Annotated in this window: 232 protein-coding genes, 3 tRNA genes, 2 rRNA genes, 1 other RNA gene, 11 pseudogenes, 2 riboswitches and 2 other annotated features (2 of these 253 only partly in view); of the genes and pseudogenes, 163 read left to right on the forward strand and 86 right to left on the reverse strand. The window is 57.2% G+C overall.

The features are described 5' to 3' along the window. The 3 genes from GLP52_RS13815 to GLP52_RS13825 form a co-directional block, all read left to right on the forward strand. Positions 1-1,563 (forward strand): 23S ribosomal RNA (locus tag GLP52_RS13815) (it extends 1,312 nt beyond the left edge of the window). A gap of 183 nt (positions 1,564-1,746) precedes the next feature. Next, positions 1,747-1,861, forward strand: a 5S ribosomal RNA gene (rrf, locus tag GLP52_RS13820). Between the two features lie 75 nt (positions 1,862-1,936). Further along, positions 1,937-2,013: transfer RNA gene (locus GLP52_RS13825), tRNA-Met, on the forward strand. Here the strand turns inward: GLP52_RS13825 and GLP52_RS19675 are convergent. From GLP52_RS19675 to GLP52_RS13855, 6 genes are all read right to left on the reverse strand, one after another. Then, positions 1,970-3,628 (reverse strand): recombinase family protein, encoded by a 1,659-nt coding sequence (locus tag GLP52_RS19675; protein WP_413839953.1) that lies wholly within the window; start codon positions 3,626-3,628, stop codon positions 1,970-1,972. The genes GLP52_RS13825 and GLP52_RS19675 overlap by 44 nt on opposite strands. A gap of 61 nt (positions 3,629-3,689) precedes the next feature. After that, positions 3,690-3,875: a hypothetical protein gene (locus GLP52_RS13835; protein WP_237271134.1), complete on the reverse strand. Its 186-nt coding sequence runs from the start codon at positions 3,873-3,875 to the stop codon at positions 3,690-3,692. A 194-nt stretch (positions 3,876-4,069) separates the two neighbouring features. After that, entirely contained in the window at positions 4,070-4,510 is a 441-nt protein-coding gene (locus GLP52_RS13840) for a hypothetical protein (RefSeq protein ID WP_237271135.1), read from the reverse strand. A gap of 79 nt (positions 4,511-4,589) precedes the next feature. After that, positions 4,590-5,075 (reverse strand): type II toxin-antitoxin system PemK/MazF family toxin, encoded by a 486-nt coding sequence (locus tag GLP52_RS13845; protein WP_237271136.1) that lies wholly within the window; start codon positions 5,073-5,075, stop codon positions 4,590-4,592. Between the two features lie 381 nt (positions 5,076-5,456). Further along, a complete protein-coding gene (locus GLP52_RS13850; protein WP_237271137.1) occupies positions 5,457-6,143 on the reverse strand; it encodes a hypothetical protein in 687 nt (228 codons plus the stop codon). 45 nt (positions 6,144-6,188) lie between these two features. Next, positions 6,189-6,947, reverse strand: a complete 759-nt coding sequence (locus GLP52_RS13855) for a hypothetical protein (protein ID WP_237271138.1) — start codon at positions 6,945-6,947, stop codon at positions 6,189-6,191. 1,090 nt (positions 6,948-8,037) lie between these two features. On the opposite strand from GLP52_RS13855, the gene GLP52_RS13860 reads away from it, so the two are divergent. The 9 genes and pseudogenes from GLP52_RS13860 (at position 8,038) to tnpC (GLP52_RS13900) (ending at position 16,862) form a co-directional block, all read left to right on the forward strand. Beyond that, positions 8,038-9,702, forward strand: coding sequence for a phosphoethanolamine transferase (locus tag GLP52_RS13860; protein WP_237271139.1), 1,665 nt, complete (start codon positions 8,038-8,040; stop codon positions 9,700-9,702). Next, positions 9,699-10,100, forward strand: coding sequence for a diacylglycerol kinase (locus tag GLP52_RS13865; RefSeq protein WP_237271140.1), 402 nt, complete (start codon positions 9,699-9,701; stop codon positions 10,098-10,100). Before GLP52_RS13860 ends, GLP52_RS13865 begins: the two co-directional genes overlap by 4 nt. A gap of 114 nt (positions 10,101-10,214) precedes the next feature. After that, on the forward strand, positions 10,215-10,871 hold the full coding sequence (locus GLP52_RS13870; RefSeq protein ID WP_237272618.1) for a response regulator: 657 nt from the start codon (positions 10,215-10,217) through the stop codon (positions 10,869-10,871). Next, a complete protein-coding gene (locus tag GLP52_RS13875) occupies positions 10,868-12,235 on the forward strand; it encodes a sensor histidine kinase (protein ID WP_093734261.1) in 1,368 nt (455 codons plus the stop codon). Before GLP52_RS13870 ends, GLP52_RS13875 begins: the two co-directional genes overlap by 4 nt. 207 nt (positions 12,236-12,442) lie before the next feature. Then, entirely contained in the window at positions 12,443-13,762 is a 1,320-nt protein-coding gene (locus GLP52_RS13880) for a plasmid recombination protein (RefSeq protein WP_237273575.1), read from the forward strand. A gap of 114 nt (positions 13,763-13,876) precedes the next feature. Next, the gene (locus GLP52_RS13885; RefSeq protein WP_237271143.1) at positions 13,877-14,299 is read left to right on the forward strand and encodes a hypothetical protein; all 423 of its coding nucleotides are present in this window, start codon (positions 13,877-13,879) and stop codon (positions 14,297-14,299) included. A gap of 235 nt (positions 14,300-14,534) precedes the next feature. After that, positions 14,535-14,930, forward strand: coding sequence for a transposase (locus tag GLP52_RS13890; protein WP_237271144.1), 396 nt, complete (start codon positions 14,535-14,537; stop codon positions 14,928-14,930). Beyond that, a complete protein-coding gene (tnpB, locus tag GLP52_RS13895; RefSeq protein WP_237271145.1) occupies positions 14,927-15,280 on the forward strand; it encodes an IS66 family insertion sequence element accessory protein TnpB in 354 nt (117 codons plus the stop codon). Before GLP52_RS13890 ends, tnpB (GLP52_RS13895) begins: the two co-directional genes overlap by 4 nt. Positions 15,281-15,334: 54 nt before the next feature. After that, positions 15,335-16,862 (forward strand): annotated as a pseudogene (gene tnpC, locus GLP52_RS13900) (IS66 family transposase). Positions 16,863-17,000: 138 nt separating this feature from the next. Here tnpC (GLP52_RS13900) and GLP52_RS13905 read toward each other — a convergent pair. Beyond that, positions 17,001-17,234: pseudogene (locus GLP52_RS13905) on the reverse strand (integrase core domain-containing protein); the annotation flags it as partial. 173 nt (positions 17,235-17,407) lie between these two features. On the opposite strand from GLP52_RS13905, the pseudogene GLP52_RS13910 reads away from it, so the two are divergent. The 4 genes and pseudogenes from GLP52_RS13910 to istB form a co-directional block, all read left to right on the forward strand. Further along, a pseudogene (locus tag GLP52_RS13910) lies at positions 17,408-17,658 on the forward strand (IS110 family transposase); the annotation flags it as partial. A 52-nt stretch (positions 17,659-17,710) separates the two neighbouring features. Next, a protein-coding gene (locus GLP52_RS13915) for an IS3 family transposase (protein WP_237271147.1) occupies positions 17,711-18,954 on the forward strand; the annotation gives its coding sequence in 2 pieces (ribosomal slippage) (positions 17,711-18,014 and positions 18,014-18,954; 1,245 coding nt in all). Next, positions 18,007-18,123, forward strand: a sequence feature (AL1L pseudoknot). It overlaps the preceding gene by 117 nt. 45 nt (positions 18,955-18,999) lie before the next feature. Beyond that, a pseudogene (locus GLP52_RS13920) lies at positions 19,000-19,380 on the forward strand (IS21 family transposase); the annotation flags it as partial. Beyond that, a pseudogene (istB, locus tag GLP52_RS13925) lies at positions 19,370-20,162 on the forward strand (IS21-like element helper ATPase IstB). The pseudogenes GLP52_RS13920 and istB, both read left to right, overlap by 11 nt. 411 nt (positions 20,163-20,573) lie before the next feature. On the opposite strand, the gene gyrB reads toward istB, so the two are convergent. The 8 genes from gyrB to mutM form a co-directional block, all read right to left on the reverse strand. Next, positions 20,574-22,988, reverse strand: a complete 2,415-nt coding sequence (gene gyrB / locus GLP52_RS13930) for a DNA topoisomerase (ATP-hydrolyzing) subunit B (RefSeq protein WP_093734399.1) — start codon at positions 22,986-22,988, stop codon at positions 20,574-20,576. A gap of 78 nt (positions 22,989-23,066) precedes the next feature. Then, entirely contained in the window at positions 23,067-23,687 is a 621-nt protein-coding gene (locus tag GLP52_RS13935; RefSeq protein ID WP_093734398.1) for a LysE family translocator, read from the reverse strand. After that, positions 23,684-24,781, reverse strand: coding sequence for a DNA replication/repair protein RecF (gene recF, locus GLP52_RS13940; RefSeq protein ID WP_093734397.1), 1,098 nt, complete (start codon positions 24,779-24,781; stop codon positions 23,684-23,686). The genes GLP52_RS13935 and recF overlap by 4 nt, the downstream gene beginning before the upstream one ends. Before the next feature lie 46 nt (positions 24,782-24,827). After that, complete coding sequence (dnaN, locus tag GLP52_RS13945; protein WP_237271148.1) at positions 24,828-25,946, reverse strand: DNA polymerase III subunit beta; 1,119 nt, start codon at positions 25,944-25,946, stop codon at positions 24,828-24,830. A 135-nt stretch (positions 25,947-26,081) separates the two neighbouring features. Beyond that, entirely contained in the window at positions 26,082-27,440 is a 1,359-nt protein-coding gene (gene dnaA, locus GLP52_RS13950) for a chromosomal replication initiator protein DnaA (RefSeq protein ID WP_093734395.1), read from the reverse strand. Positions 27,441-27,963: 523 nt separating this feature from the next. Next, positions 27,964-28,227, reverse strand: coding sequence for a 30S ribosomal protein S20 (gene rpsT, locus GLP52_RS13955; protein WP_093734394.1), 264 nt, complete (start codon positions 28,225-28,227; stop codon positions 27,964-27,966). 168 nt (positions 28,228-28,395) lie between these two features. After that, a complete protein-coding gene (locus tag GLP52_RS13960; RefSeq protein ID WP_093734393.1) occupies positions 28,396-29,172 on the reverse strand; it encodes an enoyl-CoA hydratase in 777 nt (258 codons plus the stop codon). A gap of 65 nt (positions 29,173-29,237) precedes the next feature. Continuing rightward, positions 29,238-30,089 carry a bifunctional DNA-formamidopyrimidine glycosylase/DNA-(apurinic or apyrimidinic site) lyase gene (gene mutM / locus GLP52_RS13965; RefSeq protein WP_237271149.1) on the reverse strand — a complete coding sequence of 284 codons (852 nt, stop codon included), beginning with the start codon at positions 30,087-30,089 and terminating at the stop codon, positions 29,238-29,240. Between the two features lie 88 nt (positions 30,090-30,177). Here mutM and ubiE point away from each other — a divergent pair, with 88 nt between their 5' ends. The 5 genes from ubiE to tdh all read left to right on the forward strand — a co-directional run bounded on the left by ubiE (position 30,178) and on the right by tdh (position 35,412). Continuing rightward, positions 30,178-30,930, forward strand: coding sequence for a bifunctional demethylmenaquinone methyltransferase/2-methoxy-6-polyprenyl-1,4-benzoquinol methylase UbiE (gene ubiE / locus GLP52_RS13970; RefSeq protein WP_093734391.1), 753 nt, complete (start codon positions 30,178-30,180; stop codon positions 30,928-30,930). Between the two features lie 3 nt (positions 30,931-30,933). Further along, entirely contained in the window at positions 30,934-32,466 is a 1,533-nt protein-coding gene (gene ubiB, locus GLP52_RS13975) for a 2-polyprenylphenol 6-hydroxylase (protein ID WP_237271150.1), read from the forward strand. Between the two features lie 45 nt (positions 32,467-32,511). After that, on the forward strand, positions 32,512-33,078 hold the full coding sequence (locus GLP52_RS13980; protein WP_093734389.1) for a helix-turn-helix domain-containing protein: 567 nt from the start codon (positions 32,512-32,514) through the stop codon (positions 33,076-33,078). 106 nt (positions 33,079-33,184) lie between these two features. Next, positions 33,185-34,372, forward strand: coding sequence for a glycine C-acetyltransferase (locus GLP52_RS13985; protein WP_093734388.1), 1,188 nt, complete (start codon positions 33,185-33,187; stop codon positions 34,370-34,372). Beyond that, positions 34,369-35,412, forward strand: a complete 1,044-nt coding sequence (gene tdh / locus GLP52_RS13990; RefSeq protein ID WP_237271151.1) for an L-threonine 3-dehydrogenase — start codon at positions 34,369-34,371, stop codon at positions 35,410-35,412. The genes GLP52_RS13985 and tdh overlap by 4 nt, the downstream gene beginning before the upstream one ends. Positions 35,413-35,550: 138 nt before the next feature. Here tdh and serA read toward each other — a convergent pair whose 3' ends face one another. Together serA and GLP52_RS14000 are read right to left on the reverse strand one after the other, a co-directional pair. Further along, complete coding sequence (gene serA, locus GLP52_RS13995) at positions 35,551-37,146, reverse strand: phosphoglycerate dehydrogenase (RefSeq protein ID WP_237271152.1); 1,596 nt, start codon at positions 37,144-37,146, stop codon at positions 35,551-35,553. 82 nt (positions 37,147-37,228) lie between these two features. Then, positions 37,229-38,368 (reverse strand): phosphoserine transaminase, encoded by a 1,140-nt coding sequence (locus GLP52_RS14000; protein ID WP_237271153.1) that lies wholly within the window; start codon positions 38,366-38,368, stop codon positions 37,229-37,231. Between the two features lie 273 nt (positions 38,369-38,641). Here GLP52_RS14000 and GLP52_RS14005 point away from each other — a divergent pair. The 4 genes and pseudogenes from GLP52_RS14005 to GLP52_RS14020 form a co-directional block, all read left to right on the forward strand. Then, positions 38,642-38,800: pseudogene (locus GLP52_RS14005) on the forward strand (helix-turn-helix domain-containing protein); the annotation flags it as partial. A 318-nt stretch (positions 38,801-39,118) separates the two neighbouring features. Then, complete coding sequence (locus tag GLP52_RS14010) at positions 39,119-39,505, forward strand: hypothetical protein (protein WP_237272619.1); 387 nt, start codon at positions 39,119-39,121, stop codon at positions 39,503-39,505. Between the two features lie 41 nt (positions 39,506-39,546). Further along, positions 39,547-39,975: a plasmid mobilization protein gene (locus tag GLP52_RS14015; protein WP_237271154.1), complete on the forward strand. Its 429-nt coding sequence runs from the start codon at positions 39,547-39,549 to the stop codon at positions 39,973-39,975. Then, positions 39,969-40,664 (forward strand): relaxase/mobilization nuclease domain-containing protein, encoded by a 696-nt coding sequence (locus GLP52_RS14020; RefSeq protein WP_237271155.1) that lies wholly within the window; start codon positions 39,969-39,971, stop codon positions 40,662-40,664. Before GLP52_RS14015 ends, GLP52_RS14020 begins: the two co-directional genes overlap by 7 nt. Here the strand turns inward: GLP52_RS14020 and GLP52_RS14025 are convergent. Further along, positions 40,638-41,882: pseudogene (locus GLP52_RS14025) on the reverse strand (IS3 family transposase). The gene GLP52_RS14020 and the pseudogene GLP52_RS14025 sit on opposite strands and share 27 nt — an antisense overlap. Continuing rightward, positions 41,470-41,586 (reverse strand) — a sequence feature (AL1L pseudoknot). It overlaps the preceding pseudogene by 117 nt. A gap of 1 nt (position 41,883) precedes the next feature. Between GLP52_RS14025 and GLP52_RS14030 the strand changes: the two are divergent. The 4 genes from GLP52_RS14030 (at position 41,884) to GLP52_RS14045 (ending at position 45,855) form a co-directional block, all read left to right on the forward strand. After that, on the forward strand, positions 41,884-42,477 hold the full coding sequence (locus GLP52_RS14030) for a tyrosine-type recombinase/integrase (protein ID WP_237271156.1): 594 nt from the start codon (positions 41,884-41,886) through the stop codon (positions 42,475-42,477). Between the two features lie 294 nt (positions 42,478-42,771). Beyond that, positions 42,772-44,001, forward strand: coding sequence for a glycosyltransferase family 4 protein (locus tag GLP52_RS14035; protein ID WP_093734384.1), 1,230 nt, complete (start codon positions 42,772-42,774; stop codon positions 43,999-44,001). A gap of 202 nt (positions 44,002-44,203) precedes the next feature. Then, positions 44,204-44,884, forward strand: coding sequence for a sugar transferase (locus GLP52_RS14040; protein WP_093731646.1), 681 nt, complete (start codon positions 44,204-44,206; stop codon positions 44,882-44,884). After that, positions 44,854-45,855: a glycosyltransferase family 2 protein gene (locus tag GLP52_RS14045; RefSeq protein WP_237271157.1), complete on the forward strand. Its 1,002-nt coding sequence runs from the start codon at positions 44,854-44,856 to the stop codon at positions 45,853-45,855. Before GLP52_RS14040 ends, GLP52_RS14045 begins: the two co-directional genes overlap by 31 nt. Here GLP52_RS14045 and GLP52_RS14050 read toward each other — a convergent pair. After that, on the reverse strand, positions 45,852-46,703 hold the full coding sequence (locus GLP52_RS14050; protein WP_237271158.1) for a hypothetical protein: 852 nt from the start codon (positions 46,701-46,703) through the stop codon (positions 45,852-45,854). The two genes, GLP52_RS14045 and GLP52_RS14050, sit on opposite strands and share 4 nt — an antisense overlap. Before the next feature lie 292 nt (positions 46,704-46,995). Here GLP52_RS14050 and GLP52_RS14055 point away from each other — a divergent pair, with 292 nt between their 5' ends. Together GLP52_RS14055 and cueR are read left to right on the forward strand one after the other, a co-directional pair. Next, positions 46,996-49,452: a heavy metal translocating P-type ATPase gene (locus GLP52_RS14055; RefSeq protein ID WP_237271159.1), complete on the forward strand. Its 2,457-nt coding sequence runs from the start codon at positions 46,996-46,998 to the stop codon at positions 49,450-49,452. A gap of 20 nt (positions 49,453-49,472) precedes the next feature. After that, entirely contained in the window at positions 49,473-49,859 is a 387-nt protein-coding gene (gene cueR / locus GLP52_RS14060) for a Cu(I)-responsive transcriptional regulator (RefSeq protein ID WP_093731649.1), read from the forward strand. Between the two features lie 10 nt (positions 49,860-49,869). On the opposite strand, the gene cobF is transcribed toward cueR, so the two are convergent. The 7 genes from cobF to cbiE form a co-directional block, all read right to left on the reverse strand. Then, on the reverse strand, positions 49,870-50,622 hold the full coding sequence (cobF, locus tag GLP52_RS14065) for a precorrin-6A synthase (deacetylating) (protein WP_237271160.1): 753 nt from the start codon (positions 50,620-50,622) through the stop codon (positions 49,870-49,872). A 58-nt stretch (positions 50,623-50,680) separates the two neighbouring features. After that, complete coding sequence (locus tag GLP52_RS14070; RefSeq protein ID WP_093731651.1) at positions 50,681-51,364, reverse strand: energy-coupling factor ABC transporter permease; 684 nt, start codon at positions 51,362-51,364, stop codon at positions 50,681-50,683. A 72-nt stretch (positions 51,365-51,436) separates the two neighbouring features. Then, positions 51,437-51,652, reverse strand: a riboswitch (cobalamin riboswitch). Between the two features lie 26 nt (positions 51,653-51,678). Continuing rightward, complete coding sequence (gene cobA, locus GLP52_RS14075) at positions 51,679-52,395, reverse strand: uroporphyrinogen-III C-methyltransferase (protein WP_237271161.1); 717 nt, start codon at positions 52,393-52,395, stop codon at positions 51,679-51,681. Continuing rightward, the gene (locus GLP52_RS14080) at positions 52,392-53,717 is read right to left on the reverse strand and encodes a cobyrinate a,c-diamide synthase (protein ID WP_093731653.1); all 1,326 of its coding nucleotides are present in this window, start codon (positions 53,715-53,717) and stop codon (positions 52,392-52,394) included. The genes cobA and GLP52_RS14080 overlap by 4 nt, the downstream gene beginning before the upstream one ends. Continuing rightward, positions 53,714-54,499, reverse strand: a complete 786-nt coding sequence (gene cobM, locus GLP52_RS14085; protein ID WP_237271162.1) for a precorrin-4 C(11)-methyltransferase — start codon at positions 54,497-54,499, stop codon at positions 53,714-53,716. The genes GLP52_RS14080 and cobM overlap by 4 nt, the downstream gene beginning before the upstream one ends. Continuing rightward, the gene (locus GLP52_RS14090; RefSeq protein ID WP_093731937.1) at positions 54,496-54,855 is read right to left on the reverse strand and encodes a cobalamin biosynthesis protein; all 360 of its coding nucleotides are present in this window, start codon (positions 54,853-54,855) and stop codon (positions 54,496-54,498) included. The genes cobM and GLP52_RS14090 overlap by 4 nt, the downstream gene beginning before the upstream one ends. Next, the gene (cbiE, locus tag GLP52_RS14095) at positions 54,852-56,048 is read right to left on the reverse strand and encodes a precorrin-6y C5,15-methyltransferase (decarboxylating) subunit CbiE (RefSeq protein WP_237271163.1); all 1,197 of its coding nucleotides are present in this window, start codon (positions 56,046-56,048) and stop codon (positions 54,852-54,854) included. The genes GLP52_RS14090 and cbiE overlap by 4 nt, the downstream gene beginning before the upstream one ends. Between cbiE and GLP52_RS14100 the strand changes: the two genes are divergently transcribed. After that, positions 56,047-56,796, forward strand: a complete 750-nt coding sequence (locus GLP52_RS14100; RefSeq protein ID WP_237271164.1) for a cobalt-precorrin-6A reductase — start codon at positions 56,047-56,049, stop codon at positions 56,794-56,796. The two genes, cbiE and GLP52_RS14100, sit on opposite strands and share 2 nt — an antisense overlap. On the opposite strand, the gene cobJ is transcribed toward GLP52_RS14100, so the two are convergent. From cobJ to GLP52_RS14135, 7 genes are read right to left on the reverse strand one after another with little or no spacing between them, the layout of a single operon-like run. Beyond that, complete coding sequence (gene cobJ, locus GLP52_RS14105; protein ID WP_237271165.1) at positions 56,772-57,509, reverse strand: precorrin-3B C(17)-methyltransferase; 738 nt, start codon at positions 57,507-57,509, stop codon at positions 56,772-56,774. The two genes, GLP52_RS14100 and cobJ, sit on opposite strands and share 25 nt — an antisense overlap. After that, positions 57,506-58,222 carry a precorrin-2 C(20)-methyltransferase gene (locus GLP52_RS14110; RefSeq protein WP_237273576.1) on the reverse strand — a complete coding sequence of 239 codons (717 nt, stop codon included), beginning with the start codon at positions 58,220-58,222 and terminating at the stop codon, positions 57,506-57,508. The genes cobJ and GLP52_RS14110 overlap by 4 nt, the downstream gene beginning before the upstream one ends. Before the next feature lie 2 nt (positions 58,223-58,224). Then, positions 58,225-58,854, reverse strand: coding sequence for a precorrin-8X methylmutase (locus GLP52_RS14115; RefSeq protein ID WP_138924967.1), 630 nt, complete (start codon positions 58,852-58,854; stop codon positions 58,225-58,227). Continuing rightward, positions 58,855-59,997 (reverse strand): precorrin-3B synthase, encoded by a 1,143-nt coding sequence (gene cobG, locus GLP52_RS14120; protein ID WP_237271167.1) that lies wholly within the window; start codon positions 59,995-59,997, stop codon positions 58,855-58,857. It abuts the gene before it with no gap. Continuing rightward, entirely contained in the window at positions 59,994-63,254 is a 3,261-nt protein-coding gene (cobN, locus tag GLP52_RS14125) for a cobaltochelatase subunit CobN (protein WP_237273577.1), read from the reverse strand. The genes cobG and cobN overlap by 4 nt, the downstream gene beginning before the upstream one ends. 6 nt (positions 63,255-63,260) lie before the next feature. After that, positions 63,261-64,295: a cobalamin biosynthesis protein CobW gene (cobW, locus tag GLP52_RS14130; RefSeq protein WP_237271169.1), complete on the reverse strand. Its 1,035-nt coding sequence runs from the start codon at positions 64,293-64,295 to the stop codon at positions 63,261-63,263. Then, entirely contained in the window at positions 64,292-64,672 is a 381-nt protein-coding gene (locus tag GLP52_RS14135) for a DUF1636 family protein (RefSeq protein WP_093731663.1), read from the reverse strand. The genes cobW and GLP52_RS14135 overlap by 4 nt, the downstream gene beginning before the upstream one ends. Positions 64,673-64,766: 94 nt before the next feature. Further along, positions 64,767-64,984, reverse strand: a riboswitch (cobalamin riboswitch). 165 nt (positions 64,985-65,149) lie between these two features. Between GLP52_RS14135 and GLP52_RS14140 the strand changes: the two genes are divergently transcribed. Together GLP52_RS14140 and GLP52_RS14145 are read left to right on the forward strand one after the other, a co-directional pair. Next, positions 65,150-66,610 carry a cobyric acid synthase gene (locus GLP52_RS14140; RefSeq protein ID WP_237271170.1) on the forward strand — a complete coding sequence of 487 codons (1,461 nt, stop codon included), beginning with the start codon at positions 65,150-65,152 and terminating at the stop codon, positions 66,608-66,610. A gap of 93 nt (positions 66,611-66,703) precedes the next feature. Beyond that, entirely contained in the window at positions 66,704-67,249 is a 546-nt protein-coding gene (locus tag GLP52_RS14145; RefSeq protein ID WP_237271171.1) for a biotin transporter BioY, read from the forward strand. 74 nt (positions 67,250-67,323) lie between these two features. Here the strand turns inward: GLP52_RS14145 and GLP52_RS14150 are convergent, their stop codons facing one another. The 5 genes from GLP52_RS14150 to GLP52_RS14170 form a co-directional block, all read right to left on the reverse strand. Then, positions 67,324-68,745, reverse strand: coding sequence for a mannose-1-phosphate guanylyltransferase/mannose-6-phosphate isomerase (locus GLP52_RS14150; RefSeq protein WP_237271172.1), 1,422 nt, complete (start codon positions 68,743-68,745; stop codon positions 67,324-67,326). 53 nt (positions 68,746-68,798) lie between these two features. Continuing rightward, positions 68,799-69,767, reverse strand: coding sequence for a GDP-L-fucose synthase (gene fcl / locus GLP52_RS14155; RefSeq protein ID WP_237271173.1), 969 nt, complete (start codon positions 69,765-69,767; stop codon positions 68,799-68,801). A 4-nt stretch (positions 69,768-69,771) separates the two neighbouring features. Continuing rightward, complete coding sequence (gmd, locus tag GLP52_RS14160) at positions 69,772-70,896, reverse strand: GDP-mannose 4,6-dehydratase (RefSeq protein ID WP_237271174.1); 1,125 nt, start codon at positions 70,894-70,896, stop codon at positions 69,772-69,774. Positions 70,897-70,986: 90 nt separating this feature from the next. Then, the gene (locus GLP52_RS14165) at positions 70,987-72,471 is read right to left on the reverse strand and encodes a phosphomannomutase/phosphoglucomutase (RefSeq protein WP_237271175.1); all 1,485 of its coding nucleotides are present in this window, start codon (positions 72,469-72,471) and stop codon (positions 70,987-70,989) included. Positions 72,472-72,688: 217 nt separating this feature from the next. Then, on the reverse strand, positions 72,689-74,902 hold the full coding sequence (locus GLP52_RS14170; protein ID WP_237271176.1) for an NADP-dependent isocitrate dehydrogenase: 2,214 nt from the start codon (positions 74,900-74,902) through the stop codon (positions 72,689-72,691). Positions 74,903-75,418: 516 nt separating this feature from the next. Between GLP52_RS14170 and GLP52_RS14175 the strand changes: the two genes are divergently transcribed. Genes GLP52_RS14175 through GLP52_RS14185 form a run of 3 tightly spaced genes read left to right on the forward strand, consistent with a single transcriptional unit; the run spans position 75,419 to position 77,639 of the window. Further along, positions 75,419-76,090: a TetR/AcrR family transcriptional regulator gene (locus tag GLP52_RS14175; RefSeq protein ID WP_093731671.1), complete on the forward strand. Its 672-nt coding sequence runs from the start codon at positions 75,419-75,421 to the stop codon at positions 76,088-76,090. Between the two features lie 30 nt (positions 76,091-76,120). Continuing rightward, on the forward strand, positions 76,121-76,699 hold the full coding sequence (locus tag GLP52_RS14180) for a histidine phosphatase family protein (protein WP_093731672.1): 579 nt from the start codon (positions 76,121-76,123) through the stop codon (positions 76,697-76,699). Then, positions 76,692-77,639, forward strand: a complete 948-nt coding sequence (locus GLP52_RS14185) for a 3-hydroxyacyl-CoA dehydrogenase NAD-binding domain-containing protein (RefSeq protein ID WP_237271177.1) — start codon at positions 76,692-76,694, stop codon at positions 77,637-77,639. Before GLP52_RS14180 ends, GLP52_RS14185 begins: the two co-directional genes overlap by 8 nt. A gap of 15 nt (positions 77,640-77,654) precedes the next feature. Here GLP52_RS14185 and recR read toward each other — a convergent pair whose 3' ends face one another. The 4 genes from recR to GLP52_RS14205 all read right to left on the reverse strand — a co-directional run bounded on the left by recR (position 77,655) and on the right by GLP52_RS14205 (position 80,913). Continuing rightward, the gene (gene recR, locus GLP52_RS14190) at positions 77,655-78,248 is read right to left on the reverse strand and encodes a recombination mediator RecR (RefSeq protein WP_237271178.1); all 594 of its coding nucleotides are present in this window, start codon (positions 78,246-78,248) and stop codon (positions 77,655-77,657) included. Positions 78,249-78,321: 73 nt separating this feature from the next. Further along, on the reverse strand, positions 78,322-78,666 hold the full coding sequence (locus GLP52_RS14195; protein ID WP_005850050.1) for a YbaB/EbfC family nucleoid-associated protein: 345 nt from the start codon (positions 78,664-78,666) through the stop codon (positions 78,322-78,324). A gap of 101 nt (positions 78,667-78,767) precedes the next feature. Beyond that, positions 78,768-80,516 (reverse strand): DNA polymerase III subunit gamma/tau, encoded by a 1,749-nt coding sequence (locus GLP52_RS14200; RefSeq protein WP_237271179.1) that lies wholly within the window; start codon positions 80,514-80,516, stop codon positions 78,768-78,770. A gap of 34 nt (positions 80,517-80,550) precedes the next feature. Further along, positions 80,551-80,913, reverse strand: coding sequence for a DUF202 domain-containing protein (locus tag GLP52_RS14205; protein WP_093731676.1), 363 nt, complete (start codon positions 80,911-80,913; stop codon positions 80,551-80,553). A gap of 63 nt (positions 80,914-80,976) precedes the next feature. Here GLP52_RS14205 and ypfJ point away from each other — a divergent pair, with 63 nt between their 5' ends. Further along, the gene (ypfJ, locus tag GLP52_RS14210; RefSeq protein ID WP_237271180.1) at positions 80,977-81,822 is read left to right on the forward strand and encodes a KPN_02809 family neutral zinc metallopeptidase; all 846 of its coding nucleotides are present in this window, start codon (positions 80,977-80,979) and stop codon (positions 81,820-81,822) included. Positions 81,823-82,048: 226 nt separating this feature from the next. On the opposite strand, the gene ffs is transcribed toward ypfJ, so the two are convergent. After that, an RNA gene (gene ffs / locus GLP52_RS14215) (signal recognition particle sRNA small type) lies at positions 82,049-82,146 on the reverse strand. A 148-nt stretch (positions 82,147-82,294) separates the two neighbouring features. Between ffs and nudC the strand changes: the two genes are divergently transcribed. After that, on the forward strand, positions 82,295-83,266 hold the full coding sequence (gene nudC, locus GLP52_RS14220) for an NAD(+) diphosphatase (protein ID WP_237271181.1): 972 nt from the start codon (positions 82,295-82,297) through the stop codon (positions 83,264-83,266). Between the two features lie 36 nt (positions 83,267-83,302). Continuing rightward, complete coding sequence (locus GLP52_RS14225; protein WP_237271182.1) at positions 83,303-83,770, forward strand: SRPBCC family protein; 468 nt, start codon at positions 83,303-83,305, stop codon at positions 83,768-83,770. A gap of 14 nt (positions 83,771-83,784) precedes the next feature. Here GLP52_RS14225 and GLP52_RS14230 read toward each other — a convergent pair whose 3' ends face one another. Next, on the reverse strand, positions 83,785-84,633 hold the full coding sequence (locus tag GLP52_RS14230) for a prephenate dehydratase (protein ID WP_237271183.1): 849 nt from the start codon (positions 84,631-84,633) through the stop codon (positions 83,785-83,787). Positions 84,634-84,765: 132 nt separating this feature from the next. Here GLP52_RS14230 and GLP52_RS14235 point away from each other — a divergent pair, with 132 nt between their 5' ends. From GLP52_RS14235 to GLP52_RS14255, 5 genes are all read left to right on the forward strand, one after another. Further along, the gene (locus tag GLP52_RS14235; RefSeq protein WP_237271184.1) at positions 84,766-85,275 is read left to right on the forward strand and encodes a c-type cytochrome; all 510 of its coding nucleotides are present in this window, start codon (positions 84,766-84,768) and stop codon (positions 85,273-85,275) included. A gap of 187 nt (positions 85,276-85,462) precedes the next feature. Next, entirely contained in the window at positions 85,463-87,412 is a 1,950-nt protein-coding gene (locus GLP52_RS14240; RefSeq protein WP_237271185.1) for an extracellular solute-binding protein, read from the forward strand. A 9-nt stretch (positions 87,413-87,421) separates the two neighbouring features. Next, positions 87,422-88,510, forward strand: coding sequence for a microcin C ABC transporter permease YejB (locus GLP52_RS14245; protein ID WP_093731683.1), 1,089 nt, complete (start codon positions 87,422-87,424; stop codon positions 88,508-88,510). A 5-nt stretch (positions 88,511-88,515) separates the two neighbouring features. Then, positions 88,516-89,622: an ABC transporter permease gene (locus tag GLP52_RS14250; protein ID WP_237271186.1), complete on the forward strand. Its 1,107-nt coding sequence runs from the start codon at positions 88,516-88,518 to the stop codon at positions 89,620-89,622. Continuing rightward, on the forward strand, positions 89,619-91,217 hold the full coding sequence (locus GLP52_RS14255; RefSeq protein WP_237271187.1) for an ABC transporter ATP-binding protein: 1,599 nt from the start codon (positions 89,619-89,621) through the stop codon (positions 91,215-91,217). The genes GLP52_RS14250 and GLP52_RS14255 overlap by 4 nt, the downstream gene beginning before the upstream one ends. 11 nt (positions 91,218-91,228) lie before the next feature. On the opposite strand, the gene GLP52_RS14260 is transcribed toward GLP52_RS14255, so the two are convergent. Together GLP52_RS14260 and GLP52_RS14265 are read right to left on the reverse strand one after the other, a co-directional pair. Further along, positions 91,229-92,725 (reverse strand): D-alanyl-D-alanine carboxypeptidase family protein, encoded by a 1,497-nt coding sequence (locus GLP52_RS14260; RefSeq protein WP_093731686.1) that lies wholly within the window; start codon positions 92,723-92,725, stop codon positions 91,229-91,231. Positions 92,726-92,970: 245 nt separating this feature from the next. Further along, a complete protein-coding gene (locus GLP52_RS14265) occupies positions 92,971-93,663 on the reverse strand; it encodes an HAD family hydrolase (RefSeq protein WP_237271188.1) in 693 nt (230 codons plus the stop codon). Positions 93,664-93,753: 90 nt separating this feature from the next. Between GLP52_RS14265 and clpS the strand changes: the two genes are divergently transcribed. From clpS to hemF, 4 genes are read left to right on the forward strand one after another with little or no spacing between them, the layout of a single operon-like run. Further along, complete coding sequence (clpS, locus tag GLP52_RS14270; RefSeq protein WP_005850026.1) at positions 93,754-94,095, forward strand: ATP-dependent Clp protease adapter ClpS; 342 nt, start codon at positions 93,754-93,756, stop codon at positions 94,093-94,095. 3 nt (positions 94,096-94,098) lie between these two features. Beyond that, complete coding sequence (locus GLP52_RS14275) at positions 94,099-95,091, forward strand: class I SAM-dependent methyltransferase (RefSeq protein WP_237271189.1); 993 nt, start codon at positions 94,099-94,101, stop codon at positions 95,089-95,091. A 29-nt stretch (positions 95,092-95,120) separates the two neighbouring features. Continuing rightward, positions 95,121-95,921 (forward strand): SDR family NAD(P)-dependent oxidoreductase, encoded by an 801-nt coding sequence (locus tag GLP52_RS14280; RefSeq protein ID WP_237271190.1) that lies wholly within the window; start codon positions 95,121-95,123, stop codon positions 95,919-95,921. A gap of 26 nt (positions 95,922-95,947) precedes the next feature. Next, entirely contained in the window at positions 95,948-96,841 is an 894-nt protein-coding gene (hemF, locus tag GLP52_RS14285) for an oxygen-dependent coproporphyrinogen oxidase (RefSeq protein WP_237271191.1), read from the forward strand. 107 nt (positions 96,842-96,948) lie between these two features. Here the strand turns inward: hemF and GLP52_RS14290 are convergent, their stop codons facing one another. Both GLP52_RS14290 and hemC read right to left on the reverse strand, forming a co-directional pair. Next, a complete protein-coding gene (locus GLP52_RS14290; protein WP_237271192.1) occupies positions 96,949-97,515 on the reverse strand; it encodes a fasciclin domain-containing protein in 567 nt (188 codons plus the stop codon). Between the two features lie 102 nt (positions 97,516-97,617). Further along, entirely contained in the window at positions 97,618-98,571 is a 954-nt protein-coding gene (gene hemC / locus GLP52_RS14295) for a hydroxymethylbilane synthase (protein ID WP_093731692.1), read from the reverse strand. A gap of 109 nt (positions 98,572-98,680) precedes the next feature. Here hemC and hemE point away from each other — a divergent pair, with 109 nt between their 5' ends. From hemE to GLP52_RS14320, 5 genes are all read left to right on the forward strand, one after another. Further along, on the forward strand, positions 98,681-99,730 hold the full coding sequence (gene hemE, locus GLP52_RS14300; RefSeq protein WP_237271193.1) for a uroporphyrinogen decarboxylase: 1,050 nt from the start codon (positions 98,681-98,683) through the stop codon (positions 99,728-99,730). 62 nt (positions 99,731-99,792) lie between these two features. Continuing rightward, positions 99,793-99,869, forward strand: a tRNA-Met gene (locus GLP52_RS14305). 193 nt (positions 99,870-100,062) lie between these two features. Then, positions 100,063-101,097: a TRAP transporter substrate-binding protein gene (locus GLP52_RS14310; protein WP_237271194.1), complete on the forward strand. Its 1,035-nt coding sequence runs from the start codon at positions 100,063-100,065 to the stop codon at positions 101,095-101,097. A 93-nt stretch (positions 101,098-101,190) separates the two neighbouring features. Then, the gene (locus GLP52_RS14315) at positions 101,191-101,772 is read left to right on the forward strand and encodes a TRAP transporter small permease (RefSeq protein WP_237271195.1); all 582 of its coding nucleotides are present in this window, start codon (positions 101,191-101,193) and stop codon (positions 101,770-101,772) included. Beyond that, a complete protein-coding gene (locus GLP52_RS14320) occupies positions 101,772-103,088 on the forward strand; it encodes a TRAP transporter large permease (protein ID WP_093731696.1) in 1,317 nt (438 codons plus the stop codon). The genes GLP52_RS14315 and GLP52_RS14320 overlap by 1 nt, the downstream gene beginning before the upstream one ends. A gap of 72 nt (positions 103,089-103,160) precedes the next feature. Here the strand turns inward: GLP52_RS14320 and GLP52_RS14325 are convergent, their stop codons facing one another. Together GLP52_RS14325 and fahA are read right to left on the reverse strand one after the other, a co-directional pair. Next, positions 103,161-104,828, reverse strand: coding sequence for an ABC transporter substrate-binding protein (locus GLP52_RS14325; RefSeq protein WP_237271196.1), 1,668 nt, complete (start codon positions 104,826-104,828; stop codon positions 103,161-103,163). Between the two features lie 193 nt (positions 104,829-105,021). Continuing rightward, positions 105,022-106,275 carry a fumarylacetoacetase gene (fahA, locus tag GLP52_RS14330; RefSeq protein WP_093731698.1) on the reverse strand — a complete coding sequence of 418 codons (1,254 nt, stop codon included), beginning with the start codon at positions 106,273-106,275 and terminating at the stop codon, positions 105,022-105,024. A 222-nt stretch (positions 106,276-106,497) separates the two neighbouring features. Here fahA and GLP52_RS14335 point away from each other — a divergent pair, with 222 nt between their 5' ends. After that, complete coding sequence (locus tag GLP52_RS14335; protein WP_093731699.1) at positions 106,498-106,944, forward strand: MarR family winged helix-turn-helix transcriptional regulator; 447 nt, start codon at positions 106,498-106,500, stop codon at positions 106,942-106,944. Between the two features lie 35 nt (positions 106,945-106,979). On the opposite strand, the gene GLP52_RS14340 is transcribed toward GLP52_RS14335, so the two are convergent. The 12 genes from GLP52_RS14340 to GLP52_RS14395 form a co-directional block, all read right to left on the reverse strand. Further along, positions 106,980-107,789: a division plane positioning ATPase MipZ gene (locus GLP52_RS14340; protein ID WP_093731700.1), complete on the reverse strand. Its 810-nt coding sequence runs from the start codon at positions 107,787-107,789 to the stop codon at positions 106,980-106,982. A gap of 156 nt (positions 107,790-107,945) precedes the next feature. Further along, on the reverse strand, positions 107,946-108,263 hold the full coding sequence (locus GLP52_RS14345) for a hypothetical protein (protein WP_237271197.1): 318 nt from the start codon (positions 108,261-108,263) through the stop codon (positions 107,946-107,948). Between the two features lie 205 nt (positions 108,264-108,468). Further along, positions 108,469-108,690 carry a 50S ribosomal protein L31 gene (rpmE, locus tag GLP52_RS14350; RefSeq protein WP_093731702.1) on the reverse strand — a complete coding sequence of 74 codons (222 nt, stop codon included), beginning with the start codon at positions 108,688-108,690 and terminating at the stop codon, positions 108,469-108,471. Positions 108,691-108,701: 11 nt separating this feature from the next. After that, positions 108,702-109,085, reverse strand: a complete 384-nt coding sequence (gene rplS / locus GLP52_RS14355; RefSeq protein ID WP_093731703.1) for a 50S ribosomal protein L19 — start codon at positions 109,083-109,085, stop codon at positions 108,702-108,704. 234 nt (positions 109,086-109,319) lie between these two features. Continuing rightward, the gene (locus GLP52_RS14360; RefSeq protein WP_093731704.1) at positions 109,320-110,279 is read right to left on the reverse strand and encodes a phosphoribosylaminoimidazolesuccinocarboxamide synthase; all 960 of its coding nucleotides are present in this window, start codon (positions 110,277-110,279) and stop codon (positions 109,320-109,322) included. Positions 110,280-110,298: 19 nt separating this feature from the next. Further along, positions 110,299-111,090, reverse strand: a complete 792-nt coding sequence (trmD, locus tag GLP52_RS14365) for a tRNA (guanosine(37)-N1)-methyltransferase TrmD (protein WP_237273578.1) — start codon at positions 111,088-111,090, stop codon at positions 110,299-110,301. Between the two features lie 39 nt (positions 111,091-111,129). Continuing rightward, entirely contained in the window at positions 111,130-111,651 is a 522-nt protein-coding gene (rimM, locus tag GLP52_RS14370) for a ribosome maturation factor RimM (RefSeq protein WP_237271199.1), read from the reverse strand. Beyond that, positions 111,648-111,797 carry a hypothetical protein gene (locus GLP52_RS14375; RefSeq protein ID WP_167354498.1) on the reverse strand — a complete coding sequence of 50 codons (150 nt, stop codon included), beginning with the start codon at positions 111,795-111,797 and terminating at the stop codon, positions 111,648-111,650. The genes rimM and GLP52_RS14375 overlap by 4 nt, the downstream gene beginning before the upstream one ends. Positions 111,798-111,976: 179 nt before the next feature. After that, positions 111,977-112,363 (reverse strand): 30S ribosomal protein S16, encoded by a 387-nt coding sequence (gene rpsP / locus GLP52_RS14380; protein ID WP_093731707.1) that lies wholly within the window; start codon positions 112,361-112,363, stop codon positions 111,977-111,979. 47 nt (positions 112,364-112,410) lie between these two features. Beyond that, positions 112,411-112,707, reverse strand: coding sequence for a chorismate mutase (locus GLP52_RS14385; protein WP_093731708.1), 297 nt, complete (start codon positions 112,705-112,707; stop codon positions 112,411-112,413). 88 nt (positions 112,708-112,795) lie between these two features. Continuing rightward, positions 112,796-114,292 (reverse strand): signal recognition particle protein, encoded by a 1,497-nt coding sequence (ffh, locus tag GLP52_RS14390; RefSeq protein ID WP_093731709.1) that lies wholly within the window; start codon positions 114,290-114,292, stop codon positions 112,796-112,798. Positions 114,293-114,494: 202 nt separating this feature from the next. After that, positions 114,495-115,076 carry an FMN-dependent NADH-azoreductase gene (locus GLP52_RS14395; protein ID WP_093731710.1) on the reverse strand — a complete coding sequence of 194 codons (582 nt, stop codon included), beginning with the start codon at positions 115,074-115,076 and terminating at the stop codon, positions 114,495-114,497. A gap of 123 nt (positions 115,077-115,199) precedes the next feature. Here GLP52_RS14395 and GLP52_RS14400 point away from each other — a divergent pair, with 123 nt between their 5' ends. Together GLP52_RS14400 and GLP52_RS14405 are read left to right on the forward strand one after the other, a co-directional pair. Next, entirely contained in the window at positions 115,200-116,075 is an 876-nt protein-coding gene (locus GLP52_RS14400) for a LysR family transcriptional regulator (RefSeq protein WP_093731711.1), read from the forward strand. After that, positions 116,075-116,965, forward strand: a complete 891-nt coding sequence (locus GLP52_RS14405) for a DMT family transporter (RefSeq protein WP_237272620.1) — start codon at positions 116,075-116,077, stop codon at positions 116,963-116,965. The genes GLP52_RS14400 and GLP52_RS14405 overlap by 1 nt, the downstream gene beginning before the upstream one ends. 215 nt (positions 116,966-117,180) lie before the next feature. Here the strand turns inward: GLP52_RS14405 and GLP52_RS14410 are convergent, their stop codons facing one another. After that, positions 117,181-117,552, reverse strand: coding sequence for an ArsR/SmtB family transcription factor (locus tag GLP52_RS14410; protein ID WP_237271200.1), 372 nt, complete (start codon positions 117,550-117,552; stop codon positions 117,181-117,183). Positions 117,553-117,804: 252 nt separating this feature from the next. On the opposite strand from GLP52_RS14410, the gene GLP52_RS14415 reads away from it, so the two are divergent. The 5 genes from GLP52_RS14415 to GLP52_RS14435 all read left to right on the forward strand — a co-directional run bounded on the left by GLP52_RS14415 (position 117,805) and on the right by GLP52_RS14435 (position 120,394). Next, positions 117,805-118,134, forward strand: a complete 330-nt coding sequence (locus tag GLP52_RS14415) for an AtpZ/AtpI family protein (RefSeq protein WP_005849975.1) — start codon at positions 117,805-117,807, stop codon at positions 118,132-118,134. Between the two features lies 1 nt (position 118,135). Continuing rightward, positions 118,136-118,894, forward strand: coding sequence for a F0F1 ATP synthase subunit A (locus GLP52_RS14420; RefSeq protein WP_093731714.1), 759 nt, complete (start codon positions 118,136-118,138; stop codon positions 118,892-118,894). A 61-nt stretch (positions 118,895-118,955) separates the two neighbouring features. After that, entirely contained in the window at positions 118,956-119,192 is a 237-nt protein-coding gene (locus GLP52_RS14425; RefSeq protein WP_005849971.1) for a F0F1 ATP synthase subunit C, read from the forward strand. 86 nt (positions 119,193-119,278) lie between these two features. Next, entirely contained in the window at positions 119,279-119,830 is a 552-nt protein-coding gene (locus GLP52_RS14430) for a F0F1 ATP synthase subunit B' (protein WP_093731715.1), read from the forward strand. Positions 119,831-119,833: 3 nt separating this feature from the next. After that, entirely contained in the window at positions 119,834-120,394 is a 561-nt protein-coding gene (locus GLP52_RS14435; protein WP_093731716.1) for a F0F1 ATP synthase subunit B, read from the forward strand. Positions 120,395-120,449: 55 nt separating this feature from the next. On the opposite strand, the gene GLP52_RS14440 is transcribed toward GLP52_RS14435, so the two are convergent. Next, complete coding sequence (locus GLP52_RS14440) at positions 120,450-121,223, reverse strand: FCD domain-containing protein (protein WP_237271201.1); 774 nt, start codon at positions 121,221-121,223, stop codon at positions 120,450-120,452. 120 nt (positions 121,224-121,343) lie between these two features. On the opposite strand from GLP52_RS14440, the gene GLP52_RS14445 reads away from it, so the two are divergent. Together GLP52_RS14445 and smc are read left to right on the forward strand one after the other, a co-directional pair. Then, complete coding sequence (locus GLP52_RS14445) at positions 121,344-121,655, forward strand: hypothetical protein (RefSeq protein WP_093731938.1); 312 nt, start codon at positions 121,344-121,346, stop codon at positions 121,653-121,655. A 173-nt stretch (positions 121,656-121,828) separates the two neighbouring features. After that, entirely contained in the window at positions 121,829-125,284 is a 3,456-nt protein-coding gene (gene smc, locus GLP52_RS14450; RefSeq protein ID WP_237271203.1) for a chromosome segregation protein SMC, read from the forward strand. Between the two features lie 19 nt (positions 125,285-125,303). Here smc and GLP52_RS14455 read toward each other — a convergent pair whose 3' ends face one another. Then, entirely contained in the window at positions 125,304-126,278 is a 975-nt protein-coding gene (locus GLP52_RS14455) for a glutathione S-transferase family protein (RefSeq protein ID WP_093731719.1), read from the reverse strand. 174 nt (positions 126,279-126,452) lie between these two features. On the opposite strand from GLP52_RS14455, the gene GLP52_RS14460 reads away from it, so the two are divergent. Beyond that, positions 126,453-126,812: a hypothetical protein gene (locus GLP52_RS14460; protein ID WP_237272621.1), complete on the forward strand. Its 360-nt coding sequence runs from the start codon at positions 126,453-126,455 to the stop codon at positions 126,810-126,812. A gap of 2 nt (positions 126,813-126,814) precedes the next feature. Here GLP52_RS14460 and GLP52_RS14465 read toward each other — a convergent pair whose 3' ends face one another. Continuing rightward, on the reverse strand, positions 126,815-127,984 hold the full coding sequence (locus tag GLP52_RS14465) for a MalY/PatB family protein (protein WP_237271204.1): 1,170 nt from the start codon (positions 127,982-127,984) through the stop codon (positions 126,815-126,817). A gap of 99 nt (positions 127,985-128,083) precedes the next feature. Between GLP52_RS14465 and def (GLP52_RS14470) the strand changes: the two genes are divergently transcribed. Genes def (GLP52_RS14470) through GLP52_RS14490 form a run of 5 tightly spaced genes read left to right on the forward strand, consistent with a single transcriptional unit; the run spans position 128,084 to position 130,747 of the window. Further along, positions 128,084-128,602: a peptide deformylase gene (gene def / locus GLP52_RS14470; protein ID WP_093731722.1), complete on the forward strand. Its 519-nt coding sequence runs from the start codon at positions 128,084-128,086 to the stop codon at positions 128,600-128,602. Beyond that, positions 128,599-129,066 carry a peptide deformylase gene (gene def, locus GLP52_RS14475; protein WP_237271205.1) on the forward strand — a complete coding sequence of 156 codons (468 nt, stop codon included), beginning with the start codon at positions 128,599-128,601 and terminating at the stop codon, positions 129,064-129,066. Before def (GLP52_RS14470) ends, def (GLP52_RS14475) begins: the two co-directional genes overlap by 4 nt. Beyond that, positions 129,063-129,560 (forward strand): peptide deformylase, encoded by a 498-nt coding sequence (def, locus tag GLP52_RS14480; protein WP_093731724.1) that lies wholly within the window; start codon positions 129,063-129,065, stop codon positions 129,558-129,560. Before def (GLP52_RS14475) ends, def (GLP52_RS14480) begins: the two co-directional genes overlap by 4 nt. Before the next feature lie 30 nt (positions 129,561-129,590). Beyond that, positions 129,591-130,505 (forward strand): methionyl-tRNA formyltransferase, encoded by a 915-nt coding sequence (gene fmt, locus GLP52_RS14485; protein ID WP_093731725.1) that lies wholly within the window; start codon positions 129,591-129,593, stop codon positions 130,503-130,505. A 2-nt stretch (positions 130,506-130,507) separates the two neighbouring features. Beyond that, positions 130,508-130,747, forward strand: coding sequence for a hypothetical protein (locus GLP52_RS14490; RefSeq protein WP_093731726.1), 240 nt, complete (start codon positions 130,508-130,510; stop codon positions 130,745-130,747). A gap of 2 nt (positions 130,748-130,749) precedes the next feature. Here the strand turns inward: GLP52_RS14490 and GLP52_RS14495 are convergent, their stop codons facing one another. The 5 genes from GLP52_RS14495 to GLP52_RS14515 all read right to left on the reverse strand — a co-directional run bounded on the left by GLP52_RS14495 (position 130,750) and on the right by GLP52_RS14515 (position 133,984). After that, on the reverse strand, positions 130,750-131,373 hold the full coding sequence (locus GLP52_RS14495) for a trimeric intracellular cation channel family protein (RefSeq protein WP_237271206.1): 624 nt from the start codon (positions 131,371-131,373) through the stop codon (positions 130,750-130,752). Beyond that, positions 131,370-131,825 (reverse strand): ribonuclease HI, encoded by a 456-nt coding sequence (gene rnhA / locus GLP52_RS14500; RefSeq protein ID WP_237271207.1) that lies wholly within the window; start codon positions 131,823-131,825, stop codon positions 131,370-131,372. The genes GLP52_RS14495 and rnhA overlap by 4 nt, the downstream gene beginning before the upstream one ends. A gap of 69 nt (positions 131,826-131,894) precedes the next feature. Further along, positions 131,895-132,347 carry a DUF3429 domain-containing protein gene (locus tag GLP52_RS14505; protein ID WP_093731729.1) on the reverse strand — a complete coding sequence of 151 codons (453 nt, stop codon included), beginning with the start codon at positions 132,345-132,347 and terminating at the stop codon, positions 131,895-131,897. Next, positions 132,344-133,294: a 4-hydroxy-3-methylbut-2-enyl diphosphate reductase gene (ispH, locus tag GLP52_RS14510; protein WP_093731730.1), complete on the reverse strand. Its 951-nt coding sequence runs from the start codon at positions 133,292-133,294 to the stop codon at positions 132,344-132,346. Before ispH ends, GLP52_RS14505 begins: the two co-directional genes overlap by 4 nt. 144 nt (positions 133,295-133,438) lie before the next feature. Further along, positions 133,439-133,984, reverse strand: coding sequence for a LabA-like NYN domain-containing protein (locus tag GLP52_RS14515; protein ID WP_093731731.1), 546 nt, complete (start codon positions 133,982-133,984; stop codon positions 133,439-133,441). Between the two features lie 127 nt (positions 133,985-134,111). Here GLP52_RS14515 and folK point away from each other — a divergent pair, with 127 nt between their 5' ends. The 11 genes from folK (at position 134,112) to recO (ending at position 142,859) form a co-directional block, all read left to right on the forward strand. Further along, positions 134,112-134,714: a 2-amino-4-hydroxy-6-hydroxymethyldihydropteridine diphosphokinase gene (gene folK / locus GLP52_RS14520; protein WP_237271208.1), complete on the forward strand. Its 603-nt coding sequence runs from the start codon at positions 134,112-134,114 to the stop codon at positions 134,712-134,714. A 70-nt stretch (positions 134,715-134,784) separates the two neighbouring features. Further along, positions 134,785-135,138 carry a DNA-directed RNA polymerase subunit omega gene (gene rpoZ / locus GLP52_RS14525; RefSeq protein ID WP_093731733.1) on the forward strand — a complete coding sequence of 118 codons (354 nt, stop codon included), beginning with the start codon at positions 134,785-134,787 and terminating at the stop codon, positions 135,136-135,138. 36 nt (positions 135,139-135,174) lie between these two features. Then, entirely contained in the window at positions 135,175-137,325 is a 2,151-nt protein-coding gene (locus tag GLP52_RS14530) for a RelA/SpoT family protein (protein ID WP_237271209.1), read from the forward strand. 34 nt (positions 137,326-137,359) lie between these two features. Then, a complete protein-coding gene (locus GLP52_RS14535) occupies positions 137,360-138,055 on the forward strand; it encodes a DUF2062 domain-containing protein (protein ID WP_093731735.1) in 696 nt (231 codons plus the stop codon). Then, complete coding sequence (locus GLP52_RS14540; RefSeq protein ID WP_093731736.1) at positions 138,039-138,791, forward strand: pyridoxine 5'-phosphate synthase; 753 nt, start codon at positions 138,039-138,041, stop codon at positions 138,789-138,791. Before GLP52_RS14535 ends, GLP52_RS14540 begins: the two co-directional genes overlap by 17 nt. Before the next feature lie 9 nt (positions 138,792-138,800). Beyond that, a complete protein-coding gene (gene acpS / locus GLP52_RS14545) occupies positions 138,801-139,208 on the forward strand; it encodes a holo-ACP synthase (RefSeq protein ID WP_237271210.1) in 408 nt (135 codons plus the stop codon). 111 nt (positions 139,209-139,319) lie between these two features. After that, on the forward strand, positions 139,320-140,156 hold the full coding sequence (lepB, locus tag GLP52_RS14550) for a signal peptidase I (protein ID WP_093731738.1): 837 nt from the start codon (positions 139,320-139,322) through the stop codon (positions 140,154-140,156). After that, positions 140,153-140,839 carry a ribonuclease III gene (rnc, locus tag GLP52_RS14555; RefSeq protein ID WP_093731739.1) on the forward strand — a complete coding sequence of 229 codons (687 nt, stop codon included), beginning with the start codon at positions 140,153-140,155 and terminating at the stop codon, positions 140,837-140,839. Before lepB ends, rnc begins: the two co-directional genes overlap by 4 nt. Further along, positions 140,836-141,744, forward strand: coding sequence for a GTPase Era (era, locus tag GLP52_RS14560; RefSeq protein WP_237271211.1), 909 nt, complete (start codon positions 140,836-140,838; stop codon positions 141,742-141,744). The genes rnc and era overlap by 4 nt, the downstream gene beginning before the upstream one ends. 60 nt (positions 141,745-141,804) lie before the next feature. Continuing rightward, entirely contained in the window at positions 141,805-142,134 is a 330-nt protein-coding gene (locus tag GLP52_RS14565; RefSeq protein WP_093731741.1) for a DUF1491 family protein, read from the forward strand. Continuing rightward, complete coding sequence (gene recO, locus GLP52_RS14570; RefSeq protein ID WP_093731742.1) at positions 142,134-142,859, forward strand: DNA repair protein RecO; 726 nt, start codon at positions 142,134-142,136, stop codon at positions 142,857-142,859. The genes GLP52_RS14565 and recO overlap by 1 nt, the downstream gene beginning before the upstream one ends. Here the strand turns inward: recO and GLP52_RS14575 are convergent. Both GLP52_RS14575 and GLP52_RS14580 read right to left on the reverse strand, forming a co-directional pair. After that, a complete protein-coding gene (locus GLP52_RS14575; RefSeq protein ID WP_093731743.1) occupies positions 142,843-143,238 on the reverse strand; it encodes an META domain-containing protein in 396 nt (131 codons plus the stop codon). The two genes, recO and GLP52_RS14575, sit on opposite strands and share 17 nt — an antisense overlap. 50 nt (positions 143,239-143,288) lie before the next feature. After that, complete coding sequence (locus GLP52_RS14580) at positions 143,289-144,974, reverse strand: acyl-CoA dehydrogenase family protein (protein ID WP_093731744.1); 1,686 nt, start codon at positions 144,972-144,974, stop codon at positions 143,289-143,291. A gap of 146 nt (positions 144,975-145,120) precedes the next feature. Here GLP52_RS14580 and GLP52_RS14585 point away from each other — a divergent pair, with 146 nt between their 5' ends. Further along, on the forward strand, positions 145,121-145,888 hold the full coding sequence (locus tag GLP52_RS14585; RefSeq protein WP_093731745.1) for a sulfite exporter TauE/SafE family protein: 768 nt from the start codon (positions 145,121-145,123) through the stop codon (positions 145,886-145,888). 3 nt (positions 145,889-145,891) lie between these two features. On the opposite strand, the gene GLP52_RS14590 is transcribed toward GLP52_RS14585, so the two are convergent. Further along, the gene (locus tag GLP52_RS14590; RefSeq protein ID WP_093731746.1) at positions 145,892-146,251 is read right to left on the reverse strand and encodes a helix-turn-helix domain-containing protein; all 360 of its coding nucleotides are present in this window, start codon (positions 146,249-146,251) and stop codon (positions 145,892-145,894) included. A gap of 151 nt (positions 146,252-146,402) precedes the next feature. Between GLP52_RS14590 and GLP52_RS14595 the strand changes: the two genes are divergently transcribed. Both GLP52_RS14595 and GLP52_RS14600 read left to right on the forward strand, forming a co-directional pair. Further along, the gene (locus GLP52_RS14595) at positions 146,403-147,302 is read left to right on the forward strand and encodes a helix-turn-helix domain-containing protein (protein ID WP_237271212.1); all 900 of its coding nucleotides are present in this window, start codon (positions 146,403-146,405) and stop codon (positions 147,300-147,302) included. A 78-nt stretch (positions 147,303-147,380) separates the two neighbouring features. Beyond that, positions 147,381-148,097 carry a hypothetical protein gene (locus GLP52_RS14600; RefSeq protein WP_093731747.1) on the forward strand — a complete coding sequence of 239 codons (717 nt, stop codon included), beginning with the start codon at positions 147,381-147,383 and terminating at the stop codon, positions 148,095-148,097. A 48-nt stretch (positions 148,098-148,145) separates the two neighbouring features. Here GLP52_RS14600 and GLP52_RS14605 read toward each other — a convergent pair whose 3' ends face one another. Beyond that, positions 148,146-149,744: a phosphoenolpyruvate carboxykinase gene (locus GLP52_RS14605; protein WP_093731748.1), complete on the reverse strand. Its 1,599-nt coding sequence runs from the start codon at positions 149,742-149,744 to the stop codon at positions 148,146-148,148. 361 nt (positions 149,745-150,105) lie between these two features. On the opposite strand from GLP52_RS14605, the gene GLP52_RS14610 reads away from it, so the two are divergent. From GLP52_RS14610 to GLP52_RS14640, 7 genes are read left to right on the forward strand one after another with little or no spacing between them, the layout of a single operon-like run. Further along, positions 150,106-150,807 carry a response regulator transcription factor gene (locus tag GLP52_RS14610; RefSeq protein WP_093731749.1) on the forward strand — a complete coding sequence of 234 codons (702 nt, stop codon included), beginning with the start codon at positions 150,106-150,108 and terminating at the stop codon, positions 150,805-150,807. A gap of 41 nt (positions 150,808-150,848) precedes the next feature. Further along, positions 150,849-152,531 carry a sensor histidine kinase gene (locus tag GLP52_RS14615; RefSeq protein WP_237271213.1) on the forward strand — a complete coding sequence of 561 codons (1,683 nt, stop codon included), beginning with the start codon at positions 150,849-150,851 and terminating at the stop codon, positions 152,529-152,531. 5 nt (positions 152,532-152,536) lie between these two features. Continuing rightward, complete coding sequence (locus GLP52_RS14620; protein ID WP_093731751.1) at positions 152,537-152,968, forward strand: HPr kinase/phosphorylase; 432 nt, start codon at positions 152,537-152,539, stop codon at positions 152,966-152,968. Next, positions 152,961-153,854 carry an RNase adapter RapZ gene (gene rapZ / locus GLP52_RS14625; protein ID WP_237271214.1) on the forward strand — a complete coding sequence of 298 codons (894 nt, stop codon included), beginning with the start codon at positions 152,961-152,963 and terminating at the stop codon, positions 153,852-153,854. Before GLP52_RS14620 ends, rapZ begins: the two co-directional genes overlap by 8 nt. Beyond that, a complete protein-coding gene (locus GLP52_RS14630; protein ID WP_093731753.1) occupies positions 153,851-154,243 on the forward strand; it encodes a PTS sugar transporter subunit IIA in 393 nt (130 codons plus the stop codon). Before rapZ ends, GLP52_RS14630 begins: the two co-directional genes overlap by 4 nt. 14 nt (positions 154,244-154,257) lie before the next feature. Beyond that, positions 154,258-154,527, forward strand: coding sequence for an HPr family phosphocarrier protein (locus GLP52_RS14635; protein ID WP_237271215.1), 270 nt, complete (start codon positions 154,258-154,260; stop codon positions 154,525-154,527). A 55-nt stretch (positions 154,528-154,582) separates the two neighbouring features. Beyond that, positions 154,583-155,473: a lysophospholipid acyltransferase family protein gene (locus GLP52_RS14640; protein ID WP_237271216.1), complete on the forward strand. Its 891-nt coding sequence runs from the start codon at positions 154,583-154,585 to the stop codon at positions 155,471-155,473. Positions 155,474-155,620: 147 nt separating this feature from the next. Here the strand turns inward: GLP52_RS14640 and GLP52_RS14645 are convergent, their stop codons facing one another. Next, positions 155,621-157,942: a DNA topoisomerase IV subunit A gene (locus GLP52_RS14645; protein WP_093731755.1), complete on the reverse strand. Its 2,322-nt coding sequence runs from the start codon at positions 157,940-157,942 to the stop codon at positions 155,621-155,623. A gap of 200 nt (positions 157,943-158,142) precedes the next feature. Between GLP52_RS14645 and GLP52_RS14650 the strand changes: the two genes are divergently transcribed. The 6 genes from GLP52_RS14650 (at position 158,143) to GLP52_RS14675 (ending at position 162,288) form a co-directional block, all read left to right on the forward strand. Then, positions 158,143-158,763 carry an SH3 domain-containing protein gene (locus tag GLP52_RS14650; RefSeq protein ID WP_093731756.1) on the forward strand — a complete coding sequence of 207 codons (621 nt, stop codon included), beginning with the start codon at positions 158,143-158,145 and terminating at the stop codon, positions 158,761-158,763. Positions 158,764-158,771: 8 nt separating this feature from the next. Continuing rightward, positions 158,772-159,620 (forward strand): SDR family oxidoreductase, encoded by an 849-nt coding sequence (locus GLP52_RS14655; protein WP_237271217.1) that lies wholly within the window; start codon positions 158,772-158,774, stop codon positions 159,618-159,620. Between the two features lie 58 nt (positions 159,621-159,678). Continuing rightward, positions 159,679-159,885 carry a twin transmembrane helix small protein gene (locus GLP52_RS14660; RefSeq protein WP_093731757.1) on the forward strand — a complete coding sequence of 69 codons (207 nt, stop codon included), beginning with the start codon at positions 159,679-159,681 and terminating at the stop codon, positions 159,883-159,885. Next, complete coding sequence (locus tag GLP52_RS14665; protein ID WP_093731758.1) at positions 159,885-160,457, forward strand: cob(I)yrinic acid a,c-diamide adenosyltransferase; 573 nt, start codon at positions 159,885-159,887, stop codon at positions 160,455-160,457. Before GLP52_RS14660 ends, GLP52_RS14665 begins: the two co-directional genes overlap by 1 nt. Before the next feature lie 146 nt (positions 160,458-160,603). Next, positions 160,604-161,362 (forward strand): electron transfer flavoprotein subunit beta/FixA family protein, encoded by a 759-nt coding sequence (locus GLP52_RS14670; RefSeq protein ID WP_093731759.1) that lies wholly within the window; start codon positions 160,604-160,606, stop codon positions 161,360-161,362. Next, positions 161,362-162,288: an electron transfer flavoprotein subunit alpha/FixB family protein gene (locus GLP52_RS14675; protein ID WP_093731760.1), complete on the forward strand. Its 927-nt coding sequence runs from the start codon at positions 161,362-161,364 to the stop codon at positions 162,286-162,288. The genes GLP52_RS14670 and GLP52_RS14675 overlap by 1 nt, the downstream gene beginning before the upstream one ends. A gap of 50 nt (positions 162,289-162,338) precedes the next feature. Here the strand turns inward: GLP52_RS14675 and GLP52_RS14680 are convergent, their stop codons facing one another. Further along, entirely contained in the window at positions 162,339-163,196 is an 858-nt protein-coding gene (locus GLP52_RS14680) for a DUF6473 family protein (protein WP_336885945.1), read from the reverse strand. A gap of 125 nt (positions 163,197-163,321) precedes the next feature. Between GLP52_RS14680 and GLP52_RS14685 the strand changes: the two genes are divergently transcribed. Beyond that, complete coding sequence (locus GLP52_RS14685) at positions 163,322-164,197, forward strand: 3-hydroxybutyryl-CoA dehydrogenase (RefSeq protein ID WP_093731761.1); 876 nt, start codon at positions 163,322-163,324, stop codon at positions 164,195-164,197. Between the two features lie 266 nt (positions 164,198-164,463). Here GLP52_RS14685 and GLP52_RS14690 read toward each other — a convergent pair whose 3' ends face one another. After that, positions 164,464-165,813: a cytochrome P450 gene (locus GLP52_RS14690; protein WP_093731762.1), complete on the reverse strand. Its 1,350-nt coding sequence runs from the start codon at positions 165,811-165,813 to the stop codon at positions 164,464-164,466. 103 nt (positions 165,814-165,916) lie between these two features. Here GLP52_RS14690 and GLP52_RS14695 point away from each other — a divergent pair, with 103 nt between their 5' ends. The 12 genes from GLP52_RS14695 (at position 165,917) to GLP52_RS14750 (ending at position 181,620) form a co-directional block, all read left to right on the forward strand. After that, complete coding sequence (locus GLP52_RS14695; RefSeq protein ID WP_237271219.1) at positions 165,917-166,540, forward strand: hypothetical protein; 624 nt, start codon at positions 165,917-165,919, stop codon at positions 166,538-166,540. A 132-nt stretch (positions 166,541-166,672) separates the two neighbouring features. Next, on the forward strand, positions 166,673-167,848 hold the full coding sequence (tuf, locus tag GLP52_RS14700) for an elongation factor Tu (RefSeq protein ID WP_093731764.1): 1,176 nt from the start codon (positions 166,673-166,675) through the stop codon (positions 167,846-167,848). A 162-nt stretch (positions 167,849-168,010) separates the two neighbouring features. Then, positions 168,011-168,086: transfer RNA gene (locus GLP52_RS14705), tRNA-Trp, on the forward strand. Between the two features lie 127 nt (positions 168,087-168,213). After that, positions 168,214-168,411 (forward strand): preprotein translocase subunit SecE, encoded by a 198-nt coding sequence (gene secE / locus GLP52_RS14710; RefSeq protein WP_093734401.1) that lies wholly within the window; start codon positions 168,214-168,216, stop codon positions 168,409-168,411. A 204-nt stretch (positions 168,412-168,615) separates the two neighbouring features. Next, positions 168,616-169,149, forward strand: coding sequence for a transcription termination/antitermination protein NusG (gene nusG, locus GLP52_RS14715; protein ID WP_008226363.1), 534 nt, complete (start codon positions 168,616-168,618; stop codon positions 169,147-169,149). Between the two features lie 159 nt (positions 169,150-169,308). Then, positions 169,309-169,734 (forward strand): 50S ribosomal protein L11, encoded by a 426-nt coding sequence (rplK, locus tag GLP52_RS14720; RefSeq protein WP_005849876.1) that lies wholly within the window; start codon positions 169,309-169,311, stop codon positions 169,732-169,734. A gap of 1 nt (position 169,735) precedes the next feature. Continuing rightward, a complete protein-coding gene (gene rplA, locus GLP52_RS14725; RefSeq protein WP_093734402.1) occupies positions 169,736-170,434 on the forward strand; it encodes a 50S ribosomal protein L1 in 699 nt (232 codons plus the stop codon). Positions 170,435-170,844: 410 nt separating this feature from the next. Beyond that, on the forward strand, positions 170,845-171,360 hold the full coding sequence (gene rplJ / locus GLP52_RS14730; RefSeq protein ID WP_093734403.1) for a 50S ribosomal protein L10: 516 nt from the start codon (positions 170,845-170,847) through the stop codon (positions 171,358-171,360). Between the two features lie 75 nt (positions 171,361-171,435). After that, positions 171,436-171,807 carry a 50S ribosomal protein L7/L12 gene (gene rplL / locus GLP52_RS14735; protein WP_093734404.1) on the forward strand — a complete coding sequence of 124 codons (372 nt, stop codon included), beginning with the start codon at positions 171,436-171,438 and terminating at the stop codon, positions 171,805-171,807. A gap of 285 nt (positions 171,808-172,092) precedes the next feature. Beyond that, entirely contained in the window at positions 172,093-176,229 is a 4,137-nt protein-coding gene (rpoB, locus tag GLP52_RS14740) for a DNA-directed RNA polymerase subunit beta (protein ID WP_093734405.1), read from the forward strand. Positions 176,230-176,323: 94 nt separating this feature from the next. Beyond that, a complete protein-coding gene (rpoC, locus tag GLP52_RS14745; protein WP_237271220.1) occupies positions 176,324-180,574 on the forward strand; it encodes a DNA-directed RNA polymerase subunit beta' in 4,251 nt (1,416 codons plus the stop codon). 167 nt (positions 180,575-180,741) lie between these two features. Further along, complete coding sequence (locus GLP52_RS14750; RefSeq protein WP_237271221.1) at positions 180,742-181,620, forward strand: DMT family transporter; 879 nt, start codon at positions 180,742-180,744, stop codon at positions 181,618-181,620. Here GLP52_RS14750 and GLP52_RS14755 read toward each other — a convergent pair. Beyond that, on the reverse strand, positions 181,617-182,423 hold the full coding sequence (locus tag GLP52_RS14755) for a putative rhamnosyl transferase (protein ID WP_237271222.1): 807 nt from the start codon (positions 182,421-182,423) through the stop codon (positions 181,617-181,619). The genes GLP52_RS14750 and GLP52_RS14755 overlap by 4 nt on opposite strands. Positions 182,424-182,824: 401 nt before the next feature. Between GLP52_RS14755 and rpsL the strand changes: the two genes are divergently transcribed. From rpsL to rplP, 15 genes are all read left to right on the forward strand, one after another. Continuing rightward, positions 182,825-183,196 carry a 30S ribosomal protein S12 gene (gene rpsL / locus GLP52_RS14760; protein WP_005849863.1) on the forward strand — a complete coding sequence of 124 codons (372 nt, stop codon included), beginning with the start codon at positions 182,825-182,827 and terminating at the stop codon, positions 183,194-183,196. 176 nt (positions 183,197-183,372) lie between these two features. Continuing rightward, positions 183,373-183,843 carry a 30S ribosomal protein S7 gene (gene rpsG / locus GLP52_RS14765; protein ID WP_093734409.1) on the forward strand — a complete coding sequence of 157 codons (471 nt, stop codon included), beginning with the start codon at positions 183,373-183,375 and terminating at the stop codon, positions 183,841-183,843. An 83-nt stretch (positions 183,844-183,926) separates the two neighbouring features. Continuing rightward, complete coding sequence (gene fusA, locus GLP52_RS14770) at positions 183,927-186,053, forward strand: elongation factor G (RefSeq protein ID WP_093734410.1); 2,127 nt, start codon at positions 183,927-183,929, stop codon at positions 186,051-186,053. Between the two features lie 103 nt (positions 186,054-186,156). Beyond that, positions 186,157-187,332, forward strand: a complete 1,176-nt coding sequence (tuf, locus tag GLP52_RS14775; protein ID WP_093731764.1) for an elongation factor Tu — start codon at positions 186,157-186,159, stop codon at positions 187,330-187,332. Positions 187,333-187,468: 136 nt separating this feature from the next. Next, positions 187,469-188,002: a hypothetical protein gene (locus GLP52_RS14780; RefSeq protein ID WP_237271223.1), complete on the forward strand. Its 534-nt coding sequence runs from the start codon at positions 187,469-187,471 to the stop codon at positions 188,000-188,002. Between the two features lie 208 nt (positions 188,003-188,210). Continuing rightward, positions 188,211-188,528, forward strand: coding sequence for a 30S ribosomal protein S10 (gene rpsJ / locus GLP52_RS14785; protein ID WP_005849850.1), 318 nt, complete (start codon positions 188,211-188,213; stop codon positions 188,526-188,528). Positions 188,529-188,546: 18 nt separating this feature from the next. Beyond that, positions 188,547-189,389, forward strand: a complete 843-nt coding sequence (rplC, locus tag GLP52_RS14790) for a 50S ribosomal protein L3 (RefSeq protein WP_093731766.1) — start codon at positions 188,547-188,549, stop codon at positions 189,387-189,389. After that, a complete protein-coding gene (rplD, locus tag GLP52_RS14795; protein ID WP_093731767.1) occupies positions 189,386-190,003 on the forward strand; it encodes a 50S ribosomal protein L4 in 618 nt (205 codons plus the stop codon). Before rplC ends, rplD begins: the two co-directional genes overlap by 4 nt. Further along, positions 190,000-190,296 (forward strand): 50S ribosomal protein L23, encoded by a 297-nt coding sequence (locus GLP52_RS14800; RefSeq protein ID WP_093731768.1) that lies wholly within the window; start codon positions 190,000-190,002, stop codon positions 190,294-190,296. The genes rplD and GLP52_RS14800 overlap by 4 nt, the downstream gene beginning before the upstream one ends. A 204-nt stretch (positions 190,297-190,500) precedes the next feature. Further along, complete coding sequence (locus GLP52_RS14805) at positions 190,501-191,376, forward strand: DUF1206 domain-containing protein (RefSeq protein ID WP_237271224.1); 876 nt, start codon at positions 190,501-190,503, stop codon at positions 191,374-191,376. 272 nt (positions 191,377-191,648) lie between these two features. After that, entirely contained in the window at positions 191,649-192,491 is an 843-nt protein-coding gene (gene rplB / locus GLP52_RS14810; RefSeq protein ID WP_005849835.1) for a 50S ribosomal protein L2, read from the forward strand. Between the two features lie 3 nt (positions 192,492-192,494). After that, complete coding sequence (rpsS, locus tag GLP52_RS14815; RefSeq protein WP_005849833.1) at positions 192,495-192,773, forward strand: 30S ribosomal protein S19; 279 nt, start codon at positions 192,495-192,497, stop codon at positions 192,771-192,773. Positions 192,774-192,776: 3 nt separating this feature from the next. Further along, on the forward strand, positions 192,777-193,157 hold the full coding sequence (rplV, locus tag GLP52_RS14820) for a 50S ribosomal protein L22 (protein WP_093731770.1): 381 nt from the start codon (positions 192,777-192,779) through the stop codon (positions 193,155-193,157). After that, complete coding sequence (gene rpsC / locus GLP52_RS14825) at positions 193,157-193,864, forward strand: 30S ribosomal protein S3 (protein ID WP_093731771.1); 708 nt, start codon at positions 193,157-193,159, stop codon at positions 193,862-193,864. The genes rplV and rpsC overlap by 1 nt, the downstream gene beginning before the upstream one ends. A gap of 13 nt (positions 193,865-193,877) precedes the next feature. Next, positions 193,878-194,291 (forward strand): 50S ribosomal protein L16, encoded by a 414-nt coding sequence (gene rplP / locus GLP52_RS14830; protein ID WP_093731772.1) that lies wholly within the window; start codon positions 193,878-193,880, stop codon positions 194,289-194,291. 92 nt (positions 194,292-194,383) lie between these two features. Here rplP and GLP52_RS14835 read toward each other — a convergent pair whose 3' ends face one another. Then, on the reverse strand, positions 194,384-194,848 hold the full coding sequence (locus tag GLP52_RS14835) for a hypothetical protein (protein WP_237271226.1): 465 nt from the start codon (positions 194,846-194,848) through the stop codon (positions 194,384-194,386). A 214-nt stretch (positions 194,849-195,062) separates the two neighbouring features. Between GLP52_RS14835 and GLP52_RS14840 the strand changes: the two genes are divergently transcribed. Next, the gene (locus GLP52_RS14840) at positions 195,063-195,275 is read left to right on the forward strand and encodes a hypothetical protein (RefSeq protein ID WP_237271227.1); all 213 of its coding nucleotides are present in this window, start codon (positions 195,063-195,065) and stop codon (positions 195,273-195,275) included. On the opposite strand, the gene GLP52_RS14845 is transcribed toward GLP52_RS14840, so the two are convergent. Next, positions 195,272-195,892 (reverse strand): TIGR02466 family protein, encoded by a 621-nt coding sequence (locus GLP52_RS14845; RefSeq protein ID WP_093731775.1) that lies wholly within the window; start codon positions 195,890-195,892, stop codon positions 195,272-195,274. The two genes, GLP52_RS14840 and GLP52_RS14845, sit on opposite strands and share 4 nt — an antisense overlap. A gap of 161 nt (positions 195,893-196,053) precedes the next feature. Between GLP52_RS14845 and rpmC the strand changes: the two genes are divergently transcribed. From rpmC to GLP52_RS14965, 24 genes and pseudogenes are all read left to right on the forward strand, one after another. Next, on the forward strand, positions 196,054-196,260 hold the full coding sequence (gene rpmC / locus GLP52_RS14850) for a 50S ribosomal protein L29 (protein ID WP_093731776.1): 207 nt from the start codon (positions 196,054-196,056) through the stop codon (positions 196,258-196,260). Between the two features lie 15 nt (positions 196,261-196,275). After that, positions 196,276-196,515 (forward strand): 30S ribosomal protein S17, encoded by a 240-nt coding sequence (rpsQ, locus tag GLP52_RS14855; protein ID WP_008224956.1) that lies wholly within the window; start codon positions 196,276-196,278, stop codon positions 196,513-196,515. 156 nt (positions 196,516-196,671) lie between these two features. Further along, positions 196,672-197,040 (forward strand): 50S ribosomal protein L14, encoded by a 369-nt coding sequence (rplN, locus tag GLP52_RS14860; RefSeq protein WP_093731777.1) that lies wholly within the window; start codon positions 196,672-196,674, stop codon positions 197,038-197,040. Next, positions 197,040-197,351, forward strand: coding sequence for a 50S ribosomal protein L24 (rplX, locus tag GLP52_RS14865; RefSeq protein ID WP_093731778.1), 312 nt, complete (start codon positions 197,040-197,042; stop codon positions 197,349-197,351). The genes rplN and rplX overlap by 1 nt, the downstream gene beginning before the upstream one ends. Next, on the forward strand, positions 197,344-197,907 hold the full coding sequence (rplE, locus tag GLP52_RS14870; RefSeq protein ID WP_093731779.1) for a 50S ribosomal protein L5: 564 nt from the start codon (positions 197,344-197,346) through the stop codon (positions 197,905-197,907). The genes rplX and rplE overlap by 8 nt, the downstream gene beginning before the upstream one ends. Positions 197,908-197,926: 19 nt before the next feature. After that, positions 197,927-198,232: a 30S ribosomal protein S14 gene (gene rpsN / locus GLP52_RS14875; RefSeq protein WP_007118851.1), complete on the forward strand. Its 306-nt coding sequence runs from the start codon at positions 197,927-197,929 to the stop codon at positions 198,230-198,232. A gap of 12 nt (positions 198,233-198,244) precedes the next feature. Next, positions 198,245-198,637 (forward strand): 30S ribosomal protein S8, encoded by a 393-nt coding sequence (gene rpsH, locus GLP52_RS14880; protein ID WP_093731780.1) that lies wholly within the window; start codon positions 198,245-198,247, stop codon positions 198,635-198,637. 10 nt (positions 198,638-198,647) lie between these two features. After that, a complete protein-coding gene (rplF, locus tag GLP52_RS14885) occupies positions 198,648-199,181 on the forward strand; it encodes a 50S ribosomal protein L6 (protein ID WP_093731781.1) in 534 nt (177 codons plus the stop codon). Positions 199,182-199,192: 11 nt separating this feature from the next. Then, positions 199,193-199,552, forward strand: a complete 360-nt coding sequence (gene rplR / locus GLP52_RS14890; protein ID WP_093731782.1) for a 50S ribosomal protein L18 — start codon at positions 199,193-199,195, stop codon at positions 199,550-199,552. Between the two features lie 109 nt (positions 199,553-199,661). Continuing rightward, positions 199,662-200,243, forward strand: a complete 582-nt coding sequence (rpsE, locus tag GLP52_RS14895) for a 30S ribosomal protein S5 (protein WP_093731783.1) — start codon at positions 199,662-199,664, stop codon at positions 200,241-200,243. 2 nt (positions 200,244-200,245) lie between these two features. Then, entirely contained in the window at positions 200,246-200,434 is a 189-nt protein-coding gene (gene rpmD, locus GLP52_RS14900) for a 50S ribosomal protein L30 (RefSeq protein WP_005849797.1), read from the forward strand. 245 nt (positions 200,435-200,679) lie between these two features. After that, positions 200,680-201,162 (forward strand): 50S ribosomal protein L15, encoded by a 483-nt coding sequence (rplO, locus tag GLP52_RS14905; RefSeq protein ID WP_237271228.1) that lies wholly within the window; start codon positions 200,680-200,682, stop codon positions 201,160-201,162. Positions 201,163-201,282: 120 nt separating this feature from the next. After that, positions 201,283-202,647, forward strand: a complete 1,365-nt coding sequence (gene secY, locus GLP52_RS14910) for a preprotein translocase subunit SecY (protein ID WP_138922618.1) — start codon at positions 201,283-201,285, stop codon at positions 202,645-202,647. Continuing rightward, on the forward strand, positions 202,644-203,291 hold the full coding sequence (locus GLP52_RS14915) for an adenylate kinase (RefSeq protein ID WP_037965940.1): 648 nt from the start codon (positions 202,644-202,646) through the stop codon (positions 203,289-203,291). Before secY ends, GLP52_RS14915 begins: the two co-directional genes overlap by 4 nt. A 311-nt stretch (positions 203,292-203,602) precedes the next feature. Further along, the gene (gene rpsM, locus GLP52_RS14920) at positions 203,603-203,971 is read left to right on the forward strand and encodes a 30S ribosomal protein S13 (RefSeq protein ID WP_093731943.1); all 369 of its coding nucleotides are present in this window, start codon (positions 203,603-203,605) and stop codon (positions 203,969-203,971) included. Positions 203,972-203,986: 15 nt separating this feature from the next. Continuing rightward, positions 203,987-204,376 (forward strand): 30S ribosomal protein S11, encoded by a 390-nt coding sequence (gene rpsK, locus GLP52_RS14925; RefSeq protein WP_093731787.1) that lies wholly within the window; start codon positions 203,987-203,989, stop codon positions 204,374-204,376. A 116-nt stretch (positions 204,377-204,492) separates the two neighbouring features. Then, on the forward strand, positions 204,493-205,509 hold the full coding sequence (locus GLP52_RS14930) for a DNA-directed RNA polymerase subunit alpha (RefSeq protein WP_093731788.1): 1,017 nt from the start codon (positions 204,493-204,495) through the stop codon (positions 205,507-205,509). A 132-nt stretch (positions 205,510-205,641) separates the two neighbouring features. Further along, complete coding sequence (gene rplQ / locus GLP52_RS14935) at positions 205,642-206,061, forward strand: 50S ribosomal protein L17 (RefSeq protein WP_005849785.1); 420 nt, start codon at positions 205,642-205,644, stop codon at positions 206,059-206,061. A 138-nt stretch (positions 206,062-206,199) separates the two neighbouring features. After that, positions 206,200-207,570 carry a trypsin-like peptidase domain-containing protein gene (locus GLP52_RS14940; protein ID WP_237271229.1) on the forward strand — a complete coding sequence of 457 codons (1,371 nt, stop codon included), beginning with the start codon at positions 206,200-206,202 and terminating at the stop codon, positions 207,568-207,570. Positions 207,571-207,574: 4 nt separating this feature from the next. Next, positions 207,575-208,339 (forward strand): annotated as a pseudogene (locus GLP52_RS14945) (AAA family ATPase); the annotation flags it as partial. Positions 208,340-208,783: 444 nt separating this feature from the next. Continuing rightward, entirely contained in the window at positions 208,784-209,998 is a 1,215-nt protein-coding gene (locus GLP52_RS14950) for an IS256 family transposase (protein ID WP_237271230.1), read from the forward strand. 44 nt (positions 209,999-210,042) lie between these two features. Beyond that, positions 210,043-210,996 carry a tyrosine-type recombinase/integrase gene (locus GLP52_RS14955; RefSeq protein ID WP_237273579.1) on the forward strand — a complete coding sequence of 318 codons (954 nt, stop codon included), beginning with the start codon at positions 210,043-210,045 and terminating at the stop codon, positions 210,994-210,996. Beyond that, complete coding sequence (locus GLP52_RS14960) at positions 210,993-211,343, forward strand: hypothetical protein (RefSeq protein ID WP_237271232.1); 351 nt, start codon at positions 210,993-210,995, stop codon at positions 211,341-211,343. The genes GLP52_RS14955 and GLP52_RS14960 overlap by 4 nt, the downstream gene beginning before the upstream one ends. Then, positions 211,340-212,218 (forward strand): hypothetical protein, encoded by an 879-nt coding sequence (locus GLP52_RS14965; RefSeq protein WP_237271233.1) that lies wholly within the window; start codon positions 211,340-211,342, stop codon positions 212,216-212,218. Before GLP52_RS14960 ends, GLP52_RS14965 begins: the two co-directional genes overlap by 4 nt. Here the strand turns inward: GLP52_RS14965 and tnpC (GLP52_RS14970) are convergent. From tnpC (GLP52_RS14970) to GLP52_RS14980, 3 genes are read right to left on the reverse strand one after another with little or no spacing between them, the layout of a single operon-like run. Continuing rightward, positions 212,211-213,737, reverse strand: a complete 1,527-nt coding sequence (gene tnpC, locus GLP52_RS14970) for an IS66 family transposase (RefSeq protein WP_237271146.1) — start codon at positions 213,735-213,737, stop codon at positions 212,211-212,213. The two genes, GLP52_RS14965 and tnpC (GLP52_RS14970), sit on opposite strands and share 8 nt — an antisense overlap. A gap of 54 nt (positions 213,738-213,791) precedes the next feature. After that, positions 213,792-214,145, reverse strand: coding sequence for an IS66 family insertion sequence element accessory protein TnpB (gene tnpB / locus GLP52_RS14975; protein ID WP_237271145.1), 354 nt, complete (start codon positions 214,143-214,145; stop codon positions 213,792-213,794). Next, positions 214,142-214,537, reverse strand: coding sequence for a transposase (locus tag GLP52_RS14980; protein ID WP_237271144.1), 396 nt, complete (start codon positions 214,535-214,537; stop codon positions 214,142-214,144). Before GLP52_RS14980 ends, tnpB (GLP52_RS14975) begins: the two co-directional genes overlap by 4 nt. Before the next feature lie 291 nt (positions 214,538-214,828). Here GLP52_RS14980 and GLP52_RS14985 point away from each other — a divergent pair, with 291 nt between their 5' ends. From GLP52_RS14985 to tnpC (GLP52_RS19685), 6 genes and pseudogenes are all read left to right on the forward strand, one after another. Next, on the forward strand, positions 214,829-215,683 hold the full coding sequence (locus GLP52_RS14985; RefSeq protein WP_237271235.1) for a hypothetical protein: 855 nt from the start codon (positions 214,829-214,831) through the stop codon (positions 215,681-215,683). Next, complete coding sequence (locus GLP52_RS14990; RefSeq protein WP_237273580.1) at positions 215,668-215,904, forward strand: hypothetical protein; 237 nt, start codon at positions 215,668-215,670, stop codon at positions 215,902-215,904. The genes GLP52_RS14985 and GLP52_RS14990 overlap by 16 nt, the downstream gene beginning before the upstream one ends. A gap of 95 nt (positions 215,905-215,999) precedes the next feature. After that, positions 216,000-216,380: an IS66-like element accessory protein TnpA gene (gene tnpA, locus GLP52_RS14995; RefSeq protein ID WP_219436719.1), complete on the forward strand. Its 381-nt coding sequence runs from the start codon at positions 216,000-216,002 to the stop codon at positions 216,378-216,380. Beyond that, the gene (gene tnpB / locus GLP52_RS15000; RefSeq protein WP_219436718.1) at positions 216,377-216,724 is read left to right on the forward strand and encodes an IS66 family insertion sequence element accessory protein TnpB; all 348 of its coding nucleotides are present in this window, start codon (positions 216,377-216,379) and stop codon (positions 216,722-216,724) included. Before tnpA (GLP52_RS14995) ends, tnpB (GLP52_RS15000) begins: the two co-directional genes overlap by 4 nt. A gap of 113 nt (positions 216,725-216,837) precedes the next feature. Next, positions 216,838-217,581: pseudogene (locus tag GLP52_RS19680) on the forward strand (IS66 family transposase); the annotation flags it as partial. Positions 217,582-217,633: 52 nt separating this feature from the next. Beyond that, a complete protein-coding gene (gene tnpC, locus GLP52_RS19685) occupies positions 217,634-218,401 on the forward strand; it encodes an IS66 family transposase (protein ID WP_443069444.1) in 768 nt (255 codons plus the stop codon). Positions 218,402-218,422: 21 nt separating this feature from the next. Here tnpC (GLP52_RS19685) and GLP52_RS15015 read toward each other — a convergent pair whose 3' ends face one another. Then, on the reverse strand, positions 218,423-218,758 hold the full coding sequence (locus GLP52_RS15015; RefSeq protein WP_237273354.1) for a transposase: 336 nt from the start codon (positions 218,756-218,758) through the stop codon (positions 218,423-218,425). Between the two features lie 87 nt (positions 218,759-218,845). Here GLP52_RS15015 and GLP52_RS15020 point away from each other — a divergent pair. Further along, positions 218,846-219,001 (forward strand): annotated as a pseudogene (locus tag GLP52_RS15020) (transposase domain-containing protein); the annotation flags it as partial. A gap of 26 nt (positions 219,002-219,027) precedes the next feature. Here GLP52_RS15020 and GLP52_RS15025 read toward each other — a convergent pair. Continuing rightward, positions 219,028-219,579 (reverse strand): annotated as a pseudogene (locus GLP52_RS15025) (transposase); the annotation flags it as partial. A gap of 64 nt (positions 219,580-219,643) precedes the next feature. Between GLP52_RS15025 and tnpA (GLP52_RS15030) the strand changes: the two are divergent. From tnpA (GLP52_RS15030) to GLP52_RS15055, 6 genes are all read left to right on the forward strand, one after another. Beyond that, on the forward strand, positions 219,644-220,027 hold the full coding sequence (tnpA, locus tag GLP52_RS15030) for an IS66-like element accessory protein TnpA (RefSeq protein ID WP_336885926.1): 384 nt from the start codon (positions 219,644-219,646) through the stop codon (positions 220,025-220,027). Further along, positions 220,024-220,371: an IS66 family insertion sequence element accessory protein TnpB gene (tnpB, locus tag GLP52_RS15035; RefSeq protein WP_237271240.1), complete on the forward strand. Its 348-nt coding sequence runs from the start codon at positions 220,024-220,026 to the stop codon at positions 220,369-220,371. The genes tnpA (GLP52_RS15030) and tnpB (GLP52_RS15035) overlap by 4 nt, the downstream gene beginning before the upstream one ends. 62 nt (positions 220,372-220,433) lie before the next feature. Next, a complete protein-coding gene (tnpC, locus tag GLP52_RS15040) occupies positions 220,434-222,047 on the forward strand; it encodes an IS66 family transposase (protein WP_237271241.1) in 1,614 nt (537 codons plus the stop codon). A gap of 69 nt (positions 222,048-222,116) precedes the next feature. Next, complete coding sequence (locus GLP52_RS15045) at positions 222,117-223,862, forward strand: hypothetical protein (RefSeq protein ID WP_237273582.1); 1,746 nt, start codon at positions 222,117-222,119, stop codon at positions 223,860-223,862. Continuing rightward, entirely contained in the window at positions 223,855-224,520 is a 666-nt protein-coding gene (locus GLP52_RS15050; protein WP_237271243.1) for a hypothetical protein, read from the forward strand. The genes GLP52_RS15045 and GLP52_RS15050 overlap by 8 nt, the downstream gene beginning before the upstream one ends. Next, positions 224,520-224,761, forward strand: partial view of a hypothetical protein gene (locus GLP52_RS15055; RefSeq protein ID WP_237271244.1) — the 5' portion only. 193 nt of this gene lie beyond the right edge of the window; 242 of the gene's 435 nt are visible here — the first part of the coding sequence; the start codon lies at positions 224,520-224,522; the stop codon falls past the right edge of the window. The genes GLP52_RS15050 and GLP52_RS15055 overlap by 1 nt, the downstream gene beginning before the upstream one ends.

The raw sequence follows: 224,761 nt of genomic DNA on the forward strand, positions 1-224,761 counted from the left end.
CGCGGAGCTTTCTGTGAAGCGGGCCTGTGAGGGATCCCGTGGAGAGATCACTAGTGAGAATGATGACATGAGTAGCGACAAAGAGTGTGAGAGACACTCTCGCCGAAAATCCAAGGGTTCCTGCTTAAAGCTAATCTGAGCAGGGTAAGCCGACCCCTAAGGCGAGGCCGAAAGGCGTAGTCGATGGGAACCAGGTTAATATTCCTGGGCCAGATGGAAGTGACGGATCTCGAGGGTAGTTCATCCTTATCGGATTGAATGGGCTGCTTAGAGGTCCCTGGAAATAGCTCCATCGCTAGATCGTACCCTAAACCGACACAGGTGGATAGGTAGAGAATACCAAGGCGCTTGAGAGAACTATGTTGAAGGAACTCGGCAAAATACCTCCGTAAGTTCGCGAGAAGGAGGCCCGGTTTCTAGGCAACTAGAGGCTGGGGGGCACAAACCAGGGGGTGGCGACTGTTTATTAAAAACACAGGGCTCTGCGAAGTCGTAAGACGACGTATAGGGTCTGACGCCTGCCCGGTGCCTGAAGGTTAAAAGGAGGGGTGAGAGCTCTGAATTGAAGCCCAGGTAAACGGCGGCCGTAACTATAACGGTCCTAAGGTAGCGAAATTCCTTGTCGGGTAAGTTCCGACCTGCACGAATGGCGTAACGACTTCCCCGCTGTCTCCAACATAGACTCAGCGAAATTGAATTACCGGTCAAGATGCCGGTTACCCGCGGTTAGACGGAAAGACCCCGTGCACCTTTACTACAACTTCACACTGGCATTAGGCCGAACATGTGCAGGATAGGTGGTGGGCTTTGAAGCGTGGACGCCAGTCTGCGTGGAGCCTCCCTTGAGATACCACCCTTGTTCTGCTTGATGTCTAACCGCGGTCCGTTATCCGGATCCGGGACCCTGTGTGGTGGGTAGTTTGACTGGGGCGGTCGCCTCCTAAATCGTAACGGAGGCGCGCGAAGGTTGGCTCAGAGCGGTCGGAAATCGCTCGTTGAGTGCAATGGCAGAAGCCAGCCTGACTGCGAGACTGACAAGTCGAGCAGAGTCGAAAGACGGCCATAGTGATCCGGTGGTCCCAAGTGGGAGGGCCATCGCTCAACGGATAAAAGGTACGCCGGGGATAACAGGCTGATACTGCCCAAGAGTCCATATCGACGGCAGTGTTTGGCACCTCGATGTCGGCTCATCTCATCCTGGGGCTGGAGCAGGTCCCAAGGGTACGGCTGTTCGCCGTTTAAAGAGGTACGTGAGCTGGGTTTAGAACGTCGTGAGACAGTTCGGTCCCTATCTTCCGTGGGTGTAGGATACTTGAGAGGAGTTGCCCCTAGTACGAGAGGACCGGGGTGAACGATCCACTGGTGGACCAGTTGTTATGCCAATAGCAGTGCTGGGTAGCTATGATCGGACAGGATAACCGCTTGAAGGCATCTAAGCGGGAAGCCCCCTCAAAACAAGGTATCCCTGAGAGCCGAGGTAGACCACCTCGTCGATAGGCCAGAGATGTAAGCGTAGTAATACGTTCAGTTGACTGGTACTAATTGCTCGATAGGCTTGATTTGATCCAGTAGAAGAAAGACTTCATACTGTGACAAAAGCATACACATACAATCAGTCGTACTGACTTGGACAAATCCTTACCCAGAACGGTGAGGAGGCGGGAACGCGCATCCTTTGGATACGCTCTCTCCCGCTTGTTGCTCTTTTGCCAATGGCAAAAGCAACAACATAGAGGTTTTACTCGGTTTGGTGGTCATAGCGTAAGCAAAACACCCGATCCCATCCCGAACTCGGCAGTTAAGTGCTACTGCGCCAATGGTACTGCGTCTTAAGACGTGGGAGAGTAGGTCACCGCCAAACCTAGCAAAACCTCTAAATTTAGTATCTCTCTGCGATGACAAAATAATAAGCCAATACACAAACATTGGCCCCCGGCGCGGGATGGAGCAGCCCGGTAGCTCGTCAGGCTCATAACCTGAAGGTCGTAGGTTCAAATCCTACTCCCGCAACCAGCTTTAGCGAACAAGCCGCGTCCGAATAGGACGCGGCTTTTTTGTTGTCCGCAAAGCTTAACAATCCCAACAGCTTACCTTCCAGCTGCGCCGTGTGGCCCCGCTCCGCATCGTGACGGATCGTAATGCTGTCAATAAGCTCGCCGAGGACGTCAGACGCGCGATGCACGACATCGGGGTCGTTAAGTAGGTCGGAGATGTCGTCAATCGCAGCGCGGTGGAGTGCTGCTAAGTCCGGTGTGATCTCAATAGGATCCTGAGCCTGAGTAGCCAGATCCGCCTCAAGCTTCTTCTTGGTTGCTTCAGCCTCTACCAGCATCTCGTATATGCTGTCCGTTGCTCGGTCATCGCGGACGGCGCGCAGGCAGCCGTCGATGGATTTTTGCTGCTGCGCAATAGCGTGACGCAGGACTGCGGTCGCTTCGTGTTTGGTTCGATTTTTCTCCGCGATATGGCGTCGATACTCCTCGGAGAAGCGCGCAACAGCTTCTGGCATCATCAGCTCATCTCTGAGCCCTGCCAGAACCAAGGGCTGCAACCGGTCTATACGGATCCCTGGGATCCCCTTGCAGATCGCTGCACCTTTCTCTTTGGCGTTGGCGCAATAATAGGCCCGGCGCGCGCCTGATCCTGCAACAGTCATATTACCCCCGCACTGACCACATTCGACGAGCCCAGAGAGCAAATACTTCTTGCGTCGCAAGGCGACGGGTGCCGATTTTGACAAAGTCTTTCTTTGCGTGCTTTGGCACGCTTTTACCGCTTCCCAGAGTGCCGGTTCGATGATCCGCAACTCGGGCACCTCGTGCACGACAAGTTCTCCCTCATCCCGCTTCCGTGATACCCGTTTGTCGGTTTCTGGGTTCTTGCGGTAGTTCAACCGGTTCCACACGCGGGTGCCGGCATAGAGCTGGTTGTTCAATATTCCTGTGCCGCGTGCAGCGTTGCCGTATATCGTGTTGACCTTCCAGGCTCCCCCACGCGGGGCAGGGATGTGTTCTTTGTTGAGTTGGTGGGCAATGGCCCTCGGGCTGTTGCCATCTGCGAACTCGCGAAAGATCCGTTTGACGATGATTGCCTGGGCCTCATTGATCTCGGTCTGACCGGTCTTCCGCAATCCAGTCGATGGATCGACAGGAATCCGATAGCCAAAACTAAGCCCGCCTGCAGAGAGGCCATCTTTGATTCTGCCAGTTTGGCCCCGATGGACCTCCTGTGACGTCCGCTTAATTTGCAGGGCATCCATTGTCCCCTTCATGCCGATGTGAATCTCTTCGATACGGCCGTCGGCCACCGTGTGAATCTCCACGCCGTGGAAGTCACAGACTGCGAAAAGATTGGCGGATAGTTCCTGACTTCGGTTCAGTCGGCTCGTTCCCTCGGCCAGAACAACATCGACCATACCGCTTTTGACGGCTTGCATCATCTTTTGGTAGCCAGGTCTGCCGCGGTTTGCCCCGGAGATCCCGGCATCTTCAAATGTCTCCAGAACCTGCCACCCGTTTGTCTGCGCAAAGGCGCGGCAACTCGCGATCTGATCTCGTGTCGAGTTGGCATTCTGCATATCAGTCGAAAAACGGGCGTAGATCACGGCACGGCGGGCAGTCGAAGTCATGTGGTCTCCTGCGAACTGTTGTTCACGATATTAAGATGATTGCTTTGATAGTTGCCTCGCATCAATGGCGGTTTTGTGGCAACGCACTGAATGAAATGCGATCTGACCTTGTTCGCCATAACTTTGCCCAAAAGAGCCTGCATATGGTTAACCCTGCGCTTGGTGTTTCTTCCTTCGTTCTGCCTTCTTCGGTGGCCCGCTTGGCGGCAACTTCAGCTATCAGGTCGATCAGATTTGTGAGGGTCATTCGCTTCTCCTTCGGTTGTGGACATTCGAAAACCAACAACACGACGAGATACGGTGGCCCTTAACGGTTGATCGTCTACGCCCGCACAGAGATGATCTGTGCGGGCGTCTCTGTATGGGCGGCGCGCTGACATCTGTAGCAGCAGAAGTGTCGCCAGCGCGCCTGATGCGGGGTGTCTAAACCCGCATGTTCGGTCAGGCTGCTGCGCGCAGTCCCTGAAGAGCCTTCTCGGCACGAAGCAGATCGTGCACTGCTGAAAGGCTTACGTAGAGCTCGATTAGCACTCCCAGAGCGTTGGTTAGCCGATCGGCTTCCGGCGTCAGACGTTCCATACCGTAGTCCTGAGTGTCGGACACGTTCTCCGCGCTGTGATCGTAATGCGTATCGACATAGGTTCCTTCGATGATCTCGGCATCGAGCACGCCCACGAGATCGTGCAGCTTTGCGAGAACGCCCTTATCGAAGATCGCCCCACGCTGAAGGAGCGCCGCGAGCGCTTGGGCCTCCCGTTTAGGCTTCGGGGCAATGAGGTCGAGGACATCCTGTTCGATGCCCGTCGCGGCGGCGCGGGCGAGCGGGTAGCACGCGGCTGCCATAGGGGTGACTTCTGTGCCTGGTGTGAATGGTAGTTCCATAGTCTTTATCCTTTGATGTTTGAGGTGCGGGGTCGCTCGAAGGCGCGGTTCCCAAAAGGAAACCGCGAACTACGCGCGACTATCGTGCCGAGTCTTCCCGGCGTTCTTCTTGCGCGGCTGTCCGTATGTCAGCGTCGGATTGTAGCCGTGCCTGCACGGCATTCATCCGCTCGATAAGTGGCGGATCCAAACGACCGATGAGTGTTCCGCTATCGTCGTCGTCATCGAAACCAGAATGATTAACGCTGACGATGAGCCGACGGGCGCAGACAAAGCGCGACGGCCGCTTCAGGCCAGCTGCGTGGCAGGACGCCAACTCCCCGACTCTCACCTCGTAACCGCGGTTCGCATTAGTAGGTGCTGAAGTGCCGTAGGCAAGTTCGATGAAGCAGGTCCCGCCTTTGGTAAAGACGTCGAGAACCAAGCAGGGGCGACGTTTGGGCCTCGTGTCCGTTGATGCGTCGTATTCGTCCGCTAGAGGATACCGGAACAAGACGACATCGCCTCGTTCGACAAGGTTCTGCCAATCAAATGCTGGCACGAAGGGTTGAGTGGATTGATACATCTGGGGTCTCCTGTGATCCGATTGAAAATCGACACCAGCTTTGGAGACCTAAAAAGCCTCCAGTTTTGCTGCGCGTCACAAAGACCGCGCAGCAAAACTGGAGGTAAAAAAACGGGAGAGCGGCGAGAGGGTAGGCCCTCTCGTCAAATTTTATTGGAAGTTCTGTTGTGCAGAAGTCGGGCGGTAAGCGGCCATTCGCCGAAAAGATGACCGTACCCCGCCAAAGTAAAGAAGCGGACCTTCAGCGAAAACTCTCAGGATATGCTTGAGCTGTTCGATAGAGAGAGGACGGATTTTGGGCACCGCGCACAATAGGTTCGGTTTCGAAATCATGGTCCTGAAAAACCGCGAGGCAACCTGGAACGCGGTTTTAGCCATGGATTACTTTCCGGAATAGCCGAAGCGATTGGCTAGTAATAACGCTTGCTCAGAAAGTTCCACCTCCGGAACCGGGCGAGGCTTGTATCCCATTTTTGTGTTCGTCGGACTCCGTCGATCGAGGATGGGGTCGACGCCAAGGAACTCTGCAACGTCATTCAGCCGCTGGTCGAGATCTTCTAGGCGCACACGTAGGTAGGGAAGATTAAGATGTGCGGCATTATCCTCGACCATTTGATTCCAGCGAAACCAGTAGGTCACTAGCCGCTGCACCTCATCATGCTCACTCCAGACAGCGAGATGCCGCTCTAGAAAACGGCGATGTTCTAATACAAAGTGCCATCGATCACGAACCTGACGGCGGTAGAGCATCCAGGCCTTCGGATGAAAACCGGTGCGACCGTAGGTGACATGCCGGAAGGGTCGCTTCGACAGCAAGCCAAGGCGATGGAACGATTGGATAACCCTCACAGGATCTCGTACGAGGTGAACGATCGGTGTGCGTGGGGGCAGCTGATCTAGAAATGGCGCCGCGTACCAAGAGCTTTCGAACCGGTGGGAACTATGATGCTGTCCAAAAACGTCATAGGCCGCTTCGTGGCCGCAAGACGCACCTGAAACATTCAGGACATCGGCAAGATAGCTGGTACCCGATCGGCCGCAGCCAGTGATCAATCCGTTCAAGGTCAAGTTTCAGCCTTCTAAGTAGAGCACTGTAACGCGCTGCGCATTTAATCAGGTCTCGCTCTCATGGACGTCCCGAATCCAGTGGCTCTGGCCATCGATGAGGGTCTTTTTCAGGTTACTGGCCTGACGATGTTCGCGGCCGATGTCAGAGATCCAAAAGTCGCCTCCGACGCCAAGCAGCCGGCTCCGGAACGTTTTGGTGTATTGACCCAGTTCTGGGTTGCGATCCCCGTACAGCTGTTTCTCCGGATCAAGGTCCAACCTCATCTTCGACGCGCATTCATGCGCGAAGCTGCGCTCCAAAAAGCTAGGGCTTGTCGTGAAGATCGGCCGATCGTAGTTGTACTTTCGCCCGATATTGAGGCCTGCGATGCGGCGACGCGACCATTCATAGTGGAACGGCGAGCTTCCCTTCCAGTTCTTTTCCCTTGTTAGAAACGCAATCTGACGTGTCATATTGTCGAAATGCGGAAACACATCCTCCGGCCGCACTTCGCGGTCGATCACCCAGTCATCCTCAAGGTGGAGTGCCGCTGCTGCGGAGGTGTTCGACCAAAGCCACTTCACCGCGCCGGTGAAGCTGCAAGTATCAGGCGCGCGGATGTGGCAGGCAGGAAATCTCTCTCGGATCAGGTCGGCGCAGGACTGGGTGTCCTCGGCTGTGCCTTCGAACGGATCGATGTTGGCGTAGACCGTTGAGACCTCGAAGTTCGAGAGTAGGTTTTTCCCGAAGCTATCGAGTGTCCGTTCGAGCAGTTGCGGGCGGCTCCCCGAAACCAGAAGCAGATCGATTGCGGTGGTGTGCATGACTGGCGGTCTCCGACTTGCGCGCGACGCGCCTCATCTAGCATTGATATTGCGGGGGCAACTCTATGCGCATGAAGGTTCGCTGTACACCCCGAAAGCCTGAGAATGGCAGTGCTCTTAAATTGACCAACTACAATATGTTAAGCGCATAGCGGCGGCATAGAATTTAGCGAGGCGCCGGGTGCCGTCGGTACTGAAGTCCTCAATACGGCCGGAATGCAACGACCGAAATTATTGCAAACTTTGATCAATGTGGCGTCAAGCATGACTGCGACCGATCGTCGGCTGTGCACGTGGTGCGATCAGCTGTGAAGATTGGTGTTGCTTTTGGCTTCGTCTAGCTGCGCATGTGACGTTCAGAGCGGCGGGACGAAACTAGCAAAGTCCGCAAAGCGAACCTGCAGCATGTAAAATGCTGCGCCCTTCGCCCAATGTCCGCTTTGAAAAACTGCGCCGCAGGTTCGAGAGCTTGCGTAAACGGCAGATTGGGGCCGTCTGCTGCCTTGCGATTTCACGCATTTCAAAACCGTCTGAGAGGGTGCAGGGACAAACGGCGAGTGGTCCTTGCCTTGGAGCGTCCAGAGAGGGAAGTCCGCTCTTTGGTCTCAGACGGACAGGCTGCCAGGGGGTGCAGGGGGAGTGGCGAACGACGACCCTGCGAGTGGGGATGAAAGGGGTGGGCGAAACCTCCCTTTCTCGGGCTGAAAGCCCCTTGAGGGTTTGGGAGAGTTGGACGTCTCCCAAGGTCGCCGCAGGCGGCCAGGGTCCAGGGGCTTGCCCCTGGCGAATGCGTAGCTCGAACGTAGAACCGAAGGGCCGGAGTGCGAGCTACTTAGTGAGTAAATAACCGGCGTTCTGAACGGGAGGAAGTCGCTTGCGGCCCGAAGCGGACATTCATTACCTGCTGTAATGCTGCGCTGCGGCAGGTCAATGGTACCATGTGAGCCTTGACCCCACCGCAAATTTGTTCTGGCCGAATCTGCTACTTCACAGAAAAGGCGGCGCTCGAACTCGAATGGTTTTCATTCGTAAGCTTCTCGTAAGCTTCCAATGATCATGAGCACGCAATTGACCTTGCGAGAGCTCTACAATGCCAACTTTTCACTCCCTTAGATGCCGAACGGCAGAACTGCGTGAGCGGTCAACTATTTCGCCACTCTTGCTGACCGTTCTGACCATCGCATTCATGTTTTGTGTCGACAATGGCACGTTCTGGGTGATCGCTGCGGATGTCTTCTCGGGCCATCTGATTTCCCTGTTAGGATATATGGCAGCATTGTTTCTTCTGACGCTGGCGGCATTCAGCCTGTTTGCCTTTCCGTGGACAGTTAAACCGTTTCTGATCTCGATGCTGATCTTGACTGCTATGACGTCGTATTTCGTTGATACGCTGGGGATCATCATAGACCGTGACATGATACAGAATATCTTTGTCACGACCGTGAGTGAATCCAGACATCTGATAACGGCTGGCTACATCACCCACCTTGTTATTTTCGGCATTTTACCCTCACTCTTGGTGCTCTGTGTCCGCATTCGACCGCAGCGGCGCGTTAGTGCGGCCGTGACACCGATGCTGACATGCGTTTTAAGTTTTGCGTTGGCGGCGGGCTTGTTGATGGCCGACCTGAAATCCTATTCTTCCATCCTGCGCGAACGGAAAGATTTCATGAGCAGCTATCAGCCAGGCGCGCCGCTCGTGGCCGCGATCCGATATGCTAAAATGATGTCGCGTTCAGCCAAGCTGGACCTCGTCAGAACCGGAACGGACGCACGGACCGGCGCTGCGTATGACGAGCCGCAAAAGCCCATGCTGACGATTGTTGTTGCCGGTGAAACAGCGCGCGCCCAAAATTTCAGCCTGAACGGCTATGATGTTGACACAAACCCCGAGTTGGCACAGTTGCCGATCATCAATTTCAGCGACGCGCAGTCTTGCGGAACCGCGACAGCCGTATCGCTGCCCTGCATGTTCTCGAAATTCAGCCGCGACACCTATTCGTATGAGAACGGCATTTCGACCGAGAACGTGCTGGATGTGCTGGGGCACGCAGGGCTGCATGTTGAATGGTGGGACAACAACACCGGTGACAAAGGGATTGCCGCGCGGTTCAAGACGCGCAAATTTACCGACCTGAACAATTCGGAATTCTGTTCGACGGGTGAATGTATGGACGGAATATTCATTGAGCCCCTCAAAGACTACATCGCGTCGATCACCGAAGATACCGTTCTGGTCCTCCACCAGATGGGAAGCCACGGACCGACCTACTACCAGCGTTACCCAGAAGACTTCGAACGTTTCAAACCGGCCTGCCGCTCCTCAGAGTTCAAAAAATGCACGCCACAGGAGATTACCAACGCCTACGATAATACCATTGCCTATACCGATCATATCCTCGCCCGGATCATTGGCATGCTGTCCGCAGATGACCGCCTGGCCACATCGCTGATCTATATGTCGGATCACGGTGAATCTCTGGGTGAGCATGGGCTCTATCTCCACGGCGCACCCTATTTCATGGCACCGGAAACGCAAACCCATGTGCCGATGATCCTATGGTTGTCTGATGCCTTCAAGACCCGCTTTGGCATTGATGAAAGCTGCGTCGCCGCACAGGAGAACAACCCGCTTTCGCATGACAACCTGTTCCACTCGCTGCTTGGTTTGCTTAATATCGACACAGCAGAGCGAAATGCCGATCTGGATATCTTTTCTTCCTGCAAAACCAAAGTAGAGCTGGCCAAGATATGAAGTTTGATAAGGCAATCCGGCCTCAGAAACCTGCGCGGGTCACCGGGGTTGCCCATGTCTTTGCCGCAGCAGGATATTCGATCGGGGGCATCCGCAGGCTATGGTTGGAAACTGCGTTCCGGCATATCGTCGTGGCTTTGCCGCTCTGTGGTGTGCTGTTGTACGTCATGGATGCGGAACTCTTCGACTACCTGATCCTTTTGATCCTGTTCTCCGGCCTCATCGCAGTGGAAGCGCTGAACACGGCGATCGAATGTATCGTCGACCACCTGACACCGCAGTGGGAGGTGTTCGCGCGCGACGCAAAGGATCTGGGATCACTTGCAACAATGTGCCTGCTGTTTGCGAATGGCGTTTTTCTGTGTGCTGTGGTTTTGCGTTCTTACGGCATAGGCTGAAAGGCATCCGATGGATAGGTCGAGAAAGGAGACGTTTCTCATGTGCAAACGGCAGTCGAAATCAAGCGTTGGGCGAACTGTGGCAAGCTTCTCATCGGATCGGACTGGACCAAAATGCGCATCCTCCTGATTGAAGACGAAGCTGCACTTGCGCGGCCGCTCATAGAGCATCTGGAGGCTGATCAGAACATTGTCGAATGGTTTGACACGCTGGACGAGGCCGATGCCGCGCTGCGCACCTTGGATTATGATGTGGTTCTTTTGGACCTGAAACTGCCTGATGGAGACGGGCTCATCTTTCTCAGTTCATTGCGGGCGCGGATGCTGCGGACGCCGATCATCATTCTGACTGCGCGCGACAAGGTCTCGGACCGGATTGACGGATTGAACCGTGGTGCCGATGACTATGTGATAAAACCCTTCGATCTCGATGAGGTAAAAGCGCGCGTTCACACCGTATGTCGGCGGAGCGCAAACCAGATTGCGCAAACTGTCCAGCTGCGCGATCTGGTGATCAACCTGTCGGATCACAGTGTCATCCGTGCTGGGCAACCGGTCCGGCTGACCGCAAAGGAATGGGGTGTGTTTGAAACGCTGCTGCGCCGAAAGTCACAGATCGTGCCAAAGGAGAGCCTCGAGGCCTCTATCTATGCCTACGGTGAAGAGATAGAAAGCAACGCTCTCGAAGCACATATCAGCCGCCTCCGCACAAAATTGGGCAAAGACCTGATCGTAACGCACCGGGGTATGGGGTACGCACTGACAAAATGATTAACCGCCGCAAAAGCCTGTTTCAGTCGCTTCTGGGTTCGTTGCTTTTGCCCGGACTGATCGTCATGGTGGTAAGCGTTTTCATCGTCCTCCATGTATTCATGGACGAATATGACGAACTGCTCGATGCCAGCCTCACTGGCAAGGCCCATCTGCTGCGCGACATCATCGAAACCTCCCAAAGGACCACGGGAAGCATCGGCACCGGTGCGGGCAATCTGCTGGACTACGAAAGCGATCTGCGCAAGCCGAATGAGCGGGCTTTGCTGTGGTATGTCGGTGTGAACGGTGAGGTCATGGCGCGATCCATGACAGTAGGAACTTTCGCGCTGCCTGTACCACTGCTTCCAGGTCTGAGCACCACGCGCGGGCATCGTGTCATTGTTCTGCCGTCGGATCAGCCTGGGATGGGAAGCGTGGTGGTGGCCGAACCGATGATCGAACGCAGCGAAGCGATAACCGATGTGATCATCGGGGTCGTTGTCGGTTTAGCACTGCTGGGACTGCTCTTTGCCCTTGCGTCATTCTGGGCGGTTCGCCGTTCAGTTGCGATGATTGCAGAGCTCAGCCGAAACATCGCCGAAAAGAACGAACACAACCTGTCCCCTATTGATCGTGACAATACATTCGCCGAGATCACGCCGGCGATTGACACGCTCGACGGGCTGATGTCGCGGCTCGACCGCGCGTTGCATGCGGAACGTGCCTTTGCCACCAATGCCGCCCACGAATTGCGCACACCCGTCGCGATTTGCCTGGCCCAGGCGCAAAGGCTTCGGGCAAAGATCAATGACCCGGTCCAAACCGGCAACCTTGTCGAAATCGAGACGGGTCTGAAACGTCTGGAACGCTTGATTGAACGCCTGCTGCAATTGTCACGGGCGCAGTCCGGGTTGGGCCTGAATGCGTCTGTGACAGACCTAAATCCAGTGATCACGCTCCTGATGAACGAATTGCGCAATCAATGCCCGGATACTGACAAGCTGGTGCTGAAATTCCCCACAGGCCGCTGTTTAAGCCGCGTCGATCCGGACGCATTGGGTATCATCCTGACCAACATATTCGACAACGCCCTGAAACACGCCTGTGGCACTGCACCCACGATCGTGGATGCCAGTCGGCCGGGAGATGTGTTGGTATCAAACGACTGCGCCCCGCTATCCACTACCGATTTTGAAGCTATGAAACAGCGATTTATCCGACGCGACACAGTTTCAGACGGATACGGTCTTGGACTGTCGATCGTTCAGGACCTGTGCAATCAGTCTGGCTGCCAATTCGAGATCTATGGCCCCCGTCCGGACAATCCACGCGGTTTCGCAGCCGTCGTGCGCCTGCCCAAAGTTGAGATTATCAAAGCATAGCGAATGAAAATGTCGATTTCGTCATCGATGGACATATGTCGCAACCGCGGCGAATGTCTGCTTCCCGCCCAACTGACCGAAGTGTGATGGAGCTGGCTCGATTGCATTTGCGGCAAAATCTTTCACCTGAAATCTTTGCCGCCCTCAAATTATCACCTCAAAAATCCCATCACCATTTTCTCATCTCCACCATCAAGGAGATGAAAAATGGACGGTTCACAATTTCACACCCGCTTCCCCGTCGTGCTGCGTTTCGAGGGGATCGGTCCCGAAAACATTGCTGGATACGAAAAGCACCGCAAGCGGGTCGGGGGCGACACCGGTCACATTCTGGAGCACCCGCCAGCCCCAAATCGCCGTCTGATTGGATCCGAAAACTGGGCGTCTGAAGCTTTAGCTGAGATTGCCGAAATAAAGGCACAGAACTTTGCGGCCGAACTTGAGGCGTTGGAACAGCGCAAGCGTAAAAAAGATATCCAGAAACGGCTGGCGGAAGGGCCGCACAACCCTTGGCGTCCAACACGTCACGGTCCAATGCGTGAGGTGATTCTGACTGCTAACAAAGAGTGGTTCGATGCTGACCCTGCCGCAGTGTTCGATGAAGGTGTCGAAAACAACCAAAGGATTGCGGATTTCGAGCTGTTGTCGATTGCTTGGCTGAAAGAACAGTTTGGCGATGACGTCATTCACGCACGCGCAGACCTTGATGAAGAAGCTTATCACATCCACGCCGTAATCATGCCGCGTGTCTGCGTGGAGATGATGCGCACGGACAAGGCAACGGGCGAGAAGAAAGTCATCGCGACCCGGAAGATGCTTCAACCATCAAAGTTCGACGTAATAGAAGACTACGAGCACGCTCAGGATAGCGTCGGCGCGTGGTTTTCCAAAATCGGTCTCGAACGCGGTGAAAAGCGCAAGGAGGCGTTCCGCCAGGCTGTCGCCCAAGGTGAAACGCCGCCGCCAAAACGGATGCATACAAAAACGAGGGACTGGCGGCGCAAAAAGGATAGTGAACTGGCCAAGCGTGAGCATGATCTTGATGCTCGAACTGACGCGATCGAGGAAAAGTCGGCGGAGGCGGACGCCATCATCGACATCACCGAAGCCATCGCGGACGGCGTTGTTGATCCGTCGGCTGATGGAACAGCGGCAATCGCACCGGTGAAGGGTCGCGAGAATGACCCAGTTTTCCTGAGAGCACAAAACAAAGCGAGGCAATCGCCCACGGGCGCTGCACGCGTTGCGAAAGCCTTCCGTCGCGGATGGGGCGCAATGTTCAAGAAAGCGCGCACGGACGCCTTTGAGCGGGTTTCGGATGAGTTCCGCGCTGCCAACCGAACATTAGAGGAGGCGACATCAATGTTGGCGAAGGTTGGGGCCACTCTCGGCGATGGCTTTGCCGAAAACGTAAGCTCGCTTTCGGAGCTTGCTCAACGATTGAAGAAGGCGGTTGTCACAGGAAATCTTTCACACGAAAGAGCCGAAAAAAGAAGTGCAAGCAAAGACAATAACTTAGGGGATTGACCAATTTTTTGTTGCCGTAAAAGTCACCGTATCCCGATTTGCTCTCCCATCTAATTTTTACGCAGCCCAGACATTCCGTCCGAGCATGAACTTACCAGAACAAAGGATTATTAGATGAACAACCGCATGCAAGGAAAGCCTTCGAAAACTACCCGCAAGAAACGCGCTGATGTGCCAATGAGCGCAGCGATGCAAGCAGCGATGTTCAAGGTCGCCAATGTTGCCGCGAACTTGTCCAGAAAAGACGAAGCAGCCCAGCAAGCTGCGCGTAAAGCGATTGCAGACACTATCGAGGAATGGATCGCCTTCCTGACGGAAAATGACCCAGAAGCAGTCGATCAGTTCTACTATGAGGTTTGTATGATGGCCTCTGCCGGCAACCGCCGCCGTATCTCCAAACACGCGCTTATGCCTGCAGGTATCGTCGAGCAAGTTGAGGACGATTTGAAAAGTCAGAAGGAAGAAGCTGAACGAGCCGCGGCTAAAGAACGGGCCGTGGAAAAAGCCAAAGAGGCGGGTGATCAAGTTCCGGCCTAAGTTTTATTCGCAGAGATCGAGATTTGTTCGCCAAAGGCCAAATCCGGCTCCCGCAACCAAATCTACACAAACTTAGCAGTAAACAACGCCCGCAGAACATGCGGGCATGCATGCGTGCAGTATCTCTAATAGCTTGCCCCGCAGTTCAAGGTAAGCGGTGCGCCCACCCCACCTTCCTTGTGAGTCCCCGATCTGAGATTCAGCCCTGACGGATGGATTATCAGGGAGTTTCTCCATGGAGCGCTCAACGGAGTTTCTCAGTAACATTGATTTGGTGGTGGGGCCGCGTGGTCACCGCCGTTGGCCGGATGCGGTGAAGGCACAGATCGTGGCCGAGACGTTGGTGGAAGGTGCGACAGTTGGCGCTGTGGCACGGCGGTATGACATGCGGGCCAATCATTTATCGGAATGGCGACGCATGGCGCGCGAGGGCAAACTGGTTCTGCCCGCTGTGACCGAGGAACCAAGCTTTGCAGCGTTGGTTGTGCGCGAAGATGTTGAGGCGACACCTGACCCTGAGCCGCCGTCGCCGTTGGATCTGATTTGTGGGAGTGTCACTGTGCGATTGGATGCAGGCACATCGGCGGCGCGCATTGCCGAGATTGCCCGCGCCTTGAATGCGCTCTCATGATGTTCCCATCAAACCGAGTGAGGATCGTTGTCGCGACCAAGCCGGTGGACTTCCGCAAGGGTCATGATGGGCTGGCAGCGCTTGTCAAAAACGAGTTGCGCAAGGACCCGTTCACCGGGATAGTTTTTGTGTTCCGCTCAAAGCGGGCAGATCGGCTGAAGTTGCTGTATTGGGACGGCACTGGTTTGGTCATGGCTTACAAAAGATTGGAGGAACAAACCTTCACGTGGCCCGCTATCAAAGATGGTCTGATGTCGCTAAACCATGCCCAGTTTGAAGCACTTTTCTCGGGTTTAGACTGGCGCAAAGTAAGGGCTTTATCAGTGCGTCCGCCGACTGCGGCAGAGTGAATCAGGCTGTCTTTTGCAGAGGTGTTGAGCTGCAGGAAATGGTAGTCATTCCCCATGTCAAAACCAGTTGATCTCCCTAATGATGTTGAGGCCCTGGAAGGCGTTGCTTGTCGCCTCAGAGGATCGCAATCTGCGCAAGCAGGATCGTATTGATCAGTTGGAGAAACTGGTATCTGACTTCAAACGTGCGCTGTTTGGCGCAAAGTCTGAGAAGGCCGATCCCGAGCAATTTGAGCTGTCACTTGAAGACATTGAAACCTCGATGGCTATGGTTCATGCTGAAGACGAAGCGCTTGATCCGCCTGCATCGCGCTCGGCAAAACCGCGCAACACCAATCGTGGGTCACTGCCAAAGCATCTGCCCCGCATTGAAGAGGTAATTGCGCCCGATAATATGACCTGCGGCTGCGGTGGTGAGCGCCATGTAATTGGTGAGGACACGTCTGAGCGCCTCGACATCATCCCCGCCCAGTTCCGTGTGATCGTCACCCGCCGCCCAAAGTATGCTTGCCGATCCTGCACCAATGGTGTGGTGCAAGCGCCTGCACCAGCGCGCCTGATCCCAGGCGGCATGCCGACAGAGGCAACGGTGGCGCATGTTCTTGTCAGCAAATATGCGGATCACCTGCCACTGTATCGCCAGGCACAGATTTACAGCCGCCAAGGGATCGATCTGGATCGCTCCACCCTCGCGGGATGGGTTGGCAAAGCGGCCTATGAGCTACGCCCTGTCTTCGATGCGTTAATGGCTGACCTCAAATGCTCAACCAAACTCTTCATGGATGAAACAAGAGCACCAGTGCTTGATCCGGGTAGACGTAAAACCAAAACTGGTTACTTCTGGGCACTGGCCCGCGATGATAGGGCTTGGTGTGGAGCGGCACCACCGGGCGTTGCCTTTACATATGCGCCCGGGCGTTCCGGCCAATATGCAGATGACATTTTGAAAGGCTTCTCTGGCATCCTCCAAGTGGACGGATATGCCGGGTATAACCGCTTACTCAAACGCGCCGATGACAATGTCGTCTTGGCCTACTGCTGGGCCCACGCACGCCGCAAACTGCACGAAGTTGCACAATCTGGCACTGCCCCCATCGCCGAAGACGGGCTGAAACAGATCGCTGCGCTCTACCTGATCGAAAAGGATATCCGGGGTCTGGCACCCGAGGTGCGATTGGCAGCACGGCAAGACCAATCGGCACCGTTGATCGTCGCGTTTGAGGAGTGGCTCACGACCAACCGCGCGCGGCTGTCTGCCAAAGCCCCTTTGGGCGAAGCTCTCAAATACATCGCAAAATACTGGGATGGACTGTGCCTGTTTCTGACTGACGGCCGCATCGAAATGGACAGTAACGCAGTGGAACGCACGATCCGTCCCATCGCTCTGAACCGCAAGAACGCACTCTTCGCTGGCCACGACGCCGGAGCCTCAAACTGGGGCGTCATCGCTTCCTTGATCGAGACCTGCAAATTGAACAGTGTCGATCCGCATGCCTATCTGGCCGATACGTTCACTGCCATCGTCGCAGGCCACAAACAAAGCCAGATCAACGATCTGCTACCATGGAATTACGCTAAATAGGTGGGATCGGCGCACCGCTTACGGTGGTGAATAGCCCCTGGTTTCTTAGACGCCTTGCAGCTTCTGTTGTCATCTTTCGAAGTCTGCTGGTGACAAGGTAATCCCCCCATTTTTAATGGGGCTCAGCCGTAGAATTCCGGCGGCTGTTTTCAGTTTCATGGCGGGTGTGATGCCGCCAATGCCCATCTTGGGCCGCTCGTTGTTGTAGGTCCAGAGCCATTCGGTTGCTTGGTCTTCCGCCTCCTCGATCGTTTCAAAGATATATTGCCCCAGCCATTCGCCACGAACGGTGCGGTTGTAGCGCTCGAAATAGGCATTCTGTTGGGGCTTACCGGGCTGGATATATTCGAGCCGAACATTGCGTTTCTCAGCTCATTCCATCAGCTTACCACTGACCTATTCTGTGCCGTAACACCTTCGGAATGAAGCTGATTGAGAGGCTATGACCGCCTGCGCAGCCCCCAGATTGCGCGGCAGGTGGTCATAGCCGAGTCTCAGGTCCCTACAGTGGTTTTACACAAACCACACCGCAAAGGAGACCAACTATGACCAAGATTATTGTTACACCAGATGCCCCTGTTTTGGTGGCTATCGACATCTCCAAGGCCCGGCATGAAGTTTTGATCGCTATTCCAGATAAGAAACGGCGACGTCGCTTAACCGTTTTGAACGAACGCGCCGACTTTAACCGCCTCGCCACCGCACTTAAGGAATACGGACGCCCAGTTCGTGTGGCCTTTGAGGCGACTGGCAATTATCCCGTGTCTTGGCGTACTATCTGGCAACTTCTGGCTTTGTGAACCGCCCCGGGTTTACCGGAGGGCAAAACTTTCGGAGAATTGCCCATTATGGAACAGTCACACAACAAGAAGACCTCGAAGCCGTATTCACCTGAGTTCCGCGAACGTGCGGTGCGGTTGGCGATGGAACACCGCGATGAGTATCGTAGCGAAGCTGCTTTATTCACAGCGATCGCAAGCAAATTGGGCTGTTCGCCAGACAGTCTTCGCGTTTGGGTCCGGCAGGCTCAGCGTGATGGCGGCGAACGGCCTGGCCAAACCAGTGCCGAGAAAGCGCGGATCAAGGAGTTGGAGCGCGAGGTGCGCGAACTCCGGCAGGCCAATGAGATCCTGAAGAAAGCATCAGCGTATTTTGCCCAGGCGGAGCTCGACCGCCCGTTTCGCAAGTGACTGCTTTCATTGAAGAACATCGCGGTGAGTTCGGGGTCGAGCCGATGTGCAAAATGCTGCAAATCGCCCAGTCCACCTATTATGAACGGCGCTCCATCGCGCGTGATCCTGATCGGGCTTCAGCCCGGGCGAAGTCTGACGCTGATCTGTGCATCAAGATCAATGCGGCCTGGGAAGAGAACCGCAAGCTCTATGGTGTGCGGAAGATCTGGCATGTCTTACTGCGCGATAATCAGGAGATCGCACGATGCACGGTGGAGCGGTTGATGCGCAATTTGGGCATCAAGGGCGTAGTTCGGGGTAAAAAGGTTGTCACGACTAATCCGGACACCTCCCAGCCGTGCCCTGACGACAAGGTAAACCGCTTGTTCAAAGCAGATCGGCCTAACCAGCTCTGGGTCTCTGACTTCACATACGTCCCGACGTGGTCGGGAACGGTCTATGTCGCTTTCGTCATCGATGTCTTTGCGCGCCGGATCGTTGGCTGGCGCGTATCGACCTCAATGGCGACGCAGTTCGTTCTCGACGCTTTGGATCAAGCAATCTGGCAAAGAAAAACACTTGATAACAATACCTTGGTTCACCACTCAGACCGTGGATCGCAATATCTCTCGATCAAGTATACCGAGCGCCTTGTCGAATTCGGTATTGATCCATCGGTTGGAACAGTCGGCGATTCCTATGATAATGCCCTCGCTGAATGCGTCATTGGCCTGTTCAAAACAGAGGTCATCAACCAGATCGGTCCATGGAAATCGAGGCGCGAAGTCGAATGGGAAGCGCTGAAATGGGTCGATTGGTATAACAACCGTCGGCTATTCGGTCCCATCGGATACATCACACCCGCAGAAGCAGAGGAGGTATTCTATGCAAATCTAAACACACTCGATAAAGTAGCCTGACGTTGAACAAAGCACCCTCCGGTAAAATCGGGGCGGTTCAGGCACCATTATCTGGCGGTGGTTCAACGCAAACCCGGCGCGCTGCGCAACGGGGCACCCTTCGTTGAGATGCCAGAAGGGTTCCGGAAGCTGCAGGATCATATGTTGCGTAGGCCAGGTGGTGACCGCGAGATGGTCGACGTCCTGTCCTTGGTGCTCCACCATGACGAACAGGCCGTGCTTTGCGCGGTGGAAATGGCGCTGGAGGCGGGCGTGCCAACAAAAACCCATGTCTTGAACCTACTTCACAGGCTGGTGGATGGCGCACCGATAGACCAGCCCGATGTGACCCCGCCTGCGGCCCTTTCTTTGAATAAGGAGCCCGAGGCCAATGTCGCACGATATGACGGGCTACGCACTACAGGAGGAACACGTCATGCGTCATGATCCCGCCGGCGCTGCCATCGTCATTATGATGCGCAGCCTGAAGATGCCGGGCATGGCACAGGCCGTGCAGGACCTGCATGAGCAGGGATCGCCCGCTTTCGATGCAGCGATCCCCATGTTGTCGCAGCTGCTTAAGGCCGAGATTGCTGAACGTGAGGTGCGTTCCATCGCCTACCACATGAAGGCAGCACGCTTTCCGGCATACAAAGACATCTCTGGCTTCGACTTTGGCACCAGCGAAGTCCGTGAAGCTTTGGTCCGCCAACTTCACCGATGCGAGTTCATGGAGGCGGCTGAGAATGTAGTGCTGATCGGGGGGCCCTGGAACGGGAAAATCGCATGTCGCTACCGCCCTCGGCATTCAAGCAATCGAGCATCATCGCAAGCGTGTGCGCTTCTTCTCCACGGTCGAGTTGGTCAATGCGTTGGAGCAGGAAAAGGCCCAAGGCAAGGCAGGAAAGATCGCCGAGGCGCTGGTGAAAGCCGATTCGTTGATCTTGGATGAGCTGGGATATCTGCCGTTCAGCGCTTCGGGTGGCGCGTTGCTGTTCCACCTTCTGAGTAAACTCTACGAGCGCACCAGCGTCGTTATCACAACCAACCTGAGCTTTAGCGAATGGGCCAGCGTGTTCGGTGATGCCAAGATGACCACCGCGCTCCTCGACCGCCTCACACATCGTTGCCACATTCTCGAGACCGGCAATGACAGCTATCGGTTCAAGGCCAGCTCGGCGACAGCCAAACAAAAACGAAAGGAGAAAGCGGCATTGACGCCATCATAAAGCAAAGAACATAACAACTGGCTGGGTCAAGTCTCGGTGAAAATGCCGGGTCAGTTCTCAGTGACAATCAACATGCTAAAACCAGAGAGACGCAGGTCTCACTGCGGAACCGCTCTTAGTGAATGCTTTTGGAATAAAATATCATTTAATTCAAAGTCTTATTTGCGACAGCGAGATTGTAAACCATGCGTACGCTGTCATGGGCAATGGCCATATGCCGACCTTAGATCAATTTGAAGGTTCACTCGGGTTTGAAAGTGAAGCTGCGAACTTGGCTCAAGCCCCAAAGTCGAGCATCTTGGGTTAAATCACGTAAGTTACTGAATTAATACGGTTTCATATTTAGCGATATCATTCGCGACGCGCAAAGTTATACGCGCCGCGCAATTTTATGTGCTTCCCTACAATCCTTTAGAAATCGAGGTTCGCTACGTTCAGCGCGTTTTGCTGGATGAACTCGCGGCGGGGTTCCACGACGTCGCCCATGAGCTTGGTAAAAAGATCATCCGCTTCGGCCATATCCGCGACCTTTACCTGCAACAGGGTTCGCGCGTCAGGGTCGAGCGTGGTCTCCCAAAGCTGATCAGGGTTCATTTCGCCCAAGCCTTTGTAGCGCTGCAGAGATAGGCCTTTTTCGCCCTCTGCCAGGATTGCTTCAAGTAGGTCCATCGGGCCGTGGATCAGCTGGCTACGGTCTTTGCGTACCAGCTTGGCGGTCGTGCCATAGACGTCTTGCAGGTGCTCTGTGAAACCGCCGGACCGCTTTGCTTCGCCTGAGCGGAGCATGCGGCCATCAAGAGTGCGGACTTCTTCCACGCCGCGCAGAATACGGGCGAGACGGACGCCGTGGTCTTGCGTGATCCGGCCCTGCCAACCGCGTTCCCATTCCAGCGCAATGAGGTTCAGACGCTCGGCGACCTTATCGGCCACACCTTGCAAATCGGAATCAACCGCGCCTGGAACAAAGGCACCGGCAATGGCGGCCTGTTCCAAAATGTGACGGGGGTAATGGGTCGGGAAGGCTTCGAGAACACGGCGCATCTGGCGCGCCAAATCGACGACGCGGGCCAGATCCTGACCGGTGATCTCTTCGCCGTTACCCTGTTTTAACATAGCACCATCAATGCCTTGCTGGATCAGGTAGTCTTCCATTGCGGCCTGGTCTTTCAGGTACACCTCGGACTTGCCGCGCGACACTTTGTACAACGGTGGCTGCGCAATATAGAGGTGGCCGTTCTCGATCAACTGCGGCATCTGACGATAGAAAAACGTGAGCAGCAGCGTACGGATGTGCGCGCCGTCGACGTCCGCATCAGTCATGATGACGATCTTGTGGTAGCGCAGTTTGTCGATGTTGAATTCGTCGCGGCCAATACCTGTGCCAAGCGCCATAACAAGGTTACCAATTTCCTGACTGCCCAGCATCCGGTCAAACCGTGCACGCTCGACGTTCAGGATTTTACCTTTCAACGGCAGGATCGCCTGTGTCTGGCGGTCACGGCCCGTTTGCGCAGAACCACCGGCCGAGTCACCCTCCACCAGGAAGACTTCGGTTTTAGACGGGTCTTTCTCAGAGCAATCCTTGAGCTTACCGGCAAGGAAATTCACATCCATGGCGGTCTTGCGACGGGTTAGATCACGGGCTTTGCGCGCCGCCTCGCGGGCGTGAGCAGCTTCGATGATCTTGCCAACGACGATCTTGGCGATCTGCGGGTTCTCCTCGAACCATTCGGCCAGCTTTTCGTTCACCAGCCCTTCGACGGCGGGGCGCACTTCCGAGCTGACAAGCTTGTCTTTGGTTTGCGAGCTGAACTTGGGGTCCGGGACCTTAACGGACAGCACGCAGGTCAGGCCTTCGCGCGCGTCGTCGCCGGTGAAAGAGACCTTCTCTTTTTTCGCAATGCCGGACGATTGCGCGTAGTTATTGATCGTCCGCGTCAATGCCCCCCGGAAGCCCGCCATATGGGTGCCGCCATCGCGTTGCGGGATGTTGTTGGTAAAAGGCAGGACATTTTCGTGGTAGCTGTCATTCCACCACATCGCGACCTCGACCCCGATATCATCTTTTTCACCGGTGATGAAAATCGGTTCTGGCATGACAGAGGATTTCGAACGGTCGAGGTATTTCACGAATTCCTTCACGCCGCCTTCATAAAACAGTTCTGTACGCAGAGGTTCGGCAGGGCGTTCGTCCGTTAGGATGATCCGCACACCGGAGTTCAGGAAGGCAAGTTCGCGTAGGCGCTTTTCCAGCGTCTCAAAGCTGTATTCGAGGTTCGAAAACGTGCTTGTCGAAGCCATGAAGCGCACTTCGGTGCCCGTGCGATCGGTGGGGCCAACCACCTCAAGGTGCTTGGTGGTAAAACCGCCCTCAAAGCGCGCGATATGTTCTTTGCCTTCGCGCCAGATGCGCAGCTCAAGCCAGTCCGAAAGCGCATTCACAACCGAAACACCCACACCGTGCAAGCCGCCCGATACCTTGTAGGAGTTGCTGTCAAACTTACCGCCCGCGTGCAGCTGGGTCATGATGACCTCGGCTGCGGAAACGCCTTCTTCTTGGTGGATGCCGACGGGAATACCGCGCCCGTTATCACTGACGGAGATGGAGCTGTCGTCGTGGATTGTGACGTTCACCGCATCCGCATGACCGGCCAGCGCCTCGTCGATGCCGTTGTCCACGACCTCATAGACCATGTGGTGCAAACCAGACCCATCATCGGTATCACCGATGTACATGCCCGGACGTTTGCGAACAGCTTCTAAGCCTTTGAGAACCTTAATGGAATCTGCGCCGTATTCCTCGGGGAGCTGATCGGTGTCGGACATATTGGGGAACCTTCTTTTGTTACCCAATTTATAGTGTTTTCCGCCATGATTGTCACGCGCCTGACACAAGATTTTGCGTTATAGGAAGGGGATGAGCAAACCTACGCAGATCAAGAGCACGCCGGCCATCATGTTGATCCGTTTCAGGGTCGCAGGGTTGGACATCAGGCCGCGCAATTTGCCCACTAAAGCGGCGACAGCGAGGTTGCCAAGCAGCGGAATTGCGACCGAAACCGCGATGATCGCACCCACGTCAACTGCGGTGACGCTGCGCAGATCAAAGAACCCCGGCAGCACGCCGATGTAGAACAATACCGCTTTTGGATTTCCCAGAATGGCAAGCAGACCGGCCCCGAAACCGGCCCAGGCACCTGGCCGCGTGAGGCGACTGTCGCGGTCAATTTTTGCGTCGGCATGGCGGATCAGCAGGAAGCCCATGATCAGGAACACACCGCATGCAATCCAACGCATGCCCAACATGAACATATCAAAGACCGACAGTATCCAGCTGATGCCAAGCACTGCCACCAGTGGCCACAGCATATCACCGATTGCAACACCAACGGCGAGCGGCCAAGCTGCACCAAATCCGCCCGACAATGCGCGCGCCATGATCGCCAACCACACCGGACCGGGTGTCAGGAACAGGATGAGCAGCGCGCCGCAATACAGCATCAGATCGGGCAGGGCGATGGTCATGTGAGCATCCTTGCGGTCGATAATCCGTCGGCGTCTGTCACCTCAAGCCGTTGCGCGCGCGGGCCGAGCGTGTCGAACAGCTCTTCGCCGGTGCCGGTCATCCAGGCCTGCGCACCAAGTGCGCTTAGTTCTTCATACAGCGCGGCGCGGCGGTTCGCATCCAGATGTGCCGCGACCTCGTCGAGCAGCAACAAAGGGGGCGCGCCAAAATCAGCGGCCAAAGCACGGGCGTTGGCAAGGATCAGCGACACCAGCAGCGCCTTCTGCTCTCCGGTTGAACAATCGCGCGCGGGGACATCTTTAGCAGCATAGACCCCTTCAAGGTCGGCGCGATGCGGGCCGATCAATGTCCGCCCAGCCGACAGATCGCGCATGCGGTTATCGGCAAGCGCCTGACGCAGCCCCCCGGCGGTGGTGGGCATGTCGCAGATCAGATCAAGTGTGGCGGTCGGAAAGGCGGTTTCGGCCTGCGCCTGCGCTTCGGTGATCGCTTGAAGGGCAGCAACACGGTTGGCGTGGATCGCGCTTCCGGCTTCGGCCATCTGCTGTTCCAGCGCGACATACCACGACGGTTCGCGCACCATATCTTTGAGCAGGCGGTTGCGTTCCCGCATGGCCTTTTCGTAGGCCAGCGACTGATCTGCATGGTCAGGCAAAAAGCTGAGTGTCATGCGGTCAAGGAAACGGCGGCGCCCTTCGGCCCCTTCGATCCAAAGACGGTCCATCGACGGGATCAACCACAGCACCCGCGCAATGCGCCCTAAACCGTTCTGCGCTACGGCTTTGCCGTCAATGCGCAGCTGTCGCGCCGCGCCTGCTTCTGACCAGACCTCGATTTCGTGGACCTGTCCTAAGCTGTGAAGATGTGCGGTGATTTTCCAGCCAAGCGCCTCTGGCCGGCGGGTCATATCCGACGCGCTTGATCGGCGCAGGCCACGGCCGGGCGACAGCAAAGATACCGCCTCAAGGATATTGGTCTTGCCCGCGCCATTCGGACCAAAAATCGACACCGGTCGCGCATCGCTGTCGATCACCGCTCGCTTATGCGAACGGAAATGCGACAGCGTCAGATGGGATAAAAATAGGCCGCTCATACGGATGGTATGAATGCGTTAAGATATTCGACGTAAGCTGGCAGCGTCACACACGCATCGGCATAACGACATACACGGCAGACATATCATTGCCCTCACGCATCAGCGTCGGATCACCGGAGGAGTTGAACAGGAATACCGCATTTTCACGATCTACCTGGCTGGCGATCTCAAGCAGGTATTTTGCGTTAAACCCGATCTCTAGCCGTTCGTCCGCATAGGCGACGACCAACTCTTCTTCGGCGGCACCGCTGTCTGGTGCGTTGACCGACAGCACCAGACGGTCTTCGTCCAGTTGCAGTTTGACGGCACGCGACCGTTCAGAGCTTACGGTCGCAACACGGTCGACGGCGCGAGCGAAATCGCTGGCGTCGACTTCCATTTTGCGTGTGTTGCCCTGCGGAATCACGCGCGTGTAGTCGGGGAACGTCCCGTCGATAACTTTCGACGTCAGCGTGATATGCGGCGTAGCAAAGCGGATCTTTGTCTCGGACACGGAAACGGCGATTTCCATATCATCGTCATCTAGCAGTTTGCGCAATTCACCCACAGTTTTGCGGGGGACGATCACGCCGGGCATTTCAGCGGCACCGTCCGGCATGGGCGCGTCGATGCGGGCCAAGCGGTGGCCATCGGTCGCAACGCAGCGCAGAACTTTGCTGCCGTCGCTGTCCGAAATATGCATGTAGACGCCGTTCAGGTAATACCGCGTTTCTTCGGTCGAGATGGCGAATTTGGATTTGTCGAACAGCCGGCGCAGCACGGGGGCAGGGGCCTTGAAGTTCGACTGATATTCAGAGGTGGCCATCACGGGGAAATCTTCGCGTGGCAGCGTCGCCAGCGAGAAATTGGACCGGCCTGCTTCGACTGTCAGACGCCCTGCGGCGCTGTCGGCGGTGAGGCTGATCAACGCGCCATCGGGCAGTTTGCGCACAATTTCATGCAGCGTGGTTGCCGATACGGTGGTCGCACCGGCGCGTTCCACCTGAGCGGGAGCCTTATCGACAACCTCGATATCCAGATCGGTCGCGCGGAACGACGCGTCGGAGCCTTCGGCCTCGATCAGCACGTTGGCGAGAATTGGGATGGTGTTGCGGCGCTCAACCACTGATTGGGCCTGTGATACGGCCTTAAGCAGCGCGGCGCGTTCGATGCTGAATTTCATATGCCATCTCCATTCCGGCAGTCCGGGAGGGCAAACTACCCGATACCAATGTATTCACAAGAGTTTTGTTGACTTTTCAGCACGAAACGAAGGCCCGTCAAGGCCTTCGCGTGTGTTCTGAGCAAGCTGGTGCTTTTAAGCCTCGAGAGAGCGGCGCAGCAGTTCCAGATCTTCGGCGATCTGACCGTCGTTCTGTTTCAGCTCTTCGATGCGTTTGACGCCGTGCATAACCGTGGTGTGATCGCGGCCGCCAAAGCGGCGCCCGATTTCAGGCAGCGACCGGCTGGTCATTTTCTTGCACAGATACATGGCGACCTGACGCGGGCGGGCGTAGCTGCGCAGACGCTTGGGGCCGACCATGTCGCTGAGGCGGATGTTATAATGTTCGGACACCTTGCGCTGGATTTCTTCAACGCTGACTTTGCGCTCGGACGCGCGGAGCACGTCGGCAAGGCAATCCTGCGTCAGGTCCATGTTGATCTCGCGGCCCACCAATGACGCAAAGGCGAAGAGGCGGGTCAGCGCGCCTTCAAGCACACGGACGTTGGTGGTGATCCGGTGTGCCAGAAATTCAAGCACGCCTGCTTCGACTTCGAGACCGGGGTAGTTCTTGCGCTGCGCATCGACCTTGTTTTGCAGAATGCCAAGACGCAGTTCATAGTCGGTGGGGTGCAGGTCGACGACCAGACCACACTGAAGACGCGATTTCACGCGGTCTTCCAGATCCTTGATCTCGCCCGGGGCGCGGTCTGCCGAAATAATGATCTGCTTGTTCTGGTCCACAAGCGCGTTGAACGTGTGAAAGAACTCCTCCTGCGTGCTGTCCTTGCCGGCAATGAACTGGACATCGTCCACCATCAGCACGTCGACCGAGCGGAAGATTTCTTTGAAGTCCATCATCTTGCGATCGCGCAATGCCTGAACAAAACGGTACATGAACTGTTCGGCAGAAAGATACAGGACGTTCAACTCGGGTTTGCGGATCTGAAGCTCTTGCGCGATGGCGTGCATCAGGTGCGTTTTACCCAGACCGACGCCACCATACAGGAACAGCGGGTTGAACGTGACGGGGCCGCCTTCAGCAACGCGGCGCGCGGCGGCGTGGGCCAGCTCGTTAGGTTTGCCGACAACAAAGTTGTCGAAGCTAAAGCGCGCATCAAGCGGGGCGGTGTTGATCTGGCTGTTGGCAGGCTGAACTGCGGCTGCGGGCTTGGGACGGGCAGTCACAGGATCGACGGCGGCGGGCTTGTCCTGTGGGGCCACAGCAAATTTCAGGCGGCTGATGCTGATGTCTTCGGATTGCATTTCATGCAGCAGCAGATCGGCAAAGTTCTGGCTGACATAGTTGCCAAAGAAGTTGGTCGGCACGAACAACGTGCAGATGCCGTCATCGATCGGGCCAACGGTCAGCGGGTCTATCCAGGTCGTAAAGTTGTTCTGCCCGACCGTCTTTAAAAGCCGGTCCCGAATTGTCGTCCACTCTGCCTGCATCATGCGCCCTGCCGTCCCATTCTTTGATCGCTCCAGCTTATGCTGAACCGCTATTTTGCCGTGCCGAAAGACAATAGACCGCTCACCCGGTCCCACACAGAAAACCGGCCTGTCGCCCTTCGGACATTTTTACATAGGGCGCGTCTGACGCGTGCGTTGGCGATGAAAATCGCCCAACGTCGCTGCCGAACACACCGTTCGTCGTATTCAAAAGACAGGGCAAATGTGCTGGCAGCAGCATCTGCAGACGTCAGTTGGCCTCTAGCAAGGCCATCCAAATTTCCCCGACGGATGTTCGATATCCTAGCAAATATCTCGAACCGTTCGGGCCTGTCCCCCCAAGCGAAGTGAATCGCGTTTGATACTGTTAGCAATCTCGGTTGGACTGTTACAACACATCTTCAAACTTGACTCAGAGATTGGTGCAAAAGAATCTCATTCCCGTGATCCGAGTGCGACACCAAAAAAAAGGCACCGTAAAAACGGTGCCTTTCGGATCTTAATGGTGACGCTGGGTCAGTTGGGCTTAGCCCAGTGCTTTGACCCGCGACGCCAGGCGCGACACTTTGCGCGACGCTGTGTTCTTGTGGAAAACGCCTTTGGTCACACCGCGCATCAGCTCTGGCTGAGCAGCGCGCAGGGCGGCTGTTGCGGCTTCTTTGTCACCGGATTCAATGGCTTCTTCTACTTTGCGCAGAAAGGTACGGATGCGCGAACGACGTGCTTTGTTGATTTGAAAACGTGCTTCGTTCTGACGGGCGCGTTTTTTTGCCTGAGGTGTGTTTGCCATGAGGATCAGCCTTCATCTTGGGTATGTTCAAATTGCGAATACGCGACACAAACCCAATGACCGGAACCGATATCCGATAAGGTGATTCTAGCCAGAGCGGGCTGCACGCGCATGTATTGGGGTTGCCTATAGTCCACCCCGACGCGCAATGCAAACCCGCAAAGCTATTTACTTGTCGCGGAACTGTGCTTCGCGCTTTTCTAGGAAGGCGGACATGCCTTCTTTTTGGTCTTCTGTTGCGAACAGCGAATGGAAAACGCGGCGTTCAAACAGCAGACCTTCGCGTAGGGGCACTTCGAAGGACCTGTTTACCGCCTCTTTGACCACCATGGTCGAGATCATGGATTTCTCGGCGATCTTTGCCGCGGCTGCCATCGTTTCTTCCATCAGCTTTTTGACCGGAACCACACGTGACACAAGGCCCGCGCGTTCTGCTTCTGCTGCGTCCATAAAACGGCCCGTCAGGTTCATATCCATTGCTTTGGATTTGCCGATCGCCCGGGTCAGACGCTGGGTGCCACCAATGCCGGCGACAACGCCCAGATTGATCTCGGGCTGGCCGAACTTGGCGCTTTCCGAACAGATGATAAAGTCACACATCATCGCCAGTTCGCAACCGCCGCCAAGGGCATAGCCCGACACGGCAGCGATGATGGGTTTGCGCACACGCATGATCTGGTCGGTCTCAGGGGTGAAAAGATCACCGGCAAAGACGTCGACAAAGCTTTTGTCGCGCATCATGGCAATATCGGCACCGGCGGCAAACGCCTTCTCCGAGCCGGTGATCACGATGCAGCGGACCTTTTCGTTTTCCTGAGCCGATTTCAATGCATCGGCCAGCTCTGTCATCAGCTGGTCATTCAATGCGTTCATTGCGTCAGGACGGTTCAGCGTGACAAGCGCGATGTGGTTGTCGACGTCGACCGTGATCGTTTCATAAGCCATCAAAGAATGCTCTCGTTTGTTACGCTTTGAAAGATGTGCATACCACGGGGACGGGGTGTTTCAAGTTATCTTTGGCATTGCGGGCAGTAGAAGGAAGAACGTCCGGACTGCACAATGCGGGCAATCTGATGGTCGCACCCTTGGGTGCGGCAGGGCTGTGCCTCGCGCCCGTACACGTCAAAGCTGTGCTGGAAATAGCCCAACTCTCCGTCAGCGCGTTTGAAATCACGTAAGGTCGATCCACCTGCGGTGATCGCTGCATTCAGGACGTCGCGGATGATCGGGACCAGCCCGCCAACACGGGCCGCTGATATGCGCCCCGCTTTGCGCGCCGGGTGGATGCCTGCGCGGTAAAGTGTTTCGCAGACATAGATATTTCCCAGTCCCGCCACGATCCGCTGGTCCAGCAGCGCGGTCTTGATCGGGGTGTTCTTGCCTTTCAGCGCGGCAATCAGGTGCGCCTCGTGGAAATCATTGCCAAGCGGCTCTGGCCCAATCGACGACAGCAGCTTGTGGCTGTCGGCACGGGCTGTCTCCAAAAGATCCATCGCACCAAAACGGCGTGGATCGTTAAAAGTCACCCGCGCGCCGTTGCCCATATGAAACACAACGTGATCGTGTTTCTCGGGGGCAGGGTGGTCATGCACGAATTGCCCCAACGGATCGCCCGAGATCAGCATCCGGCCGGACATTCCCAGATGCACCAGCAGCGATTCTCCCGAGGATAAATCCGCCAGAATGTATTTTGACCGCCTGCGCAGTTGGGTCACCCGTTGTCCTGTCAGCCGTGCGGCCATATCTGGGGGGAAAGGCCAGCGCAAATCGGGGCGGTTCACCTCGGCGCGGGCAATCACATGACCCTCCATCACGGGGGATAAACCGCGACGTACTGTTTCGACCTCTGGCAACTCAGGCATGGTTGTTTCCCTTCTGACAAAAGGGCGCATTGTACCTGACCCCTCGCGCCCTATAACAAAGGTGCAGATCAAAGGACTACAAGGCCCCATGACAAACGACAGCGACAAAACCACTCATTTCGGATTTGAAACCGTGGCCGAAGGCGACAAGGCCGGACGCGTGCAGGGTGTCTTTAACTCTGTCGCAAGCAAATATGACATCATGAACGACGTGATGAGCGTCGGCATCCACCGCGTCTGGAAAGAAGCGATGATGGATTGGCTGGCCCCGCGTGCAGGGCAAAAGCTGCTGGATGTCGCCGGAGGCACGGGCGATGTGTCGTTCAAGTTTCTGGGTCGCGCGGGATCGGGCCACGCCACTGTGCTGGATCTGACCGAACCGATGCTGGTCGCAGGACGCAAGCGCGCCGAAGCAGCAGCAATGGCGGACAGTCTTGATTGGGTCGTCGGCGATGCGATGGCGCTGCCGTTCGAGGACAACAGCTTTGACGTCTATACCATCAGCTTTGGCATCCGGAATGTAACCCGTCCCCAAGAGGCCTTGAACGAAGCCTACCGCGTGCTGCGCCCCGGCGGGCGTCTTATGGTGCTTGAATTCAGCCAGTTGCCCAACCCGATGATGCAAAAAGCGTATGATCTGTATAGCTTTAACGTCATCCCCCGCATGGGGCAGATGATCGCGAACGACCGTGACAGCTATCAATACCTTGTCGAATCGATCCGCAACTTCCCCGACCAAGAGACCTTTTTAGGTATGCTACGCACCGCGGGCTTTGGGCAGGCGAAATATCGGAACCTGTCGCTGGGCATTGCGGCGCTTCATTCTGGTTGGAAGATTTAAGTCATGCGCGGACCTCACAATATCTGGCGGTTGATCCGCACCGGTGCAACTTTGGAGCGGACCGGCGCGATGAATGTCGTGCTCGACGCTTTTGACGCGACTCCTGCCTTGCGGTTCGTCGCCAAGGCGCTTGGCAAGCCGTTCAAGTTTCTGGGCTATGCTGGCGATCCGTCGATGCCACCCGCCACACGTGCGCTCACCGCGCTTGGCCCCGCCTACATCAAATTCGGTCAGGTTCTGTCCACGCGCCCCGATGTTGTGGGCGACGAACTGGCGGTGCAGCTGCGCGTATTGCAAGACAAGCTGCCACCGTTTTCGATCGAGCAGGCCAAGGCCGAAGTCGAGAAAGAGTTGGGCCTGCCGGTCAGTGCGATTTTCTCTGAGTTCAGCGAACCTGTCGCCGCCGCCTCTATCGCGCAGGTGCACCGCGCAACCATCGCCGAGACCCAAGAAGACGTGGCCGTCAAAGTGCTCCGCCCCGGTATCGAGAAAGCGTTCCGCAAGGATGTCGATGCCTTTTATCTGGCAGCGCGTATGGTTGAACTCTTCTCGCCCGGATCGCGCCGCCTGCGCCCGATGGAGGTGATCGAGCATTTCGATGGCGTCGTACGGGGCGAGCTGGATTTGCGGCTCGAATCCTCTGCCGCGTCTGAATTTGCCGCGAACACCAAAGGCGACGCAGGGTTCCAACTGCCTGCGATCAAATGGGAATATTCCGCCCGCCGTGTGATGACGCTGGGCTGGGCCGATGGCGTTTCCATGGGGGATAACGATGCGATTGACGCCGCGGGTCACGACCGTGTCGCGCTCGGTGATCGCGTGTTGCAGCTGTTCCTGAACCACGCGCTGCGCGACGGGTATTTCCACGCGGATATGCATCAGGGCAATCTCAAGGTCGCACCGAACGGGGATATCATCGCCTATGATTTTGGTATCATGGGCCATATCGATGAATACACCCGCCGCGTTTATGCCGAGATTCTATTCGGCTTTATCCGTAAGGATTACAAACGTGTGGCAGAGGTGCATTTTGAAGCGGGCTACGTGCCTGCCGACAAAGACGTCGACGAATTCGCCCGTGCCCTGCGCGCCGTGGGGGAGCCTATTTTCGGCATGGACGCGACCCGCATTTCGATGGCGCGGCTGCTGACCTATCTGTTCGAGGTCACCGAACGCTTTGGGATGGAGACGCGGACCGAGCTGATCTTGCTGCAGCGCACCATGGTCGTCGTCGAAGGGGTCGCCCGTTCGCTCAACCCGCATATCAACATCTGGGAAGTGTCGAACCCGATTGTGACAGATTACATCTCTAAATCCATCGGTCCATGCGCTGTGATCAAAGATCTGAGCAGAACCGCGATGGTGCTCGCACGTTTCGGCCCGCGGTTGCCTGCGCTGGTTGAAAGTGCGTTGATCCGGCAGCAGGAAGAAACGCCGCCGCCCCGTCCGGCCTTCCGGCGGTGGATTATCCTGTCGGCGATTGTGGGCGCAGGCACCGCAACGGGGATTATCGCGGTTTTGCAGGCGCTCAGCTAGCGCCTGCCATTGACAGCGGGGCACACTGCGGCCCATCTATCCGGCATGACGGATAATCCAGACGCTATACTGACGCAACTTCCCGCGCGCCTGAAGGCCGCGCGCACCGCACAGGGTCTGAGCCTTGATGCGGTCGCCAAGCTGTCAGGCGTGTCGCGGTCCATGGTCAGCCAGATCGAACGCGGCGAAAGCAGCCCTACCATCGCAACCTTGTGGAACCTGACCCGCGCCTTGCAGGTGGATTTCGCAGGTTTGCTGGACAGCGCCCCGAGCCCTGCCCAGATCGAAGTGCTACGGGCCGCAGAGGTGCCAACGATCAATAACCTCGGCTCCGGCTGCCGCATCCGCATCCTCTCGCCCCCCGAAGAGGCGGGCAAACACGAAGTCTATGAACTGCTGATTGATGTCGGCGGTATGTTGGACAGTCAGCCCCATACGCGCGGTGCACGCGAACACCTGACAGTCTTGGAAGGCACGGTAGAGCTGCGAAGCGGAGAGGCCGTCGGCACAGTCCACGCAGGTGATACAGCGCGCTATCCTGCCGACGTGCCGCACCGGATCGCTGCAGCGGATGGTCCTGTACGGGCGTTTCTAGTGGTGCAGGACGCCTAGATCGACACCTTCATCCACAATATAGGAAAAAATCCGCTATAGGGGAATTCCTCTATTTCGGAAACTCATCCATTATGGTAGAACGTCTGTGAAAAGGAGTTTTATCATGACCCAAGCGTACCTAGATCACGTCAACGCCACCCTGTCCGGCATCGCCGCAGACGGTATGATGAAACAAGAACGCATGATCACCTCGCCGCAATCGGGCGAGATCACGGTGGGCGGGCGTCAGGTCATTAACCTTTGCGCGAACAACTACCTCGGGCTGGCGGACCACCCCGACTTGATTGCCTCTGCCCGCGACGCGATGGACCCCAAGGGGTTTGGCATGGCCTCGGTTCGCTTTATCTGCGGCACGCAGGATATTCACCGCGAGCTTGAACAAAAACTGGCAGCTTTCCTTGGCAAGGATGATTCCATTCTCTTCGCCGCCTGCTTTGACGCCAACGGTGGACTGTTCGAGCCCTTGTTTGGGCCCGAAGACGCTATCGTTTCCGACAGCCTGAACCACGCGTCGATCATCGACGGCATCCGCCTGTGTAAGGCCAAACGCTACCGCTATGCTAATTCGGACATGGACGACCTTGAAGGGCAGCTGAAGCTCGCCCGCGAGGAAGGGGCGCGGTTCATCATGATCGCGACCGACGGCGTGTTCAGCATGGACGGCTATCTGGCGAAACTGCCGGAAATAACCAAACTGGCCGAAAAATACGAAGCGCTCGTGATGGTCGACGACTGCCACGCGACAGGTTTCATGGGCCCCAAGGGCGAGGGCACGCCCGCACATTTTGGCGTCGATGTTGATATTCTGACGGGCACGTTGGGCAAGGCGCTTGGTGGAGCGATCGGCGGCTATATCGCAGGGCCGCAACCGGTGATCGATCTGCTGCGCCAACGCGCACGCCCCTATCTTTTTTCGAACTCGCTGCCGCCATCGATTGTCATGGCGGGGATCAAGGCACTGGAGCTGGTCGAGCAAGGTGACGACCGCCGCAAGCAACTGTTCGAAAACGCGAAATACTGGCGCGAGGGACTAACCAAACTGGGCTTTGACCTGCTGCCCGGCGAACATCCGATCATCCCTGTGATGCTGGGCGAAGCGCAGTTGGCACAAGATATGGCGGCGCGTCTGTTCGAGGAAGGCGTCTATGTCAGCGGTTTCTTCTTTCCGGTGGTGCCTCGTGGTCAAGCCCGCATCCGCACCCAGATGAACGCCGCGCTGACACGCGATGAACTGGATCGCGCGCTGGCCGCTTTTGAAGTCGCGGGCAAAGCCTGTGGGGTTCTGTCATGAGCAACCAAATGAAAGCGCTGTGCAAGTCCGAGCCGCGTGAGGGGCTGTGGATGACCCGCGCACCGGTGCCAGAGATCGGGCCGGATGATGTGCTAATCAAGGTGAACAAAACTGGCATCTGCGGGACCGATATTCATATCTGGAACTGGGACGAATGGGCGCAAAAAACCGTGCCTGTCCCGTTGATCACGGGTCATGAATTCGCCGGAGAGATCGTAGAGTTGGGGCGCAATGTTACTGAGCTGAGCATTGGTCAGCGGTGCTCGGGCGAGGGGCACCTCATCGGCAAAACCTCACGCCAGTCGCGGTCGGGCAAATTTCACCTTGATCCCGCCACCCGCGGGATCGGCGTGAACGAACAAGGTGCCTTCGCGCAATACCTACGGCTGCCCGCGTTCAACGTGGTGCCGCTGCCCGACACGATTTCGGATGATATCGGTGCCATCCTCGATCCGCTTGGCAATGCGGTCCACACCGCGCTGAGCTTTGATCTGGTGGGCGAGGATGTGTTGATCACCGGCGCAGGCCCCATCGGCATCATGGCTGCCGCGGTCGCCCGTCATGTCGGTGCCCGCCATGTTGTGATCACGGATGTGAACCCCACACGCCTTGAACTGGCTGCCAAGGTTGCGGACGTCATGCCTGTCGATGTGCGTCAAGAAGACCTCGCGGATGTCATCGCACGTCTCAAGATGAAACAGGGTTTTGACATCGGGATGGAGATGTCGGGCAATCAGACCGCGCTTGACCAAATGGTCGAGGCGATGACCATGGGCGGGCGGATCGCGATGCTTGGGATTCCACCCGGAAAATCCCCTGTGGACTGGTCGCGCATTGTGTTCAAGGCGATCACCGTCAAAGGCGTCTATGGCCGCGAGATTTTCGAAACTTGGTACAAAATGATCGCCATGCTCGAAAACGGGTTGGATGTCAGTGCGGTCATTACGCACCGCTTTGATGCAGATGATTTCGAAACCGGATTTTCGACCATGAGGTCGGGTGCGTCGGGCAAGGTCGTGCTGGACTGGACCGGTGCGTGATGCATCGTCGGGTCGTCTAAGAAGGGGCGCTGCCCCCGCAGCCTTTGGCTGCTCCCCCGGGATTTGAGCCAATTGGAAGCAGACAAAAAAGCGCCCCCGATGCAGGGGGCGCTTTGCGTTTTACGGGTAAGGTCGAGCTTAGCCGACTTCGAATTCGAGCTCTTTGACCTGCTTGAAGAGGCCTGTATCGTGCAGATCTTTTAGCGCTTTTTCGGGCAGTGGGCCGTCAATGTAGAGCAATGCAATTGCTTCGCCCTTAGCGGTGGAACGGCCAAGCGTGAAGTTCGCAATGTTGACATCATGCGCGCCAAGGGTCTGTCCCAAGGTGCCGATGATACCGGGTACATCGTCGTTGGTTGTATAAAGCATATGTGCGCCAACTTCGGCTTCGATATTGATGCCCTTGATCTGGATGAACCGTGGTTTTCCGTCCGAGAAGACGGTGCCCGCGATCGAACGTTCCCGTTTTTCAGTAACAACCGTGACCTTCACGTAACCGTCAAACACACCAGATTTATCTTGGTTGGTGGTGCTGATCTGGATGCCTTTTTCCCGTGCGACGACAGGGGCGCTGACCATGTTAACATCTGGGTTGGCACGTTTCATGATGCCCGCCACGACCGCGCAGTTCAGCGCGTTCAGGTTCATCTCCGAGACTTGACCATCATACAGAATGTTGATTGCCTTAACGGCTTCGTCAGTCATCTGGCCAATAAAGGCACCCAAGTGACCGGCCAATGTGATCCACGGGCCCATGACCTTTGCCTCTTCGGCGGTGACCGAAGGCATGTTCAGCGCGTTGGTGACCGCACCGGTCAGCAAGTAGTCAGACATTTGTTCGGCAACTTGAAGGGCAACGTTTTCCTGCGCCTCGGTTGTCGCCGCGCCAAGGTGGGGCGTGCACACGACGTTAGGCAGGCCGAACAGCGGGTTCTCGGTCGCCGGCTCTTCTTTGAATACGTCAAAGGCTGCGCCGGCAACATGGCCGGATTTCAACGCTTCTGCCAATGCTTCTTCATCAACAAGGCCGCCGCGGGCGCAGTTGATGATCCGCACGCCTTTTTTCGTCTTCGCCAGCGCCTCTTTCGACAAGATGTTGGCGGTTTGGTCAGTATAAGGTACGTGCAATGTGATGAAATCAGCGCGCGCCAGCAGGTCGTCCAACTCGACTTTCTCGACACCCATCTTCTTGGCTTTTTCCTCGCTCAGGAAGGGGTCATAGGCGGCAACTTTCATCTTGAGCCCACGCGCGCGGTCGCAAACGATACCACCGATGTTACCTGCGCCAATCACGCCCAGGGTCTTGCCCGTCAGTTCAACACCCATGAACTTGGACTTTTCCCATTTGCCCGCATGCGTCGAGGCCGAGGCTTCGGGGATTTGCCGGGCGACGGCGAACATCATTGCAATCGCGTGTTCCGCGGTGGTGATCATGTTGCCGAAGGGGGTGTTCATCACGATGACACCCTTTTTCGAGGCCGCATCCTTGTCGATGTTGTCCGTCCCGATGCCGGCCCGCGCAATCACCTTCAGGTTGGTCGCGTTTGCGAGAATCTTGTCGGTTACTTTCGTTGCGGACCGGATCGCGAGCCCATCATAGTCGCCGATCACGGCTGCGAGCTTGTCTTTGTCTTTGCCGAGGTCGGGTTGGAAATCGACGTCAATGCCGCGGTCTTTGAAAATTTGAACCGCAGCGTCCGAGAGTTTGTCGGAGATAAGCACTTTGGGGGCCATGAGTGGCGCTCCTTTTTTTGAATAAAATGGGGGCATGGGCTAACCACCCGCCCAGCGAAACTGCTAGGCGGGGAGCCGCAAATTAGGCGTTGATTTCAGCTTCGAAAGCCCATTCAAGCCAGGGTAACATCGCCTGGATATCAGAGGCTTCGACGGTGCCGCCGCACCAGATACGCAGACCGGCAGGAGCATCGCGATAAGCTCCGATGTCCAATGCTACATCCTCGTCAGCCAGACGTTTGGCCACAGCCTTTGCAAAAGCTGCGCCGTCTTTGATCCGGTCGTCATTGAACTTCAGGCATACTGATGTGTTCGACCGTGTCGCCGGATCGTCCGCCAAGAAATCGATCCAGTCGTGTGTTTCCACGAAATCTGTGATGGCTGCCGTATTGGCATCGGCACGCGCGATCAGACCTTTCAGTCCACCCACGGATTTCGCCCAATCCAAGGCCAGCAGATAGTCTTCAACGCAAAGCATGGATGGCGTGTTGATTGTCTCGCCTTTGAAAATACCGTCGATCAGCTTGCCGCCTTTGGTCAGACGGAAAATCTTAGGCAGTGGCCATGCGGGCGTATAGTTTTCAAGCCGTTCGACAGCCCGCGGGCTAAGGATCAGCATTCCGTGCGCGGCTTCACCACCCAGAACTTTCTGCCAGCTGAACGTTGTCACATCCAGTTTGTCCCAGGGCAAATCCATTGCGAAAGCAGCGGAAGTTGCATCGCACAGGGTCAATCCCTTGCGGTCGGATGGGATGACATCGCCGGTTGGAACGCGCACGCCAGAGGTAGTCCCATTCCAAGTGAAGCATACATCATTGTCATAGTTCAACGCCGACATATCGACAATTTGACCGTAATCAGCTGTATGTACCGTGTGCTCGATCTTGAGCTGTTTTACGGCATCCGTAACCCAGCCCGCGCCAAATGATTCCCATGCGACCATTTCTGCCGGGCGCTCGCCAAGCAGCGACCACATCGCCATTTCATACGCACCGGTGTCGGAAGCGGGAACAATGCCAATTTTATAGTCAGCAGGTACGCCTAGAATCTCACGGGTGGTTTCAATTGCTTCAAGCAATTTCGCCTTGCCGGGCGCTGCGCGGTGGCTACGCCCTAACGGCGCGCTTGCAAGCTTCGCCAAGTCATAAGCAGGGGGTTTGGCACACGGGCCAGAAGAAAAACGCGGATTCGTAGGCCGCGAGGTCGGTGTCGTAATAGCCATTTAGCTACCCTTTCAGATAAGCGCCCTTCGTTGGGGAAGGGTGTCCCACCGCCGGACATACGGAACCCCAGTAAAAACAGCAACAGGTAAAGGTACTTGCTATGCGAGTAAATGTAGCCTTTTGCAGAACGATGCAGGAACGCATGTTTCCTATTGGCACAAATCTGACACAAGGAAATCTGGTTTTGTTCCACAACACCGCGCCGCAGAATCAAGTGGCAGGCTTCATGCAAGTAGCCCATTTCTTGCTGGTCAGGTGGTGTCATGAGTGGCATGGCGTTGATCTGGGCGGCGAATGTCAAAGGCCTGAAGCCCGCCGCCAAGATTGTGCTGATCCAATTGGCGGACTTTCACAACAAAGAGACGGGCCAGTGCAACCCAAGCGCACAGCGGTTGGCGGACGAGTGCGAGATGGGTCGTGCAACTCTGTTTCGGCACATGACAACCTTGGAGGAGTGCGGCCTTGTCACACGCCATGCTCGAGGGGATGGCGATGGTGGACGCGGGTCCAATCAGTATGAGTTGCACCTTGATATTACCCTTGGTCCCAGTTCGCGCTCGAAAGGTGGGGTCAGTGGTCCCAACGGGGTTGCGTCTCAAAATGAGACGGGGGTAAAAGTCTCAAAAAGGCGGGGGAAAAGTCTCAAGGGTGAGACGGGGGTAGTCTCAAATCGGGACACGAACCTTACCATTGAACCTAAGAAAGAACCTCCATCGCGTGAGCGCGAGACGGGGGAGTCTGAGAAGATTTTGGGAGCCTATCCGCCCGACCGGCTTCGCGGCAAAGCAGTCTGCCTTGCCCAGATCGAAGCGGCCATGAAGGAAGGGATCGCACCGGAGTATTTGCTGCAAGCCGTCAAAGCCTACGCGACCGACAGCACAGGTTTCACCCGCTCCAAGGTCTGCTTTTCTGACAACTGGTTCCAGTCGCGGCGGTGGCAGGCCTATGTCGAGAAGCAAGTGGCAGACCGCAAAAAGACAGCAACGCTGCAATCCGATCACCACGCGCGGCTAGTCTGCTGGATCAGTGATCGCAGCCCGATGTGCAAACACATCACGGGAACCCAAGTTGCGGCGTTGCTCGCCTCAAAGCTTGTGACAGAGGGCCAAATCCAAGCCGCAGGCCTCAGATCATGATCGCTACCGATCCCACAGAAGAGCAAACAGCAAGGCGACCCATGTCATACGCTGGCGCTGCTGACACGGGACCTTGCGAGGGGCGGCACGCCTCCCCTTCGAACCCCACCGGCGCAGGCAATGCCCGCACCAAAGAGCCGCTGACCGAGACTTTCGTCTTCCGGTGCAGCGCCGCAGAGAAGGCCCAGTTGCGCGCCAAGGCCGAGGCCGCAGGCCTGCCCGCTGCAACGTTGCTGCGCGAGGCTCTGGGCCTCACCGAAGCCCGCCGTCGCAAGCCGATCCCCCGCGTTGATCCGACGCTGGTGCTGGCCGTCGGGCGCATTGGCGGCAACCTCAACCAGATCGCCCGTTGGCTGAACCGCGCGATGCTGGCGGACCGCGTTGACCTCGACGCGCTGACAGTCGCGCGCCGTCTGCTGACCATCGAACGCCAGCTTGCCCAGATCGTCGAGGCCGCACGCCGATGTTGATCAAGTTCTTCCGCAACGGCAAAGGCGCGGGGGCTGGTCCGGTCGGCTACCTCGTCGCGGACAAGGTGCTGGCCTACGACGACAACCGCGACCTGATCCGCGATGCCGACGGCCAGCCAATGACCGTCACTCGCGAACCCTTGCCCGAAGTCCTGCGCGGCAATCCCGACCGCACCGAGGTCCTGATCGACGCCAGCCGCCACCAGTGGACCTACCGCGCGGGCGTGATCAGCTTTGCCGCCACCGACGCCCCGAACGAGGAACAGCAGGCCGAAGTCATGGACCACTTCGAGCGTCTGGCCTTCGCGGGGCTGGACCCGACGCAATATGACGTGCTCTGGGTCCGACATACCCACGAAGACCGAGTGGAGCTGCACTTCTGCACGCCGCGCTTGGAGCTGACCTCGGGCCGAAGTCTGAACATCGCCCCGCCGGGGTATGAGAAAGCCTTCGACAGCCTGCGGGACGTGATGAACCAGCGTCACGGCTGGGCCGATCCGATGGAGTTGGTGCGCACCCAAGAGGTCCGCGACACCATCGAAACCTCAACCCGCGCCCAAGGCCGCGACGAGCTGCACGCGTGGATTCTGGATCAAGTCAGCGTTGGCCTAATCACTGATCGTGAACCGCCCCGATTTTACCGGAGGGTGCTTTGTTCAACGTCAGGCTACTTTATCGAGTGTGTTTAGATTTGCATAGAATACCTCCTCTGCTTCTGCGGGTGTGATGTATCCGATGGGACCGAATAGCCGACGGTTGTTATACCAATCGACCCATTTCAGCGCTTCCCATTCGACTTCGCGCCTCGATTTCCATGGACCGATCTGGTTGATGACCTCTGTTTTGAACAGGCCAATGACGCATTCAGCGAGGGCATTATCATAGGAATCGCCGACTGTTCCAACCGATGGATCAATACCGAATTCGACAAGGCGCTCGGTATACTTGATCGAGAGATATTGCGATCCACGGTCTGAGTGGTGAATCAAGGTATTGTTATCAAGTGTTTTTCTTTGCCAGATTGCTTGATCCAAAGCGTCGAGAACGAACTGCGTCGCCATTGAGGTCGATACGCGCCAGCCAACGATCCGGCGCGCAAAGACATCGATGACGAAAGCGACATAGACCGTTCCCGACCACGTCGGGACGTATGTGAAGTCAGAGACCCAGAGCTGGTTAGGCCGATCTGCTTTGAACAAGCGGTTTACCTTGTCGTCAGGGCACGGCTGGGAGGTGTCCGGATTAGTCGTGACAACCTTTTTTACCCCGAACTACGCCCTTGATGCCCAAATTGCGCATCAACCGCTCCACCGTGCATCGTGCGATCTCCTGATTATCGCGCAGTAAGACATGCCAGATCTTCCGCGCACCATAGAGCTTGCGGTTCTCTTCCCAGGCCGCATTGATCTTGATGCACAGATCAGCGTCAGACTTCGCCCGGGCTGAAGCCCGATCAGGATCACGCGCGATGGAGCGCCGTTCATAATAGGTGGACTGGGCGATTTGCAGCATTTTGCACATCGGCTCGACCCCGAACTCACCGCGATGTTCTTCAATGAAAGCAGTCACTTGCGAAACGGGCGGTCGAGCTCCGCCTGGGCAAAATACGCTGATGCTTTCTTCAGGATCTCATTGGCCTGCCGGAGTTCGCGCACCTCGCGCTCCAACTCCTTGATCCGCGCTTTCTCGGCACTGGTTTGGCCAGGCCGTTCGCCGCCATCACGCTGAGCCTGCCGGACCCAAACGCGAAGACTGTCTGGCGAACAGCCCAATTTGCTTGCGATCGCTGTGAATAAAGCAGCTTCGCTACGATACTCATCGCGGTGTTCCATCGCCAACCGCACCGCACGTTCGCGGAACTCAGGTGAATACGGCTTCGAGGTCTTCTTGTTGTGTGACTGTTCCATAATGGGCAATTCTCCGAAAGTTTTGCCCTCCGGTAAACCCGGGGCGGTTCAGTTCAAGGTCAATGCTAAGAGAAAGACCCCTGCCACGCGGGCATGGGTAGAAGCTTTCGCACAGCAAGCAGTACAAGATGAGCTACACCACTTGGCTGCGTTGTGCCTGTTTATGTTTGGTACGGGAGCGCGACGTGGCGAGGCCTGTGCGATGACTTGGGGCGACGTCGAGCTGTTTCAGAAGAAGGCCGTGATCAAGCAAACTAAAACTGATGACCAACGCGTCGCGCACCTGTCGCCGCCAATCATTGCGGCACTGGCAAACATTCCTTCAAATCGCAAACCCGACAGTCTGGTGTTTCAATATGCTTCTGGTGAAAGTGTGGGACAGGTCTGGAACAACGTCATTGAGCGCGCGGGCATCGAAAAACTGTCACCCCACTGTTGCCGCCACGGTTTTGCGACTTCAATGCTTCAAGCAGGTATTGACCCTAAGACTGTCGCTGTACGCGGTGGCTGGAAAGACGTTGGAACAGTTATGAAATTCTATGCCCATGCGATGGACGATCCGACCGTCACAGATGTGCTTTTTGGCACAAAATAGACACAAGACGAAAGCGCCTATCAGACAAGTAACTGTAAATAAAAGGAAATATAAAAATGACTTGGACCCTTCGTTGGGGAAGGGTGTCCCACTGACTTGGATACGCGGCGATCAGGGTGGCTACAAGTCCTCAAGTATCGCCAGTTCGACACAATTGCTGGATAAAATGGATGGTGTGCTTGCCATTGTTTCCGATAGGCGGCGCGCCCCGGGCTGTCTGGCGGCCGAATTAACCAAGTGTTCATTCCTTTGTGTCAAGCCTAGGGAAGCTATGATTCCCTTGTTGAAAGACGTATGACCAAACCGCCCTTGCGCCATATCCTAATCGTCGTTGAAAACCTGCCCGTCCCGCTTGACCGGCGGGTTTGGCTGGAAGCAACAACGTTGGTCAAAGCCGGGTACCAGGTTTCGATCATTTCGCCCACGGGGCAGGGATGGATCGAGGCATTCGAAATTCGGGAAGGCGTACACATTTACCGGTATCCCGCTGTTCTAGAGGGGAGCGGTGGGGCTGCCTCCTACGTGAAAGAGTATTCCAGCGCACTGCTTCACTGGTTTCGATTGGCCCGAAGAATCTGGCGAGAAAACCCCTTTCAGGCAATTCACGGTTGTAACCCTCCGGACCTGATCTGCCTCTTGGCGCTGTGGTTTCGACGCAAAGGCGTGGCATACGTCTTTGACCAACACGACGTGTGCCCCGAACTATATATCGTGAAATTTCAGAAACGGGGGATTGGCTATTGGCTGATGCGTCGATTGGAACTGCTCAGCTACCGCATCGCATCCATCGTCATCTCGCCAAATGTCAGCTTTCACGACATTGCTGTCGCGCGAGGGCGCAAGAATACGGATGATATCTTTGTCGTCCGCTCGGCACCCAACCTCGCAGATTTTAAGCCCGAGCTTGGATCTAAATTCGATCAAGTCGTTGCAAAAACACTGCTTGGCTACGTGGGTGTAATCGGACAGCAAGAGGGTATGGAGCACATGGTTTCGGCAGCCCATCATCTTGTCACTGTATTGGGCGAAACCGACGTTCATTTCCTAATTATCGGTTTTGGGCCGTCGCTGGCCGAGATCAAGCAGCAGATCACTAAGCTAAAGCTAGAAGATTACTTTACGTTTGCGGGTGCTCTATACGGGCCTGCGCTGGTCGGCGCGTTGAATGCCATCGACATTGGCCTCGCACCTGATCCCTGCAATGCGATGAACGATATTTCGACCATGAATAAGGTGGTCGAGTATATGGCGCTGGGCAAACCTGTGGTCCAATTTGACTTGACTGAAGGCCGGCGAACCGCTGGAGGGGCATCCCTCTATGCTGCGAATAATAATCCCAAAATTTTCGCAGAATGCATCAAAACCCTCGTCAGCAATCCAGAACGAAGACGTGACATGGGCAAAATTGGCAAGCAAAGGGTGGTTTGCTCATTGGCATGGTCATTCTCTGAACCGCAATTGCTTGCTGCTTATGCGCATTTGGCAGCTAAGCGAGCGCGTGAAGATCGGTCCGTTGCACCTTAGGTGGTCTTCAGGCTTGGGTAGCATCGAAAAATTCCAAACAGTTTGTGTTTACCTCACAACGTTTTCCTTCGAGCGGCAGTGCGCCCCTCTTTCTACACAATAGCTCAAATTGAACATGTATTCTTAACCCAGCAGTAAGCCTGCTCCCATACGCTTTGATGCATCGATTTTTCCCTGGCGCACGCCGACGAAGGAGTTTCAGATGTATCAAAGTAATTTACTTCAAAAACAGCGTGATCATCATATGCAAACCAGGCCGCACTTATATGTGCGGTCGGACCTATATCAGCGCTACGGGAAGCGCTGCTTTGACCTCCTTTTATGTCTACTGCTGTTCCCGATCGCGTTTTCTATGATCGCGTTACTGGCAGGCTTGGTCGCGGGATCTGGGCTTAATCCATTCTTTGCTCAGGAACGTGTCGGCAGAAATGGGCAGATTTTTCGGATGTGGAAGCTGCGCACCATGCGGCCTCATGATCCGGGCTACCTTAACGCATATTTGGCGAAAAATCCCGCAGCGCAATCAGAATGGCAGCGCAGCCACAAACTGTGCCTCGATCCTAGAGTGACAAAACTGGGGCGCTTCTTGCGCTGCACATCGCTGGATGAACTTCCTCAAATTTTGAACGTGCTCAGCGGCGATATGAGTTTGGTTGGCCCGCGACCCATGCTGGTGTCTCAACAAGTATTGTATTGTGGAAAAAGCTATTACCGTCTGCGGCCGGGAATCAGCGGGAACTGGCAGGTTTCTGCACGCAATAGATCGAAATTTGTCGAACGCGCTCATTTTGACGAGCAGTATTTTGCTTCGCTTTCAATAAAACAGGACTTACGAATATTAAAAGCGACAGCGTGCGTGGTATTTCGCGCAACGGGATGCTGACGATGGCGCAGGCCGGCGTAGCGTCGTCGTCCGCACCAGTCACGTTAACCGTCGTGATCGTTAGCTATAATACGCGCATCATGACGTTAAAGGCGCTCGAAACGTTGTACCAACATACCCACGCAACGCGTTTTGACTGTGTCGTCTTGGATAATGCGTCTTCAGATGGTTCTGCGGATGCAATTGCTTCTGCGTTTCCGCAGGTACAGCTGATTCGAGCGCCGCAGAACCTTGGCTTTGCGCGTGGCAATAACTTGGCTGCGCTAGATTGCGCATCTGACTACGTGCTTTTGCTCAACCCCGATACAGAATTGCAGGACGAGGCGATTGATCGCCTGATCGACTTTGCGCGACTTTATCCGAAGGCTGGAATCTGGGGCGGCCGGACTGTTTTTGCGAACGGCGCGTTGAACATCGCGTCATGCTGGGCGCGGCCCACATTGGTAAGCCTACTCTTTAAGGCGACCGGGGTCAGCACAGCTTTGACGAAGAACAGGTTTTTTAACCCTGAAGCTTATGGTGGCTGGGCGCGCGACACCGTGCGGCAGGTGGACATCGTCGTCGGATGCTTCTTGCTGATCGAAGCTTCACTTTGGCGCCGGTTGGGCGGGTTCAGCCCCAAGTATTTCATGTATGGCGAGGATGCCGATCTGTGTCTGCGCGCACGGGCTTTCGGGTACCACCCGATGATCACGCCAAATGCGCAGATCGTACACCATGTTGGGGCCTCCACATCGCGCACAGAGGCAAAGGCCATTGCAGTGATGACATCGCGCGCATCTTTGATCCGCGATCACTGGCCCAAATCGCATAGGGGCGCGGGGATCTTCTTGATGTGGCTTTGGTCTGCGACGCGGTATCTGGCCACGCGGCCCCTAATAGCGTCGAACAGGGCCGACCGGCGGGCGCGGGCAGCGCATTGGGCGGCGGTTTGGACTGCACGAAAACTTTGGCTACAGGGGTATGATTAGGCATAGCGCTGCAAAAGGTCCTTCGCCCACAGCCGTATTGAAAACCGTTCGACATCATGAGTATGTACCTTTGAAAAACACCCCAAACAGGCGGATGTCACAGAAAAGGTAGAACGGTGCGAATAGATGAGATGATCGCAGCGCGACAATTGCCACATGTCGATCAACGCATTCTCTGCTTCGCGTTGCCGATCGCAGGTTGTATCCGGCCCGTGCAAGCGATGGCCCGAGGCGTCCAGCCGTTTCGGGTGGGTCATTACCTTGTCGAATTCACGTGTCAGACGTTGCTCGATCTGCGCGTTGTCTGTGGCAAGAAAGATGATCGCATCCGGGTGGCATGATGTTAGCCGTCGCAGCGTCGCCAGTACGGGGCGAAGCGGGATTTTGCGATCCGTAAATCTGATGTGTACGCCGATACTGGGCCTCTTTGACGCGCGGCGCATCTGCGACAGCGCTCTGCGCACCCGCGCATTGGGGGTAAAGTAGCGCCCCAGGTAGTCGGCCAGAATTTCACGCTCCCCCCTGTGGGCAAAGCGAGGGTCACGGCGCAAGTGATGCTGCATACGTGCCAGCTTGGGCAGGTAGGACCAGTAGACGGCCGTTTCCTGAGGGTGGTCTAATCGCTTTAGATCAACACATAGCCTGCGATACCCCCAGGGGTTTGAATGGGATTGGGGCATATAGGCGTCGATCATATCCTGCGGTTGGCGATGCAGTTTGCCGGTCCAGATCGCGGGGCATATGTCTGAATGTTCATCAACGATTTCACCTGTGATCGGGGATTGGAACAGCAACGGATAGGCGTTTATACCAAGTGGAGCATAGCTGCCGTCGCGCCAGTCAATCACGGGTGTACGCCCGGATAAGTCAGCGTAAACCAAGCCCGAAACTGCAGACAATATGCGGTTTCCCAACCCGCCTTTGCCTTTGATAACCAATGTTTTTGTTGTCATCCGTCGATACGCACCCTCCGTATATCGCTTTGCAGTGAAGATCGGGCCTATCCGTTTCGAAATCGTTAAACGCCCCGCGGAAAAGCGGCGAATTCTGAACAATATGAATTAAATTAAATTTTACCGCTTGACCCTCCAGTGACTGGAAGTCCTATCTGAGGGGCAACACACTCTGAGGAGGCTGAGAATGGGCGATGTAGTTGCGATCAATCTTGAGATAAGCGGCATGAATTGCGCCTCTTGCGTGGGGCGGGTCGAGGCGGCGCTTGGCCGCGTCGATGGTGTGCAGGAAGCCCGCGTGAACCTTGCCTCTGAGACGGCAGCATTGCAGGTGACATCGGGGTTTGATCCCAAGGCTGTCGTTGCTGCACTGGACACCGCGGGGTACCCTGCCACAGTGCAAAACCGGCGCTATGCCATTGAAAACATGTCCTGCGCTTCCTGCGTCGGTCGGGTCGAACGCGCCCTGGCTGCGGTGCCCGGCGTTGTCGACGTCTCTGTCAATCTGGCCCGCGAAGAAGCCGTGGTACACACATTGGCTGCGGACGCGGACACCGCAATTGTGCAAGCCGCACAAGCCGTCGGCTACCCTGCCACCCCCGTCAAAGACGCCTCGATGACGTCACCACCCGACCGCAAGATAGAAGAAGCGGCGCATCTGAAACGCATGACGCTTTTGGCCGCAGCGCTGACTCTCCCGGTGTTTGTGCTGGAAATGGGCGGGCATATGATCCCGGCGTTTCATCATTGGGTGATGACCACAGTTGGTCAGCAGCTCAGCTGGTCGATCCAGTTCGTTCTGACCACCATCGTGCTGGCGTGGCCCGGGCGGCGCTTCTTTGTCACCGGTGTTCCGGCGCTGTTGAAACGCACGCCTGATATGAATTCGCTGGTCTTTCTCGGTGCCACAGCGGCCTGGGGCTTTTCGACCGTCGCGTTGTTTGCGCCGCAGGTGCTGCCCGCTGGCGCGCAGGCTGTCTATTTCGAGGCCGCAGCGATGATTGTCACGTTGATCTTGCTGGGGCGCACGCTTGAAGCACGCGCCAAGGGCCAGACAGGCCAGGCCATTCGCAAACTGATCGGCCTGCGCCCTAAAACCGCGCGTGTAGAGCGGGGGGGGCAAGTGGCCGAGATAGAGATCGATGAGATTGTCGTCGGGGATCTGATCCATGCGCGTCCAGGGGAAAAGATCGCGGTGGACGGGACTGTCACCAGCGGCACGTCGTTTGTGGACGAAAGCATGATCACCGGCGAACCTATACCGGTGGAAAAAGAAGCGGATACAAACGTTGTCGGCGGGACGGTAAACGGCACTGGCGCTTTGGTTTACCGCGCGACCCATGTCGGTGCGGATACGACTTTGTCGCAGATCGTGCGCATGGTCGAAGATGCCCAAGGCGCGAAGCTGCCGGTTCAGGATTTGGTCAACCGCATCACCATGTGGTTCGTGCCCGCGGTCATGGCGATTGCGGCAGCGACTTTCCTGATCTGGCTGGCCGTCGGGCCGCAGCCATCGTTGGGGTTCGCGCTGGTGGCCAGCGTTGCCGTGCTGATTATTGCCTGCCCTTGCGCGATGGGTCTGGCAACGCCGACCTCTATCATGGTCGGCACGGGACGAGGTGCCGAGCTGGGCGTGCTGTTTCGCAAGGGGGATGCGCTGCAGACCTTGGCAGAGGTGGATACCATCGCGCTCGACAAGACAGGGACGCTGACCGCCGGACGCCCGGAGGTGACCGATCTGGACGTCTTCAACGGTTGGACCCGGTCCGATGCCTTGCGGCTTGTCGCCTCTGTCGAGGCCAAGTCAGAGCACCCGATCGCCACCGCCATCATTCGCCATGCCGAGGCAGAGGAGCTGTCGCTGGCGCAGGTCACATCCTTTACGTCCCAGACGGGCCAGGGCGTTCGCGCCGAGGTCGAAGGCCATAGCGTGCTGGTCGGGGCGGACAGGTTTATGACCCTCGAAGGGGTCTCTCTTGCGGCCGCAGAGGGGCGGTCGGCCGCATGGGGTGCTGACGGCAAGACGCCGCTGTTCGCCGCTGTTGACCGGGAACTCGTTGCGATGATCGGTGTTGCCGACCCGATCAAAGAGACAACGCCCAAAGCGCTCAAGGCGTTGCACGACGCGGGGCTGAAAATCGCCATGATCACCGGTGACAACAAGGCAACGGCACAGGCAATCGCGCGCACATTGGGGATCGACACTGTGGTCGCCGAAGTCCTGCCCGAGGGCAAAGTCGCAGCGCTTCAGAAACTGCAAGAGGCAGGGCACAAGGTCGCCTTTGTCGGGGATGGCATCAATGACGCGCCCGCGCTGGCCGGTGTCGACGTGGGCATTGCCATTGGCACCGGCACCGATGTCGCGATTGAAGCAGCCGACGTGGTGCTGATGTCGGGCGATCTTCAAGGTGTGGTCAACGCGCTGCACATCAGCCAGCACACGATGCACAATATCCGTCAGAACCTGTTCTGGGCCTTTGGATATAACGTGCTGCTGATCCCTGTCGCTGCAGGCATTCTGTACCCGCTATTCGGTGTGCTGTTGTCGCCGGTGCTTGCTGCCGCTGCGATGGCGCTCTCAAGCGTGTTTGTCCTGTTTAATGCGTTGCGCCTGCGGTGGGTCGCCGCGGCTGCAACCACCTAATTCAACGAAAGGAGACGTCTATGAACATCGGTGACGTGTCAAAACGCGCGGGCCTGCCTGCCAAGACCATTCGCTATTACGAAGACATCGGGTTGATCACACCAGCGCGGGATACCAATGGCTATCGCAGCTTTTGCGACAGTGACGTGCACAAGCTGACCTTTCTGGGGCGCGCGCGCACCTTGGGGTTCACGATTGAAAACTGTCGCGACTTGCTGGCGCTTTGGGACAATCAGGACCGCGCCAGCGCGGATGTCCGTGCCATCGCACAGCAACATCTGGCGCAGATCGAAAGCAAGATCGCGGACCTTCAGGATATTCGTCATACGTTGACGCATCTGGTGCATGAATGCGCTGGCGACGATCGCCCTGATTGCCCGATCCTGCAACGGCTCGAAGAGCTTTAGACCAAAGCTTCTAGCGGCGCAGCAGGTAGATATCCATGATCCACCCATGCGCCGCGCGGGCCTCTGCGCGTGTCGCAATGATCTTGTCGCGGACCTGATCCAGCGGCCCCGCGATGCGCCGCTCATTTGGCATCCCGGCATAAGCGGTCCACCAGATGTGGAAACCGGCGTCCCTTGGCAGCACCTCGAACGCGCAGGTCCCGTCCAGCATGACGGCGATGGTATCGATGCCCTCGGGCCAACCGTGATCGCGCAGCTGCCGTCCGGTAGTGATCATGACGGGGTTGCCAATGGTGTTCAGCGGGATCGTATGGCCGGCCGTCAACACCTGCAGCGACGTGATCCCCGGCACCACATCGACGCTAAGCGGCACCACCTGTTGCAGACGCTCTGCAATGCGCAGCGTGCTGTCATACAACGACGGATCGCCCCACACCAGAAAACCCACGCGCCCGCCTTGGGGCAGGATGCGCTGCATCTCGGCCAGCCAGACCTGCGCAATAGCATCGTGCCAATCGTGTACGCCCGCGTGATAATCAGGGTTGGCAGCGTCACGTTTGGGCAGGGTAAATTCGTGAATAGCAGGCCGGTCCGACCGCAGCACCTGAGCGCAAATCTCGTGGCGTAGACCGGCCAGATCATCCTTGCCCGCGCCCTTGGACGGGATCAAGATCACGTCACAGGCATTCAGCGCGTCGATGGCCTGCAAGGTAAGGTGTTTGGGGTTGCCGGACCCGATGCCGATCAGTGAAAGCGTAAACATCTTATGGCTCCGGTAGTGTGACGCGACCCGAAGAGAAGGGGCCGCGTCTGGTCTTGGGTTATTCAGCGGCGGATTGGGTCAGACGCTTGGTGAACACTGCGCTGCCTGCAACATCACGCAGGGTCTTGGCAGCGGCGAGCACGGCCAGATCGACCAGCGGTTCGATCAGGATGACCATCATATACGCCCCGCCAAAGCTGGCGACAGCGGCGATGTTGCTGGCGGCAAAGCCCTGACCGTAGATGGCCCAGAACGCGACCCAGCCCACAACGCCCGCCTGAAACGCGGTCGACAGCTTGAGCGCTTGAACATAAGTCAGATCAACATAGGCGGTGTTGGGCGCGATGATCCGTTTGGCCAGCGCCGAGACCATGAACAAGGGCACCAGCAGCGTGGTGACGTTCATCGTGTATTGCGGCAGGTCGATGGGGGCAAAGAACATGCCCTGCGCCAGCAAACCGAGCGCCAGACCGGCAGCAGCAGGGGCCACGCCGAACAGCAAAAACAGGGTCGAACCAAGGATCAGGTGAACCTCGCTCACGCCCACGGGGAAATGCGGGAAAAGTTGAAAAAAGACAAAGGTCAACGCGGTGGCAACGATGGCCCCACCCGCAAAAGGCACGACGCCTTTTTCACGGACAGAGTCCATCGCGGTTTTCGCGGTATAGGCCGCAGCACCGGCGGCGGTGCCATAGGACAGGACCAGCTTTGCGCCGGTCACGACTTCGGGTTCGATATGCATGTTCAGGTCTCCTTGCCGTCTTCCCCGACGGCATGATGTGAAAGCTGCCCCGAAAGGCAGCCAGTTGGATCGGGGATCATCCCCTTGACGGCAGGTCTCCTGACTTTGTGCGTCCATGCGTGCCGCGCCTTCCCAGGCTGATTGGCCCAGTGGCAATGCGGTTTGCTCTTCACTTACAGGTGCGGGGGCAGTTCCGGATTAGGCACCTTTGCGTTGGCACCGCACCGTATTCCCTTTTCACCCCGTTTGCCCAAAAGCGCACGGGGAACCGTCCAGATTAGGTGTTCATTTTCAGGCCGGTTTTGTCAAGCGGTCTATTCGCTCAGCGGTCCGTATAGGATCAACGCAGGTGCTGACGTTGCGGGATCCAGCGGCAGATTGGCAAGGCTTTCCACCGTGTGCCGGCTCAGCTTTTGATCGGGGGTCGATACCGCCTCGGCCAGCAGCGCAGGGGTCGATCCGGGCAGACCCGCCTCGATCAACCGCGCGGCGAAACCGGCAAAGGTACGGCGGCCCATATAGACGACCGTGGTTGCCGTGGGGTCGGCCAGCGCGGCCATGTTCAGATCGTCCGGCAAAGCCCCCGATTCCCCGTGGCCGGTGATGAACTGCACGCGCCGCGCGGTCAGCCGCCGTGTCAGCGGGATCATTGCCGCCGCCGCCGCCGAGGACGCCGCTGTCACACCGGGGATGATCTCAAAGGCGACACCCGCCTCTTTCAGCGCGCTGATCTCTTCCTCAAGCCGTCCAAACACGCCCGCGTCGCCGCTTTTGAGCCGCACAACCCGCGCGCCGGTCAGCGCATGTTCGACCAGCAGGCGGCTGACATGATCCTGTTTCGGCGACTGGCGGCCCGCGCGTTTGCCAACCCCGATCAAATCCGCCTCGACCGAGACATGTTCAAGGATCGGACCCGCCGACAGATCGTCAAACAGCACGACTTCGGCCTCTTGCAACCGCTTCACCGCCTTGACGGTCAGCAGTTCGGGGTCACCGGGACCAGAGGAAACGAAAGACACAAAACCCGTCATGATGCCCCCGCGATCAGGTGAAAGAACGTACCCGTGGCATGGCCGCGCCGCGATCCGGTTTCAGGCACTTCGGCACCATTGGCATCGACCACTCGCGCCAGCGGTGTATCGGGCTGCGACAGGATGGTGGAATAGTGGAACTCATGACCGCGCAACCGTGCACCTGCGTCATATCCGGGACCGGGTTCGTTCAGGGTGGCCAGCCGGTAGCCCAAATGCATCTTGCGCTTCTCATAGCTGGTTTCCAGTCCGAGCAGCCCTGCCATCTGATGCCGCACACCTTCCTTGTCGACCAATCCGGCCCCCATCGCCATATAGCCCCCGCATTCCCCATGCACCGGGCGCGTCGTGGCAAACTGTTGCAGGCTATCGCGGAACTGCGCGGCAGCGGCAAGGCGACCGGCGTGTAGCTCAGGATAGCCGCCGGGCAGCCAGCAAATATCCGCGCTGCCGTCCGGTGCCTCATCCGCCAGCGGCGAGAAGGGCAATACCTGCGCGCCCGCAGCCTGCCAGTGATCCAGAAGATGCGGATAGATAAACGAGAATGCGGCATCCCTGGCCAAGGCGATCCGTTGACCGGGGGGCGGGGGCAATACGTCTGGCCCATCGGGAATACTGCGCCCTTGGGCGACTGAGACGATCAGATTAAGATCGATATGCTCCGCGATAAAGTCTCCCGCCGCATCCAGCAGCTTCATCAGCTCTGGCTGTTCTTCGGCCTGCACGAGGCCGAGGTGGCGTTCCGGCAGCGCGACCGATCCCTGACGGGGCAGCGCGCCCAGAACAGGGATGCCGACCTGCTCCATCCCCAAGCGCAGCAGCGCCTCGTGGCGGGGGCTGGCGACCTTGTTCAGCACCACACCCGCGACAAGCACATCCGGGCGCATCGTCTTGAACCCAAGTGCTGTGGCCGCAGCCGATTGCGCCTGACCCGATACATCCAGCAGCAAAACCACCGGCCAGCCCGTCATGGCAGAGATATCCGCGCTCGCCCCGTTAGAGGTCTCGCCCGGTTGCGCGACACCATCGAACAGCCCCATCGACCCTTCGATCAACGCCAGATCTCCGCCATGGGCGGTGCCGATCAGGTTGCACAACACGCCCGAGCCCATGGCCCAGCTGTCGATATTATACGACGACCGCCCGCACGCCGCACGGTGGAAGCCGGGGTCGATATAATCCGGCCCGCTTTTGAACGGGCGCACGTCAACACCACGACGGCTCAGAGCATTTAGCAGGCCCAGCATCAACGTGGTCTTGCCCGTGCCCGACGCCGGGGCCGAGATCATCAGGCCTTTGGGCAGTTGCGTTGTCTCTATCATTCTGTGCCCTCGGGAAAGCGTGGCTCTGTGCCCACGGGGCGGAAACGGCGGTCATAATCGCCGGCATACAGACAGCTTTCGCGGAACTCCTCTGCCGTCAGCGCGCGGCCCACAAGGATCAGCGCCGTGCGCCCGCGTTCGCCGTCGGTGGCGTCGATCACGGTGCCCAAAGTCGCCCGCACCACCTTTTGGTCTGGCCAGCTTGCGCGCCAGACGATGGCGACGGGGCAGTCCTCTCCGTAATGAGGGGTGAGCCGCGCGACCACATCATCCAGCACATGCACCGACAGGTGGATCGCCAGCGTAGCACCCGTGGCGGCAAAATTCTCGAGCGTTTCGCCTTCGGGCATGGCCGACGCCCGCCCGGATGTCCGCGTTAGCACGAGCGATTGCGCGACTTCGGGCAACGTCAATTCTGTGCCCAAGGCGGCAGCAGCAGCGGCAAATGCGGGCACGCCGGGGGTGATGTCGTAATTGATGTCCAGCTCGCGCAACCGGCGCAGCTGCTCGCCCATGGCGGACCAGACCGACAGATCGCCCGAATGCAACCGCGCGACGTCGTGACCGGCATCATCGGCGGCTTTGATCTCTGCCATGATATCATCGAGCGACAGCGACGCGGTGTTCACAATTTTCGCGTCGGCTGGGCAGTACGCAAGCAGCTCTGACGGAACCAGCGACCCAGCATAAAGGCAGACAGGGCAGGCCGCGATCAGGTCGCGCCCCCGCAGGGTCAGCAGATCAGGGGCACCAGGGCCCGCGCCGATAAAGTGAACAGTCATGGGGCAATTCCTTCCGCGATAGCTACGGTGGCCATGCCATTGGGGCTGGTCACACGCAAGGTCGTCAATTTGGCACCGCGACCGGCGACGCGCAATGCGGCGGCCTCGGCAAGTGATCCTGTCCCGAACCGCGCCTGAATACGCGGCGACACGGTGCGCGTCGGGATATCCGCAATATCGGCTTCCGACAGTTCGATCAGCGGCACCCCCAGATTGTCTGCAAAAAGCCGCAACGCCGGCGTCACCTTGATCGCGAGCGTCGCCAATGTGTCCGGCGTGCGCCGTGTCAGCGTCAGTGCCGCGTGTAAATCCGCCTCGGTTGCATCTGCCCGCATCCCTATGCCTGCAACGATCATCGGGTCACGCTCCATTGCAGTTGCGGGCGGCTTGGTTGCCAGCCTTGCATGGTCCCCAAGGGGGCGGCCTGCGCCAGATCAATCCGTAGTAGCTGCCCGCCGTGCATCCCGTGCCAGCGGATGAGCAAGGCTTGCGTCTCAAGGGCGACAGCATTGGCCACTAACCGTGTACCCGGCGTGATCCTGTGCCATATCGCCTGCAACACATCCTCGGTCGCGCCGCCGCCCAGAAAGACAGCAGCAGGCAGGGGCAGATCGGCCAGCGCATCGGGGGCCGTGCCGTGCACGCAGCGCATCCGACCCGCCAGACCAAAGCGGCGGGCATTCTCGGTGATATTTTCACACCGGCTTTCGCGCGGCTCTATGGCGATGGACTGCGCTTGCGGCGCGGCCAGACACCATTCGACAGAGACAGAGCCCGATCCGCCCCCCACATCCCACAGCAGCTCCCCCGCTCGGGGGGCCAGCGCAGCAAGCGTCAACGCGCGCATCGGCGATTTGGTGATCTGGCTGTCATGGGCAAAAAGCCCCTCGGGCCGCCCCGCTGCGTGGCTGATCCCAGCCCCCCCCGACACCGCAATCGCCACCACCACGGGGGCGGCAATGCCGGCCAAGTCAAACGTCGCGGCATCGGCCCCACGCGAGATTTCACGCGGACCGCCGAGCGCCTCCATCACCGTCAGGCGGGAGGCGCCGAAACCCTGCGCGTTTAAATACTCAGCCAGCGCCGCAGGGGCCACACCATCGCGCAACGTACAGATGAGCCGAGCGCCTTCGGCCAGATGGGGCAGCAACACCTCGAACGGAACCGCGTGCAGGCCGAGGATCGTGACCTCTTCCAATCGCCAGCCAAGTCGGGCAGCCGCCAGAGTCATGCAGGACGGCGCGGGAAAGCAGCGCCATTCCGACGGGTCCAGCACCTGCGCCAGCGAACCGCCCACGCCGTGCCAGAACGGATTGCCCGAGGCGAGCACGACAACCGCGCGCCCGCGATGTTCCAACACCGGCTCTACGCTGAACGGTAGCGGCCATTCCCGCCCCCGCGCGCCTGCGTCGCATAAGCTGAGATGCCGCGGCCCGCCAAAGATCACTTCGGCCTCGGCCAGCGCCTTTCGGCTTGCATCGGTCAACCCAGCAAGGCCATCTTCGCCCAGACCGATCAGGGTCACCCACGGACCGACAGGATCAACCATGACGCGCACCCTCATTCTTGGCGGCACGACAGAGGCCTCCAGCCTCGCCCGCGCGCTGACTGAACGTGGCGATGATGCGCTGTTCAGCTATGCCGGACGCACGGCGGCCCCCGTGGCGCAACCGTTGCCCACCCGCGTGGGTGGTTTCGGTGGCGTGGCCGGATTGCTGGACTTTATCGCGCAAAACCACATCACCCGCGTGATCGACGCGACCCATCCTTTCGCCGCACAGATGAGTCGTAACGCCCATGCCGCCTGTACGCAGGCCGGTATCCCGCTGGCCGCGTATGAACGTGCCCCGTGGTCCGAGACCGCCGCCGACACCTGGACCCATCTGCCTGATATCGAAGCCGCCGCCGCATCCCTGCCGCAGACCCCGACGCGGGTCTTTCTGGCCATCGGCAAGCAGGCGTTGCCCGTCTTTGCCGACCATCCCCAACACCACTATCTGCTGCGGCTGGTGGACCAGCCCGACGCGCCGCTGCCCTTGCCGCACACGACCGTTACCCTCGCCCGCGGGCCGTTCGACGTGGCCGGAGACATCGCCCTGCTGCGCGACCACGGGACCGAGCTGATCATCGCCAAGAACGCCGGCGGCACGGGGGCCGAGGCCAAGCTCATCGCCGCGCGCGAACTGGGGCTGCGCGTGCTGATGATCCAGCGCCCCGCCGTGCCCCCTCGCACGACATTCGCGCAGCTCGACGATATCTTGGCGTGGCTCGATCATTCGGCAGACCGTGGCGTGTAGATATGCGACCCGACGCGGCGGGTATCGGCGTTGCCCACGATCACAACTGTGCGCATGTCGGCCATCTCTGGCGTCGCTTCGGCCAGCGTGACAGTGCGCAAGGTCTCGTCGGGATGGCTCACGTTCCGTGCGAAAGAGATCAAGGTCTCCGGCCCGCAAGCCTCGCGCAGAATATCAAGCGCGGTGGCGAACTGATGCGGCCGCGAGGCCGAGCGCGGGTTGTAGAACGCCATAGCAAAGCCCGCTTCGCCTGCCAGCCGCAACCGCTTTTCGATCAGCGACCAAGGCTTCAGGTTATCTGACAGGTTGATCGCGCAGAAATCATGCCCGAGCGGTGCCCCGAGCCGTGCCGCCGCCGCCAGCATCGCGGTGATGCCGGGCAGGATGCGAATGTCGGTCGCCAGCCAGTCTTTCGGGCCTTTCTCCAGCGCCTCGAACAAGGCAGAGGCCATGGCAAACACCCCCGGATCGCCCGAAGACACCACCACCACACGGTGCCCCGCTGCCGCCATCTTTAACGCATGGGCGGCGCGGTCCAGCTCTACACGGTTGTCGCTTTCATGCAGGGTCAGCCCGTCCCGCGGCGTGATCCGGCGCACATAGGGGATATAGCCGACAATATCGGTGGCCTCGTCCACGGTGGCGCGCACCTCTGGTGTCACCAGCGCCTCGTCACCGGGGCCAAGGCCGACAACACGCACCCAGCCGGTCATGGGCGGCGCCCTTGTCCATGCACAATCGCGATCGAGAAATAGGGCACTTCGGCGGGGACTTCCGTCAGCTTTTGCACCGTCTGGCCTGCCATCGTGCCTTTCTCCACCAGCCATGCGTCTTGCAAGCGGCCCGCCTTGGTCAACGCGCGTTTAAGTTTGTCGAGGTTGCGTCCGATCTTCATCACCACCAGCGCATCGGTGTTGGCGGCCCGCGTGGTCAGCTCTTCTTCGTCCAGCGTCGCCATCAGCACGGTCAGCACATCATCACCCCAAGTGATCGGATGCCCCGTGGCTGTCCAGCAGCCCGACATGCCGGTGATACCGGGCACGATTTCAACCTCGGCGCGGCCCTGAAGGCGGCTGTGCAGATGCATGAACGACCCGTAAAAGAACGGGTCCCCTTCACATAGCACGATCACATCTTCGGTCTGCGAAAGGTCGGTCAAACGGTCAGCCCAATCGTCGTAGAAAGCCGACAGCAGACGGTTGTATTCTGGATCGCTGAAATGGATTTCTGTCGTGACGGGGTATTCCATCGCATGTTCCACCGCCGTCTCGGCCATGATGCCGTCCACGATGGTGCGGGCCTGCCCGCGCCGCCCGGGTTTGCGAAAAAACGCGACGTGCTGCGCGCCGGTCAGCAAACGGTGCGCCTTGACGCTCATCAGTTCGGGATCGCCGGGGCCAAGCCCGACGCAAATGACCTTGCCCATCGTTATTCCTTCCACGTGGCCAGCGCGTTCACCGCCGCCACTGTAATCGCAGAACCGCCCAAACGCCCCTGCACAATCATCGACGGCACCGGCAAATCCTGCATCAGCGCGTCTTTCGATTCAGCCGCACCGACAAACCCCACGGGGCAACCGATGATGGCGGCAGGTCGCGGACAGTCGGGGTCTTCGAGCATATTGAGCAGGTGAAACAGCGCCGTCGGCGCGTTGCCGATGGCCACCAAAGCCCCCGCCAGATGCGGCCGCCACAGTTCCAGCGCTGCGGCAGAGCGCGTGTTGCCCATCTGCTGCGCCATGTCCGGCACACGCGGGTCGCGCAGGGTGCAGATGATCTGGTTGTCGGCGGGCAAACGCGTACGTGTGATCCCTTCGGAGACCATATGCGCATCACACAGGATCGGCGCACCGTCTGCCAGCGCCGCCCGCGCAATCTGCGCCATATTTTCAGAAAACTGTACGTGCTTTTCCAGCCCGACCAGACCGGCGGCATGGATCATGCGCACGGCCACACGTTCTTCATCGGGGGTAAAGCGGGCCAGATCGGCCTCGGCGCGGATGGTGGCAAAGCTTTCCAGATAGATCGCGGCACCGTTGGTTTCGTAGGTGTGGGGCACTCAAAGCCTCCTGTCTTGAATTTGGGTCACTGTCAGCGGCGCGCTTTGCGGCAGATCGCCTGCGCGCCCGTGGTGGATAAGGGTGAAATGCCCGTCATGGCTGGCGGTCAGCGTGACGGGGGCAGGGGCGGGATGGGCGCAGCCTTTGGCGCAGCCCGAGATATGGATCGTATCGTCGCTGTCCGGCGACAGATGCGCGGCGATGGCTTGGGCCGCATGGCGTGTGTCCGACAACGCCTGACGGCAGCCGGGGGCGCCGGTACAGACCTGCACACGGCGGCGCGGATCATGGGGGGCGGTGATGAAATCGGGCAGCGGCTCCGTGATCGCGGCCTCTTCGATTAGCACCATACGCCACGGCGTCAGCCGCAGCGGGCCAAGGTCTGCGAGCTGCGCAAAGCTTTCCGCCGTGGTCTGGCCAAACGCAAATCCGACGAGCGTGCCACGTGTCGTCGCACCCGGCACAGGGGCTGTCGCAGCGGGCAGGGGCGGCGTATCAGCCGCCTCGGGTGCGCCTTGCGTGGCGATATGTGCCGCCATGCGCCCGCGCCCGTCGGTCACGCCGCCGGTGTTCAAAAACCATCGCGCCAGCGTCAATGCGGCATCTACTGCCGTATCTACAGTCACTTGCTGGCCCATCTCAGCCCCGTCCGCACGGCAGATCAGACCAGAGGTGCTGCGTTCGATGCGGATATCAGCAGAGGTGTCCATGAGCACAGGTTGATCACCGCAATCGATAGCAAAGCCGAACTTGCTCGGCAGGTCGGGCGCATCCGCAGCAGCAAGTGCCGCGCCAAGTGATTGTGCCACGCGGTGGCTGTCATCACCGGCCTGCCAGAACGGCGTAACGGTGATATTGCGCCGTGCTTCGGCAGCCAGATCAGGATCGACAAGGCCAATCTCGCGCAGCCCGTCAATCAGCGCGACATGGCTATCAGTTGTCACCCCCCGCAGTTGCAGGTTCGCGCGGGCCGACAGATCGATCATGCCGTTGCCATGGGTGCGCGCCAGCGTGGCAACGCGGCGGATTTGATCGGGGTTCAGCCGCCCCATCGGCACACGCAGCCGCACCACGAGCCCGTCCCCCGACATCATCGGCCGCAGCGCACCGGGGCACCAACCAAAGACCTGCGGCGCGCTCATGCGGGGCTTCCCAATTCGGCGAGGACAGAGTTGCGGCGCGATGACCAAAGCCCCGCACGGTGCAACGCATCAAACCGCGCGCGCAACGCGGCAAGCGCCTGCGGATTGGCATCTTGCATAAAGTCGACCAGGTCATCACGCCCCAACGTGGCATCGAACATCAGGTCGAACAGGTGGTCCGGCACAACGCCCGCCAGATGCGCAAAGGCGGCAAGGTGATCCAGCGTCGCCGCGATCTCGGCGGCACCGCGGAAACCATGCGCCATCATGCCGGTGGCCCAATCAGGGTTGGCGGCACGGGCGCGCACGACACGGGCGAGCTCTTCGGTCAGGGTGCGGGCACGAGGCTGGTCAGGGCGGGTGGCGTCCAGATGATACAGCGCGGCAGCACCGCCCTTGCCCAAACGCTGCATCGCGGCGGCAAAGCCTGCTTCATGGGCGGCGTAATCCTCTGCCATCAGCAGATCGGTCTCGGGCAGGTCTTGCAGGTGCACGAAGCTATCGGCCCGCGTCAGCTGCGTCTCAAGCGCGTCGCGGGCATAGGTGATCTCTCCGCGCGCGTCGATCGCGTAGGACGACGCAGCCAGCCAGGCCTCTCCCGCCGCTGCGCGTGCTTCGTCGGAATAGTCATCCATCGCGGCGCCGATCCCCAAGCCATAAGAGCCGGGGCGCGGGCCAAAGACACGGGGGGTCTGGACCAGATATGGGTTGTCGGCAGCGCTTTCGGGACGCTCGGCCAGCTTGGCAATCGCCGCCTCGAACAGCTGCGCCAGACCGGGGAACATATCGCGGAACAGGCCCGACACCCGCAGGGTCACGTCAATGCGCGGACGGTTCAACAGCGCAAGCGGCAGAATATCGAACCCGCTGACGCGGTCGCTGCCGTCATCCCAGCGGGGCGACAGACCGGCCAGATGCAGCGCCATGGCAAATTCCTCGCCCGCGGTGCGGATGGTGGCAGAGCCCCACATGTCCATGACCAACCCCTTGGGCCAGTCGCCGTGATCCTGCAAATGCTTGCGCAGCAGTTCCTCGGCGAGCTTCACCCCTTGGGTATAGGCCGCCCGCGACGGTACAGCACGCGGGTCGGTGGTAAACAGATTGCGCCCCGTGGGCCGCACATCGCTGCGCCCGCGATAGGGCGATCCCGAAGGGCCGGGGGGCACGAACCGCGCAGACAAGGCCGCGATCAGCCCGTCGATCTCGCTCGCGCCATGATCGCCTGCACCAAATACATGCAGCCCGTCACCGTATTGCGTTTCCTTGATGTCGCAGACAAAGCGGTCGATGCGGGTCAACGCCTCTGCCGCGCTGGCACTGGCATCAAGACCTAGGTCCTGCTCTACGCCGCGGCCCTGCGCTTCGGTGCGGATATCAGCGATCAGCCGGTCGCGCCGCGCGGGGTCGAGCCCGTCTGCGGTAGAATATTCGTCGAGCAACCGTTCCAACCGGCCAAAGTCTTCGGGCAGTTTCGACGCCACGAGCGGCGGTGGCATATGCCCCACGGTGACGGCCCCGATGCGGCGCTTGGCCTGCGCGGCCTCGCCGGGATCGTTGACGATGAAAGGATAAATCACCGGCATCGGACCAATCAGCGCCTCGGGCCAACAGACCTCTGACAGGGCGACGGATTTGCCCGGCAGCCATTCCAGCGTGCCATGCGCACCGACATGCACCATCGCATCGGCCTGTTGTTGCAGCCACAGATAGAAGGCGACATAGCCCGTACGCGGCGTGCGGCTCAGATCGTGATAGTCGTCGTCCCGTTCGGCCAAAGTGCCGCGTTCGGGTTGTAGGGCAACCAGCAGCTTGCCACTGCGCAGCGCCGGAAAGCAGAACGCCCCGTCGTGAAACAGCGGATCGTCCTGCGGCGCGCCCCAGCTTTCAGTCAGGTCATCGCGCAGCACCTGCGGCAGCTTGGCGAGGGCGGCTTTGTAACCCTCTAGCGGCCAACGGATGGTTTCGGTGCCCAGACGGCTGGCCACAGTTTGCGTATCGGCCAGCGCATGCGCATCGACGTCATAGCCCTGCACCGCCAACTGCGCTGTCATTTCGCGCAGGGACGCCAACGCATCCAACCCAAGCGCATGGGCCATGTTCCAGTCCTTGCCAGGGTAGGTCGACAGCACGACCCCAATGGACTTTGCCGCATTGTCCTGCACGCGCAGTTGGTGCAAACGCAGCACCCGATCCGCGATGAAATTCACACGCGCTGCATCGGCGCGGTGTGCGAAACGGCTGTATTGCAACGCCTCGTCCCGTTTGCCGGGTTGTTTAAAGCTGACGACGCCGCCAAACAGACGGCCATCCACCTCGGGCAACACGACATGCATCGCCAGATCGGTGGGCGACAGCCCCCGCTCTGATCCCGCCCAATCGCGCCGCCGCGCGGTGGACAGGGCCACCTGCACCACGGGGCAATCGCTTGCCCCCAGAACCGAAGGCTGGTCCGGCCCGCGCTGGGCGGAAAAGGCGGTGGCGTTCACGATCACCGCCGGATCAAGCCGGGCAATCTGCTGCGCGATCCACGGGGCGGTTTCACCCTTTAGGCTGGGCGCGAACAGCCCCACGGCGTCAAAACCGCGGGCCTCGAGCGCCGTGATCAGGGCATCCACAGGGTCGGTATCGGCGGCCGTCAGATAGGACCGGTAGAATGTCACGATGGCGCGCGGCTTGTCAGATGCCTCCGGCGCGGGGATCACGCCTGTGTGGGGCTGGTAAAACCCTGCTTGAGGTACGGTCTTGGCCCCTTTTGCCGGCCCCGCATAAAGCCCTGCGGCCAGCGATAGCTGCGCCAGTGCCGCCTGCGCAGCCACCGCGCCACCTGTATCGCACAGATGTTGCAAGCGTCTTAATGTCGAATGGGGGAGCGTCGACAGCGCGTCGAGCCGTGGGTCGGGTTGGCCGTCCGCAGACAGCACCGCCAGCGCGATCTGCTGTTTGCGCGCCATATCTTGCAAGGTGGCAAGCCCGTAAGGCCAATAGCTTTCGCCCCCGATCAGCCGCACCAAAACCGCCTTGGCCCCCGCAAGGGTCTGTTCGGCATAGGTATCGACCGACAACGGATGTTTCAGCGCCACCAGATTGGCCAGCCGCAAAGACGGCAGCCCGCCGTCGGCCCGATGCCAGCCCGCCGCGAAAGCCCCCAGATCACTGTCTGAAAAGGACAGCACAACCAGATCCGCCGGCGTCTGCCCCAAGTTTTGGGGCAGGTCGCTTTGATCCAGTCCGTGGCTTTCGCGAAAGACGACATGCATGGCAGTTTAGCCCTCTAGCACCGCGCGGATCGCGGCTTCGTTCACGTGATCATGCTCTGCGATCACGACCAGCTGGCTGCGGCGCGGCGTGTCCCCCCAAGGGCGGTCGAACTGGCTGCGTACACGTTCGCCCACGGCCTGCACCAACAGACGCATCGGTTTGTCCTGCACAGCGATATAGCCTTTGACGCGCAGGATTTTCTGTTCGCGCGCCAGCCGCAGCACGGCGGCCTCAAGCGTGGCGACATCGGCGACTTCGCCCATGTCGATCACAACGCTTTCGAAATCGTCATGCTCGTGGTCATCATGCCCGTCGTGGTGACTGGGGCGTGCGTCGATGTCATCCTCGGCGGCGGCTTCGAGCCCCAGTACAACGCGCGGGTCAATCACGCCTTCGGTCATCGGAATGATCGGCAGCTTGCGCGGTGCATGCGCCTCGATCACCTTGCGGGCGGCTTCTACGCCTTCGGGGCCCGCCAGATCGGCCTTGGACAGCAGCACGATATCGGCGCAGGCAATCTGGTCCTCGAACACTTCGGACAGCGGCGTTTCGTGATCCAGGCTGTCATCCGCGTCGCGTTGTGCAGCGATGGCCTCCAGATCGGGGGCGAACTGCCCGCTCGCCACAGCTTCTGCATCGGCAAGGGTGATCACGCCGTCCACGGTGATGCGCGACCGGATTGCGGGCCAGTCAAACGCCTTGAGCAAGGGTTTGGGCAGCGCAAGGCCAGAGGTTTCGATCAGGATGTGATCCGGCGTTTGCGGCAAAGCCATCAACGCCTCGATCGTGGGGATAAAGTCATCGGCCACGGTGCAGCAGATGCAACCGTTCGCCAGCTCGACAATGTTCTCGGCGGGGCAGTTGTCGATCGCGCAGGATTTCAGGATATCGCCATCCACACCGGCGGTGCCGAATTCATTGACCAGCACGGCCAGACGCTTGGAGCCCGCATTCTCCATCAGGTGACGGATAAAGGTGGTTTTGCCGGCACCCAGAAAACCGGTGATCACGGTGACGGGAATTTTGGTAAGGTTGGTCATTCGGTAGGCTCCTGTGGGGGGATGCGGGCGATGGATTGTTTGCGGAAAACCACGGGGCGTTCACGCCAGGGTACCACGCCATCGGTGGTCTGGGCATAGGCGGAAACGCCATTCACGATATCGGACAAATGCGCGTCGGTGTCGAGATCGCCATACACATAGGTCCAGCGCGAGGGGCCACCCGACAGGACCATCGAACAGCCCCGCGAACAGGCCGACAGACATTCGGCACCGCGCAGCTGCACACCGTCAGGCAGGTGCCCCGACAGCGCGTCAAACAGCTGTTGCCCAGGGCGCGGCGCGTCCTCGGAGGTGATCTGACCTGCGCGACAGGTGGTGCAGATGGTGACGGTGACCGGTTGATCCGTGGTGGTCATATCTTGCCTCATACGTCGATGGGCCAAGGGGGATCGCCAGCAGCGAACGACATGCGAACAGCGTTCTAGGCCAGTCGCGAAACACCCCGTTCGCCCGTTACAAACTATGCTGGCAGGTCTCCCGGCTTGCGGATCTAAGGCAGCTTGCCTTGCAACTTTTCACCTTCCCAGCCATCGGGCCAGTGGTTTAAAGGTCTCTCCGGTCACGGTCGCGGGGGCGGCTGCGCTTGGCGCTGACCCAAGGCTGGATCAATGCGTATCGCGTTCCCTCTTCGCCTGTCTGGGACAGGAACCAACATACGCCCTGCATTGGTCATTTGCCCGCCTCTGTCAAGCAGCGGCTGTCATAACGCGGGGGCCAAACCCGCTTTGCGCGGATTTTACCGCGACCGCCCCCCGTGCCGGCGCGTTGCGGATGCTTGACGGGATCACCGCGGACTGACACCAAGGGCTGCACGAAAACCACGAGGTTCCGCCATGCCCACCCGCGCTATCATGATCCAGGGCACCGGATCGAATGTGGGGAAATCCATGCTGGTGGCGGGCCTGTGCCGCGCGGCCACGCGTCGGGGGCTTTCCGTCGCGCCGTTCAAACCGCAGAACATGTCGAACAACGCCGCCGTCACCGACGATGGCGGAGAGATTGGCCGCGCACAGGCCCTGCAAGCGATTGCCTGCGGGCGGTCCCTGACGGTGCATATGAACCCCATCCTGCTGAAACCCGAAACCGACAGCGGGTCGCAGGTGATCGTGCAAGGGCAGCGCCACAGCACCCTGCAAGCGCGTGACTTCAGCAAAGCCCGGGCAGGGCTGATGGCCCCCGTGCTCGAAAGCTTCGGTATCCTCGGACAAAGCGCCGATTTGATTATCGTCGAAGGGGCGGGGAGCCCGGCTGAGGTGAACCTGCGCCAGAACGACCTTGCCAACATGGGCTTTGCCCGCGCCGCAGGCGTGCCCGTCGTGCTGGCCGGCGATATCAACCGTGGCGGCGTCATCGCCCAGATTGTCGGCACCCAAGTGGTGATGGACCCGGAGGACGCGGCGATGATCACCGGCTTTCTGGTCAACAAGTTCCGCGGCGATGTGAGCCTTTTTGACGACGGCTACCGCGAGATTGAACGCCGCACCGGCTGGACCGGTTTTGGCACCCTGCCATGGTTCGCCAATGCCCATCTGCTGCCCGCCGAAGACGCGGTGGACCTGTCGCGTGCCCCATCGGCGGGCGGTTTCCACATCGTCTGCCCGATGCTGTCGCGCATCGCCAATTTCGACGACCTTGACCCGCTCGCGGCAGAGCCGTCGGTGCGCTTGACCATGGTGCCCCCCGGTACGCCGCTGCCCGCCGACGCCGATCTGGTGATCCTGCCGGGCACGAAATCCACCCGCGGCGATCTCGCGTTCCTGCGCGCTCAAGGGTGGGACATCGACCTATATGCTCATGTTCGGCGCGGCGGCGCGGTGCTGGGGATTTGCGGCGGCTACCAAATGCTGGGCCGGTTTATCGAGGACCCTCAGGGCTTTGAGGGACCTGCGGGCCGCGAAGAGGGGCTGGGCCTGCTGGATGTCGAAACCCGTATGGCACCGGACAAGACCCTGACCCGCGTCACCGCAGACCACACCGCGACCGCCACCCAGATCGACGGCTATGAAATCCACATCGGCCAGACCTTGGGGCCCGATTGCACCGCCCCGTTCTCGCGCATCAACGGTGTGCCAGACGGGGCAGGGTCGCGCGACGGCAAGATCAGCGGCACCTATCTGCATGGGCTGTTTACCAATGACGCGTTCCGCAGCGCGTGGTTGCAACAGCTGGGGCTGACTGCGGGTCCGACCTCCTACAGTCAGACCGTCGAAGACACGCTCGATGCGCTGGCCGACCACATGGAAACACATCTGGACGTGTCTGCGCTGCTGGCGAGTGCCGCGCCGGTTGCATAATGTAGGCCTGACCTTTGGTCACGATCACGACGCTTGCTTAATTGCGGGATCGCGGGGATACATGCTGTCAAATTTACGCAAAGGACCTCTCCAATGGAACGTAACCTGACCCTCGTCGCGCTGTTTGCTGCCCTGATTGCAGCGTTTGCGTTGATCCCTAAATTCACGCTGGGCTTTGGCGTGCCGATCACGGCGCAAAGTCTTGGTATCATGCTCTGCGGGACCGTGCTGGGGGCGAAACGCGGCGCGCTGGCGGTATTGCTCTTCTTGCTGCTGGTTGCCCTTGGCCTGCCGCTTCTGGCGGGTGGAAACGGCGGGCTTGGTGCGTTCATGCTGCCGTCGTCGGGCTTTTTGATCGGCTTTCCCGTGGCGGCTTTTGTCACTGGCCTGATCGTTGAAAAATGGTACGGGCCGTCGCTGACACTCGTTGCAGCCGTCGCCTCGGTCATCGGCGGGATCGTTGTGCTTTACATCTTCGGGATCATTGGCCTTTCAATCGCGTTAGACAAATCGTTGCTTGAATCCGCTGCCCTTGTCACCGTGTTCATCCCCGGCGACCTGATCAAAGCAGTGCTAGCAGGCTTTATCACCAGCGGTCTGGCCAAAGCGCGCCCTGCCAGCGTCCTGTCGCGCAGCTGATCTGACGCAGAACCCAAAAAGCGAAAGCGTCCCTAGCCGGGGGCGCTTTTTTCATTTTCGCGATAGACGAAGCCTCAGCCCCGCGCATAGACATCCTCGTAGCGGATAATATCATCCTCGCCAAAATAGCTGCCGGTCTGGACCTCGATCAGTACCATGGGCAGTTTGCCGGGATTTTCCATCCGGTGAACGGACCCGAGCGGAATATAGACCGACTGGTTCTCGCTGATCAGCTTCACCGTCTCGTCCACAGTGACTTTTGCGGTGCCTTCCACCACAATCCAATGTTCCGACCGATGATGGTGGCTTTGCAAGCTGAGCGCGGCACCGGGGTTCACAACGATGCGTTTCACCTGAAACCGTCCGCCGATCACAAGGCTTTCGTACCACCCCCAAGGCCGGTAATCGCGCGGCAACTGCACCGCTTGGCTCGCATCACGTTTCTTCAGGGCATCAACGGCTTCCTTCACCCGCTGCGCCTGCGATTTGTCCGCGACCAGCACCGCATCGCCCATGGCGACGGCGATGATATTGTCCAGCCCGATGCCCACCAGCTGCAACCCGTCGGTTTCGGACCGAAGTAGCGTGTCCGCGCAGTCAATCGCGGTGGCATTGTCAGAACAGACATTCCCCGCCGCGTCCGGCCCGCTTTCCAGCCAGACCGCATCCCAACCGCCCAAGTCGGACCAGCCGGCGGCGAAAGGCATCACCGCCAGGTTATCTGCCTTTTCCATGATTGCATAATCGACAGAGATATCATCGGCTTGGCCCCACGCCTCGGCCTCGAGACGGGTAAACCCCAGATCCGAATCCGCCCCGTTGAGCGCTGCGGTGACGGCGCTGATCAGGTCGGGGGCGTGGGTGTGGTAAGCATCAATTATCGCCTGCGCGGTAAACAGGAAAATGCCCGCGTTCCACAGAAAATTCCCTGCCTCCAGCATCGCGGTCGCGGTCGGGCCGTCCGGCTTTTCGATAAAGCGCGCAAGGGGTTGCGGGGATTTGGCTGTGGCGTCTGCATCCGCGGCAAGCTCAAGATAACCATAGCCCGTTTCGGCCCGCGTGGGCGTTATGCCGAATGTGACCAGATCACCAGCCTGTGCCCGCGGAACGGCCGCCTGCACCGTCTGGGCAAAGGCATCACAATCGGGGATCACATGGTCCGACGGGGCCACCAGCATCAGCGCCTGCGGATCAGTTTGTGCGACGTATAGTGCGGCGGCGAGGATTGCAGGGGCGGTATTGCGCCCGTCAGGTTCAATCAAGATCGCCTGCGCCGTCATCTCGACCTGCGCCAGTTGTTCGGTCACGATGAACCGAAAAGGGTCCCCCGTCACAATGATCGGAGCGGCAAATTCGGGGCCGGACAGGCGACGGGCAGAGATCTGGAACAGACTTTCGTCGCCCATCAGTTTGGCAAACTGCTTGGGGTAGCATTTGCGCGACAGTGGCCAAAGACGTGTGCCCGACCCGCCGCAAAGAAGAATGGCTTGCATCATCGGGGCATTAGATCTGAAAAATTCTAACGAGAGATTAATCAAATGCTTTAGATTTAGTTGCGCAGGCGATCCTGTCGCAAAAACCAATCATACGTCTCCCGCAGCCCGTCTTTCAGATCGGTCCGCGCGCGCCACCCCATGTCCGCCAGACGCGAGACATCCATCAGCTTGCGCATGGTCCCGTCGGGCTTTGACGTATCGAACACCAGCCGCCCTTCAAACCCCGTCACCTCTGCCACCATCTGCGCCAGCGCGGCGATGCTGACATCGCAGCCCGTGCCGACGTTGATATGGCTTTGCATCGGGTGCGTCTGCGCCGCGTAAACGTCACGCGGCAGGTCGAGCACAAACAGCGACGCTTCCGCCATATCGTCCACATGCAGGAACTCCCGCATCGGTTTGCCGCTGCCCCAGATCACGACCTCTGCCACACCGTCGCTCGTGGCCTCGTGGAAACGACGGATCAGGGCGGGCAGGACATGGCTGTTTTGCGGATGAAAATTATCCCCCGGTCCGTATAGATTCGTCGGCATCACACTGCGATAGTCCACGCCATATTGCCGGTTATAACTTTCGCAAAGTTTAATGCCGGCGATCTTGGCAATGGCATAGGGCTCGTTCGTGGGCTCAAGCGTACCGGTCAGCAGCGTATCTTCTGCCATCGGCTGCGTGGCGTCGCGTGGATAGATGCAGGAGCTGCCCAGTTGCAGCAGCTGTTGAACACCAGCGGCATGGGCCTGATGGATCATATTACATTCGATCATCAGGTTTTCGTAAATAAAATCAGCGGGGTAGGTGTCGTTCGCCATGATCCCGCCGACCTTGGCCGCGGCCAGTATCACCACATTAGGCCGCTCAGTCGCCATAAAGTCACGCACCGCCGCTTGATCGGTCAGGTCCAGTTCCGCATGGGTCCGCGTGATCAGCTCAAGCCCTTCGCCAGCGACCTTGCGTGCCTGCAGCTGACGCAGGATCGCACCACCGACCATGCCACGATGCCCTGCGATATAAATCTTTCGCATAGGTCTATCCGTTCTCGAGCGAGATCGGCAGATCCAGCCCGTGCTCTTTCAGCAACGCATGCCGCCGCGCGACCTTGAGGTCATTCGCCACCATCTCCGCGCACATCTGCTGCGCGGTGATCTGCGGCTCCCACCCCAGCTTTTCCTTCGCCTTGGCAGGCGACCCCAGCAGCGTTTCCACTTCGGCGGGGCGGAAATACTGCGGATCAATGCGCATCAGCACATCGCCGGGGCTGACTGCGGGGGCATCATCACCGCGCACTCTGTCGACGATAGCACACTCGTCCACGCCCGCCCCTTCGAACCGCAGGGTAATCCCCAGTTCCGCCGCAGACCACGTAATGAACTGGCGCACGGGATACTGGACGCCGGTAGCGATCACGAAATCTTCTGCCGCGTCCTGTTGCAGCATCATCCACTGCATGCGCACATAATCCTTGGCGTGCCCCCAATCACGCAGCGCGTCGATGTTGCCCATATACAGGCAGTCCTCGAGCCCCTGCGCAATATTGGCCAACCCGCGCGTGATCTTGCGCGTGACAAAGGTTTCGCCACGGCGCGGGGATTCGTGGTTAAATAGGATGCCGTTACAGGCATACATGCCGTAGGCCTCGCGGTAGTTCACCGTGATCCAATAGGCGTACATCTTGGCCACGGCATAGGGGCTGCGCGGGTGAAAGGGGGTTTCCTCCGTCTGTGGTGTCTGTTGCACCAGACCGTACAGCTCAGAAGTTGATGCTTGGTAAAAGCGCGTCGTTTTTTCCAAGCCCAGAAACCGGATTGCCTCAAGCAGCCGCAAGGCACCGTTGGCGTTCACCTCAGTGGTGTATTCAGGGGTCTCAAAGCTCACCGCGACATGGCTTTGCGCGCCAAGATTATAGACCTCGTCCGGCTGCACCTCGCGCATGATCCGCGTTAGGTTTGAACTGTCGGTGAGGTCGCCATAATGCAGGATCAGATCGGGGTCATCCTCGTGAGGGTCTTGATAAATATGATCAATCCGCTGCGTGTTAAGCGATGACGACCGCCGCTTGATCCCGTGCACCTCATACCCTTTGTCCAGCAGCAACTCCGCCAGATAGGACCCGTCTTGACCGGTAATACCGGTGATCACTGCACGTTTTACCATCAGGGCCCCTAAAAGAAAAATGTGCCTGCCTTGGGGGCAGACACATCAACATTTACTCAACTTAAGGGATTCTGGCGAGTCTTGATGCAATCAGAAGGTTTGGTCGTAGTCGCCAACGTCCGGCTCTGTCCGGATCACCGCATCCAGATCGGCAAAGATCGCCCGCAATTCTTCTTCGGATTCAGAGCTTTCGCAGACCACCACAAGGTTCGGCGTGTTCGACGATGCGCGCACCAGTCCCCAGCTGCCATTATCAAGGATCACCCGCGCACCGTTCACGGCCACGACCTCTTTCACGGGGCGGCCACCCAGTTCAGTCACATCTTTCAGCTTGGCGACGATCCGGTCGAGGATGTTGTATTTGTCCTCGTCCGACGCATAGGGCGACATGGTGGGCGTCGAGAACGTATGCGGCAGGGCGCGGCGCAGGTCCGACATCTTCATGTCGGGGTTACGGTCCATCAGCTTGCAGACCTCTACCGCGACGCGCATGCCGCAGTCATAGCCGCGCCCGATGGGTTCAGCCAAGAAATAGTGGCCGGATTTTTCAAACCCCGCCAACGCGCCCAACTGTTTGACCCGCCGTTTCATGTGGCTGTGGCCGGTTTTCCAATAATCCGCCGTCGCGCCATTGGCCTGCAACACGGGGTCAGAGGCATAAAGCCCGGTTGATTTAACATCGGCGACAAAGGTGCTGTTGGGATAGATCGCGGACAGGTCACGCGCCATGATGACGCCCATCTTGTCGGCGAAGATCTCTTCGCCCTCGTCATCCACCACGCCGCAGCGGTCACCGTCGCCGTCAAACCCAAGCGCGAAATCCGCGCCCGAGGCTTTCACGCTGTCGGACATGTCATGCAACATTTCCATCGCTTCGGGGTTCGGGTTGTAATGCGGGAAAGTGTAATCCAGCGTGTTGTGGCTATCGACCACCTCGACCCCCAGACGGCGGAACAGTTCGGGCGCAAAGGCGGCTGCGGTGCCGTTCCCCGTGGCGCAGACGACCTTGAGCTTACGGGTCATTTTGAAGTCGCCCACCAGATCATCCAGATAGGCTTCGCGCACGCCATCGACGAATTCATATTTGCCGCCTTCGCGCTGTTCGCCACGCCCTTCCAGCACGATATCGCGCAGCTCTGCCATCTCGTCAGGGCCGTGGGTCAACGGGCGTTCAAAGCCCATCTTCACGCCCGTCCAGCCATTGGGGTTATGCGAGGCGGTGACCATCGCCACCGCAGGCGCATCCAGATGGAATTGCGCGAAATAGGCCATGGGCGACAGGCAGGGGCCGATATCCTTGACGTGAATACCCGCCTGCATCAGGCCCAAAATCAGCGCATTTTTAATCGATAGGGAATAGTCGCGGTAATCATTGCCGACAGCGATAACGGGCTCGATCCCGCGCTGTTGCATCTGCGTGCCCAGACCAAGGCCAAGCGCGGTGATGCCCGGCAGGTTGATCGCCTCGGGGTACTGCCAGCGCGCGTCATATTCGCGAAAACCGGTGGGGGCGATCATGGGGTCGCGCAAAAATTCCCATGTGTTCGGCGTGACTTTGTTCAACGGCTTGGTCATGAAAATATCCTGATCTATCGGCGTTTAAATATTGCTCTCTTCGATAGAAGGATTGCCCTCAGGGATCAACTGACAGCTTGGGCGCGGGACGGTTATTTGCCGAGTGCGCAGCCGGCTGCCCGACGAACGATCTGCACCGACCAAAAGCGGGCAGACATGAAAACGCCCCGCCCTTCGGTAAAAGGACGGGGCGCAACGGCCTTGAACTAGGTGACCCTTAGCCGATGATGGCGTTCAACGTGGCCGAGGGGCGCATAACCGCTTCGGTCTTGGCGGGGTCGGAATGGAAGTAGCCCCCCAGATCGACCGCTTTGCCCTGAACCTCGGCCAGCTCGGCCATGATCTTGTCCTCATTCGCGGCCAGTTTTTCCGCGATGGGGGCAAAATGTTCGGCCAATGCGGCGTCGTCACTCTGGCTTGCCAGCGCCTGTGCCCAATAGAGGGCAAAGTAATAGTGGCTGGCGCGGTTGTCCGGTTCGCCCACTTTGCGCGATGGCGATTTATTATTGTCCAGAATGCCTTGGGTCGCGGCGTCTACCGCTTTGCCCAAGATGCCCGCTTTGACGTTGTCCTTCTGGTCCGCGAGGAACTTCAGGCTTTCGCCCAACGCACAGAATTCGCCCAGGCTGTCCCACCGCAGATGGTTTTCTTCAACCAGCTGCTGCACGTGCTTGGGGGCGGACCCGCCCGCACCGGTTTCAAACAGGCCACCGCCCTGCATCAGCTTGACGATCGACAGCATCTTGGCCGAGGTGCCCAGTTCCAAAATCGGGAACAGGTCGGTCAGATAGTCGCGCAGCACGTTGCCGGTGATCGCGATCGAAGTCTCGCCCTTGCGGATCGTCTCGAGCGTCTGGCGCGTGGCCTTGGCGGGGGACATGATCTGGAACTTGTCGGCCACGCCCTTGGCTTCAAGGATCGGCTTTACATAGGCGATCAGCTCTGCGTCATGGGCACGGTTCTCGTCCAGCCAGAAGATCGCTTCGCAGCCTTCGGCTTTCTGACGGTCGATGGCCAGCTGTACCCAGTCTTCGATCGGGGCCTTACGGGCAGACGCCGCGCGCCAGATATCATTCGCCTCGACGCTGTGCTCGGAAATCACGTCGCCATTGGCGGCGATCATTTTCACGGTGCCGTCAGCCGGAATTTCAAAGGTGGTGGGGTGCGACCCGTATTCCTCGGCTTTCTGCGCCATCAAACCGATGTTCTGCACAGTGCCCGACGTGGTCGGGTCCAGCGCGCCGGTTTCTTTGAAGTAATTAATGCTTTCTTCATAGACGGGGGCGTATGAATTGTCAGGAATCACGCAGTTGGTGTCGTGTTCCTTATTGTCGGGGCCCCAGCCTTTGCCGCCGGCGCGGATCAGCGCGGGCATGGACGCGTCGATGATTACGTCGGATGGCACGTGCAGATTGGTGATCCCTTTGTCGGAGTTCACCATATACATCGGCGGGCGTGCATCCATCGCGTCTTTGACGGCTTGGGTGATCTCGGCGTTGTCCTTAATACGCTCCATCATGTCGCCGATGCCTGCGTTCGGGTTCACACCCGCCGCCTTCAGCTCGTCACCGTATTTGTCGAACACGGGCTTCAGGTATTCACGCACAGCGTGGCCAAAGATGATCGGGTCCGACACTTTCATCATCGTCGCCTTCATGTGCAACGAAAACAATGTGCCTTCTTTTTGGGTCTCTTCGATCTGCTCGGCCAGGAATTTATCCAGCGCCTTGGCAGACATATACGTGGTGTCGACCACAGTGCCCGCAGGGAAAGAAACGCCGTCCTTCAACACGGTCTCGGACCCGTCAGCGCCGACATGCACGATTTTCGCGGCACCGGCTTGCGCGTCGGTGAGCGTCAGCGATTTCTCGTTCGAAAAGAAATCACCGCCCGACATGGAGGACACTTTGGTTTTGCTGTCCTTGGACCATGTGCCCATCGAGTGGGGGTTCGCCATCGCGTATTTCTTGACCGCATTGGCCGCACGACGGTCAGAGTTACCCTCGCGCAGAACAGGGTTCACAGCAGAGCCCTTGATCGCGTCATAGGCCGCACGGGCTTTCTTTTCCGCGTCGGTGCTTGGGGCTTCGGGATAGTCGGGCAGCGCGTAGCCCTGACCCTGCAGTTCCTTAACCGCGGCAACCAGCTGCGGCACCGACGCCGAAATGTTCGGCAGCTTGATCACATTGGCGTCGGGCGTCTTCACCAGGTCGCCCAGGATCGCCAGATCGTCAGACTGTTTTTGCGCATCGGTCAGCGCGTCGGGGAAGGCCGCGAGAATGCGCCCCGACAAGGAAATATCACGGGTGCCGACAGAAACGCCCGCCGCATCGGCAAAGCTGCGGATGATCGGCAGCAGCGAATAGCTCGCCAGTTCGGGGGCCTCGTCGACCTGTGTGTAAATGATGTCGGGTGTCTGCGTATCAGCCATGGTATCCAGCCTTTCCTAAAGTTTGGTATGCGATAGTACACTTAGTTTGAAATATCCACCTCCACTGCGCTTCCGGGGCGGGGAAAGTACACTGCGCGGCGGCGAAGGGCGCAGGATAACCATCGCGCCCTCACATAGCGCGGAACGGATGAATGCAAAACGAATCACCTCGTGCCCTATACTGTTAATCAAGTTGAAAGTGTTTTCGGTGATACACGTGCAGGTTCGGCGGCTTAGCCTATGCCGTGTCGCTCTGTTCGCTGGTTCAACCATCGGGCGCTGGTTCCCTGTGGTAATAGCTGATTCTTTACAAATTCGGGTCGCAAACACGTTAAGATACCGCTAAGCGCTGCCGAATTCGCTCTTAACGACCTGAAAAGCTGGGACATTGATAGCGTTTGTAAAACAACACGATGCGACCAATAATAAAAGACGCAGGGCATATTCCGATACTGCCAGACTGCGCAGGATGCAGATCAATAGACCATATGACCTGACTGAAGGGGCCGTGCTGTCATGACTGACCGAAGGGAAGACGGGACAAGCAAAGACGGGCGCGTCGCCCGAGGCGAGATTACCCGCGAGCGGGTGCTTGATGCCGCCGAACGTTGCTTTGCCGAACGGGGCTTTGATGCGATCAGCATTCGCCAGATTGCCCGAGAGGCCGACGTGACCCTTGGCGTTGTCGGCTTTCACGGGGGCACGAAACAGGAACTGTTCCTGACCGTTTTGAAACGCCGGGTCGAAACCTTGAATGCGCTGCGTATCTCCAGGCTGTCCGCTTTGAAAGCGACCGAAAGACTGACGCTGGAAACCCTGATCGACGCCTATGTAACGCCCTACCTCGAAATCGCCTCGCGCGGGGATCCACAATGGCGCGCCTATGCGCAATTGGTGGCGCGGATCGTGTCCGACGAACGCTACTATCTCGAAGCCGGCCCGCTGTATGATCGTGTCGCCGCCGTCTACCTCGACGAGATGGAGCGTTTATGCCCCGATGCCGGCCGCGACCAGCTTGCCGCGCTGTTGTCGCTGACCGTGGCCTCGATGGTTTCTATTGTCGCAAGCGGCATCCGCATCGCAGGGTTGGCGCAAAGCGAAGTGCCCGACAGTCCCTTAGCATATCGCGATCTGTTGCTTGATTTTTGTGTGGGTGGCGTTCTGCGGGCGCTTGAGCCAAAGTGCTAGAAAGCTCAACACGATAAAAGGCCCGCCATCATGAAATCCTACCCCAAAGTCTGGTTCCTGCGACACGGCGAAACCGAATGGAACGCAGAGGGCAGGGTGCAAGGCCAGACCGAATCCGTGCTGTCTGAACGGGGCAAGATCCACGCGCAGCAACAGGCCGAACTGATGGCCCCGATCCTTGCGCAGAACCCACCCTGCATCGTGTCGCCGCTCAAACGCACGCGCCAGACTGCGGATATCGCGCTCGGCGGGCGGGACTACCAGACCGACGATCGCCTGAAAGAGATTTTCGCCGGCAGCTGGGAAGGACACCTGCGCGCCGATATCTTCAAGAACCTCCCCGAAGGCATCACGCCGCAAAGTCCGCATATGGAATTCTATTGCGCCGCCCCCGATGGCGAAGGCTTTGACGTGTTTCAGGCGCGGGTGAATGCCTTTGTCGACACGCTGACCGAACCCACCGTGATCGTTGCCCACGGGCTCAGCGGGCAGCTTTTGCGTGGTGCGCTTTGTGGTCTTAGCCGCGACGAATTGGGCCAACTCTCGAACCGTCAGGGCTGCGTCTACGTGCTGGAAAACGGCGCAGAAACGGTGTTGTCGCTTGACTAAGGACGCTGCGGCTGTGGCCCCTTGCTGTGTCGCGATCGTGGGATGCGGGCTGATCGGGGCAAGCTGGGCGGCGCTGTTTCAGCATGCCGGCCACACCGTGCGCGCATGGGATCCCGACAAGGGTGCCCGCGGCGGGTTTACCGCCCGCGTGGCGGGGCCTTTGACGCAGCTGCAACAGATCAAGACGGGTACGGCACCGCAGGGCGGCCTGACCGTCCACGACAGATTAGAGGACGCTCTTCGAGGCGCGGTCCTGATTCAGGAAAACGCGCCCGAAAACATACCGCTGAAACACCGGCTTTATGCCCAGATCGAAGCGGCGGTGCCGCGCGATGTGATCATCGCCTCCAGCACCTCGGCGCACCCGTGGTCGGACCTTGTACCGGGGATGCGCTCCCCCGACCGTCTGATCACCGCCCACCCGTTCAATCCGCCGCATCTGGTGCCGCTGGTTGAGCTCTATGGCCCTGACCCGAAAGTGGTCGACTGGGCCGAAGCATTCTACCGCAGTCTCGGCTCCGCCCCCGTGCGATTGAAAAAAGACGCGGTAGGGCATATTGCCAACCGTCTGTCGTCGGCCCTGTGGCGCGAGGCGGTGCATATCGTTGCCGACGGCATCGCGGATGTCGACGCGGTGGACATGGCGCTGGTCAACGGGCCGGGGCTGCGCTGGTCGGTCTTGGGGGCGCATATGGCCTATCACCTTGGCGGGGGCGTGGGGGGCATGGCGGGCTATCTCGAACACTTGGGGCCAAGCCAGCAAAAACGCTGGGACAGCTTAGGCTCGCCCACACTGGACGCCGACACCCGCGCGCGACTGGTAGAGGGTGTGAACACCGAAGCCGCAGGCCGCAGCATTACCCAGCTGGAGGCAGAGCGCGACGCAGCCCTGATCGAACTTGCGCAGATGCGGCAGCGCTTGGCAGCGCAAAAAGATTAAAGATGGCTTAAAGCCCTAGAGCGACTTGCGCGCCCGCATCGCCGCAGTGATCGTCCCGTCGTCGAGGTAGTCAAGCTCGCCGCCGATGGGCACCCCTTGGGCCAGTGACGTCAACCGCACCTGACCTTCCAGCTGGTCGGCGATGTAATGCGCCGTGGTTTGCCCGTCGATGGTGGCGTTGAGCGCGAGAATAACCTCGGATACGGCATCTTCACGCACACGATCGATCAAGCGTGGTATGCGCAATTCCTGCGGACCAATGGCATCCAGCGCCGACAGCGTGCCGCCCAACACATGATACCGCCCCTTGAACACGCCGGACCGTTCCATCGCCCATAGATCGGCGACATCTTCGACGACGCAAATCTCGCCATTGGCGCGTTTTTCCGAAGTGCAGATATCGCAGACGTCCGTGGTGCCGACATTGCCGCAGTTGATACATTCACGCGCCGTCGCCGCCACGGTCTGCATCATATCGGCCAAGGGGGTCAGCAACAGCGCGCGTTTACGGATCAGATGCAGCACCGCCCGGCGGGCCGAGCGTGGCCCCAATCCGGGCAGGCGCGCCATCAGGTCGATGAGCGCATCAATGTCGCGTGTGCTGCTCATCCGTGGACCCCCATGGCGTTGGTGTGAAAGAGTTCTAATGCCTTCGGCGAGGATTTAACCCCATTTGGAAGGATCAGAACGGCAGCTTCATATCCGCGGGCAGACCCATGCCTTCGGTCAGCTTGCTCATCTCGGACTGGGCGCGATCCGTAGCTTTGGTCTGCGCGTCCTTGATCGCGGCGAGGATCAGGTCCTCGACGACTTCTTTCTCGTCGCCGTTAAAGATCGACGGGTCAATATCTAGCGACTTCAGCTCGCCCTTGGCAGTGCAGGTCGCCTTGACCAGACCGGCACCGGATTCACCTTCGACGATGATATTGTGCATGTCTTCTTGCAGTTGGGCCATCTTGCCCTGCATCTGCTGCGCGGTTTTCATCATTTTGGCCATGTCACCCATGGCACCCAAACCTTTAAGCATGTGGTCGTCTCCTGTAGCTATATTTGCCTATGTATATGCGGTCTTTGCCGCGGTCCGACAAGGGGGCAGAGGCCAGAGAGGCGGCGACGAGACCGGCAGGCTCAGTCGTCCTCGAAGGGGTCCCATTCGTCTTCGACCTCGGGCAGCGCTTCGGACACAGCGGCGGCGGCGATTTCCTCCGGCGTGCGGATCGACAGGATCTTGGCCCCCGGAAAGCTCGCCATGACGGCCTGCATCAGCGGATGGTTTTCGGCCTGCGATTTCAGCGCGTTTTCCTTGGCGTCGCGGATCTCGGCGATGGTTTTTGCGCTGCTGTCGCCCACGATGGTCACGGCCCAGCGGTTGCCGGTCCACAGTTGCAGCCGCGTGCCAAGGCGCTGCGCCAGATCGCGGGGGGCGGTATCTGTTGGGGTGAATTCGATCCGGCCCGGTTGATAGGCGGCAAGGCGGACCGAGGTTTCGACCTCCACCAGCAACTTGACGTCGCGGTTGCTGCGGATCAGTTCGACCACATGTTCAAAACTCGGATATTGGGCCAGCGCCGAGGACACGGCCGGTGCAAGTGCTGCCATCGTCGCGCCGCCCGCAGGCCCGCCCGACATCTGCTGGCTGCCCATTGCGCCGGTCGATCCATTCCCCGAGGGCACCGCGGCACCCCCGCCCGGACCTTGTGGCGAGGCAGGCGGCGGCGTGGCGTTGGCCAGCTTGCGCGCCAGTTCTTCCGGACTGGGCAGATCGGCCACATGGGTCAAGCGGATCACTGCCATTTCGGCGGCCATCATCGCGTTGGGGGCGCTGGCGACTTCGTCCAGCGCTTTCAGCAGCATCTGCCACAGACGGGTCAGCACCCGCATCGGCAGGGTCTCGGCCATGCTCACGCCGCGGGTGCGCTCTTCGGGGGAAACGGTGGGATCTTCGGCGGCATCGGGGGTGATCTTGACCACGGATACCCAGTGGGTGATCTCGGCCAGATCGCGCAGCACGGCCATCGGGTCGGCCCCATCCGAATACTGGTTGCCCAGCTCGTTCAGCGCGCCGGCCGCATCGCCGCGCAGGATCATATCGAACAGGTCCAGCACCCGCCCGCGGTCCGCCAGCCCCAGCATGGCGCGCACCTGCACGGCCGTTGTTTCGCCCGCGCCATGGCTGATCGCCTGATCCAGCAACGACGTCGCATCGCGCGCCGACCCTTCGGCGGCGCGGGTGATCAACGCCAGCGCGTCATCGGCAATCTGTGCATTCTCCGCCGTGGCGATCTTGCGCATTAGCGCGATCATCACCTCGGGTTCAATCCGGCGCAGGTCGAACCGTTGACACCGCGACAGAACGGTTACGGGCACCTTGCGGATCTCGGTCGTCGCAAAAATGAATTTGACGTGCTCGGGCGGTTCTTCCAGCGTTTTCAGCAGCGCGTTGAACGCCCCTGTCGACAGCATGTGCACCTCATCGATGATATAGACTTTGTACCGGGCCGAGGCCGCGCGGTAATGCACGCTGTCGATAATCTCGCGGATGTTGCCGACGCCGGTGTTGGATGCGGCATCCATCTCCATCACGTCGACGTGGCGGCCCTCCATAATGGCGACGCAATGTTCGCAAACACCGCAGGGGTCTGTCGTCGGCCCGCCATTGCCGTCCGGCCCGATGCAGTTCATCCCCTTGGCGATGATCCGCGCCGTGGTGGTTTTACCGGTCCCGCGGATGCCGGTCATGATGAACGCCTGCGCGATGCGATCCGCCTCGAACGCGTTTTTCAGCGTGCGTACCATCGCGTCCTGCCCGACCAGATCGGCAAAGGTTTCAGGCCGGTATTTGCGGGCCAATACGCGATAGGCAGAGGGTGCTGTCATGACGATCCTGCAAGATTCGATTAAGGCCCTGAACCTAGAGCATCCAAAGGATGCCGCCAACCGCAACCGAGGCAAAGCTGAAAATCACCGCAAGTGTCTTCATCCGCGCATTGGGTTGCGCATTGGCATGGTGGTCGTTCAGCCGGTCCAGCGTCTTGGTCGCCGCATCATGGGCCGCCCAGAAGATATAGACCGCCGCCACGACAAAGATCGAGGCGACGGCTTTCGCGGCCCATGTCGGGTCGAAATCCCCAAACACCGCCTTAAGCCCGATCGCTACGGCAAGCGACGCCATCCCCGTGCGCATCCATCCCGCAAAGGTGCGTTCATTCGCCAGAATCGTGCGGTCTTCGGCCCAATCGGTGCGGTTCTCGGCCAGTTCATTGCTTTTATTCATTAAACTATTGTGCGCCTCGCGCGTTACGCTGACAATAATATTTGACACAGCGGGGACAGAATTATGCGGTTGCGTGGCATCAGACGAAGCAAAAACGTAGAGGTGCGCCGCGGCGGGGGCGGTGGGGGTGCCGGTCGTGCGGGCGGTCTGGGGATCGTCGGCGTTCTGGCCGTGCTGGCAATCGGGTATTTTACCGGAATAGACGTATCACCCTTGCTTGGTGGTGGGGGCGCGCCGCAAACCCAGCAGGGCGCACCCGTGTCTGAAAGTGACGGCGAAGCCACGCAATTTACCGCACAGGTTCTGGCCACCACAGAAGACGTCTGGGGCGAGATTTTCCCACAGCAGTTGGGCCGTGACTATGTGCCGCCCAAGCTCGTCGTCTTTTCAAATGTGACGCAAAGCGCGTGTGGCGGCGCCTCTGGTGCGACGGGCCCGTTCTACTGCCCCGCGGATGAAAAAGCCTATATCGACACGCAATTCTTTGATCTTCTGGCGCAGCGCATGGGGGCAGGCGGGGATTTCGCCGCCGCCTATGTCATTGCGCATGAGGTCGCCCACCATGTGCAGAATGAATTGGGTATCCTGCCTCAGGTTGATGCGCTGCGTCGCCAGTCCTCCACCGCTGAGGCGAATGCGCTGGCGGTCCGGCTTGAACTGATGGCTGATTGCCTGTCCGGCATATGGGCCAAAAACGTTCAGGGTCTGATGGAGCGTGGCGATCTGAACGAGGCATTGAATGCCGCCCGCAAGATCGGCGATGACCACCTGCAACGTCAGGCCGGTCGTGTCCCGCAGCCGCACACCTTTACCCATGGCACGTCCGAGCAGCGTTCAAGCTGGTTCCAGCGCGGGTTTGACAGCGGTCAGGTCGGGCAATGCGATACCTTTGCCGCAGAGCAACTGTAAGAGCGTTCGGTGCCATAACGAAAAAATAACTATTATAAACAACAGGTTAAGTTACCCATGGGTAACCTGACCTGTTGCTTTCGGCCGTGCCAAAATGCCGATGATCAAATACATCGGGGCAGGGGCAATAAGCAGATATTGTTAAGGCGGGGTGGGCTGCCCCTCTCGTGCCATCCTTTGGATGACCCTGCGGGGCGACGCGTATTTTGCCTTGCAAAATACGCAGGGGTGAGAGGCTGATAACGACCCAAGTGGGTCTCGTTACGGCTGCTTCCTTCCGGATCTGACCGGGTTGGCGAGGCACCTGCCCGCACCAACCTCTCACCGCCCATATAGTATAGGGTCCGGTGGGATGCAAGACGGACCCAAAGGCGTTTTTCCCTATGCGTTTTTATCGGGCAGGGGGATCATGCAGCCTTGGCATCGCTGGAATTGGCCAATAGGCATGTACCACGCAATCGGGAGGATACGCATGAAGCACGCTGAAACGGTGACTTTCGGAGGGTCCGCGCTGGACCGTGCCGGAGAGGTCCGCGCCGACAAAGACGCCGTGGCCGCACTGCGTGCAGATGATGCCACCCGCGCCATTCTGTTCTGGCGCGGCAAGGTGTTGGTCGACCCCGCGCGCCCCGCGTCTTTGGTGCGTTTGCCACTGGATCATCCCGCACTCGCCGATGCCGGTTCCGCCCCGATCTTGCTGGGGCGCGAAGACGGTGCTGCGCGCTTTGCCTATGACCTGTCACCGTGGATGCCGGACGAGATATTCGATCCGCGCCAGCTGGGGTCTTTTGTGGATCAAAGCGAACAGCGCCACCCGATGCTGCCGCCCGACTTTGTGTTTGTCGAAATGCGTCAGGTGATGACATGGCTCACCCCGCGCGACGCCGAACTGGCCGCGACGGGCAAGGCGATTTTGGCATGGCATGATAGCCATGGGTACTGCGCGCGCTGCGGGTTTGAAACGGTGGTGAATGACGCAGGCTGGCAACGCAACTGCCCCGCTTGCCGCGCCTCGCATTTCCCGCGCACCGATCCGGTTGTGATCATGCTGATTACCCATGGCAACTCTGTCCTGATGGGCCGGTCGCCGGGCTGGCCCGAGGGTATGTTCTCGCTTTTGGCGGGGTTCGTCGAACCGGGCGAAACGCTGGAGGCCGCGGTGCGCCGCGAGGTCTTTGAAGAGGCCGGTGTTCAGGTTGGCACCGTCAGCTACCTTGCCAGCCAGCCTTGGCCATTTCCCGCCTCGCTGATGTTCGGCTGCGCCGGAGAGGCGACCAGCAGCGAGATCACCATCGACCCCAAGGAAATCGAAGCGGCGATGTGGGTCACCAAAGAAGAGATGATGGATGTCTTCGCCGGACAGCACCCCACAATCAAACCGGCCCGCAAAGGGGCAATCGCGCATTTCTTGCTGCAAAACTGGCTTGCGGATACGCTGGATTAAGGCAACCTTCGGGAAAGACGACGAACAAGGCAGAACATGAAATTTTCCACCAAAGAAGACATCGACGCGCCGATTGATGCGGTATTCGACATGCTGTGCGAATTTGACCAGTTCGAACGTGCCGCCATGCGCCGCGGTGCCGAGGTCCAGCGCGTGGACCAGTTAGCAGAACCGGGGGTGGGGATGCTGTGGGAAGCTGCCTTTGACATGCGCGGCAAGCGCCGCGCGCTTCAGGTCGAGATGGACCGTTTCGAACGCCCGACAGAGATGAAGCTAGAAACCCGGTCGCAGGGGCTGACCGGCGATATGAGCTTTGATCTGGTCGCACTGTCGCGCAGCCGCACCCGCATCATGGTGGCACTTGACCTCAAGCCGCAAAACCTGTCGGCGCGTCTTTTGGTGCAGTCGTTGAAGCTGGCCAAAAACGCGCTGACCAAGAAGTTCAAGAAACGCGTCGGCGACTACGCCAAGGACATGGACGAACGCTACCACAAACCCCGCTAAGGGGTTTGACGCGCTTATTTTCCGTGGCGGTCGGGATGCGCGGGGTAGACGCCTAGAATCTCGATCACATTGGTGAAGTGTTCCAGTTCTTCCATCGCTCGGGCGACGGCGGGGTCTTCGGGGTGGCCTTCGATATCGGCATAGAACTGCGTCGCCGTGAACGACCCGCCCGCCATATAGCTTTCCAGCTTGGTCATGTTGACGCCATTGGTCGCGAAACCACCCATAGCTTTGTAAAGCGCTGCGGGGATGTTGCGCACCTGAAAGACAAAGGTGGTCAGCATATTGTCCGCACGGCGGGTCTGGTCCAGCTCGGGTGACATCAGCAAAAAGCGCGTGGTGTTATGATCCAGATCCTCGATGTCGCGGGCCAGCACCTTGAGCCCGTGAATATCCGCCGCGACCTCGCTTGCCAGCACACCGACATCGCGTTCCTCCGACACCGCAAGATCCGCCGCCGCACCCGCGCTGTCCGCCGCTGCCTCTGAGGTGATGCCATGGGCGTCCAGCCAGCTGCGCGCCTGCGGGATCAACACCATATGCGCGCGCACGTGTTTGATGTCTTCCAGCTTCACACCGTCATGGGCCATCAGGCTGATGCGTACCCGCACAAATGCCTCGCCGATGATACGCAGCCCGCTTTGTGGTAAAAGCCGGTGAATGTCCGCGACGCGCCCGTAGGTAGAGTTCTCGACCGGCAGCATTGCCAGATCGGCGCGGCCTTCGCGCACGGCGCGGATCACCCCTTCGAAGGTCATGCAGGGCACGGGGATCATGTCGGGGCGGGCTTGCAGGCAGGCTTCGTGGCTATAGGCCCCCAAAGCGCCTTGAAACGCGATGCGCGGCGCGGTTTTATGGGTCATTAGGGGCATCCTTCTTCAAGCCGTTGCCAACTATGGCGTTTGGTCGCGGTAACTACACCTTGCCCCGACGAAGGGAAAGCAATAGATACGCCTGCAATACGATGCCCGAATACCAACGATGGACCTTCACGCATGTTCGATACAATGACCGTTACCAAAATCGCTGCCGGCCTGTTTGGCGCTTGGCTTGTCCTTCTGCTTGGCAAATTCGCGGGCGAAGAGCTTTATAATGCGGGTTCGCATGGCGAACAGGGCTATGTGATTGAAGTGGCTGATGCCTCCGCTGGTGGAGAGCCCGCAGAAGAAGTCGATTTTGCCGAGATTATGGCGGCCGCCGATCCGTCCAAAGGCGAAAAGGTTTTCCGTAAATGTTCCGCTTGTCACAAGGCCGAAGACGGTGCGAATGCGGTTGGTCCCTACCTTTACGGTGTTGTCGGGCGTCCGGTTGATTCCGCTGACGGGTATGCATCCTATTCCGGCGCGCTTGAGAAAGCCGCGGACACATGGACACCTGAAAACCTGAACGCGTTCCTGACCAAGCCTGCGGGTTTTGCACCGGGCACCACGATGGGTTTTGCAGGTCTGCCCAAGATCGAAGACCGGGCAGATGTCATCGCCTATCTCGACAGCCTGGACAACTGATCCATCCTATATTCCGAATGCAAGGCCGCCCCCTCGTGGGCGGCCTTTTGCTGTGAAGTGCCCTGTTTTCAGTCAGGTAACATATTCGCAACTTGTAACTTGGGCGGTCGGGCCGTTAGCGTGTATCCGGCAGTCATCTGCCGCGGCGACCACCGCCTAACGCCCGTTGTTATAAAGGATACGCCCGATGCCCCGGACCCATGCCCGTGCTGACACAAAATCGCAAACCCCCATGCTGCGCGTCGCTGGCGCGGCTTTACTTGTCTTTGGGGTGGCGATGCTGGGCGGGACAGCTTGGGGGCAGGAGGATGCCGCACAAGGCAGCGGCGATATCATCACCGCGCATGGCTATTCCTTTTATGGCGATCTGACATACCCCGCCGATTACACCCATTTCGACTATGTGAATCCCGACGCACCCAAAGGCGGCGAGATTTCAATCTCGACGCTTGGGACGTTTGATTCGATGAACCCCTATTCACGCAAGGGCCGCGGCGGCGCGCTGAGCACGGTAATGTACGAAAGCCTGTTGGGCGAGGGCGTTGGCGGAGAGACCGTGCCCGCCGATGTTTACGGCGAAGCCTATTGCCTGCTGTGCGAGAGCCTTGAATACCCCGAGAGCAAGGACTGGGTGGTGTTCCACATGCGCAAGGACGCCACATTCTCGACCGGTGATCCGGTGACGGCCCATGACATCGCCTTCAGCCACAACCTGCTGCTGGATCAGGGGCTGAAATCCTATGCCGATGCAGTGCGCAAGCTGATCCCCGAGGTCGAGGTGATCGACGATTACACCATCAAGTTCTATTTCAGCCCCGGCGTGTCGCGCCGCAGCCTGATCGAACAGGTCGGCGGTGTGCCTGCATGGTCGAAAAAATGGTACGAGGAAACCGGCGCGCGGCTGGACGAATCGCGGCTTGAAACCTCGCCCGGGTCTGGCCCGTATATGATCGACAGCATCGATGTGAACCGTCGGATCGTCTACAAGCGCAACCCCGATTACTGGGGCAAGGACCTGCCGTTCAACGTGGGCCGCAACAACTTTGATAAAATCCGCGTGGAATACTTCGGCGATGAAAATTCCGCGTTCGAGGCCTTTAAGGCGGGTGAATATACCTTCCGTACCGAGGGCAGCTCGAAACAATGGGCATCATCCTACGACTTCCCCAAGGTGACCGCAGGGCAGGTGGTGAAAGAGGATATTCCCGACGGGTCGCCGCCCACGCCCTCGGGCATCGTGTTCAACCTTGGCCGCGAGGTGTTGCAAGACAAGCGCGTGCGCGAGGCCGTAGCGTTGGGGTTCAACTTTGAATGGACCAATGAATCGCTGCAATACGGGCTGTTTAAACCGCGTGCATCGTTTACCCAAGATACCCCGCTGATGGCCACGGGCACGCCCCAAGGGGCCGAACTGGCGCTGCTGGAAAGCCTTGGCGATGTCGTGCCGCCCGAACTGCTGACGCAAGACGCCGTAGTGCCGCATACGTCGGATGCGAGCCGCCTGTCGGACCGTCGCAACTTGCGCCGCGCGATGAAACTGCTGGACGAGGCCGGTTGGGCCGTGGGCGATGACGGCAAACGCTATAATGCGCAGGGCAAACCCTTGCAGCTGCGGTTTTTGTTGAACTCGTCTGGATCGGCCACGCTGTCGGCGGTGGTCGAAAACTTTATGTCGAATTTGCAGAACATGGGCATTGATGCCGTGCTCGAGAAAGTCGACAGTTCCCAATACACGGCCCGCGAACGCGACCGCGATTATGACATGGTTTATGACAGCTATGGTGCGTTTCTGGGCACGGGCACCGGGCTGGAACAACGCTATGGGTCAGAGGCGGCCGCCTATTCGCTGTTCAACCCTGCGGGGCTTGCCAGCCCGCTGGTCGATGCGATCGTGACCGCGTCGCTGGCGGCCAACACGAAAGAGGAAGAGGACGCCAGCCTTATGGCGCTGGATCGGGCGCTGCGGTACGAATTTTTCATGATCCCGACCTGGTATAACGACAGCTTCTGGACGGCCTATTATGACCAGTACGACCACCCCGAAACGCAGCCGGCTTACGCTTTAGGCTATCTCGATTTCTGGTGGTACGACACGGACAAAGCAGACGCCTTGCGCGCTGCGGGCGCACTGAGGTAAACGCCGGTCATGGGCGCATATATTCTTCGACGGCTGTTGCTGATCATTCCGACTTTGCTGGGGATCATGCTGATCAACTTTGCACTGGTGCAGTTTGTGCCGGGTGGCCCTGTTGAGCAGGCGATCGCGCGTATTCAGGGCGGTGGTGACGTGTTTGAAGGGTTCTCGGGCGGGGGATCGGATGCGGGCAACGCGGTCGATACCGGCGGCAACGAGAATTACGTAGGTGCACGGGGATTGCCGCCCGAATTCATCGCAGAGCTTGAGAAAGAGTTCGGTTTCGACAAACCACCGGTAGAGCGGTTCGTGAACATGCTGTGGAATTACATGCGGTTCGATTTCGGCGACAGCTACTTCCGGTCGATCAGCGTGATCGAGTTAATCAAGGAAAAGCTGCCGGTGTCCATCACGTTGGGGCTTTGGTCCACGTTGATTGCCTATCTGGTGTCGATCCCCCTTGGTATCCGCAAGGCGGTCAAGGACGGCACGGCCTTTGATACATGGACATCGGGCGCGATTATCGCTGCCTATGCGATTCCGGGCTTTCTGTTCGCGATCCTGCTGCTGGTGCTGTTCGCGGGCGGGTCCTACTGGCAGATATTCCCGCTGCGGGGGCTGACCTCGGACAATTTTGACCAGTTAAGCCCCCTGGGCAAGGTCGCGGACTACTTCTGGCACATCACTTTGCCGGTGCTGGCCTCGACCATCTCGGCCTTTGCGACGCTGACGTTGCTGACCAAGAACAGCTTTCTCGACGAGATCAAAAAGCAATATGTCGTCACGGCACGGGCCAAGGGTCTGTCAGAGCGTAAGGTGTTGTACGGCCATGTATTCCGCAATGCGATGCTGATCGTGATCGCGGGCTTTCCAGCGGTGTTTATCGGCGTGTTCTTTGGCGGGTCGCTGATCATCGAAACGATCTTTAGCCTTGATGGCTTGGGCCGTCTGGGGTTCGAAGCGGCGGTCGCACGGGATTATCCGATCGTCTTCGGCACACTGTTCATCTTTGGCCTCATCGGCTTGGTGGTCGGTATCCTGTCTGACCTGATGTATGTGGTCGTCGACCCACGCATCGACTTTGAAAAACGCGAGGGCTGAACCCGATGGCGCTATCCCCGCTGAACCAACGCCGCTGGCGGAACTTTACCCGTAACCGTCGCGCCTATTGGAGCCTTTGGATTTTCGCGATCCTGTTCGGGATTTCGCTGTTCGCTGAATTCGTGGCCAACGACAAGCCGATCCTCGTGAACTACCGCGGCGACTATTACATGCCGATTTTCAAGTTTTATCCCGAGACCGAATTCGGCGGCGATTTCCTGACCGAAGCGGTCTACCGCGACCCCGAAGTGCAATGTCTGATCGCCTCGGGCGGGTTGATCGACTGTCTGGACGACCCCGAGGGGATCATCGAAGACGCGCAGGATGGTGACGTCGCGGGCGAGGCGATTGCGGCGGGCTGGTCGATCTGGCCGCCTATCCCTTATAGCTTTAATACCGCCGTGGACCGGCCCGGCGCGGCCCCGCTGCCGCCGAACGGGCAGAACCTGCTGGGCACCGATGGTACCAAACGTGACGTGTTGGCGCGGGTTATTCATGGCTTCCGGTTGTCGATCATCTTTACCCTGATTGTGACCGGTGCCGCATCGCTGATCGGGATCATCGCAGGGGCGGTGCAGGGGTTCTTTGGCGGCTGGACCGATCTGATTTTCCAGCGCGTGATCGAAATCTGGACCTCGACCCCGTCGCTGTATGTGATCATCATCATGTTCGCCATTCTGGGGCGTAGTTTCTGGCTGCTGGTATTCTTGCTGGTGCTGTTCAGTTGGACATCGCTTGTGGGTGTTGTGCGGGCCGAATTCCTGCGCGCGCGGAACCTTGAATATGTGCGTGCGGCGCGCGCGCTTGGGGTGGGGAATATGACGATCATGTTCCGCCACATGCTGCCCAATGCGATGGTCGCGATGCTGACGATGCTGCCGTTTATCATTACCGGCACGATCAGCACGCTTGCGATCCTTGATTTTCTGGGCTTCGGCCTGCCGTCGTCGGCACCGTCTTTGGGCGAACTGACCTTGCAAGCCAAACAGAACCTGCAAGCGCCCTGGCTGGCGTTCACCGCGTTCTTCACCTTTGCCATCATGCTGTCGCTGCTGATCTTTATCTTTGAAGGGATCCGCGACGCCTTTGACCCGAGAAAGACGTTCTCATGACGCCTTCGACCCCGTCCACTGCGGTGCTGCAAGTTGAAGACCTGCGCGTGTCCTTCCGTCAGGAAGGTGCGTTGACCCATGCGGTCAAGGGCGTGAGCTTTGCCGTGCAGCGCGGGGAAACCGTGGCGCTGGTGGGGGAGTCCGGCTCGGGTAAATCCGTATCGGCGTTGAGCACCGTATCGCTGTTGGGCGACAGTGCCGAGGTGTCTGGATCGGTGCTGTATGACGGGCAGCAGATGGTCGGCGCGAGCGGCAAGCTGCTGCGCAAGGTGCGCGGCAATGACATCAGCTTTATCTTCCAAGAGCCGATGACATCGTTGAACCCGCTGCACACGATCGAGAAACAGCTGTCGGAATCACTGGCGCTGCATCAGGGCGTGGCGGGGGCGGAGGCGCGGGCGCGTATCCTTGAACTGCTGGACAAGGTCGGGATCATTGACGCTGAAAGCCGGCTGGGGGCGTACCCGCACCAGCTGTCGGGTGGGCAACGGCAACGTGTGATGATTGCGATGGCGCTGGCCAACAAACCCGACGTGCTGATCGCGGATGAACCGACCACTGCGCTGGATGTAACCATTCAGGCGCAAATCCTTGGTCTGTTGAAAGAGCTAAAAGACAGCGAGGGCATGGGCCTGCTGTTCATCACCCATGATCTGGGAATCGTGCGTCGCATCGCGGACCGCGTCTGCGTGATGAAACAGGGCGAGATCGTCGAGCACGGCCCCACGAACGAGATTTTCGAGAACCCGCAGCACCCCTATACGATCAAGCTACTAGGGGCCGAACCATCGGGCCGCCCCGACCCTGTGCCACACGATGCCGAAGTCATCGCCAGCACCGACCATCTGAAGGTTTGGTTCCCGATCCAGAAGGGGTTCATGCGCAAGACCGTGGATCACGTGAAGGCGGTCAATGACGCCTCTTTATCTGTGCGTGCCGGAGAGACCTTGGGCATCGTCGGCGAATCCGGTTCTGGCAAGACGACGCTGGCATTGGCCATCATGCGGCTGATCTCCTCTGAAGGGGGGATCAGCTTTATGGGGCAGGACGTGCGCAGTTGGTCCACGGGGCAGTTGCGGCGGCTGCGCAAGGATATGCAGATCGTGTTTCAGGACCCGTTTGGCAGCTTGTCGCCGCGGATGACCTGTATGCAGATCATCGCCGAAGGGCTGAGCGTGCATAAGGTCGACCCGGACCGAAACCCGCGTGAGCTGGTGCATGATGTGATGATCGAGGTGGGGTTGGACCCTGCCACGATGGACCGGTATCCGCATGAATTTTCCGGCGGTCAGCGTCAACGGATCGCGATTGCGCGGGCGATGGTGCTGCGGCCCAAACTGCTGGTGCTGGACGAGCCGACCTCGGCGCTGGACATGACCGTGCAGGTGCAGATCGTGGACCTGCTGCGCAATCTACAGCGCAAATACGGGCTGGCGTATCTGTTCATCAGCCACGACCTCAAGGTCGTGCGCGCGATGTCGCATAAGGTGATGGTGATGAAACGGGGGGATGTGGTCGAATACGGCGACGCTGACACGCTTTATGACAATCCGCAGTCAGACTATACGCGCACCTTGTTGCAGGCGACGACCTGAGCAGGCCAAGCTTAGGAGCTTGGCCCGATCATAAAGCAGTTCACATTACGTGCGACCAGACGGCGACAGGCCAGATCGGCTGTCTCGCGGGTCATGCCAAGGAAGTTGGCGTCGAACCCCTGCGGGCGACGCACGACTTTGCGCAGGCTCCCGTCGAGGGTCGAGATTTCGGCCAAAGCGGTCTTTAGCAGGATTTTCTCTGCGGCATAGCGGCTGGGATAACGACCCACGTTGACGCCCCAGTGACGGCCACCAGAGGTGGAAACCCGCGTGATGACTTCGGGTGCGGGGGGCGCTTTGGGGGTGATCTGTCTGACAGCGGCTGTTTCGACCAGCGATGCGGCGGCAGAGGGGCGCAGGGTCGGACGCACAGAGACAGCGGCGAGCAGGGTTTCTGCTTCGGGTTCGGGGGCAGGGGCCGCGGCGACGATGGCTGGCGCGGTTTTCTGCGCCTCTTGCAGTGCTGCGGTGATGTCGGCATTCAGAATAGGCGAGGTCGCTTGCGGTGCTTCGGCGGTTGCGACAACGACCTGAGCCTGGTGACCCGGACGCAAGGTCGGGCGTTTGGAGCTGGTGACCGCGCCCACAAGACGGATGACTTTGCCAGCCCCTCCGTTGGAGGCGACAGGCGTGTCTTCGATGTCGGCATAGGCCGGTTTTGAGGGTTTGTTCAAAGGCGCGCTAGACGGGGCGCGGCGAAAGCCCAGATCCATCAGCTCGGTTACCTTGGCGTTACGCGCACTGGTCGAGGTGCCGCCAAATACTGTCACGATCACCCGTTCATTGCCCCGTTCGGCGGAGGCCGTGAGGTTGAAGCCCGCGGCACGGGTGTAGCCCGTTTTGATCCCGTCAGCGCCTTTGTAGGAGCCGAGAAAGCGGCGGTTGGTGTGGCTGACTTTGCGGACGCCGGCATCGGCTGTAATGCGCGAAAACAGGTTGTAGTATTCGGGGTGATCATACAGCAGGTGGCGGCCCATGATGGTCATGTCATGTGCGGTAGACATGTGGCCGGATTCTGTCAGGCCGTGGGCGTTCTTGAAAGTCGTGTTGGTCATGCCGAGCGCTTTGGCGGTGCGGTTCATGCGGCGTGCAAAATTTGCCTCGGAGCCTTCGATCGCCTCGCCGATGGCGGTGGCGGCGTCGTTGGCAGATTTGACGGCAGCCGCACGGATCAAGTAGCGCAGGGAGATGGTTTGACCCGATTTCAGCCCTAGTTTGCTGGGCGGCTCGGACGCGGCGTGGCTGGTGATCTTGACCTTGCTGTCCAGCGAGATCTCACCACGTTTAATCGCCTCGAATGCGATATAAAGTGTCATCATTTTGGTGAGGGAGGCCGGGTGCAGACGGGTGTCGGCGTTTTGGGAATGCAGCACTTCGCCTGTACGGGCGTCGATAACATAAGCGGCATAAGGGGCCGCCATTGCGCTGAGCGGCAAGATCATCAGGATCCATATAGCCGCAAGGATGAATAGCCCAAACCGGGCTGGCTGCACACGCCGCACTCTCATAACAACTGCCTTTGCTCTGCCTAAGCCGCCGATTTTTCGACTGACCATTTTTATTGAGGTCACCGTATCATAGGACGAATTTTCGATAAACCCGTCCAATGTGACGGGCTGGGCAAAAGCGGCGATTTTTGGGCAGCACATGTAGCGTATGTTCAATCTTCCGCCACTATAGAGGGGATTGCGGCAGGAATGTGGCGGGAGTTGGGCGAGAACGCAGCGAAGGTGCGGCGAAAATCCAGCAAAGTTCAGGGCAGGAGCTTTGCCACCTCGGACAGTCGGGCGATCTGATGGAAGCGGGGCGAATCACTTGGCGCGGGGGCGTGCTCCAGCGCCCAGGTGATACCGTGCGGGATATAGACGCCATGGCCGCCCGCATAAATCATCGGCACTACGTCTGACTTCATCGAGTTGCCAATCATCATGCCACGGGCCGGACCGTCGCCGTGGCTGTCAAAGATGCGCTGGTAGGTTTGCGGGGTTTTGTCCGACACAATCTCTATCGCGCTGAACATCCCGCGCAGTCCGGACTCAGCAAGCTTGCGTTCCTGATCCAGCAGGTCGCCCTTGGTCACGAGCACGAGAGTATAGATGTCTTGCAGCGCCTCTAGGGTTTCACAGACATCAGGCAGCAATTCGACCGGATGCGCCAGCATATCACGGCCCGCCGCGAGGATTTGAGAAATGACGTCGGCAGGCACGCGGCCTTGGGTGACCTCGATTGCGGTTTCGATCATCGACAGGGTGAACCCCTTGATACCAAAACCGTAGTGCGGAATGTTGCGGCGCTCTGCCTCAAGCAGCCGGTCCATCAGGCTATCGCGGTCTGTATAATCGGCAAGAAGTTCGGCAAATTTGACCTGTGTCAAAGCAAAGAAACGTTCGTTGTGCCATAAAGTGTCATCGGCATCAAAACCGATGGTCGTTAGCGGATTGCCCATCTTTGGCGCGCCCTCTTTTCTAATTCTGCTTTAGGGTTATATAGACGCCTATACGACTCACTTGAAACGACTTCTTAGGCAGGAGCAGCAATGCGCCTTGATGATCTTATGATGGCGGGCAAAGATCGGGACGACGATGAAACCGATCTGTTGACCAAGACCAAACCAAAGACCAAGCGGCCGCCTTTGTACAAGGTGATGCTGTTGAACGATGATTTCACCCCGATGGAGTTTGTGGTGATCGTTCTTGAACGCTTTTTCGGGCTGAACCACGCCCAGGCCTTCGAGATCATGTTGACCGTGCATAAAAAAGGGCTGGCGGTCGTGGGTGTGTTTAGCCACGAGATCGCCGAAACCAAGGTCGCGCAAGTGATGGATTTCGCCCGACGTCACCAGCACCCGCTGCAATGCACTATGGAAAAAGAAGAATAACACGTGATTGATGCACGCCTGCACCTGGCGCTTGACGGCGGTGGTCTTGAGTTGCCCGCTGAAGGGACGATTGCCGTCTTTCAGCCCCCCCGTGACAGTGATTTGCCCGGCCTTGATAAGGACCGCGTTCAGATCATCCATGGCTTTAAGCCTGATTACGACGCGTGGGCGGCACGCGGCTATAATGTCGTGCGCACGATCAAGGACCGCTATGCGGCCTGTATCGTCTGCTTGCCACGCGCCAAGGCCGAAGCCCGCGCTGTCATCGCCGCCGCCTGCGAGGTCTGTGACGGGATCGTTGTGATCGACGGACAAAAGACCGACGGTGCCGATAGTGTCCTGCGCGAAATGCGCGACCGCGTGACGGTGCAGGGCCCGATTTCCAAGGCACATGGCAAGATGTTCTGGATCTCTGAGCCCGCAGCAGAATTCTTTACCGATTGGCGTCAGGGCCCCGAACTGACAGAGGGCGGTTTTTGGACTGCACCGGGGGTTTTTTCTGCGGATGGCGTCGATCTGGCGTCAGCGTTGCTGGTCGATGCCTTGCCCGAAAAGCTGGGGGCCGAGGTCGCCGATCTGGGGGCCGGTTGGGGCTTTTTGTCGGCGCACGCGCTGACACGGCCGGCTATCAAAAACCTATATGTCGTTGAGGCAGGGCATCTGGCGCTTGAATGCGCGCGCCGCAATGTCACCGATGACCGCGCGTCTTTTCATTGGGAGGATGCCACCAGCTGGGAGCCGCCGCACCGGTTGGACGGCGTCATCATGAACCCGCCGTTTCACATCGGACGCGCCGCTGAACCACAAATCGGACAGGCTTTTGTTGCCACGGCCGCCCGCATTCTGTCGCCTCAAGGCAAACTGTGGATGGTGGCAAACCGTCATCTGCCCTATGAGGCAGAGTTGAAAACCCGTTTCGCCCATGTCGAAGAAATCGGCGGCGATGCGCGGTTTAAACTGTTTCACGCGGCACGGCCCTTGCGCAAGCGTCGGTAAGTTGGCTGCGGCTGATTAAGGAACGAGCTATGTCATTCTCAATCTCTGGCAAGAACGTCATCATCACAGGGGCCGCAAACGGCATCGGCCTGGCGATTGCACGTCAGTTTGCCGACAAAGGTGCCAATGTGATGTGCGCCGACATTGACGAGAAAGCGCTGATTGAAGAATTGGGTGATGCCAAGGACGAAGGCAGCATCCGCTTTTTCGCGGGCGATTTGCGGCAGCGGTTGACCATTGCGAACCTTGTATCCGCTACCATCGATGCCTTTGACGAGGTCGATGTGCTGGTGAATGCATCGCGGCAGTTTTTGCCCACGGATGCGTTGGACGGCGACGACACCAGTGTTGAAACCTTGTGGCAGGAAAACGTGATGACCGCGATGCAACTGACACAGCAGGTCGCCAAACGCATGATCAAACAAGCCGAAGGGCAAGAGGGCGGCGCTGTTGGCAGCATCATCAACCTGAGCTCGACGACCTCGCGGCACACACGGCCCGAGCTGATGGCCTATTCCATGGCGGCAGCAGCGCTGGAACAGATGACGCGGTCAATGGCGCTGACCCTGGCGCCGCACCGCATCCGCGTGAACGCCGTCGCCTTCGGGTCGGTGATGAGCGGCTCGCTAAAGGCGTCTTGCGCCGAGAACCGTGAATGGCGCGACGACATTCGCAATCACACGCCGCTGGGGCGCATCGCATCTCCGTCCGAGCTGGCCGATACGATCCAGTATCTTGCCGCCGACAGTTCAAGCTTTCTGACCGGCGAAGTGATCGTGGTGGACGGGGGCCGGTCCTTGTTGGACGCCGTGGACGCGCCCGCACACTAAAAACACAGCAACGAAAGGCTTTGCGCATGACCGATGATTTCGAGGCGGAAAGAACCCGCGCCGCTGATTGGTTCCGCAGCCTGCGCGACCAGATCGTGGAGGCATTTGAGGCGCTGGAGCGTGACCACGCCAATGGGCCATTGTCAGATGCGGTCGCTGGCACATTCGAGGTAACCCCGACCAAACGCAGCAGCGACGATGGCAGCGACGCGGGCGGTGGCCTGATGAGCGTGATGCGCGGCGGGCGCGTGTTCGAGAAAGTCGGCGTCAATGTATCGACAGTTTTTGGCACATTGGGAGAGCGGGCGCAGGCCGCCATGGCGGCGCGCAAGGGCATCCCCGGCATGACCGAAGACCCGCGGTTCTGGGCATCAGGCATCAGTCTGGTGGCGCATATGCAAAACCCCCACGCCCCAGCGGTGCACATGAACACCCGCATGTTCTGGACGCCCCATGCCAGCTGGTTTGGCGGTGGGTCCGATTTGAACCCTTGTATCGAATATGCCGAGGATACGGCGCATTTCCATGCTGTCCAAAAGGCGCATCTGGACCCGCACGGGCGCGATCTTTACCCGCGTCTGAAGGAATGGGCGGACGAGTACTTCTACATCCCGCACCGTCACCGCGCACGCGGGGTGGGGGGGATCTTTATGGATGATCACGCAACAGGGGATTGGGAGGCCGACTTTGCCCTGACCCAAGACATTGGTCGCGCGTTCCTGCCCGCCTATCTGCCGCTGGTACAACAGCGGATCACGCAAGACTGGTCGGACGCCGACAAAGACGCGCAACTGGTGCATCGCGGACTTTATGCGGAATATAACCTTGTTTATGACCGCGGCACAAAATTCGGGCTGGAAACCGGCCATGATGCCAATGCGGTTCTTATGAGCCTGCCACCCTTGGCGAAGTGGGTGTAGGGGGGCCAGCCCCCGCCCTGCGGGCTCCCCCGGGATTTGAGCCATCTCGAATAAATAGGCCCCCGACTGTGCAAGTAGGGGGCCTTTTCGGTCAGTTTGGTGTCAGATTATTGCTTTGGCAGCATCACGCCATCGATCACGTGGATCACGCCGTTCGACTGTTTAACGTCTGCAATGGTCACAAACGCCGCGTTTCCGTTTTCATCGGCCAGCATCATGCGGCCGTCGTCAGCATAGGATGCTTGCAGTGTGCAGCCACCCAGCGTGGGAACGGGGTGCTCGCCGCCGTCATCCTTGATCATGCCTTGCAAGGCTTCGGCCATTACAGCTTTGCCGACCACGTGGCAGGTCAGGACTTCGGTCAGTTGGTCCTTGTTTTCGGGCTTCAGCAGGTTCTCAACGGCACCAGCTTCAAGACGGTCGAAACCGGCGTTGGTGGGGGCGAATACGGTAAAGGGGCCTTCGCCGGACAGGGTTTCGACCAGACCGGCTGCTTTTACGGCGGCAACCAATGTGGTGTGGTCGGCAGAGTTCACGGCGTTTTCAACGATGTTCTTTTCGGCAAACATCTCGGCGCCACCAACCATCGGGTTTTTCATCTCTTCAGCGAACGCCGCGCCCGCAGTCAGGGCCAGAGCTGCGGTTGCTGTCATCATTTTCTTGGCGAAAGTCATGGTGTTCTCCTGGGTTTATATCGTGATCAGTTGCTGATCATGACGGAGTAACGCGCCCATGCGTTGCTTAGTTTCAAACGCCGTGTGAAATAAGTTTCGATCTTACCCTTTGGTGTGCCAGTCAAAGAATCCGGGGCCTGCTTGCGCCAATAGGTCTTGAGCAAGATCGACACCCATCAGGCCGCCGTCTGAGATAGGGCCACTGCGTTCCCCGCTCAGCGCCTCTGATCCGTCGGGGCGCAGCACTTCGCCGCGCAGGTGCAGCGTATCACCGTCAAGCGTCGCGAGCCCGGCAATCGGCGTTTCGCACGACCCGTCGAGTGTCAGCAGGAAGGCGCGTTCCGCCGCGAGCCGTTGTCCGGTGGGGGTGTCGTGGATCGCGGCGAGCATGGCTTCGGTGTCAATATCACCGGCGCGGCGTTCGATGCCAATCGCCCCTTGCGCGACAGCGGGCAGCATCAGCGTATCGTCGATCGGGGTGGCGGGGACGTGCTGCATGCCCAACCGGTTCAGGCCGGCCACCGCAAGGAAGGTGCATTCGGCCTTGCCATCGGCGAGCTTTTTCAGACGGGTTTGCACGTTGCCGCGGAATTCGACGACTTGCAGGTCGGGGCGCTGGTGCAACAGCTGCGCGCGGCGGCGCAGGCTGGAGGTGCCGACAACCGCGCCTTGGGCCAATTGATCCAGCGCAGAGAGCGTCGGTGCAACAAAGGCATCGCGGGGGTCTTCGCGGGGCAGATAGGTGTCGAGCAACAAGCCCCCCGGCTGGATCGTCGGCATGTCTTTCATCGAATGAACGGCGATGTCGATTTTGCCCGCCAGCAGGTCCTCTTCGATCTCGCGCGTAAATAGGCCCTTGCCGCCGATATCCTTGAGCGGGCGATCCTGTATGATATCGCCGGTCACCTTTATCACCACGATTTCGAAAGCCGCTTGGGGGATTTCAAAAGCGGCAGCCAGACGGGCGCGGGTTTCATAGGCCTGGGCCATCGCCAAAGGCGAGCCGCGGGTACCTATGCGCATAGGATTTTCGGGGGTGGGCAGGTTCACAGTCATGGCCCTTCTTTAGGGGGGCCGATCTGATCTGACAAGCGGTGCCATTGCCTTGACATCGGGGCGCTACATCTTGACCTAAGACAAAACCTTTGAAGAGTAGGAAACCCAGATGCCGCAGACCGATACGCAAAGCAAAACCATTCTGCGTTCATTGGCAGGAGAGACGTTGCCGGTGCCACCAATCTGGATGATGCGGCAGGCGGGTCGCTATCTGCCAGAGTATAAGGCGACAAGGGCGCAGGCGGGGGATTTCCTATCGCTGTGCTATAATCCTGATCTTGCGACAGAGGTCACCTTGCAGCCGATCCGTCGTTACGGGTTTGACGCGGCGATCCTGTTTGCGGATATTTTGCTTGTACCACAAGCGCTTGGCGCGGATCTGTGGTTTGTCACTGGCGAAGGGCCGCGCCTGTCGACTGTCACCACGCAGGCGGATTTCGACAAGCTGCGGCCCGTGGGTGATATTCACGAGACGTTGAACCCGATCTATCAGACGGTGCGTAACCTTACCGCGGCGCTGCCGCGGGAGACGACGTTGATCGGCTTTGCCGGCGCGCCCTGGACCGTGGCGACCTATATGATTGCAGGGCAGGGGACGAAGGATCAGGGGCCGGCCCATCTGCTGCGCACGCAAGATAGCGCGCTTTTCGAAAAGCTTCTGGACCTGATTACCAAGGCAACCATCGAATATATGTCTGCGCAAATTGACGCAGGGGCCGAGGTGATGAAGATTTTCGACAGCTGGGCGGGATCGTTGCCCGGCGATGCGTTCGAGAAATACGCGGTCGCGCCGGCCCGCGAGATCACGCAAGAACTGAAGAAGCGGCACCCCGGTATTCCGATCATCGGTTTCCCGCGCGAGGCAGGTGATAAATACATCGGGTTTGCCAAGGCAACGGGCGTGGATTGTGTGGCGCTGGATAACTCTGTCTCGGCGGATTGGGCCGCGCAGAATGTGCAAGTTGACGGCTGTGTGCAGGGCAATCTGGCATCGCCCCATATGGTCACGGGCGGGCAGGCGCTGGTGGACGATACGCGCCAGATCGTCAAAGCCTTTTCCAAGGGGCCGCATATCTTTAACCTTGGCCACGGGATCACGCCGGATGCCGATCCTGACAACGTGCAGCGCATGATCGATACGGTGCGCGAAGGCGAATAATTCAAGAAGATTGGCTTTGGCTCTTGACGGGGGCCGAAGCCTGTCATACTCGGAGCGCCGATGGCGTTATAGCTCAGTTGGTTAGAGCGAACGACTCATAATCGTTAGGTCCCTGGTTCAAATCCAGGTAACGCCACCATCACCCTCCCTAAATCTATCAAAGATCGCTTTGCGCCCATCCGCCGGATTCGTCCGGTCGGGTGTTTTTCCATCGGTCGGCGTTACAGATGATTGATAAACGCGAGTTGCTGGTGTCAAGTGATGCTCAGCGAGATGCTCGGAACCGCTCGGCAACAGAGGGGTCCGTCTTTGACTGAACTTGGGAGAGTTAGATGATGATGAGAAGAACCCTGATGGGGATCGCGGGTGCGGCCCTTGCCGTTGGCATGAGCGCGACCGGCGCACTGGCGCAAGAGGTCACGCTGCGGATGCACCAGTTCCTGCCGCCACAGGCCAATGTGCCGAAACTTATTCTGGATGTCTGGGCTGATAAGGTCGAAGCCGCCAGTGACGACAAAATCAAAATTGAACGTTACCCCTCCATGCAGCTTGGCGGGAAACCCCCAGAACTGATGGACCAAGCGATTGACGGCGTGGCCGATATCGTCTGGACCGTGGTGGGCTATACCCCGGGTCGCTATCCGACGACCGAAGTGTTCGAGCTGCCCTTTATGGTGACGGACGCTCGCGCGGCGAGCTCTGCCTATTGGCAGATGTTCGAAAAGCACATGAAAGACACCGAGTTCAAAGATGTGCATATTCTGGGAACATGGGTCCACGGTCCCGGCCTGTTGCACACGAACGCCGAAGTCCGGTCGCCAGACGATATGCAGGGCCTCAAAATTCGCGGCGGGTCGCGTCTGGTGAACCAGCTGCTTGAGATTACCGGCGCGACACCTGTGGGCATGCCGGTTCCGGCGATTCCCGAAGGTCTGTCCAAGGGTGTGATCGACGGCACCACGATCCCGTGGGAAGTGACGCCATCGCTGAAAGTGCCCGAGCTGGTGAAGAACCACACCGAATTTGACGGTGCCGCGCTTTATACGCTGACCTTTGTGCTGGCGATGAACAAGGACCGCTATGACGGGCTGTCGGACGAACTGAAGAAAGTTCTGGATGACAACTCGGGCCTCGAATTCTCTGTCTTTGCCGGTGGCACACAGGCGGATGCTGATGGGCCTGCGCGTCAGGTCGCTGTCGATCTAGGTAACAACGTGATCGAGCTGAACGAAGAAGAAACGCGCGTGTGGCGCGATGCGTCGCAGCCGATCTATGACAGCTGGATTGCCGATATGGACAGCAAGGGCATCGACGGCCAAGCGCTGATCGACGAGGCGCGAGAGCTGATGGACGCTTACGGTAAGTAATCCGTAGCGCGTGAAACAGGCCCGCGGCGTATCCCTGCGCTGCGGGCCTGATGGCTTGATGCCACCAAATACCCTGACAAGACTGAGAGACCCATGCGTCAGCTGATACATTTTCTTGCCCGGTTCACCGCGGTGATCGGAGGGCTGGTGCTGATTGCGCTGGTGCTGATGACCACGGCCTCAATCATCGGGCGCACGGTCAACAAGATGCTGCACAGCACGTTCTTTCAAGAGCAGCTGACGGGCTTGTCCCAAAGGCTGATCGACCTTGGCGTCGGCGAAATCAACGGAAATTACGAGGTACTGGAGGCAGGCGTCGCCTTTGCGATTTTCTCGTTCCTGCCGGTCTGCCAGTATTATGGGGCGCATGCCTCTGTGGATGTGTTCACGTCGTTCCTGCCGCGCAGTGCGAACCGTTGGATCATCGCCTTTTGGGAGATCGTGCTAGCGGCAGTAATCTTGCTGGTCATCTGGCGGCTGTACGAGGGGATGCAGCGCTATCTGGGCAATGGAGAGACGACCTTGTTTCTGCAATTCCCCGTGTGGTGGGCCTATGCCGCGAGCTTTGCCTCGGGCGTGATTGCCTGTGTCGTGGCTGTCTATTGCGCCGTGATACGTGTGATCGAGGCCGCGCGCGGCATCGACATCCTACCGAGCGAACAAGGGGCACACTGATGACCAATCTAGAACTGGGCTTTTGGTCGTTTCCAGTGCTGCTGTTGATGATTTTCCTGCGTGCGCCGATCGGGTTGGCGATGCTGCTGTGCGGATTTGGTGGTTGGTTTCTGGCGATGGGGGGCAACCCCACGCCGCTGCTGGCAAAGCTGAAGTCAGAGACCTATACGACGTTTTCCAGCTATTCGCTGAGCATCATTCCGATGTTCCTGCTGATGGGGCAATTTGCGACCCTCTCTGGGATGAGCCAAGCGCTGTTCAAGGCCGCCGAAAGCTTTTTGGGGCACAGGCGGGGCGGCGTGGCGATGGCTGCCGTAGGGGCCTGTGCGGGCTTTGGCGCGATCTGTGGCAGTTCGCTGGCGACGGCGGCGACCATGTCGAAAGTCGCGCTGCCCGAGCTGCGGCGCTATGGGTATTCCGGCGGGTTTTCCACGGCGACACTGGCGGCAGGGGGCACCTTGGGTATCCTGATCCCGCCTTCGGTTATTCTGGTGATCTATGCGATCCTGACAGAACAGAATATCGCCAAGCTGTTTCTGGCGGCGTTTCTGCCCGGTGTTCTGGCTGCCATCGGCTATGTCATCACCATTTCGATCTATGTGCGCTTGCACCCCAAGTCGGCGGGGGTGCGCCCTGCGGTCCCCATGGGCGAAAGGTTCAAGGCATTGGCGAACACGTGGCCGGTGATGGTGATCTTTTTCGTCGTTGTGGGCGGTATCTATCTGGGGTGGTTCACACCGACCGAAGGGGCGGCTGTGGGCGCTGCGGGAACCGGTCTGGCCGCATTGCTGGCAGGCAGCCTGAATTGGGCGGTGTTGCGTGACAGTCTGTTAGGAACGGCCAAAACCACAGGGATGATCTTTTTCATAGTGTTGGGAGCCGGTTTTTATAACGGCTTTCTGGCGCTGTCAGGGGTGCCTCAGTTCATGGCCGATTGGGTCGTGGGGCAGGGCTATAGCCCGTGGTTCGTGCTGGTCGTGATCCTTGTATTCTATTTGATCTTCGGCTGCCTTATGGACAGCCTGTCGATGATCCTGCTGACCGTGCCGATCTTCTTTCCGGTCATCTCGGCGATGGATTTCGGGATGAGCACCGAGCATCTGGCGATCTGGTTCGGAATTCTTGTGTTAATTGTAGTAGAGGTCGGGCTGATCACGCCGCCGGTGGGGATGAACCTGTTCATCATCAATTCGATGGACCGTGAAACCCCGATGACAGAGACCTATAAAGCCGTGATGTATTTCGTCGGCTCGGACATTGTCCGCGTGGTGATATTGGTGATGTTCCCCGCAATCACGCTGTTCCTGCTTCCCTGAGCGGGATTGGGGCGCGCATGTAAAAAGGGCCGCGTCAGACGCGGCCCTTTTTGTATCGAAACTATGCGCAGTCTAAGACGTCCACGCCATCCGAGCGGGATGATATTCAAAGCCGATGTGGTGTTCGGCCCCGACCAGACCTTTGCGGGTATGGTTGTACAAGGAGCGCCAATAGGGCTGTATCGTGACTCCTTCATTCTGGATCAGCTCCTCGCCTTTTGCCATCAAAGCACGGCGTTTTTCCACATCGGCCACCGACAGTGCTTCGGCGACAAGCGCGTCAAACTCGGGGTTGGACCAGCCGAATTCATTCCACGCTTCGCCTGACCGATACGCCAGCGCCCAGGTTTGGATGCCCAATGGCCGTGCGTTCCAGTTGGTCGACGAAAACGGGTATTTCGTCCAGCCGTTCCAGAAGGCAGCGCCGGGCAGGATGGTGCGCCTTACCTTGATGCCCGCATCGCGCAGCTGTGCGGCGACCGCATCGGTGGTATCTTTGCGCCACGCATCGTCAATCGAAAAAAGCTCGTGTTCGAAGTCAGCCATACCGGCTTCTTCCATCAAAGCGCGGGCCCCTTCGGGATCTGGTGCACGCGGGGGAAGCTCGGCGTATTCGGGGTGCATCGGGCCGATGTGGTGGTTTTCAGCAACCAAACCACGGCCGGCATGGCCGAGTTCAAGCAGGACAGCGTTATCAACTGCCATCGCCAAGGCCCGACGTACGCGGACATCGGCATAAGGCGTTTTGCCATCGACCTCGGCGAGCTGGTTGGTGCGGATCACAATGGTCGCGGCCGTTGCGATTTCGTTCTGGTTCCAATCCTCAAGTGTGCCGAACACATCAATGAACTCGCCCTCGACAGAGTAGGTGGCATCGATTTCGTCAGCTTCCGCTGCGGCGACAAAGGCCGACGGGTCGGTACCATAGTCGATGTATTCCAGACGGTCGATATAAGGCCCGCCATATATCTCGGAACCCCACCAAGTGTGATCTGGGTTCTGCACCAGCACGGCCTTGACACCTACCTCGACCATCTCGGGGAGATAGGGGCCTGTGCCGACCGGATTGTCGAGCATGGTCTCGGGGTCAAACCCTTTGGGCACAATGGCGGCAGGGTAGTCCGCCATGCCGGGAATGAGCGTGATATCAGGCTTGGGCAGTGAGAGTTTGACAGTGTGGTCATCCACGACCTTTATGGCTCCCTCGATCGCCCGACCGGTTTCCGCGTCGATCAGGCTGGCAAAGCGACCGGCCATCGAATTGCCCTCGACCGATTTATCGCACCAGCCGGTAATGTTCCGGGCCACATCATCGGCAGTAAAGGGCGTGCCGTCGTTCCACGTGACCTCCTTGCGCACGTTCAAAACATATTCGGTGGCATCGTCGTTGATCTCCCAGCTTTCAAGCAAGGCGGGGGTAAAGGTACCGTCGTTTTCCCAGATACATAGGTATTCAAGCCATCCGCGGGTGACGTTGGCGATCTGGGACCAGTCATAGGTGCGCGGGTCCTTCGGGGCGCGGACTTCCATCTGCATCCGGACCGTACCGCCGGATTTATGCGCGGCGGCCTGAGCCGGTGCCGCCATGCCGATCATCGCATAGGCTGTTGCTGCTGTAGCCCCAAAGGCGCTGGCCAGAGCGAGAAATTCGCGGCGGTTGACCGGATCGCGTTTGGCGGCTTCGGCCGAGGCATGAATGGCTGCGGGCAACGGTGTTCCGATACGGGTTAAGAACGTCATGGTCTTCCTCTCTGGTCGGGTGTCGCCCGCTGTTTCTCGTTAATTCAATACCTAGCATGTTTTCAGGCATTTCAAGCACCTCCCGCGGTGGTTCGCGGCGGGGGGCTGGTGCGAGCCCGCGTCGTTCTTGTTCGTGAGGACCGAAGGCAAAGAATGCCTCCGGCGGGAGTTTAAAAGGCAAAATGAAGCGCGGTTATGCCGTGGGCTTGGCGGGGAGGATGGTGCCGGCGCATGCGCCAAAGCCGATGCGGTAGCCGTCCCCCGCAGCGTGGCCCGACAGGATCATCGTGTCGCCGTCGTGCACAAAGCTGCGGGTGGTGCCGTCATTCAGGGTGATCGGTTCCGCGCCGCCCCAGCTGAGTTCAAGCAAGCTGCCGCGGGCATCTTTCTGTGCCCCTGAAATCGTGCCGGACCCCAGCAAATCGCCCGCATTCATGGCACAGCCCGAGGACGCGTGATGCGCCAGTTGTTGCGGCGCTGAATAATACATTGTGTTGTAATTGGTGCGTGCGATCACCTGTTGCTCACCGCCGTCGGGCTGGAGGATGACCGATAGGTTAATGTCGTAAAGCATCGGTTTAGGCTCTGCCAGATAGGGCAGCAGATCGACTTCGCGTTCGGGGGTGGAGGTCCGGAAGGGCTCTAGCGCGGCTTTGGTCACGATCCACGGCGAAATGCTGGTGGCGAAGGCCTTGGCCTGAAACGGGCCAAGCGGTTGATACTCCCACGCTTGGATGTCGCGTGCGGACCAGTCGTTCAGCAGGACGTACCCAAAAATCATCTCGTCCGCTTGGGCCACGCTAGGGGTGTCGCCCAGGTCGGTAGAGGTGCCAACGATGGCGCCAAGCTCAAGCTCTATATCAAGGCGTTCGCTCGGGCCGAAATAGGGGCGGTCTGCATCTGCAGGTTTGATCTGGCCGTTGGGACGATGGATGTCGGTACCTGACACAACCACAGTAGACGCGCGCCCGTTATAGCCAATCGGCATGTGCAGCCAGTTCGGCGGCAGCGCGTTTTCGGCACCGCGAAACATTGTGCCGACATTGGTGGCATGGTGCCGGCCCGCATAGAAATCGGTGTATTCAGAGACAACAATCGGCATATGCAGGCGGACGTCGGCCATGGGGATCAGGTGCAACGCGACTTTGGCTTGATCCGGACTGTCGGTCGATAGCAATTCGATCAGACGGCTGCGCAGGGTGGCCCAGGCTTCGGGACCCAAATCCATCACGTCATTCCAATAGGGCACGTCAAAGACGGGGTCGAAATGCAGCAAGATCAGGTCTTCGGCCTCAATCGCGGCCATATCGAGCACCATATCACCGATCGCCACACCGCAGCGTGGTTCAAGCGTGTCCGTCGAGAACACCCCATAGGGCAGGTTGTTAAGCGGAAAGTCAGTGTCGGCGCTGTTCGCGCTTTCGATCCAAGAAGTGAGCAGTGTCATAGGTGTTCCTTGCATGTCGTTCTGTACACGGTGACGTTTGTGGCGCGGGTCGGTATGCCGATAGGGAACCGGTATGATGTTTCGATGCCAATTTCAAACCCGTCAAGCTGATGTGATGGGCGCTCGGTTGCCGGCTTCGGAGCGGGGGCTTGTGGCGGCTCCCTTGCAAAATCTGGGCGGTTGGTAATAGACCTTAGCTCATCCTAACAAGCGATTGCACCGATGCCAGACCAGAACTTCGAGCTGACCCATTTCTTGCCCTATCTGCTGAATCAGGCCGCTGAAGTGAGCAGTCTTGCGTTCCAGCGTACCTATAAAGACCGCTATGGCATGCTGCGAACCGAGTGGCGGGTGCTGTTCCATCTGGGGCTTTATGGTCAGATGACCGCTAGCGAAATCGGGCAACGCGCCAATATGCATAAGACCAAGATCAGTCGCGCCGTGCAAAAGCTGACCGACCGGCGGTTCGTCACACGGCTGCGCGGAGATCAGGACCGGCGGACAGAGCTGTTGTCGCTGACGGCCGCAGGGCGGGCCGCGTATGATGATCTGTTCGAGGTGGCCAAAGCCTATGATGCTCGTCTGACAGCAGACCTGACCACAGCCGAGCGCGAAACGCTAAAGGGGTTGTTGGTCAAACTCGCCGCCGGGCAGGGCGGCGACATCTGATGGCTGGCCGCGGGCCCATGGCCCGCCACTGACGGTCAGAAGTTGATATCGACACCGGGCAGGTTCAGCGCTTTCATCAGGTCACGCAATTCCTGGCGGGCGGCTACATTCGAGATATTGAGTTGTTTGACGCCGATATCCTTGAGGTCAAGCAGGGTCAGGCCACGGGGGAAAAGTTCGCGGAAAATAACGCGTTCGTTGAAACCGGGCGCAATGCGAAAGCCGATGCGTTTGCTCAGGTTGGCGATGGCCCGTTCCATCTTGTCTTTGTTGACCATGCGCTGTGCACCCATGCGGTTACGCACGACGATCCAGTCGATCGGGGCAAGACCTGCCTGCGCGCGCAGCTGGCGCGCATTCCAGACCATTTCGGAATAGACGGATGGGCCGGTAATCTTGTCACCCATGGCATCCGTGCGTGCCAGAAGGTCAAAGTCGATAAAACTGTCGTTGAGCGGCGTGATAAGCGTGTCGGCCAGCGAATGTGCAACCTGGCTGAGACGGGTGTGCGACCCCGGGCAATCGATCAGAATGAAATCCGACGTGGGTTCAAGCTCTGCCACGGCGGCGCTGAGGCGGTTGTCATAGATGTTTTCGCCCGGTTGCAAGCTGCTTGCCTCGATTTCGGGGAGCTCGTGCATCTCGGGGGATGGGAGGTCCAGCTCAGCGCTTGCAAGGAAGGATTTGCGATTGTCGACGTATCGCCCGAATGTGCGCTGGCGCAGGTCCAGATCCAGAACGCTGGTCTTGTGACCCATGCGTGCAAGGGCTGTTGCCACATGCATAGAGACGGTTGATTTTCCGGCCCCGCCTTTTTCATTCCCGACGACGATAATATGCGCCATTGCGTTTTGTCCCTTTCACTCCCCGTTTTTGTCGGGGCCACATTGGGAAAAACCATATGGCACACATGGCGCTTTTGAAAGCGTTTGTGGCTCTAGATTGTGGTTATTGTTGCTAAATTCACCCGCAGCGGCAAGCGGCCTACGCGCAAGGCACCGCTAACCCGAGCGCCGTAGCGAGCGACCCTGTGGCCCCAGACGGCCAGTGTCAATTGTAACGCAGGTGACATCGTTTACTGCCAGTTTAGCGCGGCACGTCGATGCAAGCTGGCGGAGTTCATCATGGGGCCCGTGCAACCGTTCAAGCGCGCCTGTCAGGACCAGTGCCTGCGCAAAGCATCCCCGTTCGACGAGGTCGTGCGCCGCGATTAAATCTTCGGCTGGAAGGGGGGGCTTGTCACCTTGCGACAGGGGGGCGGTTGTGCGGTTTGCGCCAGCGCGAGGCTGACCTGAATCAGAGAGGGGGAAAGCGGGCATCAGCGAACCTTTCGTGGAGAGCTGAGGGGACTATGGACCGTAGTTGCTTTCCAAAACCTAAACATCGGCCAGTTTGTTCCGTAAAATGCGAGGTAACCTTGGGGCAGGGGCGAGATGCCGCTTCTTTGACTAAAATACTGTGATCAAATAAAAAATGGCGCGCCCCTCGGGGCACGCCATTTCTGAATTTCGCAATGGAAAGGGTTTAGAAGCCCAGACCTGCGTATTTATTTTTGAACTTGGAAACGCGGCCACCGGTGTCCATCAAGCGGGATGTGCCGCCGTTCCATGCAGGGTGCACGGAGGGGTCAATATCCAGCGACAGTTGATCGCCTTCTTTGCCGTAGGTCGATTTCATTTCCAGGATCGTACCGTCTGTCATTTTGACGTTGATCGTGTGGTATTCGGGGTGTGTATCGGCTTTCATGACAGCTCTCCTTACGCGTTCGCGCCAGATTTTGGCTTGTAATGTACGTTTTCGACGATGCGTGCCGACTTACCACGACGCGAGCGCAGGTAGTACAGTTTCGCACGACGCACACGGCCACGACGGACAACTGTGATGCTCTCGATGTTGGTGGAGTGCAGGGGGAATACGCGCTCTACGCCTTCACCAAAGGAAATCTTGCGCACGGTGAACGAGCCGGCAATACCTTTGCCGTTGTTACGTGCAATGCAGACGCCTTCGTAATTCTGAACGCGGGTACGTGTACCTTCGGTCACTTTAAAGCCCACGCGGATGGTGTCACCGGCGCGGAAGTCAGGGATTTCTTTCCCCAGTTCGGCGATTTGTTCCGCCTCGATCTCAGCAATCAGGTTCATCTGATCGTCTCCTATAAATGCTCGCGGTTAGTCCACGAAGTTTTGTGCGATCCAAGAGCTTCGGTCTGTTTGGCGGGCCTGCCGTAGCAGCCCATCGAAGATAGGGTCATCTTTAATTATCATCTGCGGATGCAGAAATGACTGGAGCCGCTTACACACGATTCCAGACCTGCGCGTCGTATAGGCGGGATGCCTTCGCAGATCAAGTCCCGATCACAAAAAGTGCCGCGCGTTTCAGCCGCTAAAATAGGGGCGAAGATTGCTGCGGACCCGGTCCAGCACGGTGTCGCCATTCAGATCGGGCACAAAACGCTGGCCGGTAATCGCCTCGAAAGCGTCGATATAGACTTGCGAGGTGGCAGCGATCAAATCGGCGGGAATTTCGGGGATATCATCGTGATAGGGGTCGCAGCGCGCATCAACCCAAGATCGGATCACGTCCTTGTCAAAAGACGGTGGGCGGGTGCCGTTTTCCAACGCAGCCTCATAGCCTTCGGCCAGCCAGAACCGCGAACTGTCGGGCGTGTGGATTTCATCAGCCAGCAGGATATTGCCCTGCGCATCGGTGCCGAATTCATATTTTGTGTCGACTAGGATCAGCCCGTTCTTCGCCGCCATCTCTTGCCCGCGGGCAAAGAGTTTCAGGGCAATTTCGCTGATTTGATCCCATTGCGCTTGGGTGAGCAGGTCTTGGTCAACGATCTCTTGGGCCGTCATCGGAGCATCATGGCCGCCGTCGAACTCTTTGGAGGTCGGGGTAATGATCGGCGCAGGTAACGCCTGATTGTCGCGCAGGCCATCAGGAAAATGATGGCCGTACATTTCTCGTTCACCTTTCTTGTATAGCGTCAGCACCGAAGTGCCTGTTGAGCCCGCTAGATAGCCGCGTACCACGATCTCGACAGGTAAAATGGTCAGGTGCTTGCCGATCACCACATTGGGGTCGGGATATTCAAGCACGTGGTTGGGGCAAATGTCGCTGGTGTTGTCGAACCAGAACCGCGCGGTCTGCGTCAACACCTGACCCTTGAACGGGATGGAGGTGAGAATACGATCAAAGGCCGAAATCCGGTCCGATGACACGAGAATACGCCGATCATCCGGCAGATCATAGCAGTCACGCACCTTGCCGAAATAAGGGTTAGGCAGCTCATCGATGCGGGCGTGATCAAGGGTGCGGGTCAGGTCTGTCATGGTCTGCCTTCCGTGAGGGTCACTTCTTGGAGGTATATTTAGCCCACATATCGGGGCGCCGTTGTTCTGTCAGCGTTTCGGACTGGGCTTGCCGCCATTTGGCGATTTCGCCGTGATTGCCGGACATGAGGACCGGGGGGATGGGGCGGTCTTTCCAGTCGGCGGGGCGGGTGTACTGCGGATGCTCCAGCAGGCCTGAGGAATGGCTTTCCTCGACCACGCTGTCGGCGTTGCCCAAGACCCCGGGCAGCAGGCGCACGGTGGCGTCAATCATAGCCTGCGCGGCCAACTCTCCGCCTGTCAGAACAAAGTCGCCAAGGGACACTTCGGTGATGCCGTAATGTTCGATCACGCGCTCATCGACGCCTTCGAACCGGCCACACAGGATGGTCACGCCGGAACAGGTGGCGAGATCTTGGGCCATGGCTTGATCAAAGCGCCGTCCGCGGGGGGACATATAAAGGATCGGCCAACGTCCGGACGCACTGGCCATCGCGGCCTCTATTGCAGGGCCGACCACATCAGCGCGCATAACCATGCCGGCACCGCCGCCCGCGGGGGTATCGTCGACATTGCGGTGTTTGCCCACGCCATAGCCGCGCAGATCATGGGTATTTAGCTGCCATGTACCTTCTTGCAAGGCGCGCCCGGTAAGGCTGGCACCCAGCACACCTGGGAACAATTCGGGGAAGAGGGTCGCGATCTCGGCGCGCCAAACGTCAGCGTAGTCAGGGGTGTCCTGCATCAACGCACGCGGCTTGAGGGCGGGGCGAACAGTTTGCCGTCCGTGAGAACGTGAAGGAGTGTTCATGTGATATCGGCCTTTGGCATGGTGGCCTTCGGTTCTGACCTAAGCGTCTTTTTCATCGGGCAGGATGCCCTCGGGCGGGTCCGCGATGATGCGGCCCGACGCTAAATCGACAGTGGGGACCGCAGCCTTGGTGAAGGGGAGGAAAACCGTTTGCGAACTGCCCGCGAGTTGCGTTTCAAGCAAATCGTCAGCGCCGTGGTTCTGGACCGTCTTGACCTTGCCGATCAGCGCACCGCCAGTGTCATAGACCTCTAGCCCGATGAGGTCGGTGTGATAGAATTCATCGTCGGGCAGCGAAGGCAGTTGATCGCGCTGCGCAAAAAGAACGGTGCCGCGCAGGGCGTCAGCCTCTTCTTTGGAGGTGACATCAGTGATGCGGGCGACAAATCCGTTTTTGACAGGGCGGACCAGCGCGAGATTGTAGCTGCGGGTGCCGTCTTCGCTGGAGAGCGGGCTGTAGCTTTCGATATCTTCTGGGACAGCGCAGTAGCTTTTAATCCGCAACTCTCCGCGGACGCCATAGGAGCCAGAGATCACGCCCACTGAAATTTTATCGCTCACTGCAAAAGCTCCGAGTTTAAGCAAATTGTACCGGTCCACTGACCTTCGCCCGCGCGGCATTCCGACTTCATCTGGTTGCGTTCAAACCAGATGCCAATGGCAGCGCCGATCCCGAGGATAAGAAGAAGGCGAAGAAGACGAAACATTGTCAGCTTTCATTCTGGTCCAAAGGTAGGCCGCGAAGGCCAAAGGGTCGCAGGCCGTTCCGGCGGGACGTCTCATTTATGTAGCACGTACATCGGACAGGCTGCACGCGCAAAGATGCGGGCTGTCGCATGTACCTGAATCTCTCGGCGCGAACAAAGCCGCGCCGAGAGAGGGCCGATTATTCTTCGGCGGCATCTTCTGCAGGAGCAGCGGCGGCTTCGGCAGCGGCGGCGGCCTTGGCTGCTTTTTCTTCTACGCGCTCTTGCGCTTTCTTACCGGGGGTACCCTTCTTGGGGTTGTTCCGCTCGGTCTTGTCTTTCACGCCAGCAGCTTCCAGCATACGTGCAACGCGGTCCGTTGGCTGTGCGCCTTGGCCGATCCAGTATTGAACGCGCTCGACGTCCATTTTTACGCGCTCTTCGCTGTCTTTCGCCAGCAGCGGGTTGTATGTGCCCAGCTTTTCGATGAAGCGGCCATCGCGTGGCATGCGGCTGTCAGCGGCAACGATGCGGTAGAAGGGGCGCTTTTTGGAACCGCCACGGGCGAGACGAATTTTCATGGACATGAGTAGTTTCCTTTAGGTTGGTACTGAGGTCAGGGACGCACCCGGACCTATGATTGCTGTTGTTTGTGGTGCTGAATGACTTCAGCGATGATGAAGTTCAGAAACTTCTTGGCGAATTCGGGATCGAGGTCAGCCTCTTTCGCCAAATCTTCGAGCCGCTTGATCTGGTTCGCTTCGCGGTCCGGATCAGAGGGGGGAAGGTCGTGTTCGGCTTTGAGTTTCCCCACAGCCTGAGTGTGTTTGAACCGCTCGCCCAAAGTGTACACCAGGATCGCATCCAGACGGTCGATGGACGCGCGGTGTTCTTTCAGAACCTCGGCAGCGCGGGTGACGGGGTCGGTCATGCGGCGGCTCCTTTCACGGCAAAGGGCAGGACGCGTTGCACGTTCAAGTGCCTCCGGCGGGAGTTTATCTGGCAAAATGAAGTGCGGATCATTTCTTTTTCCCGAAGCCAGAGAGGCTGGCAGGCAAACCGCCGCCGCCCATGCCGCCAGGCAGTTTGCCGCCCATCTGTTTGGCCGCTGCTTCCAGCGCCTTGGGGTCCATCTGGGACGGGTCCATGCCACCGGGCATGCCGCCTTTGCCCATCATGCCCTTCATCGCTTGTTTGAGCATGCCGCCTTTGCCCATTTTGCCCATCTTTTTCATCATGTCGCCCATCTGGCGGTGCATCTTCATGAGCTTGTTCAATTCGGACACTTCCATGCCCGCGCCTTTGGCAATGCGCTTTTTGCGGCTGGCTTGAAGGAGAGCCGGGTTAGCGCGCTCTTTCTTGGTCATCGACTGGATGAGGGCGATCTGGCGTTTGAGGATCTTGTCGTCAAAGCCCGCGTCTTCGACCTGCTTCGCCATTTTCCCCATGCCGGGCATCATGCCCATCATGCCCTGCATCCCGCCCATTTTGAGCATCTGTTCAAGCTGCATTTTCAGGTCGTTCATATTGAACTGACCCTTGGCCATGCGCTTCATCATCTTTTCGGCTTGTTCGGCCTCGATGGTTTCTTGCGCTTTCTCAACCAAGGCGACGATGTCACCCATGCCTAGGATACGGCCCGCGATGCGTTCTGGCTCAAACGTTTCAAGCGCGTCCATCTTTTCGCCCAAGCCGACGAACTTGATGGGTTTGCCGGTGACGGCGCGCATCGACAGCGCTGCACCGCCGCGGCCGTCGCCGTCCATGCGGGTCAGCACGACGCCGGAAATGCCAATGCGGTCGTTGAAGTTCTCAGCAGTCTGTACGGCGTCTTGGCCGGTCAGGCCATCGACAACCAACAGGGTTTCACGCGGGTTGGCGACATCGCGTACCGCTTCGACCTGTTGCATGAGCTCTTCGTCGATCGACAAGCGGCCCGCGGTATCAAGCATATAGACGTCATAGCCGCCCATGGATGCCTGCGTTTTCGCGCGTTTCGCGATCTGGACGGGGTTTTCGCCTTTGACGATCGGCAGGGTATCGACGCCGATCTGCACGCCGAGGATCGCCAGTTGTTCCATCGCGGCGGGACGGTTGACGTCAAGCGAGGCCATCAGCACACGCTTGCCGTCGCGGTCTTTCAGGCGTTTGGCAAGCTTGGCCGTGGTGGTGGTTTTACCGGAGCCTTGCAGGCCGACCATCAGGATCGGCGCAGGCGCGTTGTCGATCTTCAGCGCGCCCGGTTCGCCTTCGCCCTTCAGTGTGTCGATCAGCGCGTCGTGGACGATCTTGACGACCTGCTGGCCGGGGGTGATCGATTTGGTGACCGCCTGACCTGTGGCCTTGTCTTGCACGGCTTTGACGAAATCGCGGGCGACAGTCAGGGATACGTCGGCTTCAAGCAGGGCGACGCGGACTTCGCGTAGGGCGGTTTTCACATCCTCTTCGGAGAGGGCACCCTGTTTGGTCAGACGGTCAAAGACGCCAGAGAGACGTTCGGAAAGATTCTCAAACATGGGCCATGGCCCCCTTCGATCGGTTGCGGTTCCCTTGAAATAGGATGCCCGCGTTAAATACGCAAATGCCCCCACGGGCGTAACACGCTGGTGGGGGGCGATCTCTGGCCGCGCCAGAGACCGGAAGACATGATGCTTCCGGAGATTGCGGACCGTTTAGGCGAGCGGCGGGGCTGAGTCAACCCGCCGCGCGCCCCTAGGGTCAGGCTGCCTTGAGCGCGTCGACCGCTTCATTGGCGCGGGCGATGGTGGCTTCGGCATCGGTGGCCAGCGCGTCGGCGGCGACGATGGTGACATCGGTCATGCCCATAAAGCCCAGTACCGCCTTGAGGTAGCCAGTGTTAAAGTCGGCTTCGGAGCCAGCAGGGACGCCACCGGAGGCCATCGCGACGATGACGCGCTTGCCTTTGACCAGGCCTTCGGGGCCGGCTTCGGTGTATCGGAAGGTGACGCCGACGCGGGCGACGAGATCGATCCAAGCCTTAAGCGACGCGGGCACGCTGAAATTATAGATGGGGGCCCCGATGACGATGGTGTCGGCGGCTAGCAGTTCAGCGACGAGCTTGTCGGATTCAACCAGCGCTTCGCTTTGCTCGGGGGAGCGGTCGGTCTCGGGTGTGGCGCGGGCGATGGCCCATGTTTCCGTAATCTGGGGCAGGGGTTCACGGGCGAGATCGCGCACGGTGACATCAGTGTCGCCCAGTTGCGCGATGATCCGGTCGGTTAGGCCACGGGTCACAGAGCTGGTGGTGTTGGCGGAGGAGTCGATGCGCAAGATAGACATGGGAGGATATCCTTTCGGGTTTGCTTTGTGGCCTCAACATGACCCTTGTTTGTGCGAACGCAACTGGTGAAAATGCAGGTGATGTGTTCAATAATGCACAGGCGTGGGCATAAGGGGCTGTGGATGGATAACTGGGACGAAATCAAAACGGCCTATCAGGTGGCGCGTATGGGGACCGTCAGCGGCGCGGCGGAGGTGTTGGGCGTGCACCATGCCACCGTAATCCGCCACGTCGATGCGCTAGAAAGCCGGCTTGCCGTCAAATTGTTTCAGCGTCATGCGCGCGGGTACAAGACAACCGAGGCGGGCGAAGACTTGCTGCGTGTGGCCGCTGCCACCGACGATCAGTTCAGCCAGTTGGCGAGCAGGATCAAGGGGCGCGGGGAGGCAGTGTCGGGCGAGCTGGTCGTCACGTCCCTGATGGAACTGTCGAGCTGGATGACGCCGCTGTTGGTCGCGTTCCAGAAGAAAAACCCGGATGTGACCGTGCGTTTTCTGACCGGAGAGCGCCTGTTCCGGCTGGAATATGGTGAAGCCCATATCGCGATCCGCGCCGGACAGGTGCCAGAACAGCCAGATAATGTGGTGCAGCCGTTTCATATGCTGCAGATGGGGCTGTTCGCACATAAAAGCTATATTGCGGCACATGGGATGCCTTCGGGCCCTGACGACTATGGGAACCACCGTTTTGTCGGGCATGACGACGCGCAGATGCGTGCACCGTTCTTTAAGTGGATGCGCGATATCGTGCCGGCACAAGCGATCTCGTTTCGCGGGCTTGATGCGGGCGGGCTGCGGGTCGCGGTGCTTGAGGGCGCGGGGATCGGGTTCATCGAGCTGACGGAAGGTCGCGCCGACCCTGACCTGGTCGAAGTGCACCCGCATCTGCCCGAGTGGGATTCGACGTTGTGGCTGGTGACCCATGTTGATCTGCACCGTACGCCGAAGGTACAGGCGTTGCTGTCTTTTCTGAAAAAAGCAGTAAAGAAAGAAATGTGATGCGGCCTGATATGCAGGGGCATCTGGCGATGCTGGTATTTTCGGCCTTGGTGGCGGGGTCATTTTCACTGGGGGCGCTGTCGGCCAATCTGATCTCGCCCACGGCGTTGAATGCGGCACGGTTCGTGATCGCGGGTATGGTGATTGCGGTGGCTGTGGCCGCGACGACCGGTGTGCCCAAAGGGGCAACGCAGTCCCCTTGGCGCTATCTGGTGCTTGGCGGCCTGTTCGCTGTCTATTTTGTGCTGATGTTCGAGGGGCTGAAGACGGCGCGCCCGGTCAGTGCGGCAGCTGTGTTTACGTTGACGCCGGTGATCGCTGCGGGGTTTGGCTGGCTGCTGCTGCGGCAGGTCACGACGGCACGTATGGCGTTGGCCCTGACGATCGGAGCGGTTGGGGCGCTTTGGGTGATCTTCCGCGCAGATTTAGCGGCCCTGCGCCGGTTCGAGATCGGCTATGGCGAGGCCGTCTATTTCGTCGGCGTTATCTGTCACGCGCTTTATACGCCGATGGTTCGCAAGCTGAATCGCGGCGAACCGGCGGTTGTGTTCACCCTGGGCACGCTGATTGCCGGGGGCGGGTTGTTGTTTGTCTACGGATGGCGCGATGTGCTGGGGACCGACTGGATTGCGCTGCCCGCCATCGTGTGGATCACGATCATATATGTCGCTGTCGCGGCCTCGTCTGCTACCTTTGTCTTGCTGCAATTTGCGTCTCTGCGGCTGCCGTCGGCCAAGGTCATGGCCTATACCTATCTAACGCCCAGTTGGGTGATCCTATGGGAGATCGCATTAGGCAATGGCGCACCGCGACCGCTTATTTTGGGGGGCGTGGGGCTGACGATCATCGCCCTGTATCTGCTGCTACGGGACGACACAAAACAGATTTGATCACAATAGCGGGAACCGATCTGATCTATCCTGCGTTAGCATCACATAAAGTTTATGAAGGGACTATTCTAATGCGTAGCATTCTTTATCTGATTGGTTTGATTGTTGTTGTTTTGGCGATCTTGCGCTTTGCGTTCGGCGTCATCTAACAACATCAAGTTTGGCCCTTCTGTGTAAAACCTCGTCGCAGGAGGGCCAACAATACACTGCTCTGCCTATGTCCCCAGATCATCCTGTGCCGCATCTGTTGACATCCCTTTAATTTCTGCGGCCAGAAATCTTTCAAAATCATCAAGATTGATAGGCTCGTACTGGCCAAAGCCCTGCATCCAGACGGATGGGGTTTTCAACGCTGCAGGTTCGAGCTTGCACCATTTGAGCCGGCCGCGTTTCTCCTGCACGATCAGTCCCGCCCGTTCGAGCACCGACAGGTGCTTTGAGATCGCGGCAAGCGACACGTCGAATGGTTCAGCCACGTCTGTCACCGCCATATCATCCTCTAGCAGCATCGACAAAATCGCGCGCCGTGTCGGATCGGCGAGCGCGGCAAAGATCGCATCAAGCTGGGCGGTGGGTGGTTGGGGCACGGCGTTTATGGATGTCCTTGCAGGGCACGTAAGGGTGACTTCCTAGAGGTAGCGGAAACCACGCTTAACCAAAAGGTTGAATATGATTGCAGGCTGAGTTTGCAAGGGCTGGCCCCGCTTTGACAGTGATTTAGGTGATCCGCCCTGCACATTTCCTAGCGTTTTCCGATAGATAACAGTCTCGCGTTCGGAGTTGACTCTGTGGCGGTGTGAAAGTAGCTACTGCGCAACACATTCAACAGGGATTTTGGCGTGACCGATCCAGACCAACAGCAGCGGCTAAAGCAGCTTGAGGCAAAGATCGAGGCAGCCAAGCGGGCGCAAGCACCGAAACCCCGGGCGGATGAACATTATTCTCAGGCATCGCTGGCCTGGCGGATGGTGATCGAACTTTGCGCCGGTCTTGGGATCGGTTTTGGCATCGGATATTCGTTGGACTGGTTCTTAGGAACGCTCCCGATTTTCATGGTGCTGTTTGTAATGCTGGGCCTTGCGGCTGGGGTAAAGACGATGCTCCGCTCTGCGCAGGAAATCCAGGAAAAGAAGATGGCCGATGTGGCCGATGAAGAAAAAGGGCCCTGACATGGCGGCAGAAGCACACGGCGAAGAAACAGGCGGTTTGGCTTTTCACCCGATGGATCAGTTCATCGTTAAGCCATTCTTTGGCGAAGGCGCTGTATCCTGGTACACGATCACCAACGCAACGGTCTGGATGGCAATTGCTGTTCTGGCGATCTTTGCGCTGCTGGTTTTGGGCACGTCCAAGCGGTCGGTGATCCCGTCGCGCATGCAGTCTGTGGCCGAGCTTGCGTATGGCTTCATCTACAAGATGGTTGAAGACATCTGCGGTAAAGAAGGGGTGAAATACTTCCCCTACATCATGACACTGTTCATGTTTATCGTATTCTCGAACTTCCTTGGTCTGCTGCCGATGGCGTTTACGCCTACGTCGCACATCTCTGTCACCGCTGTGATGGCGTTTGCCGTATTCTTTGGTGTGACCATTCTGGGTTTCGTCAAGAACGGCGCGTCTTTCCTGAGCCTGTTCTGGGTCAGCAGCGCGCCACTGGCACTGCGTCCGGTTCTGGCCGTGATCGAGCTGATCTCGTACTTTGTACGTCCGGTCAGCCACTCTATCCGTCTTGCGGGTAACATGATGGCGGGTCACGCCGTGATCAAAGTTTTCGCGGGCTTCGCTGCACTTGCTGCAATCGCCCCTTTCTCGGTTCTTGCGATCACGGCGATGTATGGCCTTGAGGTGTTGGTTTCCTTCATCCAGGCCTATGTTTTCGCGATCCTCACATGCGTTTATCTGAAAGACGCATTGCACCCGCACCACTAACACCAGGGCAGGGTATCCCTGCCTGACCAATCACCTCAATTCCATTGTAAGGAGAAATGACATGGAAGGCGAACTCGCACAAATGGGCCAATTCATTGGCGCAGGTCTGACAGCATTCGGCATGGGTGGCGCAGCCATCGGTGTGGGCAACGTTGCAGGCAACTACTTGGCTGGCGCACTGCGCAACCCATCTGCTGCTGCTGGTCAAACAGCAACTCTGTTCATCGGCATCGCCTTTGCAGAAGCTCTGGGGATCTTCTCGTTCCTCGTCGCTCTGCTGCTGATGTTCGCTGTCTAAGCTTAAGACACCTACGTCCTTACGCTTCGGGCAGTGCGCAGATGCGCGCTGCCCGAAAGATTTCCACGCATTGACAGGAGCCCGCTATGGCGACGGAACCGATTACTACGGAAATCGCTGGCGCATGCGTCAACGAATTTGGCAGCGCCATTGGTATGCCACAGCTTTGCATTGATTGGTTCGGCAACCAGATTTTCTGGCTTATCGTCGCCCTGGTCGCAATCTACTTTATTCTGTCGCGCGTTGCCCTGCCACGCATCGGCGCTGTTCTGGCGGAACGCCAGGGCACCATTACAAATGATATCGCCGCCGCCGAAGACCTGAAGGTCAAAGCGACGGAGGCAGAGGCCGCTTACGACAAAGCCTTGATCGATGCCCGTGCAGAAGCGCAGCAGATCATCGCCGCCGCGAAAGCTGACATTCAGGCTGATCTGGACAAAGCGATTGCCAAGGCCGACGCCGAGATCGCAGCAAAGTCCGCCGAGTCTGAAAAAGCCATCAGCGAAATCCGCGCCTCCGCGATGGAGAACGTTGAAGCCGTTGCCAAAGACACCGCCGAGGCCATCATCGCCGCCGTCGGTGGCAGCGCTGACGCGACAACTATTTCCGCGGCTGTCGATGCCCGGATGAAAGGATAAGCCATGCGTTTGACCTTCTCAGCCCTCATCGCCGGTCTGGTCGCTTCCCCTGCATTTGCAGCTGGTGACGTGTTCTTTTCGCTAAGCAACACCGACTTTATCGTTCTGCTTGCCTTCATTCTTTTCGTTGGCGTTTTGATGTATTTCAAAGTGCCCAAGATGATCGGCAGCATGCTGGACAATCGTGCCGTTGGCATCAAGTCTGAGCTGGATGAAGCCCGTGCGCTGCGTGAAGAGGCCCAAACACTTCTCGCCAGCTACGAGCGCAAACAGCAAGAAGTGAAAGAACAAGCGGACCGTATTGTCACGTCGGCCAAGGCCGAAGCAACCGAAGCTGCGGATCAGGCCCGTGCCGATCTGGAGAAATCCATCGCGCGCCGTTTGACCGCAGCCGAAGAGCAAATCGACTCCGCTCAGGCCGCTGCCGTTAAGGAAGTGCGCGATCAAGCGATTGTTGTGGCCATCGCCGCTGCCAAGGATGTTATCGCCAAGAAGATGACCGCCGCCGAAGGCAACGCGTTGATTGACAGTGCAATAGCCGAAGTCGACGCAAAGCTTCACTAAGTTTTAACGGACTTACTCTAAAAGGCCTCGGTATCATCCGGGGCCTTTTTGCGTTTCAAGGTTTTGTCATCGTCTCGTGTTGCAACCGCTGGCGGGCGACGTCTTCGTTCCGTTCCGCCTTTTGATGTTCCCTCAACGCGTTTTCGACAAAGGTCAGATGCGTCTTTACCGCGGCCTGCGCCGCAGCCGGATCGCGCGCCTGTAGTGCATTGTTGATGGCGCGGTGTTGGTTCAGCAGGGCGGTGCGGGTGGTACGTTGTTTGAACATAACTTCGCGGTTATAGAACACGCCACCGCGTAGCAGATCGTACATCGACCGCATCATATGCAGCATAATGACGTTATGGCTCGCCTCGATAATTGCCATGTGAAACTGCGCATCTAGCTGGGCCTCGTCGTCGGCGTTGCGCTTGTGGTGTGCGGCCTCCATCTTGTCAAAAACTGCCTGAATCACGCCCAGATCTGTGTCAGAGGCCAGCCGCGCTGCCCGTTCGGCAGCCAGTCCCTCCATATCACGGCGGAACGATAGATAGTCGAAAACCGCCTCGTCGTGACGTGCGAAAAGCTCTGTCAGCGCGGGTGAAAAAGCGCTGCCTAGGACATCGGCGACATAGACGCCTGCGCCGGGCTTTGCAGTCAACAATCCGCTGGCCTGAAGCTGCGCGATGGCATCTCGCAGGGAAGGGCGTGACACGGCAAGCCTTTCGGCCAGCTCACGTTCCGCGGGCAACCTTTCGCCCGGGCGAAGAATGCCCCGGAGGATCAACTGTTCAACCTGCCGGACGACGGCGGCGGATAGTTTTTCAGAGGCGACAGGGTGAAAGGGCATTGGTGGTTCCTTGGATTGGTCAAATTATATGACCAGCGGCATGGGGGAGCAATGCAATTATTTTCGAAGACCAAGGGGCGCTTTAACGGTCGATTAGCATTTGTCGCGCAGGGTGTTGCTATGTTGACAGATATACGTTTGCTGCCCGTCCTAATTTGCACCTTGGTGATGCTCATGGCTGCTGGTTGCAACATGCCAAGCGCCGGCTTTAGCGGCCTGCCGGTCCAACAGATCATCGTGGATGGATCGGTATTTGATGTTCGCGTAAACGGGGCTCAAGCAGAGGCCATACGCATCAATATGGAATACGCCCCCAGGTTTGGCCCGATCCGCGACCGTGCCGCGCGGGCCATGGTGCAGGCGAGCGGCTGCAAGGTTACACATGTGGTGGGGGACCAGGCGGTTGCGATAGGAAAACTGGATTGTGGCTAATGGGAGTGGCCAAATCATTGATTAGGAAGCGGGAGGAAGCGAGGAGGTACCTCAAACTACAATATCTTGTGGATAAAGCGGCTGCTTCCCGCTCTACCTAGCGGCGTTACGTTGACAGTAAAGGCAATGACCCGCAATCCTAACTGTCCAAAAGAATCAGGCGGGTACGAACATTGCGGTTTTCTAAACTCAGGCTGACGGGCTTTAAAAGCTTTGTAGACCCTACAGATTTGATCATTACGGATGGTCTGACCGGCGTGGTCGGCCCCAATGGTTGTGGCAAATCCAACCTTCTCGAGGCGCTGCGTTGGGTAATGGGGGAAAATCGCCCGACTGCGATGCGGGGCGGCGGGATGGAGGACGTGATTTTTGCCGGTGCATCTTCGCGTCCTGCCAAAAACTTTGCCGAAGTCGCGTTGCACATCGATAACTCCGAACGTTTGGCACCCGCTGGTTTCAACGACGGCGACAGTATCGAAATTGTCCGACGGATCACCCGTGATGTCGGAAGCGCGTATAAGGCGGCAGGCAAGGACGTGCGCGCACGCGATGTTCAAATGCTTTTCGCTGATGCTTCGACTGGAGCGCACTCTCCCGCGTTGGTCCGACAGGGCCAGATTTCCGAGCTTATCAATGCTAAACCCAAAAGTCGGCGTCGCATTCTGGAAGAAGCCGCCGGAATCTCGGGGCTTTATGCCCGCCGGCACGAGGCCGAGCTTAAATTGAATGGCACGGAAACGAACCTTGCACGGGTCGATGATGTCGTTGACCAACTGGCCAACCAGCTTGCCCAATTGACGCGCCAAGCACGCCAAGCGGCGCGGTACCGGGATATCGGCCAAACGCTCCGCCGCACCGAGGGGGTCCTGCTGTACCGCCGCTGGCGTGCTGCAGAGGACGCAAGGCTCGTCGCGACAGAAGGCCTGAGGGCACAGGTGGCCGTCGCGCTTGAGGCCGAAGGGGCGGTGCGGCAGGCTTCTGCTACGCGCCAGCAGCTCGAAGAAGCTCTCCCGCCCTTGCGGGAAGAAGAGGCGATCGCAACTGCTATCCTCCAGCGGTTGAAAGCGCAGCGAGATGCGTTGAGCGATCAAGAAAACCGCGCCCATGCCGCTATCGATACACTTAAGAAGCGCATTGCCCAGTTGTCCCGCGATCTCGACCGAGAAAACGAGCTGAACCGCGACGCCGAAGAGACGATTTCTCGATTGGAGCGGGAAGGGTGTGAACTGGACAAATCTGGTAAAGGGCATGAAGCCGCCGTCGCGAATGCAGAAGATGCGGCGCAGGAGGCGGCAAGTGTCCTAGAGGCGCGGGAAGCCGAATTGTCTGAGTTGACCGAAGATGTCGCCCGCTTGGTGGCGCGCCACAGTTCTGCAGAACGGCTTCTCAGTGACTATCGGGGAACCCTGATCAAAGCCGAGGCAGAAGCAGCCAAAGCGCGTAACGCAGTGCAGCAAAGCGGCGCTGCAGTCGAGAAAGCTTCCGCAGATTTCGTCACGGCCAAAGCTGCGGAAGCTCAGGCCCATGGCGCATCCGCGGCCGCAGAGGAGGCCTTGCTAAAAGCAGAAGAAGCAAGCGCGGCTACGCAGAACCGCGAGGCAGACGCGCGGGCCGAACGGTCGCAAGCGGAAGGTGAGCTGAATGCGATCAGTGCGGAGGCCGGCGCGCTTGCGAGATTGGTGGAACGGGACACGGCCGAGGGCGGGCAGATCTTAGATCGCTTGCAAGTTGAGCACGGCTTTGAAAAAGCACTCGGTGCTGCGTTGGCCGACGATTTGCGCGCCCCCGATGTCGAGCCGGACGGACCATCAGGATGGGCGTTCCTGCCGCCCTATTCCAATATCCAGCCTCTACCCGAGGGGATCACGCCGTTGACGGCGCATGTTTCTGTGCCCGACGTGTTAGACCGCCGAATGAGCCAAATCGGATTGGTCGATGCCGATGATGGTTCGCGACTGCAACAGCTTCTCCAGCCGGGCCAGCGGCTTGTCTCTCTTGAGGGGGATCTATGGCGATGGGATGGCTTCCGGGCGTGGGCAGAAGATGCGCCTTCTGCCTCGGCCCTACGGTTACAACAAATTAACAGGTTGGAGGTATTAAAGCAGGGCTTGGAGCAGGCGACTCAGCGCGCAGAGGGAGCACGCGATGCACATGAAACATTGCAGAAGCTTCTTCTTACTCAGGCTGAGGCTGATAGGGACGCCCGGACCCTGCGCCGCGATGCAGATAAGGCAGTTGCAGATGCCGGCCGTGCGTTAAGTCGGGTCGAGGCTGACCGTAATTTGGCTCAAAGCCGGCTAGAAAGTTTGGGCTTGGCCGTGGCGCGACACGAAGCGGAAGCCACCGAGGGACGTCGGTTGGTGACTGAGGCGGAAATCGCGCTTGCAAGGCTTGAAGACGTTGCATCCGCGCGCGCGGGCGTGGAAACGCTGCGCGAGACCGTTGAAGGCGCACGTATTGCCATGATCTCGCATCGCTCTGCATTGGACGAATTACGTCGCGAGGGCACCGCGCGGCTGAAGCGCATTCAAGACGTCAAAACCGAGTTGGGCGGGTGGCGGAATCGCTTGGGCACTGCGGGAAAACGCGGGGCCGAGCTTGCTGAGCGAAAAGCGTCGTCTGAACAGGAGCTTGATGAAGCCAGTTTTGCACCTGGGAGGATCGCAGCGGAAAGCGAAAAGCTAACGCTCGATATTGCTGCTGCCGAAACGCGCAAGCTTTCCGCAGCGCGGCAGCTTTCGAACGGTGACGCGGCTTTGCGCGACGCAACCAGGGCGGAACGCGACGCCGAACGGCAGGCGTCGGAGGCGCGAGAAGCCAGAGCGAAATCTGAAGCGCGGGCAGATGCAGCGAAGGAGACTGCAGCACTTGCAGCTGAGCGCATCGATGATGAGCGCGATATGACGCCAGATCAGCTTTTGGCATCGCTTGATTTGGGCGCGGATGATGCAGCCGAGATCGGGGTGCTCGAAAATCAGTTGAGCCTTTTGAAGGGCCAGCGTGAGGCATTGGGTGCCGTGAACCTGCGTGCTGAAGAAGACGTTAAGAATGTGAAGGCTGAGCACGATACCTTGATCGACGAAAAGGCCGATCTTATGGAGGCGATCCGGACGCTGCGTAGCGGCATAGCGAGCTTGAACAAGGAGGGGAGAGAAAGATTGCTCACCGCTTTTGAACAGGTGAGCAGCAACTTTTCTATGCTCTTTAAACACCTCTTTAACGGTGGAGAAGCCAATCTGGTGATGGTCGAATCTGACGACCCCTTAGATGCCGGGCTAGAGATCATGTGCCAGCCTCCGGGAAAAAAGCTGAGTACGCTCAGCCTATTGTCGGGAGGGGAGCAAACCCTAACCGCATTGGCGCTGATATTTGCGGTCTTTCTCGCGAATCCCGCCCCAATCTGCGTTTTGGATGAAGTCGATGCGCCCTTGGATGATGCGAATGTTTCGCGGTTTTGCGACCTCTTGGATGAAATGTGCAGACAGACTGACACCCGGTTCCTAATCATCACGCATCATGCCGTGACGATGGCGCGGATGGATCGCTTATTTGGCGTTACGATGGCGGAACAGGGTGTCAGCCAACTGGTCTCTGTTGATCTGAAGAAAGCAGAGACCCTGGTCGCCTAGCGCCGGACGGAGCCGTTGTTCAATCACGCCCGTGAGGCATATTAAAATCGACTGTCGGGTTAATTGGTATGATCTGATGGGGGTTCACCGTTTTCTGGCTGTAGTAGTAGTGCCGGACGATGTGATCAAAGTGAACGGTTTCTGCTACACCAGTGTGTTGATACAGCTGACGGGTATAGGCCCAAAGGTTCGGGTAGTCAGTCAAGCGCTTGTGATTGCACTTAAAATGCGTGTGGTAGACGAGGTCAAAACGTACAAGCGTTGTAAATAGACGCCAGTCTGCCTCGGTCGGGGTAACGCCGATCAGGAAGCGATTATGACTGAGAATTTCCTCTAGCCACTCTAGGCTATCAAATAAACGGTGAACTGCATCATCGTAGGCCTCTTGTGTCGTCGCAAATCCCGCCTTGTAGACACCGTTATTCACAGTGTCGTAGACGCGTTGATTCACTTGGTCGATCCGCGTTTGCAGATATGCCGGCGAATAATCTTCCGTATTGCCGGATATATGGTCAAAGGCGCTGTTAAGCATACGGATGATTTCAGCCGATTCGTTCGAAACGATCGTTTCTCGCTCCTTGTCCCAAAGCACAGGTACCGTCACTCGACCTGAGAAAAGTGGATCGGCTTTGACATAAATGTCACGCAAGTAACTTTCACCCGAGAGGGCGTCGCCGGTAGCACCCTCGAAGTCTGTCGCAAAAGTCCAACCGTCTTGCAGCATATCTGGATGGACGACCGAAACGTCTATGTGAGGGGTAAGCCCTTTGAGCGCGCGGAAAATTAATGCGCGATGTGCCCACGGGCAGGCATAGCTAACATACAGGTGGTAGCGGCCGGACTGCGCGGCAAAGCCTGATTTTCCAGATGGGCCAGCGCTGCCATCGGCCGTTATCCAGTTCCGAAATTTGGAGGCCGAACGCTCGAATTTCCCGCCTGTGGCGTCGGTATCATACCATTTGTCGTGCCACTCTCCGTCAATCAACTGTCCCATACACAATTCCTTTACATACTTATGGTCAAGGTAAGGCTAAGCCAGCGAATGGCTATAGCGGTTGGTGCACAGGGGGGGCTGCAGTCGTGCACTTAGAATACATTGAAGGAATCTCTTGATTTTAAATCGCTATACGTCACGCTCGGTATTAGTCAGCACAGAGGGGAATATGCTGTGGAAGCGATGTTGCCAAAAAATATCCAGGCAGGGCTGGACGCCGCACGATTAGATAGTATGCGAAAGTCATCTCATTTGCATGTTGAGGCTGATGGGGCGCAGCACAAGGTTTTGCGGTTTTGGGACACAGGGTTCTCGCTGGAGTCAGCAACCGCACCGCAGCTACGTGGGCGCGTGGACCTGTATGATGGGGCTGCACATCTGTGTCAGTGCCTCGTCGTTGCTGTCGCGCAAGAGGGCGACGAGATGCTCTTTGATTTCAAGCGAGCAACGCGCGTTGCAAAAACAGCTGCGCTGGATTTCGAACGGGCGAGGGATGCGCCGGCAGGGTTGATTGGCACCGACGCACCTCATTGAGTCTACTGCAGGTCTTTGAACGCGTCGCGTAAACGGTCGCAGGCTTCCTCTACGCGGGCGCGCGGTGTGGCGATGTTGAACCGAAGGAAGTTCTCACCGCCCTTGCCGAAAGTGGGCCCATGGTTCGCCGCGATCTCTGCGGACTTTTCGACCCGCTGAGTGAATTCAGACCTATCCATACCGGTCCCGCTGAAATCGACCCAGGCAAGGTAAGTTGATTGTAGCGACATGGATTGCAGCCCTGGTATGCTCTGGATGGCGGCGTCAAAAATCTGCCGGTTGCCGTCAAGATAACTCACCAGATCATCGACCCACGCCGCGCCTTCCGGCGAATAGGCTGCGGTGGCCATAAAAAGGCCAAATGAATTCGGCGACAGCCCCATCGCCGCGACACGTTGGGCAAAGATCGCACGCAACTTGGGGTCTGGAATAATGACATTGCCAGAATGGCAGCCAGCAATATTGAAGGTTTTCGTCGTCGCGGTCATCATGACCAGCCGTTCGTTGACCCCCTCGATCAGCGCCATTGCTGTATGCTTATGCCCGGGCATCACAAGATCATGGTGGATTTCATCTGAGACAAGGATGAGGTCATGGCGTTTGGCAAATGCAGCGACGTGCTCCAGCTCGGATTTGGACCATACACGGCCCCCCGGGTTATGTGGCGAACAGAAAATCAGCATCGTTTCATTGCCAGTCATTTGGGCGTCATAGGCATCGAAATCCAATGTGTATTGGCCGTCTTCGATTGTCATTTCGCATTCTACAACCTGCCGACCCGCGGCCGAGATCACCCGCGCAAATGCATGGTAGATGGGCGTGAAAAGAACCACGCCGTCCCCTGGTTTGGTGAAGGCATCAACGCACATTGCCGTCCCGTTTACCAATCCGTGGGTGGTGAAAATCCACTCTGTTGCGATTTTCCAGCCATGGCGGTTCTCCATCCACCACTGGATGGCGCCCAGATATTTGCTATCGTCGCCGAAGTAGCCATAGACGCCATGATCCAACATGTCTTGCAGCGCGGTTTGAACCACCTGCGGCGGACGAAAATCCATATCGGCAACCCACATCGCGATTCCGGTATCTGCGGGGACGCCATAGATCTGCTCCATCTTGTCCCATTTCGCGCAATGGGTGCCACGCCGGTCGATGATTTCGTCAAAGCTCATGGGGTTCTCCTGTCAGATTTGGCCGTCACGCTAAACCTAATCGACCGGACCGCAAGGCCCGAGGTTGCAGCGGCGTATGTGTTGGCCTAAATCATCTAAATGATACGCAATATTTTATTACACCCTGATCCTCGGCTTAAAAAGCCATGCGCCCCCGTGACCAATATGACGGAGGATCTGCGCAGCTTGGCCGATGATATGCTTGCAACGATGTATGATGCGCCAGGGATTGGTCTTGCGGCACCCCAAATCGGGGTGATGAACCGTCTGATCGTCATGGATTGTGTCAAGGAAGAGGGTGAAACGCCGCGTCCGTTGGTAATGTTCAACCCTGAAATCGTTGCCTCATCGGACGAGCTTAACACCTACGAAGAAGGGTGTTTGTCGATACCTGAGCACTTTGCTGATGTGACGCGCCCGGCTGATGTAGATGTGCGGTGGGTCGATGCCGACGGGAATGAGCGAACAGAGACCTTCACCAAGCTTTGGGCGACCTGCGTGCAGCACGAAATCGATCATTTGGACGGCAAGCTTTTTATCGATTACCTCAAGCCGATGCGACGTCAGATGATTACCCGCAAAATGACCAAGTTGAAACGAGAGTTGGCGCGCGAATGAGCGTGCTGGAAATCGTCACATGGCCCGATGTACGTCTGACAACGGTTTGCGATCCAGTTGAAACGCGTTCGCCTGAAATAGATCGGTTGATCGCCGATATGCTCGAGACGATGTATGCCGCCCCCGGTCGCGGTTTGGCCGCGCCCCAAGTTGGCCGGACCGAGCGAATTTTCGTGTTCGATGCGGGCTGGAAAACGGGCACGCCTACGCCCGTGGCATGTATCAACCCGCAGATTCTGAGGCTGTCTGACACCCGCGCTATCGGCGAGGAGGGGTGCTTGTCCATCCCTGGCGTGCCGATGAATATCCCCCGTGCGACAGAGGTAACCTTGCGGTGGACAGATGCGAATGGCACCCACGAACGAGATTTTGCCGGGGCTGAGGCCGTGATTGTGCAGCATGAATATGACCATCTTGATGGGGTCGTCATCTATGATCGGGTAGAGCAGGAGAAAAGCCAATGACCGTTCGTCGCATCATCCCGTGGCCCCATGCCTGCCTGCGGTCCCCCGCTGCCCAAGTGACTGAAATTAATGATGAAATAAGAAAGTTGTGGGACGATATGATCACCACGATGGATGCGATGCCCGGCGTCGGCTTGGCCGCGCCTCAGATCGGGGTGGCGTTACAGGTGGCTGTTGTAGATGCCTCGAAGGGTCGGGACAAGCGGATCAGATTGGCGAACCCAGTTGTGATCGATGCCTCCGCGATCATGAATGAATACGATGAAGCGAGCCCGAACCTACCCGGGATCTCTGCGAAAATTCGCCGTCCACGTGGCGTTAAGGTGCAGTATCTGGATGAACAAGGCGATACAGTGACCCGTGACTTTGTCGGCTTGGAAGCGACCAGCGTGCAGCATCAAATTGATCACCTCGCCGGTAAGATGTTTTTCGACAATCTAAGTAAAACGCGCCGCGATATGCTGCTTCGCAAAGCTCGAAAATTCAAGATTTAGTCACCTTTAGGTTTTAAGAGGATGTGTGTGATGCGTGTGATCTTTATGGGAACGCCCGAGTTTTCGGTGCCTGTTTTGGACGCATTGGTGCTGGCCGGCCACGAAATCGCCGCTGTCTATTGTCAACCGCCCCGACCAGCAGGGCGTGGTAAAAAAGATCGTCCGAGCGCGGTGCAGCAGCGGGCCGAGGCGCTTGGCCTGCCTGTTCGTTACCCTGTGTCGTTGAAAACGGACGAGGCGCAGGCCGAGTTTGCCGCGCTTGAGGCTGATGTCGCGGTTGTTGTCGCCTATGGCCTCATTCTGCCGCAAGCGGTTCTGGATGCGCCCAAATCCGGGTGTCTGAACATCCACGCGAGCCTACTGCCGCGCTGGCGCGGAGCTGCGCCGATCCATCGTGCAATCATGGCCGGTGATGAAGAAACCGGCGTTTGCATCATGCAAATGGAGGCTGGGTTGGATACAGGTCCGGTGTTGATGCGTTCAACGACACCGATCCGCAGTACTGAGACGACGATCGAACTTCACGACCGGTTAAGTACTCTGGGTGCAGAATTGATTGTGGAGGCGCTACGCCAGCTGCCGCAGCTTGCGCCAGAGCAGCAGCCTGACGTGGGCGTGAGCTATGCCAGCAAGATTGATAAAGCTGAGGCGCGCATCGATTGGTCCCGCCCCGCTGCGGACGTCGACCGTCAGATCCGGGGCTTGTCGCCGTTTCCGGGGGCTTGGTTTGAACTGAATGATACGCGGGTAAAGGTGTTGGCTTCTGCGCTTGCGGAGGGGGGCGGTTCGGCAGGGGAGGTATTGGATGCCAGTCTGACAGTCGCCTGCGGGACAGGTGCCGTTCGGTTGATCTGCTTGCAACGTGCGGGAAAAGCGGCGCAAGATGCCGAGACATTCCAGCGTGGCGCGCAGATCGCGGCGGGCACAGTTCTGAGCAAAGGGTAAACATGTTTCCGACGCTTATCGGCACGGTTGTGATTGCGGGTCTTGTGGGCTTTTTCGCCGAAAAGTCCGGCTTTACCCGCAACGGATATCTTGCGTCGATTATCATTTGCGTTGGTGGGGCGTTCTTATTCTATTTTGTCCGCCTGATGTTTGGCTTTGGGTTTAATTCCGCCGGTATGAACGCCATCGCGTCGTCTATTGGGGCCCTGATTATCGTACCGTTTCATTGGCGTCGGAAATAGGGTTACACCCGCGGTGGACGGCTTTTGTACACCGGCAAGTGCCACCCGAAATACAGCGATCCGGCACGTAGAACCCATGTTACGCAGGCCCCGACAAACAATGAAATCGGATCATCCCCTAGTATGCTGCGGGTGATAACAGCGGTGGCGGCACCAGCAAAGGCTGCTGTCACGTAAAGCTCACCCTGGCGCAAGACCAAGGGCACTTCGCCGACGACGACATCGCGCATCAGGCCACCCATGCAGCCTGTGATCATTCCCATCAAGACAACGACGACGGCCGATTGATCCAGCGAAATCGCGATGCCCGTACCAGCGGCGACGGCCACGGCAAGGGCGATGGAATCAAGCCAAAGCAAGGCGCGATACCGGCTTTCCAAAAGGTGCGCTGATAGAAAGACCACCAGCGCGGCGGTCACACCCAGGGCAAGATGCGTGGGGTTCGCGATCCAGAAAATCGGGTTTCGATCGAGCAGGAGATCCCGCAGAGTGCCGCCACCCAGTGCCGTCAAACAGGCGATAAAGGCAAAGCCCACCAGATCAAGCTGCGCGCGGCTGGCCACAAGAGCACCCGTGATCGCAAAGACCAGCACGGAGGCGTACTCGAGCAGGGTGAGCAGGCTCATTTTGTCTTGAACGGGGCCATGCCAGCCCGGGCCAGTTCATCCGCACGTTCGTTTTCCGGATGCCCCGCGTGGCCTTTGACCCACTCCCATGTCACCTGATGCCGCGCATTCGCGGCGTCGAGGCGCTGCCAAAGTTCTGCGTTTTTTACAGGCTTTTTCGCGGCATTTTTCCAACCGTTTTTCTTCCAGCCAAAAATCCAGCCGGTGATCCCGTTTTTGACATAATTGCTGTCTGTGACGATCGTAATCTCGGTTGGGCGGGCCAGCGCTTCGAGGGCGCTGATGGCGGCCATGAGTTCCATACGGTTATTGGTCGTATCGGGTTCGCCGCCTTTGAGCTCGCGTTGTTTGACGATCTTGTCGCCCTCCATCGCCCGCATTAGGGCTCCCCAGCCGCCAGGACCGGGATTGCCCGAACAGGCACCGTCAGTATATGCAATTAGCTTTGTCATAGGGCTGCCTTATCCAGTCTGGCGTGGGGGCGTCCAGTCTATTTTGACTTGGATAGGCGACTTTTGTCGTTAAAGAAAGACGCCCACGGCGAGACAGGCCAGCACCACAACAGTCAGCAGCGTGCGCAGTTTCAACCACCAGCGCGGCGCAAGACGCCAGTGCCAGAACGCTGCATCCAAGACGAGCAGACCGGCAAAACCGAACATCAGGTTCAACCCAGACCCGACAGGACCGCCGCTGGTCATGAAAAATGCCCACAGCGCCGGGAGTACAGCAAGGATATACCCAGCAGTGGCCTTGGCCCCGCTGGTCTTTGTTGCGAACCCCCATAGCACGCCAGACATGAAGGAAAGGATAACGGTGCCATAGAATAATTGAATATAAGGCCCGACAAAGCGCCCGCCTAAGGTCGTAGCCCCCCAATTGGCCAAGGGGTCAACCAGCCCGGTCAGCGCCCCCCAGATGAACGGGATCAGACCGGCAAGGCCAAGCCAGAGCGGTGCGCGGGGAATGCCGGTCATGCGGGCACGCGCAGAACGCGGGGGACCTTGAACTCGACGTTTTCAACGGCGGTTTCGACCAATTCGGTGGTCACCTCATAGCGGTCTTTGAAGGCGTCGATTACTTCATTGATCAGTTGCTCGGGGGCGGAAGCACCCGCCGTGATGCCGATACTTGCGATGCCTTCAAGGCTGCGCCAATCAATATCCGTCGCGCGCTGTACCAGCTGCGCATATTCACACCCCGCACGCGATCCAACCTCGACAAGACGGCGGGAATTCGACGAATTCGGCGCGCCAACCACCAGCATCGCATCGCATTTCGGAGCCATTGCCTTGACCGCTTCTTGGCGGTTGGTGGTGGCATAGCAGATGTCTTCTTTGTGAGGCCCGATGATTTGGGGGAAACGGCGGTTCAGTGCGGCGACGATTTCCGCGGTGTCATCAACGCTCAGCGTGGTCTGGGTGACATATGCCAGTTTTGTCGGATCGCGCACATCGACGGTATCAACATCGGCCGGGGTTTCAACGAGCAGAACCTCGCCCGGTGGCAGTTGTCCCATCGTCCCGACGGTTTCGGGGTGTCCCGCGTGACCGATCATGATCATCTGCAAACCCGCATCGGCATGTCGCTGTGCTTCGATATGAACCTTAGAAACAAGCGGGCAGGTGGCGTCGACATACACCATATTGCGCGCTTCCGCTTTGGCGGGCACGGCCTTGGGTACCCCGTGAGCTGAGAAGATCACGGGTCGGTCATCGGGGCATTCCGAAAGCTCTTCGACAAAGATTGCGCCGCGTTCGCGCAATCCATCAACGACAAATTTATTGTGCACGATTTCGTGGCGCACGTAGACTGGTGCGCCCCACTTTTCGATGGCCATTTCGACGATCTTGATCGCACGGTCCACGCCCGCACAGAACCCGCGCGGTGCGGCAAGGTATAGGGTCAAAGGCGGTTTGGTCATCAATCTCTCCTCGGGCTTGGGCCATAGGTAAGGGCTGCGCCGCGCATCGTCCAGACCGGCGGCGGCACAGTCTGCTGCTTCGAGTGCACGCGCACCTATCGCAGGGGCATGGCAGCTGCGGAGATGTAGGCGCGGGGGAGCGAGCTATTCGTCCGGTGTTTCACGTGGAGGCCGGCCAATAACGTCGCGCAGGTCTTCGAGCTCGATGAAATTGTCGACCTGACGGCGTAATTCGTCAGAGATCATAGGCGGTTGGCTGCGGATTGTGCTGACAACAGACACGCGGACACCCTGCCGTTGCAGGCTTTCCACCAGCGGGCGAAAATCCCCGTCACCGGAAAAGATCACGATATGGTCAAGATGTGGCGCGAGCTCCATCGCGTCGACCGCAAGCTCGATATCCATGTTCCCCTTAACCTTGCGGCGACCCATGCTATCCGTGTATTCTTTGGCGGGCTTGGTCACCATCGAGAACCCGTTGTAGTTCAGCCAGTCGACCAATGGTCGTATCGGCGAATATTCGTCATTCTCGAGAAGGGCGGTGTAATAAAATGCACGCAATAGTTTCCCGCGCCGCATGAATTCCTGCCGCAACAGCTTGTAGTCGATATCAAAGCCCAGGTTCTTGGCGGCGGCGTAGAGGTTAGAGCCGTCGATGAACAAAGCTAAGCGTTCGTCCTTGTAGAACATGAAATGCCTTCCTAATACACGTCGTTCGGAAAACTGCGTCGTGTAGCGCTGCTATAAAACGAAATGTTTCAAAATGAGTTTCCGACTTTAATAACATACTACCTAAGAGTTTTTGAGGGGGCAGCAAGTGAAGACATTCGGCAAGGCCCGTGACGATGGGGCACAAATCGGCAGGGAAGCGCTGATCGCCTTGGGGGGGAATCAATCTTCGGTTGCGGGAGGGCCCGCTGATACGGTGATGAAGTCGCTTAAAATACTAGAGAATATGGCGGTACAAGTCGTCGCTGTTAGTCCGCTCTACTCAACCCATGCGTATCCGCCAGGGTCTGGCCCAAACTTTGTAAATACAACCGCAAGGATTAGATTCGACGGCGAGGCCGATCAGATTTTAGCCATTCTTCACGCTGTAGAGGGGCAGTTGGGGCGCGAAAGGACAAACCGTTGGGGCCCCCGTACGGTGGATCTGGATTTGATCGCGATGGGGGATACGGTGCTGCCCGATGCAAAGACACAGGCCCTCTGGCGCAAGCTTGCATTCGACCAACAGTCGGTTCGCGCACCAAATGAACTGATCCTGCCACACCCTCGTTTACAAGATCGCGCCTTCGTACTGGTGCCGCTTGCCGACATCGCGCCGGACTGGCGTCATCCGCTGATTGGCAAAACAGTTCGAGAGATGTTGAATGACCTACCTGAGGCAGATAAAAAGGGGGTATGGCCCATGGAATAGGGCCTTGTAAATTCCGGCGATGGCTTCTAAATAGTCGGCTTCTTGCAGCATTCATGATTGGAGCATCCCCATGGCCCGCGTCACTGTCGAAGATTGTGTAGATAAAGTGCCAAACCGGTTCGAGCTTGTCATGCTTGCCGCGCACCGTGCCCGCGAAATTGCGGCTGGTTCGCCGGTCACTGTTGATCGTGATAACGACAAGAACCCTGTCGTTTCCCTGCGCGAGATTGCAGATGAAACGCAGTCGGCTGACGATCTGCGCGAACGTCTGATCGAAAGCAATCAGAACCAAATCGAAGTCGATGAACCCGAAGAGGACGCGATGGCGCTTCTTATGGGGGCAGAACAAGACAAGCCCGAAGAGGACAGCATGTCCGAAGAAATGCTGCTGCGGCAGTTGATGGCGGCGCAAGGGCAGGGCTAAGGCCCGCGCCCTTCGGGGCATATAGGCAGGACAGGCATGAACACCGCCGACATTACGGCTGAAGACCTTATCGCGCTTGTGCGCGCTTATAACCCTAAGACAAACGAAAATCATATTCGGCTGGCCTATGAATATGGCCAGCAGATGCATGACGGGCAGTTCCGCCATTCAGGCGAGCCCTATTTCACGCATCCGGTCTCTGTTGCGGCTATTTTGACCGAACAGCAGCTGGATGACGCGACTATCATTACCGCATTGCTGCACGACACGATCGAGGACACGAAAGCGTCCTACCGCAGCGTCGATGAAAAGTTCGGGCGTGACGTGGCCGAGCTGGTTGATGGCGTGACCAAGCTGACCAACTTGCAGTTGAATTCTAACGAGACCAAGCAGGCCGAAAATTTTCGCAAGCTGTTTATGGCAATGTCGAAAGACCTGCGGGTTATTTTGGTTAAGTTGGCGGACCGGCTGCATAATATGCGCACGATCAAGTCGATGCGCCCTGATAAGCAGATTCAGAAAGCACGCGAAACAATGGATATCTATGCGCCTCTTGCAGGGCGTATGGGGATGCAATGGATGCGCGAAGAGCTCGAAGATCTAGCGTTCCGGGTGCTCAACCCCGAAGGGCGGCAATCCATCATCCGGCGGTTCATCACGCTGCAGCGTGAAACCGGCGATGTGATCCAGCGCATTACCGGCGACATGCGTCACGAGCTTGAGAAGGCTGGAATCGAGGCTGAGGTATTCGGGCGGGCAAAGAAGCCCTATTCTATCTGGCGGAAAATGCAGGAAAAGCAGCAATCCTTTTCCCGTTTATCAGATATTTACGGTTTCCGCGTTATCACCACGTCGGAGGATGAATGCTACCGCGCCCTTGGAACAATCCACCGACGGTGGCGGGCTGTTCCGGGACGGTTCAAGGATTATATTAGCCAGCCTAAAACCAATGGCTACCGGTCGATCCATACCACCGTTTCAGGTCGTGATGGTAAACGGGTCGAAGTGCAGATCAGAACGCGGCAGATGCATGATGTCGCCGAATCCGGTGTGGCGGCGCATTGGTCCTATCGTGACGGTGTACGGTCCCGAAACCCGTTCGCAGTCGACCCAGTGAAATGGGTTGCACAGCTGACAGAGCAGCTTGATTCAGAGGAGGATCACGAAGATTTCCTCGAGGCGGTCAAGCTCGAGATGTATGCCGACCAAGTGTTCTGTTTTACGCCCAAGGGCGAGGTGGTCAAACTGCCCCGTGGGGCCACGCCGATCGATTTCGCCTATGCGATTCACACGCGAATCGGCGCTGCCTGCGTCGGGGCTAAGATCGACGGTATGCGCGTTCCTTTGTGGACGCGGGTGAAAAACGGTCAGTCAATCGAAATTATTACCGCCCAAGGTCAAACACCGCAGGCAACGTGGCTGGATATTGCGACGACCGGAAAGGCGAAAACAGCGATTCGTCGCTCGCTACGTGAATTGGATCGCGCGCGCTTTGTGAGTTTGGGGCGCGAATTGGCGCGCTCGGCTTTTGAGCAGATGAATAAATCTGCGACAGAGAAAGTATTGCGCACCGCCGCGCGCAACCTGCGGCTGTCCAATGAGGAAGAACTGCTGGCGCAGCTTGGGTCGGCGGAGCTGTCGGGCCAAGAAGTGGTGCAAGCCGTCTACCCCAACCTGCGTCCGAAACCCGGCGAACATGTCGACCGCAAACGGGCGGTTGTAGGCTTGGAAGCGGGTCAGTCCTTTGACCGGTCCCCGTGCTGTCAGGCGCTTCCAGGGGAACGCATTGTCGGCATTACCTTCCGCGGGCAGGGCGTGAAAATACACACGATCGACTGTGAACGCCTGTCTCATTACGAGGACCAGCCCGAACGGTGGCTGGATTTGCGGTGGCACGATGGTCCGCATCCGGCGATCTATGGCGCGACGCTGGAGCTGACCATCGGCAATGGCGCTGGGGTTTTGGGTCGGATCTGTACCTTGATCGGTCAATCCTCGGCCAATATCGCGGATTTGGAATTTTTGGACCGCAAGCCTGACTTTTTCCGGTTGCTGATCTACGTAGAGCTGCGAGACATTGCACATCTGCATTCTTTGATCCCCATGCTGGAGGCCGAGAGCGAAGTGGCCGAGATCAGCCGATATCGGAACCCCGATTTGTTCAAGGCAGGCAGCAAAGACGCATGATCCGCCCGGACTGCGCTGACCCAAGGACGAACTGTTGATTTTCAAACGCCGCGACCCCAAGCCGACAGTGCGCGCGATGGCTGAATTCATGTGGCCTCGGGGTGGTTGGACGCGGGCGTTCCATTATGTCAAACACCGTATGCGCCGGTTGCCTGATACACCCGAACGGATTGCACGCGGGATTTGGGCTGGGGTTTTCACGACATTCACGCCGTTTTACGGAATGCATTTTATCGTAGCGGCGTTGGTCTCACGGGTGATGCGGGGCAATCTGCTGGCGGCGCTGATGGGGACGTTTTTTGGCAACCCCTTAACCTACGTGCCGATTGGCTTGTCATCGCTGTCAATGGGGCACTGGATACTCGGGTCTCAGATGCAGACGGGGGAACACCGGTCATTCGGCGGCAAGTTCTTTGACGCCGGACACGATTTATTGGCCAATTTTGTCGCGATCCTAACCAACCGCGATATGGATTGGTCCGGGCTTGAGGTATTCTGGCATCAGGTGTTTTATCCGTATTTGATCGGGGGCATTGTGCCCGGCATGATCTGCGCGACAATCGCGTATTATCTGGCTGTACCGTTACTTCGGGCCTATCAAAAACGACGCAAGGGCGCGATTAAGGCCAAGTTTGACTCGTTGAAGAAAAAAGCCTCGGCCAAGGCAGAGGCGAAACGCAAGGCAGAGCAGGCGGCTCTGGAGGGGAAAGACCATGGCGGCACAAGGTAAGCTTCGGCTGGGTGTAAACATTGATCACGTGGCAACTGTGCGCAATGCGCGCGGTGGTGGATATCCTGATCCGCTGCGTGCCGCTCGGGCCGCGCAAGAGGCCGGGGCCGATGGAATTACGGCGCACCTGCGCGAAGATCGCCGTCACATCACGGATGCCGATATCGAGGGTCTGCAAGAAGTGCTGACCGTGCCGCTGAACTTTGAAATGGCAGCTACCGAAGAGATGCAGGCCATCGCCTTGCGCCACAAACCCCATGCGGTTTGCATCGTGCCCGAAAAGCGCGAGGAACGGACCACGGAGGGCGGTTTGGAAGTGGCGCGCGAAGAAAACCGGTTGGCGCACTTCATTGCGCCTTTGCGCGAAGCAGGTAGCCGCGTCAGCATTTTTATCGCCGCCGACCAGCGTCAGATCGAAGCCGCGAACCGCATCGGGGCCGAAGTGATCGAACTGCACACCGGTGCCTATTGCGACGCCTATGCCGAAGGGCATTGGGAGGAGGCGCAGAAAGAACTTCAAAAACTCGAGGAAATGTCGAAATTTGCGCATGATCTAGGGCTTGAAGTGCACGCAGGCCACGGGCTGACCTATGACACCGTGAGCCCGATCGCCGCCTTCCCTGAAGTGCAAGAGCTGAACATCGGACACTTCCTAATCGGCGAGGCAATCTTTCTGGGGCTTGGTCCCGCCATCGCCGAGATGCGCCGCCTGATGGATGACGCCCGCAAGGGCTGAGGGCGCAGCATGATTTTGGGCATTGGGACTGACCTTGCGAATATCGAACGGATTCAAGGCACGCTGGACCGCTTTGGGGACCGTTTTAGAAAACGCGTATTTACCGAAGTTGAACAGCAAAAGGCTGAACGGCGGCGCGATATCGCGGGGACCTATGCCAAGCGATGGGCTGCCAAGGAGGCTTGTTCAAAGGCACTTGGTACCGGACTGCGCATGGGGATCGCATGGCGGGACATGGCCGTGAGCAATCTTCGAACCGGCCAGCCCGTGATGGAAGTGACCGGCTGGGCCGCAGAACGTCTGGCCGAAATGACACCTGAAGGACATGAGGCGATCATTCATGTCACACTGACCGACGATCACCCTTGGGCTCAGGCATTTGTCGTCATCGAAGCCCGCCCCACGGCAGGGATCTAGCCGCAACGGCAAATCATGGCCCAATCGGTCGATCGATCGGGGGCGGGGTTGCTTGACTTGCGGCAATGGCACCCGCATGTAACGCTCGAACGCATGAACAGGAGCGCCAAAATGGCCGCCAAAGAGAAAACCGGCAACGCCTTTGTCGAAACCATCAAAACGATTGTCTATGCGCTGTTGATTGCGGGTGTCTTCCGGACCCTGTTTTTCCAGCCGTTCTGGATTCCGTCCGGGTCGATGAAAGAGACGTTGTTGATTGGTGATTTCTTGTTCGTGAACAAAATGGCCTACGGCTATTCCTACGCGTCCTGCCCTAGCGTGATGATGCCCCGTTTCGGCATCGAAGTGGACGCAAAGGATATCTGCGGCGTGTTTGACGGCGACAACACACGTCTGTTCGGATCGGAACCTGAGCGCGGCGATGTTGTTGTTTTCCGTCACCCCGTATCGGGCCGTGACTATATCAAACGTTTGATCGGGTTGCCGGGCGATAAGGTCCAGATCACCGATGGTACTGTCAGCATCAATGGCACCGCGGTCGAGCTACGTGAGGATGGCGTTTTCGAAGAAGTCATGGACCGTCAAGGACCGCAGGGTATGCGTCCACGCTGTGAAAATGGTGCGGTCGGTGCTGGTGGGATGTGCAAAAAGACCCGCCAGATTGAAGTTCTGCCCAATGGGGTAGAGCACCCGATCTTGAACATTGGCAATCAAGCGTCGGACAACACCGGCGTGTATTCGGTGCCGGAAGGGCATTACTTTTTCATGGGCGATAACCGCGACAATTCGGCCGATAGCCGTCTTGCGCAGCAAGCCGGTGGCGTGGGTTTTGTCCCGTTCGAAAATCTGATTGGGCGCGCGGATCGAATCATGTTCAGTTCGGGGGGGCGGTCTATGCTGTTCTTCTGGACGTGGCGGGGCGATCGTTTCTTTAAGGCGGTCAAGTGAAGTTAAACGCTGATCTCCGGGCCTTTGAGGGCCGTATCGGGTACCATTTTACCAAGCCCGAGCTGTTGAACCGTGCGGTGACCCACGCCTCTATGTCGTCGGCCAACCGCGACGATAACCAGCGGCTTGAGTTTCTGGGCGACCGCGTCTTGGGGCTGGTGATGGCCGAAGCGCTGCTTAACCTTGATCCCGCCGCGACCGAAGGCCAACTGGCCCCGCGGTTCAATGCACTAGTACGCAAAGAAGCCTGTGCGGAGGTCGCGCGCGAGATCGATATGGGGGCTGTGCTCAAGCTCGGTCGCTCTGAGATGCTATCAGGCGGTCGGCGCAAGCAAGCATTGTTGGGCGACGCGATCGAGGCTATAATCGCAGCTGTCTATCTGGATGGCGGGTTTGACGAGTCCAGAGCGTTGATCCTGCGGCTGTGGGGGACGCGGGTACTGCAGGTCAAGCAAGACGCCCGCGATGCCAAAACCGCGTTGCAGGAATGGGCACAGGCGCGCGGCTTGCCGCCCCCCGCCTATGTCCAGACTGACCGGCAGGGGCCAGACCATGCCCCTGTTTTTACCATCACTGCCCGTATTGAAAGCGGGGCCAGCGCCGTTGCGTCCGCCCCGTCGAAACGTCAAGCCGAACAGGCCGCTGCCAAGACGCTCTTGGCCCAATTGGAGAGACCCTCATGACCACGCGCGCCGGATTTATCGCCCTGATAGGCGAGCCCAACGCGGGCAAATCGACGTTGCTCAACCGCATGGTGGGCGCGAAAGTGTCGATTGTGACCCATAAGGTGCAAACCACACGCGCCCGGATCCGCGGCGTTGCGATGGAAGGGCAAAGCCAGCTTGTGTTCGTCGACACGCCCGGTCTGTTCCAACCCCGTCGTCGGCTGGATCGCGCCATGGTGGCTGCTGCTTGGGGCGGTGCTGCAGATGCCGATGTTGTCATTCTGCTGATTGAGGCCAACCGCGGGATCACCGAAGGTGTGGAACGCATTCTCGAAGGTTTGGCCGACATCGGTAAGGGACGTAAAGTTGCGCTGGCGATCAATAAAATCGACCGCGTTGACGCACCGGTTTTGCTGGGTCTCAGCAAAGAGATGAATGACCGATTTAACTTCGTCGAGACCTTTATGATTTCAGCGGAGCGCGGGCATGGCGTCGATACATTGCGCCAATGGCTCGCAGCCGAGTTGCCCGAGAGCCCATGGCTTTACCCCGAAGATCAGATCGCAGATCTGCCGATGCGCATGATTGCTGCCGAAATGACCCGCGAAAAGCTCATCCTTCGCCTGCACCAAGAGCTGCCGTATCAGCTGACGGTTGAAACCGAGAATTGGGAAGAGCGCAAGGACGGGTCGGCGCGGGTAGATCAACTGATCTATGTGGTGCGTGACGGGCACAAAGGTATTGTGCTGGGCAATAAGGGCGAGACAATCAAGTCCGTCAGCAAAGCCGCGCGCGAAGAGCTCGAAGAGTTTTTGGGCCGAAAGGTTCACCTGTTCTTGCAGGTCAAGGTCCGCCCGAACTGGCTCGATGAGGCGGAGCGCTACTCTGAAATGGGGTTGGAGTTCAAAGACGGCAATGTCTAGGTTTGGTGCGATCCGACCCTTCGGGGAGGAATTTTCACCATTTGGAAGCAAGGGCCTGTCATGGCCCGGCTGACGGCGCGGTTCTGGGTGGACGCCTACCTCGCGCGGCTGCGCGTCTATGATATACCGGCATTTGTTGTCGCGCACGGGGATGACACTGGTGGCGCGGTTCTGGTGAAGCTGGCCACATTGGATGGAAATGCGCAGCTTTTTCATAAAAGCTTTGATTTGATCAGTGGTGAACGAACTTGGGTCGAGATGACGAGCGGCCAAGAGCCTGATGTGGATGAATCGATCAGTCGACAGCGCGGCTTTGACCCGGATCTATGGGTGATCGAGGTTGAAGACCGCCAAGGCCGCCATCTGTTGCACGAGGATGGGCTGAGTTGATGGAATGGCGCGATCAGGGCATTTTGCTGAGCACGCGCCGCCACGGCGAAACATCGGCGATTATCGAAGTTTTTACGCCAGAACGTGGGCGTCACGCCGGGATCGTGCGCGGCGGCACCAGCCGTAAAATTGCGCCAATCTTGCAGCCGGGTGCTCAATTGGATGTCTCATGGCGTGCACGATTAGAAGACCACATCGGTGCTTTTACCGTCGAGCCGGTACGAAGTCGGGCGGCATTGGCGATGAACGATCGGATGAGCCTCGCGGGATTGAACGCCGTGACCGGTCTGCTGGTTTTCGCCCTGCCTGAACGCGAGCCCCATGCACCGCTGTATCGGCGAACGGAAGCTCTGCTGGACCTTTTAGGGCAGGGGGACCTGTGGCCGCTCGCCTATCTTCAGTGGGAAATCAGTTTGTTAGACGAGCTGGGCTACGGGCTTGATCTTAGCGTTTGTGCTGTCACCGGACGAACAAGCGGGCTGATCTTTGTGTCGCCAAAAACGGGTCGTGCCGTCACGCGGGAGGGGGCTGGAGAGTGGGTGGACAAAATGTTGCCGCTTTCGCCCGTGCTCCGTGGTGAGGGTGATGCGAGCAACGCAGATATTGTGTTGGCGTTTAAAACCACGGGCTATTTTCTAGAACGACATCTGGCACGAGACCTTGGCGCAAGGTCTTTGCCTGAGGCGAGAACGCGATACGTGGAGGCCTTCAGTCGGCAGCGATAAACACCATATTAAGGTTCTCGGTGTTAGATAGAATCATCACATCATCCAGTATTTCGATGATGGTGGTGCGTATAAGCGCGTTGGTGAGTGATTTTTCGTACTGCAGGTCCGGGCAGAACATTTTGGTGGAGGATATGATCGTGAGTGTGACCCACGGATAGGGCACGGTATTCGACGCAGTGATACGGTTGCACGGACCTTGGATGGCGATTGTTTCTGCGTCTAGAAAGGACAGCGTCGTAGTTGCCGGGAACGGGACGCCGTTTATCTCTTGTAGATCCCAAAGACGGTCTGCCCCGCCATATGCCCAAGCGGTTTCATTCCGACTGCACAGATTTGTCAGAGCAGCAAGAATTAGAAGAGGGATGAATTTGAACATACTCGGTGCGAAAGCGGCCCGACGGTGTTAGCCATCAGGCCGCTGTGACACTATCCTAGCAAGCGGCGAGAGATGACCTGCGCCTGGATCTCTGCGGCACCTTCAAAGATGTTGAGGATTCGCGCATCACAGAGGACACGGCTGATCTTATACTCCAGCGCAAAGCCGTTGCCGCCGTGAATTTGCAGACCGTTGTCAGCCGCGGCCCAGGCGACACGTGCGCCGAGTAGCTTCGCCATACCTGCTTCGACGTCACAACGACGACCTTCATCTTTCTCGAAGGCAGAGAAATAGGTCAGCTGACGTGCAATCATAATCTCGACCGCCATCATCGCAAGTTTTGAAGACACACGAGGGAAGTTGATCAGGGACTTTCCAAATTGCTTGCGGTCGATAGCGTATTGCATGGAGATATCGAGCGCGGACTGCGCAACCCCAATGGCACGAGCCGCCGTCTGGATGCGCGCGCTTTCAAAGGTTTCCATTAGCTGTTTAAAGCCTTTGCCCTCTTCGCCGCCCAACAGATTTTCACCTTTGACATGGAAACCATCGAACGCGAGTTCGTATTCTTTCATGCCGCGATAGCCCAGCACTTCGATCTCGCCGCCGGTCATGCCTTCGGACGGGAAGGGGTTTGCGTCATCGCCGGGCGTTTTTTCGGCCAGAAACATCGACAAGCCTTTGTAGTTTGTCGTCTGAGGGTCAGTCCGTGCTAAAAGGGTCATGACATGGGTGCGCGCCGCGTGGGTAATCCATGTTTTGTTGCCTGTCACCTTATAATCGTCACCGTCCTTCACTGCGCGGGTACGCAGGGAGCCGAGATCCGAACCGGTATTCGGCTCTGTAAATACGGCCGTGGGCAGGGTCTCAGCGCTCGCAATCCGGGGAAGCCATTTTTCTTTCTGGGCGTCCGTCCCGCCCGCGATGATAAGCTCCGCTGCGATTTCCGAGCGTGTCCCCAGAGACCCAACGCCGATATAGCCGCGCGACAATTCTTCGGAGACGACGCACATAGAGGCTTTGGACAGGCCAAAGCCGCCGTATTCCTCGGGGATTGTCAGGCCGAAAACGCCCATTTCTGCGAGCTCATTGATGACCTCAATCGGGATCAGCTCGTCCTTGAGGTGCCATTCGTGGGCGAAGGGCTCGACCTTTTCAACAGCGTAGCGGCGGAACTGCTCGCGGATCATCTCTAGCTCTTCATCGAGGCCGGACCGACCCACGGTGATGTTAGCGGATTGCTCTTGCATCAGTTCAACAAGACGTGTGCGTGCGGCTTGCGTATTGCCCTGCTTTTGCAATGAAGTGATGCCAGCGTTCACGAATGCGGTCTGATCCTCGGTCGCTACACCGAGATCGTGCAGGCGCAGAATTTCACCTTGGTTCATCTGAATGCCGCCGGTCATCTGGCAGAGATATTCACCGAAGGCGATCTGATGAATTAGCTGTTCGGTCTCGGTAAACTTGTCTTCGGACTGAAGTTTTTCTGCCCATAGCTGCATCTGATGAAGAGACTGCGCATAGGTAGCGAGCCAAGCAAGCCCATGTGCCGCGGTTTGATTTTCTTCGACAAGTGCGTTCGCCACTTTTCCGTCTTGAGATACAATCGCGCGTACCGCGGCTTTCGCTGCATCTAAGAGACGATCCACGGGAGCCAACGTTGATTTGGTAATCGCAAGCAAGTCTTCGATAACAACTTCGGTGCCAGCAATTACGTCTTGTCCATCATGTGCCATCTGTAAGCTCCCTTATTTGGTTAAGGACGACATAGACCTTTCGCAGTTGCAGCACAATAAAGATACGTTTCGATGCGACAAATTGGTTTAAAATTTCGTCGATGATTTCGCGTGCGCCTCTTGGTAAACTTGATATGAACATGCCCATGGACATGCTTTTTACCTTAATGACACCGGGAGAATGGGCTTTTGCCTTCGGGGTCGGACTTGTAGCTGGGTTTATTAAGGGGGTGGTGGGCTTCGCGATGCCCTTGGTCCTCATATCGGGGCTCACGATGTTTCTAACGCCCGAGCTCGCGCTGGCCGGGCTGATCTTCCCAACGGTCATCACGAATATGTTTCAGGCCTTACGGCAGGGCGTAGCCGCTGCGTGGGGCAGCATGAAAATGTTTAAAGTTTTCCTGATCGCCGGAGGCGTCGCACTTTGCCTGTCTGCCCAGACTGTGCGTTTTCTCGCCGCTGATACGATGATGCTGGTGATTGGTGTGCCGATAACGCTATTTGCTTTGTGGCAGGTCACGGGACGCAGTTTTACCCTCTCGCATAGATCCACAAGACTAGAGGCCGCTATCGGGGTGTTCGCTGGGGCCATTGGCGGCGTTTCGGCCGTCTGGGGGCCGCCGACAGTCGCCTACCTTACTGCGCTTGGAACGCCCAAGCATGATCAAATGCGCGTGCAAGGGGTCATCTACGGATTAGGTGCAATCCTATTGCTGATTTCGCATTTTGGATCTGGTGTATTGCGCGCGGAGACGGTGCCTTTTTCGACCGTGATGATCGTACCATCGCTGATCGGCATGTGGCTAGGCAGCCTGGTGATGGACAAGATTGACCAAGCGTCTTTTAAGAAAGCGACACTGGTCATCCTGTTAATTGCGGGGGCAAATCTAGTCCGCCGCGGTCTATTTGGTTAACGCTTAACTTTGCCGCGCAACGGTCAATCCTGATACATCTTCGATAAATGTCACGATGCGTGTCTTGAGCGCATCATCATTTATCGCGGCCAAAGCGCTAACGATCTCGATGCTCGGGTCGGCCTTAGGCGTGGCATTTGTATCGTCATGCAGTCCTTCGAAAAAATACGCGGGTGCGACGTCTAGAATTTGAGACAATTCAAACAGACGGCTGGCAGCGACACGGTTCGAGCCAATTTCGTATTTCTGGATTTGCTGGAAGGATAGATTCAACCGTTTGGCCACATCGGTTTGAGAAAAACGACGCAGCGTACGAATCTGTTTTAGTTTTTTGCCGACGTGGATGTCTACGGGATGCGACATTCTGATACCTCCGGTTGTTGTTGTACCTAGTCATCCCCAAATCTCTCTTTCCGATCAATTGGATAGATTTATTCAATTTGTGGTTACAAAGTGTCCACTGATGTATTATGAATAATGCCTTAATGTATGATTAATTTACCATTGGTGGCCAATGAATAGTGTCGACGAGGCAGGATTAATTGAAACCGAAGCGGACAAAATTCCGCCGTTACTATATGAAATGGTTAGATCTTTTATCGTCCTCGCGGACACACTCAATCTTAGCCAAGCCGTGCGCCTGTTGGGAAGTACGAGGCAGACCGTGAGGCGCCATATTGCCCAGATTGAAGACTATTTGGATGCCCCATTGTTCGATGTCGACGAACGCCGATATCGCCTTACTCAACGTGGTGAAGAAGCATTGCCCGAGGCGCGAGAGTTTCTCGCGCGCGGTAAGGTGTGGATTGGCGGCAATACACGAAGTTCCGGCGGCCTGTTACGCCTGTCGCACGAAACGCCAAACGGGTGGAATTTCTATCAGCAGCAACGCCCATTAACGCAGATTTGGGATGGCGAGTCGCCGATGATAAAAGAAGCATTTGTCGCCTGGGTGAATAGCGAGGGACGGCTGGAGCACGAAAATTTCCAGAAAATTCGTCCGTATGTTCTGGTGTACCGAGACTCCCCGAGCGGTTGGATTTGCATCGAGGTGGGGCAGGAATCATTTTATACAAATTGGTGGGGTTGGGAGAATGCGCGGAGTAGCATCGGGCGGCCCCTCGCTAATTTTCCGGGCGGTCCCGAGTTCGAGGCAATGCTGGATTTCCCTTTTCGGGAGGTGCAGGCGAACGGCGGGGTGCGCTTGGATGAAATTGTGACACAAATACCGCGCGACACAGCCAGCGGAGAGCTTATCCCACTGGCATATAAAAGACTTTTAATGGCGAGCCGGTTTCCTGATGGTAGTTTCGCCTTGATCTCGGCAGTAGATAGATCGCGCCATGTGACCATTTCCGGCCTAGATCAAGCCGCGATGTCAGGCATGCCCGACGACGCCATAGTGCGCTTCTAGCCATCTATCTAAAATTCGAAGCTAACTTTTGTCAAATAGGCTACCCTTTGTTGGAATTTCATCAGAGGAGAGTTCAGTATGACGTTGTTGAGTTTTCAGAGCGGCGAACGTTTTATCGCCAGTAGTTCAGAGGCCCTGCGCAAAGCTGGGATCACGTTAACGGTCGGTTATGACTTTAGGGTCTACAAGGAACTATTAGAGGATGCGCGACCGGATCACTTAATTGGGCTGCCCTTCGACCCTGTCGCGCATGATCTGAGCGAAAATAACGCCTTTTGGGTCGTTGGGCGGAATTCGAAGGGTGAAATTATGCATACGCAGGCGATGCGTATGTTGGCGTTGAAAGGGGCAAAGCTGGCCGAGTACCTGCGTCGGTCATTCGTAGAGTTTCCACCTCCGGGCGTTGATATTGATTTCCACCGCTCAAGGTATCGCGCAGGGCCGGGATCGCACCGCATCGCTGGCGACGTGTGCTATCATGGCGAATTTTGGGTCGGTGCGACACCGCGTGAATTTAAGACCGCTGGTCTATCGTCACTATTGGGGCGCTATGCCTTCTGGCAGGCAATGCAGCATTGGGATCCAGACCACATCATTGCGTTCATGACAAATGCAGTTGTGTATAAGGGGTTCCCTGCACGCCATGGTTATATGCATACTGAGCCAGGCACGTTGCGATGGTTCATTAATGGGCAAGATGCGCCCGTTGAAGGCTTTATGGCCTATATGGACCGAGAGGATCTACGGTTTATTCTGGACATGCCTCTGTCAGATCGATCGTCGAGGGCGGCATAGAGGGCGCTAAGAATAGAGAGCCGCGCTTTTCGCGCGGCTCTGTTAAGATCAACCGATTGCGGCCGCTTTCACGTCCTCGTCGATATAGGGGAGGTATTGTTCAAAGTTCTCCGCGAACATTTTGACCAGTTTGGCTGCCTGACGATCGTAGGAAGCAGGATTGTCCCAAGTTCTGCGCGGGTCCAGAAGGATATCAGCAACCCCCGTCACTGCGACCGGAACGTCAAAGCCGAAGTTAGGGTCTTTGCGGTATTCAACACCTGCGAGTGATCCCTCCAGCGCTGCGGTTAGCAATGCGCGGGTGGCCTTGATTGGCATGCGGCTACCGGTGCCATAAGCGCCCCCGGTCCAGCCGGTGTTCACCAGCCAGCATGTCGCGCCATGCGTGGCAATTTTCTCGCGCAGGAGGTTGCCGTAAACTTCAGGGCGACGTGGCATGAAGGGGGCACCGAAACAGGTTGAGAATGTAGGCTCGGGTTCGGTTACACCACGCTCTGTGCCTGCTACCTTGGACGTGAAGCCCGACAGGAAGTGATACATTGCCTGCGCAGGGGTCAAACGCGCGATCGGAGGAAGTACACCGAACGCATCGCAGGTCAACATGATGATGTTTTTGGGATGCCCGCCGGTCGCTTTAGCAGAGGCGTTAGAGATATAGTGCAGCGGGTAGGCGCAACGCATGTTAGCGGTCAGGCTATCGTCATCGAAATCAAGCTCTTTTGTGTCTTGGTCAAAGATCATGTTCTCAATGACGGTACCGAACTTTTCAGTGGTCGCGTAAATCTCGGGTTCGGCTTCACTGCTCAGGTTGATCGTTTTCGCATAACATCCGCCCTCAAAGTTGAAGGTGCCATTGTCGGACCACCCATGTTCGTCATCGCCGATAAGCGTACGGCCGGGGTCGGCGGACAAGGTGGTCTTACCTGTGCCCGACAGTCCGAAGAACACGGCGGTATCAACGGGGTTGCCGGTGGCGTGGTTGGCAGAGCAGTGCATCGGCATGATGCCTTTCTCTGGCAGCAGATAGTTTAGCAGCGTGAATACCGATTTCTTGTTTTCACCTGCATATTCAGTGCCGCCGATGAGGATCATCTTTTTATCGAAATTCATCGCGATAACCGTCTCAGAACGGCAGTTATGTTTTGCCGGATCAGCAGAGAAGCTGGGGCAATTGATCACAGTGAAATCTGCAATGAAGCTATCCAGTGCGTCACGATCCGGACGGCGCAGCATGTGGCGAATGAACAGACCATGCCAAGCAAGTTCGGTCACCATGCGTACATTGATTGCATGTTTGGGGTCGGCACCGCCCACGAGATCCTGTACGAAGTAGTCCCGTCCCTGCATGTGAGCGAGCATATCTTGATGTAACGCGTCAAACCCTTCGGGGGACATCGTCGCGTTATTTTCCCACCAGATTTTGTCAGCGACACTTTCAGTTTTTACGACATGTTTGTCTTTGGGAGAGCGGCCGGTAAACTTACCCGTTGTGACCAAAAACGCACCGCCTTTGCCCAAGGTGCCTTCATCTCGCTTAAGCGCGGCCTCGACCAGTGCGGGCTCGATCAGGTTGTAATAGACATCACCCAGCCCGCTAATGCCTTGGTCTTCGAGGCGAAATTGCGGATTTACGCGGCCTAACGTCATGTGATGTCTCCTGTAGCTGCATCAGAAAGATGCCAATTCTTGCACAAATGGCTCGACCCTTTGGGGCCGTGACTGCCTCTTAGCACGTTGATTTACAGTATGAACAGGTAGGTTTGTCTCAGTTAGCGCCATCATCCAACTGTTTGCGGAAACTCTTCTTAATCCGACGTAAAGGCCTGCCGAATATCATGAGAGCTAACCCCGTATGTGCGGCAATTTAGCCATTTCTTAACAAATTGTGGCACGATTAAGGCTAAGATAAGGAGCGATTCTCAGTTTCCGATTGATTCGCCCGCGTAAATTGATGATCAGTAGAAGAAAAAATATTTAGCAGTTGAGCAGAATATAAAGGGAACAGGCAATGTCAAAAATTGCATTGGTGGACGACGATAGGAATATCCTAACGTCGGTCTCTATGACTTTAGAAGCCGAAGGTTTTGAGGTCGAAACCTATAATGACGGTCAGGCCGCGTTGGACGCATTCAACAAAAAGCTGCCCGATATGGCGGTGCTGGATATCAAAATGCCTCGCATGGACGGTATGGATCTGTTGCAACGGCTGCGGCAGAAAACTGCGATGCCCGTGATCTTCCTGACGTCCAAAGACGACGAAATCGATGAAGTGCTTGGCCTGCGAATGGGGGCCGACGATTATGTCAAAAAGCCTTTCAGCCAACGCCTTTTGGTTGAGCGTATTCGTGCGTTGTTGCGCCGCCAAGATGCTGTTGAAACGAACGAAGTTGGCGACACTGAAGAAACTAAAGTAATTGAGCGTGGCGACTTGCGGATGGACCCGCTGCGCCATGCTGTCAGTTGGAAGGGCAAGGATGTCTCGCTGACTGTAACTGAATTTTTGCTATTACAAGCGTTGGCTCAACGTCCTGGTTTTGTAAAATCACGCGACCAGCTGATGGATGTTGCGTACGATGACCAAGTGTATGTCGATGATCGTACCATCGATAGCCATATCAAGCGCTTGCGTAAAAAGATGCGGTCAGCGGACGAGGAGTTTTCCGCGATCGAAACGCTGTACGGCATCGGTTACAGATACAACGAAGAGTGATCTGAGCCATGGCCATTGTCGAAAGGAATTTTGTGCGGGACATGACCACGCCTAATCGGGACGGTGATGTTGTATTGGGTGACGACTGGGTCGCTCCGGACAAAATCGCGACAGATGAATTGCGCGGAAAACGTGCACGGCGCGGCCTGTTTGCGTTGCGCGCGTCGCCGTTGACCCGAAAAATAATCACATTCAACTTAATTGCGCTGAATGTTTTGGCCGCCGGTATACTCTATCTTAATTCCTCCCGAGATAGCTTGGCCGTACAACGGGGTGCCTCGCTTATCTCTGAGGCAGAACTTATTGCAGATGTGTTCGAGGCACAGCTAGCGGCGGGGGGCATTCCTGACGGGTTGGCGGGGGCGGAGAACGCGCGGGCAAGCCTTGAGCGGCTTGACCTGCGTAGTGGGATCGAAGTTTTTATCTTTGATACATCCGTCGATTTGGTTGCTCAAAACGCAGGGCAAAGCGATACGATCTCTGAGATTTCGGATCCTGGGGATACAGCCCTCATTTCTGATGGGCTAAGCTGGCTTTGGGGTGTGCTGTCCGCATCCTTTGGTGCAGGCACGCTGGCTGAGACTGTCCCGGTAGCAGAGCAGTTGCGGCCGCTGGTCTCTGGTGCTCTCGTCAGTGGCACCCGGATGGGGAATGATCTTGTTGGCGCGGGGGGAACGCTTTTCTCGGTCGCAACGCCTATCGTTCATGATGGTATGCCAATAGGTGTAGTCGCCGTTACCTCGGCAGCGGGGGAAATCGATAGGCTTGTGCGGGATGAGCGCGAGCGGGTCCTCCAGATGTTTGTCATTGCGACGCTGGTCTCTATCGGTCTGAGTATCGTGCTGGCTTCGACCATTGCGAACCCGCTATCAGATTTGGCGGCAGCCGCCGAGCTGGGGCGCGACAAAGATGCGCGAAAAATGAATCCCGGCCGAATCCGTATTCCGGATCTGACGGCACGCCCCGATGAAATCGGTCGGCTCTCAGGGGCGCTGCGCGGTATGGTGTCGGCGCTTTACAACCGAATAGACGGAAACGAGCAATTTGCGGCTGACGTCGCGCATGAGATTAAAAACCCGCTCGCCTCTTTGCGATCGGCTGTTGGCACGTTGCGCTTGATCAAGCGAGAAGACCAACGCGAAAAGCTGCTCGACGTCATCGACCACGATGTGCGCCGATTGGACCGTCTGGTTAGCGATATTTCGAACGCGTCGCGTCTGGACAGTGAGCTGGTCAAAGAAGAGGAAGAGCCCTTTGATTTGCTCATGATGATCGGCAATTTGGGTCAGTATCTGGGGGAAGACGCACGCAAACGCGGCATCGACTTTATAACTGATCTGCCAGAACAGCCGATTATCGTTCATGGCCTCGAAGCCCGTTTGGCGCAGGTTTTTGTGAATTTGATCAGCAATGCCGTGTCGTTTTGTGAAGATGGCGATGCAATACGTGTCTGGGCGCGCATGCGTGAAAATCGCATTCTCGTTGTCGTAGAAGACACCGGTCCGGGCATCCCGGAACAAGCGCTCTCGAAGATTTTCAAACGTTTCTACTCGGAGCGCCCCGAAGAGCATTTTGGTAATAACTCTGGGCTAGGGCTCGCGATTTCGAAGCAAATCGTAGAGGCGCATGGTGGTGTCATCTGGGCCGAAAATATTCGGCCGACCGATGCCGATATCACCTCTGACCCTCTTGGCGCGCGCTTTGTGGTTGGATTGCCGATCTGAAGCCGATGTCACCGACGACCACGATCCACGCCACGACCGTGTCCGTTAAGGGGCGTGGTGTGATGATACGCGGTGCTTCGGGCAGCGGGAAATCTGCGCTGGCATTGCAGCTGATTGCAATGGGGGCCGAGCTTGTGTCGGATGACCGTACAGGGCTGATTAAGCACGATAATCGGCTCATCGCTAGCCCGCCCGACGCGATACAAGGCCTGATCGAAGCGCGCGGCATCGGGATACTGGCCTTGAAATACGAAACTGAAATTCCGATCTACCTCTTAATAGATCTGGACAACGATGAACCCGACCGCCTTCCCGAAATACGCTACGAAGAGGTAATGGGCGTCGCTCTACGATGTCTTAGGCGGTGCGATGGGCCACATTTCGCTGCTTCTGTTTACTTGATGGCAAATATGATGGACTACCCAGCAGATGACTGAGGCAATGACATCCAATCGGCGAATTGTGCTTGTGACCGGTCCGGCAGGGGCAGGGCGGTCTTCCACGTTGAATGTGTTGGAGGATGCCGGTTTCGAAGCGATTGATAATAGCCCGATGCGGATGTTGCGTGCGTTGATCGAGGCACCAGGCCAACTGCGTCCGATGGCTCTTGGCGTTGACCTGCGCAATCGCGATTTTTCGACGGACCGCGTTATTGAGTTAATGGCGGACATGCGATCACGTCCTGACATCGACATCGAACTTCTTTACCTCGATTGCGATACCAACGTACTGCTACGCCGGTTTTCGGAAACGCGCAGGCGCCACCCGATGGCTGCGTCCGCGACACCTATTGAGGGTATCGTGCGTGAGAAAGAACTGCTTGAACCGGTTTTAGCGATCGCGGACGTTTTAATTGATACATCAGACCTGAATGTGCATCAGCTCAGATCAGAGGTAGAGCGCTGGTTCACGCCTGATGGCGCACGGCACTTGACTGTATCGGTCCAGTCATTCTCCTATAAACGCGGGCTACCGCGCAGTGCTGATATGGTCTTCGACTGCCGCTTCCTGCGAAACCCCTATTGGGAACCAGCGCTGCGGAGCATGAATGGCACCCAGCAACCTGTGGCTGACTACGTTGGTGCCGATCCCTTGTTCGCAAACTTTGCGACACAGGTGAAATCTCTGTGTCAATTGGTCCTGCCCGCCTGCAAGACCGAAGGGAAATCACATATCTCTCTTGCGTTCGGCTGCACAGGGGGGCAACACCGGTCCGTAACTTTGGCCGAATATCTCGCATCCAGCCTATCGAAAGACGGCTGGCAAGTTTCGGTTAGGCACCGCGAATTAGATCGTAGCAAACGGGAAGAGACATCGCGTTGATTGGTATTGTGATTGTTGCACACGGCGGGTTGGCCAAGGAGTATTTGGCCGCGATCGAGCATGTCGTCGGGTCGCAAAATGGTGTGCGCGCTATTGCGATTTACGCCGACCACGATCGCACCGAGAAGCAGCAAGAGATCTGTCAGGCCGCCGATGCCGTGGACACTGGCAACGGGGTGGTTGTCGTGACCGATCTTTTTGGCGGGTCACCTTCGAACCTTAGCTTGCTTGCGTGTCGCCCCGAAAATCGCCGCATCCTTTATGGCGCAAACCTCCCCATGTTGATCAAGCTGGCCAAGTCCCGTGACTTGGAAGTGCCCGAAGCGGTGCGCGCAGCTTTGGCGGCCGGTAGGAAGTACATTGATAGCCAGAACGTTAGTGCGGAATAGTAAGGCTCTATTATATGACTCAAGTTTCACTGAAAATTGTAAATGAAAAAGGCCTGCACGCGCGCGCCTCTGCCAAATTGGTCGAAGTTGTCGAAGCGTTCGACGCACGTGCGGAAGTCAGCAAAGATGGCATGTCGGCGTCGGGTGACAGCATTATGGGCTTGCTTATGCTCGCGGCTTCTAAAGGGTGCACGATTGATGTGCAAACGTCTGGCCCTGATCAGGAGGCGCTCGCAGATGCCCTGACAGCCTTGGTCGCTGATAAGTTCGGTGAGGGCAACTGATCGCCGGTTTGCGATGGCCGTTGTCGGTTGCCTTGAAGGGTATAAGGTTAAAAATATGACGGAGAATGCGCAAAGCGGACCTGCGCGGTTGTTAAATGATGGAACCGGCGAGCCGGTAACCTTCACCAAATATGATCGCAGCAGCCTTTCCTATGCCTCTACATTCGATCACCCGGTAAAGTCAGGTCTCATCAGCGCTATTGAGCTGTTCACCGGCAAACTCAAAGTGCTCCGCCTGATCCGTCAGTTTGAAAAACAAGGGGCACCGACTGGGCAGGGATTCTGGCGGGCTGCGCTGGATACCATGGGCATCGACCTGACAACGCCGCAGGAGCAGTTGAACCGAATTCCGAAAAGCGGACCCGTCGTCGTCGTTGCGAACCACCCGCACGGAATGGTCGACGGCATGATTTTCGCGGATCTTATCGGTCGGGTCCGGCCCGATTACCGCATCCTCACTCGATCGTTGTTAACCTCAATCGACGAAGTCGCGGGCAGCTATATGATCCCGGTGCCGTTTGCTCACGATCCCGATGCACAACGTAAGGGTGTCGAAATGCGCGCGAAAGCGATGGCACACCTGAAGGCGGGCGGCGTTGTCGCGCTTTTCCCGTCAGGCGTCGTCGCCGCCTCTGATACCATGTTTGGTCCGGCGATCGAAGCAGAGTGGAATGTCTTTACCGCGAAAATGATCCGCCGATCGGGGGCAAAGGTTGTGCCGATGCGGTTTCCCGGTGAAAACAGCCGCGCCTATCAAATCGCAAATAGAATATCGCCAATTTTGCGGCAGGGGTTGCTACTGCACGAGATCGTCCATGCCTGCAATAAGCCCCAGGGTCCGATCGTAGGTCATGCGCTGACGCCGGAACAGATGAGCGCGAACATAGATGACCCGCGTGGCTTTATGGCTTGGCTTCGGGCGCATACGCTTTCGCTTGAAGAGTAACCTTCTGATCTAATTTGATAAATCAAGTTGTGCGGCGTGCTCCTGTGGGGCGGTGTTCGTCAGGTCTGATCGGCGCAGTTGTTGACGACAGGTGCTCGTCAAATACGCTTAGACAAAGATTGCTCCGAGATGACGCGCACCACACGATCAACCAAAGCGGTTGTCACGCGGGAAACCACGTGGGGCCATTCGCCCCGCAGTAGCCCGTTTTCCAGTCCATTCAGTCAAGTCGGGTTCAGTGCGCGTGCGACCCGCCGGATCTTGCCAGCTTAGGCCATTCTCGGCATTGAAGGTGATTGCATCTGACATACCACCATCTTTGTATTTCTGCAGTCGAACGCCTTTGCCGCGACCCATCTCTGGGAGCTCATCTAAGCCAAAGACCAAGACCTTGCGGTTCTCACCAACGACAGCAACTGCGTTTCCCGCCACAGGCGCACAGATCATCGCTTTGACGTCTCCGCGCACATTCAGAACCTGTCGGCCGGTCCGAGTTTGCGCCAACACCTCGTCTTCTGGCACAACGAAGCCATCACCGGCTGATGACGCGACCAAGAGCTTGCGCCCGGGCTTGTGGATCAAGATATCGACAATTTGAACCTCGTTCGGCAGATCAACCATCAAGCGCAACGGCTCTCCCATTCCACGCCCGCCGGGCAGGGTGGAGGCAGAAAGTGTATAGAATCGCCCATTCGTGCCGAAAACGAGCAACCTGTCTGTTGTCTCTGCGTGAAAGATAAAGCGGGGCCCATCGCCGTCTTTGAACTTCAGCTCTCGGTTAAGATCGATGTGGCCGGTCATTGCGCGGATCCACCCCATTTGCGAGCAGACCACAGTGATCGGCTCGCGGTCGATCATCGCCTCAAGTGGGACTTCTTCGACCACGCCGGCCTCGGCAAAGCTTGTTCTGCGACGACCAACGTTTTTGCCGTCTAGTGTCCAATCCTTGCCAAACTTCTTTTTAGTCTCGCGCAACTGGTCAACGATCGTTGTCCACTGGGTCGCTTCGTTTTCCAACAGGTCTTCGAGGCCAGCGCGTTCCGCGATCAGCGCGGATTGTTCGCGAAGAAGTTCGATTTCCTCCAGGCGTCGTAATGACCGCAAACGCATGTTCAAAATGGCGTCGGCCTGAACTTCGGAGAGAGAGTGCTCGGTAGACGGGGCAGGCGGCACATAGCTGGACTCGTTCAACGCACGCGCATGTTCCTTGCCCCAATCTTCCATCATCAGCGCGGATTTCGGGTCATCGTCATAGCGAATGATATCAATGACGCGATCGAGGTTCAGGAAGGCGATGATGAAGCCCTCGAGGACCTCAAGCCGATGATCGATCTTCTCCATGCGATACGCAGAACGTCGCTGCAGCACTTCACGACGGTGATCCAGAAACGCGCGCAGCACTTCCTTCATCGAGCACACTTTGGGTGTCACGCCATCGATCAGCACGTTCATATTGAGAGAGAACCGCACCTCGAGATCCGAGCTACGATACAGCATGCCCATGAGCACCTCGGGATCGACGTTCTTCGAGCGGGGCTCAATAATCAGCCGGATATCCTCTGCCGATTCGTCTCGCACATCGCCCAAAATCGGGATCTTCTTGGTCTGAATCAGCTCGGCGATCTTCTCTATGAGCTTCGATTTTTGTACCTGATAGGGGATTTCGGTAACGACGATCTGCCATGCACCGCGGCCTAGATCTTCGGTCTCCCAGCGGCACCGCAGGCGGAAGCCGCCTTTGCCAGTGCGATATGCGTTTGCAATGTTTTCAGGGGGTTCGACGATGATACCGCCGGTGGGGAAATCGGGGCCCGGGACAAAATTAAGCAAAGTATCATCACGCGCGTCGGGTGTCTTGATGAGGTGAATGCACGCGTCGACGAGTTCCGAAATGTTATGCGGCGGTATGTTGGTCGCCATCCCGACCGCAATGCCCGACGACCCATTCGCCAAAAGGTTCGGGAACTGCGCCGGCAAAACAACGGGCTCTGTCAGCGTGCCGTCGTAGTTTTCCCTAAAATCGACAGCATTTTCGTTCAAGCCCTCGAGCATGGCTTCGGCAACGGCTGTCATCCGCGCTTCGGTGTAGCGGCTTGCGGCAGGGTTATCGCCATCGATGTTGCCAAAGTTACCTTGCCCGTCAACCAACGGATAACGCACGTTAAAATCTTGAGCGAGACGCGCCATCGCATCATAAATCGCGGCGTCACCGTGGGGGTGATAGTTCCCCATCACATCACCGGAAATTTTTGCGGACTTCCGGAATCCCCCGGTGCTGTTAAGCCTCAGTTCACGCATTGCAAATAAGATGCGTCGGTGTACGGGCTTCAAACCATCGCGCGCATCGGGCAGCGCGCGGTGCATAATGGTGGAAAGCGCATAGGTCAGATACCGGTCCCCCAGGGCGCGGCGCAATGGCTCTGACGAATTGCGAGAATTTTGATCGGCGGGGGTGGTTATATCTGACATTTTCCTTGTTTAGCTAAGGGCGCGCGACGCGGCAAGCGACTGTTTGGAGTGTGCATGCTTCGTCCGATGCGCATGGCCCTTAGCAGCTAATGTTTCAATCATGTTGGAACGTTTTACCCAGCATTTGTGTTATGCCTCACAAGAGGGCTTAGAAATCCTCGCACCGACACGGTGCCAGTCAATACTTCGGGGGATGTGCGATGAAACGGTTTATTTTTCTAACTTTTGGCTTTCTGGGTTGGGCATTCTTCGAAATGAGCGGCGGCGTTGATTTTCAGCCAGCCAGTGCGCGCATCGCTGCAAGTGATGGCGAGCCCTCGCTTGTGATTCAGAAAGTTGCCGCGGACAGAACTCGGAATGTGGTCGAGCCCGCTGTTATCTCCCGAGCAGTCGCATCTGCTCCTATTGCACCGACACCCGCATCTTTCGTGCCAGGATCAAGTTCCGGTAATGCATCAGAGGTGCAAAATGTTTCCGTCTCGCTGACCTCGTTGCGCACCCTAGACGACAATGTAGCTAAGCCTGGCAACAATGACATCACTGCGAACACTGCACCGATTGTTATTCCAAGCTTGATCGCGCCCGGTGATACTGAGACGACCTTAATTGAAGTTGGTTCCGACACCGCTATCCGCTCCGTATCAGGGAATCGTGTAAATGTACGCGGTGGTCCGGGAACCGATTATCAGGTTGTTACCAAACTCGGTCGTGGCGATTCGGTGGAAGTGATCCACGACAACGGCGACGGATGGGTGAAGATGCGTTCATTGGGTGGTGGCCAAGAAGGGTGGATGGCTGATTTTCTCCTCTCGAGCGGCTGATCGCAGGCGTGACCAGAATTAGCGGCGGAGCGGCGCAACGCTCTATACTGATTACCGGATGCTCGTCGGGTATCGGATATGCTGCGGCGCACGCCTTGCGGAAACGTGGTTGGAGCGTTTTTGCGTCGTGCCGTCAGCAGCGGGATTGCGATCGGCTTATCGCCGAAGGGTTCGATGCGCCGCAGCTTGACTATACTGATACGGCTACCATCTCTGCCGCGGTTAATCACGTTCTTGAACTCACGGGTGGTAGGCTGGATGCCCTTTATAATAATGGTGCCCACGCAACTCCAGGGGCAGTGGAAGATTTGCCAACAGCCGCTTTAAGAGAGATTTTTGAAAGCAATTTTTTCGGCTGGCACGAGCTGACAAGCAGCATACTTCCTGTCATGCGGGCGCAGGGTCACGGACGAATTATTCAGTGTTCGTCAGTCCTTGGTCTGGTCACGATGCCATGGCGTGGTGCATATAATGCGACCAAGTTTGCGCTGGAAGGGTTGACCGATACCCTGCGAATTGAGCTTCGCGACACTCCAATTCACGTGAGTTTAATCGAGCCTGGACCAATCACCTCTAATATTCGCGCGAATTCTATTCCGCATTTCGAGCGCTGGATTAGCTGGGAAACGTCACCTCGAAAAACACAGTACGAAAAGCAGCTTTTGGATAGGCTGTATACGCAGCGAGAGCCGGACCGGTTCGAACTTCCGCCGCAAGCTGTAGTCGACAAACTCATCCATGCGCTTGAATCCGACAGGCCCCGACCGCGTTATTATGTCACGACGCCTACACATATCTCGGGCATTTTAAGGCGCATTTTACCTACACGCGCCCTTGATTGGGTGCTGTCTCGATAAATTCGGGTTGCGCTAAAGAATGACCCCGCTACATCTTTCAGCAACACAAAGGATGCTTATGTTCGCTGACCCGTTGTATATCCTAACCGTTATCGCCGTGATCGCGGTTGTTATCGTATTGATTTTTGGGCTTGGGGGCTTCGCTGGTGGCGGAGAATTCAATAAGCGCAATTCAAATAAACTTATGCGCATGCGCATCGTCGCACAGTTCATCGCTGTCGTTCTCATCGTCATATATGTGTACCTGCGAAAGGACGCTGGCTGATGGTTGTTCTTAATAAAATCTATACCCGCACCGGCGACAAAGGCGAAACCGCGTTGGGGAATGGGGACCGTGTGGCTAAACACGACCTGCGGGTCGAGGCATATGGCACATCCGACGAATTGAACTGTTTTGTTGGTGTCGCGCGGCTTGAGGCGAAAGGCGAAACCGATGCCGCCTTATCGCGTATCCAGAACGACCTGTTCGACCTGGGCGCTGACCTGTGCCGCCCCGATATGGAAACGGATGCCGACGCCGAATACCCGCCTCTGCGCCTCGCGGCCGAGCAAGTCGACAGGCTTGAGCGTGAGATTGACGTGATGAACGCTGATCTGTCGCCGCTGCGCAGCTTTATTCTGCCTGGCGGCACCGCACTTGCCGCACATTTGCACGTGTGCCGGACAGTTGCCCGCCGCGCCGAACGGCTTGCGGTGCACTTGGCAGACAGAGATTCTATCAATCCCGCCACCGTCAAATACCTCAACCGGCTCAGCGATTGGTTTTTCGTCGCTGCCCGAGTGTCAAACAATGGCGGCAAAGACGATGTATTGTGGGTGCCGGGGGCAAATCGCTAAAGCTGACAGTCAGGAACGCCGCGTCGAAAGACAATAAATTACTATTTTTGACTGTTTTGCATTCGATTGCTTCGTTACACCGACGAAGAGTTCACATGATCTGGGTCGTAATGGCTTTGATCGTCAACTGAGGAGAGAGAACGCTCATGAAGGTACTGGTACCTGTAAAGCGCGTGATCGACTACAACGTGAAAGTACGCGTCAAAGCGGACGGCACGGGTGTTGATCTTGCCAACGTAAAGATGTCGATGAACCCGTTTGACGAGATTTCCGTCGAACAAGCGATCCGCATGAAAGAGGCCGGCCAGGTCGAAGAAGTTGTGGTCGTCTCCATCGGCGTGAAACAGGCGCAGGAAACGCTGCGCACGGCACTCGCAATGGGCGCAGATCGCGCCATTCTGATCGTCGCTGCAGATGATGTGCACAACGACATCGAGCCTCTGACCGTCGCGAAGATCTTGAAGGGTGTTGTCGACGAAGAGCAGCCGAACCTTGTGCTTTGTGGCAAGCAAGCGATCGACAATGATATGAATGCTACCGGCCAGATGCTTTCCGCTCTGCTCGGTTGGTCGCAAGCAACATTCGCGTCCAAAGTCGACATCGATGGGGACAGCGCCGTTGTTACACGTGAAGTCGATGGCGGTTTGCAGACTATTAAGGTTTCCATGCCTACAGTTGTCACCGTGGACCTGCGTTTGAACGAACCACGCTATGCGTCGCTGCCTAACATCATGAAGGCTAAGAAAAAGCCTTTGGATGAGAAAACACCCGCCGATTATGGCGTTGAGGTTTCCAACAGTTTGGAGATCATCAAGACGGTTGAGCCGGCAGAGCGTGCTGCAGGCATCAAGGTGGAGTCGGTTGACGAACTGGTTGCCAAACTTAAAGAAGCGGGGGCTGTATAATGGCTGTTCTACTCCTTGCAGAAGTAACTGACGGCGAATTGGCGCTCGACGCGACATCGAAGGCCGTTTCCGCGGCCAAGATGTTGGGCGACGTCACTGTACTTTGCGCGGGCGGCTCTGCCGCAGCTGCGGGTGAAGCGGCCGCCAAGATCGACGGCGTTTCCAAGGTTTTGGTTGCTGAAGATGAAACACTCGGCCATCGCCTTGCGGAATCAACTGCAGCATTGATCGTATCTCTCGCCGATGGGTATGATCACATCGCGGCACCCGCGACGACAGACGCCAAAAACGTTATGCCACGCGTTGCAGCTTTGCTCGACGTGATGTTGCTGTCAGATGTGTCCGGTGTTGTAGATGCCGATACCTTTGAACGCCCGATCTATGCCGGTAACGCGATTCAAACCGTGAAGTCATCGGACGCGAAAAAAGTCATCACTTTCCGCACTACCACATTCGATGCGGCGGCTGGCGGCGGCTCTGCTTCAGTTGAAACCGTCTCTGCGGCGGCTGATCCTGGACTTTCTTCCTGGGTTGAAGATCATGTCGCAGAAAGCGATCGGCCCGAGCTTACATCGGCTGGCGTTGTTGTTTCTGGCGGCCGTGGTGTCGGCTCCGAAGAAGACTTTGCTTTGATCGAAAAACTGGCTGACAAACTGGGTGCCGCTGTAGGGGCATCGCGCGCCGCAGTTGATTCCGGTTACGCTCCGAATGACTGGCAGGTCGGGCAGACCGGCAAAGTCGTCGCACCCGAGCTGTATGTCGCAGTTGGCATTTCCGGTGCGATCCAGCATTTGGCGGGTATGAAAGACAGCAAGATCATCGTCGCCATCAACAAAGACGAAGAAGCACCAATCTTTCAGGTTGCTGATTATGGTTTGGTCGCTGATCTGTTTGAAGCGGTTCCGGAACTTATTGAAAAACTGTAATCCTTCCGGATTATGAACTAAAAGGTCCGCCTATTTTGGCGGGCCTTTTTTTATGCAAAGCGTCGTACTGCTGGCACCAGAATATCTGCAATTTCACGGTGTGCTCGAACGCCAGCCAGTTGGGTCGCCTGTTTTCTCTCCTCTTTCGGAAAGACCATGCCCGTTGTGCCCTCAGAGACGGCATGCGGTGATGGTGAAACCTGAATCAGCTTTGCAGCCATGGGTTCAACCTGTTCAATCATCCTGCGTGTCACAAATAGGGGGGCGGACCCGATGGCGGGATCGTTCGTTGGTACCTCGTCATGGGCACTCAGCCATAGCAGAACGCAAGGTCCGGTCATGCGCCCAATAAGGTGCCTCATGCGTGCGACCCAGGCTTCCTGCAATTCATTAACCACAAGTTCAAAACGTGTGTTCGACACTGTCCATAGTGCGTTCAAAAGGTGGCGGGTAAAATGAAACTCCGCAAAATCGACTTCTGGATAGATCGAGCAAAGGAGTTCAGACGGGGCTATAAAACGGTCGTTTCGTCGGGGGTGAACCGAATAGTATCGGTTGGTCATATTATGCGCATCCATGATCTGCACTACAGTGACCTGTGCTGCGCTGGCGAGACGCATGATCTCGTCGTCGCGAATAAATACGTCAACACCGGCGCTTGGGGTGCCAAGATTCACGCAAGGCAAAGCCACCTGACGTTCGACAAGCGTCGGAAACGGCAGCGCTATATAACGGCCAAAGGTATTCGCCCCCCCCATAAAGGCCACGTAGGGGACCGAGGTATTCCGGCGCGGTCCCCTAAATTTGAGCTTCGACCCGCCATAGCGACACAACGCATAGTCAAGCCCCCCCAGCTTCCTTATTTCGCAACTCATAGCTAACGCCCTATGCCAACTCATTCTGGGCATAGGATGGCCTTAAGTATTTTCGATTCCCTTAAAGTTCGGATTTATGAAAAGCTGTCATGAATTCCGGCCCTTGCGGCTGCTACCCCGCCCGCTTTATGCTGCAGCGAAACAAGAGGGGACAGCGCATGGATATCCAGACAATAGGCATCGTCGGCGCGGGCCAGATGGGCAATGGCATTGCCCATGTAATGGCTTTGGCAGGCTATGACGTTCTGCTGACTGACGTGAGCGCAGAGGCCCTGCAAAAGGCTGTTGATACGATCACCGGTAATCTGGACCGGCAGGTCGGGCGGGGGAAAGTGTCAGAAGCCGACCGTGACGCAACCTTGAAAAGAATCGTTACAACACAGGCGCTTGCTGATTTAGGGCAAAGTGATCTTGTGATCGAAGCGGCGACCGAACGTGAAACAGTCAAACAAGCGATCTTCGAAGATCTGATCCCCCACCTCAAGCCGACGACAATCCTAACGTCGAACACGTCCTCGATTTCAATCACGAGACTGGCAAGCCGAACCGACCGCCCCGAAAAATTCATGGGTTTCCATTTCATGAACCCGGTTCCGGTGATGCAGCTTGTCGAGCTTATCCGTGGGATCGCGACGGATAAAGAAACGTTTGCGGCTTGCCGTGCTGTCGTTGAAAAATTAGGAAAAACGGCGGCATCGGCCGAAGATTTCCCAGCATTTATCGTAAATCGTATCTTGATGCCGATGATCAACGAAGCTGTTTATACGCTTTATGAGGGGGTGGGGTCGGTCGAGTCGATTGACAGCTCCTTGAAGCTTGGCGCGAACCACCCAATGGGCCCGCTAGAGCTTGCCGATTTCATCGGACTGGACACCTGTCTGGCCATTATGAACGTGTTGCATGACGGTCTGGCTGATACGAAATATCGCCCTTGTCCCTTGCTTACCAAATATGTTGAAGCTGGATGGTTGGGGCGCAAATCGCAAAGAGGCTTTTATGACTATCGCGGTGATGTCCCTGTTCCCACCCGGTAATTTCCTCACGGACGCAATGCGCCAGATTTGTTCACCGAACGGCACCCTGGTGAGGTGAAGGCGATTTTTGACAGTATCGTACTACCATAGTGAAACGGCTTGGAATTATAACCGACAGGTCCGCGGGAGCTTTTGACGAAGCGAAGAACATTCTTAAAACGCCTCAGTAGGCGCCCCGGGGAGTACCCGTGAGCATTCTGCCGTATCAATTTTGTATTATCTTGCCGTAGGGGCCGCGTTGGAAGTGGCCGGTCGCAGGACATTGGTTAAACGGGCGTTGCTATTAACCAGACGCCGCCCTCGGGACGCAGTGTCAATATCATAACCGGCTCAGGATCTTTGCCGCCGACTGGGGCGAAACGGAAACGTGATAGCAATGTTGCAAGGATGATCACGGCTTCCTGCTGCGCGAAGGAGGCCCCGATACAAATTCGCGGACCGTCGCCAAAAGGGAGATAGGCGTAGCGATCGATTGCCTTGCGATTGCGGAACCGGTCAGGGTCAAAAGCATCAGGGTTTTCCCATAGCAGCCGATGGCGACCAAGTGCGTAGATCGGAATCATCACCGTATCGCCTGGCTTGACCTCCCTGTGGCTCAGAATATCGTGCTTTTGTGCCGTACGTGATATGATGCCGGCTGGCGGATACAGGCGGAGCGTTTCGTCGATAATCTGACGGATATAGGGCAGATGTTCGACATCCGTGCCGGTTGCCGCACGTCCTGCCAAGACACTCTGGGCTTCGGCGCGGGCTTTGTCCTGAACCTTTTGATCGAACCCGACCAGATACAGTGCCCATGACAAGGTGAGCGCGGTCGTCTCGTGTCCGGCGACGATAAACGTCAGTAAGTTGTCCCGTAGCTCTGCCGTATTCATTTGGCGTTTGGTCTCGGGATCGACACCGCCAAGCAGCAGGTCCAGCAGGTCCGGCATCTTGCTAGTACCACGCTGCGCGCGCGCGCGTATGGCGTCATCGGCAATCCGCTTCATGTCCCGAAGAGCGCGACCAGACATCGCGCGCCCAGGCCGCGGTAGCCAATCGGGGAACCCGAGAATGTCGAACAGGCTGATTTTTCCAGCTTCTGCGATGTAGGCATCTATCGCCCGATGAACGGCACCACGGTCGAAACCATCACCACCGGAAAATGTTACGTCCGAAATCACATCAAACGTCGTCGTCACCATCTCGTCCAGCAGGTTTATGGCTGCTGGTCCGGCGGAAGAAATCCGATCAGCTGAACGCTCCGCCGCTGCAGTCATAATTGGCGCCAAGTTTAACATATTTCGATGGGAAAAGGCGGGTGCCACTGCGCGGCGTTGCCACCGCCACTGTGCGCCCTCTGCGATGAACAGCGAATCCCCAATGGCCGGACGTAACAGGTTCTTTGTCACTTGCGACTTGGGATAGTCATCCACCCGATCAAGCAACATTTCGCGAATAGCAGTAGGGTCCATCACCATGTGCCAGCGTTTGCCCATTTTCCCCGATACCATAGGCTGTTTGACAGCAAGCTCCGGAATAATGCTCAACACGTTGCGACGCGCCATCGCGAGGCTGCGAAGCAGGCCTACGGGACGGTTAATCAAAGCCACACGGGCGGGCAGGGGACGATCCATGATATTGCTCCTCGGACAGGCGATCACACCGTAGCACGCAAAGCAGCCCCTGCCACTGTGGCAAACGTTGAACCTGAACCAGCCTTAGGGTATCGCAGAAGGCATGAATGCGCCGAGGAGGCTTGAAGTGGTTCGAATTTTATCAGCTTTGATCAGTATTGTTGTTCTTACGGCGTGTAACGGGGCGTCTGATCTCGACAAGCCGGCAGTGCCGCTGGGAGATTTCAACCTGTATCATAATATTGTCGTCGCACCGAAGGTGCAGAAGCTGCCGATCAGCCGCGAAGTCAGCAAAGATGTTCTGACCACAGCCATCAAAGATGCCATTGCTGAACGGTTTGACCGATACGACGGGACGCGAAACTATCATTTCGGCGTCAGTGTTGAGGGGTATGTTTTGGCACCTCCTGGTATTCCGCTTGTACTTGCGCCCAAGTCGATCATGATTCTGAACCTCACCGTCTGGGATGACGCCGCAGGTAAGAAGCTCACCGACGAGCCGCATCAGATCACCGTGTTCGAATCTTTGGATCAGGGCCCTATCGTCGGGTCAGGCTATACCAAGACTGCTGAAGAGCAGCTTAAGAACCTCAGCCAGAATGCGGCAAAGTCGATCGAAAATTATTTGGTCAAGCAAAATAAGGCCGAAGGATGGTTCGAGCGGCCTGCAGATGCGATCATCAAACGGGCTGAAGTCGCCTCTACGCCGGCAGTAACTGAAAACTAGCGCGCATTTACATGAATTCTCGGGGGGTGTTTGGCCAACAGGTGCTTGATTTTATGCGCCAGACCCAATACATCGCCCGCCAGATAGGTTTGGGTCTGGTTTCAGGCCCTCGTTAATATAAAGGGCTGCACCATGGCTAAGGCAAAGTTTGAACGTAATAAACCACACGTTAACATCGGTACCATTGGTCACGTTGACCACGGTAAAACGACGTTGACCGCTGCGATCACGAAATACTTCGGCGACTTCCGCGCCTATGACCAAATTGATGGCGCGCCCGAAGAAAAAGCACGCGGTATCACCATTTCGACCGCTCACGTTGAATATGAAACCGAAGCACGTCACTACGCACACGTCGACTGCCCCGGCCACGCTGACTATGTGAAAAACATGATCACCGGTGCGGCTCAGATGGACGGCGCGATCTTGGTTGTGAACGCGGCTGATGGCCCCATGCCACAAACCCGCGAGCACATCTTGCTGGGCCGCCAGGTTGGTATTCCAACCATGGTTGTCTACATGAACAAAGTTGACCAGGTTGACGACGAAGAGCTGCTGGAATTGGTGGAAATGGAAATCCGCGAATTGCTGTCTTCCTACGACTACCCAGGCGACGACATGCCTGTGATCCCTGGCTCCGCTCTGGCAGCTATGGAAGGTCGCGATGAGGAAATCGGCGAGAAATCCATCCGCGCGCTGATGGCCGCTGTTGACGAATACATCCCGACACCAGCACGCGCTGTTGACCAGCCGTTCCTGATGCCAGTGGAAGACGTGTTCTCGATCTCCGGTCGTGGTACAGTTGTGACGGGCCGTGTTGAGCGTGGCGTGATCAACGTTGGCGACGAAATCGAAATCGTTGGCATCCGCGACACCAAGAAAACCACCTGTACCGGCGTTGAAATGTTCCGCAAACTGCTGGACCGCGGTGAAGCTGGCGACAACATCGGTGCCCTGCTGCGCGGCGTTGACCGTGAAGGCGTTGAGCGTGGTCAGGTTCTGTGTAAGCCAGGTTCGGTTAAGCCGCACACCAAGTTCACAGCCGAAGCCTATATCCTCACCAAGGAAGAGGGTGGCCGTCACACGCCGTTCTTCGCGAACTACCGTCCACAGTTCTACTTCCGGACAACAGACGTCACCGGTACCGTTCAGCTGCCAGAAGGCACTGAAATGGTTATGCCCGGCGACAACCTGCAGTTCGACGTTGAGCTGATCGCCCCCATCGCGATGGAAGACGGTCTGCGTTTCGCGATCCGCGAAGGCGGCCGCACCGTTGGCGCGGGCGTTGTTTCCAAGATCAACGAATAAGCCAATCAGCGGGTTACCCCGCTGACAGCTGACAAAACGAAGGCCGCTCCTGCAAGGGGGCGGCCTTTTTCGTTGTTTGACGCCTGATGGCATTATTCGCGGGCAAAGGGCCTATCGGCACTTGATCCCCCGGGAAATATCGACTACGTCACCACTCGGCATAGGGGTTTAGCTCAGTTGGTAGAGCATCGGTCTCCAAAACCGAGGGTCGTGGGTTCGAGTCCCTCAGCCCCTGCCAATCTCACAATATGATAAACGCATGCGAAGGCGTATGGCCGCTCGGGTAGGGCGCTGTATTTGAAGCCTTGAATTCAGTGCTTTTGCCAGATACATCCCCACAATCATTCGTATACAGGAAAACCGACATGGCCACAGTCAACCCGCTTCAGTTCATCCAGCAAGTGCGTTCCGAAGTTTCCAAGGTCGTCTGGCCGACTCGTCGCGAGGTCATGCTCACCACGGTAATGGTGTTCATCCTAGCCGCTCTGACCGCAGTGTTCTTTGCGGTTGTCGATATTCTGATCCGTGGTGGCTTGCAGTATATTTTGTCGGCCTTCGGCTGATCCGGGGCGCGGCACTGTAAAAGCGCCGCGGACCTCTTGAAACATTTGTGATTGCGGGCTATCCCGCAGACCTGTTCAAGAGGGGCGTGCGGCGATTCGTGTTGCGCGCCGATTTTTTGTTCACCGCCGGCCTGTTGTGGCACGCTGGTTATAAGAGAATTAGATGCAGTTGTTGCTGCATCACAAGACAGGGACCAAGTTCAGATGGCGAAAAGATGGTATTCGGTCAGTGTTTTGTCGAACTTCGAAAAGAAGATTGCCGAGCAAATCCGCACCACGGTCGCCGAGCAAGAGCTTGAGGACCAAATCGACGAAGTGCTGGTCCCCACCGAAGAGGTGATCGAGGTTCGGCGCGGCAAGAAAGTCACGACAGAACGTCGGTTTATGCCCGGCTATGTGCTTGTTCACATGGAGATGTCCGACCGCGGTTATCACCTGATCAACTCGATCAACCGCGTCACAGGGTTTTTGGGGCCGCAGGGTCGTCCAATGCCGATGCGTGACGCCGAAGTAACCGCGATCCTTGGCCGCGTCCAAGAGGGCGAAGAAGCACCACGTACCCTGATCCACTTTGAAGTGGGCGAGCGGGTGAAGGTTGCCGATGGGCCGTTCGAGGATTTCGACGGCATGATCGAAGAGGTCGACGACGAGAATCAGCGCCTCAAGGTGTCTGTGTCGATCTTTGGCCGGGAAACCCCGGTCGAACTGGAATTCACTCAGGTCAATAAACAGGTCTGAGCGAGCGGCGGGGCAACCCGCCATACGGTGGCGACACCGTTCGTTTGTGGGAGGGGATAGCGGCGCGCCGCTCAACCGCACCACACTAGCAAACGGCCACATCGCGATATGGTCGTATAGGGTGAATGAAAGTTCACCGACATTAAAAGGAGAAGGCCAATGGCCAAGAAGCTCGTCGGTACGATGAAGTTGCAAGTTAAAGCGGGTCAAGCGAACCCATCCCCACCCGTTGGCCCCGCACTGGGTCAGCGCGGGATCAATATCATGGAATTCTGTAAGGCGTTCAACGCCAAGACAGCTGACATGGAGCCAGGTGCTCCTTGCCCGACCGTGATCAGCTACTATCAGGACAAGTCCTTCACCATGGACATCAAGACGCCTCCGGCGTCCTACTACCTGAAGAAAGCCGCCAAGGTTAACTCCGGCGCGAAAACACCGAGCCGTGAAACCGTTGGCACTGTGACCACCAAGCAGCTGCGCGAGATTGCAGAAGCCAAAATGGCGGACCTGAGCGCTGTGGATGTTGAATCCGCGATGAAAATCATTCTGGGCTCCGCCCGCTCCATGGGCATCGAGGTTAAGTAAGATGGCAAAACTCGGAAAACGCACCCGCGCCGCACGCGAAGCATTCGTAGGCAAAGAAGATCTCACCGTTGAAGAAGCGGTATCTTTGATCAAAGCCAACGCAAACGCGAAATTTGACGAAACCATCGAGATCGCGATGAACCTTGGCGTTGACCCCCGTCACGCTGACCAAATGGTTCGCGGCGTTGTTGGCCTGCCAAACGGCACCGGCAAATCTGTACGCGTTGCTGTATTCGCACGTGGCCCAAAGGCTGACGAAGCCCAAGCAGCTGGTGCCGACATCGTTGGCGCAGAAGACCTGATGGAAGCCATTCAAGGCGGCAAGATCGACTTTGATCGTTGCATCGCGACACCTGACATGATGCCGATCGTTGGTCGTCTTGGTAAGGTTCTTGGCCCACGGAACCTGATGCCAAACCCAAAAGTTGGTACAGTTACAATGGACATCAAAGAAGCTGTTGAAGCTGCCAAAGGCGGTCAGGTTCAGTTTAAAGCTGAAAAAGGCGGCGTTGTGCATGCTGGCATCGGCAAACTGTCCTTTGACGAAGCGAAGCTGGTTGAAAACGTACGTGCCTTTGTTGGTGCCGTGTCCAAAGCCAAGCCTACTGGTTCTAAAGGTGCTTACATGAAAAAGATCGCTCTGAGCTCCACAATGGGCCCAGGCGTAACTGTTGAAGTCGACAACGCTGTTACCGAGTAATTCGGAGTAGTTTGTTGTTTTAATTGACGGGCTCCCTTGGTTTCAAGGGGGCCCGTTTTCGTTAGATGGTCGGAGGTATGCCTGTGGGCAGAGTGCTGGTTCCAACGTGCGGTGGGCCTGTTTTCTCGTCGCCTTGCGTGCATGAATTAACCTGAAACCAGATTAGCGCTTGGCATTCCGTGCCACATCGCCTAGAACGCCCTCGATTCACTATGCATCGCATGGTGAGTCTTCTGTCCGAGACGAAGGGTGGCGCAAGCCTTAATTCCTTTCTGAGATGGGAGATGCAAGAATTACCGTTCGCGCAAGCGTGGGGCTATTTTGGCTTATTCCCGTAAAATGGACCAAGACTGTTCGCGTAAGCGGACTTAATTGAGCCGGGGGGCAACCCCCAGATTTGGAGTGAAACTGTGGATAGAGCCCAGAAAGAACAGTTGGTCGACGAGCTCGGCCAAATCTTCGAAAGCTCTGGCGTCGTTGTGGTTAGCCACTACGTCGGCCTGACAGTTGCTGATATGCAGAACCTTCGTGCGCGCGCTCGCGCTGCGGGCGGGGCTGTGCGTGTTGCCAAAAATAGGCTCGCCAAAATTGCCCTTGACGGAAAGCCATGCGAAAGCATTGCAGATCTCCTGACGGGTATGACCGTTCTGACCTATTCCGAAGACCCCGTGGCAGCAGCCAAGGTGGCCCAGGAATTCGCTAAAGAGAATGCAAAATTTGTCATTCTCGGCGGCGCAATGGGTGAGAACGCACTGGATGTCGCCGGTGTTGAAGCCGTGTCCAAGATGCCTTCGCGGGAGGAGCTTATCTCCACCATCGCGGGTATGCTGGGCGCACCTGCTTCCAACATCGCCGGGGCCATTGGCGCACCTGCAAGCAACATCGCTTCCATCTTGTCCACGATCGAGGACAAGGCGGCTGCGTAAAGCAATATCGTCAAGCTGGCGCAGGGTTGAACACTCGCGTTGGAACACACATATCGTTAACGGAAAGAGCTAAACATGGCTGATCTGAAAAAACTGGCAGAAGACATCGTTGGTCTGACACTGCTGGAAGCACAAGAACTGAAAACCATCCTCAAAGACGAGTATGGCATCGAGCCCGCAGCTGGCGGCGCAGTGATGATGGCTGGCCCCGCAGATGGCGGCGCAGCTGAAGAAGAGAAAACTGAATTCGACGTCGTTCTGAAGAACGCCGGCGCATCCAAAATCAACGTGATCAAAGAAGTTCGCGGCATCACCGGTCTGGGCCTGAAAGAAGCCAAAGATCTGGTTGAAGCTGGCGGCAAGATCAAAGAAGGCGTTGATAAAGCGGAAGCTGAAGACGTTAAAGCCAAGCTGGAAGCAGCTGGCGCAGAAGTCGAATTGGCCTAAGCCATTCGATCCGGGTGCTGTTTTTGCTTGATGAAAGCGGCCCGAAGTTTGTAAAGCTTTGGGGAAGCCCATAAAAATTAAGGCTGGACGGGGGAATTCCCTGTCCAGCCTGATCTGTTTTGAAAAGTATTTCACGCGAAATATTTCTCTGGATAGGTCCTAGTGGTCGGAAGAGGTACGGTGGGACGTGCCTCAAGAATTGATCAGGATTTACCGCTCTTATGGGCGCGCATCACGGCCCCGGTGATGGCGAGCTCGGCAAGAGATACGAAAGGTGACAGACACATGGCGCAATCCTTCCTTGGCCAGAAACGTCTACGTAAATACTATGGCAAAATCCGCGAAGTGCTGGAAATGCCGAACCTGATCGAGGTTCAGAAATCCTCTTATGATTTGTTCCTGCGTTCCGGCGATGCGGAAGCACCGACAGACGGTGACGGCATCCAGGGCGTCTTTCAGTCGGTTTTCCCGATCAAGGACTTCAACGAGACGTCGGTGCTTGAATTCGTCAAGTACGAGCTTGAAAAGCCAAAATACGATGTAGAGGAATGTCAGCAACGCGACATGACCTACAGCGCGCCTTTGAAGGTGACGCTGCGCCTCATCGTGTTTGATGTAGACGAAGACACCGGTGCGAAATCGGTTAAGGACATTAAAGAACAGGACGTGTTCATGGGCGACATGCCCTTGATGACGCCAAACGGTACATTTGTTGTGAACGGTACCGAGCGTGTGATCGTATCCCAGATGCACCGTTCGCCCGGCGTGTTCTTTGACCACGACAAAGGCAAAACCCACTCTTCGGGTAAACTGCTGTTCGCTTGCCGCATCATTCCTTACCGCGGTTCGTGGCTCGACTTTGAATTTGACGCCAAAGACATCGTCTTCGCGCGCATCGACCGTCGCCGCAAACTGCCTGTAACAACGCTGCTTTATTCGCTGGGTCTTGACCAAGAAGCGATCATGGACGCGTATTACAACACCGTTAACTATACGCTGAAAGACGGCGAAGGCTGGGTCGCACCCTTCTTCCCGGATCGTGTGCGGGGCACACGGCCAACGTATGATCTCGTTGACGCAGCGACAGGCGAGATCCTGTTTGAAAAGGGCAAGAAGGTTACACCTCGTGCCGTTAAGCAGTTGATCGACGAAGGCAAGGTTTCTGAACTGTTGCTGCCGTTTGACCATATTGCAGGCAAATTTGCTGCACGTGATATCATCAACGAAGAAACCGGCGCGATCTATGTTGAAGCGGGCGACGAACTGACGCTCGAGCACGACAAAGATGGCACGCTTATCGGTGGTACAGCCAAAGAGCTGATCGACGCGGGCATCTTCGAGATCCCACTGCTCGACATCGACAACATTAACGTCGGCCCCTACATGCGTAACACCATGGCGGCGGACAAGAACATGAACCGCGACACCGCGCTCATGGATATCTACCGTGTTATGCGTCCGGGCGAGCCGCCCACAGTCGAAGCCGCGTCGAACCTGTTCGACACGCTGTTCTTTGATGCGGACCGCTATGACCTTTCCGCGGTTGGCCGTGTGAAGATGAACATGCGCCTGGCGCTCGACAAGGAAGACACGCAGCGCACGCTGGACCGTGACGATATCGTCGCCTGTATCAAGGCGTTGGTTGACCTGCGCGACGGCCGTGGCGACATCGACGATATTGACCACCTGGGCAACCGTCGTGTGCGTTCCGTCGGCGAGCTGATGGAAAACCAGTACCGTGTTGGCCTGCTCCGGATGGAGCGCGCGATCAAGGAACGTATGTCTTCCGTTGAAATCGACACTGTGATGCCACAGGATCTGATCAACGCTAAACCAGCAGCTGCTGCGGTACGTGAATTCTTTGGCTCCAGCCAGCTGTCGCAGTTCATGGACCAAACCAACCCGCTGTCCGAGGTGACGCACAAGCGTCGTCTTTCCGCGCTTGGGCCAGGTGGTCTGACACGCGAGCGTGCCGGTTTTGAAGTACGTGACGTTCACGCGACCCACTACGGTCGCATGTGTCCGATTGAAACGCCCGAGGGTCCGAACATTGGTCTGATCAACTCGCTGGCCACTTTTGCCCGTGTGAACAAGTACGGCTTTATCGAAACACCCTACCGCAAGGTATCGAACGGTGTGGTTTCGGATGACGTTCAGTACATGTCGGCCACGGAAGAAATGCGTCACACAGTGGCGCAGGCCAACGCGAACCTTGATGAAAACATGAAGTTCGTAAACGATCTGGTCTCGACGCGGAAATCGGGCGACTACACCTTGTCGCCTTCCGAAAACGTTGACCTGATCGACGTTTCGCCAAAACAGTTGGTCTCGGTCGCTGCGTCCTTGATCCCGTTCCTTGAAAACGACGATGCGAACAGGGCCTTGATGGGCTCGAACATGCAACGTCAGGCGGTGCCTTTGCTTCAAGCTGAAGCACCACTGGTCGGGACCGGTATCGAAGAAGTCGTCGCACGGGATTCCGGTGCTGCTTATATGGCGAAACGTGGCGGTATCATCGACCAAGTCGATGCCAGCCGTATCGTTATCCGTGCCACCGAAGACCTCGAGCTGGGTGACGCGGGCGTAGACATCTACCGCATGCGCAAATTCCAGCGTTCGAACCAGAACACCTGCATCAACCAGCGTCCGCTGGTGAAGGTTGGCGAGACGGTTCAAAAGGGTCAGGTTATCGCGGACGGTCCGTCGACCGACATGGGTGAACTGGCGCTTGGTAAGAACGTGGTCGTCGCGTTCATGCCCTGGAACGGATACAACTACGAAGACTCCATTCTAATCTCTGAACGTGTATCGCGTGACGACGTGTTTACTTCGATCCACATCGAGGAATTCGAAGTCGCCGCCCGTGATACAAAGCTGGGGCCAGAGGAAATCACACGCGATATCCCGAACGTTGGTGAAGAAGCGCTGCGCAATCTCGACGAGGCTGGCATCGTTTACATCGGTGCGGATGTTGAACCCGGTGACATTCTTGTCGGCAAGATCACACCCAAGGGCGAAAGCCCGATGACGCCAGAAGAAAAACTGCTGCGCGCCATCTTTGGTGAGAAAGCTTCGGACGTGCGCGATACATCGCTGCGTGTGAAGCCCGGTGATTTTGGTACAGTCGTCGAAGTCCGCGTGTTCAACCGTCACGGCGTCGAAAAAGACGAACGTGCGTTGCAGATCGAGCGTGAAGAAGTCGAACGTCTGGCCCGTGACCGTGACGATGAACTTGGCATTCTAGACCGCAACATCTATGCGCGTCTTCAATCGATGATCATCGGCAAGACGGCTGTCAAAGGCCCCAAAGGCGTCAAGTCGAACTCGGAAATCACCGAAGACCTGCTGGCATCCCTGTCGCGCGGTCAGTGGTGGCAGCTTGCCCTCGAAGACGAAGACGACGCAAAAATCGTCGAAGCCCTGAACGAGCAGTACGAGATCCAGAAACGGACCTTGGATGCGCGCTTTGAGGACAAGGTCGAAAAAGTCCGTCGTGGTGACGATCTGCCCCCGGGCGTGATGAAGATGGTCAAAGTGTTCGTCGCGGTGAAGCGCAAGCTGCAACCGGGCGACAAGATGGCTGGTCGTCACGGCAACAAAGGTGTTATTTCCAAGGTTGTACCGATGGAAGACATGCCGTTCCTTGCGGATGGTACGCCAGTGGACTTCTGTTTGAACCCGCTGGGTGTTCCGTCGCGTATGAACGTCGGTCAGATCCTTGAGACCCACATGGGTTGGGCCGCACGCGGCTTGGGCATCAACATCGACGAGGCCCTGCAGGAATACAAACGCTCCGGTGATTTGACACCAGTGCGCGAAGCAATGCACCACGCCTATGGCGACGACGTCTATGAAGAAGGCATCGTTGGCATGGACGAGGAATCCTTGCTGGACGCAGCCAAGAACGTCGCACGCGGTGTCCCAATCGCCACGCCGGTATTCGATGGTGCCAAGGAAGCAGACGTGAATGACAGCCTGACACGTGCCGGGTTCGATACCTCCGGTCAGTCGGTTCTGTTTGACGGTCGCACAGGCGAGCAGTTTGCCCGCCCTGTCACCGTTGGCGTCAAATACCTGCTGAAACTGCACCACCTTGTGGACGACAAAATCCACGCGCGTTCAACCGGTCCATACTCGCTGGTCACCCAGCAGCCATTGGGCGGTAAAGCGCAGTTCGGTGGTCAGCGCTTTGGTGAGATGGAGGTCTGGGCTTTGGAAGCTTACGGCGCTGCATACACCTTGCAGGAAATGCTGACTGTGAAATCGGATGACGTGGCCGGACGGACTAAGGTCTATGAAAGCATCGTCAAAGGCGAAGACAACTTCGAGGCCGGTATTCCGGAATCGTTCAACGTACTTGTGAAAGAAGTACGTGGTCTTGGCCTGAACATGGAACTCCTGGATGCGGAGGAAGAAGAGTGAGGTCAGCACCGGGGTTTGCTTAAACCCCGGTTCGTTTTCTCAGACTGAAAACGCCTCTCTCCCTCCGCTTTCGAGACTTATCTAAGGATTTAAGATGAACCAGGAACTGACAAACAACCCGTTCAACCCCGTCGCGCCGACTAAGACGTTCGACGAAATCAAGGTCTCTCTGGCATCGCCAGAGCGGATCCTGTCGTGGTCGTTCGGTGAAATCAAGAAACCCGAAACCATCAATTACCGGACGTTCAAGCCCGAACGGGACGGCTTGTTCTGCGCGCGTATCTTTGGCCCGATCAAAGACTACGAATGCCTGTGCGGTAAATACAAGCGCATGAAGTATCGTGGCGTTGTCTGCGAGAAGTGCGGTGTTGAAGTTACCCTGCAAAAGGTTCGCCGCGAGCGTATGGGCCACATCGAACTGGCGTCGCCTGTTGCGCACATCTGGTTCCTCAAGTCGCTGCCATCGCGCATCGGCCTGATGCTGGACATGACCCTGCGCGATCTGGAGCGCGTGCTGTACTTTGAGAACTACGTCGTGATTGAACCCGGTCTGACGGACCTCACCTATGGTCAGATGATGACCGAGGAAGAGTACATGGACGCTCAGGATGCCTTTGGCATGGACGCGTTCACCGCCAATATCGGTGCCGAAGCGATCCGCGAAATGCTGGCCGCCATCGATCTGGAAGCCGAAGCAGACCAGCTGCGGGCCGATCTGAAAGAGGCGACAGGCGAGCTGAAGCCGAAAAAGATCATCAAGCGTCTGAAAGTCGTTGAATCCTTCCTCGAGTCCGGCAACCGGCCCGAGTGGATGATCATGACCGTCATTCCTGTGATCCCGCCTGAGCTGCGCCCGCTGGTGCCGCTGGACGGTGGCCGCTTTGCGACCTCCGACCTTAACGACCTGTATCGCCGTGTCATCAACCGGAACAACCGTCTGAAGCGTCTGATCGAACTGCGCGCGCCTGACATCATCGTCCGCAACGAAAAGCGGATGCTGCAGGAATCCGTTGATGCATTGTTCGACAACGGCCGTCGCGGCCGCGTCATCACCGGTGCCAACAAGCGCCCGCTGAAGTCGCTGTCCGACATGCTGAAAGGTAAGCAAGGTCGCTTCCGTCAAAACCTTTTGGGCAAGCGCGTCGACTTCTCCGGTCGTTCGGTCATTGTGACCGGCCCCGAGCTGAAGTTGCACCAGTGCGGTCTGCCCAAGAAGATGGCGCTTGAGCTGTTCAAGCCGTTCATCTACTCGCGCCTCGAAGCCAAAGGCCTGTCTTCCACTGTGAAGCAAGCCAAGAAGCTGGTCGAAAAAGAGCGTCCCGAAGTGTGGGATATCTTGGACGAAGTGATCCGCGAACACCCCGTCATGCTAAACCGTGCGCCTACGTTGCACCGTTTGGGCATTCAGGCGTTCGAACCGGTTCTGATCGAGGGTAAAGCGATCCAGCTGCATCCGCTGGTCTGTTCGGCCTTTAACGCTGACTTTGACGGCGACCAAATGGCTGTTCACGTACCACTGTCGCTTGAAGCACAGCTTGAAGCGCGTGTTCTGATGATGTCCACGAACAACGTTCTGTCGCCTGCAAACGGCGCACCGATCATCGTTCCATCGCAGGATATGATCTTGGGTCTGTACTATACGACCCTGGAACGCGAAGGCATGCCGGGCGAGGGCATGGTGTTTGGTTCCGTTGAGGAAGTCGAACACGCGCTTGATGCCGGTGCCGTGCACTTGCACACCAAGATCAAAGCGCGGGTCAAACAGATCGATGCCGAAGGCAACGAAGTAATGAAGCGTTTCGACACCACACCAGGCCGTATTCGCCTTGGTGCGCTGTTGCCGCTGAACGCCAAAGCGCCGTTCGATCTGGTGAACCGCTTGCTGCGTAAGAAAGAAGTGCAGCAGGTCATCGATACGGTCTACCGCTACTGTGGTCAGAAAGAATCCGTTATCTTCTGTGACCAGATCATGACCATGGGTTTCCGCGAAGCTTTCCGCGCCGGGATTTCCTTTGGTAAGGACGACATGCTGATCCCCGAGACCAAATGGACCTTGGTTGACGAGACACGCGATCAGGTTAAGGACTTTGAACAGCAGTACATGGACGGCCTGATCACTCAGGGTGAAAAGTACAACAAAGTTGTCGATGCCTGGTCCAAGTGTAACGACAAAGTCACCGACGCGATGATGGGTGCTATTTCGGCCGAACGTCGCAACGATCAGGGTGCAGTCATGGAGCCGAACTCGGTTTACATGATGGCCCACTCCGGTGCGCGTGGCTCGGTCACACAGATGAAACAGCTAGGCGGGATGCGCGGTCTGATGGCGAAGCCGAATGGCGACATCATCGAGACGCCGATCATCTCGAACTTTAAAGAAGGTCTGACCGTTCTGGAGTACTTTAACTCCACCCACGGTGCCCGTAAGGGTCTGTCGGATACTGCTTTGAAAACAGCGAACTCGGGTTACTTGACCCGTCGTCTGGTGGACGTGGCTCAAGACTGTATCGTTCGTATGCATGACTGTGGCACCGAAACCGCGATCACGGCCGAAGCAGCTGTGAACGATGGCGAGGTTGTCTCTTCGCTGGCGGAACGTCTGCTGGGTCGCGTTGCGGCTGATGACATTCTGCGCCCCGGTACCGAAGAAGTGCTGGTACCTGCACAGACTGTGATCGACGAGCGTCTGGCTGACATTATCGACGAAGCTGCCGTGGCGTCTGCCCGGATCCGCAGCCCGTTGACCTGTGAAGCCGAAGAGGGCGTCTGCGCCATGTGCTATGGTCGTGACCTTGCACGCGGTACGCTGGTGAACCAAGGTGAAGCTGTCGGCATTATTGCCGCGCAGTCGATCGGTGAACCCGGCACGCAGCTGACCATGCGTACATTCCACATTGGTGGTGTTGCTCAGGGTGGCCAGCAGTCCTTCCTCGAAGCGTCGCAGTCCGGTAAGGTTGTGTTCGAGAACGCTCAGACCCTTGAGAACACCGCAGGTGAGATCATGGTCATGGGCCGGAACATGAAGCTTGCGATTGTTGACGAAAACGGTGACGAGCGTGCCAGCCACAAGGTCGGCTATGGTACCAAGCTGTTCGTGAAAGACGGTCAGAACATTCTGCGCGGCGACAAGCTGTTCGAATGGGATCCCTACACGCTGCCGATCATCGCGGAGAAATCCGGTATGACCAAGTTCGTCGACCTTGTGTCGGGGATCGCGGTTAAGGATGAAACCGATGATGCAACCGGTATGACACAGAAGATCGTGATCGACTGGCGTGCAGCACCCAAAGGCAATGAGCTGAAGCCAGAAGTTATTCTGGTAGATGCCGATGGCGAACCTGTCCGTAACGATGCGGGCAACCCGGTGAGCTATCCTATGTCCGTCGATGCCATTCTGTCCGTTGAGGACCAGACTGAAATCGCGGCAGGTGACATCGTTGCGCGTATTCCGCGCGAAGGTGCCAAGACCAAGGATATTACCGGTGGTCTGCCACGTGTTGCGGAACTCTTTGAGGCACGTCGCCCCAAGGATCACGCGATCATCGCAGAGATCGACGGCTATGTCCGCTACGGCAAGGACTACAAGAACAAGCGTCGTATCTCGATCGAGTCGTCAGAAGATCCGGATCACAAGGTCGAATACATGGTGCCTAAGGGTAAGCACATTCCCGTTGCGGAAGGTGACTTTGTCCAGAAGGGCGACTACATCATGGACGGCAACCCTGCGCCGCATGACATCCTTGCGATTATGGGTGTCGAAGCGCTGGCTGACTACATGATCGACGAAGTTCAGGATGTTTATCGTCTGCAAGGCGTTAAGATCAACGATAAGCATATCGAAGTGATCGTGCGTCAGATGTTGCAGAAGTGGGAAGTCCAAGACAGCGGTGACACCACCCTGTTGAAAGGCGAACACGTCGATAAGCAAGAGTTCGACCAAGCCTGTGCCAAAGCGCTGTCCAAAGGCGGACGTCCTGCGCAGGGCGAACCCATCCTGCTGGGGATCACCAAGGCGTCGCTGCAAACCCGCAGCTTCATCTCGGCGGCGTCCTTCCAGGAAACCACACGCGTTCTGACCGAAGCATCGGTTCAGGGTAAGCGCGATAAGCTGGTTGGCCTGAAAGAGAACGTCATCGTGGGCCGTTTGATCCCAGCTGGTACCGGTGGTGCAACGCAACAGATGCGTAAGGTTGCAACGGATCGTGACAACGTGGTTATCGAAGCCCGTCGCGAAGAAGCCGAAGCCGCCGCACGTTTGGCCGCGCCAGAGCCTAAAGCGGATGATGATGTTGTCGGTGGCGATGTTTTCGACAACGTCCCTAACGACGATGAAAGCCGCAATTAAGCCTAGGCTTATTAGCTAGATAGAAGCCCCCGCCGAGAGATCGGCGGGGGCTTTTTCATTACGGGGGCGCGGTGATGAAATAGCGTCTAAAATATGTGTGGGTGGGCTGGTTTTCCGCCGCGGCCTGCGGCAATGATAAGCCAACCTAACAAAAAGAAAGCCGCCTAATGTCGCCAAACCTTACCGGAGCACTTTTCATGATGGGCTCCATGGCGGCCTTTGTCTTGAACGATACAATGACCAAGACCACGGGCGGGGCGGTGCCGCTGTTCCAGCTGCTGTTTCTGCGTGGTGTGATCTCTATCTCGTTGATCGTGATGCTTTGGGGGCGGCTTGGTCCGATGCACCTGCGGCTTAGCCGGCGCGATTGGAAGCTGGTTGCCATACGGTCTGGCGCAGAAGTCGGGGCGAGCTTCTTCTTCGTGACCGCGCTCTTCAATATGCCCTTGGCGAACCTCAGCGCCATTCTACAATCCTTGCCGCTGACGGTGACTTTGGGCGCGGCGCTGGTCTATCGCGAAAAGGTCGGCTGGCGGCGCTTCTCTGCCATCCTCGTCGGCTTTTTCGGCGTGATGTTGATCGTCAAGCCGGGCACCGACGGGTTCAATATTTGGTCGGTCTACGCTTTGATTGCGGTGTTCTTTGTGACCGTTCGCGACCTGAGCACACGCCGCTTGTCGAAAGAGGTGCCGTCGATGACGGTGACCTTCGCGGCGGTCCTCTCTGTCACCGGTTTTTCGACCTTTGCGCAATTCACCACCCCTTGGGCGCCAGTATCGTCAGACCATTGGATCGCGATCACTGCGGCCGCTGTCTTTGTCCTGATGGGGTATTATTTTAGCGTACAGACGATGCGCGTTGGCGATGTGTCTTTCATCGCGCCGTTCCGCTATACGGGGCTGATCTGGGCGCTGATCCTAGGCTGGCTGGTGTTTGGTGACTGGCCCGTGCCGACGACACTGATCGGTGCCTCTATCGTCGCCGCGACAGGGTTGTTCACGCTGTACCGCGAGCGCATCACCACACGCCCATTGCCGCCCCTTTAACCTTTGGCGAAGACGCGGCGCACTGCGTTGATGTCGATGGCAAAGCGATCCTTGAACAGCGTCTCCTCCTCGGCACTGAGCGGCGGAAGCTCGATCGGTCGGGCGTTCTTTTGACGTGAATCGTTAAAGCCGTTGTGACCGCGTACGTACATTGCCTGATCGGGAAAGCTAAGCGCAGGCATAAAGCGGGGTAGCTTGTCGTGGGCAAAGTTCATGATGGTTAATGGGCACCGCGCATTTACGAACATCGCTAGTGCCGCGGTATAGAAAGGCCGGTAGGACGGCGTTGCTTCGATCCCGTCCGCACCAAACTCGGCCACGTAGCCCTTGTTCCAGTCAAGAGCGACAGACTTATGTTGCACCAAGAGCGGTGCCGCGTCGTCGACGGCTTTGCGCAGCTTGGCGATGAAGTCTACTGCAATGGCATCGTCGTCATCAAAGCGGAATTGTACACATGGTTCATAGCGCGAGAGGCGCGCCTTGTTTAGTATCTCTTTCATCACCTCGCGGTGGGGCCTGGGTGGTTCGACGATGATCCTTGCATGAGGCAGGGGGGAAAGTAGTGCTTTCAGGCGCGCCATGTGCTGCTTCGGAAGGCTATCCCCGACGAGGACGATCATCTCGAAGTCCGGGTCGGTTTGTGCCATTAGGCAGGGCAGGGCGACGGCTTCGAACAGGCGGAATCTTTCTTCTAACCGCGCAGGTTCGTAAAGATAGGCGATACGATCTTCGATGGTTTCATGCCCGACCTGAAATCCGCCTAGCGCCGGGTAGGAAAAGCGGCATAGCCCAAGTATCTGCATCGTGTTCCGCCTTGTCCCGATTATGCAGTGTAAATATGCGGGGTAGGGGGGGCGTGATGCAAGAAGAATACCCGTTTCGCGTGCCGCCCCTACTTGGGGCGGGGGGCTGTTGACAGCGGGGGCGACTCTGCCTATACGGCCCTTATCTCGGATGTAGGGGTCGCCCTGCTTTGCCGACATCATATCTACTGTGGTCACGATCCGGTCTATTGCTGACTCGATCCTCTGTTACCCCACCGCTTCGTTTTCCTCGGTACGGGAACGCTGCGGTGATTTTGCTTTGCGCCATCGGTGTAGGGCGAAGATAGAATTCGTGGACGTGCGAAGTGACCGAATTTGAAACCGCACTGGGGTCCGCCCCGCTGCACCACTTATGTGAGCTAAACGGGGATAAAACCGGAATGCCAACGATCCAGCAGCTGATCCGCAAACCGCGCCAGCCTAAAATCAAACGTTCGAAATCCATGCACCTGCAGGAATGCCCGCAAAAGCGCGGCGTTTGCACACGTGTTTACACGACCACACCTAAAAAGCCGAACTCGGCCATGCGTAAGGTTGCCAAAGTGCGCCTGACCAACGGTTTCGAAGTCATCAGCTACATCCCGGGTGAATCGCACAACCTGCAAGAACACTCTGTTGTTCTGATCCGCGGCGGCCGTGTAAAAGACCTTCCCGGTGTGCGCTACCACATCCTGCGCGGTGTTCTCGATACGCAAGGCGTTAAAGATCGTAAGCAGCGTCGCTCCAAATATGGTGCAAAGAAGCCAAAGTAATTTGGGTCGGTTCGGGCTTGCGCATCGCAGATACACGATGCTCGGTCCGGCCGCCCGCCATGTTTTCCCGTAAGGGAGTGAGCCGAGTAAGACTGAGCGCCGGACGATCGGGGTGCATATCGCACCAGACGCGCTGGCCCATCGCTGCCTCGGCAACTGACAATTAGGAGCTTTAAATGTCACGTCGTCACGCCGCTGAAAAACGCGAAGTACTGCCAGACGCCAAGTACGGTGATCTGGTCCTCACCAAATTCATGAACAACCTGATGATCGATGGTAAAAAATCGGTTGCAGAGCGTATCGTTTACAACGCGATGAACCGTGTTGAAGACAAAATCAAACGCGCGCCCATCGAAGTCTTCCACGAAGCGCTGGACAACATCAAACCATCCGTCGAAGTGCGTTCGCGCCGCGTCGGTGGTGCCACCTATCAGGTGCCTGTTGAAGTGCGCCCCGAGCGTCGCGAAGCGCTGGCGATCCGCTGGTTGATCAAAGCGTCCCGCGCCCGCAACGAGAACACTATGGAAGAGCGCCTTGCAGGCGAGCTGATGGATGCTGTTCAATCGCGTGGTACTGCTGTTAAAAAGCGCGAAGATACGCACAAAATGGCCGACGCGAACAAAGCGTTCAGCCACTACCGCTGGTAATTCGGGCGGCATAAGCCGTTCCCGTCGCGTCCCACACTGGGGCGCGATTTATCCGTTTCAGATATATTCGAGGAAGCAGCCCCATGGCACGCGACTATCCGCTCTCACGCTACCGCAATTTCGGCATCATGGCCCACATCGACGCAGGCAAAACAACCTGCTCCGAACGGATCCTGTTTTATACTGGTAAGTCCCACAACATCGGCGAAGTGCACGACGGCGCTGCAACGATGGACTGGATGGAGCAGGAGCAGGAACGCGGTATTACAATTACCTCCGCTGCGACGACAACTTTCTGGCAGCGCCAGGAATTGCCAGACGCGGACGCAACATCCGACACCAAGTACCGGATGAACATCATCGACACGCCCGGTCACGTTGACTTTACAATTGAAGTTGAACGCTCGCTGGCGGTTCTTGATGGCGCGGTTGCTGTTCTTGACGCCAACGCCGGTGTTGAACCGCAGACTGAAACGGTTTGGCGCCAGGCCGACCGCTACAAGGTTCCGCGGATCGTTTTTGTTAACAAAATGGACAAAATCGGCGCTGACTTCTTCAACTGTGTGAAGATGATCAAAGACCGTACCGGTGCAACACCTGCGCCGATCCAAATCCCAATTGGGGCCGAAACCGAGCTTGAAGGCTTGGTCGATCTGGTCACCATGAAAGAATGGGTCTGGAGCGGCGAAGACCTGGGTGCAGGCTGGGAACAGCGCGAAATCCGTGCCGAGTTGAAAGACCTGGCCGACGAATGGCGCGCGCATCTGATCGAGACTGCGGTCGAGATGGATGACGAAGCCATGGAAAACTACCTGATGGACGGCGCAGAGCCTGACGTCGACACCCTGCGGTCGCTGATCCGCAAAGGGACGTTGGCGATCAAGTTCATCCCCGTTCTGTGTGGTTCCGCGTTCAAAAACAAAGGTGTTCAGCCACTGTTGAACGCTGTTATCGACTATCTTCCATCCCCGATGGACGTTGTTGATTACATGGGCTTTAAACCAGGCGACGAAGAAGAAACACGTAACATCCCGCGTCGCGCGGACGATGATATGGCCTTCTCCGGTCTGGCGTTCAAAATCATGAACGACCCCTTTGTTGGTTCGTTGACCTTCACGCGCATTTACTCGGGCAAGTTGAACAAGGGTGACACGCTCTTGAACTCGACCAAAGGTAAAAAAGAGCGAGTCGGTCGTATGATGATGATGCACTCGAACGATCGTGAAGAAATTCAAGAAGCGTTCGCGGGCGACATCATTGCGCTGGCCGGCCTGAAAGATACAACGACAGGCGACACACTGTGTTCTGTTGCCGATCCTGTGGTCTTGGAAACAATGACCTTCCCCGATCCGGTTATCGAAATCGCGGTCGAGCCTAAAACCAAGGCTGACCAAGAGAAGATGTCGACTGGTCTTGCGCGTTTGGCGGCCGAAGATCCCTCCTTCCGCGTCGAGACAGACATTGAATCCGGCCAGACCATCATGAAGGGTATGGGCGAACTTCACCTCGATATTCTGGTGGACCGTCTGCGTCGTGAATTTAAAGTCGAAGCCAACATTGGTGCGCCTCAGGTTGCCTACCGCGAGACCATCTCGCGCGAAGCGGAAATCACCTACACACACAAGAAACAGTCCGGCGGTTCCGGTCAGTTTGCTGAAGTGAAGATGATCCTGATGCCAACCGAGCCAGGCGAAGGGTACTCCTTTGAAAGCCGCATCGTTGGTGGTGCTGTTCCAAAAGAATACATCCCCGGCGTCGAAAAAGGGATCAACTCGGTCATGGACTCCGGTCCTTTGGCGGGCTTCCCGGTCATCGACTTCAAAGTTGCGCTGATCGACGGTAAGTTCCACGATGTTGACTCCAGCGTTCTGGCGTTTGAAATCGCGGCCCGTATGGGTATGCGCGAAGGCATGCGTAAAGCTGGCGCGAAACTGCTCGAGCCGATCATGAAAGTCGAAGTTATCACACCTGAAGACTACACAGGTGGGATCATCGGCGATCTGACATCGCGTCGCGGTCAGGTTCAGGGGCAGGATACACGCGGTAACGCCATTGCGATCGACGCAAATGTGCCACTGGCCAACATGTTCGGCTACATCAACACGCTGCGTTCGATGTCGTCGGGTCGTGCGAACTTCACCATGCAGTTCTCGCACTACGAACCTGTTCCGCAAAACATCTCTGACGAGATCCAAGCGAAATTCGCGTAACTGCGCGTTGCAATAACTGGGACGGCGGGGATAACCCCGCCCTACCCAAACCGTAGGGTGGGTGTTCAACCCACCGCCCAATTTGAAAACCAAGGAGGCCACCATGGCTAAGGCAAAGTTTGAACGTAATAAACCACACGTTAACATCGGTACCATTGGTCACGTTGACCACGGTAAAACGACGTTGACCGCTGCGATCACGAAATACTTCGGCGACTTCCGCGCCTATGACCAAATTGATGGCGCGCCCGAAGAAAAAGCACGCGGTATCACCATTTCGACCGCTCACGTTGAATATGAAACCGAAGCACGTCACTACGCACACGTCGACTGCCCCGGCCACGCTGACTATGTGAAAAACATGATCACCGGTGCGGCTCAGATGGACGGCGCGATCTTGGTTGTGAACGCGGCTGATGGCCCCATGCCACAAACCCGCGAGCACATCTTGCTGGGCCGCCAGGTTGGTATTCCAACCATGGTTGTCTACATGAACAAAGTTGACCAGGTTGACGACGAAGAGCTGCTGGAATTGGTGGAAATGGAAATCCGCGAATTGCTGTCTTCCTACGACTACCCAGGCGACGACATGCCTGTGATCCCTGGCTCCGCTCTGGCAGCTATGGAAGGTCGCGATGAGGAAATCGGCGAGAAATCCATCCGCGCGCTGATGGCCGCTGTTGACGAATACATCCCGACACCAGCACGCGCTGTTGACCAGCCGTTCCTGATGCCAGTGGAAGACGTGTTCTCGATCTCCGGTCGTGGTACAGTTGTGACGGGCCGTGTTGAGCGTGGCGTGATCAACGTTGGCGACGAAATCGAAATCGTTGGCATCCGCGACACCAAGAAAACCACCTGTACCGGCGTTGAAATGTTCCGCAAACTGCTGGACCGCGGTGAAGCTGGCGACAACATCGGTGCCCTGCTGCGCGGCGTTGACCGTGAAGGCGTTGAGCGTGGTCAGGTTCTGTGTAAGCCAGGTTCGGTTAAGCCGCACACCAAGTTCACAGCCGAAGCCTATATCCTCACCAAGGAAGAGGGTGGCCGTCACACGCCGTTCTTCGCGAACTACCGTCCACAGTTCTACTTCCGGACAACAGACGTCACCGGTACCGTTCAGCTGCCAGAAGGCACTGAAATGGTTATGCCCGGCGACAACCTGCAGTTCGACGTTGAGCTGATCGCCCCCATCGCGATGGAAGACGGTCTGCGTTTCGCGATCCGCGAAGGCGGCCGCACCGTTGGCGCGGGCGTTGTTTCCAAGATCAACGAATAAGCCAATCAGCGGGTTACCCCGCTGACAGCTGACAAAACGAAGGCCGCTCCTGCAAGGGGGCGGCCTTTTTTGCGGGCGACATGCGGCCAAGCTGTATTGTGTCGCATAGAGATCTTTACCCTAGGAAGAGGCAGCCATGATGTTTCCCAACTCTGATGCCAGCAGCGCTGCGCACCGCCGGCAGTATTTTCAGATCGCACTGGAAGAGGCGCAGGCCACGGTGCGGGGTTATGATACAAAAGCTCAAATTGTCGGTATCGGATATACATTTACTCTGAACATCGTTGCGGCGGTTGTGGGTGGCTTGCCCGGCGCTGACCAGTCCGGGATCATGTACGTACTGGTCTTCTGGTCCGTGGTCATGGCCCCGCTGTTTCTATTTGGCTATGTGCTTTACCCATCGCGGCGATCTGTTTCGAAGGTGCCGGACGGCGGAGCTGCAGGCGTGTGTCGCGCGCTTTATGTCCAGACCTCGCGTTATCCCACGGTCGAATCGCTTAGGTCCGCCGTGGCCGAGGTGGATTGGGAAGACGAGCTCGCTTATGAGCTGTTGATGGTGTCCAAACTACGCGAGCAAAAACGCGCGCGCTTTATTGTTGCGCTCGTTGCGACAGTCCTGTCGTTTATCGTGCTTGCGCTGCGCCATATTTGGCCTTTTTTCCTACTTTGACGATCACCCTAGGCCAGGCGAACAGGGCGGATTTGCGCGAAACGTCTGATTCACCCCTTGCCACATGGCGTGACCTGACCTATAGAGCGCAAGTCTCAGCGGGGTGCGTTTTTACGCGCCCCGTTTGATTTACGACAAAACGCAATGAAGGGCCGTGATGAGGCGTCTCTTCCTCTTCGTTTCTACTCCCAATGAGGGATGATGACATATGGCACAAAGCCAAAACATCCGCATCCGTTTGAAGGCGTTCGATTACCGTGTGCTGGATGCGTCCACACAAGAAATCGTCAACACCGCCAAGCGTACCGGTGCATCTGTTCGCGGCCCAATTCCGCTGCCGAACAAGATCGAGAAATTCACTGTTCTGCGTGGCCCACACGTTGACAAGAAATCCCGTGACCAGTTCGAAATCCGCACGCACAAGCGTCTGCTGGATATCGTTGATCCGACCCCCCAGACCGTGGACGCGCTGATGAAGCTCGACCTGGCCGCTGGTGTGGACGTCGAGATCAAGCTGCAGTCATAAGCGTAGGAGGGTAATATTATGTTGCGCTCAGGCGTTATTGCAAAAAAAATGGGCATGACCCGTTTGTTCATGGAAGACGGCAAGCAGATCCCTGTGACCGTTCTTCAGCTCGACAAACTTCAGGTTGTTGCTCAGCGTACCATCGAACGGGACGGCTACACAGCTGTTCAGCTCGGCGCAGGTACAGCCAAGGTTAAACGGACGTCGCAAGCCATGCGCGGTCACTTTGCAGCAGCAAAGGTTGAACCAAAGCGTAAGGTCGCGGAATTCCGCATCGACCCAGAAGCCATGTTGAACGTCGGCGAAGAAATCATCGCCGATCATTACTTTGCTGGTCAGTATGTTGACGTTGCAGGCACATCTATCGGTAAAGGTTTTGCCGGTGCGATGAAGCGCCACAACTTTGGCGGTTTGCGTGCGACACACGGTGTTTCTGTATCTCACCGTTCGCACGGTTCCACCGGTCAGTGTCAGGATCCGGGCAAGGTTTTCAAAGGCAAAAAAATGGCCGGTCACATGGGTTCCGCTCGTGTAACAACTCAGAACCTCGAGGTTGTCAAAACGGACAGCGTACGTGGTCTGATCATGGTCAAAGGTGCCGTTCCAGGCTCCAAAGGTGGTTGGGTGACTGTTAAGGATGCGGTGAAAAAGCCGTTCCCCGAAGACGCAATCCTGCCCGCCGCTTTGAAATCTGCTGCAGACGAAGCCGCTAAAGCAGCTGAAGAAGCCGCCGCAGCAGCAGCCGCAGAAGCCGAAGCCGAAGCAGCACGCTTGGCTGAAGAGCAAGCAGCAACCGAAGCTGCCGCCCTTGCAGAAGCCGAAGCATCCATTGAGTCGGACAAGAAGGAAGGTGACGAATGAAACTTGATGTCATCAAACTCGACGGCGGCGCAGCCGGTTCGGTAGACCTGGACGAGGCCCTGTTCGGTCTTGAGCCACGCGCCGACATTCTGCACCGTGTTGTCCGCTGGCAGCGTAACAACGCGCAGCAGGGTACGCACAAGGTCAAGACACGGTCCGAGGTCAGCTATTCGACCAAGAAGATCTATCGTCAGAAAGGCACCGGCGGCGCACGCCACGGCGCACGTTCTGCACCGATCTTCCGTAAGGGTGGTATCTACAAGGGTCCGACCCCGCGTAGCCACGGCCACGAACTGACCAAGAAGTTCCGCAAACTGGGTCTGCGCCACGCTTTGTCTGCCAAGGCAAAAACAGGCAGCCTGGTTATCATCGACGATGTAAACTCGGATGGGAAAACCGCAGCTTTGGCCAAACAGGTTAAGAACCTGGGCTGGAAACGCGCGTTGATCATCGACGGTGCCTCGGTAAATGAGAACTTCTTGCAAGCCGCGCGCAACATCGAAGGTCTGGATATCCTGCCAACGATGGGTGCAAACGTCTATGACATCCTCAAGCGTGATACACTCGTGATCACCAAAGCAGGGATCGAAGCACTGGAGGCCCGTTTGAAATGAGCGCCAAGCACGAACATTACGATGTGATCCGCAAGCCGATCATCACTGAAAAAGCAACAATGGCTTCCGAGCACAACGCCGTCGTTTTCGAAGTCGCGATCGACAGCAACAAGCCAATGATCAAAGAAGCTGTTGAAGCTCTCTTTGGTGTCAAGGTGAAGGCCGTGAACACGTCCATCACCAAAGGCAAGGCAAAGCGTTTCCGCGGCCAGATGGGTCGCCGGAAGGACGTTAAGAAGGCTTACGTTATGCTCGAAGAGGGTAACACCATCGACGTATCCACCGGTCTGTAAGTCAGACTGGACGCGAAAAATGAAAGGCCCCTCACCGCAAGGTGGGGGGCCTTTTCCTATTTGGCGATTGCGTTTGGAGTGACGATGCCTATTTGGGCTCATTCGCGGGAACTTGCCGACCAGCGGTGCGTTGTTGTCCCACATGTCATCAAAGTAAGGGCCCCGCTTTCCGGTGCCGGCTTTGCGCGAAGGGGTATCGTCACAATGTCAGCCAATAGCCATCAATCCACCCGATCGGAAATTCTATCACACATCGACCCAGATGACTTCTCCTGGGCCGTGCCGATTATGCGCACTGGCTATGCCGGACGCGGGTTGGTTTATCTGGTGGTTGCTGGATTGTCCTTGTGGTCCGTCTTGTCGGGCGGGCAGGCCGAGGGCACGAAATCAACGCTGCAGTCGTTGGATGGGGCGACCGGCTTTGCCGTGATCTTTGCCATTGCTACGGGCATGTTTGCCTATGCGATCTGGCGCGCTGTCGATAGCTTTTGGGATCTTGAGGCTTACGGGTCCGGCGCGAAAGGTATTGTCGCGCGCATTGGGATGCTGGTCACCGGTATTATCCACGGCGCAATCGGTGCCTTGGCCGTCACTGTGCTGGGGGTTTCGTCTTCGGGGTCGAGCAGCAAAGAGCTCTTGAACCAGTTCCTTCAAACGCCGGCAGGCGTCTGGGTTGTCGGCGGGATAGGGTTGGTCACAATGGGCACCGGATTCTACTATTTCTACAAAGCTGCGACGCAGTCATACCGTGAACATCTGGAAGCCAACCATTTTACCATGCACTGGAACCCGGCTTTGCGTATCGGTGTCGCCGCGCAGGGGGTTGTTGTGCTGATCATCGGCGGTCTGATCGTTTACGCCGCGACGAGCGCGAATGCATCGGATACCGGTGGCATTGATGCGGCTTTTGAATGGTTGCACCAGCAGGCCTATGGGCGCATTCTGGTGGGGCTTCTCTGTGCAGGGCTACTGATGTTCTCGTTGTTTTGCTTTGTGAACGCAGTGTGCCGGATTGTCCCGAAGGCAGCTGATCCGTCCGTGCAAAGCGTGGCGCGCAAGATCAAGTCGATGGCACAGTAAGACGCATCAGGGTCAGGTCGGTCGGCTTTTGCCGACTATTCCCCGACGCTCCCTTGACCCTCGGGTGATCCTACCCTAAACGACCCCATCGGCAGTGCCCCGGATTCGTCCGGGGCTGTGTCGTTTTGCGCGTTGGTAGGTTCTAGCCGCACGCAACGTCCGGCAAAGGGGTTCTTTGTCTGGCATTTCAAATTGGGGACCTTCGGGGCCCTACAACCATCTCGGCACCATCACGACGGGGCCGGGGACAAGCAAAACGGAAGACAGAGAACATGGCACTCAAGTCGTACAAACCGACGACGCCAGGCCAGCGTGGGCTGGTACTGATCGACCGTTCGGAGCTTTGGAAAGGCCGCCCGGTCAAATCCCTTACACAGGGTTTGACCAAATCAGGCGGTCGGAACAACACCGGACGGATCACAATGCGTCGCACAGGCGGTGGGGCAAAGCGCCTTTACCGTATCGTCGATTTCAAGCGCAACAAGCTGGACATGTCCGCTGTTGTCGCACGGATCGAATATGACCCTAACCGGACCGCATTCATCGCACTGATCCAGTACGAAGACGGCGAACAGGCTTACATCCTGGCACCACAGCGTATCGCTGTCGGCGACAAGGTGATTTCCTCGGCCAAGGCCGACATCAAGCCTGGTAACGCTATGCCATTTTCGGGCATGCCTATTGGTACAATCGTTCACAACATCGAAATGAAGCCAGGCAAAGGCGGCCAGATTGCACGCGCCGCCGGTACCTACGCACAGTTCGTAGGCCGTGATGGTGGATACGCTCAGATCCGTTTGTCCTCGGGCGAACTGCGTCTGGTGCGTCAGGAATGCATGGCCACCGTTGGTGCCGTGTCCAACCCTGACAACTCCAACCAGAACTACGGTAAAGCGGGCCGCATGCGTCACAAGGGCATCCGCCCTTCGGTACGTGGTGTTGTTATGAACCCGATCGACCACCCTCACGGTGGTGGTGAAGGCCGTACATCGGGTGGTCGTCACCCTGTTACGCCTTGGGGCAAGCCCACAAAGGGTGCAAAAACCCGCAACAAGAACAAAGCGTCCAGCAAGCTTATCCTACGCTCGCGCCACGCCAAGAAGAAGGGGCGTTAATAGATGTCTCGTTCAGTATGGAAAGGTCCTTTTGTTGACTCTTATGTCCTCAAAAAGGCCGAAGCCTCCCGCGAAAGCGGTCGCAGCGAAGTGATCAAAATTTGGTCGCGCCGTTCCACGATCTTGCCACAGTTTGTTGGCCTGACGTTCGGTGTGTACAACGGTCATAAGCACATCCCTGTAAACGTCAGCGAAGAGATGATTGGTCAGAAGTTTGGTGAGTATTCGCCAACTCGCACCTATTATGGTCACGCAGCCGACAAAAAAGCGAAGCGGAAATAAGCCATGAGCAAGGATAAGAATCCCCGCCGCGTGGCCGATAACGAAGCCCGCGCAAAACTGCGCATGCTTCGCACAAGCCCGCAGAAACTGAACCTCGTCGCCGCGATGATCCGTGGCAAGAAGGTAGACAAGGCTCTGACGGACCTGACCTTCTCCAAAAAACGGATCGCACTGGACGTGAAGAAATGCCTTCAGTCCGCCATCGCGAACGGCGAAAACAACCACAACCTTGACGTGGATGAACTGGTCGTTGCCGAAGCATATGTCGGCAAAAACCTGATCATGAAGCGTGGTCGTCCACGTGCGCGTGGCCGTTTCGGCAAGATTATCAAGCCGTTTTCGGAAATCACGATCGTCGTGCGTCAAGTTGAGGAGCAAGCCTGATGGGTAACAAAGTAAATCCGATCGGTATGCGTCTTCAGGTCAACCGCACCTGGGACAGCCGCTGGTACGCCGATACGAAGGACTATGGTGATCTTCTGCTCGAAGACCTTGCCATCCGTGACTTCATCAAGAAAGAATGTGCACAGGCTGGTATCGCCCGTGTGATCATCGAACGCCCACACAAGAAGTGCCGCGTTACGATCCACACAGCGCGCCCCGGTGTGATCATCGGCAAGAAGGGTGCAGACATCGAAGGTCTGCGCCAGAAAATCGCCAAGATCACCAAATCTGACCTGCACCTCAACATCGTTGAAGTGCGCAAGCCAGAGCTGGACGCAGCCCTTGTTGGTGAATCCATCGCACAACAGCTGGAACGCCGGGTTTCTTTCCGTCGTGCCATGAAGCGTGCGGTACAGAACGCCATGCGTATGGGTGCCCTGGGTATCCGCGTAAACGTTGCCGGTCGTCTGGGTGGTGCAGAAATCGCGCGTACCGAATGGTACCGTGAAGGCCGCGTGCCGCTCCACACTCTGCGTGCAGACATCGATTACGCACATGTCGAAGCGATGACTGCCTACGGCATCATCGGGATCAAGACCTGGATCTTCAAAGGCGAGATCATGGAACATGACCCGGCAGCGCGTGACCGTAAGGCACAAGAAATGCAAGACGGCCCAGCACCTCGCGGTGCCGGCGGTCGTCGCTAAGGGGGAATGAGAGATGCTACAACCAAAGCGTACTAAATTCCGCAAGCAGCACAAAGGTCGGATCAAAGGTCTGGCAAAGGGCGGGTCTGACCTGAACTTTGGCACCTACGGTCTGAAGGCTCTCGAGCCCGAGCGGGTCACCGCACGCCAGATCGAAGCTGCTCGTCGTGCCATGACGCGTCACATGAAACGTCAAGGCCGTGTCTGGATCCGCATTTTCCCGGATGTACCTGTCACCGCGAAGCCCATCGAAGTTCGTATGGGTAAAGGTAAAGGTTCCGTGGATCGTTGGGTCTGCAAGGTCAAGCCAGGCCGTGTAATGTTCGAAATCGACGGTGTCGCCGAGGACGTTGCACAAGAAGCTCTGCGTCTTGCTGCGATGAAGCTGCCAATCAAAACGCGCGTCGTTGTACGCGAAGATTGGTAAGACCTTCGCTTCGACACATGTCGGAGGAATGAATAGAAAAGCCCCCGCTGATCCATCAGCGGGGGCTTTTTCTTTTGTCGGTCGGTGCAGGGTTAGCTAAACAGCTTGGCGGGGCGGCGCGCCAGTTTCTGCCAGACCATCGCAATGACAATCGTCATGCCGACGTGGCCCACAAAGGATGACTGCGTGTAGGTGCCAAAACCCATCATAAAGCTACGCCCCATCAGTGGCGCCAAAATACCTTGGGCCACAAACCATAAGATGACTCCGGCCAAGGCACCCGCGCCGAAATAGCCGAGCTGTGTAATCCGCTTGGTCAGATAGACTACCGCTGCAAATCCCAATGCCCCGATCAGAAAGTGGATGGCAAAGGCGGCGGCATAGGGCAGGTCGAGGCTCAAAAGTTTTTTGCCGAGACCAATGACAAGATTGGCCGGCTCTAGCTTGACGCCGAACAGGATCGGGGACGCGAGCCATGCATAGGCTTCGAAGGTGAGTTCACCAATCAGCCCGGCAAGGGCAAGAGCGGGCAGGGGGCTTGGGTTCGTAGTATTCACGTGGGGCTTCCTTATGTGCGCATCTGCGGCGTTATCGGGCCCGAGATGGCACCACGGCACAGCTATTCCCAGTCACATTAGGGCAACCGCGCGGTGACGTGATCCGCGGCATTGTTTCTGAAACATTGATGTCTCGTGAATAAGCGGTTGCAGGGCCTAGTCAGCGCCGCATGTGGCGCATAGGCTTGGCATAACCTGCCTAAAGGAACTGATCATGAAACACGTGCCCAAGCCCACCACCGACGCAGACCTCATCAAAGAGTTTTTGAATAAAGGTGGTACGATCAAGAAGGGTAAGACAAAGCCGATGCCGGATGATCTGGGGCTTAGCAACAATCAGTGGGGCAATAAGCTGACCAAAGAGGAAAAGGCTGCCGTGAAGGAGCAAGAGGCGGCGCGCAAGGCAACGCCGCCCAAGCGTGGTTAACCCCAAGCGTAGTTGAACGAGACCGAAATACGGTCTTCTTCAGACATGTTCATCGGCACCTCGTGGCGCAGCCAGCTTTCCCAGAGCAGCACGTCACCGACGACGGGCTTCGCATAAACGAACTGGCGCAGCTCTTGGGGTGCGTCTTTTTGGCGACCGGGGGCCGCCATCATCATTGGCAGACGCGGATCCTCGAGCTTGAGCGCACTGGTCCCTTCGGGCATCGCCACATAGGTTGTGCCAGAGATGACCGAATGCGGGTGTATATGCGCCGTATGGATTCCGCCCTCGGGCAGGATATTGATCCAGATGTCTTCAAGCTTGAGCTTGCGCCCGTCCAGATCAAACGCCAGATCCTTGGCAAAGGCCTTGACGTGCTTATCCAGCGCTTTTTTGACCGTCTTAAAGATCGGGAACCGCCATGGCAGATCCGTCAAGGACGCATAGCTGGTGTAGCCGGGGAAATCGTGTTCCTCGCACCACTCCTGGCCGGCCTCGTCATCCTCGGCAATGGACAGGCACGCGGCCTCAAGCTCGGACGGGTCGACGGGTTGACCGTGCTCTGACAAAGCGGCGCGGTAAAGACGGGTGACGAAAAGGGATTCTATCTGTGACATAGGGCCGTTCTACATCAGCCTGCGCAGCGTGGCGATACGGTTTCGTAGAAACCTCGCTTGCCAAAGTGGGGTAGGGCATGTAGAGGAACCTTTCACATGAACTCCACCAGAATCATGGTCACCCATAAGGGGCCTACTGGTGATGTCGAAAGGATGAGGCGATGAACGCCAAAGAACTACACGACAAGACGCCGGACCAGCTCCGGGATGAGCTTGTTAACCTCAAGAAAGAGTCCTTCAACCTGCGTTTTCAGCAAGCCACTGGCCAGCTGGAAAATGCCGCACGTTTGAAGACCGTTAAGCGTGACGTCGCACGTGTCAAAACCGTTCTTAACCAGAAAGCCGCTGCCGCGGCATCTGCAGAATAATAGGAGCCTGAGAGTATGCCCAAACGTATCCTGACAGGCACCGTGACAAGCGATGCCAACGAACAGACAGTCACCGTATCCGTAGAGCGTCGCTTTACACACCCGGTTCTGAAGAAAACCATCCGTAAGTCCAAAAAGTACCGGGCTCACGATGAGAACAACACATTCAAAGTGGGCGACAGCGTTCGCATCATCGAATGTGCACCAAAGTCGAAAACCAAACGTTGGGAAGTGCTGCAAGCCGCTGAGGCTTAAGGCGCTGCTCGCTCGGGCCTGAACGTCTTGTTCCCTTGACTCTGAGGGCAGCAAGGCGCAAAGGCACGAGCGAGATGCCCATTTCGGGCGGACCAACTTAATCGAAACCCTGGGGATAGGGCACGCATCGCCCCCCAGAAGGTCGGGAGAAACCAAATGATCCAGATGCAGACCAACCTGGATGTTGCTGACAACAGCGGCGCTCGCCGTGTTCAGTGCATCAAGGTATTGGGTGGTTCCAAGCGTAAATACGCATCCGTCGGCGACATCATTGTCGTGTCGGTCAAGGAAGCCATCCCTCGCGGTCGTGTGAAAAAAGGTGACGTGCGTAAAGCCGTCGTCGTTCGCACAGCCAAAGAAGTTCGTCGTGACGATGGCACAGCCATCCGTTTCGATCGTAACGCCGCCGTCATTCTGAACAACTCGAATGAGCCCGTAGGTACACGTATCTTCGGCCCAGTTGTTCGCGAACTGCGCGCCAAAAACTTCATGAAGATTATCTCGCTTGCGCCGGAGGTGCTGTAATGGCTGCTAAACTTCGCAAAGGTGACAAAGTCATCGTGCTTGCTGGCAAGGACAAGGGCAAGACGGGTTCCATCTCGTCTGTTGACCCGAAGGCCAACAAAGCAATCGTAGATGGTATCAACATGGCAATCCGCGCCACGCGTCAGTCCCAGACGTCGCAAGGCGGCCGTATTCCCAAAGCGATGCCAATCGACCTGAGCAACCTGTCGTTGGTTGATGCCAACGGCAAGGCCACGCGCGTTGGGTTCAAAATCGAAGGCGACAAGAAAGTGCGCTTTGCAAAAACCACGGGGGACGTGATCGATGCTTGATAACGCAACATACACACCCCGCCTGAAGGTCGAGTACAAGGACAAGATCCGTGCGACGCTGAAGGAAGAGTTCGGTTATAAGAACGAAATGCAGATCCCGCGTCTGGATAAAATCGTCCTGAACATCGGCTGTGGTGCTGAAGCTGTTCGTGACAGCAAGAAAGCAAAATCCGCACAGGAAGATCTGACAACGATTGCCGGCCAAAAAGCGCTGACAACAGTTGCCAAGAAATCCATCGCTGGTTTCCGCGTACGTGAAGACATGCCATTGGGTGCGAAAGTTACCCTGCGTGGCGAACGTATGTACGAATTCCTGGATCGTCTGATCACGATCGCAATGCCTCGTATCCGCGACTTCCGCGGCATCAACGGCAAAAGCTTTGACGGCCGTGGCAACTACGCCATGGGCTTGAAAGAGCACATCGTGTTCCCCGAAATCGACTTTGATAAAGTTGACGAGACTTGGGGAATGGACATCGTGATCGCCACCACGGCGAAAACCGACGCTGAAGCGAAGGCACTGTTGAAAGCATTCAACATGCCCTTCACATCGTAAGCGCGGGGAGGATTTAGATATGGCTAAGAAATCCATGATCGAGCGCGAAAAGAAGCGCGAAGCACTGGTCAAGAAGTACGCTGAAAAGCGCGCTGCCTTGAAAGAGATCGTAAGCGACGAATCCAAGCCCATGGAAGAGCGGTTCCGCGCTTCCCTGAAGCTGGCGAAACTGCCTCGCAACTCCAGCGCTGTGCGTCTGCACAACCGCTGCCAGCTGACAGGCCGTCCACACGCTTATTACCGTAAACTGAAAATTTCGCGGATCGCGCTGCGGGATCTTGGCTCGAGCGGCCAAATCCCCGGCATGGTCAAGTCGAGCTGGTAAGGAGCGCATCAGATGAACGATCCTATCGCAGATATGCTGACACGCATCCGTAACTCTTCGATGCGCGGCAAATCCACCGTCATGACACCTGCTTCCAAGCTGCGTGCATGGGTTCTGGACGTGCTTGCGGACGAAGGCTACATCCGTGGCTACGAAGCAAAAACTGGTGTTGATGGCCATCCCGCCATCGAAATCAGCCTCAAGTATTACGAGGGCGAACCTGTTATTCGCGAACTGAAGCGGGTCTCCAAGCCCGGTCGTCGCGTCTACATGGGCGTCAATGACATCCCCGTTGTCCGTCAGGGCCTCGGTGTGTCGATTGTCTCCACCCCCAAGGGTGTGATGTCGGATCAGAATGCACGCAGCCACAATGTTGGCGGCGAAGTGCTCTGCACCGTATTCTAAGGAGAACAAAATGTCTCGTATTGGTAAAAAACCGGTCGACCTGCCAAGCGGTGTTTCAGCATCCGTGAGCGGGCAGACCATCGAAGTCAAAGGCCCAAAGGGAACCCGTTCCTTCAAGGCGACTGACGACGTTACATTGACTGTCGAAGACAACGTGGTCACCATCACACCACGCGGCAAATCCAAGCGCGCGCGCCAGCAGTGGGGCATGAGCCGCACGATGGTCGAAAACCTTGTGACCGGTGTTACCGCCGGCTTCAAGAAAGAGCTTGAGATCCAGGGTGTTGGTTATCGTGCTGCCATGAACGGCAACACGCTGCGCTTGAACCTGGGCCTGTCGCATGATGTTGACTATGTCGCACCTGAAGGTGTGACAGTCACAGCCCCGAAACAGACCGAGATTGTGGTAGAAGGCATTGACGAACAGCTTGTTGGTCAAGTCGCTGCGAACATTCGCGCTTGGCGCAAGCCCGAGCCCTACAAGGGCAAAGGCATCCGCTATAAGGGTGAGTTCGTCTTCCGCAAAGAAGGCAAGAAGAAGTAAGGATAGCTCAGATGGCAAACAGCAAAAGACAACTGTTTCTGAAACGCCGCCTGCGCGTTCGGAACAAACTTCGCCGGGTCAACGCGGGGCGTCTTCGTCTCTCCGTGCATCGCTCGAACAAAAACATCAGCGCCCAGCTGATCGACGACGTAAACGGGGTCACACTGGCCTCCGCGTCTTCGATGGAAAAAGACCTGGGTGTTGTTGGCAAAAACAACATCGACGCAGCGACCAAGGTTGGCTCGGCAATCGCCGAACGTGCTCAAAAGGCCGGTGTGAAAGAAGCATATTTTGACCGTGGTGGTTTCCTGTTCCACGGCAAAATCAAAGCTTTGGCCGATGCAGCCCGCGAAGGCGGTCTGAAAATCTAAGCCAACGTAGGCGGCACGGGTCACGTGCCGCCTCGATGATCCGGGGGCTTGGCCCACTTGGATTGACATTATGACGCGCGCAAGCGCAGCACCAAAAGGATGATGCCGCATGGCAAGAGATGACAACCGGGGTGGTAACCGCCGCAACCAACGCGACGAGACACCCGAATTCGCCGACCGCCTAGTGGCGATCAACCGCGTTTCCAAGACCGTTAAGGGTGGTAAGCGCTTTGGCTTCGCTGCACTTGTCGTTGTTGGCGACCAAAAGGGCCGTGTAGGCTTCGGCAAAGGCAAAGCGAAAGAGGTTCCAGAAGCCATTCGCAAGGCCACCGAGCAAGCCAAGCGCCAAATGATTCGCGTTCAACTGCGCGAAGGCCGTACATTGCACCACGACATGGAAGGCCGTCACGGCGCCGGTCGCGTTGTAATGCGGACAGCACCAGAAGGTACCGGGATCATCGCCGGTGGTCCGATGCGTGCCGTATTCGAAATGTTGGGCATCAAGGACGTTGTGTCCAAGTCCATCGGGACGCAGAACCCTTACAACATGATCCGTGCCACCATGGACGGTCTGAAAAAAGAATCCTCGCCACGTGCTGTTGCTCAGCGTCGCGGCAAGAAAGTTGCAGACATTCTGCCCAAGCGTGAGGACAATGTTGAATCGTCCGCACAAGTGGCTGAGGAGGCATAAGCATGGCTAAGACAATCGTAATCAAGCAGGTTGGTTCGCCAATCCGCCGCCCCGCCGACCAGCGCGCTACGTTGATCGGTTTGGGCCTTAACAAAATGCACCGTGTACGTGAACTGGAAGACACACCTTCCGTTCGCGGCATGATCCGCAAGATCTCTCACATGGTAGAGATCATCGAAGAAAAAGGCTGAACGCTTTCGCCTGAAAGTGAAGGGTTCCGATGACGCCCTTTTGCCAATCTATAACGCCTCGCAGAACACTGCGGGGCGTTTTTCGTTGGGCTCGGTTGTGCCGGTTAGGGTAGGGGGCTTGAAACCGCTGTCTCTCCCGTCTATACGCCGCCCAGTGGCCAACAATCCGCCACAAGAATCATATGAAACGCCGCGTTTGACCGCTCCCGTCGCTGGGGGTCACATCCGGCAAAAGGAGAAGCGACATGAAACTTCATGAACTGTCTGATAACGAAGGCGCCACCAAGAAACGCAAACGCGTAGGCCGTGGTCCTGGTTCCGGCACCGGTAAAATGGGTGGCCGTGGTATCAAAGGTCAAAAATCCCGTTCGGGTGTGGCGATCAAAGGTTTCGAAGGCGGCCAAATGCCTTTGTACCAACGTCTTCCTAAGCGTGGCTTCACTAAGCCGAACCGGAAGTCCTATGCGGTTGTGAACCTGGGCCTGATCCAGAAATTCATCGACGCGAAAAAGATCGACGCTTCTGCTGCGATCACCGAAGATGCACTGATCTCTTCGGGTCTGGTACGTCGCAAACTGGACGGCATCCGTGTTCTGGCCAAAGGCGACTTCAACGCCAAGGTCGATCTTCAGGTCTCCGGCGCGTCCAAATCCGCGGTCGAAGCGGTCGAAAAAGCGGGCGGCAAACTGACCGTTACAGCACCTTCCGCGGCAAACGCAGACGCGTAACCCGACCTTTTGCCTTGTGAGCGGGACGCGTCCCGCTTACATAGTCAATCGAGTTTTCCCAAATGCCGCCCGCCGGAAAACGGCCTGGGCGGCGTTTTTGCAAAGAAAGAGCCCTATATCATGGTATCAGCCGTCGAAAGCATGGCCGCCAACACCAGTTGGTCCGCGTTGGGCAAGGCAACAGACCTGCGCAACCGGATTCTATTCACTCTGGGGTTGTTGATCGTTTATCGCCTTGGCACGTTCATTCCGGTTCCCGGGATCGACGGCACCGCCCTGCGCCAATTTATGGAAAGCGCGGGTCAAGGGATCGGCGGCATGGTATCCATGTTCACCGGCGGCGCTCTTGGCCGGATGGGTATCTTCGCTTTGGGTATCATGCCCTATATCTCCGCATCGATCATCGTTCAGTTGATGACTTCGATGGTCCCCGCGCTTGAGCAGCTTAAGAAAGAGGGCGAGCAGGGGCGTAAAAAGATCAACCAATACACACGCTTCGGCACCGTCGCACTGGCGACACTGCAGGCCTATGGCCTTGCGGTATCGCTAGAAGCTGGTGATATCGCCGCCGATCCGGGCATGTATTTCCGCATTGCGTGCATGATTACGCTGGTCGGCGGGACCATGTTCCTGATGTGGCTGGGCGAGCAGATCACAGCACGCGGCATCGGCAACGGTATCTCATTGATTATCTTCGTCGGCATCATTGCCGAGGTGCCAGCCGCAATCGCTCAGTTCTTTTCGTCTGGCCGGTCCGGTGCGATCAGCCCGGCGGTGATCGTCGGTGTTCTTGTCATGGTGATCGTGACGATCATGTTCGTCGTCTTCATGGAGCGCGCCTTGCGCAAAATCCACATCCAATATCCGCGCCGTCAGGTCGGCCAGAAGATGTACGACGGAGGGTCATCGCATCTTCCGGTCAAGGTGAACCCGGCGGGCGTTATCCCGGCGATTTTCGCAAGCTCGCTTCTGTTGCTTCCGATCACGATCAGCACGTTCTCTGGGAATTCCACCGGCCCGGTAATGTCGGTCCTCTTGGCAAATTTCGGACCAGGGCAACCCCTATACCTGTTATTCTTCGTCTTGATGATTGTCTTTTTTGCTTATTTTTATACCTTCAACGTCAGCTTTAAACCTGATGATGTCGCGGATAACCTGAAAAACCAGAACGGCTTCGTTCCCGGTATCCGCCCCGGCAAGAAAACAGCCGAATATCTTGAATATGTGGTTAACCGCGTCTTGGTACTTGGGTCTGCATATCTGGTTGCGGTGATGCTGCTGCCCGAAATTCTGCGGGGTCAGTTCGCAATCCCATTCTATTTCGGCGGTACATCGGTGCTGATCGTTGTGTCGGTCACCATGGATACCATCCAACAAGTACAAAGCCATTTGCTGGCACATCAGTATGAAGGTCTGCTTGAACGTTCCCAACTGCGTGGTAAGTCTGGCAAACCACGGAAAAAACGGAGCCCGTTACGTCGATGAACATTATTCTCTTAGGACCACCCGGAGCGGGTAAAGGTACACAAGCGCGTCACTTGGTAGAGACACGTAACATGGTTCAGCTCTCTACCGGCGACATGCTGCGCGAAGCCAAAGACAGCGGGACCGAGATGGGCAATATGGTTGCCGATGTCATGGCCCGCGGCGATTTGGTCACCGACGAGATAGTGATCGGCCTCATCCGCGAAAAGCTCGAAGACACGACCGACCACGGTGGTTTCATCTTTGACGGGTTCCCGCGCACATTGGCGCAGGCCACAGCGCTTGGTGAGCTGCTGGAAGCGACAGGCAAGCCATTGGACCACGTGATCCAGCTGGGCGTCGACGACGAAGCGCTGGTCGCACGGATCTCCGGGCGCTCTACCTGTGGCAACTGTGGTGAAGTCTATCACGACGTCACCAAGCCACAGCCAGCCGACGGCAAATGCGAGAAATGCGGCGCATCCGACTTCAAACGCCGTGCAGATGATAACGAGGAAAGCCTCCGGAATCGTTTGATGGAATACTACAAGAAAACCTCTCCGCTGTTGGGGTACTATTACGCGCATAATATGCTGACGCGCGTAGATGGGCTGGCCGATATCAAAGAGGTTCAAGACAGCATTGCTAAGGTTCTGGACGCATAATTCAACCATCGATCGATGATAGATAGCGGCGCGTTTTTCGACGCGCCGCTTTGCCGTTTGATGGGGCAGGGCAGGCGGGCACTCGATAACAGTATTGATCCCTGCGCTCTGTCATCGCTATGGGTTGACGCGCTGGTCAATTCCTCATAACCAGCCGTATCTCGTATGAGAATCGAATTGCAACGGGCACCGATCATACCCTGCGCATGAACACCTGATCAGCTGGAGCCCGACGGCACAAACGCCTCGGGCTTCACGTTGTGAAAAAAGGGTCTGGTATGACGGACCCGCAACGAAAAGGAAGCACCCACGTGGCACGTATTGCCGGCGTAAACATCCCGACTGCAAAGCGGGTTCCAATCGCCCTCACATATATCACCGGTATCGGTAACTCCTCCGCAGCTGCTATTTGCGAAGCTGTTGGCATCGATTCCACCCGTCGTATCAACGAACTTTCGGACGCTGAAATCCTGAAGATCCGCGAATTCATCGACGAGAACTACACCGTTGAAGGTGACCTGCGTCGTGATACGCAGATGAACATCAAGCGTCTGATGGACCTTGGCTGCTACCGTGGTTTGCGCCACCGTCGCAACCTGCCGGTTCGTGGTCAGCGTACTCACACCAACGCTCGTACGCGCAAAGGCCCTGCAAAGGCCATTGCTGGTAAGAAGAAGTAAGGGAGGGTCTGATCAATGGCACGCGAAAAGACAAAGACGAAGCGTAAGGTTTCCAAGAACATCGCCGCAGGTGTGGCGCATGTTAACTCCAGCTTCAATAACACGAAAATCCTGATCTCCGACGTTCAGGGCAACGCAATTGCATGGTCCTCAGCTGGTACCATGGGCTTTAAAGGGTCGCGTAAATCGACACCTTATGCGGCTCAGATGGCTGCTGAAGATGCAGGCAAAAAAGCTCAAGACCACGGCGTGAAAACGCTGGAAGTCGAAGTGCAAGGCCCCGGTTCGGGCCGCGAAAGCGCCCTGCGCGCACTGGCTGCTGCCGGGTTCAACATCACATCCATCCGTGACGTGACCCCAATGGCGCACAACGGCTGCCGCCCTCCGAAACGCCGCCGCGTTTAAGAGATTAAGTTACAAAAGGGGCCGCGCGTTCGCGCTCGGCCTCTTACTGCTTTGTTGAAACCTCGGGAGTTCTTCGCCATTTGGACATGGGGCGCAGGACAGGAATGGAGGGACGTATGATCCACAAAAATTGGGCTGAATTGATTAAGCCACAGCAGTTGGACGTGAAGCCGGGCAATGACCCAGCACGTCAGGCGACTGTCATTGCCGAGCCGCTCGAGCGTGGCTTTGGTTTGACAATGGGCAACGCGCTACGCCGCGTTCTGATGTCGTCGTTGCAAGGCGCTGCCATTACTTCCGTACAAATTGATAATGTTTTGCACGAATTTTCGAGCGTTACTGGCGTTCGTGAAGATGTCACCGACATCGTTCTGAACCTCAAAGGCGTTTCGCTGCGCATGGAAGTCGAAGGGCCAAAGCGCCTGTCGATCTCTGCCAAAGGCCCAGGTGTTGTCACTGCCGGTGACATCTCTGAAAGCGCCGGTATCGAAATTCTGAACCGCGATCACGTCATCTGCCACTTGGATGACAATGCTGACGTTTACATGGAACTGACGGTTAACACCGGCAAGGGCTATGTTGCGGCAGATAAGAACAAGCCAGAAGATGCGCCTATCGGCTTGATCCCGATCGACGCCATCTATTCGCCGGTCAAAAAAGTGTCCTATGACGTGCAACCGACCCGCGAAGGTCAGGTGCTTGATTATGACAAATTGACGATGAAAGTCGAGACCGACGGGTCCATCTCACCTGACGATGCCGTGGCATTTGCCGCGCGGATCCTGCAGGACCAGCTGGGCATTTTCGTTAACTTCGACGAGCCGGAATCCGCATCGCGTCAAGACGACGACGACGGTCTGGAATTCAACCCGCTGCTGCTGAAGAAAGTAGATGAGCTGGAATTGTCTGTCCGTTCGGCAAATTGCCTGAAGAACGACAACATCGTCTACATCGGCGATTTGATCCAGAAGACCGAAGCAGAAATGCTGCGCACACCGAACTTTGGCCGCAAATCCTTGAACGAAATCAAGGAAGTGTTGTCGGGCATGGGTCTGCACCTTGGCATGGACGTCGAGGACTGGCCGCCGGACAACATCGAAGACCTCGCGAAGAAGTTCGAGGATTCGTTCTAAGAGATTTGACGGGTGGGGTTGTTCCCGCCCGTCAATACGACCGGGCACCTGCCCCAAGGAGAGTTGGCGCTACGCACGCCAACCAGACAAAGTAAAACCGCCCGTAGAGGGCATCAAATTGGAGACTAGAAAATGCGTCACGCACGTGGTTACCGCCGTCTGAATCGTACACATGAACACCGCAAGGCGTTGTTCTCGAACATGGCGGGCTCGCTCATTGAGCATGAGCAAATCAAAACAACCTTGCCTAAGGCAAAAGAATTGAAGCCAATCATCGAAAAGATGATCACATTGGCAAAGCGCGGCGACCTGCACGCGCGTCGTCAAGCTGCAAGCAAGCTGAAGCAAGACCAGTATGTCGCGAAATTGTTCGACATCCTGGGCCCACGCTACAAAGACCGTCAGGGTGGCTATGTCCGCGTCCTGAAGGCCGGCTTCCGCTATGGCGACATGGCACCTATGGCCATCATCGAATTCGTAGATCGCGACCGCGACGCGAAGGGTGCAAACGATAAGGCACGCGTCGCGGCCTATGAGGTTGCCGAAGACTAAAGCCATCAGCTTTTTTCGCGAATTTTAAAAGCCCCTGCCTGCGCAGGGGCTTTTTGCATTTATGCCTTCGGCGAGGATTTAGACCCATTTGGAACATGGGTGTTGCGCAAGCGCAAAGGGCTGCGCATATCTGAGGGTATGAGAATACTCCTGATACTGCTGACCATCTTGTCCTTTCCCGTCGCCGCGCAGACTGTGCCTAGTTCGCCCGCGCAGGTCCAGTTGAGCTTTGCGCCGTTGGTGCGCGAAGCGGCTCCGGGCGTGGTGAACATCTATGCGCGTACCATCGTAGAGCAAAGCCGAACGCCGCTGCAGGCGGATCCGTTTTTCGAACGGTTTTTCCGCCGGCCCGATTCGGGGAGACCGCGTGTCCAGAACTCTCTTGGGTCCGGCGTGATCTTGTCTGAGGACGGGATTGTCGTGTCGAACTATCATGTCGTTGGTATGGCCACCGACATCCGCATCGTACTGGCCGACAGACGCGAGTTCTCGGCCACTGTGTTGCTGAGTGATGCTGAAAGCGATTTGGCGATCTTGAAGATTGATGAAGTGGCCGGGCTTGCCCATCTGCGGTTGCGCGACAGTGACACGGTAGAGGTAGGGGAGCTTACGCTTGCAATCGGCAACCCTTTCGGGGTCGGGCAAACCGTAAGTAGTGGCATTGTGTCCGGCCTTGCGCGATCGGGCGGGATGAACGGCGGCGGGCAGGGGTATTTCATCCAGACCGATGCGCCGATCAATCCGGGCAATTCGGGCGGTGCTTTGATAGATGTGCAGGGGCGGTTGATCGGAATCAATACCTCTATTCTGACCCGGTCGGGCGGGTCCAATGGGATCGGCTTTGCTATTCCGGCGAATCTGATCGCGGCGTTCATGACGCAGGCGCGCGACGGGGCGGCTGAATTTACCCGTCCGTGGGCGGGGATGAGCGGGCAGCCAGTCGATGGGGATATGGCCGGCCCCTTGGGGTTAGATCGCCCCGGTGGCATCATCGTGTCGGGAATGCATTCGGCAAGCCCGTTTTTGCAGGCAGGTGTGGCTGTGGGCGATGTGATCACCGCCGTTGACGGTCAAGAAGTCCATACCCCCGCCGAGATGATCTACCGCATGAGCGTGGCGGGCATGGGGGCGCAGGCGCGCGTTACCCGACTTCGGGATGGCAAAACGGCTGAGGTCGCTGTGGCCTTGATCGCAGCACCAGATGAACCGCCGCGACAAACGCTGGCGCTGGATGAAAGTAGCCTTTTGCCGGGGTTAACGCTCGCGCGGATCAACCCCGCGGTAATGGCTGAATTGAACTTGCCGCTTGAGGTGACCGGTGTTGCCGTGATGGATAGCGGGCCCTATGGCGCGCGCGTCGGCTTGCGACAGGGTGACGCGATCCTCGCGGTAAATGGCGCAACGGTCGCAACGCCTGCCGACGTGAGCGACCAGATGGCAGGAAGCCGTCAGGTGTCGATGGTGGTACAGCGCGGCGTGCAGCGACTGTCGCTGCAGTTCCGAGTGTAGCATAATGGCGGATCTATTTGGCTCTGACGCGCCTGTTGTAGAAAGCGGGCACCGCCCACTGGCGGACAGGTTGCGTCCACGAAGTTTGGCCGAGGTGATCGGCCAGTCGCAGGTGTTGGGCGCGGATGCGCCGTTGACTGTGATGTTAGAGTCGGGGTCACTGGGATCTTTGATTTTCTGGGGGCCGCCTGGCGTCGGGAAAACGACGATCGCACGGTTGCTTGCGGATGAGACAGACCTGCATTTCGTCCAGATCAGCGCGATATTCAGCGGCGTGCCCGAGCTACGCAAAGTCTTTGATGCTGCGAAAATCCGGCGGCAAAACGGGCAGGGCACCTTGTTGTTCGTCGATGAGATCCATCGCTTCAACAAGGCACAGCAAGACGGGTTCCTGCCTCATATGGAGGACGGGACGATCTTGCTCGTCGGGGCCACGACTGAGAATCCGTCTTTCGAGCTGAACGCTGCTGTCTTGAGCAGGTCGCAGGTTCTGGTGCTTGAGCGTTTACTTCTGTCTGATCTGGAACGTATGGCCCAAAGGGCCGAAAAAGAGCTCGGGCGGGGCCTGCCCCTGGATGGCCCTGCGCGGGAAAACCTGCTGGAGATGGCCGATGGCGACGGGCGTGCCCTGCTGAACCTGATCGAACAGGTCGCCGCGTGGAAGGTGGACGGAAAGCTTGACGGTAAGGCGCTGTCAGCGCGTCTGATGCGCCGCGCGGCACAGTATGACAAAGGCGGCGATGCGCATTATAACCTCATATCACATTTAACCCTACAGCTTGTGAGTTGAAAAATACCCAAACTGAGACTGCGAAAACAATTGCCGAACGTGGGTATTTTTATGCATCCAAATATCTCATACTGTTGATGCTGCGTTATATACCCGATCAGCTTGCAGCCAATTTGAGGCAGAACATGGAAAAGTTTGAGGTTGTTACAGCCGACGTTGACCATCAAGGCATGCTAAGAACAGTGAAAATGATACGAGACGCTTCGACGCTGGTGCCATATTTCCCAGCGTCTATATGGCTCTTGCATCAATACCACCACAAACCGCGAGGGTACGACCAGTTAGCTCATCGGGTCGCCAATTTTTTAAACTTTGCACGACTACATGGGGTAGAGCCGCTCGAAGTAGATAGATATTTTTGAGAGTGTCCGATCTTCTGTGTAACTGCGATCTGGTCCATGCTTCCTGAGAGGAGCAAGGACGATGACCATATCCGAGGAACTGCTGGACGAACTACTGAAGGGCTGCGAGCGGCCTGAAGACCTGCTTGGCGATGCCGGTCTAATGAAAGAGCTCAAGATCAAGCTGATGGAGCGAATGCTCGGTGCTGAGTTGACGTCACATTTGGGCTATGAAGACGGCAAGGATGCCCCGCCTGATCAGACCAACCGTCGCAACGGGTCATCCGCCAAGAGATTGAAGGGGCAAGACGGCGAACTGCCTATCGCTGTGCCACGGGACCGGGACGGTAGCTTCGAACCTGAACTGGTGAAGAAGGGTCAGACCCGCATTGATGGGATGGATGACAAGATCATTGGCCTCTACGCAGCCGGTCTGACGGTCCGCGATATCCGTGCTCATCTTGAGGACGTCTATGGCCTGCAAGTTTCGCCAGACTTGATCAGCCGCGTGACCGATGCGGTGCTGGATGAGGTTCGGGAATGGCAGTCCCGGGCGCTGGACCGGATGTATCCCATCGTCATTTTTGACGCTCTACGGGTCAAAATCCGTGACGCCGATAGCCGCATGGTCAAGAACAAAGCCGTCTACGTGGCCCTTGGCGTCAGCAAGGATGGCGTGCGCGAGGTTCTCGGTCTTTGGATCGCTGACAACGAGGGCGCCAAATTTTGGCTCTCCGTGATGACAGAGCTTAAGAACCGTGGGCTGCAAGACATCCTGATTGCGGTCGTAGACGGTCTCAAGGGCTTCCCTGATGCCATCACAGCAGCCTTTCCGGACACGACCGTGCAAACGTGCATTGTCCATCTCGTGCGCCACTCGTTGAACTTCTGTGCCTGGAAAGATCGCAAGGAAGTGGCCGCTGATCTACGGCGGATTTACAGCGCCCCTACAGCCGATCAAGCTGGTTTGGAGTTGGATGCCTTCGAGGAAAAATGGGCCGGAAAATATGCCTCCATCGCACCGGCCTGGCGCAGGGCTTGGCAGGAAGTGATCCCGTTCTTTGCTTTTGATCCCGCCATCCGAAAGATCATCTACACCACCAACGCAATTGAAAGCTTGAACCGTGTAATCCGCAAATCGATTAAGACGCGGGGATCGTTCCCGACCGAAGACGCAGCCACGAAGCTGATCTACTTGGCGATCCGCAAGTTTGAGAAAGGCGGCCGAAATGTTCGAGAATGGTTTGCGGCCCGCAATCATTTCGCCATAATGTTTGAGGATCGCTTCAATGCGTGACTGTATCTAAAACCCGCATGGGCCAGACCAGATACACAAAGTTCATGACACTCCCATATTTTTTGGAGGCGTACTGTGACAAGCATCTCTACCGTGAAAAAGGCTTGGCTGCTTCCACAGTTCAACAATACCATGGTTCCATCGCAAAGTTCTACAAGGGTATGGAGAGTCTGGGTTTTGTTGAAAAAGGTATTGAAGTCACGGAATTCATAAACAGGGAACTCCAAGAGGACATCAAACTTGTTGAAGGTGTGAAAAACTCTCTGGATCCATTCAACCTCTACGCAAAATATCTTAGCCCCAAAGACTTCGATACGCTTGCAGGCCACGTCACAAAAAAGAGTGCGAGGCTGCGAAAGCGCGATGAATTCATTCTTCGGGTTGCTTACGAAACGGGGTGCCGCGGCTCCGAAGTTGTTGATCCTGACAACTTCAGTATCCGACGCATTAGGAGTGGGCTGAAGAGGGCTGAGGAAGAGCAAAAGAGTGAGTTTCTCTATGCTATTAAGGGAAAGGGAAAAGGCTCGGGAAAGGTCCGCAAGATCTCATTCCCCACCGCTTTGGCGAAGGACATCATGCGATATGTCTTAACTTTCAGAATACCTGGCGATATTGCATTTGGATCGATTCAGAATACCAGTCTCAGTAGTTCGTATCCTTCCAAGTTATATAAAGAGTGCAAGGATGCCATCATTTTGAATGGCAACGCGACGACCCCTAATCTTGATCTATGGATTAGGCATCTACAAACTCGGACATTTCATGGCCTCAGACACAGTTATGCGACAGATCTTGCGAACCGGCTTCGGGCCCTGAACGAAAGCTACGAACTGCTGAGGGAGAGAATGGGACACGTGAGTATCGATACCACGCGTATATATATCAATTTCGAGATACTTCTACATGGCAACCCAGAACAGCAGAATACGGCAATGGTGAATCCTATACCTGCTTTTAGCGAAGAATGTCACGATGAATTCACGTCTGAGGAAGCATGACCGATCGATCCGCTTTCAATGAGAAACCAGGGCGTCTTGATGATCAGGTCGGTGAGGTTGGTGATTATGCTGCAGAATATCGGGATAATGTTCAGAGTATTTCTGGGTCCCTAAAAGGAGTGGCGAGGTTTGGAATAGATCCTCTTGGTTCTCTGCATGAGGTCGAGGTGCCAGCAAAGCTACGAACTCATCGATATATTGAACCGATGGTGGCAGCGATAAACTCGGTGGAATCAGGTATTACACCGACTGGAGCGGCAAGATATAGAAGAGTATTTCAACACTTATTGAAGGTTGCAGGCGATGAGGCTGACCTGATTGGAGGTTTTTCGGGCGAGTACTTTTGAAAAGATTGAAGTCTGAGCTGATTTCCGAAAACAGCGTCGTGTCGAACATGGATGACGCAAGGAGGTTGTTCAGAAAGGCAGCCGAAGCAAGCGGCGATGTGAAGGTAAGGCGTGAAATTCGAGCAATCGTTGGGGGCAGTGGAGCGAAGGGCGTAGACGCCGGCTATTGGCCTGTGCTGCGCGCGGTGGAGCGGGAGCCGACCAAATCTTTGGAAGATATATTTGGTGGAGATCTACCTTACACTAACGAGAGATATATCGACGCCCTGATCGACTATGGGTCCGCTTTTATTCGTGCGTGGTCGGAAATTAGAAGACGGCTCCGAACTGAGCACCCCGACTTATACGCCAGTATCCTCGAAACCGTGAAGAGGATCGGTGTAGAAAGCCTTCGGGATATTGAGAAAAAGAGAACATATAGCAAGAAGGTGTCTGCGCGGAAGGATGACTGGCTTGAACTGCTAAAAATCAACATCGAGATTCTCGTGGTGATGGATGATCCTTTTCTCAATATGATTGCTATGGCTCAATATCGGAATACGAGTGATTTTGATCAGTTCGTCGCTGCGGTCGATCTTCCTGTTAACGGTGCAGCCGGCTTTGCGAAGGAGCTCTTGACGGAAAAAGGACCGCAATCCCAGCCGAAGACCCAATGGTCCATATGGAAGGCAGGAAAACACGAAGCTTCCATTTCGAGCCGGCTCAAATTTTCATTGCTCGATTTCCTCGGCCCATCGCTTGAGGAAGAGACATGCCTCACTTGGCTTTTATCTTCCCGAAGGATTCAACTATCTAACAGGGATCGTCTCAAGCGGTTCCAAATTAATGAAGATGCGAAGTCCTTTGTAAGCGGTGCGCCGATCCCACCTATTTAGCGTAATTCCATGGTAGCAGATCGTTGATCTGGCTTTGTTTGTGGCCTGCGACGATGGCAGTGAACGTATCGGCCAGATAGGCATGCGGATCGACACTGTTCAATTTGCAGGTCTCGATCAAGGAAGCGATGACGCCCCAGTTTGAGGCTCCGGCGTCGTGGCCAGCGAAGAGTGCGTTCTTGCGGTTCAGAGCGATGGGACGGATCGTGCGTTCCACTGCGTTACTGTCCATTTCGATGCGGCCGTCAGTCAGAAACAGGCACAGTCCATCCCAGTATTTTGCGATGTATTTGAGAGCTTCGCCCAAAGGGGCTTTGGCAGACAGCCGCGCGCGGTTGGTCGTGAGCCACTCCTCAAACGCGACGATCAACGGTGCCGATTGGTCTTGCCGTGCTGCCAATCGCACCTCGGGTGCCAGACCCCGGATATCCTTTTCGATCAGGTAGAGCGCAGCGATCTGTTTCAGCCCGTCTTCGGCGATGGGGGCAGTGCCAGATTGTGCAACTTCGTGCAGTTTGCGGCGTGCGTGGGCCCAGCAGTAGGCCAAGACGACATTGTCATCGGCGCGTTTGAGTAAGCGGTTATACCCGGCATATCCGTCCACTTGGAGGATGCCAGAGAAGCCTTTCAAAATGTCATCTGCATATTGGCCGGAACGCCCGGGCGCATATGTAAAGGCAACGCCCGGTGGTGCCGCTCCACACCAAGCCCTATCATCGCGGGCCAGTGCCCAGAAGTAACCAGTTTTGGTTTTACGTCTACCCGGATCAAGCACTGGTGCTCTTGTTTCATCCATGAAGAGTTTGGTTGAGCATTTGAGGTCAGCCATTAACGCATCGAAGACAGGGCGTAGCTCATAGGCCGCTTTGCCAACCCATCCCGCGAGGGTGGAGCGATCCAGATCGATCCCTTGGCGGCTGTAAATCTGTGCCTGGCGATACAGTGGCAGGTGATCCGCATATTTGCTGACAAGAACATGCGCCACCGTTGCCTCTGTCGGCATGCCGCCTGGGATCAGGCGCGCTGGTGCAGGCGCTTGCACCACACCATTGGTGCAGGATCGGCAAGCATACTTTGGGCGGCGGGTGACGATCACACGGAACTGGGCGGGGATGATGTCGAGGCGCTCAGACGTGTCCTCACCAATTACATGGCGCTCACCACCGCAGCCGCAGGTCATATTATCGGGCGCAATTACCTCTTCAATGCGGGGCAGATGCTTTGGCAGTGACCCACGATTGGTGTTGCGCGGTTTTGCCGAGCGCGATGCAGGCGGATCAAGCGCTTCGTCTTCAGCATGAACCATAGCCATCGAGGTTTCAATGTCTTCAAGTGACAGCTCAAATTGCTCGGGATCGGCCTTCTCAGACTTTGCGCCAAACAGCGCACGTTTGAAGTCAGATACCAGTTTCTCCAACTGATCAATACGATCCTGCTTGCGCAGATTGCGATCCTCTGAGGCGACAAGCAACGCCTTCAGGGCCTCAACATCATTAGGGAGATCAACTGGTTTTGACATGGGGAATGACTACCATTTCCTGCAGCTCAACACCTCTGCAAAAGACAGCCTGATTCACTCTGCCGCAGTCGGCGGACGCACTGATAAAGCCCTTACTTTGCGCCAGTCTAAACCCGAGAAAAGTGCTTCAAACTGGGCATGGTTTAGCGACATCAGACCATCTTTGATAGCGGGCCACGTGAAGGTTTGTTCCTCCAATCTTTTGTAAGCCATGACCAAACCAGTGCCGTCCCAATACAGCAACTTCAGCCGATCTGCCCGCTTTGAGCGGAACACAAAAACTATCCCGGTGAACGGGTCCTTGCGCAACTCGTTTTTGACAAGCGCTGCCAGCCCATCATGACCCTTGCGGAAGTCCACCGGCTTGGTCGCGACAACGATCCTCACTCGGTTTGATGGGAACATCATGAGAGCGCATTCAAGGCGCGGGCAATCTCGGCAATGCGCGCCGCCGATGTGCCTGCATCCAATCGCACAGTGACACTCCCACAAATCAGATCCAACGGCGACGGCGGCTCAGGGTCAGGTGTCGCCTCAACATCTTCGCGCACAACCAACGCTGCAAAGCTTGGTTCCTCGGTCACAGCGGGCAGAACCAGTTTGCCCTCGCGCGCCATGCGTCGCCATTCCGATAAATGATTGGCCCGCATGTCATACCGCCGTGCCACAGCGCCAACTGTCGCACCTTCCACCAACGTCTCGGCCACGATCTGTGCCTTCACCGCATCCGGCCAACGGCGGTGACCACGCGGCCCCACCACCAAATCAATGTTACTGAGAAACTCCGTTGAGCGCTCCATGGAGAAACTCCCTGATAATCCATCCGTCAGGGCTGAATCTCAGATCGGGGACTCACAAGGAAGGTGGGGTGGGCGCACCGCTTACAGTCCTTTTGGATTAGAAGTTACAAGGGACGTAACGGTGTCGCTCAGAATCTGAGCGTACGTAAGAACACTAAGTTCGGTCGGGCGCTGAGGGTATTCTTACGGGAATATGATCAAAATCCGGTTCGAAATGCTGAGTTTGAATATCTGGCATCTCCTTATAAGCAAGTAACGAGCCGCTTCAATTGTACATGGAACTTTCATCACTTGGCGTTTAGCGGCCATCAAGAAGGCCTGAGTATTTACGGGGCCTCAGACGCCAATCTCAAGGTGCTCAAGGACATGTATGCCGTCGTTACGGAGTCTCATCGCCGCGCTGCCAAGGCACGCTACGATGGCAAAACCGGAAACTTACACTCGAAAAATTTAAAGCCCTCGGCGATTTCTCAGTCGCATGTCTATGCGGAGGAAGCTAAGCGCGGCGCGTTCGCCAAGTCTGCTACAATGGACAAAACATATGACCGTGAGGATACTGATGAAAATACGCGTGACGCTCTAAACCAATTTCACACGCCAGAAGTTCGTGAGAACGTATACCGGGCTCGATCAAGGGACAAGAAGCAGCTACGGAAGGGCAGGGCGTTTGCCATAGCGGTATCAGCGGAGATGGTAAGCGTTGCTGAAGATATCATTGATGGTTGGGAACGCAACACAAACAAGCTTTCGGTCGCTGCACTAATTGACGTTATCGGTTTGAGAGGCTCCACTTCAGATACCCCTCCCGAAACGATCCTTGCTGCCGCCAAGGCAGAAAAATTTATCATCGAAAAGAGCGGCTTGATCAAAAAGAATGGTACAATCTATCTTTTTGATTCCGGTCTCACAGCTCGCATGATGATGGAAGAAATACGCCACATCGAGGGAGAGCTGGAAGGCCTGTTCAGAACGCAGGATGTAGACAAAGCCCTCAATGCATGGACGAAGCTCTGCTTCTTGGAGTTGCTGTTAGAACGCTTCAGTGCCGTCAGTCTTAAGGATGCGTCGGAAAAATACGGGCACCTTGAAGGTAAGATACCGCACGCGCCGACTTCTGAAGGGGGTAACTCGTGGATCGTAGAGTAAGGGGCATGGGGATCACAGCGGACCCCGATATTGCTTGGGTGACTAAGGGTGCCGCTCCAATCGAGGCTTCGAGCAGATACTTTGACGATGTCTGGGCCATTCATCATATCGATAGTGATATAGTTTACAACGTTGATTTCAAATCTCGTTTTGGTGATATTAATAATTGGCAGCGGCAAGTAGCAAAGAACATTATATTTTTGCGTTGTGTGGAAACGTAACCGCTCGATTGGCACCGCCTGCCTGATCCTGGCCTTTTGTTCTAAGAGACGTGTTTAATGACGTCGTTAACGACGTGTCTTAGGCGGGGTGTGTGATGCGGGGTGAAGTTCTGGGGTTTGAGCGTCGGCGGCGATGGAGCGATGATGAGAAGATCGGGATCATCATGTCGGTCGGGGTTGATGGTGCCTCGGTGACGCAAGTTGCGCAGCGCCATGATGTAACTCGCCAGCAGCTTTATGCCTGGCGACATGATCTGAAGAAGAAGGGGCTTTGGTCTCCAGACGATGGGGCGCTCTTTATCCCTTTGGATGTCGCGCCTGATCCTTGCGTTCCAGTCATACCTGATCTGGCACCTAACCTATCGGAGCCCACATCAATAGAACTGCGTTTGCGCAGTGGACGCTGCCTCTGCTTTGACAGCACAATGGACCCAGGCGCGCTGGTGCAGTTGATCCGAGCGGTGGAGGCGGCATGATCGGTCCCGGGACTGGCGTTCGTGTGTATTTGGCTTGTGGTGTCACAGATATGAGGAAGGGCATCGCAGGCCTGTCGGCGCTGACGCAGGATGTTTTGCGCCAGAAGCCGACCAGTGGCGCAGTGTTTGCCTTCCGCGGGCGCAGGGGTGACCGGATCAAGCTTTTGTTCTGGGATGGTCAGGGCTTTTGCCTCTATTACAAAGTGCTTGAACGGGGCCGCTTTCCTTGGCCTACCGCGACAGAGGGTGCGGCGCGACTGACCTCCGCGCAACTGGCGATGTTGTGGGAAGGCATGGATTGGCGCAGGCCGGATTGGGGCGCACCACCGGCTCGCGTCGGGTGAATTACACGTCTGAATAGCTTTGTTTTTATGGTGCCTATGCACTGGGTATGGTAGGTTTACCCATGTCCATTGATACGCAAAACCTCCCTGATGACCCTACCATTTTGAAGGCAATGATCGCTGCTTTGCAGGCTGAGAATGCCAAGATATCGGCCACTTTACGGGTCCATGATCAACTGGTTCAGGCGCTGCGCTTGCGGATCGCCAAGTTGCAGAAACTGGCTTTTGGCAAATCTTCGGAAAAGATCGAACGCGAAATTGAGCAGCTGGAACTGGCACTGGAAGACCTGCTTGTGGCTGTTGCCGAAGGGGACGATGGCCTCATCGACGAAGGGCATGATGAACCATCACCAGACACTGCCGATGCGCCCGCTTTGCGCCGTCGGCCACGTGTCTCAGATGCGACCACGCGCGAACGCCGCGAACTGGACCCCGGTAGCTGCTGCCCGGACTGTGGCGGCGATCTACGTGTGGTAGGTGAGGATGTCAGCGAACTGCTGGATATGATCGCTGCGCAGATGAAGGTCATCCAGATCGCCCGGATCAAGAAGTCCTGTCGTCGCTGTGAGAAGATGGTGCAGGAACCCGCACCGAGCCGCCCGATCCCGGGCAGCATGGCGGGGCCAAACCTGCTTGCGCATATTCTGGTCTCCAAGTTTGACGATCACCTTCCACTCTATCGCCAGCACGAGATCTTCGAGCGTATGGGCGCGGACATCCCCGAAAGCACGCTGGTCGGCTGGTGCGGACGCTCCATGAAGACCTTGTCGCCGTTGATTGAACGGATTGAGGCTGACATCATGGGCAGCGACCTGCTGCACGCAGATGACACACCGATCCGGGTGCTGGACCGCTCAAAGCGCGACAAGGGTCTTGGCAAAGGGGTCAAGCAAGGCCGGATCTGGGCCTATGTGCGCGACCAACGTCCTTGGGCGGGGGCATCGCCACCGGGGGGCCGTCTATCGATTTGCACCGAACTGGAAGGAAGAGCACGTTCTCAGCCATCTGGCGGATGCACGTGGCATCCTTCAGGCGGACGGTTACAAAGGCTATGCCAAGCTTTACCTGCCTGATACGGGTGGCGTGCCGCGTTTACGAGAAGCGGCCTGTTGGGCCCATCTGCGGCGCGACTTCCATGACTTCTGGACATCAACCAAGTCCGAGATCGCCCGCGAGGCGCTCGACCGGATCGGAAAGCTCTACGATATCGAGCGCGACATCAACGGCAAAGCTGCGGACGCCCGATATGCCGCGCGCCAAAAGCTGAGCCAGCCAAAGGTCACAGCCTTCTTCGTCTGGTCAGAACAGCAACTCCTGGGCATTCCGGGCAAGAGTGATTTGGCTAAAGCGTTCCGCTATGGTCTGAGCCGTCGAGACGCCTTCAGCCTGTTCCTGACCGACGGGCGTGTAGCAATAGACAACAACCCCGCTGAACGTGCCCTGCGCCCAATTGGAGTAGGACGGAAAAACTGGCTCTTTGCAGGGGCAGACACAGGCGCAGAAACTCTCTCACGCGCCATGACCATCATCGAAACCGCCAAGCTGAACGGCCTTGATCCGCAGGCCTACCTTGCCGATGTCCTCGACCGCATCCACGATCACAAGATCAACCGGCTGGACGAGTTGCTGCCTTGGAACTGGGCACCAGCGGATACCGAGAACAGTCAAGCTGCATAAGCTGCGGTATCAATGGTGCGGTTACCGTCCATCCGACAGCGTGATGTCCACGCGCTGCGCGCTGACGCAACAAGGCGGATCTCTCATGTCACGCGCAGGATCGGCGCTTTCCAGCGGTGGCGCATCAATCTCGATGGGGAGGAAAATGCTCTCAACCACGGCATCAGCGGTAGATACGCCGCCCTCTACAGGAGCAAATCGAGGGTCTTTCAGCCACTTGAAAATCAGGTTCGCGTTCATGGAATAGCGTCGCGCAACCTGTGCAACGGAAACGCCCTCTGTCAGCGTCTGCGCGCAAATCGTGCGCTTCTCGTCATCCGACCAGACACGCTTCTTCAAGCCCTTCTTTCCCGCCATAACCAACCTCAAGATGTCCACTACCGATAGTGGACACTATCACCCACTCCATCTCGTAGGCATGGCAGTCACACCGGACGGATACTGACCATCATCGAAACCGCCAAGCTGAACGGCCTTGATCCGCAGGCCTACCTTGCCGATGTCCTCGACCGCATCCACGATCACAAGATCAACCGGCTGGACGAGTTGCTGCCTTGGAACTGGGCACCAGCGGATACCGAGAACAGTCAAGCTGCATAAGCTGCGGTATCAATGGTGCGGTTACGATAGACGCCGTCCGCCCAAGTATAGACGTAATGGCGGGCAGACAGATCCCGCCGTGCCCAGGCATCATATTGAACCTGCCATCCAGCGGTCAGGCGCGAGATGACGCTTGGCGAGAGGTTGGGCGCATCTGGCCCCATGATGGCCGACAGTGCGTCCTGGAAATCGCCCGTCGATATGCCCTTCAGATAAAGAACAGGCAGCAGCGCGTCCAAGCTGATCGAGCGGCGCGCCCATTTCGGCAGAATGTTCGAGGTAAAGCGGATCTTTTCTGCCCCATCAGAGGACGCCATCCGGTCGCGCACCTTGGGCCGCTGGACATCCAGAGCACCGATCCCCGTCTGAATCTTCCGTTCAGGGCCAAATCCATGCCGCACAATCCGCTGACGCCCGTCTTCCAGCTGCTCATCGGAAAAACTGGCGACAAAGGCATCAGCCTCGGCCTTCAGCGCTTCCGCCAGCATCCGACGAGCACCTTGTCGAGCAAGCTCTGTCAGCGGATCGATGATCGTTTCCGATTGGCAAAATGGCAGGATAGTTGTATCTTCATTCATGGCGTATCGCTCCTTGTGAGGTTCTGGCAGGCTTTGACACCCGCCACGATACGCCGCCCTACAAATCACGCCATCACCCAAATTCCCCCATAGCTCTGTACGTCGGCGGCGCTGGAGCGATGAGGAGAAGCTCAGGATCGTCATGTCGGTGGGCACCGATGCGGTAACGGTCACGCAGGTGGCGCAGCGCCACGAGATCACGCGACAGCAAATCTATGCCTGGCGCCATGAGATGAAGCAGAAGGGGCTGTGGTCACCGGATGGTGGTGCGCTCTTCCTTCCTTTCGATATTCCTAAACATGGCGTTCCCGCCATTGCGGACACGCCCACCGTCGCGGTTCCGATAGCGGTGGAACTGCGCCTGCGTAACGGTCGCAGTCTGCACTTCGACAGCAGCATGGCTGTTGTGGCGCTGACGCAGCTGATCCGTGCTGTGGAAGCGGCATGATTGGTCCGGGCACTGGTGTTCGCGTCTACGTGGCTTGCGGTGTCACGGACATGCGCAAGGGCATTGCCGGTCTGGCGGCGCTGACCCAGGATGTCCTGCGCCAGAAGCCTGCGGGCGGCGCAGTCTTCGCCTTCCGCGGTCGCAAGGGTGACCGGCTCAAGCTCCTGTATTGGGACGGTCAGGGCTTTTGCCTCTACTATAAAGTCCTGGAACGCGGCCGCTTTCCCTGGCCTGCGATGACCGAGGGTGCCGTCCGGCTGACGTCCGCGCAGCTCGCCATGCTCTGGGAAGGAATTGACTGGCGCAGGCCGGATTGGGGCGCGCCGCCGGCCCGTGTGGGCTGAATATATGAGTCAAAACGCTTTGTTTTTATAGTGCTATCACGTGCCCCGTGGTAGAAATGTGCATGTCAAATGTAACGCAAAATCTGCCAGATGATCCCGCCATATTGAAGGCGATGATTGCAGCTTTGCAGGCGGAGAATGCCAAGATCTCGGCGACATTGCGGGTCCACGACCAGCTGGTTCAGGCCCTGCGCCTGCGGATCGCCAAGTTGCAGAAGCTGGCTTTCGGCAAATCCTCTGAGAAAATCGAACGCGAGATCGAGCAGCTGGAACTGGCGCTCGAAGACCTGCTGGTTGCCGTAGCCGAGGAAGATGGAGCGCCCATCGACGAAGGACACAATGAGCCGTCTCCAGAGGCTGCCGATGCGCCCGCGCTGCGTCGACGTCCACGTGTCTCGGATGCGACCCTACGCGAGCGCCGTGTGCTTGATCCTGGTGCGTGCTGCCCTGACTGTGGCGGTGATCTGCGGGTGGTGGGTGAGGATGTCAGCGAGCTGCTGGACATGATTGCAGCCCAGATGAAGGTGATCCAGATCGCCCGGATCAAGAAGTCCTGTCGGCGCTGTGAGCGGATGGTGCAGGAGCCTGCGCCCAGCCGGCCAATCCTGGGCAGCATGGCCGGCCCGAACCTGCTGGCCCACATTCTGGTCTCGAAGTTTGACGATCATCTTCCCTTATATCGCCAGCACGAGATCTTCGCCCGCATGGGCGCAGACATCCCCGAGACCACGCTTGTCGGTTGGTGCGGGCGGGCCATGAAGACCCTGTCGCCGCTGATCGAACGGATCAAGGCTGACATCATGGGCAGCGACCTGCTGCACGCGGATGACACGCCCATCCGGGTGCTGGACCGATCTTTGCGCGACAAAGGGCTTGGTAAAGGCGTCAGACAGGGCCGGATCTGGGCCTATGTGCGTGACCAGCGCCCATGGGCTGGATCAGCCCCGCCCGGGGCCGTCTATCGGTTCGCACAGGACTGGAAGGAGGAGCATGTCTTGAACCATCTGGCCGACGCCCGCGGCATCCTTCAGGCCGATGGCTACAAGGGCTATGCCAAGCTCTATGAGCCAGAGCCTGACGGCACCTTCCGTTTGCGCGAGGCGGCTTGCTGGGCGCACCTGCGCCGTGACTTCCACGACTTCTGGGCATCGACCAAGTCCGAGATCGCCCGCGAGGCGCTCGACCGGATCGGCAAACTCTATGACATCGAGCGCGACATCAATGGCCAGCCTGCTGACGTCCGTCACGCGGCACGTCAAAAGCATAGCCTGCCCAAGGTTGAAGCCTTCTTTACCTGGTCCGAGCAGCAGCTCCTGCGCATTCCTGGCAAGAGCAATCTTGCCAAGGCTTTCCGCTATGGCCTCAACCGCCGGGAGGCCTTCAGCTTGTTTCTGGCAGACGGTCGTGTGGCTATCGACAATAACCCGGCTGAACGCGCCCTGCGCCCGATCGGAATCGGCAGAAAGAACTGGCTCTTCGCCGGAGCTGACACCGGTGCGGAAACACTTGCACGCGCCATGACGATCATTGAAACCGCCAAGCTAAACGGTCTCAACCCACAGGCCTATCTCGCTGACATCCTCGACCGCATCCACGATCACAAGATCAATCGGCTGGATGAATTGCTGCCGTGGAACTGGGCACCGATGACTGCGCAAAACAATCAAGCTGCATAAGCGCGGTATCAATGGAGCGGTTACGTGGAAACAGGCGGCCAACTCGCAACAACGCACTCTTTTCGAACGATGAATAGCCTGTACGGCAACATCGCCTCCGTATTCTATTTTATGAATGAGAGGTTTGTCGGGCGATCGTTCGATAGCCTTAAATACGAAGAGCTGGTTGAGCTCGTGATTCATAATATTGATGGGTCTATTGGGCGGTTTGGAACAGTATACGGTAGGGTTCGCCTTCTGGCATGGATGTACGATTTACGGCTAACGAACGATTGTCTGGTACCCGGAAAATACCTGCCTGCGTACAATCTAACCGGCAGTTGGGAAGACCTTTGCTCACGACGGGTACGAGAATCCGGTGAGAGTCCGGTAGAGTGGCGTGCTGGTGGAAGTTTTGACATTATTCCTTTCGAAATTTCTTTGGCCATTCTGGCCTACTGCATTCAGCTGATAAAATCAGACGAGACAAAGTACATTCTGGCTTGGTTTCAAGCCGAGAGGAAGCTTCGCGCTAAAGGCCGCCTTCCCGAATGGAGGGCAGTAAAGAAGGTTTTCTCGATGTTTGGCAATCGTTCAGGTCAGTATGGCCCTCGTGAGCAAGCTCGATACGTGGATAAGGTGTATTTTGAGAAGCTTTGCTCTTATTATCCTTATGCAAAATCGCGAGAACAACTCCCCCTCTCGTCTGTCCCATTCGTGGTCGGAACGCATTCAATAAAGGAATCGCTGACCCGTAAAGGGGACCACCTCCTGACGGCTTGTTTTATTTCTATCCTCATTTTGACGGGTACCCGTCACGGCGAAGCGGCCAGTATGTCGAGTAATTCGTTCAAAGAGAACGGTTCGTCGTATACATTTGCCTCGAATATCGACAAAACTAACCACGGTGTCGCAACGGACCGACATGTTTCAGGTATCGTTTCCGAGTTTATTGCTGTGCTCGACGGTCTGGGAAGCTTTGCGTTGGCTGATCCTGAGCGGAAACACCTATTTTCCTATTTTAGACATTCGTATTCGACAGGGAATTCTGCGGAGTACTTCCTTGGTAAAAATCACGTCAACGCCATGATGCAGATTAATTCGTTTTATGAAGTTTTCCTTGAGGAACAGGGCGACGATTTCCAGAGTTACTGCTCTCGCGTCACGGCTCATGGATTCCGTCATACCTGGGCTGAGTTTGCCATGCGTCGATTTGATGGAAATGTAATGCCATTGATCCGCGATCACTATCGGCACCATTTCGGATCAAAAATGACAGCGGCCTATACTCACAACAAGATTGAGTTATCCGAGTACCAACATCTCGGTCGGCGTCAGCTGTTTGAGCTCGTGAGTCGATATGTGGAAGGCGCAGCTTCACTTCACGGCCAGTTGGGGACATTTCTTACGAGGCTTGCTGATAATGTTGGTCTAATTGAAATGCATGACAAGGGTGCGCGTGATGATGCTATCATGCAGATGATTGAGGAGCACATGGGCGATCCAATTGTTACTCCTCACGAGTATGGGTTATGCATTTTGACAAGCAACACGAGACACTTGGCGAACTGCAGGGACGAAGCTGGGATACCTAAGACACAGACTGCTGAGGTCGATAGCTGTGCTGGTTGTGTAAATCATTGTGTAGTTAAGCAAACAGACGGCAAAGACAACACACACTTTAGAACATTGCAGCGGCTGCTGGCGACCTACCGGGCTGAGGCTAAGGAGTGGCAAGGTAACGACTTGATCGGCCCTCTGTTCAAGAATGAAGCCGAAAAAACCCACCGGACTCTCGAGGCGCTGGTAAGGAAAATGGAGAAGGGGGATGTCTGAGGTCAATATGGAGGAGTTTGAACTCGATTTTTCACCCCAGCAGCCTGATAGGGCCAGCCCACCTTCTTGGTATAATGATCCAGTTGTCGCGCAGAGCTACAAGAGTATCGTGGATGAGGCACTACTGTCGTTTGAAAAGAAACTGACATTTATTCAGGGATTGAAGCCTGGAGAAAAAGTTAAAATCAAAGAATGGAAGTTAGTCGCCTCCACTCTTAACAGGGCTGCTGGTGTGAACGAGGGCCATCTCCGTAACAAGGATCGTCGAGACGTCAGGCGCACTGTCGATTTCATAGGTACATTAAACGCTCGCTTAGAGGCCTCAATTGCCGCGCGCAAGGCGGGAAATGTGCGTCAGTCGGTCAGTGACAGGAAGGCTGCATATGCTAATCTCTTCGACAAACACCGCAAGCTTGAGCAGATGCAATTGTCAGAATACGCGAAGACGGCGTTTGAGAAAAGTATGGCCGATCGGCTTGCATCTCAGCAGCATTCCTATGTTTCTTTGTTTCAAAAGAACAATAATCTCGTCGAGGAAAATGCGCAATTGGAGGAGCAAGTCGAGCGATTGCAAAATAAGCTGGGGGAGGCATACGAAGAAGTGAGCAGGCTCAGAGATCAGCTCAAGACCAAATCCCAACTAAGGGTGACGGACTAATGCCCAGTGGCCAAGAAATAGGCCGGAGGAATTTCGCTCTTTTTTCCGCGTGGGTTTCTGAGCGTGAAGCCCGGGGCGATCATGCAGACTATATTTATAGAGGTAAACTTAGTCGTAAAGAGATTGCTATTGAACTCGGGTTTAACCCACGTGCCTTCGGGCAAAATCCCGCGATAAAAAGTCTCATCGAAGCTCTCGATAAGCGTTGGGGTTCGGAGCAACCTGTTAACCTGCGGTCTGC

It is taken from the genome of Sulfitobacter sp. M22, assembly GCF_021736025.1.
GTDB classification, from domain to species: Bacteria; Pseudomonadota; Alphaproteobacteria; order Rhodobacterales; family Rhodobacteraceae; genus Sulfitobacter; species Sulfitobacter litoralis.

Coding starts and splice junctions, on each gene's coding strand:
- GLP52_RS19675 (WP_413839953.1), bottom strand. CDS start 3,628: ATGACTTCGACTGCCCGCCGTGCCGTGATCTACGCCCGTTTTTCGACT.
- GLP52_RS13835 (WP_237271134.1), bottom strand. CDS start 3,875: ATGACCCTCACAAATCTGATCGACCTGATAGCTGAAGTTGCCGCCAAG.
- GLP52_RS13840 (WP_237271135.1), bottom strand. CDS start 4,510: ATGGAACTACCATTCACACCAGGCACAGAAGTCACCCCTATGGCAGCC.
- GLP52_RS13845 (WP_237271136.1), bottom strand. CDS start 5,075: ATGTATCAATCCACTCAACCCTTCGTGCCAGCATTTGATTGGCAGAAC.
- GLP52_RS13855 (WP_237271138.1), bottom strand. CDS start 6,947: ATGCACACCACCGCAATCGATCTGCTTCTGGTTTCGGGGAGCCGCCCG.
- GLP52_RS13860 (WP_237271139.1), top strand. CDS start 8,038: ATGCCAACTTTTCACTCCCTTAGATGCCGAACGGCAGAACTGCGTGAG.
- GLP52_RS13865 (WP_237271140.1), top strand. CDS start 9,699: ATGAAGTTTGATAAGGCAATCCGGCCTCAGAAACCTGCGCGGGTCACC.
- GLP52_RS13870 (WP_237272618.1), top strand. CDS start 10,215: ATGCGCATCCTCCTGATTGAAGACGAAGCTGCACTTGCGCGGCCGCTC.
- GLP52_RS13875 (WP_093734261.1), top strand. CDS start 10,868: ATGATTAACCGCCGCAAAAGCCTGTTTCAGTCGCTTCTGGGTTCGTTG.
- GLP52_RS13880 (WP_237273575.1), top strand. CDS start 12,443: ATGGACGGTTCACAATTTCACACCCGCTTCCCCGTCGTGCTGCGTTTC.
- GLP52_RS13885 (WP_237271143.1), top strand. CDS start 13,877: ATGAACAACCGCATGCAAGGAAAGCCTTCGAAAACTACCCGCAAGAAA.
- GLP52_RS13890 (WP_237271144.1), top strand. CDS start 14,535: ATGGAGCGCTCAACGGAGTTTCTCAGTAACATTGATTTGGTGGTGGGG.
- tnpB (WP_237271145.1), top strand. CDS start 14,927: ATGATGTTCCCATCAAACCGAGTGAGGATCGTTGTCGCGACCAAGCCG.
- gyrB (WP_093734399.1), bottom strand. CDS start 22,988: ATGTCCGACACCGATCAGCTCCCCGAGGAATACGGCGCAGATTCCATT.
- GLP52_RS13935 (WP_093734398.1), bottom strand. CDS start 23,687: ATGACCATCGCCCTGCCCGATCTGATGCTGTATTGCGGCGCGCTGCTC.
- recF (WP_093734397.1), bottom strand. CDS start 24,781: ATGAGCGGCCTATTTTTATCCCATCTGACGCTGTCGCATTTCCGTTCG.
- dnaN (WP_237271148.1), bottom strand. CDS start 25,946: ATGAAATTCAGCATCGAACGCGCCGCGCTGCTTAAGGCCGTATCACAG.
- dnaA (WP_093734395.1), bottom strand. CDS start 27,440: ATGATGCAGGCAGAGTGGACGACAATTCGGGACCGGCTTTTAAAGACG.
- rpsT (WP_093734394.1), bottom strand. CDS start 28,227: ATGGCAAACACACCTCAGGCAAAAAAACGCGCCCGTCAGAACGAAGCA.
- GLP52_RS13960 (WP_093734393.1), bottom strand. CDS start 29,172: ATGGCTTATGAAACGATCACGGTCGACGTCGACAACCACATCGCGCTT.
- mutM (WP_237271149.1), bottom strand. CDS start 30,089: ATGCCTGAGTTGCCAGAGGTCGAAACAGTACGTCGCGGTTTATCCCCC.
- ubiE (WP_093734391.1), top strand. CDS start 30,178: ATGACAAACGACAGCGACAAAACCACTCATTTCGGATTTGAAACCGTG.
- ubiB (WP_237271150.1), top strand. CDS start 30,934: ATGCGCGGACCTCACAATATCTGGCGGTTGATCCGCACCGGTGCAACT.
- GLP52_RS13980 (WP_093734389.1), top strand. CDS start 32,512: ATGACGGATAATCCAGACGCTATACTGACGCAACTTCCCGCGCGCCTG.
- GLP52_RS13985 (WP_093734388.1), top strand. CDS start 33,185: ATGACCCAAGCGTACCTAGATCACGTCAACGCCACCCTGTCCGGCATC.
- tdh (WP_237271151.1), top strand. CDS start 34,369: ATGAGCAACCAAATGAAAGCGCTGTGCAAGTCCGAGCCGCGTGAGGGG.
- serA (WP_237271152.1), bottom strand. CDS start 37,146: ATGGCCCCCAAAGTGCTTATCTCCGACAAACTCTCGGACGCTGCGGTT.
- GLP52_RS14000 (WP_237271153.1), bottom strand. CDS start 38,368: ATGGCTATTACGACACCGACCTCGCGGCCTACGAATCCGCGTTTTTCT.
- GLP52_RS14015 (WP_237271154.1), top strand. CDS start 39,547: ATGTCATACGCTGGCGCTGCTGACACGGGACCTTGCGAGGGGCGGCAC.
- GLP52_RS14020 (WP_237271155.1), top strand. CDS start 39,969: ATGTTGATCAAGTTCTTCCGCAACGGCAAAGGCGCGGGGGCTGGTCCG.
- GLP52_RS14030 (WP_237271156.1), top strand. CDS start 41,884: ATGGGCAATTCTCCGAAAGTTTTGCCCTCCGGTAAACCCGGGGCGGTT.
- GLP52_RS14035 (WP_093734384.1), top strand. CDS start 42,772: ATGACCAAACCGCCCTTGCGCCATATCCTAATCGTCGTTGAAAACCTG.
- GLP52_RS14040 (WP_093731646.1), top strand. CDS start 44,204: ATGTATCAAAGTAATTTACTTCAAAAACAGCGTGATCATCATATGCAA.
- GLP52_RS14055 (WP_237271159.1), top strand. CDS start 46,996: ATGGGCGATGTAGTTGCGATCAATCTTGAGATAAGCGGCATGAATTGC.
- cueR (WP_093731649.1), top strand. CDS start 49,473: ATGAACATCGGTGACGTGTCAAAACGCGCGGGCCTGCCTGCCAAGACC.
- cobF (WP_237271160.1), bottom strand. CDS start 50,622: ATGTTTACGCTTTCACTGATCGGCATCGGGTCCGGCAACCCCAAACAC.
- GLP52_RS14070 (WP_093731651.1), bottom strand. CDS start 51,364: ATGCATATCGAACCCGAAGTCGTGACCGGCGCAAAGCTGGTCCTGTCC.
- cobA (WP_237271161.1), bottom strand. CDS start 52,395: ATGACGGGTTTTGTGTCTTTCGTTTCCTCTGGTCCCGGTGACCCCGAA.
- GLP52_RS14080 (WP_093731653.1), bottom strand. CDS start 53,717: ATGATAGAGACAACGCAACTGCCCAAAGGCCTGATGATCTCGGCCCCG.
- cobM (WP_237271162.1), bottom strand. CDS start 54,499: ATGACTGTTCACTTTATCGGCGCGGGCCCTGGTGCCCCTGATCTGCTG.
- GLP52_RS14090 (WP_093731937.1), bottom strand. CDS start 54,855: ATGATCGTTGCAGGCATAGGGATGCGGGCAGATGCAACCGAGGCGGAT.
- GLP52_RS14100 (WP_237271164.1), top strand. CDS start 56,047: ATGACGCGCACCCTCATTCTTGGCGGCACGACAGAGGCCTCCAGCCTC.
- cbiE (WP_237271163.1), bottom strand. CDS start 56,048: ATGGTTGATCCTGTCGGTCCGTGGGTGACCCTGATCGGTCTGGGCGAA.
- cobJ (WP_237271165.1), bottom strand. CDS start 57,509: ATGACCGGCTGGGTGCGTGTTGTCGGCCTTGGCCCCGGTGACGAGGCG.
- GLP52_RS14110 (WP_237273576.1), bottom strand. CDS start 58,222: ATGGGCAAGGTCATTTGCGTCGGGCTTGGCCCCGGCGATCCCGAACTG.
- cobG (WP_237271167.1), bottom strand. CDS start 59,997: ATGAGCGCGCCGCAGGTCTTTGGTTGGTGCCCCGGTGCGCTGCGGCCG.
- cobN (WP_237273577.1), bottom strand. CDS start 63,254: ATGCATGTCGTCTTTCGCGAAAGCCACGGACTGGATCAAAGCGACCTG.
- cobW (WP_237271169.1), bottom strand. CDS start 64,295: ATGACCAACCTTACCAAAATTCCCGTCACCGTGATCACCGGTTTTCTG.
- GLP52_RS14135 (WP_093731663.1), bottom strand. CDS start 64,672: ATGACCACCACGGATCAACCGGTCACCGTCACCATCTGCACCACCTGT.
- GLP52_RS14140 (WP_237271170.1), top strand. CDS start 65,150: ATGCCCACCCGCGCTATCATGATCCAGGGCACCGGATCGAATGTGGGG.
- GLP52_RS14145 (WP_237271171.1), top strand. CDS start 66,704: ATGGAACGTAACCTGACCCTCGTCGCGCTGTTTGCTGCCCTGATTGCA.
- GLP52_RS14150 (WP_237271172.1), bottom strand. CDS start 68,745: ATGATGCAAGCCATTCTTCTTTGCGGCGGGTCGGGCACACGTCTTTGG.
- fcl (WP_237271173.1), bottom strand. CDS start 69,767: ATGCGAAAGATTTATATCGCAGGGCATCGTGGCATGGTCGGTGGTGCG.
- gmd (WP_237271174.1), bottom strand. CDS start 70,896: ATGGTAAAACGTGCAGTGATCACCGGTATTACCGGTCAAGACGGGTCC.
- GLP52_RS14165 (WP_237271175.1), bottom strand. CDS start 72,471: ATGACCAAGCCGTTGAACAAAGTCACGCCGAACACATGGGAATTTTTG.
- GLP52_RS14170 (WP_237271176.1), bottom strand. CDS start 74,902: ATGGCTGATACGCAGACACCCGACATCATTTACACACAGGTCGACGAG.
- GLP52_RS14175 (WP_093731671.1), top strand. CDS start 75,419: ATGACTGACCGAAGGGAAGACGGGACAAGCAAAGACGGGCGCGTCGCC.
- GLP52_RS14180 (WP_093731672.1), top strand. CDS start 76,121: ATGAAATCCTACCCCAAAGTCTGGTTCCTGCGACACGGCGAAACCGAA.
- recR (WP_237271178.1), bottom strand. CDS start 78,248: ATGAGCAGCACACGCGACATTGATGCGCTCATCGACCTGATGGCGCGC.
- GLP52_RS14195 (WP_005850050.1), bottom strand. CDS start 78,666: ATGCTTAAAGGTTTGGGTGCCATGGGTGACATGGCCAAAATGATGAAA.
- GLP52_RS14200 (WP_237271179.1), bottom strand. CDS start 80,516: ATGACAGCACCCTCTGCCTATCGCGTATTGGCCCGCAAATACCGGCCT.
- GLP52_RS14205 (WP_093731676.1), bottom strand. CDS start 80,913: ATGAATAAAAGCAATGAACTGGCCGAGAACCGCACCGATTGGGCCGAA.
- ypfJ (WP_237271180.1), top strand. CDS start 80,977: ATGCGGTTGCGTGGCATCAGACGAAGCAAAAACGTAGAGGTGCGCCGC.
- nudC (WP_237271181.1), top strand. CDS start 82,295: ATGAAGCACGCTGAAACGGTGACTTTCGGAGGGTCCGCGCTGGACCGT.
- GLP52_RS14225 (WP_237271182.1), top strand. CDS start 83,303: ATGAAATTTTCCACCAAAGAAGACATCGACGCGCCGATTGATGCGGTA.
- GLP52_RS14230 (WP_237271183.1), bottom strand. CDS start 84,633: ATGACCCATAAAACCGCGCCGCGCATCGCGTTTCAAGGCGCTTTGGGG.
- GLP52_RS14235 (WP_237271184.1), top strand. CDS start 84,766: ATGTTCGATACAATGACCGTTACCAAAATCGCTGCCGGCCTGTTTGGC.
- GLP52_RS14240 (WP_237271185.1), top strand. CDS start 85,463: ATGCCCCGGACCCATGCCCGTGCTGACACAAAATCGCAAACCCCCATG.
- GLP52_RS14245 (WP_093731683.1), top strand. CDS start 87,422: ATGGGCGCATATATTCTTCGACGGCTGTTGCTGATCATTCCGACTTTG.
- GLP52_RS14250 (WP_237271186.1), top strand. CDS start 88,516: ATGGCGCTATCCCCGCTGAACCAACGCCGCTGGCGGAACTTTACCCGT.
- GLP52_RS14255 (WP_237271187.1), top strand. CDS start 89,619: ATGACGCCTTCGACCCCGTCCACTGCGGTGCTGCAAGTTGAAGACCTG.
- GLP52_RS14260 (WP_093731686.1), bottom strand. CDS start 92,725: ATGAGAGTGCGGCGTGTGCAGCCAGCCCGGTTTGGGCTATTCATCCTT.
- GLP52_RS14265 (WP_237271188.1), bottom strand. CDS start 93,663: ATGGGCAATCCGCTAACGACCATCGGTTTTGATGCCGATGACACTTTA.
- clpS (WP_005850026.1), top strand. CDS start 93,754: ATGCGCCTTGATGATCTTATGATGGCGGGCAAAGATCGGGACGACGAT.
- GLP52_RS14280 (WP_237271190.1), top strand. CDS start 95,121: ATGTCATTCTCAATCTCTGGCAAGAACGTCATCATCACAGGGGCCGCA.
- hemF (WP_237271191.1), top strand. CDS start 95,948: ATGACCGATGATTTCGAGGCGGAAAGAACCCGCGCCGCTGATTGGTTC.
- GLP52_RS14290 (WP_237271192.1), bottom strand. CDS start 97,515: ATGACTTTCGCCAAGAAAATGATGACAGCAACCGCAGCTCTGGCCCTG.
- hemC (WP_093731692.1), bottom strand. CDS start 98,571: ATGACTGTGAACCTGCCCACCCCCGAAAATCCTATGCGCATAGGTACC.
- hemE (WP_237271193.1), top strand. CDS start 98,681: ATGCCGCAGACCGATACGCAAAGCAAAACCATTCTGCGTTCATTGGCA.
- GLP52_RS14310 (WP_237271194.1), top strand. CDS start 100,063: ATGATGATGAGAAGAACCCTGATGGGGATCGCGGGTGCGGCCCTTGCC.
- GLP52_RS14315 (WP_237271195.1), top strand. CDS start 101,191: ATGCGTCAGCTGATACATTTTCTTGCCCGGTTCACCGCGGTGATCGGA.
- GLP52_RS14320 (WP_093731696.1), top strand. CDS start 101,772: ATGACCAATCTAGAACTGGGCTTTTGGTCGTTTCCAGTGCTGCTGTTG.
- GLP52_RS14325 (WP_237271196.1), bottom strand. CDS start 104,828: ATGACGTTCTTAACCCGTATCGGAACACCGTTGCCCGCAGCCATTCAT.
- fahA (WP_093731698.1), bottom strand. CDS start 106,275: ATGACACTGCTCACTTCTTGGATCGAAAGCGCGAACAGCGCCGACACT.
- GLP52_RS14335 (WP_093731699.1), top strand. CDS start 106,498: ATGCCAGACCAGAACTTCGAGCTGACCCATTTCTTGCCCTATCTGCTG.
- GLP52_RS14340 (WP_093731700.1), bottom strand. CDS start 107,789: ATGGCGCATATTATCGTCGTCGGGAATGAAAAAGGCGGGGCCGGAAAA.
- GLP52_RS14345 (WP_237271197.1), bottom strand. CDS start 108,263: ATGCCCGCTTTCCCCCTCTCTGATTCAGGTCAGCCTCGCGCTGGCGCA.
- rpmE (WP_093731702.1), bottom strand. CDS start 108,690: ATGAAAGCCGATACACACCCCGAATACCACACGATCAACGTCAAAATG.
- rplS (WP_093731703.1), bottom strand. CDS start 109,085: ATGAACCTGATTGCTGAGATCGAGGCGGAACAAATCGCCGAACTGGGG.
- GLP52_RS14360 (WP_093731704.1), bottom strand. CDS start 110,279: ATGACAGACCTGACCCGCACCCTTGATCACGCCCGCATCGATGAGCTG.
- trmD (WP_237273578.1), bottom strand. CDS start 111,090: ATGAACACTCCTTCACGTTCTCACGGACGGCAAACTGTTCGCCCCGCC.
- GLP52_RS14375 (WP_167354498.1), bottom strand. CDS start 111,797: ATGTTTCGTCTTCTTCGCCTTCTTCTTATCCTCGGGATCGGCGCTGCC.
- rpsP (WP_093731707.1), bottom strand. CDS start 112,363: ATGTCCATGAAAATTCGTCTCGCCCGTGGCGGTTCCAAAAAGCGCCCC.
- GLP52_RS14385 (WP_093731708.1), bottom strand. CDS start 112,707: ATGACCGACCCCGTCACCCGCGCTGCCGAGGTTCTGAAAGAACACCGC.
- ffh (WP_093731709.1), bottom strand. CDS start 114,292: ATGTTTGAGAATCTTTCCGAACGTCTCTCTGGCGTCTTTGACCGTCTG.
- GLP52_RS14395 (WP_093731710.1), bottom strand. CDS start 115,076: ATGTCTATCTTGCGCATCGACTCCTCCGCCAACACCACCAGCTCTGTG.
- GLP52_RS14400 (WP_093731711.1), top strand. CDS start 115,200: ATGGATAACTGGGACGAAATCAAAACGGCCTATCAGGTGGCGCGTATG.
- GLP52_RS14405 (WP_237272620.1), top strand. CDS start 116,075: ATGCGGCCTGATATGCAGGGGCATCTGGCGATGCTGGTATTTTCGGCC.
- GLP52_RS14420 (WP_093731714.1), top strand. CDS start 118,136: ATGGCGGCAGAAGCACACGGCGAAGAAACAGGCGGTTTGGCTTTTCAC.
- GLP52_RS14425 (WP_005849971.1), top strand. CDS start 118,956: ATGGAAGGCGAACTCGCACAAATGGGCCAATTCATTGGCGCAGGTCTG.
- GLP52_RS14430 (WP_093731715.1), top strand. CDS start 119,279: ATGGCGACGGAACCGATTACTACGGAAATCGCTGGCGCATGCGTCAAC.
- GLP52_RS14435 (WP_093731716.1), top strand. CDS start 119,834: ATGCGTTTGACCTTCTCAGCCCTCATCGCCGGTCTGGTCGCTTCCCCT.
- GLP52_RS14440 (WP_237271201.1), bottom strand. CDS start 121,223: ATGCCCTTTCACCCTGTCGCCTCTGAAAAACTATCCGCCGCCGTCGTC.
- GLP52_RS14445 (WP_093731938.1), top strand. CDS start 121,344: ATGTTGACAGATATACGTTTGCTGCCCGTCCTAATTTGCACCTTGGTG.
- GLP52_RS14455 (WP_093731719.1), bottom strand. CDS start 126,278: ATGGGACAGTTGATTGACGGAGAGTGGCACGACAAATGGTATGATACC.
- GLP52_RS14465 (WP_237271204.1), bottom strand. CDS start 127,984: ATGAGCTTTGACGAAATCATCGACCGGCGTGGCACCCATTGCGCGAAA.
- def (WP_093731722.1), top strand. CDS start 128,084: ATGATACGCAATATTTTATTACACCCTGATCCTCGGCTTAAAAAGCCA.
- def (WP_237271205.1), top strand. CDS start 128,599: ATGAGCGTGCTGGAAATCGTCACATGGCCCGATGTACGTCTGACAACG.
- def (WP_093731724.1), top strand. CDS start 129,063: ATGACCGTTCGTCGCATCATCCCGTGGCCCCATGCCTGCCTGCGGTCC.
- fmt (WP_093731725.1), top strand. CDS start 129,591: ATGCGTGTGATCTTTATGGGAACGCCCGAGTTTTCGGTGCCTGTTTTG.
- GLP52_RS14490 (WP_093731726.1), top strand. CDS start 130,508: ATGTTTCCGACGCTTATCGGCACGGTTGTGATTGCGGGTCTTGTGGGC.
- GLP52_RS14495 (WP_237271206.1), bottom strand. CDS start 131,373: ATGAGCCTGCTCACCCTGCTCGAGTACGCCTCCGTGCTGGTCTTTGCG.
- rnhA (WP_237271207.1), bottom strand. CDS start 131,825: ATGACAAAGCTAATTGCATATACTGACGGTGCCTGTTCGGGCAATCCC.
- GLP52_RS14505 (WP_093731729.1), bottom strand. CDS start 132,347: ATGACCGGCATTCCCCGCGCACCGCTCTGGCTTGGCCTTGCCGGTCTG.
- ispH (WP_093731730.1), bottom strand. CDS start 133,294: ATGACCAAACCGCCTTTGACCCTATACCTTGCCGCACCGCGCGGGTTC.
- GLP52_RS14515 (WP_093731731.1), bottom strand. CDS start 133,984: ATGTTCTACAAGGACGAACGCTTAGCTTTGTTCATCGACGGCTCTAAC.
- rpoZ (WP_093731733.1), top strand. CDS start 134,785: ATGGCCCGCGTCACTGTCGAAGATTGTGTAGATAAAGTGCCAAACCGG.
- GLP52_RS14530 (WP_237271209.1), top strand. CDS start 135,175: ATGAACACCGCCGACATTACGGCTGAAGACCTTATCGCGCTTGTGCGC.
- GLP52_RS14540 (WP_093731736.1), top strand. CDS start 138,039: ATGGCGGCACAAGGTAAGCTTCGGCTGGGTGTAAACATTGATCACGTG.
- acpS (WP_237271210.1), top strand. CDS start 138,801: ATGATTTTGGGCATTGGGACTGACCTTGCGAATATCGAACGGATTCAA.
- lepB (WP_093731738.1), top strand. CDS start 139,320: ATGGCCGCCAAAGAGAAAACCGGCAACGCCTTTGTCGAAACCATCAAA.
- era (WP_237271211.1), top strand. CDS start 140,836: ATGACCACGCGCGCCGGATTTATCGCCCTGATAGGCGAGCCCAACGCG.
- GLP52_RS14565 (WP_093731741.1), top strand. CDS start 141,805: ATGGCCCGGCTGACGGCGCGGTTCTGGGTGGACGCCTACCTCGCGCGG.
- recO (WP_093731742.1), top strand. CDS start 142,134: ATGGAATGGCGCGATCAGGGCATTTTGCTGAGCACGCGCCGCCACGGC.
- GLP52_RS14575 (WP_093731743.1), bottom strand. CDS start 143,238: ATGTTCAAATTCATCCCTCTTCTAATTCTTGCTGCTCTGACAAATCTG.
- GLP52_RS14580 (WP_093731744.1), bottom strand. CDS start 144,974: ATGGCACATGATGGACAAGACGTAATTGCTGGCACCGAAGTTGTTATC.
- GLP52_RS14585 (WP_093731745.1), top strand. CDS start 145,121: ATGGACATGCTTTTTACCTTAATGACACCGGGAGAATGGGCTTTTGCC.
- GLP52_RS14590 (WP_093731746.1), bottom strand. CDS start 146,251: ATGTCGCATCCCGTAGACATCCACGTCGGCAAAAAACTAAAACAGATT.
- GLP52_RS14595 (WP_237271212.1), top strand. CDS start 146,403: ATGAATAGTGTCGACGAGGCAGGATTAATTGAAACCGAAGCGGACAAA.
- GLP52_RS14600 (WP_093731747.1), top strand. CDS start 147,381: ATGACGTTGTTGAGTTTTCAGAGCGGCGAACGTTTTATCGCCAGTAGT.
- GLP52_RS14605 (WP_093731748.1), bottom strand. CDS start 149,744: ATGACGTTAGGCCGCGTAAATCCGCAATTTCGCCTCGAAGACCAAGGC.
- GLP52_RS14610 (WP_093731749.1), top strand. CDS start 150,106: ATGTCAAAAATTGCATTGGTGGACGACGATAGGAATATCCTAACGTCG.
- GLP52_RS14615 (WP_237271213.1), top strand. CDS start 150,849: ATGACCACGCCTAATCGGGACGGTGATGTTGTATTGGGTGACGACTGG.
- GLP52_RS14620 (WP_093731751.1), top strand. CDS start 152,537: ATGTCACCGACGACCACGATCCACGCCACGACCGTGTCCGTTAAGGGG.
- rapZ (WP_237271214.1), top strand. CDS start 152,961: ATGACTGAGGCAATGACATCCAATCGGCGAATTGTGCTTGTGACCGGT.
- GLP52_RS14635 (WP_237271215.1), top strand. CDS start 154,258: ATGACTCAAGTTTCACTGAAAATTGTAAATGAAAAAGGCCTGCACGCG.
- GLP52_RS14640 (WP_237271216.1), top strand. CDS start 154,583: ATGACGGAGAATGCGCAAAGCGGACCTGCGCGGTTGTTAAATGATGGA.
- GLP52_RS14645 (WP_093731755.1), bottom strand. CDS start 157,942: ATGTCAGATATAACCACCCCCGCCGATCAAAATTCTCGCAATTCGTCA.
- GLP52_RS14650 (WP_093731756.1), top strand. CDS start 158,143: ATGAAACGGTTTATTTTTCTAACTTTTGGCTTTCTGGGTTGGGCATTC.
- GLP52_RS14660 (WP_093731757.1), top strand. CDS start 159,679: ATGTTCGCTGACCCGTTGTATATCCTAACCGTTATCGCCGTGATCGCG.
- GLP52_RS14665 (WP_093731758.1), top strand. CDS start 159,885: ATGGTTGTTCTTAATAAAATCTATACCCGCACCGGCGACAAAGGCGAA.
- GLP52_RS14670 (WP_093731759.1), top strand. CDS start 160,604: ATGAAGGTACTGGTACCTGTAAAGCGCGTGATCGACTACAACGTGAAA.
- GLP52_RS14675 (WP_093731760.1), top strand. CDS start 161,362: ATGGCTGTTCTACTCCTTGCAGAAGTAACTGACGGCGAATTGGCGCTC.
- GLP52_RS14680 (WP_336885945.1), bottom strand. CDS start 163,196: ATGCCCAGAATGAGTTGGCATAGGGCGTTAGCTATGAGTTGCGAAATA.
- GLP52_RS14685 (WP_093731761.1), top strand. CDS start 163,322: ATGGATATCCAGACAATAGGCATCGTCGGCGCGGGCCAGATGGGCAAT.
- GLP52_RS14690 (WP_093731762.1), bottom strand. CDS start 165,813: ATGGATCGTCCCCTGCCCGCCCGTGTGGCTTTGATTAACCGTCCCGTA.
- GLP52_RS14695 (WP_237271219.1), top strand. CDS start 165,917: ATGAATGCGCCGAGGAGGCTTGAAGTGGTTCGAATTTTATCAGCTTTG.
- tuf (WP_093731764.1), top strand. CDS start 166,673: ATGGCTAAGGCAAAGTTTGAACGTAATAAACCACACGTTAACATCGGT.
- secE (WP_093734401.1), top strand. CDS start 168,214: ATGGCCACAGTCAACCCGCTTCAGTTCATCCAGCAAGTGCGTTCCGAA.
- nusG (WP_008226363.1), top strand. CDS start 168,616: ATGGCGAAAAGATGGTATTCGGTCAGTGTTTTGTCGAACTTCGAAAAG.
- rplK (WP_005849876.1), top strand. CDS start 169,309: ATGGCCAAGAAGCTCGTCGGTACGATGAAGTTGCAAGTTAAAGCGGGT.
- rplA (WP_093734402.1), top strand. CDS start 169,736: ATGGCAAAACTCGGAAAACGCACCCGCGCCGCACGCGAAGCATTCGTA.
- rplL (WP_093734404.1), top strand. CDS start 171,436: ATGGCTGATCTGAAAAAACTGGCAGAAGACATCGTTGGTCTGACACTG.
- rpoB (WP_093734405.1), top strand. CDS start 172,093: ATGGCGCAATCCTTCCTTGGCCAGAAACGTCTACGTAAATACTATGGC.
- rpoC (WP_237271220.1), top strand. CDS start 176,324: ATGAACCAGGAACTGACAAACAACCCGTTCAACCCCGTCGCGCCGACT.
- GLP52_RS14750 (WP_237271221.1), top strand. CDS start 180,742: ATGTCGCCAAACCTTACCGGAGCACTTTTCATGATGGGCTCCATGGCG.
- GLP52_RS14755 (WP_237271222.1), bottom strand. CDS start 182,423: ATGCAGATACTTGGGCTATGCCGCTTTTCCTACCCGGCGCTAGGCGGA.
- rpsL (WP_005849863.1), top strand. CDS start 182,825: ATGCCAACGATCCAGCAGCTGATCCGCAAACCGCGCCAGCCTAAAATC.
- rpsG (WP_093734409.1), top strand. CDS start 183,373: ATGTCACGTCGTCACGCCGCTGAAAAACGCGAAGTACTGCCAGACGCC.
- fusA (WP_093734410.1), top strand. CDS start 183,927: ATGGCACGCGACTATCCGCTCTCACGCTACCGCAATTTCGGCATCATG.
- tuf (WP_093731764.1), top strand. CDS start 186,157: ATGGCTAAGGCAAAGTTTGAACGTAATAAACCACACGTTAACATCGGT.
- GLP52_RS14780 (WP_237271223.1), top strand. CDS start 187,469: ATGATGTTTCCCAACTCTGATGCCAGCAGCGCTGCGCACCGCCGGCAG.
- rpsJ (WP_005849850.1), top strand. CDS start 188,211: ATGGCACAAAGCCAAAACATCCGCATCCGTTTGAAGGCGTTCGATTAC.
- rplC (WP_093731766.1), top strand. CDS start 188,547: ATGTTGCGCTCAGGCGTTATTGCAAAAAAAATGGGCATGACCCGTTTG.
- rplD (WP_093731767.1), top strand. CDS start 189,386: ATGAAACTTGATGTCATCAAACTCGACGGCGGCGCAGCCGGTTCGGTA.
- GLP52_RS14800 (WP_093731768.1), top strand. CDS start 190,000: ATGAGCGCCAAGCACGAACATTACGATGTGATCCGCAAGCCGATCATC.
- GLP52_RS14805 (WP_237271224.1), top strand. CDS start 190,501: ATGTCAGCCAATAGCCATCAATCCACCCGATCGGAAATTCTATCACAC.
- rplB (WP_005849835.1), top strand. CDS start 191,649: ATGGCACTCAAGTCGTACAAACCGACGACGCCAGGCCAGCGTGGGCTG.
- rpsS (WP_005849833.1), top strand. CDS start 192,495: ATGTCTCGTTCAGTATGGAAAGGTCCTTTTGTTGACTCTTATGTCCTC.
- rplV (WP_093731770.1), top strand. CDS start 192,777: ATGAGCAAGGATAAGAATCCCCGCCGCGTGGCCGATAACGAAGCCCGC.
- rpsC (WP_093731771.1), top strand. CDS start 193,157: ATGGGTAACAAAGTAAATCCGATCGGTATGCGTCTTCAGGTCAACCGC.
- rplP (WP_093731772.1), top strand. CDS start 193,878: ATGCTACAACCAAAGCGTACTAAATTCCGCAAGCAGCACAAAGGTCGG.
- GLP52_RS14840 (WP_237271227.1), top strand. CDS start 195,063: ATGAAACACGTGCCCAAGCCCACCACCGACGCAGACCTCATCAAAGAG.
- GLP52_RS14845 (WP_093731775.1), bottom strand. CDS start 195,892: ATGTCACAGATAGAATCCCTTTTCGTCACCCGTCTTTACCGCGCCGCT.
- rpmC (WP_093731776.1), top strand. CDS start 196,054: ATGAACGCCAAAGAACTACACGACAAGACGCCGGACCAGCTCCGGGAT.
- rpsQ (WP_008224956.1), top strand. CDS start 196,276: ATGCCCAAACGTATCCTGACAGGCACCGTGACAAGCGATGCCAACGAA.
- rplN (WP_093731777.1), top strand. CDS start 196,672: ATGATCCAGATGCAGACCAACCTGGATGTTGCTGACAACAGCGGCGCT.
- rplX (WP_093731778.1), top strand. CDS start 197,040: ATGGCTGCTAAACTTCGCAAAGGTGACAAAGTCATCGTGCTTGCTGGC.
- rplE (WP_093731779.1), top strand. CDS start 197,344: ATGCTTGATAACGCAACATACACACCCCGCCTGAAGGTCGAGTACAAG.
- rpsN (WP_007118851.1), top strand. CDS start 197,927: ATGGCTAAGAAATCCATGATCGAGCGCGAAAAGAAGCGCGAAGCACTG.
- rpsH (WP_093731780.1), top strand. CDS start 198,245: ATGAACGATCCTATCGCAGATATGCTGACACGCATCCGTAACTCTTCG.
- rplF (WP_093731781.1), top strand. CDS start 198,648: ATGTCTCGTATTGGTAAAAAACCGGTCGACCTGCCAAGCGGTGTTTCA.
- rplR (WP_093731782.1), top strand. CDS start 199,193: ATGGCAAACAGCAAAAGACAACTGTTTCTGAAACGCCGCCTGCGCGTT.
- rpsE (WP_093731783.1), top strand. CDS start 199,662: ATGGCAAGAGATGACAACCGGGGTGGTAACCGCCGCAACCAACGCGAC.
- rpmD (WP_005849797.1), top strand. CDS start 200,246: ATGGCTAAGACAATCGTAATCAAGCAGGTTGGTTCGCCAATCCGCCGC.
- rplO (WP_237271228.1), top strand. CDS start 200,680: ATGAAACTTCATGAACTGTCTGATAACGAAGGCGCCACCAAGAAACGC.
- secY (WP_138922618.1), top strand. CDS start 201,283: ATGGTATCAGCCGTCGAAAGCATGGCCGCCAACACCAGTTGGTCCGCG.
- GLP52_RS14915 (WP_037965940.1), top strand. CDS start 202,644: ATGAACATTATTCTCTTAGGACCACCCGGAGCGGGTAAAGGTACACAA.
- rpsK (WP_093731787.1), top strand. CDS start 203,987: ATGGCACGCGAAAAGACAAAGACGAAGCGTAAGGTTTCCAAGAACATC.
- GLP52_RS14930 (WP_093731788.1), top strand. CDS start 204,493: ATGATCCACAAAAATTGGGCTGAATTGATTAAGCCACAGCAGTTGGAC.
- rplQ (WP_005849785.1), top strand. CDS start 205,642: ATGCGTCACGCACGTGGTTACCGCCGTCTGAATCGTACACATGAACAC.
- GLP52_RS14940 (WP_237271229.1), top strand. CDS start 206,200: ATGAGAATACTCCTGATACTGCTGACCATCTTGTCCTTTCCCGTCGCC.
- GLP52_RS14950 (WP_237271230.1), top strand. CDS start 208,784: ATGACCATATCCGAGGAACTGCTGGACGAACTACTGAAGGGCTGCGAG.
- GLP52_RS14955 (WP_237273579.1), top strand. CDS start 210,043: ATGACACTCCCATATTTTTTGGAGGCGTACTGTGACAAGCATCTCTAC.
- GLP52_RS14960 (WP_237271232.1), top strand. CDS start 210,993: ATGACCGATCGATCCGCTTTCAATGAGAAACCAGGGCGTCTTGATGAT.
- tnpC (WP_237271146.1), bottom strand. CDS start 213,737: ATGTCAAAACCAGTTGATCTCCCTAATGATGTTGAGGCCCTGAAGGCG.
- tnpB (WP_237271145.1), bottom strand. CDS start 214,145: ATGATGTTCCCATCAAACCGAGTGAGGATCGTTGTCGCGACCAAGCCG.
- GLP52_RS14980 (WP_237271144.1), bottom strand. CDS start 214,537: ATGGAGCGCTCAACGGAGTTTCTCAGTAACATTGATTTGGTGGTGGGG.
- tnpA (WP_219436719.1), top strand. CDS start 216,000: ATGCGGGGTGAAGTTCTGGGGTTTGAGCGTCGGCGGCGATGGAGCGAT.
- tnpB (WP_219436718.1), top strand. CDS start 216,377: ATGATCGGTCCCGGGACTGGCGTTCGTGTGTATTTGGCTTGTGGTGTC.
- tnpC (WP_443069444.1), top strand. CDS start 217,634: ATGTGCGCGACCAACGTCCTTGGGCGGGGGCATCGCCACCGGGGGGCC.
- GLP52_RS15015 (WP_237273354.1), bottom strand. CDS start 218,758: ATGGCGGGAAAGAAGGGCTTGAAGAAGCGTGTCTGGTCGGATGACGAG.
- tnpB (WP_237271240.1), top strand. CDS start 220,024: ATGATTGGTCCGGGCACTGGTGTTCGCGTCTACGTGGCTTGCGGTGTC.
- tnpC (WP_237271241.1), top strand. CDS start 220,434: ATGTCAAATGTAACGCAAAATCTGCCAGATGATCCCGCCATATTGAAG.
- GLP52_RS15045 (WP_237273582.1), top strand. CDS start 222,117: ATGAATAGCCTGTACGGCAACATCGCCTCCGTATTCTATTTTATGAAT.
- GLP52_RS15050 (WP_237271243.1), top strand. CDS start 223,855: ATGTCTGAGGTCAATATGGAGGAGTTTGAACTCGATTTTTCACCCCAG.